The organism is Brevibacillus sp. FSL K6-0770 (assembly GCF_038000275.1).
In the GTDB taxonomy this organism is placed as follows: domain Bacteria; phylum Bacillota; class Bacilli; order Brevibacillales; family Brevibacillaceae; genus Brevibacillus; species Brevibacillus parabrevis.
On sequence record NZ_JBBOBQ010000001.1, the window covers coordinates 380,001 to 552,500 of the forward strand.

Sequence of the window (172,500 nt, forward strand, 5' to 3'; positions counted from 1 at the left end):
TTTGCGAGTAATGGAGAATGCAGCTTTTTTTGTTTGCCCGTATTTGCAAAAAACGATGGTCTGTTTCTTTTTTCAAATCCAATTCAAAAAAAGGCGTGCTGTAATGAAAGTGTCTGTCTATTTATGTGCATTGTGATTCCGGCTGTTTATGCTATGCTGGATGAAATAGTGATTCATGCTGAAAACGGCAGAGGAACATGGAACAAGAAGTCGCAACGGATACGCACACAGCTAGCACTTTTCATGAAAGGGGATTTCCATGCTGATTCTTGCAGTCGAAGACGAACAAGCCCTGTTACAGACTATTGCTGGCGTTTTGAGTGATGAAGGCTATCAGGTAGATACGGCTGATCGGGGAGATGACGGCTTGTTGCTGGCGCAGCGAGACATCTACGATTTGCTGGTGCTCGATATCATGATGCCCGGTATGGATGGCCTGACTCTGGTAAAAACGCTTCGTGCCAAAGGAATTATGACACCTGTTTTGTTCCTGACAGCAAAGGACAGCGTCAAGGCAAGAGTGGAAGGACTGGATGCAGGAGCCGACGATTATCTGGTCAAGCCGTTTGCTGCGGAAGAGCTGACAGCGAGAGCGAGAGCTTTGCTGCGCCGCAATGGGAAGACGGGTACGGAAGGCGAAATGACATACGGTCCCATTTCTTTAAAAGTAAATGAATACGACGGTTTCGTGGATGATGAGCCGATGAAGCTGACGACTAAGGAGTACGAACTGCTCAAGTATTTTCTGCAAAATCGGGAGCAAATCCTGACGCGTCAGCAAATTTTTGACCGTGTATGGGGAATTGACTCAGAAGCGAATTACGGGGTAGTTGATTTGTACGTCCACTATTTGCGCAAAAAGCTGGGAGCGTACGAAAGCTTTATCCGCACGATCCGCAACGTGGGCTATATTTTGAAAAAGGAAGAACGTTAATGTTTCGAAAAACGCGGATTCGCCTGGTGACACTGAATGTCATCGTGGTATTTCTGCTGCTCAACCTGCTAGGAGGCGCTGTTTACTACACGATGAAGTATCGGCTTTACTCGCAAGTAGACCGCGAACTGGAAAAAGTGAGTCAGCGTCTTACCGTAGATCCCTTGCCTCGCTTGCAGCGAATGGACGATGAATCTTTTCCGTACAACCGGATGGAGCGAAAAAAGTATATCGACCTGGAGCGCAGGTACACGTTGCTCGTCTGGGACAGTTTTGGTCAAGTGATGGGAACAGCCTTTGGAGATCGGCTGGAGCCGGAGGATTTCCCCGAGTTTCTGCACATCGACAAACCAGACGGGACTGAGACGGTATCCATCAGAGGCCAGATGTATCGGGTACAGACAGTAACTGTGCCCAAAAAAGTCGTCGTGGGCGATCGAGTGCAAATCGCCTATCAGTTTCAATTGATCTACAATCTCGCACCTGAGCAAAACATGCTGAGCAGCTTGTTGTACGTCGTCGTGATCGGTGGTGCTGTCAGCGTCGTCATTGCCATCGTGGCGGGCTGGTTTTTGGCAAGGCGCGCGCTTATTCCGATCCAGGTTTCGTGGGAAAAGCAGCAGCAGTTCATCGCCGATGCCTCGCATGAGCTGCGCACTCCGTTGACCGCGATCATGGTCAATCTGGAGCGCCTGTTTCGCCACCCCGACCATACGATAGAGCAGGAAAGCGAGAAAATCATGATTGGCATGCAGGAGGCGAAGCGGCTGAGCAAGCTGGTGGCTGATTTGCTGACCTTAGCTCGCAGCGATTCCAACGAGCTGCAAATCATGAGCAAACGCATCCGTCTGGACGAGGTCGTGCAAAAATGCACACAGGTGTTTACCCAGCTTGCGATCGTAAAAGAAATCAGCCTGGAGACGAACATCGAAGGGCCGCTGGAAATTGCCGGAGATGAAGAGCGTCTGCATCAGTTGCTGGTCATTTTGCTGGACAACGCTCTCAAGTACACAAACAAAGGCGGCAGCATTTACGTTTCTTGCAAAAAAGACGGGAACCGCGTCGCCATCCTGGTAAAAGACAGCGGTATCGGCATTTCCAAAGAAAACATCCCGTATTTGTTCGACCGTTTTTTCCGCGTGGACAAAATGCGCTCCCGCTCCACAGAAGGCACGGGATTGGGCCTGTCCATCGCCAAATGGATTGTGGACGCCCACCATGGCAAAATTCACGTGAGCAGCGAGGAAGGCATAGGAACCAGCTTTTTGGTTACACTGCCAGTAAAGTAAGCAGAGGAACAGAGGCAGAACCGATTTCCACTTCAAGGGAATCGGTTTTTCTTTTGCAGACATGGATAAGTGTTGATAGTATACTTTTTTGCTTTACATATTTAGAAAGTAAGGTAAACTACAAGGGAAGAGAGGAGTGGCGTTTGATGAAGATGACGGTAACGGAAGCAGCTGTAGCGTGGTTTAAAGAAGAGTGGGGCTGCCAAGAGGGCGACAGCATTCGCTTTTTTGTCCGATATGGAGGGGTAAGCACGGTTCAGGATTCCTTTTCCATGGGGATCGCCAAAGAACTGCCGAACGAAATTGGACTGTCTACCGTAATAGATGGCATTACTTTTTATATGGAACAAGACGAGTTGTGGTATATGAACGGAAAAGGACTGATCGTGGACTACCGTCCAGCGACTGACGAAGTCGATTTCCGTCTGGATGAACAATAATGATGAGAAGCAAATGACTCCGCGAGATGGAGTCATTTTTATTTTCATACTTAACAAACTAAAATATATGTTATATTATAAATGCAAGATCCAATTGGTAAAAGGAGGATGTTACATGCGGTTACTCGATTCGTATTTGGAGCTAGGCTTGGTGGGAATGGCGCGCGCGGCGCAAGAAGGATGGTTCGAGGGTCATTACGGTGCGGCATTGCTGGCAGGCTACTACATGAATCAGGAGCATGATTTGCCTCGTCACGTAATAGAGGGGATTGAGCGAACCTGTGAAGCTTTCCGGAAATTGAAGCCGGAATGGTTCGCCCCGTTGGACCAGGAAGAAGAAGCTGATCCCGCCTTGCTGGACAGCGTCATTTACAGACTCAAGCAAAATACGCAGCAGCTGCGCACCTCCGGACATGGTTTGGCATTGGGCGTGCTGGCATTGAAAGCGCTCAAGGAACGTCCCGATCTGATCCGTCCGAGCATTGTCAGCGGGCTGGTTGAATTGCTGAAAAGGACAAAAGAAGACAGACCAACCCGCTATTGGGGCATCGCCAACTATTTTGCGATCAGGACGGAGGACGTGGCTTCGGAAGTGGCGCCATACGACACGACCGACGAGATGGCGGTCAGGACGTTTGACGAGCTACATACAGTCATCCCTGGGCGGGTGATTGATGGGCAGCGCTATCACTTTGCAGGCGAGGTCGTCCACAGCGTGACGCATGCCCAGGCTTTGACTGAGTTGGAGCGTTTCGGCTACGGAGAGATGGTCAAGGCGGGAATCGCCAATCATCGGATTCAAACCTATCTCGACCGTCAGCGACCGGAGTTTGTGCTGGAGGATGAAGTAAAAGAGCCAGCTTTTGCCGAGATTTTCGCGCCGGCGTATTGGGAGAAGACGTATAGCGACCCTCACGCGCTAAAGCTGCCGTACGCTGCGCTGGACTTGCTGAAAAAATTGCCGGCAGAAGACAGGGCAGGCGCCGAGCGCAACCTGTGCAAGCTGTTGACGATTATGGACTAAAAGCGCTCGATAACGAAAAAACAGGGAAGCCGCTGTGGCGTCCCTGTTTTCATTTTCATCAATGCATTACCAGCCCGGAATGACGGTCGTCGTGGACTCTTGATTCGCGTAGTAGCTCTTATGCTCCACCAGCGACCGGAGAATGGCGGCTTCATTAATCGTGAAACCTATGCCTGCTCCGGTAGGGACGGAGAGAACGCCCGGCGAAGCAAAATCGATCATCGGCGTAACGACATCCTCTGTAAAGTAGCGGTGAGATGGCGACGTGTCGCCCGGGATGGTGAAGTTGGACAGCGAAGCGATGGCGATGTTGTGGGCGCGGCCAATCCCGACTTCCTGCATGCCGCCGCACCAGACCGGAACGCCTTTTGCCGCACACAAGTCATGGAGCTTCTTCGCATCTGTCAGGCCGCCGACGCGTCCGATCTTGATGTTGATGATGCGGCAGCTGCCGAGTTCAATCGCTTTGCGGGCATCCTCGACGGTGTGGATCGACTCGTCGAGGCAAATAGGCGTTTTCAGCTCGCGTTGCAATGTCGCATGGTCGATGATGTCGTCGTGTCCCAAAGGCTGCTCAATCATGATCAGGCCAAACTCGTCGAGCTGTTTCAACATGTCGATGTCTGCGAGCGTGTAAGCCGAGTTGGCATCAGCCATCAGCGGGACGTCAGGGCCAAAGGTGTGACGGATGGCGCGCATCGGCTCTACGTCAAAGCCCGGCTTGATTTTCACCTTGATTTTTTTGTACCCGTCGCGGATAAAGCCGTCGACTCGTTCCAGCAATTTTTCGATGGTTGGCTCGATTCCGATGCTGACGCCGACATCGATTGTCGTGCGTGTGCCGCCAAGCGCCTGGGAGAGGGACAGCCCGTTCATTTTGGCGTACAAGTCCCAGACAGCGCCTTCCAGAGCGGATTTGGCCATCTGGTTGCGGCGCATCCAGGAGAAGATTTCCGAAACTTGATCAGGATGCTCGATGTCGCGGGTAAACAGTTGGGGAATCAGGTACTTTTCAAGCATGTACCAGACGGTGTCGACATCTTCTTCGTTGTAAACCGGAACATCCATCGCGACGCTCTCGCCAAAGCCTACGTGATTGCCGCTGTAGGCGCGGACGAGAATACATTCCTTGTGAGTTTCCAGCCCCATGCTGGTGACAAACGGGGCAGTCAGGGGAATTTTGATTCTTTGCAGATCGACGCGTTCGATTTTCATGACCATCTCTCCTCAGACATGTATTCGGATGAGCGAAGGCGGGTTGCAGGCGAGATTACTTGCCTGCATGCCGCTCAAACGTGGTGAGTACCGTTCGGGCCAAAATTTCGATGCCATCCAGCAGCGATTCTTTTGCAAAAGTCATTTGCGGATGGTGCAATCCGGGTGCCAGGCCGCAGCCCAGCCCCAGCATGGTTGCGCGTAGATGAGGCCGTTCTTTGGTGTAGTAGTGGAAGTCTTCCGCGCCCGGCGTCTGGATCGGCGCTTCCAGCTTGTCTGCGCCAAGCGTCTGGACAATCGCATCAGCCATGATTTGCCGAGCTTCCTCATGGACTTCGGCCGCGTACACCCGCTCGGTGATGTCATAAGACAAGTCTACCTCATAAAGCCGGGCTACATGTTGCAAAATGTGTTCGACTCGGGAAAAGAGCGCGTCGATGACAGGGTTCGTCTGCGCGCGCAAATCCAGATGGAACTGGGCGGAGCCGGGAATGATATTGCTGCTCTTGCTGCCCGCAGAAAGCTGCGTCATTTTCACGGAATACGGGATGAGCGGATCGAGATGAATGCCTTTGAGCTGCTCGACGATGGCGGCTGCGACCTCGATGGCATTGACCCCGAGATGCGGACGCGCTCCGTGGGCATCGTCTCCCTTGATTTGTCCAAAAATGGTGCCTGCCGCGCCGTGCATAATCGCCGAGGCAGCCGTACCTTGCCCAATCTCCTGAATCGGCCGGAGGTGGACGCCGTACAAGTAGTCGATATCGTCGACAACTTGCTTTTTGACCATAGCCAGAGCGCCGTTTCCGCTTTCCTCAGCCGGCTGGAAAATCAGCTTGAGACGTCCGGGAAGCTGAATATTTTGCGCCTGCAAGACCATGAGCACTCCCAGCACCATCGTCATGTGGGCATCGTGCCCGCAAGAGTGGTTGGCCTGGAAGACGCCGTTTACTTCTTGCCAGAGAGCGTCCATGTCAGCCCGCACGCCGACCGTCAATCCGCCCGGGGTCAAGTTTCCCCACTCAGCTACTACGCCTGTCACATCGTCAAAAGTAGTGACCCGGCAATGGTGCTCTTGCAAAAAGCGGGCGATATAAGCGGTCGTCTCGACTTCCTGCCAGCTAACCTCAGGATGTTGGTGCAAGTGCTCATACAGAGAAAAAATGGCGGGCTGCAATTGTTCGATAGTTGTGCGCATGGTTCCTCCATAGGTTTACGACCGGGGCTGCGCCACGTCATGGCCCAGCCAGTCAATTGGCAAAAATCGTGTCTAGGAAACGCCGATGGTGACAGCAACGATCAGAGCGACAGCGGCGATGAGTGCCCAGCCCAACAGCAGCTTCCAGATGAATTTGACCCATTTCTCGTACGGGATGCCTGCGACAGCCAAGTAGCCCATCAGTGCCGAAGAAGTCGGGATGATCGAGTTGGTCACCGCATCACCGTACTGGAACGCAAGAACGGCGATCTGGCGCTGAATGCCAAGCAGGTCTGCAATCGGCACCATGATCGGCATCGTTGTCGCAGCCTGGCCGCTTCCGGACGAAATGAACAGGTTGAGCACCGCTTGAATCAGGAACATAGCCAGTACGTTGATCGCATCCGGCAAATGGCCGATGGCGGAAGTCAGGGCGTAAATCATCGTATCGATAATTTTTCCTTCTTCCAGCACGACGGTGATCGCCCGGGCAAAGCCGACGATCAGGGCGCCGAAGGTAACGGCTTTGGCGCCAGCGACAAAGGAGTCAAACAGCTTGTCTACATTCAGGCCGCCGACAAGCCCGGCAACCAGACCCATGATTAAAAACGAAGCCGTCAGTTCAGTCAGGAACCATTCGTACTCGAACACGCCGTAGACGTTGAAGGACAGCCCACAGACCATCACCAAAAAGACAAGCTTGTGGCGTCCGTTGAGGTCTGGAATCTCGACAGCGACCTGATCGGTGCTTTCCTGTTTTTCGATCGAGTAAATCACGCTTTGGGTCGGGTCAGCTTTGACACGGTAGGCATAGCGCATGACGTACCAGATGGCAAAGCCGAGGACGAAAACGTAAACTACGGCGCGGAAAGTCAAGCCGGAGAAGAGCGGCAGTTGCGCCAGAGATTGTGCTACCCCTACCGTGAACGGGTTGAGCATACCGCCCATGAACCCGGCAGCCGCGCCCATCGTGATCATGGCCGTACCCGTTACCGCATCGAAGCCCATTGCCCGGGCGAGCGCAATCCCGATCGGGACGAAAATGATGCTTTCTTCCGCCATCCCCATCGTGAAGCCCCCGATGGAGAAGAGGAACATGGAAGCGGGGATCAGGAGCTTTTCCCTGCCCTCCAGATAGCGGACGCCTTTGTTGATGCCCGCCTCAATCGCGCCCGTTTGACGGATGATTCCGAAAACGCCGCTGACGATGAAGATGTAGAAGATGATTTGCGAGCCTTTTTGCATGCCCTCCGGAATCGCTTTGAACATGTCAAAAAATCCGACAGGACTGCTTTCGACAGGGTGGTAGCTGCCGTTCACGACAATCGTTTTACCCGAGGCTGCGTCCTTGACGCGTTCGAACTCGCCAGTAGGGAGCACGTAAGAAGCAAGCGCTGCCAAAATAATGATGATAAAGAGAATGGCATAAGTGTGTGGGACCGAAAAACGTTTCTTGGCTGGCGTTGCTTGAGGAGAAGGATGTTGTGTAGCCATGAGGTCACCTCGCTTTTTTTGGCTTTTTATAAGCAAGTGGCATGCCAAGTGTCGAAAATTCACGAAAAAAGGCGTTTTCATCGGACGAAGAAGGTGCTCCTCCAATAGAAAACGCACTCTTTAGGAATGTTTATTAGGATTTATTCGACCTAATACATCCTAATATTCAAAAATCTTTCCCTAGATTTTCCCATGCTTCCTCAGCACCTCGATGCCGTCTCGCGTTATCAAGGTTCCTTGACGTGTTGTTCCAGAGCGCACCAAGCCTAGCTGCTCCAGCTGTTTCAAGCGGTTGCGCAGCGCGCTTTCCGTCCAGCCGTTCGCTTGCAGAGCGGGGGAATGCGCCAGTTGGTAGCGCCCTACTGGTTTGTTGGAGAGGTAATATTGATACAGGGCGATTAAAATATCGAGATTTCGTTCATCGTCAAGCGGCACGACGGCAGCCAGTGATTGCTTTTGAAAAATACGCTCGGTCAGCCTCTTGGGGAGATCGGATACGCCAATGACAGGATGCTCGCTTACCGTAATGGCGTAGTCCACCACGTTTTTCAGCTCCCGAATATTTCCCCTCCAATCATGGGCAAGCAAAAGCTCCATCACTTCCGGCGACCAGCTTTTGCGAATGCCTTGCTGCTTGAGGTGATCGTCAATCAGCAGCGGGATGTCACTGATCCGTTCCCGCAACGCCGGAATCTCGATTGGCAAGACGGCGAGGCGGTAAAACAAGTCTTCGCGAAACGCCCCTTCTTTGACGGCATCCTCCAGATTGCGGTTGGTTGCCGCGATCACCCGGCAGTCTACGGACAAAATGCCTGTGCCGCCGACGCGAATCACTTGCTTTTCCTGTAGGACGCGAAGCAGCTTGACCTGGATCGCTGGGGAGATATCGCCAACCTCGTCGAGGAAAATCGTCCCGCCATCTGCCTGTTCGAACAGACCTGGCTTGCCGCCTTTTCGCGCCCCCGTGAAAGCTCCGTCATCGTAGCCGAACAGCTCGCTTTCCAGCAAGTTTTCCGGCAGCGACGCGCAGTTGATGGCGACAAAAGGGCCGTTTTTTTGCAAGGAATGCTGGTGAATGGCGTGGGCAAACAACTCTTTTCCCGTGCCGTTTTCTCCCGTCAGCAAGATCGTCTGGTTGTTTTTCGCCATTTTTTTGCTTAGCTCGATGGCGTGCAGCAGCGGTTGGCTGTCTCCTTTTATATCCGCAAAGGAGTAAGTAGCCGTGTGCCCGCGCAAAGTGAGTTGCGTGCGCAGGCGCTGAATCTCGGTCACGTCTTTTAACGTACAGACGAAGCCAAGCTGCTCGTGGCCTCTGCGAATGCTGTGGCTGCGGACAATGAATTGTCTCTGCTCGATGGCAATGAGCGTGTCTTCCTGGCCCTCCTGCTTGAAAAAGGGGGCGAGCTGACTTGACTCTTTCAGCGTGGTATACGGTTTGCCGATGATCGCTGTTTCGAGTGGACAGAACAGTTCGACGGCCGCATCGTTAATAAACGTGATCAAGCCAGCTTCATTGCAGGCGATGACCGGGTCTTTTACAGCTTGAAACGTAGATTGCAGTTGGCTGTTCAGCTTCTGCACCTCCGCGTAGGAAGTTCCGAGCATCTTGGCCAACTCGGACATTTCGGCGATAAAAGCGGAGAGATATTGCCGCTCCCATTCAATCGGAACCCCTACCTTGCGCCCAGTATCGATCAGATCGTGGATGCTGATTTTGCGGAAGCCGAGGTCGATGATTTCCACATGAGGCGGCAGCGGAACGTCGGGAATGCTCATGATGATCGCATACTGAAATTCCGCCTCTTCGAACGTACAGCCGGGGTGGAACGGAACGTAGTGCAAGTGATCGATGTTGGCTTCCCGCAAGTTTTGAATGACTTCTTGCGCGGTGACGGGCGAGTTGTTCATGACAGGTACGGTCGTTCCGGGCGGAATTTGCATGAGCGCCTTGATTTTGCGCAATTCAAAGAAACGGTTGAGGACGGTAATCGGCACCGTCTCGGGTACAGCCTGACGGGCGATCGTATACAACTCGGGTGCCCTTGTCGTGATGAAGACGTGTGATACCCCGGAGAGGTCCGGGATTGGCTCGTGGCTGGCATAACCGATGACCTTGCAATACGGTTCGAAGTACGTCCGCAGCTCTTTCAGCAAAAAAGCGAGCGTATCGGTTCCTTTTGCAATCAAGACAATGGTGTGATCCATGGTGCACCGCCTTTTCTGGGAAAACTGTTGCTACTAATGATAGCACAACGGCTGTCCGGCGATGGATGGATTCCCTTGTCTGCAAAGGAAAGACAAGGATTGATCTGCCAGGCGGGAAGTGTGGTTTAATAGAAGGAGAAGGAAAAAGCGAGAAGAGGAGCAGGGGGATTCAGCATGGAGAACACATTTGTTCCAGAGATGCTGCAAATGATCGGTCAAGCTGTGCCAGAAGAAGTGTCCATTGCGATATCGGATGGAACGCAATATTTGTATTATCAGCCTAGCTCAAACATAGACTTGAAAATTGCACCGGGCGATCAGGTTCCGGTTGGCTCAGCGACTCACAAAGCATTGATGGAAAGAGGCAAAGTAGGGCATCAGGTAGAAAGCCGGATTTTTGGAGTGCCGTACTACGGCTTGTCGCTTCCGTTGTTCAAAAGTGGAGAGGTCATGGGCTGTATCACCGCCATCTACCCTTTGCAAAGCGTTCCGCTTGCCAATCCGCAGCCGCGGCTGTCGTTTTTGATTGGAAAAGGGGAAGATGGCTGGCTGCCGATTCCGTTGCATGAGATTGTGTATATCAGCTCGAATGAAGGCAAGACGCTGTTGCATGCGGCCACTGGATCGTACGCGAACAAGTACAGCATGTCCGAGCTGGAATACATGCTTCCGCCGGAGCGGTTCGTGCGTTGCCATCGCTCGTATTTTGTGAACATGGAGGCGATTGGCTTCATCCATCCGCATTTTCACTCGACGTTTTTGCTGGAGATGAAGGACAAGCAGAAGACGAGAGTGCCCGTGAGTCAGACGTATGCCAGTGCGTTCCGGCAACTGCTCGGCTTTTAACAAGGAACAACGTCGTTTCGCTGAGAATGGTTCGCTGTCTTTTTTTCTAATTATCTGCTCAAATATTCTGCTTTGTTGAAAATTGAGTGCCCGCTCAGATTCCTTGTGCTAGTGTAGGAGCAAGAAAAGATGGCATAGGGGGTCACAATGATGTGGGAGCGCTTACGCGATAAACGAATGGCAGATAAAATCGTGACAGCTGAGGAAGCAGCGAGTTGGATCGAGGATGGCATGACGATCGGGTTAAGTGGCTTCACTCGTGCAGGGGATGCCAAAGTCGTGCCGCTCGCATTGGCCGAGCTGGTCAAAAGAGAAAACAAACCTTTTGGAGTGAACGTATATACAGGCGCATCGCTCGGTTCCGATGTGGATGCCGTGATGGCGGAAGCGGGAATCGTCAGCAAACGCTTGCCTTTTCAGGCCGATCCCGTGATGCGCAAAAAAATCAATGACGGCAGCATGATGTTCGTCGACCAGCATCTGTCCCACACGGCAGAGCTGATTCGTCAGGGAGCAATGGCCGCCATTGATTACGCGATTGTGGAAGCGGTTGCAATTACGGAGGATGGCATGATCATTCCGGCCACATCCGTCGGCAATTCGAACATCTTCGTCGATTATGCGAAGCATGTCATCGTTGAGCTGAATCTGGCTCAGTCTGCTGAACTGGAAGGCATTCACGACATCTACACACCAGGGAAACAGGGAGGGCGCGAGCCGATCCCGCTTACAGCAGTCGATCAGCGAATCGGCACAGCGGGAATTGTGGTCGATATGGATAAAATCAAAGGCATCGTGTTGACGAACCAGCTCGACTCGCCATCGACGATTGTGGAGCCGGATGAGGAGACAGCTCAGATCGCCGCCCATCTGATTGCGTTTTTGCGCGAGGAAGTGAAAGCTTCCCGTTTGCCGAAAAATCTCGCGCCGCTGCAATCGGGCATCGGGTCTGTAGCCAACGCGGTGTTCAACGGCTTTTTGGACTCGGAGTTCACCGACCTGACTGTTTATTCGGAAGTATTGCAGGATGCGGTATTTGACTTGATCGATGCGGGAAAAATCTCGTTTGCTTCCGGCTGTTCGATCACGCTGACTGCCGAAAAAATGGAGCACGTCACGCGTCATTTTGCCCAATACCGCGACAAGCTGTTGCTGCGTCCGCAGGAAATTACTAACCATCCGGAAATCATCCGCCGTCTCGGACTGATTGCGATCAACACGGCGATTGAGGTGGATATTTACGGCAACGTCAATTCCACGAATGTATCCGGCAGCAAAATGATGAACGGCATCGGCGGCTCCGGCGACTTCGCCCGCAACTCTCGTCTTGGCATTTTCGTCACCAAGTCGATTGCCAAAGGCGGGAAAATTTCCAGCATCGTTCCGTTTGCGTCTCATGTGGATCACACCGAGCACGATGTCGATATTATCGTCACGGAACAAGGACTGGCTGATTTGCGCGGCCTGGCTCCAAGAGAGCGCGCCTTGAAAATCATCGAGAACTGCGCCCATCCGCTCTATCGGGATCAATTGAGAGCGTATTATGAAGAAGCGCTCACACGCGGCGGGCATACTCCGCACGTATTGGAAAAAGCGTTCTCCTGGCATGTGCGGTACGCGCAGGAAGGCACGATGCTTGCGCATGAGCCGGCTCTCGTATAGTTTAAGAGTTGTAGGAGAATAACAGCGGTAAAAAACAAACCCGCCCGGGCGTCGATGCCTGGACGGGTTTGCTTGTGTCTGTGCTTGCTTTACCTTTTGGCGGAAGCGATTGTTACTGTTCCGCTTTCTTTTGGCTGAGAAAAGGATGCGACGGCAAAGCCCAGCCCTGCGAGCACGAGCAAGCCGCCAACCCAGCTCACATGCACAATCGCCGCATGGTTGACGATCAATCCGCCCAGCCCTGCGCCAAGTGCCAGCCCCAGTTGAAAAACCGAGGTGTTGATGCTGAGCGCGACTTGGGACGAGTGCGGAGACAAAGTAATCAGGTAATACTGCTGGGCAGGGACAGTCGTCTGAACCGCAGCCACCCAGAACATGACTGCCACAATCGCGCCTGCGAACAGCATGGTGGACAAGGGCAAAAACAACAGGACGAGCGCATGCACTACCAGGCTGATGTACAAGGTGCGACGGACGCCCCATTTGTCAGTGGCGACACCGCCGATTCGCGAACCCGCGACACTGGCGAGACCAGCCATGAACAGCGTAGCGCTTACCCAGGCGGTAGACATGGCGGTCGTGCTCTGCAAGAGCGGGGTGATGTACGTGTAAACCGTCGAGTACCCTGTGACGAAGAACAAAGAGAGGAGCAGGGCGTGAATCACGCGGCGGTTGCGTAACGCTGCCAGCTGCTGGCGCAAGGGGATGGCTGCCTCGCCTTGTTCTTTTGGCAAAAAGGCAAGAATGGCTGCGAACGGAATGATGGTCAGGACGCCGATCAGGGCGAATACAGACCGCCAGCCCCACAGTTCGCCGAGCATCGTGCCAGCCGGAACGCCGAGCACAAGCGAGAGGCTAAAGCCCATGAGAATGATGGCAATGGAGCTGCCCTTTTTCTCGGGGGAGGCCATATTGGCGGCTTGCGCGAGAGCAACCACCGTGTAAATGCCGCCGCAAAGCCCGAGCAAAATACGCGAGAACAACAGCAGGGAGAACCCAGGGCTGACGAAAGCGAGCAAATTCGTCAGGATGAACACAAAAAGCGCCCAGAGGATGAGCTTTTTGCGCTCCATTTTTGCCGTGAGCGCAATCAAAATCGGTGAACCGAAAGCAAAAGCCAGGGAAAAGGCTGTAACAAGCTGGCCAGCCAGGGAGACGGAGACGTGGGTGTCATTTGCGATCATGCCGATGATGCCTGTTACGATCGATTCGGCGGTGCCCACCATAAATTCTCCCAGTGCCAGCAACAAAATCAGTGTACGTCTGGACAAAGCGGCTTCACTCCTTGGAAAAACAAGCTTTTCATGCCGCCTGACCGCGCGCTGGTCAGTGAGCATCTCGGTAGTGACATTTTACGAAACAATTTTTATAATTTACATGCATGAACCAAGGTGTTTCTCTTGTATTTCTATATAGAAGCAAGTTATTTGCAGGTTAGCGCTTATGAAATCGAAAGGGTGATAAAAGTGGATCAGGTCGATTACAAAATCATTAGCCTGTTGCATGAAAATTCGCGGATACCGTTGGCGGAGATGGGGCGAATCATCGGGATGACGCAGCCAGCGGTCAAGGAGAGGGTGCGCCGTCTGGAAGAACAAGGCGTGATCACCGGCTATCACGCGGCGATCTCGCAGGAGAAGCTGGGCAAGCACACGACTGCTTTTGTCATGTTCCGCACCAAGCAGTGCGCGGCTTTTATCGACTTTTGCAAGCAGGCGCCAGAAGTGACCGACATGTACCGGATCAGCGGGGAGTACAACTACATGCTGAAGGTCGTCACCCGTTCTACGGAGGAGTTGGTAGCTTTTTCGGAACGCACCGGAGATTTCGGCTACTCTTATACGCTGATTGTGTTGACGGCTCCTTTTGAACAAAAAATGATGCTGGAGGAAGCGAAGATTTTTTGAGCGTTTTCCCAGCAAAAAAGGCTCCGCTGTAGCCAGGCCAGGCGGGGCCGCTTTCGTTCATGTACAAAAAATAAAGACCGCCACGAGCAGGTGACGGTCTTTGTGAAGCTATGGCTATATTCATGCATAAGGGCGGTTTTTGTTTGCAGTTTGGATACAAGAAATTATTTGCGGTAAAGCGGATAGTCGACTTCGAGCGGCACCTGGATCAGCACCAAGCGCAGGGGAGCATCGTCTTTTGCCTGATAGGTGATGGTTTCCGCTGCTTCGGTTGAAACGACGACAAAGTCGCCTGTATTCGCAGTTGCTGACTGTTCACTGCCCAAAATGTTCCCGCTGCCTTCCACGACGACGACAGCGTGAGCGTAGCCAGCCGGAAGCTCCAGCGAAAAAGCTTTGCCTGCCGGAATGGCAATGTCTTTCATTGAAGAGTCGGTCACGAGCGAAATGGGAGCTTGAGAACCAATGATGTTTTTTACCGATACGCCATCCGTCGTTTCGCTTGGAAACTCTTCGTGATCATACTGATTGTAAGTCGGCGGAGTCTTTGTGGTTTTTGCCAGGTGCGGCTCAAACCAGATTTGGAACATTTCCGTATCTTTGCCCAATTCTTCGGCGTGGTAAGCTCCTGATCCTGTTTGCATGATCTGAGCGCCGCCTGTTGTCACTTGCTGCAAATTGCCCAGCGTATCCCGATGACCCACTGTGCCTTTCAAGACATAGGACAAAATTTCAAAGCCGGAATGCGGGTGAAGAGGAATTTCAAACGTTTGCAGTGATTTTGCCCATGCCCAGTAAAAAAGCGGGCCAACCCGTTTTACGACGGAACCTTCGTGGGGGAAGCCAATCGGTTTGTTTTCTACGATTTCACCGTCGCCAAAGTGTCCTTTTGCTTGTTCATTCTGTGTATAGACGCGGATTTCCATCTGTTGTGTCCTCCCTTGGTGGAATGCTGGCTTACGGGCTTAGCGAGTGTTGCTTAAAACAAAACGTATGCTCCTGGACCGATCAAAGCGACACCGATAGCGACAGCGATCAAAGTCAGGTTGTACTCGTAGCCGTTTTGCGTTACCCAATATCCATTTTGACCGTGAACCTTCACAATCGCAACCAACATTGTGAAGACAATGAGGAGAGCGCCGACCCATGTACCGACACCTGCTGCAAACAGCAAGCCGCCGACCAGTTCAGCCAATCCGGCAAGCAGAGCCATGGCAACGCCAGGTTTGACTCCGATGGACTCCAGCCAGCCGCCTGTGCCTTTCAAACCGTAGCCGCCAAACCAGCCAAACAGCTTTTGCGCACCGTGACCTGCAAACGACAACCCAATCACCAAGCGAATAATCAACAATCCAAGATCCATCATTTTTCATCTCTCCTTAATTATTTTAAATTATAGTATTTCAAATTTGAGATATTAGGACAAGAAAGGCTGGCGGGCCTTAGAAGGATTCCGCCAGTTTTGCTGCTTTTTCGATGCCTGCTGCTACGATTGCTTCTGCTTTGTCCGGGAATTGGTTGTGACCTTCTACGATCACTTCTGTCACATTGCTGATGCCCCAGAAGCCAAGCACCGTGCGAACGTAGCGGTTAGCCAGTTCGATTTCAGCCATTGGGCCTTCGGAGTATACGCCGCCGCGTGCGCTCAGGAGAGCTACTTTTTTGTCGCCCATCAGTCCAACAGGGCCTTCCGCTGTATATTTGAACGTTTTGCCTGCTTGCGACAGGTAATCAACGTAGGTGTGCAGAACAGCAGGAACGGTGAAGTTCCACATAGGGAATGCGATAACTACTTTTTCTGCATCAGTGAATTGGTTCAAATATTTGCTCACCAGTTCAGCGCCTTTTTGTTCTTCAGCAGTCAGCTCCATGCCGCGTCCAGCTTTGAACATGGCAGTGAGCAGGTCGTTTCCGTAGTAAGGAAGGTTTTCTGCGAACAGGTCCAGCTCGGCGATCTCGTCGTTTGGATGCGTTTCTTTATAAGATTTTACGAAAGCCTCGTACAGCTTTACGCTTACTGCCTGCTCAACTGGGCGATCATTTGCTTTAATGAAAAGTACTTTGCTCATGAGAAAAATATTCCCCTTTCTTTTTGTAAGCAGATAACTTTTAATGTGTAAATCTTGATTTTAAGATTATTACGTGTTGAAGGTTTTGTCAACACCTTTTTTACCCTCGGTGGGTGCTGCCCAGTCTAATAATTCTCCTGAGCAGCACGTCCCAACTTTTTTAACAAAGCAATCGCTTGCTGTTGTTCTTCGGGGGTAAGTCCCGCGACCGCTTTTTCAATCGCCTCTTGATGAGAAGGAAAAATGTCTGCCAGAAACGCATGGCCTTTTTCCGTCAGCTCGGCGTAAATGACCCGGCGGTCGGCCGAACAGGGTTTGCGAATCAACAGTTGCTTCTTTTCTAGCTTGTCCACAACGTAGGTGATATTTCCACTGGAGATCAGGATCTTTTCGCCAATTTGCTGCAATGGCTGCGGACCCTTATGATAGAGAACTTCCAGGACGCCAAACTCGGTAGGATTCAGCCCGTGCAGGCGGATGTGCCGATTGGAGTGGGCAGTGACCCAGTTATATGATCTCGATAATACGACAAAAAGATCGAGGGAATCATTGCGATCCATGAAAAACCCTCCTTTCCAACGAATTTTCGATATCTTGAATTTAAGATAACTTTACATGAAGTCGCATCCGTTTGTCAAATAGAGGGGGATAAAATCATCCTTTGCAAAACAAATGTTTTTGTGATAGACTTTTGTTTGTAAACGAAGCTGTGAATGCTAATCAGAAGAAAGGAGGATGACCGTGGAGAAAGATATGTTGATCCTTCATCACATCCGGCAAAATCCGTTCATTTCCCAGCAAGAGCTGGCTGACTTGATCGGGATTTCGCGGTCGGCTGTAGCGGGGTATATCGCTCAGTTGACCAAGCGCGGCGAGATTAAAGGCAGAGCGTACGTATTGCGGGACGAAGGCATGATCGCTTGCATCGGTGGAGCGAACCTCGACCGAAAAGCGCGTGGAAAGCAAGCCGTGCGTCTGCATTCCTCCAATCCGGTTACGATCATGGAATCGTGTGGCGGGGTTGCCCGCAATATCGCGGAGAATCTTGGACGACTGGGATGCAATACATCCTTGTTCACCAGCATCGGTGAAGATAAGGAAGGCGAGTGGATCGTGCAGGAGACGAAAAAGCACGGAGTAGATATCAGCCAGGTGTGGCGCTTGCCTACGCAGCGCACAGGCACGTATACCGCATTGCTCGATATCGATGGGGAAATGGTCGTTTCTTTGGCGAACATGGATATTTACGACGCGCTCACACCGGAGATGTTTGCCGAGAAATGGTCGCACATTGCAGCAGCCCACGCGATTTTTATCGATACGAACATACCGGAGGATTGCTTGGCCTACATCATTAGCCGTTGCCGGGAGGAAAACATCCGACTCTTTGTTGACCCGGTCTCTTCTGCAAAAGCGAAAAAGCTCCCACAGCAATTGGACGGAGTCGAAGCGATCCTGCCCAATCGGGAGGAAGCGGAGCTGCTTTCCGGCATGACGATCAACTCTATCGAGGATTGCGCCGAAGCGTGCAAGAAAATCAGGGAGAGAGGCGTCAAGCACGTCATCGTCACCATGGGCGAAGCAGGAATTTTTTATCAGTCGGAGGACGTATCGGAGCAGATGGCGCCGTATCCGACTGAGGTAGTTGATGTAACAGGGGCAGGCGATGCGTTTGCGTCCGGCCTGTTGTACGGCATCGTGAACGGGGAGTCGTTCCAGGCTGCTTGCCGTCTCGGTTTGGCAGCATCTGCTCTGACTTTGCAGACAGAGCAGTCCGTTTCTCCCTTGCTCAAAGCGGAACAACTGCAATTGACCGTTGGACAATACGAAAAGGAGCGATAAAAGATGAAACAATACCTGACCTTTACTGAGGAAGTACGCCACGCGCTGGAGAACAACTTGCCAGTAGTTGCCCTGGAGACTACGATTATCTCCCACGGGATGCCATACCCGCAAAACATCGAAATGGCAAAAGAAGTAGAGCAAATCATCCGCGACAATGGCGCAGTGCCAGCGACAATCGGAATCATGGACGGCAAAATCAAAATCGGTTTGACCGAGAGCGAGCTGGAAGAGTTCGCGACCAACAAATCGGTGGAAAAAGTGAGCCGCCGCGACTTCCCTTACATCCTCGCAAGCGGCAAAATCGGTGCGACGACAGTAGCGGCAACCATGATCGCAGCCGATCTGGCTGGCATCCGCATGTTTGCGACTGGCGGTATCGGCGGGGTACACCGCGATGGCGAAATTACGTGGGACGTATCTGCTGACTTGACTGAGCTGGCGCAAACAAGCGTTGCGGTTGTATGCGCTGGCGCAAAATCGATCCTGGATATCGGACGCACGCTGGAATACTTGGAGACGCAAGGCGTGCCGGTGGTCGGCTACCGCACTGCCGAGTTCCCGTCCTTCTTCGCTCGCGAAAGCGGATTTGGCGTAGACTTCCGTCTGGATACGCCAGAAGAAGTCGGCACTTTGATGAACACCAAATGGAAGCTCGGTCTGACTGGCGGCTTGATCATCGCCAACCCGGTACCGGAAGCAGACGCGCTTGACCACAAGCAAATCGAAGGCGTAATTTTGCAGGCGCTCAAAGAAGCGAAGGAAAACAACATCGCAGGCAAAAAAGTAACACCGTTCCTGCTCGACAAAGTGAAACAACTGACAGCAGGCAAAAGCTTGCAAACGAATATCGCTCTCGTAAGACACAATGCGGAAGTAGCGGCAAAAGTAGCTGCTGCCTACCAAAAAGAAGTGAACGCAGGAAAATAAACAGTCATTCCAGGCTCCCGATGATGAAAATCGGGGGCTTTTTTTGTGCGTCGAGAAAAGCCAAAGAAGCAGAGGAGAAAAATTTTAAAAAAATCACTTGATATACCCTGTGGGGGTATTGTATATTGAGAGTGTGATAAGAAATGAACGTAAGGGGAACTATACAATGAAATATACCCTCTAAGGGTATTTGGGGGAATTGGTATGAGTGCCAAAACGGCAGAAGCTACAGTTCCGATTTCAGGGATGACATGTGCAGCCTGCGCGCTGCGCATTGAAAAAGGCTTGAAGAAGCTGGATGGTGTAGAAACAGCCAATGTGAATTTGGCTTTGGAAAAATCGACAGTCGTCTTCGATCCGGCCAAAACGAGTCTCGACGATATACGCTCGAAGATCGAGGCGCTTGGCTACGGCGTCGTCGCCGACAAAGTCGAGCTGAATATTACAGGCATGACTTGTGCGGCGTGTTCAACCCGAATCGAAAAGGGTCTGAACAAAATGCCTGGCGTGTTGAAGGCAAACGTGAACCTGGCGATGGAAACAGCTACGGTCGAATACGATTCTGCTCAGGTGGGCGTGTCTGATCTTGTGCGGCAGGTAGAAAAGCTGGGATACCAGGCAACGCGCAAGGAAGAGGGCAAAGAAGAGGAGCAGGTTGACCGCCGCATGGCCGAGATCAAGCGGCAAACGCAAAAGTTCTGGATTTCCCTCGTGCTGTCGCTGCCGCTGCTCTGGTCGATGGTCAGCCACTTTTCCTTCACTTCGTTCATCTGGTTGCCGGACTTCCTGATGAACCCGTGGGTACAACTGGCCTTGGCGACTCCTGTGCAGTTCATCATCGGGGCGCAGTTTTACGCAGGGGCCTACAAAGCGCTTCGCAACAAGAGCGCGAACATGGATGTGCTGGTCGCGCTCGGCACCTCGGCTGCCTATTTTTACAGTCTGTACGTGGCGATCTCGTCCATCGGGTCGCACGCCCACATGCTGGAGCTTTACTTTGAAACGAGCGCTGTGCTGATTACCTTGATTTTGCTGGGCAAACTGTTTGAAGCCAAGGCGAAGGGACGCTCTTCGGAAGCAATCCGCAAGCTGATGGGCTTGCAAGCGAAAACAGCCGTAGTCGTCCGCGACGGTGTGGAAATCACGATCCCTGTTGAAGAAGTGCGGCCTGGAGATATCGTGAACGTGAAGCCAGGCGACAAGGTGCCAGTGGATGGCATCGTGCTGGAGGGGCAGTCTGCGGTCGACGAATCCATGCTGACGGGGGAAAGCATCCCGGTAGATAAAGCGGCTGGAGATGCCGTCATCGGAGCCACCTTGAACAAAAACGGTTTTCTGAAGGTAAAAGCGACCAAAGTCGGGAAGGAAACGGCGCTGGCGCAAATCATCAAAGTCGTGGAGGAAGCGCAAGGGACAAAAGCACCGATTCAACGACTCGCAGACAGCATTTCCGGGATTTTCGTTCCGATTGTCGTCGGAATTGCGGTGGTGACTTTTCTCATCTGGTATTTCGCCGTCATTCCCGGCAACTTTGCCGAGGCGCTGGAAAAGGCTATCGCCGTGCTGGTAATCGCTTGCCCGTGCGCACTTGGTCTGGCGACTCCAACCTCGATTATGGCTGGCTCTGGCCGCGCAGCTGAACTGGGCATTTTGTTCAAAGGGGGAGAGCATCTGGAGACGGCGCACCATTTGGATACGATTGTCCTCGACAAGACAGGAACCGTAACCAAAGGAGAGCCAGAGCTGACAGACGTGATTTCGCTTGATTTTGCCGAGCCAGAACTGCTTGCGCTGGTAGGCGCGGCCGAGAAAAACTCCGAGCATCCACTTGCCCAGGCGATCGTTCGCGGGATCGCGGAAAAAGGCATAGCGCTTGGGCAAACCAGCGTGTTTGAAGCGATTCCCGGCTTCGGGATTCGGGCAACCGTCGACAGCAGAGAAGTGCTGGTCGGGACCCGCCGTCTGCTCGAACAGCACCACATATCGTATCAGGCTGTTTCAGACACGATGCTTTCGCTGGAACAAGCGGGTAAAACGGCGATGCTGGCGGTCATCGACGGCAAGCTTGCCGGGTTGATTGCCGTAGCGGATACGATCAAGCCGACTTCGAAGCAAGCAATCGAACGCCTGAAAGCGATGGGGCTGACGGTCATCATGATGACGGGCGACAACCGTCAAACCGCCGAAGCGATTGCTCGCGAGGCAGGAATTGAGCACGTCATCGCCGAAGTCCTGCCCGAAGGCAAGGCTGCCGAGGTGAAAAAGCTTCAGGCAGAGGGCAAGAAAGTGGCTATGGTCGGCGACGGAATCAACGATGCTCCGGCACTGGCTACCGCTGATATCGGCATGGCGATCGGCACGGGAACAGATGTGGCGATGGAAGCGGCCGACATTACCTTGATGCGCGGCGAGCTGACCAGTGTCGCTGACGCCATCGAAATGAGCAAGCGAACCATTCGCAACATCAAGCAAAACCTGTTCTGGGCTTTTGCCTACAACACGCTGGGCATTCCGTTTGCAGCCTTGGGCTTCCTCGCTCCATGGTTAGCCGGAGCCGCGATGGCTTTCAGCTCCGTCTCCGTCGTGCTCAACGCCCTGCGCTTGCAGCGAGTGAAGCTGTAAGCTGCCATCTGCCATCTGTCGTTTACAAACAGCAACAAGCGGCTTTGTCCGCATCATTTATACACATACACTCAAAGGAGAGATTGAGAATGAAAAACGTAACACTGAATGTAGAAGGCATGTCTTGCAACCATTGCGTGAATACCGTGGAAAAAACGTTGAAAGAGCTGGGAGCAGAAGGCAAAGTCAATCTGGCGGCCAAAACAGTAGAGGTTTCCTTCAACGAAAGCACGCTGACGCTGGATGCCATCAAGGAAGCAATCGAAGAACAAGGATACGATGTCGTTTAAATAGCGACTGTCTCTTTGAACACAAAGCCCCTGCCTGAACATTAGTTCGGGTGGGGGTTTTTCGTTTTCCTCTCCACCAGTGCCGTTTGCCCACGAACTTTTCGCTTTTGTAAAGACTTTGTAAATCGTTAACACCTCCTCAACAATCCGGCAGGGGATCGACCGAAAAGGCGCATGGACAGGCGTCTGGCCTTTATCAAACCTTGTCGCCTGCTTTATACGCCCTTCAAAAACGACAGCTACAATGAAATCAAACGAAATCAAACAAGTCGGAAAAGAACAGGAGGAGTGGTCAGATGATGGACTTGCATATGCACACCACCGCTTCTGACGGGAAGCTCACTCCCGCAGAGCTGCTTGCCGAGGCAAGCGAGCGGGGAGTGACTCACCTAGCCATTACAGACCATGATACCGTCGATGGATATCTGCTGGCTCGCGATGAGGCCGAACGTCTCGGTCTGAAGCTCATACCGGGAATCGAATGGAACACGGACGGCCCAGAAGACGAGTTGCATATTTTGGGTTACGGCCTCGATATATCGGATGCCCGGCTCCTGCACGTCATGGACAGGCGCCAACGGGAGCGGATCGAGTGGATCGCCGAAATCGTCGAACGCTGCAATCGTTTAGGTATGGCGATCACCATGGAAGAATGCACAGCCCGGGCAAAAGGCGACGTGCTGGTGCGCACAGATGTGGCAGAAGTTTTGGCAGCACGCGGCTTTTGCTCCACTCCGCAAGCGGCGTTCGAGACGTATTTGCGAAAAGGCTGCCCGGCCTATGTGCCCCGTCCTTCCTTCTCGGCACGCGAAGCGATTGAGCTTACTCATGAAGTAGGCGGCATTGCGATTTTGGCCCATCCGGGTATTTACTCGTTTGAAGTGAAGCTGGATGCGTTGCTTGCCTACGGCATCGATGGCATCGAGGTGTACTATTCGAAGCATTCCGCGCAACAGATGGCATTTTGGGAGCGGCAAGCTAAGGTGAATCACCTGATCCGCTCGGGAGGCAGCGACTTTCACGGGCACGGCTCGCGCAACCCTTACCCGGTTGGCAGTGTGCCGATCCCGGCAGAGGTAAAGGAGTGGTGGACATGCTGTATGTTTCATCGACATTGATGTGGTCCTACCCGGTAGAAGCGGCGATTTTGATTGCCAGGCAGTACGGATTTGCCGGGATGGAGGTCTGGGCCGAGCACGTCTGGTTCCACAAAAGCAACCCGCGGGAAATTCAGCAGGCCGCCAAACGCGTCGGCATGAAGCTGACTTTGCATGCGGCTAGCTGGGACTTGAACTTGTGCTCGCTGAATAGCGGCATTCGCAAACAATCGGTGGAGGAAATCAAGCGGTCGTTGGCTCTCGCGGGGGAGATCGGAGCGAAAAGCGTGACGATCCATCCGGGACGATTGACTTTGACCCACAAAAACCGGGAATGGCACGAAGCGGTGCTCATCGAGAGCCTGAACGAGCTGGCGCAAGAGGCTGTGCGTCTGGGAAGGGTGCTGTCCATCGAGCATATCGAGCCGTTGCCAAAAGAACTGATCGTGACGCCGGGGGATTTGAACAGGCTGCGTGCAGCGCTGAACTATCCGACGGCAGCGACCTTGGATATCGCCCATGTGCCCCTGACCTGTTCTCTGCCGCAGTTTCTCGGAGAACTGGAGGGAGTCGACAAAATCCATGTGAGCGATGCGACAGCAACCAAGCTGCATGTGCCACTCGGAACAGGGGAAATTGACCTGCCGACGATTTGGCCGCTCTTGCTTGCGGAAGAGAAGCCGCTGGTTGTAGAAGGCTTCGACGATGCGCGGAATTTGTCCCAACTCAAGCAAAACCTGCTCTTTTTGCAACAAGGCCACAGTGTCTCATTTGGATAGGAGGTTTGTATTATTTTGAACATTCTCGTAGTGAATGATGATGGAATTTTCTCCAGCGGCGTGCTGTGTCTGGCGCAAGCCCTGCAGCCGTTCGGCAATGTATCCATTGTCTGCCCGGATCAGGAACGAAGTGCGATCAGCCATGCGATCACACTGAAATCACCTGTAAAAGCAAACAAAGTAAACTTTTTCGATACTTCATTGGAAGCGTGGGCTGTCAACGGCACTCCCGCCGACTGCGTCAAAATGGCGATTGAGGTGATTCTCAAAGAAAAGCCGGACGTGATTGTTTCCGGGATCAACCGCGGGCCGAATCTCGGGCGGGACGTGTTTTACTCGGGCACGATCTCGGCTGCGATCGAGGGGGCGATGTACCAGATTCCTTCTGTCGCGATCTCGCTCGCCACGCTGAAGCCGAACCCGAACTTTTCGATCGTGGAGCCGTTGGCCTACGAAGTGTTTGAAACGCTATTCAGGCACAAGCTCAGCCCGGAAGCGGTACTGAATATCAACTTGCCGTACTTGTCCAAAGAAATGGTAAAAGGCGTTGCGGTGACGCCATTGGCAATGGATGTGCTGCGCTATCAGTACGTCGGACTGAACGACCCGCAGGGCTACCTGTGCTACTGGCTATCCGATCATTTGAGCGAACTGAACTTTGAGGATGAGGAGTCGGATTACTACAAGCTGCGCGACGGGTTCATCACGATTACGCCTCTGCAATTGAACATGACCAACACGGCCATGAAGACGAAGATCGGAAAATGGTTTCAAGGTGCGAAGCAAAGCTCTTAACTCATAAGCCTACTTAATGATCAGGAGGAATAAAAAATGAAACGTGTTCTGTTGCAAAAATGGACTCTTTCTTTGTTCGCGGCCGTATCGGTCTTCGGACTTGCTGCCTGCGGTTCCCAGCCTTCTTCGTCGACCCCATCCCAGCCAGCGTCGCAGTCGACTCCGGCTGCCACAACGGAGCCTGCTGCCCCGAAAGTAGCGGGAACCTTGAGCTTTTACACGTCCCAGCCGGATGCGGATGCAGCTTCTTTGATCGACGCTTTTTCCAAGAAGTATCCTGACGTGAAAGTAGATCTGTTCCGCTCGGGAACGGAGGAAGTCATCAGCCGCTTGCAGGCCGAAGCACAGGCAGGGCAAGTAAAAGCTGACGTGCTGTTGGTCGCGGATGCGCCCACCTTTGTCAGCCTGAAAAAACAAGATTTGCTCATGCCGTACACTTCGCCTGAAGCGGCGGACATTCCGGCGGAGTGGAAAGACGCGGACGGCGCGTACACCGGAACGAAAGTCATGGCGACTGTGCTCGCGGTCAACACGAGCAAGGTCAAAGCTCTCCCGGACAGCTGGAAAGTGCTGACGAGTCCGGAAGCGGCGAACAAAGCGATTATGCCAAGCCCGCTCTACTCAGGCGCAGCGGCTTACAATGTCGGGGTGTTTACGCGCCAGCCTGATTTGGGCTGGGATTACATCAGCGGGCTGAAAACGAATCAAATGACCGTCATTAAAGGAAATGGCGCCGTGCTCAAAAGTGTAGCGGGCGGCGAAAAAGATTACGGCATGGTCGTCGACTATCTGGTTGCCCGCGCCAAAAAAGACGGTTCGCCCGTCGAGATCGTGTATCCAAAAGAAGGCGTGCCTGTCATCACGGAGCCGATCGGCATCATGAAAGCGACCAAAAACCAGGAGGCTGCCAAAGCGTTTGTCGATTTCGTCCTCTCCGAAGAAGGGCAAAAGCTCGCCAGCGGCCTGGGCTATACACCGATCCGCAAAGGAGTAGCAGCACCGGAAGGACTGTACGCACAAGATCAAATCAAGGCGCTTTCCGCCAATATTGACGAACTGGAAGCTTCCAGGGAAGCGGACAAAAAGAAATTTGGAGAGATGATGGGTGGCAAGTAACTGGCAGACGGTAGTGAGCGAGAGACAGATGGGGGAGCGGCGCAAGTTCGCCGCCTCCCTGTCCATGGATAAGGCGGCTACCTGGTTCGTGCTGGTGCCGGTCGCCTTCTTTTTTGTCTATCCGTTGTGGAAGCTGATTGTGCTTAGTATCCAGACAGAAGCAGGGCTTGGCTTGCACTACTTTCAGGAGGTGCTTGTCAATGCCCGGACGTGGGATGCAGTCGGTCATACTGTGCTGGCAGCAGGTATTTCCACCGTCATCTCGGTAGTCGTCGGCGTGGCGCTTGCCTGGCTGTGCGCGTATACCGATATACGCTGGAAAGGTGCGATTCACGCGTTTGCCCTTTTGCCGCTGCTCATCCCGTCCTATGTAATGACGCTGGCCTGGACGCAGCTGGCAGGGCCGCAGGGTGTGCTGAACAGGGCTGCGAGCTGGGTGATGGGCAGTCCGGTCGAGCTGTGGAACGTGTACGGGCTGGATGGGATCATCGTCGTGATGGGGCTGACTCATTATCCGCTGGTGTACATGTTGACGCTGTCTGTGCTGTACCGGATTCCGAAAGAGCTGGAGTGGGCGGCGCATTCCGCGGGAGCAAGCGCGCGGGCTGTGTTTGCCAAAGTGACGCTTCCGCTCGCCTTGCCAGGCATTGCGGGAGGCGGACTGCTGGCGTTTATCTCCGGGCTGGACAACTTCGGGATTCCGGCATTTTTGGGTATCCCGGAAAATATCTCTGTACTCAGTACACTGATCTACGAGGAAGTGATCGGATTTGGGCCGAGCGCTTTTGCCAGGGCGGCTGTCCTGTCTGTTTTGCTCGGCGTCATTGCGCTGGCAGGGACAGGGATGCAGTGGGTTTTGCTGCGGAAAAGCCGGGTAGACCAGACCAGTGCCGAGGACAAGTCCATCCGGCGGTCTTTGGGCAAGCACCGTTTGACGGCGGAGGTTTTGGTGGGCGGGTTTTTGCTTGTGACGAGCCTGCTTCCGCTTTTGTCGATGGCCGCAACCGCTTTTGTCAAAGCGTACGGCTTGCCGTTTGTCCCGGAAAATTTGACGTGGAAGCACTTTGCCTTCGTAATGTTCGACCACGCAGGTACGAAGGGAGCCATCGGCAACAGCTTGATGCTTGCCAGCATGACGGGTGTCTTGTGCGTCGTCGCGGGCACGCTGTTCGCCTACTGGCGCATTCATAAGCCGTCTGCGCTTGGCAAAGCGATGGAAGGGGCTGTAGCGCTGCCGTATGCGCTTCCGGGCATGGTGCTCGGACTTGCGATGATTTTGACCTGGATTGAACCGATTCCCGGCTGGCAGCCAGGCATATACGGAACGGTTTGGCTGATCATGATCGCTTACGTGACGCGCTTTCTCATTTTGCAAGTCAAAAGCAGTACGGTTTCGATCATGCAAGTGGGCAAAGAAGTGGAGGAAGCGGCACGGATCAACGGCGGGCGCTTCTGGACGAGATGGCGGCGCATTTTGCTCCCGCTCTACGCGCCGGGCATGGCAACAGGTTTGTTTCTGGTCTTTCTCACCGCTTTTACAGAGCTGACGATTTCGTCGCTCTTGTGGTCATCCGGCTCGGAAACGATCGGTGTCGTCATTTTCAGCTTTGAGCAGGCGGGATCGACAACGTACAGCACGGCCCTCTCGACTTTGATCGTAGGAGCCATCCTGCTGGTGCTCGCGGCGGGCAGTCTGTGGAAACGATACTGGCAACGGAGGATCGAACAATGAACAGTGCGCGGGTAATAGGGGTATCGAAAAAATTCGGGAATGTCACGGCGCTCCACCATCTCGATTTGCAGATCGGCCAGGGCGAGTTTGTCGCTTTGCTCGGTCCGAGCGGCTGCGGCAAAACGACGCTGCTGCGGCTCCTTGCCGGGTTCGAATCCCCGACAAGCGGAGAAATCTGGATCAACAACGAGTGTGTAGCCAGCGCGGCCAAGCGCAAGCCGCCGGAAGAACGGCGGATTGGCATGGTGTTTCAGTCGTTCGCCCTCTGGCCGCATTTGACGGTCTACGAAAACGTGGCGTTTCCTTTGCAGCATCAACAGCAGGTGCCGGAAGCGTACAAGCAAAACCCGAAAGCGCGGGTAGCCCAGATGCTGGAGATGGTCGGTCTGGGCGGTATGGAGGAGCGGTTCCCCAGTCAGCTTTCCGGTGGGCAAAAGCAGCGTGTGGCGCTGGCGCGCGCCATCGTGTTCAATCCGACCTTGTTGCTGATGGACGAACCGTTGAGCAGTCTGGACGCCGAGCTGCGCATGCAGATGCGAAAAGAAATCCAGTTCATTCACCGCGAACTGGGTACGTCGATTGTCTATGTGACGCACGATCAATCCGAGGCACTGGCCATGGCTGATCGCATTGTCGTGATGAAGGGCGGCAGAGTTGAGCAGGCAGGCACTCCGCACGACATTTACTACGCCCCGGAGTCGCCGTTTGTCGCCAAGTTTGTCGGCAGAGCCAACTTTTTAAAAGGGAACTGGGCTGCCGCGAACACCTTTTTGCTGGAAAAACAGGGAGCGTCATCGTTGCCGATCACCGTTTCGCGTGATTTTTCCGCTTTTTTCGATCAGCAAGTATTGCCTGTTCGCCCGGACCAGTTGAAGCTGTCCACCTGGCAACAAGGCGCGGACGGGATCATGGGCAAGGTCGCTCACGTCCAGTTTCAGGGCCGGGAGCTGATTTACTCGATTCGCGTCGGGGAAGAGGAATGGGAAGTGGTCACCGATATTAGCGAGCGGTTTGCTTACGATGATTCTGTACTGGTGAGCATTTGCGTGTAAGCTGGAAAGCAGGCGAAATAGCTTTCATTGGTGAGCAACCGATAGCTAATGTCAGGATATAAATAAAGAACGATCAAGCATGAGGCAAGCAGGCAGAAGCGAGCATTCACAATAATTGGCAGCAGGCGTATAATCAAATCACATTACCGAATCTGATTCAAACATTTCATACGGCCTAGTTCCGGGGCAACCCGGAAGCGGGGGAACCAATCTTTTGGGGTTAATCCTGAGCAATCAGGAGGGATGAGATAAGTCTTCTCTGCCATCCTACCCGTCAGCTAACCTCGTCGGCCAAAGCAGGGAAGGTTCATGAAGCGATGAAGTCTGGGCAATGATGCGAAAAAAGAGGAGCGGTCCTCTTCGGGCGCGTTTATAGGCCATTTCAGACTTTTTCTTTGGGACCTTTGTTCTTGAGAAAAAGGATGAAATAGGTCTATTTTTTATGGCGATTTTCATGTGTGGCTTTTGTCATACGCGTGCATGTCGATGTGCGAGGATGGCGGGCGGCAAATGAATTTCAGCATAAACCCGGTGCATGAAACCAAAAAACGAACAGCGAAATCAGGAAGACAGCGTACAGGGAGCCTTTTGCACAGGGGCGCCAGGTATTAGGTAAGCCTGCGTTAGTTCTGCAAAAATCGAGCGTACACAAGCGGCAGCGTCTGCAGGTGGTTCGTCCGGTTGGAAGCGGAACTTCGCAGGTTTTTTCATTTGGGAAAACAAGAAAGGGAGGAAAGGCTCATGCCCAAAATGACAGTCAGGCAATTGACGAAAGTGTTTGGCAAGCAGCCGCAGGCAGCGTTAAAGCTGTTGGAGCAAGGATGGACAAAGGAGCAAATTTTTAAAGAGACAGGGCAATCGATCGGTGTGAACCAGATCAGCTTCTCGGTAGCAGAGGGCGAAATTTTCGTCATTATGGGGCTGTCAGGCAGCGGCAAATCTACCTTGATCCGACTTTGCAACCGCCTGATTGAGCCAACCACTGGGAGCGTTCAGATCGATGGCGAAGAACTCATTGGTATGAAGCCGGCTCATTTGCGCGAGGTACGCAGGAGAAAGCTCGGCATGGTTTTTCAAAATTTCGCGCTCTTCCCACAGCGAACGGTACGGGAAAACATCGAATTCGGTTTGGAGATTCAGCAAGTACCGCATGGATTGAGGCAAGAAAAAGCACGCGAAGCGCTTGCGCTCGTCGGGCTTTCCGAGTGGGAAAATGCCTTCCCTGATCAATTGAGCGGCGGAATGAGGCAGAGGGTCGGCCTGGCCCGGGCGCTCGCCAACAATCCCGACATTTTGCTGATGGATGAAGCGTTCAGTGCCCTTGATCCGCTGATTCGAAAAGACATGCAGGATGAGCTGCTAGAGCTTCAGCTAACGATGAAAAAGACTATTTTGTTCATTACTCACGATCTGCATGAGGCATTGCGGCTCGGTGACCGGATCGCCCTGATGAAAGACGGTCGCTTCATCCAGGTCGGGCGTCCCGAAGAAATCATGACCGATCCTGCGGATGAATTCGTGAAAAAATTCGTTGAGGATGCAGACTTGTCCAAAGTGCTGGTGGCAAAACACGTGATGAAAAGGGCAGAAGCGATTACTCCTGACAAAGGTGCGAGGGTGGCCCTCCAGCTCATGATGGACAACGGGGTATCCAGTCTGTACATCGTAGACAAAAAGCGGACATTGCTTGGGCTTGTTACCGCCTATGACGTTTCGCTTGCGATCAATACGGGCGAGTCGCTTGAAACCATGATGAAAAAAGATATCCCCAGCGTGGGGCCAGATGCCCGTCTGAACAGCCTGTTTCCTCTGATGGCAGATTTGCACGTTCCGATTGCTGTCGTGGGTGAGGAGCGGCGTCTGTTGGGCGTCATTGTCAAGGGAGCGGTGCTCGGCGGGCTTGTCGGCAAGGTCAATCCGCAGCAGGGAGCAGAGGTGATGCCTCATGGATTCCGTGCCTAAGTTGCCGATCGGTGAGTGGGTGGAACGAATCGTTGAGGCGCTCGGTCAGCACAAAGGCATTTTGTTCGATCCGATCGCGATCATCATTTCGGGAATGGTCACGTACTTTACCGAGGTTTTGGCTGCGATACCGTCTGTTATTCTCATTTTGCTGTTCGGGGCGCTGGCCTGGGTATTTGGCGGGCGATCTTCGATGTTTTTCACATTGCTTGGGCTGTTTCTCATTGCCAATCTGGGGTACTGGGATGAAACGGTCGAAACGCTCGGCTTGGTTATTGCTTCTGCCCTGTTGTCCATCACTGTAGGGATTCCTGCGGGTATTGCCTGCGCGCGAAGCGATACTTTCACGAAGCTGGTCATGCCGTTGCTAGATTTGATGCAGACGATGCCAGCATTCGTTTACTTGATCCCGGCCATTTTCTTTTTTGGACTGGGCGAAGTACCAGGGGTCATTGCTTCCGTTATCTTTGCGCTGCCGCCGATCGTCCGATTTACGAATCTCGGCATACGTCAGGTTCCGCCGGAGCTTGCAGAAGCAGCGGATGCTTTCGGCTCATCGAGATGGCAAAAGTTGATGAAGGTGCAACTGCCTTTGGCGAAGACGACCATCATGGCGGGAGTCAACCAGTGCATCATGCTTGCGCTTTCGATGGTGGTTATCGCCGCCATGATCGGAGCAAAAGGATTGGGAGCCGATGTTTATCGGGCTGTATCCCAGGTGGATATCGGCAAAGGTTTTGAAGCGGGGTTATCGATCGTGATTATTGCTATCGTTCTGGACCGCATTTCCCAGCATGCCAAACAAAAGGAGAGAAAAGCGTTATGAACAAGTTCACGCGAAAAAATGCACTGACATGGGTGGTGGCTGCGGCTATTATGCTGGCAGGCTGCTCTCAGCAAGGCTCTACACCGACAGGGGCGACGATTGGGCACAATCCGAATCCCGTCCAGGTGCCGAAGAACGCGATTGGGGAAGCAGTGGGATATAAAATCATCGGAATTGACGCTGGTGCCGGCTCGATGGTGAAGACTGAGGAAGTCATGAAGCTGTACGGCCTGGACAACTGGCAGCTCGTAGAAGGATCGGATGCGGCGATGACTGCCGCGCTGACGCGTGCCTACGAACAGAAGCAACCAATTATCATAACGGGTTGGACGCCGCATTGGATGTTCAAAAAACTGGATCTGAAATATTTGCAGGACCCGAAAAACGGCTTTGGCGGAGCTGAACAGATTCATACCATCGTTCGAAAAGGATTGAAGCAGGATCACCCTGCCGCCTATCGGTTTCTGGACGCGTTCCAATGGAAGCCTGCGGACATGGAAGCTGTGATGGTACATATTTTGGACGGGAAAAAACCAGAGGAAGCGGCTGCGGAGTGGGTGAAAAACAACGAAGACAAGGTCGGGAAGTGGGTAGAGGGGCTTGCTCCGGTTCAAAAAGAAAAGCTGACCATCGCTTACGTGGCATGGGACTCGGAAATTGCCAGTTCGCACATAGTGAAGGAAGTGCTGGAGACAAAGCTCGGATATGAGGTGGAATTGAGTCAGGTCCAGGCTGGACCGATGTGGGCAGGCGTAGCCATGGGCGATGTGGACGGGATGGTAGCAGCCTGGCTTCCCTCTACCGATGCGAGCTACCTCAAAAAGTTCGGGGATCAGTTGGAAGACCTTGGCCCCAATCTGGACGGAACCAAAATCGGGTTGGTGGTTCCAGGCTATATGAACATCCAGTCGATTGAGGAGCTCAAATAAACAGGAAGAGGAGGGGCTGGCATGAAAAATTGTCTGGTCATTGGGGTGGGAGAGGCATTCACGTCTTTTGTGCAGACGATCAGAGGAGGCAGTGACTCTCTGTTCTTCCGGAAAAGTCCTGTTGCCTATTCGCTGATCAGGGGAGAGCGTCACTCCTGCACAGAAAAGTTGTCGCCCATTTCTTTCGATGAAAGCTATCTTCATCAAGAGGAGTTGTTAGTCTATCAGTCTGTCTATCTGTTTGTGGACGAATGGCCAGAAGGGCGTGATTTCATTACTTTGTTTCGGCAGTTGGGCACTTGCCGCATTTTCGTTCTGACACAGGAGCAGCAAAATGCGAGTTTATACAAAGGGTTAGGTGCCCATTATGTCATCATCAGCAAGCCAGGGTACAAGGGATATCGATGGCTGGCAGAACAACTCAGCGGTTGATTGGAAAAAGGCTCCGCCAGTAAGCAGGCGGAGCCGCCTTTTCGATGCACAGGTATTCAGTTGAGGAATCAGCCCAGCATTTTTTCGAGGTCCTTGTCCAACACGTAAACCTCGATTCGCTCCCCCATCTTGGTGCTGATGTCGCTATGACTGGACAGCACTTTGCAGCCGGTCAGCTTTTCTACGATTTCTTCTGATTCCTCGCTATACATCTCACGAAGCACCTCGCGCATTTCTTTTACAATGCGACGGCCTTTATCGTGGCTGGAGAGATGTTTTTCTTCAACGGTGAGCACTCCCTTGAAGCGAACGAGGACCATGTCGCCGACGATGTAGGTTTTTGCTTCTTGAGGGCCACGTCCGATCAAGTCGCGTTGAAATTTGATGAAAGTTTCGCTGATTTCAGCTTCCAGCTTTTTTTTGTTAGAGATGGCCAAACGCCATACCTCCCATTATTTATCATTGTGCCTTATATTACTCAGCCGACTTTGGGCTGTCAACACGTCTGAGGAGGGATGATTTTGTGGTAATCGTAACGATTTTTGCCGTGGGGATTTTTTTGTATTTGGTTCACGCCTTATGTCATGTAGAACAATTGTGAATTTCATAGGATAGAAAGGTGAATGGCCGTGAAACAAGTAGAAGAGCATTCGACATTCCACAATAAAATAATCGGAACAGCTTTGTTGGAGAGCGTACGCAAGCTAAACCCGCTGGTTATGAAATCGAATCCTGTACTGTTTGTGGTTGAGATGGGAACTGTGCTAATCCTGCTCATGATCCTTTTCCCCCATTATTTCGGAACAGAGAATCAGATAGGCTGGAACACAGGCGTATTTTTGGTTTTGCTGTTTACCGTCCTGTTTGCCAATTTTGCCGAAGCACTGGCAGAAGGGCGGGGAAAAGCGCAGGCAGATACGTTGCGCCGGGCCAAAAGAGATACTGAGGCGAAACGGCTGAAGGCAGACGGGGGCATCCATGTGGTGTCTGCGGAGGAACTGCGAAGAGGGGATCTTGTTCTGGTAGAGACGGGTGACTTCATTCCTGGCGACGGTGAAATTGTCGAGGGGCTGGCTTCGATTGATGAATCAGCGATTACAGGCGAATCTGCACCTGTAATCAAACGGGCGGGAAGTGATCAGTCGTCCGTGACTGGCGGTACGCGGGTCACGAGTGATTCTATCTTGATCAAAATAACTACGAACCCGGGCGATTCTTTTTTGGACAGGATGATTGCCTTGATCGAAGGCGCCAAACGGCAAAAGGCCCCAAACGAAATCGCCCTGAATACGGTATTGATCGTATTTACGCTTATTTTTCTCATCGTCGTAGTCACACTGGTGCCAATCGCCGCCTATGCGGGCATTCATCTCAATATTTCTGTCCTGGTCGTACTGTTAGTTTGTTTGATTCCGACGACGATTGGCGGTCTTTTGTCTGCGATCGGAATCGCAGGCATGGATCGGGTTACCCGCTTCGGTGTCATTGCGATGTCAGGCAAGGCAGTAGAGGCGGCTGGTGACGTCAATACGATTATTTTGGACAAAACAGGCACGATCACGTACGGCAATCGGCTGGCGGCGCAGTTTGTTCCAGTCGCAGGAGCAGAGGAGAAGGAGTTGATAGAGGTAGCGGTACTTACCTCTCTGTTTGACGATACGCCAGAAGGCAACTCGATCCTCATGCTCGCCAAGCAAAAGCATGTCGTTTGCGACGTGAAGGCATACGAAGGCCAGGTCGTACCGTTTACCGCAGAAGAACGGATGAGCGGGCTGAATTACAGAGGGGTTCAATATCGGAAGGGAGCGGTTCGCGCCATATGTGACTACGTGGGCGAGCGGCAAGGAACAATCCCGAAAGACCTGAAGGAACGAAGCGCCCAAATCTCCCGCTATGTACAGTGCAAAAGAGAAGGGACGAAATCGATACATTGTGTACTCCTTTACGATGAGCAATCATGCATCAGAATGTCTTGCGATGGAACAGGAACTTCACAAAGCTTTGGAGAGGGGGGAATTTCATCTGCAATACCAGCCGCAAATCGATTGCCAGACAGGAAAAATAGTCGGAGTCGAGGCGCTGCTGAGGTGGCAGCATCCCGTATGGGGGCTGGTTTCCCCGGCAGACTTCATTCCACTGGCAGAAGAGACGGGACTTATTGTACCGATTGGCGAGTGGGCGCTGCGAACAGCCTGTAACCAAGCCAAGCTCTGGGAGCAGGCAGGATATGACCCGTTGCGAGTTGCCGTCAACTTGTCTGCCCGTCAGTTTCAACAAGAGAATCTGGTACAGATGATTCAGCAAGTTCTTCAGGAGACGGACATGCAGCCCGAGCTTCTGGAGCTAGAGATTACCGAAAGCGCCGTCATGAAAAATCCGGATGCGGTGATCGGTGTTCTGCATGAGTTAAAGCGATTGGGGATGAAGCTGTCGATTGACGACTTTGGCACCGGATACTCTTCGCTTAGCTACTTGCGCGATTTTCCCATAGATCGTCTGAAAATTGATCGCTCCTTCGTAAGTGCTATTACGGAAAAGGACGATGCCGTGATTGCCCAGTCGATCATTGCCATGGCCCATAATCTGCACCTCAGCGTTTTGGCTGAAGGGGTGGAAAACGAGCTTCAGTTTGCTTTTTTGCGTGAACAGAAGTGTGATGAAATGCAAGGATACCTTTACAGCAAGCCTTTGTCGGCAGAAGAAATAAAGCAATGGCTGCAAAAAATCGGACAGGGCATTTCCGAACGCGGTCCATGCGTTGCGAGAAAACGCGAGATAATCGACGAAATATCTTGCGCGGCTGAGTCCTGACAGGATTAAATCGCTTACATCGATAAAGACTGCACAAATCGTGCTAAAAAGCGAGAAACAAGACATTAACAACCGATTATGCCAGACGTATAATGAGACTCGTAACCAACAATTGCAAATCTGGCCAAATCCCGAGGCACTCGGGAACGGAGGACCCAATTTTGTAGGGGTTAATTCCACGATTCGTGGAAGGGATGAGTAACTCTTTCGCCATCCTACCCGTCAGCTAACTTCGTCGGCTAAAGCGAGGGAGGTCTAAAGACCGCCTGTTTGAGGAGGCTTTTTTTGTTGTCCTTTTGGATGAGCAAAGAAGCTTGCTCGAAACGAAAGATGCAGGTCTTTTCGTTTTGCCCAAAAAATGAATACACGTTTTTCGGAAAAAGGAAACGGGAGACAAAACGCAAAGAAGGCACATTCAAGTCGGCTGGGCGTTCGGTAGACCAATGAGTACTTTTTCTCCGAAGAAGTGATCGTCTTTCATACCGCTAAAGTGCGGGCGGGGCTTGCCCTGTCTGTTGAGCTTTGCTGGTCCATTGTGGCGATCTTTTCGGGGAATGAGTAAGCATTGGTCTATTTTTTTGCTTCCATGGCAGGTTTTTTCAGGGGAGAAAGCTTGTACCAGGAAGTGAGCGAAAGAGGCGAATCGGCACGACTTTGTTCAAGGTAGATGGAGGTGGGCGCCTGAAGGAAGCTGGCGCGACAAAAACGGCAAACTGCAAGCGGAAAAAGGAGGGACTTTTCATGGACTTAGTTGCCATACTGCTCTTGGCAATCTCGTTTGTTACATTTTTTGCCCTGATCAAGTTTTGTGATGCGGTAGTAAAAGAACAGGGAGGAAAAGAAAAATGATCTTGCTGCTGTTGATTGTGGCCGGACTGGCGATCTACCTGGGCCACGCACTGATCTATCCGGAAAAGTATTAAGGATTGGTCGAGCGATTCATTTCATAGAGGAAGTAGGAGGAATTGTCCGTGGACTTTATACAAATATCGGTGGTTTTGGTGGTGCTGCTCTTGTTGGCGATTCCGACGGGACGCTATCTGGCGCGGGCCTTTTCCCTGGAAAATACGCGATTGGACCGCGCTTTTGGCGGGGTGGAAAAAGTCATTTACAAATGGTCCGGCATTCGCGTCGCAGACATGACCTGGAAGCAGTACGCGACGGCGGTTTTGGTCAGCAATATCACGATGGTTGCGATTGCTTATCTGCTCTTGCGCTTGCAAGGAATGCTGCCGGGGAATCCGAGCGGTGTGGCGGCGATGGACCCGTTGCTGTCGTTCAATACGGCGGTAAGCTTTTTGACGAATACCAATCTCCAGCATTACAGCGGAGAAAGCGGTTTGTCCTATCTGTCGCAGATGATGGTGATCATCTACCTGATGTTTACGACACCAGCTACGGGGATTGCGGTCGTCATGGCATTCATGCGCGGATTGACCGGGCAGCGCAGCATCGGAAACTACTATGTCGACCTGGTGCGGGCGCATACGCGTGTGCTGCTTCCCTTGGCAGTAGTCGTGACACTTCTTCTGGTGGCGCAAGGCGTGCCGCAGACGATGGAACCGACAGCAACGGCGACTACATTGAGCGGGGCTGAACAGCAAATCGCACGCGGTCCGGTAGCTTCGCTTGTATCGATCAAGCATTTGGGAACGAACGGCGGCGGGTTCTTTGGGGTCAACTCTGCGCATCCGTTTGAGAATCCGACTCCTTTGACGAACGTGCTGGAGATTTTGTCGATGTTCCTCATTCCGGCGTCTCTGCCTTTTGCCTTCGGTTTCATGACGAAGAGCCGCAAGCAAGGCTGGATCATTTTTGGCGCCATGGGTTTGATGTTTCTCGTGTTCCTCGGGATTGCCTACGGAAGCGAGATCAATGGCAACCCGGCGCTTGAACGTGCAGGTTTGTCACAGGCCGTGGGCAGCATGGAAGGAAAAGAAGTGCGTTTTGGCATTGCGCAGAGCGCCCTGTTTACAGCGGTGACGACTGCGGCGACGACCGGAACGGTCAACAACATGCACGACACGCTGACGCCGCTGGGCGGACTGGTGCCGCTCGGGGAAATGATGCTGAACTGCGTATTCGGCGGAGATGGCGTCGGTACGGTAAACATTTTGATGTATGCGATTTTGGCTGTATTTATCGCGGGCTTGATGGTCGGACGGACGCCCGAGTTTCTCGGACGAAAAATCGAAGGGAAAGAGATGAAGCTGATCGCGATTGCGATTCTCGCCCACCCGCTGATCATTTTGGCTCCGACCGCGATTGCGCTGGCCTCGGAAATGGGCACAGTCGGAATCTCCAATCCGGGCTTCCACGGCATTTCGCAAGTTTTGTACGAATTTACGTCCTCGGCAGCCAACAACGGCTCTGGCTTTGAAGGACTGGGCGACAATACGCCTTTCTGGAACATTTCGACTGGGCTGGTCATGCTGTTTGGCCGATACGTGTCGATCATCGCGATGCTGGCGGTAGCCGGTTCGTTGCTCGCGAAAACGCCTGTACCTGAAACGATGGGTACGCTTCGCACAGACAATGGTGTGTTTCTGGTCATTTTGATCGCGACGGTCGTGATCGTGGGTGCGCTGACGTTCTTGCCGGTACTGGCACTTGGCCCGGTAGCCGAGTGGTTGACCATCCGATAATTCAAAAGGCAAAGGAGATATTTCCAATGAGCAGAACGCGCACGGTTGCGTTTCCAAAAGATTTGTACCAGCGTGCCTTTGTCGAGGCGCTGAAAAAACTGGACCCGCGGGTCATGATCAAAAACCCGGTCATGTTTGTGGTCGAAGTCGGATTTGTCGTGACCCTGCTTTTGACGATCTTGCCCGATCTGTTCGGGGGAGCCTCTGATCGCGGATACAACGGGATCGTCAGCCTGATTCTGTTTGTGACCATTCTGTTCGCCAACTTCGCCGAGGCATTGGCAGAAGGACGCGGAAAAGCACAGGCTGAGAGTCTGAAAAAAACGAAACAGGATACAAAAGCGAGAAAGCTCGCTAAAGATGGCTCGATCCAAATGGTCAGCTCGACGGAACTGCGCAAAGGCGATCTGGTCATCGTCGAAGCGGGCGAGCTGATTCCGAGTGACGGAGAGATTGTCGAAGGTGTCGCCTCCGTGGATGAGTCGGCGATTACGGGTGAATCCGCGCCTGTCATTAAAGAAGCGGGTGGCGATTTCAGCTCCGTTACAGGCGGTACGCGTGTAGTGAGCGACCGGATTCGCGTCCGTGTGACGACTGATCCTGGCGAGTCGTTCCTCGACCGGATGATTTCTTTGGTCGAAGGTGCCAAACGGCAAAAAACTCCGAACGAAATTGCGCTCAATACGTTGCTGGTCAGCTTGACGTTGATTTTCCTGATCGTCTGCACGACTTTGCAGCCGATCGCAAGCTACGTCAATGCCGCCATTCCGATTGCTACGCTCGTGGCTTTGCTCGTCTGCCTGATTCCGACGACGATTGGCGGTTTGCTTTCCGCCATCGGGATTGCCGGGATGGACCGGGTTACGCAGTTCAACGTCATTGCGATGTCGGGGAAAGCAGTGGAAGCTTCGGGCGACATTAACACGATTATTTTGGACAAAACAGGCACGATCACCCACGGAAACCGCATGGCAGCGGAATTTGTGCCAGTGGGCAACAGCAAGGCAGACGCTTTGAACAGGGCGGCAGCACAAAGCTCCATACTCGATGAAACACCGGAAGGCCGCTCGATTGTGGAACTGGCGAAAAAGCAAGGTCTTGCAGCAAGCGAGCTGGAACTGCCGGGCGCAGAGGGCGTGGAATTTAGAGCCGAGACGCGCATGAGCGGCACGAATTTGGCAAACGGCACGCAAATTCGCAAAGGTGCAGTAGACGCGATCAAAACGTACGTCAAGGAATTGGGAGGCCGTATCCCGGCAGACCTCGACGAAAAGGCAAACCGGATCGCAACCGCAGGCGGAACGCCGCTGGCAGTGGTGGAGGGAAATGTCGTTCTCGGGCTGATTTATTTGAAGGATACCGTCAAGCCGGGGATGAGAGAGCGCTTTGAAGAACTGCGACGCATGGGGATTCGCACGGTGATGTGCACGGGGGATAATCCGCTCACAGCAGCGACGATTGCCCGCGAGGCAGGGGTAGACGATTTTGTGGCGGAAGCGAAGCCGGAGGACAAGATTGCCTTGATCCGCAAAGAACAGGCAGCGGGCAAACTGGTCGCGATGACAGGCGATGGCACGAATGATGCGCCAGCGCTCGCCCAGGCGGATGTCGGTCTGGCGATGAACAGCGGGACGGTTGCGGCGAAGGAAGCGGCCAACATGGTCGACCTCGATTCCGACCCGACGAAAATTATTGAGGTAGTGGCGATCGGCAAGCAGCTTTTGATGACGCGCGGCGCACTGACGACTTTCAGTATCGCAAACGACGTGGCGAAGTATTTTGCGATCATTCCGGCGATGTTCATGCTGGCGATCCCGCAAATGAGCGCCCTCAACATCATGGGCTTGGCTACGCCGCAGAGCGCCATTTTGTCCGCGCTGATCTTCAACGCGATCATCATTCCGATCTTGATTCCGCTGGCGATGAAAGGCGTAAAATACTCGCCGATGAGCGCGACCAAGCTGCTCAGCCGCAATCTGGTGATCTATGGTTTGGGCGGCATTCTGGTGCCTTTTGTCGGCATCAAGCTGATTGACCTGGTGCTGGTCGGATTGAATCTCGTATAGGCGAAACCGCCACAATCGAAACAGGAAAGCAAAGGTGAATATCCATGATTTTGAAAAACCTCCGATTGTCTGTCGTTTTACTGCTCATATGCGGACTGATTTACCCGCTTGCGATGACAGGGGTGGCGCAGGTCGTCATGCCGACGCAGGCGAGCGGCAGTCTGATTGCCGATGCGAACGGCAAAGTAGTCGGCTCCGAGCTGATCGGGCAAACGTTCACCGATCCGCAATATTTCTGGGGCCGCATCTCGTCTATCGACAACAATGCAGCAGGCTCTGGCTCGAACAACTACGCGCCATCCAACCCGGCACTGACCGAGCGCGTGCAAAAAGACATCGCTGCTTTCCTGGCTGCCAACCCGGGCGTCGCGCAAGCAGATATCCCGGCCGATTTGCTGACCAACTCCGGTTCGGGCCTTGATCCGCACATCTCGCCAAAAGCGGCAGCCATTCAGGTGCAGCGCGTTGCGAAGGCGCGCAATCTCGATCCGGCAAAAGTTCAGGCTTTGGTTGCGGAAAACACGGAAGGAAGAAGCATGGGAGTATTTGGAGAACCGCGAGTCAACGTACTGAAGCTGAATCTGGCTTTGGATCAGCTGAAATAAACAGGAGGGCTGCGAGATGGTCGAGCAGTTTCGCCGAAAGACCCCGGAAGAAATCTTGCAGTCCATCTCCAGAATGCACCGGGGCAGGCTGAAAATCATTCTGGGGGCAGTGAGCGGCTCAGGGAAAACGTATCATCTGCTGATGGAAGGGCAGAGTCTCCGAAAAAAAGGAATCGACGTAGTCATCGCCGCTTCCGGTGCGGCCGCATCGCCGAAGCTTGCTCCCAAGCGGGAAGGTCTGGAGGAAATCCCTTCCCTTCTCTGGCATGCGCAAGGCGAGGCGAAGCATGACCTGGATGTCGGCAAAATTTTGGAGCGAGATCCCGAAGTCGTGCTGGTGGACGGGCTGGCTCACCGGAACCGTCCGGATGCGCCACGCCCGACCCGGCTCGATGACGTTCGTTATTTGCTCGACCACAATATCAGCGTGATTGGGACCGTCAACATTTACGAATTGGCGGGAATGAAAGAGATGGCGGAACGACTGACCCGCGCACAGGTGCACATCGATCAGTGCGTGCCGGAAGAGACGCTGGCTCTTGCCGACGAGGTAAAGCTACTGGACGTGACGCCGGAAGCGATCCTGAAACGGTTGCAGGAAGAGGATGGTGCTGCTTCGATGCGCAGCAACCATCCCTTGCTGCGCAGAGACAATCTGCATGTGCTGCGCGAGCTGGCGCTGCGGTTCGTAGCCACAGGCGTGAACGAAGATTTGGAGGAGTACCGCGAGAAGCACGGCATGGTGGGAGCATCCGGGGCAACCGAGCGCATTTTGGTATCGGCCCAGTATCATTGGAACGGCTCCATCCTGGTGCGGCGCGGACAACAGGTTGCCAAGCGGCTCGGCGGAGAGCTGTTGGTCGTCTGCTTTCGTCCGGCCTCCAAAAAGCTGAGCAAAGAAGAAGCGACTTTTCGCAGAGCGATTGCAAAGCTGGTTGACAAGGTAGGCGGTACGTTTGAGGAAACGCCTTTGCAGCGGGAAAAGGACGTGGCAAGCGAGCTGGTCGCCTACGCGATGGCGCGCAATGTAACCCGGATCGTCATGGGGCAGTCGAAGCGAACCCGCTGGGAAGAAATTTGGCACGGTTCGATCGTCCATAAAATTCTCCGGAAAACGAAAAATATCGATATTTTAATTGTCGCCGACCGCTCAGAGCGCGACGGGGAGCGAGTGATGCCAGCCAAGCGCCACACTACGGAAACGATCAATCCGTATCGCCGCCTGTCGCAGGAAGAAATGGAGCAGGAGATCGGAAAAATCAGGCGCGGAGCGTTAAAGGTATACGTCGGGGCAGCGCCTGGCGTGGGCAAAACTTACACGATGCTGCGGGAAGGAAACGAGCTGGCCGAAAATGGCATCGATGTAGTGATCGGCCTGCTGGAAACGCACGGGCGTAAAGAAACGATCGAGCAGGTCGGCGGACTGCCCCTGATTCCGCGCAAGCGCATCCCGTACAAAAACGTGACCTTGACGGAGATGGACACGGACGAAATCATTCGGCGCAATCCCGAGGTCGTCCTGGTCGACGAGCTGGCGCATACGAATGTGCCCGGGAGCGAGCGCGAAAAAAGGTATCAAGATGTGGAGAAGCTGCTTGCGGCAGGTATTTCCGTGATTTCCACGATGAATATTCAGCATCTGGAAAGTCTGAATGACAGCGTCGAACAAATTACGGGAGTACGTGTGCGGGAAACAGTGCCCGACCATATTTTGCATCAGGCGGACGAGGTTGAGCTGATTGATATTTCCCCGAAAGCGCTGCGGCAACGAATGCGCGAGGGAAACATTTACGCGCTGGAAAAGGTGGAGCAGTCTCTGGCGAATTTTTTCCGGACGGGCAATTTGATAGCGCTGCGGGAATTGGCTTTGCGCGAAGTGGCAGACGACGTTGACGAGCGGCTGGAGGCGTGGGAGCGGCGGACGCTCAGGGGGCCGTGGCGACAACAGGAGGTCATTTTTGTTTGCGTCAATTTGCGTTCCGACAGTGAGCGGCTGATTCGCAGAGGCTTTCGTCTTGCCTATCGGCTCAAGGCCGTTTGGCATGTGGCGTACGTCAAAGATCACGAGCCGCTTACCGAAGAGGAAGAGGCGCAACTGGCAAAGCTGCGCGCGTTGACCAAGCGGCTGGGAGGTCGCTTTGAACAATACGAAGCAGCGGGAAGGCGCAAAGTTTTTACCCAGTTGATCAAGCAGATGAACGAAAAAGGCACGACACAGGTCATTATCGGACAATCGGCGCGGACGAGGTGGAAGGAAATACGCGAAGGCTCGGTCGTCCAGCGATTGCTGCGCGAGGCTCGGCACATGGACGTCCTCGTCGTAGCCGATCAGATGCCGGATATGAGGTAAAGGGAGGATCACAATGGGCACAGAAAAAGCAGGGCAATGGGCGAAAAGCCTGGCAGACGCCTACAGCCGTTTGGAGTGCCTGATCAATGAGTGCGCCGGACAGGACCAGAAGAGCCAGCCGGAGCCGAGTACAGAAGCATTGCTGTTTTTAGAACTGATACGAATTTACGTCGAGGAAGAAGAAATCCGGGTGAGGCAAAAGCTGAAGCGCAAATCGTCCCAGCGAATCTCCCGCGTCATGCACGAGCGGATGGGGGCGTTTCTGGCAGAGCGGATTGCAGGGATTTCTTTTCAAGTGATGGACGGCCTGCTGTTTTTGCAAGCGCGGGAACAGACGGTCGCGGCGATCAAATGCATTCCCGACTTGGGCAGCTACGATACTCCGTCGTGGAATGCGACGATTGCCCGGTTTGCCAAACAGTATGAAAAGCGTTACAAGCTGGCGCCTGGCAAGCTTTTGTTTGTGGTGTGCTCTCTCGCCAAAAGCCTGGATGCCCAACACGCCAAGGCTTTGACCGGAATCGACGTCTGGTGCGGTTCGGCCCTTACTGCGCCAGTGTATCGGGAAGCTTTGCAAACGTACGTCAGCAAATGTGTAGAAGCGATGGATGCCGTACCGAATCCGCGAGGGCAAGTGTATTTTTTGAGTCCGGGCGCCCATCCGAACACGTTTGCCTGCCAATTGTTGCGCGGCGAGCCTGCTGTCATGCCTGATGGCTGGCTGAAACCTTCTGTCAACGAACTAATGCAGTTCGTCCAATCGAGGTGCTATACTGATGGTGATTTCCAATAAATGAGGTACTGGAGGAGCTGTCTATTAACGTAAAAGTGGCTGGTATCCCGCATTTCACGGGAGCGTATGTGTCTGGAACGGAGCTGGCCCCGGACGCACTGAGAAAAGCGGGGCTCATCGAGCAATTGCAGCAAGTTGGCTTGACAGTGGCGGATAGCGGCGATTTGAGGCTACCTGATTATTTGCCTCGTCACAATATTCCGCCTGTTCGCAATTGGCCTGCGCCGCGCATGCTGTGGGACGTGCTTGGGAAAGAAGCGCAGGCGTGGTTTGCAAGCGACGACGAGATCGTCCTGATGCTTGGCGGCGACTGTAGCCTGATCGTCGGGACGGCTTTGGCCCACCAGGCGCGTCACCAAGAAAAGGCGTACTTGTTGGTCATCGACGGGCATTTGGACGCGGTAGTGCCTTCTGCTTCGCGCTGCATTGGAGCGGCAGGGATGGGACTGTGGTTTTTGCTGCAAGACCAGGGGCAATGGATTGAACGCAGCGGTTGGCGTGCAGAGCGAATCCGGTTGGCGGGCTGTCAGCAACCGCCTGCGGAAACGTACGGAGTGGAGATCACGTCGCTGGAGCAGCTCAAAAGGGCAGGCGTACACGAATCCATCACCCGGATCATGCAGGAGATTCCGCCAGATGCCCGCATACTCGTTCATTTTGACGTGGATGTGATGGACAAGGAAGCGATGGCTGCGGCCTATTCGCCAAGCGAGATCGGGCTTTCCCTGGAGGAAGCGGAGATGCTGCTTGCGACTGTAGTCAGCGATCGGCGCGTCACGGGACTGGAAGTGACGGAGTTTTCCGCTCTCAGGGATACGGAAGGGAAATACGCCGCCAACTTGGTGCAATTGCTCGCTCGCGCATTGGCTACTCGCGCTACGGGAACTTTTTCTGCTACACTATAAATATAAGTAATTGCTTATATTTGGAGGAGAAGCCGATGTTCAAAAAGCTGATGGCAAAATTCGGTGTAGGAGCAGCAACTGTTGATTTGCAACTAGACGCACCTGGATTCCGACTGGGGGAAAAGGTGACAGGCGTCGTGCGGATCGAGGGCGGCAACGTAGAGCAGCGCATTTCCGAGCTGAGCGCTGTCCTGCTCATGAGAGTGAATGTGCGTGGGCAAGAAGTAACCAGACAAGTGCAGGTTTATCCGATCAGCCGCCAGTTTACGGTACAGCCGAAGCCGTTTGTGCAAGAGATCCCTTTTTCCTTTGACATGCCGGATGGACTGGCTATGTCTACTCCAGCCGTTCAATTTGCATTGCAAACCAAGCTGGATGTAGAAATGGCGCTCGATCCGACTGATTTTGACCGTCTGGAAATTTTGCCGCCAGAACGGGTGGAGCGCGTGTTGCGTGCTTTTGATCGCGCAAATCTGCGGCAAAAAGCCGATTCTGGCAAGCTGACGCCGTACGGGCAGGAGTTCGCCTTTTTCCCGGCTGGCGATCTCGGAATCCCGCTCAAAGAACTGGAAGTGATCTTCTTCTCGACTCCTGACGAACTGCGCATGCTTGTGGAGCTTGATCTGGCTAGTGGCTTTCTGCGCCGCGAAAAGGAGTACAAGGCAGAAATCGTGGTGCCAAACGAATTGCTTGCCGCTGGACAAGAGGAAGAGTTGTCCCGCTATTTGCTGGCGAAGATTCGCGATTACGCCAACAACCCGCAAGCCATCCCGTACGTGCAGCTGTCTGCCTACCAACAGGGCCATTACGGTCACCACGGCCATCGCGGCAGCGGCATGGGCGGCATGATCGGAGGCATGGCAGCCGGGCTTCTCGGGGGCATGCTGCTTGGCGAGCTGATGTCGCCAGACGAGGAAATGGCTTCCGACGATGCACAAGAGGAGCATGGCAGCGAAGAGGAAGAAGCAGATTTTGACTTTGGCGGTTTTGACGACGAACTGTAAAAACGTACCTATTCCCATACAGGAAAAAGAGCCGTCGCTTGCTGGAAGACAGCGGGCGGCGGCTTTTGTTGTTCAAACGTTCATGACCGTCTTGCCTGGCGAAAAAGGAGCGACCATGGCCGATCGACTCCTTTTTCGCCAGTCATGATTTCTAAGAATAAGGTCCAAGCTGCTGACGGGAAAAGGCGTAGGGAGACTTCTCGTCTTTCAGCCACATGTTGCCTTTGACGATCAAAATGTACACAGCGACGGCAAAGTACAGCGTTCCGACGATCCAGTCCAGTACCGTAGCCATGTTGTTGGCGACGATGTGCTGGATGTACCAGCCGCCGACCGGAATATGGAAGACGATGACGGCGAACAAGCCCGGATTGTACAAGGTGCCCGCTTTCCGATTCGCAAAAATGCCGTGCCAGACAAACTGGAAAAATCCCATGAAAATCGGCCCGAGCGCCAGCCACACGACGGTGGGGAAAAAGACAGGAACGAGATAGAAAAGATAGGCGATGACGAGGTTGATCACCATGGCCGACTGTCGATTCAGCGGATAGCGCTCCGGATGCTTGCTGGGAAAAATCAGTCCGTTGAACAGTCCGGGAAAATAGCCAGGCCAACGATATTCTTCAAACTGGTGCACGAGGATCGCGATGAAGCTCAACCAAAGAATTTGCTCAATCTCCGGGATGTCCGCCCACCCCGCCAGCAAATAAACTCCCACGATTGCTGCCACGAGTAGTCCGAGATCTTGCCAATACGAGCGCAGAAAGTTCATACTCTTTCACTCCTATTTTGCATTTTCATGAAAATAGCGTGCAAACAACAAGTCCATTTGCTGTTCGACGGAGCCGACCTCGATGCCAGCGCCTGTCGACAGCGTCGATTTCAGCAGAGCCGGAAGGAAAATCGCTCCAAACAATTGCATGATCATCATTTGCAAAAGCTCCTGATCGGCTTCCCCGGTCAGTTCCTGGAGCACAGAGCGCACCTTGACGAACCCGATGCTGCGCAAAAACTGTCCGTATTGGTATTGCGAGGTAAAAATGGCCCCGCCGATGGCGAAAATCCGCGCAACCAGCTCGGGGTATTGCGAAATGACAGAGACGTAGCTGGTCAAAAATTGTCTGAGCCGCGCTTTTGGGGCGACTGTCAAATCGTCGAGCACATCAAAGGTGTCTTGAAAGCTGCCGAGAAAACTGCTGAGAGCTTCGTTGATCAGGCGATCCTTGGACCCGAAATAATAGTTGACCAGTGCGACATTCGTTCCCGAATCTGCTGCGATTTTGCGCACCGTGACGCTCTCGAATCCTTCCGACTTGATCAACTCCAGGGTAGTCTGCAAAATTTTTGCTTTCGTGTCACTGTTTTTATCCATTTTTGGCCGGACAACCTCCTTCTGGTGGGGAAGTTCAGAACAACGTCTTAAACGACGTTTTAAACATTGTTTAATTGAAGGATAGCAGCTTTTCTTTTATTTGGCAACAAGTCTTTTGGCCGGGATAAAAAAGCCAAGAAGGGACTGACTGGTGCAAACATGCCCTGCCTGTTTGTTGGCACAACACTCCTCTTTCTCGCGTATACCTAATAGGCAATGGGAAAGAGGTGACCACATATGAGCGGATGGCTCGCACTCCTGCTCGTTTCCCTGGCCATCAGCATGGACAGTGTCAGCGTAGGATTGACGTATGGCTTGCGCAACATGAAAATGCCCTTTTTGTCGCTGGTCGTCATTTCAGGATGTTCCTTTGCCGTTGTGTATGGTGTCATGCTTGTAGGGTCTTCCCTGACCAATTGGCTGACGCCTGAGATTGGCAAACATATTGGTGCGGCAGTGCTAATCCTGATGGGGTTGTTTACTCTTTGGCGACTTTTCTTTTCCAGGCAAGAAGGGGAGAAGGGACCAGAGCAAGCCCAGCCATGTTTGCTGACAACTCAGGCCGGGGGATCGACAGCTGCGGGTGAAGTGTCCGTTGTACCACAAGCGGCAAATCAGGTAGAACTGGATCGCACAGTCTTGACCCAATTTCGGATTTTCGGCGTGATGATTCAAATTTTGAAAGACCCCTCCAAAGCAGATGCGGACCGTTCGGGACACATCATGGGCTGGGAGGCGGTCATGCTTGGGCTGGCGCTCTCGCTGGATGCATTTGGCGCGGGAATCAGTCTTACGTTTTTAGGATACTCTCCACTCGTCGTCGCGCTCTGTATCGCCATCATGAGCGGACTGCTGCTTGTCGTCGGGCTGGCGATGGGACGACGCGCAGGAAAAGCCAGATGGCTTACACGACTGACATGGCTTCCGCCGATTTTGCTCATTTGCATCGGGTTGGTCAAAAGCTTGAAATAATATCTCTCCACATGAAGACCCGTCCACGGAAAAGGACGGGTTGTTTTATTTTCTGGCTCGTCTGCATACACATGAGAAGGAGTGAGAAGTGGATGGAGGAGATGTAGGTGGATACACAGCCAATTCGAAAATGGTACACGCTGGCGGCGGCCGACGTGACCGAAGCCCTTCATAGCGATGCGGCGCAGGGATTGACTCAGCAGGAGGCAGAGCGGAGACTGGCCAAGCAAGGTGCCAACCAGTTGGCTGAAAACAAACGCAAGCCTCTCTACTCGGTCTTTCTCGACCAGTTCAAAGATTTTATGGTACTCATCCTGTTCATCGCCACGCTGATTTCTTACTTCCTCGGAGAGTATCTGGATGCGATTACGATTATCGCGATCATCATCATTAACGGAATACTCGGGTTCATTCAGGAGGCAAAGGCGGAGCGGTCCCTGCAAGCTCTCAAGGAGCTGGCATCCCCGATGGCGCGCGTCATCCGGGAGGGGCACATTTCCATGATTCCTGCTTCTCGCCTGGTGCCGGGCGATCTGGTTCAGCTTGAAGCGGGCGATCGGGTTCCAGCCGATTTGCGACTGCTTACTGCCAATCGGCTGGAGGTAGAAGAGTCGGCGCTGACGGGTGAATCTGTCCCTGTAGGAAAAAACGTGAAAACGCTCGATACGGCGCAAGCTTCCACCGTGCCGCTGGGAGATCAGAAAAATCTCGCTTTCATGGGCACGATGGTGACAGGAGGGACCGGGAGCGGAATCGTCGTGGCAACCGGGATGACCACTGAAATCGGGAAAATCGCCCACTTGATGAATACCGCCGAAGAAGCGGAGACGCCGCTGCAAGTGCGTTTGGAGCAAATGGGCAAAATTCTCGTGGTTGTCGCCCTGCTCTTGACGATAGTCGTCATCGTAGCTGGTGTGTGGCACGGACACGAACTGTTCACGATGTTTCTCGCAGGGGTGAGTCTTGCGGTAGCAGCCATCCCGGAAGGCTTGCCGGCGATTGTGACGGTGGCGCTGGCGCTCGGCGTACAGCGAATGATCAGACGCAACGCCATCGTGCGCAAGCTGCCATCGGTAGAGACGCTTGGCTGCGCTTCCGTCATCTGCTCTGACAAGACAGGCACGCTGACCCAGAACAAAATGACCGTTACCCATGTCTGGCACAGCGATGCTACGTACGAAGTGAGCGGAAGCGGCTATGTGCCGGAAGGAGCTTTTCATCATCAGGGCAAAATGGTGTCTCCTGCCCGCGATGGAGCGCTCACGCAAATCATCCGTATCGCCGAGCGGTGCAACAATGCCCAACTGATTTGTGAAGAGCAGAGCACACGCAGTTTGCTTGGGATGGGCAAAGCGACGCGGCATTGGCAAGTAGTGGGCGACCCGACAGAGGGAGCGCTGAAGGTGCTCGCTGCCAAAGCAAACGGAAATGCCGCAGAGCGCAGCACTCAGAAAAGCCAGTCGATGCGCGTCGAGGAGCTGCCGTTTGATTCCGATCGCAAAATGATGTCTGTGGTGGAAAAAGGCGCAGACGGAGCGCACTCGCTGCTGACCAAAGGCGCTGCCGAGGCTGTGCTGGCGAGATCCACGCACATTTTGTGGGGAGGCGAGCTACAGCCGCTTACAGCCTCGCTTCGCCACCGGGTATTGGAGCAGACAGAGGTGATGGCGGGCAAAGCACTGCGGGTTCTCGGCTTTGCCTACAAAACATTGCAAGGCTACCGTCCCGGACAACCGATCGCGGCGATTGAAAACAATCTCGTTTTCGTCGGGCTTGTCGGGATGATCGATCCGCCGCGGGAAGAGGTTCGCTCTGCCATCAATCTGTGCCACCAGGCGGGCATCAAGACGGTCATGATTACGGGCGACCACAAGGTGACGGCCGAAGCGATCGCTCGCCAAATCGGGCTGATGCGCGGCTATGGCGAGGTGCTGGAAGGCCGGGAGCTGGATGCGATGTCTGATGCTGTCCTGGCGGATCACGCCGAACGGGTGACGGTGTACGCGCGGGTTTCTCCCGAACACAAGCTGCGCATCGTACGCGCCCTGCAAAGCAAAGGTCATGTGGTGGCGATGACGGGTGACGGCGTGAACGATGCTCCGGCGATCAAGACATCTGACATCGGGATCGCCATGGGCATTACCGGAACAGACGTGACAAAAGAAGCGGCAGACCTGGTGCTGCGCGACGACAACTTCGCGACGATTGTGGCCGCGGTCGAGGAAGGGCGCAACATCTACGACAACATCCGCAAGTTCATCCGCTATTTGCTCGCTTCCAACGTGGGCGAGATTCTCGTCATGTTTTTTGCCATGCTGCTCGGCTTGCCGTTGCCGCTGGTGCCGATTCAGATTTTGTGGGTCAATCTGGTCACGGACGGGTTGCCGGCTATGGCTCTCGGAGTCGATCAGGCAGAGGCCGACACGATGTACCAGCACCCGCGCAACAAGGCGGAAAACATTTTCGGCAGAGGCTTGGGCTGGAAAATCATCAGCCGCGGCTTTTTGATCGGCGCTATGACGCTGCTCGCTTTCTGGCTGACGCTGCGCGAGAATCCAAACGATCTGGTCCACGCCCAGACGGTCGCTTTCGTCACTTTGGTGATGGCGCAGCTGATCCACGTTTTCGACTGCCGCAGCCAGTACAGCGTGTTTCATCGCAATGTGTTTGAAAACAAATACCTCGTCTGGGCAGTCATCTCGTCGTTGGTACTGGTGCTCGGTGTCGTCTACATCGACACGCTTCAGCCCATCTTCAAGACGACAGACTTGTCCATCCGCGATTGGGCGCTGATTCTCGTCACATCCGGCGTACCTACTTTTGTGGCAGGCATCGGCGGCGTGCTCGCAAGCGGCCGACCGCGTCGCGGCAAGCAAAAGCGTTCTTCCATGCGTACGGTACGTCCTGATTGAGCATTGATATAGTTTCGTACGGCGAAACGAGGGAGTGGAAGAAAGCGTGCGTTTTCGAAAAGGAGGCTGGAAAAGGCGCGGCAGAAAAATTTTCGCTACGTTTTTGGTGATCATCGTCGGATTGGCGATCTTGTTCGTGGTCGTGGAAAGAAGAGTAGAGCCAACCTTGATCCTGATTGCGCAAGCCAAAGCCGATCAGGTGGCAAAGCTGGCGATTACGGATGCAGTCACGAAGCGGTTGACACAGCAAGGAGTCGATTTTAACGAAATCGTGATGATGGAAAAGGACGAGGCAGGCAGTATCAAGGCGGTCAATTTCAATTTCCGCGAATACTCCCGAATCGTGGGGGAGACGACGGCCCGCATCCAGAATCGCTTGAAAGAGTTCGAGCAAGAGAACGTCCAGACGACGATTCCGCTCGGGCTGGCTACCAAGAACGTTTTTCTGGAGCACTTGGGCCCGGACATCCCCGTTTCGTTTGTCCCGATTGGCGCGGTAAAAACCCGGCTGGAAACAGGATTGAAGCAGGCAGGCATCAACATGGTGCTCGTCACGGTCTACATTTACGTAGAAGTAGATTTGCGTGTCGTCATTCCGTTTGCCACCAAACAGCAGACCGTGACGACGCAGATTCCGATCAGCGAAGCGCTCATTGTCGGCAAGGTGCCGAGTTATTTGTACAACAATCCTTCCGGGAAGCCGGATGTGCCGATGCCGAAAAATACGCAAATCATCAGTCAGCCATAACTGGTTACAAGAAGGGGGCAGCGACGAAGCTGCCTTCTTTTTTTCTATCCATAAAAATTTGTTGAAACGTTTGCGAAATGGCTCCGTCCAATGAATAGAAACACAACACAAGAGAAAAAACAAACATTGGAGGAATACAACATGAAAACAATTCGTACAGGAATGATGACTCTGGCGGCACTCGCCGTATTGGGCACGAATATCGTATCGGCTACCTCTGAACCAGTTAAAGAACTGTCGGTGAATGTAAACGGAAGCGCGATTACGCAAGCAGCGATTTTTGATAAAGGTCAACAAACGGTATTGGTTCCGCTTCGCCCGGTGGCTGAATCCCTCGGCTTCAAAGTAAGCTGGAACGACAATCTGAAAGCGGCAGAAGTGCAAAAAGGCGCTATCTCTAGCTACGCAAAAGCGGGCGAGGATCGCTATCCATACGCGAAAATGTACAAAACGCTCGGAGCCGAGCCGCGCGTGCTGAACGGCAGCACGTATGTGCCAGTCGCGTTTGTAGATGAAATCTTGCAAGCCGAAGTTAATGTGACAGACAGTGCGGTGACCGTTGTGGACGAAGAAGCAGAAAAAGCGCCAGTGCGTACAGGTACGATTTCTACCATCAACAAATCGGAAAAAGGAAATATCTCTATTGCGCTGGACGGATATGAGACAGGCATCATCCTGCACATCAGCGAAGAGACCAAAATCACCGACGCTGCGGGCAAAGTATTGAAGCCAGAAGACTTGAAGCTGGGCATGGAAGTGGAAGCGACTCACCACAAATACATGGCGATGAGCATGCCGCCGCAAACAGGTGCGCTGACCATCATGGTGAAGAAAAGCCTGGAATCTGCGGAAGTAATGGGCACAGCAGGCAAAGTAGCGAGCATTGCGCCTGACCAGCAAGGCACGTACAAAATGGTGGTAGAAGGACACGGCTTGACCACTACATCTCCGGAAAAAGTGGCGCTGATCATCAACGACAAAACCGTAATCGTAAGTGCCAAGGACAACAAGGCGCTTAAGCCGGAAGAATTGAAGGCAGACATGAACGTAATCGCGTTCTACGGTCCTAAACTGACGCGCAGCTTGCCGCCAATCGGTGTAGCTGAAAAAATCGTAGTAGAGTAAGAGAGAATCCGGGATGGCAGCTGCTGTCCCGGTTTTTTGACGCATGTCGCTGACGACCTACGGCATGCAGGTGAATCGGTCAAGGGTCTCAAGGTCTATTCCAGTGTCATATTTTGTCAATGCCGACTTTGCGCGGAACGGGGCAGGTTAAGGGAATTCCCTGATACACAACTGGTCATGTAAACTCTACAATAGCATGTAGATGATTGTCTCAAAGGAGGAGCGCATGAGTACGTGGAAAGAAGATCTGGGAACATCCAATGAAGCTTTTTCCCTGATGCAGTCCATCTTTGCCAACGTCAGTGACGCCATCCTGGTGATCGACCATGAGGGACGGATTGTCAAGGCCAACGCAGCGCTGGCACAAATGTCAGGCTGGACAGAAGAAGAGCTGGTCCGGGAAAAGCACATTTGCGAGCTTTGCTTGGGCATGGCAACCTGTACGGAGGAGACGAGTTGCACCGATTGCTTTTTCAAGCGGGTGCAAATGCCGTCTTTTGAAATGCGGCTCCGTACAAAAGACGGACACGAACATCCTGTGGCAGCCAGCTCAGCCCGACTGCCCGACGACTCAAGTGGCAAGCTGGTGATGATCTTGCGTGACATGTCAGCTCAACAGCGTGTGGAAAAAGAGCGTTATCAGCACAAGCTGACTCATTTTGCGATTCAGGCGCAGGAAGAAGAGCGGAAGCGCATTGCTCGCGAGCTGCACGACGGCGTAGGGCAGGCGCTTTACAGCATTTTGGTCGGACTGAACGTGGTCAGGCAGGGAAATCCCGGAGAACAGGTCATGCAGCACGTTACAGAGCTGGTGAACATGACATCCAAGGCGATGGAGGAAGTCAAGCGCATGGCTTTGGAGCTGCGTCCATCTGCTCTCGATGATCTCGGACTTTTGCCCGCGTTGCGCTCTTTGATGAAACGAGTGGAAAAGACTTTTCACATACAAGTCGAATTGCACGTACAAGGCGAGAAGCGGAGGTATTCGGCCGCGATGGAAACCGCGTTGTACCGGATCGTTCAAGAAGCCATGACCAACACCGCCAAGTACGCGCAGGCAAGCCAGCTGGCGATCATGTTCGAAAATCGGGAAAAAGAAGTCGTCGTGACCATCGTGGACGACGGCATCGGTTTTGAAGTGGAGAAGACGTTGAGTGTCGGCAAAGGACTTGGCGTGTTCGGGATGAAGGAACGGGCGCAACTGCTTGGCGGTACCGTCGATATTCGTTCGGCACCGCAAGAAGGAACGACAGTCATTGTCCGCGTTCCGTTGCCAAAGGAGGGGATTTTGGATGACCATTCGCGTGCTGATCGCTGACGATCACGCGATTGTACGGTCCGGGCTGGGAATGCTGATCAATGCCCAGGAGGACATGGATGTTGTCGGCTATGCAGCTGACGGCAAGGAAGCTTGCGAAAAAGCGCTGGAAATCCGCCCGAACGTGGTGTTGATGGATTTGAGCATGCCGCCAGGGGAGAACGGCTTGACGGCAACAGCGAGATTGAAGGAAGCAGCACCGGACATACAGGTACTCGTTTTGACGATGCACGACGACGAGGAGTATTTGTTTCGTGTCCTGCAGGCCGGAGCTGCCGGATATATTTTGAAAAGCGCCCCTGACCTCGATCTGATCGCTGCCATTCGTTCCGTCAACAGCGGTATGGCTTATTTGTATCCATCGGCCACGAAATCGCTGATTGAGGAATTTTTACAGATGGTCAAAAACGGCGAGGAACAGGCGAAGTACGAGATTTTGACCGAGCGCGAAAAAGAAGTGCTCGTGCTGATCGCCAAAGGTTTCAGCAACAAAGAAATCGCGGAGCAGCTCACCGTTTCCGTGAAGACGGTCGAGTCGCACAAGGCGCATATCATGGAAAAGCTGCACTTGCGCACGCGGCCTGATCTGGTGCGGTATGCGATCAAAAAAGGCTGGCTCGACTTTGAGTAAACCAGACCGAATGCTTTCATCACGTCCTTGCAGCTGTTTGAGGGCGTGTTTTTTTATTCCGAAGATTTTGGACAGGAATGGAATATTATGTAACCATGTGCCCGTTCGTCTCGTCATTACTTATGTGTAAAAATAATCCAGTTACTTTGGAGGCGCGAGATGAAAAGAATCAATCAGTCGGTCATGACGATTGTGGCGGCATGCTTGCTGGCTGCAACGCCAATGTGGACGGAAACTTCGCGGGCAGAAGCAGCCAATATAGCAAAAGAACAACAGGCGAAAAAGAGTGAAATTTCAAAAGAAGTGCAAAGCTCGTTGGACAAGCTGTTCGAGCAGATGCCGGAATTAAAGACACTTCGCCTGGAAGAGAAGTTTTTGAAAGAGAGCAACTTCCGCGACTACCCGAATCCGGTCTGGAACGTGATGCTGACAAACAGGCCAGAGACAGGGGCAGAAAAAAATCGCACCGAATATGCGACTGCCTCGATTGAACTGGATGCGCAGACAGGGCGACTGCTTTTCCTGGATATTCGCAATCCGGACTGGGCGTCAGCCAATTATCCGGACGAAAAGCTGGCACGCGAAAAAGCGGACGAATTTCTGCACAAATGGCTCGGAAAAGAAACCAGTTCTCTGAAACAGTCGCAGGCAATGGGCAGAGGGAAGGCCGGAAGGGGGAGCGGAGAAACAGGCAAAATGATCGAGTGGGCGAGGTCGAGCGTCTATTACCAAACCCTGATCAATGAGATTCCGCTGAACGACTACTCTCTCGTTGTATCTGTTGACCATGCCGGACATATTGTTCGCTACGACGCTTACCGCCAAATTCAGCCTGACGAGGCCAAGTGGCCCGCCCCAGAAAAAGCGATCTCGCCGGACAAAGCGAAGCAGCTGTATCAGGAGCAGTTGAAAATGCAGCTGGAGTACGTTGCTGAACAACCGACAGCGTATGCCGGGCCGGGAAGACCGTCCGAGAAAAAGCCGATGCTGATTTATCAGGCTAACGAGCCATTCGGAATTGACGCCGTGACAGGCAAGGTAGTGGGAGAGGACAAAATACCGGAGCAACAAAGCGTGCGAGTGAAAGGCGGAGGGAAGTCTGTCAAAATCGCATCCAAAGCAGAGGGCGAGCAATGGCTGAAGGAGCAGTTTGGCATTGATGTCGCAGGTGCTGACTTTGAATACGATGATCATAAGGAAAACTTGACGGATGGACTTCAGCAAATCGAATCGTATCATTGGTTGAACTTTTCCGGCAAGAGTGCCTCGTCCTTTGACAGCATTTCGCTTACGACTGACGCTGTGAGTGACCGCCTGATCGGTTTCAATCTGCATTTGCCGGACGGACGGAAACAGGGGAAGACAATCAGCATTGAGGAAGCAAAGAAAAAGGCGATTGCAGCATTGGAACCGTATGTTGATCCATCGCTTGCCGAGCTGACGCTTTTCGTGCGAACGGATGAAGCGGAAATCCCCGATTGGGTAGACAAGAGCAAGCTGCACAAACAGGACGAACCTCAGGAGTATTCGTTCCACTTCCAGGGCAAACGCGACGGGATTCCTGTGTCAGACGAATTTTATGGAGTGGAGATAAACAAGGAGACGGGGGCGATCGCAGGGCTGAACCTTCATCCGATCCAGCCGGGCATCGTTTTGCCAGACGCGGGCAAGATCGTGAGCGAGCAAGAAGCCAAAGAAGCGTATCAGCAGGAAGTAGAGCTGGAACTGAACTATTACTGGGACCAATACGAAGGACAGCGGGCGCCTGAACCACAGTTGATCTACCAGACGAAAGAGAAGAACAGCTACCGCTTTATTGACGCCACTACGGGAAAAATCATTACAGTCAAATATCGCTAAACGTGCCCCAAAGCCGATTGCTCTTGCAGCAGTCGGCTTTTTTGTCGAAAATGTGGCGGATATTATGTCGGAATTGTGTCGTGAATGAGTCAGAATGGGGATTTTCCCGGACCATTTTAGGGGATTTCCCCGAATTACTTCCAACTGGTCCCAAGGGTAGAATGAAGGCGTGATAGATGTGATGCGCCTGCGCGGCACACAGAAAGGAGAAAAGTGCGATGGAGACGCAAATCGACAAATTGGAGCAAAACAAAAAGTCAAAAGAAAAAAAGACACAACCAGAGAAAGAAGAGCTCAAAGGAACGTTTGCTGCTGTGCTAATTGTGGGAGGCATCATTCTCGTTGGCTGGCTAGGTGTATTCGGGCTTTTCCTGGAACGGGCGTAATAGAGGAAGAGAAGGAGGATACGTATGCATTTGCACCGTTATGAAAAAATATGGCTGATGCTTGGTGCAGGCGGATTGGCGCTGTTTATCGTGTTGTTGTGTGTCAACGCGTTTGCGATGGGGATGGCTCCGCCAAGCAATATGGAAATGATCGATCCGGAAAAAGTGATGGAGACTCCTCCCTTTGATAAACCAGGCTTGAAGCAAGTGGGAGACAAGGAGTACGACGCCTACATGACGGCGTTTGCCTTTGGTTTCTCACCGACAAAGATGGAGGTTCCGGCGGGCTCCACCATCAATTTTCATGTAACAAGTCCGGACGTTGTTCACGGATTCCAGATTCCGGAAACAAACATCAACTTCATGGTTTTGCCAGGGCACATCAGCTCGGCTACCCATACGTTTGACAAGCCAGGTGAATACCTGATCCTTTGCAACGAATACTGTGGCGCAGGCCATCAGGTGATGGCAACCACAATTATTGTGAAATAAAGGTAGGTGAACCTTAATGGTCATCGCAAGAAAATTGGATGAAGCAATTCCTCACACTCCGATACAGCGTTCTGCAGCCACACTGAGTCTGGCTTATGTCTGGGTGGCGTATGCGGCTTTTGGGCTGGCAGCATTGGCAGGTATGCTCCAAGGGATGGTTCGCGGCGGTATTATTGAACTGCCAAGCTGGACGAACTACTATCAAATTTTAACGGCTCATGGCGTATTGATGGCACTCATTTTTACCACGTTCTTTATCGTCGGCTTTATTTTCTCAGGTGTTGCCCGAACGACAGGCGGCTCCTTGCACGGAGCAGCGCTGAAATTTGGTTGGGCAGGCTGGATTCTCATGGTGACGGGAACGCTGATGGCGGTCGTCACGATCGTGATGAACGAAGCTTCGGTCTTGTACACGTTTTACGCACCGTTAAAAGCTTCTCCATACTTTTACATCGGTTCGGCCCTGCTCGTCGTGGGCAGTTGGCTGGCTGGCTTCGGGGTTTTTGCCAGCTATCGCAAATGGAAAAAAGAAAATCCGGGTAAAATGTCTCCGCTGTTCGTGTTCATGGGAGTTACCACATACGTCATGTGGATTATCGCTACTCTCCCGGTAGCTGTAGAGGTACTGTTCCAACTCATTCCGTGGTCACTCGGACTGGTGCCGACGATCAATATCATGCTCAGCCGTACGCTGTTCTGGTTTTTCGGCCACCCACTTGTGTACTTCTGGCTGATGCCTGCTTACATGGCTTGGTATGTATGCATCCCGCGAATTATCGGCGGACATGTGTTCAGTGATTCGTTAAGCCGTCTTGCGTTCATCTGTCTGTTGCTGTTCTCGATTCCGGTCGGCTTCCACCACCAGTTGATGGAGCCGGGAATTTCCGCAGGCTGGAAAATGATTCACGTTGTATTGACCTTGATTGTCGTTATTCCTTCGCTGATGACCGCCTTCTCGATGTTCGCTGTCTTCGAGACGACGGGACGCAAAAAAGGCGGAAGCGGCCTGTTCGGCTGGCTCAAAAAATTGCCTTGGACTGACGTTCGCTTCTTCGCTCCATTTGTCGGAATGCTGTTCTTCATTCCTGGGGGAGCGGGCGGAATCATTAACGCAAGTAACCAGATCAACGCGGTTATTCACAATACGATTTGGGTAACGGGACACTTTCACATCACGGTCGGGGCGGCAGTTGCCCTCACGTTCTTCGGAGTCAGCTTCTGGCTGATCCCTGCCTTGACCGGACGCAAACTGACCAAAATAGCCAACCGGATGGGTATGGTGCAAACGGTATTCTGGGCTGTCGGGATGTTTCTGATGTCGCTTGCGATGCATACGATGGGGCTGCAAGGAGCGCCGCGCCGCACAGACTATACGACGTACATGGATCATCCGACCGCTCTCGGCTGGATGGACTACCAACGCGTCATGGCTTTTGGTGGAGGACTGCTGTTTGTGTCGGCGGTTCTGCTGATCCTCATTTTGCTGTACTTGACGTTCTACGCGCCAAAAGGCAATACGGAATATCCGATTGCCGAAACCGAAACGAAGCAAGAAGTTCCCCGCATTTTGGAGCGTTGGCCTGTATGGGTCGGACTGGTTGCATTCCTGATCATTCTGGCCTACGGTTACCCGATTATGGAGCAAATCCAGCATCAGGCGCCAGGCTCGCCTCCGTTCCGAACCTGGTAGTGATACAAAGGCAAAGACAAAGAGCCGCTTCCCGTGCAGGGGGGCGGCTCTTTTTTGCTTATTTACCAATATCCAAGGGCGGCGAACTCAGTGAAGGCGAGAATCAAATAACCGATCGCCAACAGCCAGAGGGCAAGCAGCCTGAGGTCTTCCTCTTCAAAAGACATCGAACTCCTCCTTTATCTCTTGTTACCCACAAAGTATTCAGGAGGAGGGGCATTGGTTTAGCTTTATGGCTCGTAAATCATTTTGCGCGTCATGCCTCCATCGATGACAAGCTCTGTGCCGGTAATGAAGTCGTTGTCCTTGCTCGTCAAGAAGAGGCAGGCACGAGCGATATCGTCGGGAGTGCCGACCCGTCCCGCCGGGTGCTGCGCATGATCCTGCGGGCGCAGGGCGGAGTAATCGCCATTTTCGATCCAGCCCGGTGATATGGCGTTCACGCGTATTCCGTCAGGTCCAAGCGACACGCCCAAAGCGTGGGTGAGTGCGAGAATGCCTCCTTTGGAAGCGGCGTATGCCTCGGAGTGCGGCTCGGACATATGCGCTCTTGTAGAAGCGAGGTTGACGATGGCGCCGCCGCCGTTGCGACGCATGATTTTGGCTGCTTCCCGCGAAGCGAGAAAGACGCTGCGCAGGTTGGTGTTCAAGATGCGATCCCATGCGTCGACAGCCAAGTCGTAAGGCGATTCCCAGACGGACAGGCCAGCGTTGTTGATCAGCACATCGAGACGCCCCAAGCGGGAGTCGACTGTTTGCATCAGTTGCTCGATCTGCTCGGGCGAGCTTACGTCTGTTTGGACAAATAAAGCCGTTCCGGGAGTATCTCGGGCAGCGTTTATTTTTTCGACAGCAGCTTCGCCTGCTGCGGGATTTTGCTCCGCGATGACGACGTGAGCGCCGTGAGCTGCGTACATGGAGGCGACAGCCAAACCGATGCCTTGACCGCCGCCAGTGACGATGACAATGTTATCCGTGTATTTCAAACGAAGCGCCTCCAAACAATAGGGGATGAAAAGCGGTAAAGTGTAAGAAAAAATGATTGAATAATGTTTGTAACTATATTAAAGTAAGTTATATATTTCAACAAGGGTATTTCAATACTGAGAGGAGAATGAGTATGAACACAGAATTGAAAATGACCGCTGAACAGGTGATGGAAGCACGCCACAGCGTACGCAAATACGATCCGAATGCAACGATTCCCCAAGGAGAGCTGAATGAAATTTTGCGTCTCGCAGCCAGCGCTCCGTCTTCCTGGAATTTGCAACATTGGCGTTTTCTCGTCGTAACCGACCCGGCGATCAAGGAAAAGCTGCTGCCAATCGCTTACGGTCAGCAGCAGGTTGTGGATGCTTACGCGACCATCATCATCCTGGGCGATTTGGAAGCAAACAAGTCCGCCTATACGATTTATGACGCCGCGCTGGAAAAAGGCTACGTCACCCAGGAAGTACGCGACACCTTGATCGGACAAATCGAAGGGGCTTACAAAAACAACCCTGAGATCGCCCGTGACGAGGCCATCCGCAACTCTTCCTATGCCGCTATGCAGCTCATGCTGGCAGCAAAAGCAAAAGGCTATGACACATGCCCAATGGGCGGATACAACCGCGATGCGCTGATCAAAGAGCTGAACATCCCATCGCGTTATTTGCCGACATTGATGCTCACCATCGGAACAGCGAGTGTGCAGGCGTACCCAACTGCCCGCTTCGGACTGGATGAACTCGTGATCACGAACAGCTTCTAAATGTTTACTTTAGCGTTCCCAGGCTGCCGGATTTTCCGGCAGTTTTTTTGTGCTTTCTTTTATTTTTCGATACAAGGTGCTGCGGGCGATACCGAGCATTTGCGCGGCTGCTTCCACGTTGGGCGATTTTTGCAGGGCTTCTTCGATCACTTTTTGCTCCAGCTTTTTCAAGGAAAAAGGAGAAGCGGACGGCAGGGGAACATCTTCGCGAATCTGGCTGGGCAAGTGTTCCGGGCGAATCGGTTCGCCTGCTCTTTTGGCTAACAAAAAAGCCCGTTCCACGACATTGCGCAGCTCGCGTACATTTCCCGGCCACTGGTAGCCTAAGAGGGCATTCCAGGCTGCCTTTTCGATGAGATGTGGCCCGTTGCCGTAAAGGGCACACAAGTCGTGCAGGAATTGCTGGGCGAGCTGCCGGATATCTTCGCTGCGCTCGCGCAGCGGCGGAATGGTGATGGACAGCACGTTCAGACGGTAAAACAAATCAGCCCGGAACGTATCGCCATTCGCCACAGCTTGCAGCAGATTGCGGTTGGTGGCGGCGATGATGCGGACGTTTATGGCTCGTTCCTTTGTATCGCCAAGGCGGACGATCTTTCTCGATTCGATGACGCGAAGCAGGACAGCCTGCAAATCAAGCGGCATGTCGCCAATTTCGTCGAGAAAAATCGTTCCGTTGTTGGCCGCCTCAAATTTGCCGATCGCCCCGCCCTTTTTTGCTCCTGTAAATGCCCCGTCGACAAACCCGAACAGCTCGCTGGCGATCAAATCCCGCGGCAGCGAGGCTGCGTTTATCGCAAGAAAAGGACCGTGGCGGCGCTCGCTTTCCCGGTGAATCGCTTCGGCCAAAACTTCCTTGCCTGTTCCCGTTTCGCCCAAAATAAGCACATTGGCTTGCGATTCCGCCGCCAGACGAGCGACATTCAGCTCCGCTTGGTAGCCGGGATGGGATGTTCGCACGCGGCCAAAGGAAGCGGCAGGACTGGCAAGCTGAACGGTGGGTGTCGCTCTTGCTTTCGCTTTCAACAAGTAAAAAAGATAAGGCGCTTGCTCGGAGCATGTCACCTCATAGCGGGAAGAGAGGTCAGCCCAGTTGTTTTTTGCCACCGTTTGACCAGGGGAGAGCTGCGTCAAAGCAGATGCCTGCTCGCTCATGTAGACGATCAAGCCGTCCATGGTGGCCACGATAAGCGCTTCGTCGCTGATCCGGCTCCAACCGTTCAAGACCGTTTCAGGCAAAGCGCCAGGAAGCTTCGTATCTGTCAGGAAGGGAGCAGGCGAGATGCTGCGCTTGGAATCCCACACGATCTCGAATTGTCCGTTGGGGAGCGATTTGCCGATTTTGACGGGTCTGGACAGATGGCGATCAGAGGTGTCCAGCGCCATCGGGCCGCATACGGTCGGGAATGTGCGGCCCTTGATCTGCTTCACAATGTCCCGGTGGCTAATGCTTTTTGTGTCCAGCAAGCTTTCCAGGATGAGCTTGGTTCCCAGGTACGTGTTGTACATGACAGAGGAAATTGGGCGCTTTTCCCCGAGAAACCGCTGGAAAGTAGCGATGAACGCTTTGTTGTCCTCGCCAGGCAGCGACTGAAAATAGCTGGCGGAGCTGTAATGACCCGCGCGGTATGGCGTGCCGATTGCAGCCAGTTCCGTCTCTTTTGTGATCGGACTGAAAATAGGGATCTTTTTTCGCGGAGCCGCCATGCGGTGAAAATCCCGGTAAAAGGGCGCGATGCTTTTCCCGACCAGCGTGGAAAAGACGGCATCCGGCTGTTCTTCGGCGATATCGGACAAGACATCGTGAAAATGCTGGTGTCCGAACGGCACGTAATGCTCTTTTACGACTGTGCCATTGTGTTGCGCCAAAAAGGAATGCACCTGCCGATGCGTTTCGCGCGGATAGTAGTAATCAGTGCCGATGCAGTAGACGCGCTTGCCGTAATGGCTGGTCATATAGTCCAGCAGCGTATGAATTTGCTGGTTCGGCAGCTCCCCGGTGTAGATGACGTTTGGGTGGCACTCCTTCCCCTCGTATAACGTCGGATAAACAAGCAGGCAATGGTATGCTTCCAGCACAGGGAGGATGGCTTGGCGGCAGGTCGACGTGTAGCAGCCTACGAAGATGCGAACTCCTTGCCGGGCCAGCTTTTCCGCTGCTTGTGCCCCTTTTCGCGGATCGGAGCCAATATCCGCTATGACAGCTTCGACTTGGCAGGAAGCGCGATTATATTCCTCGATGGCGAACCTGGCAGCATCGCATTGCCCTTTTTCGGTGAGCGAGGTAGTTCCCGTCAAGGAAAAAAGCAAGCCGATTTGGATGCGCACAATATCCCCTCGTTTCATGTCTTGATTTGCGAAAACCAGTCTCAAAATGAGAAAGAGCGTGTTTGCCGCGAGTTTTGTATAGAAAAATCAGAAAATTGCGCGTGGAAATCTGTTAATGAAACAGATTCTTCGCGGCAAATGCTTGTCCTGCCTCTGTTTTTGATTGGCATAAGAGTTGCGATAGGAAAAGCGCAAAAGGAAGGAGGGGAATGGCTTTGAAATTGTTCATTCTCGATAGTCTGGAAACAAAAGGCGTGAGGGTGCCCAAGGAGCATCTCGATGAATTGGAGATGAGATGGCGGGGGATCGTCAGTTTGAAGCAAGAGACAGAAGCGGCTTTGCTGGATGATCACGATATCGCATTGCGAAATATCCCGGGGGGTGACCATCTTGAGTAAAGAGTTGATCGGCAAGTCGGCAGAAGAGCTGGCTGGCCTGCTGGAAAAGCGGGACGTCTCCTCGCTGGAACTGACGAGGGCTGTTTTGGATCACGCCGAAGCGTTGAATCCGACGATCAATGCGTATTTGTCCATTACGAGAGAAGCGGCTGAGAAAGCGGCCGCAAAAGCAGATGCGGAGATTGCTTCCGGCGGGTATCGCGGGATGTATCACGGGATTCCAATGGGGATCAAGGACAACTTGTACTTTCAAAATGAAGTGACGACGATGGCATCGAAAATTCATCAGCATTTTGTTCCGGATTACGATGCGACGATTATTGCCAAGCTGCGGGAAGCCGGGGCTGTCTTTACCGGAAAGCTGAACATGCATGAATACGCGTGGGGGATTACGAACAACAATCCGCATTACGGCGCGTGCCGGAACCCGTGGAACCCGGATAAAATCCCAGGCGGTTCAAGCGGCGGCTCGGGGGCAGCAGTGGCAGCGGATATGTGCGTCGCTTCGCTTGGCACGGATACGGCTGGCTCCATTCGCATTCCGTCTTCTGCTTGCGGGATTGTCGGGTTGAAGCCGACGCACGGCAGGGTAAGCAAATACGGCTGCTTTCCGCTCTCCTGGTCGCTTGACCATATCGGCCCGATGACGAAAACAGTGAAGGATGCGGCAGGCTTGCTGGAAATCATTGCAGGCTACGATCCAAACGATCCGACATCTGTAAATGCGCCTGTTGCTACATACACGGCTGAGTTGACTGGCGATGTGAGCAAGCTGGTGATCGGGGTGAACGAGGACTATTTCTTCAAGCAGGTGGATACGGAAGTGGAGCGGCTGGTGAGGAAGGCGATCCAGGCACTCGCAGATCAAGGCGCCAGAGTGGAGGTGGTCGAGATTCCGGCACTTGCCTACGCGGAGTACGCAGAGATGATTACGATTTTGTCAGAGGCCGCTACCATCCATCATCGCAATTTGCTGAAGCGGCCGGACGACTTTGGCAGCGATATCCGCCTGTTGTTTGAGCTGGGAGAGCTTCCGTCTGCGGTCGAATACTTGCAGGCGCAGCAGCTTCGCCGCCAAATCAAGCGCGACTTCCGCAAGGCTTTTGAAAAGGTGAATGTGATCATCGCCCCGACTTTGCCGATCGTTGCGCCTAATATCGGAGAGGCGTTCGCTGACTTGAATGGTGAGCAGGTCGACTTGATCAATCAGATCATTCGCTTTACCGGGCCGAGCAATCTCACCGGACTGCCCGCTTTGACGGTTCCGTGTGGGCTGAAGAACGGAATGCCGGTAGGCTTGCAAATCATTGGTCCAGCTCTGCAAGAAGGGCTGGTGCTGAATGTGGGCTACGCGGTGGAGCAGACGAATCCGTTGCAAGGCAAAAAACCGGAGCTGGTGCGAGTGTAGCGTGTAACTGTAAACACCAAGGAAAATGGCACAGGGAACGAGCGGAACAGGCAGCGCATGTGCATGTGCCAAGGCAAGCAAGGAAAAAGGCAGCGGCTGTCCCGGACAGGAAAAAGTCATGGGACAGCGCTGCCTTTTTGTATGGTATAAACACGTGTTTTATTAGCGATGCATGTGCCTGGCGATATCGGACAGCTTTTTGCTGCGCAACCTTCGCATTCAAGCAGGCTGCGCTGTTCGGACAGCTTTTGGGAGCGAGAGTGCAGTTGCAGGTGGAATCAAAACCGATCGGCGAGGCAAAACCTCTGTGCCGGGTGTGTACGTCGAGGAAGTAAGTGATTGCCGTTTTCACTCCGTTCGTTCCACCGTCGGCGCGCTTCCGGCAAGGGGAGGGGCCAGAGGCAAATCAACCATGATGGAAGTGCCACGCCCTTGTTCGCTGCTGACCAGGAATCGACCTGTGTGGAGTTGAATGATCTCCTTGCAGATCGCAAGCCCCAGGCCGCTTCCAGACAGCTTGGAGGTGCCTTTGAAAAACTTTTCCGTGACATGCGGCAAATCGTTCGGATGGATGCCCTCTCCGCTATCCGTTACGGTGACCGTCAGCCTGTCTTCCGAGGCCGTTGCCGCTACGCATATCGTGCCGCCTTTTGGCGTGAATTTGAAGGCGTTGTCCAGCAGATTGACAAACACTTGCTTCAACCTGTTTGGATCGCCCATGACGATCAGCGGAGAAGCGGGCAGGTCGAGTTGAAAATCGATTTGCTTCTCCTGGGAGCGGATGGCGAATTGCACATGCATATCGTCCAAAATCTCGCGCAAGTCCATCCGTTCGCGGGAAAGCTTCATCTCGCCGGACTGAAACTTGGAAAAGTCGAGCAGTTCTTCTACCAGGCCGATGAGCCGATCCGTTTCCTTGGAGATGACTTCAAGGCCGAGCATCGTTTCCTCCGGCTCCTCCAAGCCGCCAGAAATGAGCGTTTCCCCCCAGCCCTTTATCGAAGTGAGCGGCGTGCGCAGCTCGTGGGAGACGGAGGAGATAAAGTCGTTTTTCAGCTTCTCGTTTTTGCCGATCTCCGCTGCCATGTAGTTGAATGTATCGGCGAGCGTTCCTACCTCGTCATCGTAGCGTTTGGGGGCGCGAGCGGTGAAATTGCCCTCGGCCATTTGCTTCGCGGCGTTGGTCAGCTCTTCGATCGGGTCGACGATTCGTTTTGCCATGAGCAGGCTGAGAGCAAAAGCCAGCAAAACTACGCCCGCCCCAACACTCAGTCCGTAGAGGGCAATGCGATTAACCGCCTGATATAAAGGCTCGGCGGAGATCGTGTAGCGCAGCACCCCGACGTATTCAGAAGCAAACGTGAGCGGATTGGAGATGGCAATTACCCGCTCGCGGGATTGCGGGCTTCTGCCGACAAACAGTCCTTTTTGCCCGCGAATGGCATCTGTGACGTCGGAAGTCTGGATCAGCTCTCCTGTCTGGAACCCGTAAGAGTTGAGGATGACTTTGCCATTCAGGTCGAGAACCTCGATTTTGGCATACTCTTGACTGGAGATGTTCTCCAAAATATAACGAGCTTTATCCTTCAGGCGGTAGCCGGTAGCGTATTTGTTGATAAAATTGGTGAACGTCGTGCTGCGTGTTTCCAATGCTTCGGTCGCTGTCCCGAAGTAGTAAGTGTGGACAGCCCAATAAAACAAGCCTTCCAGCAACAACACAATCAAAAGCAGGATCATGCCGAAGTAGAGGACAAGCCTGCTTTTAATTCCTTTCATGAGGAGCATCCTTTCGCCACAGGTACCCGTATCCCCAAACTGTTTCCAGGAAAGTCGGGTGAGCAGGATCATCCTCGATTTTTTGCCGGATTCTCCGCATGTTCACGTCGACGATCTTCAAGTCGCCGACGAAAAATTGGCCCCAGACGTTGGTCAAAATCTCATCGCGGCTGATTGCTTTGTTCGCGTTCTCGGCCAACAGCTTGATAATCGCGAACTCTTTCGGGGTCAGGACAATTTCCTGGTCCTTTTTCGTCAGCTTCCGCTCATCGAGCAGCAAGGTGAACGGGGCAATATCAATGACGTTTTTGTCTTCAACAGCTGCGGGAACAGGAGCGAGCCTGCGGTGCAGCGCCTTGACGCGAGCCAACAGCTCTGCGGGACTGAACGGCTTGGACACATAGTCGTCGGCGCCGAACTCCAGCCCCATTACTTTGTCCAGCTCCTGACTTTTGGCGGTGAGCATGATGATGCCCAGCCGCGGATATTTTTTGCGCAGATGCCCGCATACTTCAAAGCCGTCGATGCCAGGCAGCATGACGTCGAGAATGGCAATCTCGATATCGGTATTGGCGTCTGCGATCTCCAGTGCTTCTTCTCCGGTGGCTGCCTCGATGACTTCCCAGCCTTCGCGTTTCAGATTGATGCGCACAAAATCGCGGATCGATTTTTCATCTTCCAGCAATAAAACCTTCATAAGGCAAATCCCCTTGATCTGATTTCGACTTTTTCAGCTATCCATAGACGATGGACGGGTAAACAGCGCTGGCCTTTATCACGGAATGGATAAAGGCTTGTAGAGCTGGCGTATTTCGTCGGCAGTGAGCTGCATGGCACGGTACTCCTGCATGGCAGACTTGCCGAGGTTAGGTGCTGCTTGCGGCAGAATCGCGATCAAAACTTGCTTGCCCTCTTCTTTCAGCAGGACGTAAGGAACTTGCTTCTGCTTGAGTCCGTTCTCGAATTTGCTCCACTCGGTTTGTGGAACGCTTTGGAGAGTCAAAAGCTCGGCTTTATTTTTCCCGTTTTCTCCGTAGTAGAAAAAGCGCATCGTGAACGAATTGGAGCTGGGGAGGGTCGCGAGTGAGTATTTGTCCCGCCATTTATCGGGAATTTTCAGATCGATGCCCTGGGCAAAGTTCTGGTAGTGATCCTCCACGTGTTTCAGCCCCGTTTTTCCATCCCATTGAAAGTAGGAGGAAATCCAAGGAATTTCGGCCATCGCCATATCTTCCGTCCCAAGCGGCTGAATCATCGTGCCGACCTCAATAATTCCATCCCCGTTAATATCCTCACTGTACAAAGAATAAGCCTTGAAGGTCAAATCCATTTCTCCCTCTACTTTAGCCAGCGGATTGCGCAGCTCGCCATTTTCCCAGAGCAGCAGGTCGGTGGCAGAGGAATGTGCGCCGACACCCGATTCGATAAACAGCGCATTGCGCGTAGGCGATGCTTTGCCGATAATCGCCTGTTCGTATCCGTTTACGTAGCCGTCGAGCGCGATCTCAGTCAGTTTGGTAATTTTCCCGTCTTTTGCGCCGAACAGCTCTGCTTTGGAGGTGAAGTTGGTGTGATCGTGCATGACCAGGGCAAGCTCGGGTTGTTGATCTCCGTTCAGGTCGCCAACCGCCATTACCGAATACGACTGTTTCATCAGTTCCTGGGTCTTGTCATCGGCGATCGAAAAGACGGACAGTTCTTTGTTCAAGCCGTCACCGCCGCCCAGTCCTATCAGCATCTCCGGGATATGGTCGCCAGTCAGGTCGTTGAACGAAACGTAGTCCAGCTCATTGCCGATCCCGGTAAAAGAAGTCAGCTTTTGCCAGTTTCCCTGCTTTTGGGTCAGCACCAGCACGCCGATCTCGTAGTCGGTTTTATCTGACTTGTAAAACGCGACAACCTCGGGAGCCCCGTCTCCGTTCAAATCTTGCAGGGAGACAGCGCTTGCTTCCGCAGGGTGCAGGGGGACCGCCAGTTGAGAACCGGCAGGCAAAAATTGCATGACGGCCTGATTGATCGATTTCTGGTCGCCGTCAGCCGAAGGGGCGCGCATCAATTCATTTGGAGTATCTGTCAGGCCGCAACCGCTCAACAAGGCAGCGCAGAATGCCGCAGACAAGAGCCAAGCCTTTTTCATTGTGATTGTTCCTTTCTGTAGCTGCTTCACATTTGACTCTATTGTAGCTTGCCGCTTCTGTAAAGTTGTTGCAAATCGGTAAAAACGAGCAAGAAAACTTAGGAATTATTTACTAGCAACATTTACCCTGTCCCCCTCGTTAGAGATGTATAGAGGGAAGGAAATACACGGGTGTAACAATCTGGCAAGAAATAGCATGCCCATTTACAGAGGAGGAGAACAATTATGAAACGATGGCAAAAGGCAATGGCAGCGATCGCATGTAGCGGCGCGATTCTCATCGCATCAGGAGTGGGAGCCGATCCGGTTCATGCGAGCACTTTCCAGACGCAGGCATATGCTCCGGTAGTCCTGCTCCAGCCTGGGCAAGATATCCCGTTTTCCGTTCAGTTTACCGCTGGATTTCAGGCGAAGGTGACCAACTTGCGCACAAAAGCGGTCACGACAATTGATTTGTCCGCGAACAAGACGAAGTATATGGACAAAGGGATTTATCAAGCGGACGGAAAGCTGCTGAGGACGATGGACGGGTTTACGCAAAAGCTGGTTGAACTCGTGCCTTTCCGCGACGCCAAAGGCAACCTGCGCTGGATGGGCAAACAGATTATGTGGGGATTCAACAACGAGGATTACGTTGCAGTGGCGACCAGCGTGTGGAATGTCGTTGACAACAAGCCGCAACTGCTGTCACTGACGGTGGAAAAAGCGGACGAAGACAACTTGCCATCGCAAGAAGTCTCGATTAATAGCGGCTTTAGCATGCGGGGCGACAGTACATATGTACTGGATACCAAGTATGCCGATGTAACGGGCGATGGGGTAAAAGACCAGATTCTTTTGATCGGAGACAAAATGGGCTTCTCCATGAACCAGACAGCGAAAAATTTGCGGCTGGTCGTGCGGGAAGGAAAAGATCATCAACAGACGATCATCCCCGTGGGCAAACGCGATCAAGGATTGCTGCCAAAATTGGCGATCGCGGATGGCAATCAGGATCAGGTGAAGGACATTTTGGTTACCATGCCTACGGCTGCAGGCAATGTGTACAGTCAGATCACTTGGAAAGAGAACCGTCCTCGTCCGGTTGTGGAGCAGGATCAGTTGAACAATCGCACTGTATACCAGCCGGTAATGGGCGTGCATGGAGAAGCTGTTGCGATGAAAAGACTGCGCTAAAGCGACTGGCGCAAGGAGAAGAGCAAATCCTCTTCTCCTTGCTTGTTCATGAGCCTTGACAAAAAAAGGAACCAGGCATACAATAGAAATCGAGGGATTTGCTCGCACGTTGTGTACGACTAAATCCACATGAAATTAAGGCATTCTGTGCGTAGCTCAGTTTTTGATCTATGAACAGAGTGTCTTAATTTGTTTTGGGCATAAAAGCGCCGGATTGTGGATAGGGTAGGAACAGGTCGCACGTTGTGTACGACCGAAAAGAGGAGTTCGCACGTTGGGTGCGTTCTCCTCTTTTTATTTATACTCCCATGTGATGATCTTGGATTTCAGGTGCCTGGTGTAAAGAGCGAAGAGGGTCTCCTGGTGCCGTTTGCGCGGAGGAAAGCCGTAGATCGCCCGAAAATAAACGGAAGTGATGAAGTTGATCATGTCGGCAAGCTGGATCAGGTTTGCGTTTGTATCATGCGACAATTTGATTTGAAGGTCCGGGTACACCCGGCGATTTGCCGGATTTCGCAAGGCGTCACGAAAATGGTTGAGTTCGCTAGGCTTGCCGTCGTCACAGATGATGAAGGCGTAAGAATCGGAATGACTCATCTCGTTTGAGAGGCACTTCACGAGTTCCGTATACGCATGAAGGTGCATCCGGTTATGATTCGTCTCTTTTGCCTTGGCCTGATAAAGCGGCTTGTTGACAAGGGCCGCCACCACTTTTACCTCGGCAGCTTTCACCAGAGACAGCAATTCATCAACGACCCGGAAGCGTTGTGCATCTGACAAATTATAGTAAAAATTTTCGCCATCAATAAACGCTTTTCCGTGTATCTCGAACTTTTTGAAGAAATCGATGTGCGGAAATTGCTCGGCGGGTATCCCGTGGATGGCTGCTTTTATGTCTTTTTCCAGGTTGTCTTTTATTTTCTGCACTTCACGGTGCAAGTGGATTTGGTGATGGATCGGAACAAGTACGCCTGCATAGCAGAGTACCGGCTGGTTTTTCATATCGTTGAAGCCGTTGTTTCCTGACTCATCCGTGTAAAACCCGTATAAAGTCACATTTGCTCCTACTTTCGACTGCGACATAGTTCGATTATACCAAATAAAGGAACAGAAAGAGGACGTGTTTTGGGCCGTGGGGAGTTCGTTAAATCGTAATTATTTCGTTTTGTGTTGACATGACGACTTCGGTTGGTTTAGTATGATTCATAAATCGTAATGATTACGTTTTGTTAAACGAACAGACAAAGGAGAGCAACTGATGAACGATACAAGAATCCCGGTAACAGTGTTGAGCGGCTACTTGGGAGCAGGGAAGACGACATTGCTCAATCACGTTTTGAACAACCGGGACGGATTGCGCGTCGCCGTCATTGTCAACGACCTTAGCGAAGTGAACGTGGATGGGGCTTTGGTAGCGCAAGGGGGAGGCATTTCCCGCGTGGATGAAAAGGTCGTGGAGATGTCGAACGGCTGCATTTGCTGCACTTTGCGGGAAGATTTGCTGACAGAAGTGGAGCGGTTGGCGCTCGAAGGACGGTATGACTACATACTGATCGAATCGACAGGGATCGGCGAGCCTGTTCCGGTCGCGCAAACGTTCACATATGTTGATGAGGAGAACGGGATTAATTTGTCGCTGTTGACCCGGTTGGACACGATGGTGACAGTGGTGGATGCCTACCGTTTCTGGCATGACTTTTCCTCGGGGGAAAGCTTGTTGGACAGGGATCAGGCTGTGGGCGAGGACGATACGCGAGAAGTGGTCGATTTGCTGGTGGATCAGATTGAGTTTTGCGACGTGCTGATCTTGAACAAGTGCGATCGCGTAGCTCCCGAGGATTTGGAGCAGTTGGAAGCTGTGCTGAGAAAATTGCAGCCAAAGGCGCGCTTGATTCGCTCCGTACGCGGTCAGGTCGATCCACACGAGATTTTGAATACAGGCTTGTTTGATTTCGAAGCTGCCAGCCAATCGGCGGGCTGGATTGCGGAGCTGCAAAAAGAGGAGCATACCCCGGAGACTGACGAGTACGGGATTTCTTCGTTTGTCTACCGCGCGCGCCGACCTTTTCACCCGGAACGATTTGGCGAATGGCTTGCGCAATGGCCGGAAGAGGTCGTGCGAGCCAAAGGTTTTTTCTGGCTGGCAACGCGAAATGATCTGGCGATGACGCTCAGTCAGGCAGGGCCGTCCATTGAAGTGGGAACAGCCGGGTACTGGACGGCAGCGCTGCCGCCAGAGGAACAGCAGGCGGTGCTTGCAGAAGAGACGGATTGGCAGCACAATTGGGACCCGAATCACGGCGACAGGATGACAGAGGTGGTGTTCATCGGCATTGGGCTGGATCAGACAGCGGTGACAGAGCAACTCGATGCCTGTCTCTTGACGGACGAGGAATACGAGTCGGACTGGGGTATGCTCCCTGATCCGTTGCCTACAGCCAGCACCGTCGTAGAGATGTCGATGTAAAAGGAAAAAGGAGGAGCGTCACATGCGCGTAAACATTACTTTGCAGTGTACGGAAACAGGAGATCGAAACTACATCACGACCAAAAACAAAAGAACGCATCCAGAGCGGCTGGAGCTGAAAAAATATTCGCCTCGCCTGAAACGCCATACGCTGCACCGGGAGACGAAGTAAACAAAGCGGTCATGACCGTTTTGTTGACCGCAAGCGGCCACATCCCATTTCATGAAAAAAAGCCCTTTCTCATGCTGCGAAAATCAGGTCAGTTCCGGACCGATCCTTCGCAGGCGAGGGAGGGCTTTTTTGCTGAAGGATGGAAGGAAGTTGCAAACAGTGTGAACCAGCCACGGGCCGGACGGTTTCAGCCGTTTTTGCCCAAGGCGTAGACGCGCATGACTTGCTCAGCGGCTTGCTCCAGCAGGGAAGCGCCATTCTGCATGGCTTCATCCAGCGTCATCGGCTTGTTGGTGATTCCGATGACAGCGGTAACGCCTTTTTCGTACAAAGCTTCTATGCCTTCCCCGACAGAGCCTGCCAGCACGATGACAGGAATGCCGAATTGCTGTGCGAGCTGTGCTACGCCGCATGGTGTCTTGCCTTGCGCTGTTTGAAAATCGACCTGGCCTTCTCCGCTGATGACGAGATCGGCTCCGTCCATGGCGAGAGCGAGCCGAGTCGTTTCCATGACGATCTGAATCCCGGATTGCAGCTTGCCGCCGAGAAAAGCCAAAAGCGCCCCTGCCACGCCGCCTGCCGCTCCTGTCCCGGGCAAGTCGTGAATGGCGGTGCCAGTCGTTTGTTTGATCACGTCGGCAAAATGCCGCAAATGCTCGTCCAGTGCGAGAACCATTTGCGGGGTGGCGCCTTTTTGCGGGCCAAATACGCGGGAAGCACCGTTAGGGCCGACAAACGGATTGTCGACATCGCAGGCGATGACAAATTGGCACGCATCAAGCCGTTTGTCTTTGTCGCTGTCGTCGATATGCGATAGCCGCGAAAGCTCGCCGCCGCTAAAAGCAAGCGGCTGATTGTTTGCATCGAGCAGCCTGTAGCCCAACGCTTGCAGCATTCCGGCACCGCCATCGTTAGTCGCGCTGCCGCCGAGTCCGAGAATAAAGCGTCGGCACCCGTGATCGAGTCCCGCCAAAATCAGTTGGCCGAAGCCGTATGTAGTAGTGAGCAGCGGATTGCGTTCGTCTTTGGCGATGAGATACAGACCAGATGCTGAGGCAAGCTCGATGACGCAGGTCACGCCGTCGCCAAGAATGCCGAACTGGGCTGCAATCGTGCGTCCGAGCGGGTCCATGGCCTGCGCAGTCAAAACTGTGCCATTGGTGGCATCAACGAGGCACTGCATGGTTCCTTCGCCGCCGTCTGCCATGGGCGAGACGATAACTTCGGCTTGGGGGCAGGCGCGTTGTACCCCTGCGCGAATCGCTTCACCTGCTTGCTTGGCCGTGAGACTTCCTTTGAAAGAATCGGGAGCGATGACGACTTTCATGCGGGACACCCTCCTTTTTTCTTCATGATAAGCCGAAACGACTCGCCAAAGAAACGTCTGCCGATGAAAAAAGCTGCCCCGGCGTCGCGTGACGCGGAGCAGCCTGTTTTTTTGTCGTTACGCATTCTTTTTCATCAACAGCTTTTCTTCCTGTCCGTCCTTGTCGGCAAAAAACCACTTCATCATCGGCGGGGTAACAATCGTCGTCAAAAGAACAACGACGATCAAGACGGCAAACATATCGTCTGTCAGCAGATTGTTTTCCAACCCGATGGCGGCGATAATCAGCGCCACTTCGCCCCGCGATACCATGGCCGCTCCGATTGCCATTGAATTTTTCCAGGGGAACCCGGTCATTTTGGCGCCAAGGGCACCGCCAACGAGCTTGGAGACAATGGCGATGACACTCAAGATGACGATCAGCCACAGATTTTCCACAATACCGGAAAACTGCGCAGTTACCCCGATCGAGGTGAAAAAGACCGGAACGAATACCGCGTAGCTGATCGTTTCCACCTTGTGCGTAACTTCTTCCTTGTACGTGGTCAGGCTGATTGCCACACCAGCGATATAGGAGCCGATGATCGCGGCTACACCTGTATACTCGGCAAAGTAGGCAAACAGGAAACAAATAATCAGGGCGGCGGAAATGACGGATTCGGTTACTTGCAACGGCGCGAATTTACGCAGAACCCATGGAACCACTTTCCACGACAGGAGAATGACGACGGCGAAAAACGCGACCTTTTTCAAAACGACCATTCCCAGGTTGACGTCGCCGCCCGCAAAGCTCATCAAAAAGGCGAGGGCCAAAATGACAAGAACGTCGTCAATCACAGCAGCACCCATGATGGTCGCGCCTTCCCTGGATTTTAGCTTGCCCAGTTCTTTCAGCGTTTGGACGGAAATACTCACGCTGGTTGCGGAGAGCAAGAGTCCCAAGAAGACTGATTCGATCGACGATAGTCCCATTGTGATTCCGGCTACATACCCGAGAGCCAGAGGGGCGATGATGCCTGCCACACCTACACTGGTCGAGGATTTGGCGGTGCGCTTGAACTCGTCTATATCGGTTTCCAGACCGGCGATGAACATGAGCAGGATGACCCCGATCTGGCTGATTTCTTTCAAAATTTCCGTGTCAGTGACAAGCCCGAGAACAGTGGGGCCGAGGACGATACCGATGAGCAACTTCCCCAAAACGGACGGCTGTCCCAGGCGCACACTGATGTCTCCGGCGATTTTGGAGGCGATCAAGATGACAGCCAGCTGAAAAATAAGCATGTGGTTTCCCCCTTTATCTTTTTGAAAAAAACAAAAAGAGCCCGTAATCAAGGGGTTTTTCTTTTTGTCCGCTGAAAAAAGACAAAAAGAACCCTATGATGACAGGCTCCTCCATAAACGAAACGAATATTCATTTGCAATACGATTACATTTTAACATAACGGGGAGAAAAAGTAAAGAAACAGTGGCAGCAAGACTGCGGGCATGTCATCATGGAAAGTAAAAAACAGGGGGAAAGTCAGTGGCGGAACAGGCAAACGATACGCTAAAAGTGAGCAAGCACAATGCCGAGCATTACATGTGGGGCGACAATTGCGACGGTTGGCATCTGGTCAAAGGCCAGGATTTGAGCGTCATTTTTGAGCGAATGCCAGCCAATACGGCGGAGGTGCGCCATTATCATGAGCGTTCCCGGCAATTTTTTTTCGTGCTCTGTGGACAGGCCGTACTTGAAGTAGAAGGCGTTCGGTATGAGATTGGCGTCCAGGAAGGGGTAGAAGTACCTCCGGGGGCCAAGCATCAGATGAAAAACGAGAGTAGCGCAGACGTGGAATTTCTGGTCATTTCCCAGCCGACAACGCGAGGCGACCGCATTCATACCAAGTAACACAAGTGGTCATGACCAAGCGCTCCTTTTTTTTGAAGGACAAGATGCTGCTGCATGCGGGCACATCTGCGTTTACGAAATACGCCGAGGTTTTTTCCGCAGAAAAAGACCTGACTGTCGCAGGACGGCCAGGTCTTTTTGTATCGTTGCCCACTAGCGGACATGTTTATTTCCAGTTAACGAAATCGGACATTTGTGCGAATGCGTCTGCCAAAGCGTGCAAGCTTTCTCCGGTTTGGTAAGCGAAGATAGGCAAACCGACAACGAACAACAAAACTTCTCCGATATATTTGGCGATCATAAGATCTACCTCCTTTTGGATGTGGTTCAAGCCGTGCGATCCAAAAAAAGGGAGCTGTATGTATCCTTGTCGCCATTCGCGTGCTGAATCCGCCGAATGATGCGGAAGCGCAGCGGTTGCCTTGCTGCCATCGGATAAGTTTCAACCGAGCAAGGATTGATGGAGGGTTGATAGCTGTCACTCGTGCTCCAACGAAAAGCCTGCAATTGCGGGTGGTCACAACGTCTCAGGCAAAAGCCGGAGGTGAAGCAACCCACAAAGAGGGCGAGCAAGGCGAAGAAATCATCCAGTGAAAACAGCAGCAGCATATCTTCCACGGCGATCCTCCTCCTTTCGTATCCATCATTCTACTCCTGTTCACATATTCCAGCAACCCTAAAAAGCAGGGGGATTGATTCCATTGCCAATGATCCGATTATTTGATTTTGCCGATAGACAGGTTGACGCGATAGTTGCCGAAGGGCAGGAGATCATCCAAAAAGCGGTTGAGGGCGGACTGGTCAGGGACGTTGATTTTCATCGTATAACAGCCTTCTCCGCTGATGCGATGCGCTTCGAGAACTTCGCTGCGGGAGGCGACGAAGCGAGTAAAGCTCGTATGATCGGTCGTCTTCATGAACATGGTGACCATGGCAGTGAGGGACGGAGCCAGCTTTGTTTCATCCACGAGTGTAGTGTAGCCGGTAATAATACCCTGTTCCTCCATGCGGCGAATGCGGTTGCCGACGGCTTGTCCGCTCAAATGCACCTGTTCTCCGATGTCTTTCCATAAAAGGCGGCTGTTTTGGCGCAGCAAAGCCAAAATGGCGGTGTCGGTTTGGTCTGGCATGGAAATCTCCTTTCACGGTGAAAGTGGGGCGCTGTATTTGTTTCGCGGGAAGAGGCGTTTGTTTTTTACAATACGCTCTTTTCTAAGAAATTGTTGCTTTTAGAAAAGCCGTGAGTTGCTTGATATTTATAGTACCAAGCGAAGCGTGCATTCACGGTAAATGGAAATCCTATAGACTTCCTGATTTTCATTATAGAACACACGTTTCCACAACAGCAATAGCAACAAAATTTGCGAAAAGAGCCTTACAATAAAAGCAAGCTCGTTTCTATTATACGACCGGGACTGGAGGACAGTGAAGAGATGCACATTCAACTTGTTAGACACGCCACATTGAAAGTGGCTTACGGCGGCCGCACGTTTTTGATCGACCCGATGTTCAGCGATGCCGGGGAGCTGCCTGCTGTACCGAATACGCCGAATCAGCGGGCAAATCCTTTGGTCGACCTGCCTTTTTCTGTGGAAGAAGTGCTGGCAGGAGTTGACGCGATTGTGATTACCCATACGCATCGCGATCATTTGGACGAAAAAGCGATGAGCCTGTTGCCACGGAATTTACCTGTGTTCTGCCAGCAGCCAGACGAGGAAATGCTGCTGCAACAAGGATTTTCACAGGTTACCGCCATCAAGGACGAACATGATTGGCAAGGGATTCGCCTGAATCGGACAGCCGGGCAGCACGGGACAGGCGAGATCGGAAAAGCGATGGGGCCAGTTTCCGGTTTTGTCCTGCAAGCCCCTGGCGAACCGACCTTGTACATGGCAGGAGATACGATCTGGTGCGACGAGGTAGGGCAGACGATTCAACGGTTCTCGCCAGATGCCATCGTCGTGTTCGCCGGGGCGGCAAGGTTTTTGGCGGGCGATCCGATCACGATGACAAAAGAGGACATAGCATCTGTGGCGGCAGCCGCACCGGATAGTCACGTGCTGGTAGCCCACATGGAGACGTGGAATCACTGCCTGTTGTCGCGCGGCGAGCTTCGCGAGTTTTTGAGCGAGCACAAACTGCAAGAACGCGTCCTTGTGCCGAATGACGGGGAGATCGTTGCACACCTGTGACCTGTGAGGTAAGGTGTGATCGAAAAAAGGAAGCAGCTTCGCTGACGGGCGGAGCTGCTTTTTCGTCTGCGAGCAAATTCGGGCTTGGCCAGCATTTGACAAACGAGTTGTCACGTAATAAACTATTTTTACGTAAATGATTAATGTCATGAGGTGTTGTTGTGGCGCACGAACAGCTGGAAACGTATATCGTCGAAACGCCCGAGCAGGCGATGGCGTTGTTGAATCCGCTCAGGGCCGAGATTTTGAGCCGATTGGCGGAGCCTGCTTCAGCGGCGGAAGTAGCGCGGGGAATCAACGAGATTCCACAGCGGGTGAATTATCACCTGAAAGCTTTGGAAAAGGTCGGGCTGGTCAGGCGCGTAGGCAGTCGGCAGGTCCGCAATCTGGTTGAAGTGCTGTATTTGGCGATAGCTCGCACGTACGTGCTCTCCGAAGGGCTGAACTGGGCTAACGACACCGTGCAGCAGATGAAGGATCAGGGAGCTTTGTCGCACTTGATCCAGACGGCTGAGCGGATCAAGCGGGATGCCCTCGCTTTGCTGGAACGCTCGGATCAGGAAAAAGAAATTCCGAGTGCCACGCTCGATACGAGCATTCGCCTCGCCAGCGAGGAGCAGCGGGCAGCTTTTGTCGAGGAATACGTGCAGCTCGTCAATCAGCTCGTCAAAAAGTATCAGACGAAGACAAGTGCACAGGAGACGTATCAGGTCATTCTCGCGGTGTATCCCAAAGAAGGAGGCGAGCCGTCATGAAAGCAGAGGCTTCAGCGCCTGTAAAAGCAAGACCAGTCGTTGTGTGGGAAAGACGGGTCGAACCGAAGGCAGACAACGTCATCATGCTTCCGGCAAACGGCAACAACGTGGAACGGGAAGCAGCAGTGACAGAGTGGACGATCGGTTCGAGCGAACAGCCTGCTGTAATCACCCAGGTGTCATCCGGGTTTGGCAAAAGCAAGGCTGCGGCTGTACCGCCACAGTCCGTGCGCATGAGCATGGCAGCCTAAAAGCCTAAAGGATATAAAGGAGGGTTTGGCATGAATTTGATTCCGGTAGTCGTTGAGCAGACGAGTTATGGCGAGCGTTCGTACGATATTTACTCCCGTCTGCTGAAAGATCGCATTATTTTTCTCGGCAGCGCCATTGATGATCAGGTAGCAAATGCAATTGTGGCCCAGCTGCTGTTTCTTGCGGCAGAGGACCCGAAAAAAGACATTCATTTGTACATCAACTCCCCCGGCGGCTCGGTGACAGCGGGAATGGCGATCATCGACACCATGCAATTCGTGGCGCCCGACGTATCCACCATCTGCACAGGTATGGCTGCTTCGATGGGAGCGATGCTGCTGGTGGCAGGAGCGCCCGGCAAACGCTACGCCCTGCCGAATGCAGAGGTCATGATTCACCAGCCATGGGGCGGCACGCAGGGACAGGCGAGCGATATTAAAATCGCTGCCGAGCGGATCATGAAGCATCGGAATCTGCTTTACTCGATCATTGCCCAGCGTACAGGCAAGTCGGTTGAGCAGATCGAAAAGGATGCCGACCGCGACTACTTCATGTCCGCCGCCGAAGCGCTTGAGTACGGGATCATCGATAAAGTTATTGAAAAGCTGTAAAAGCTTGTAAAACATAGACGCAGAGGCATCTTCGGAACTTAGTTTTCGAGGATGTCTTTTTCGTTTGCCCCTAAACATGCGTATATTTTTTTAGCCTGGTTTAAAGAGGAAAAGGACAGGGAAAGAAAAAGGGTGGTATCCGAGTATTTTCGACATGATCACATTCATTTCGACAAGAGGAGGCACTCTTTTGAAAATCAGAACCAAATTCATTCTAGCTTTCAGCCTGATTTTGGCCGTTATGTTCAGCTCAGGCTCATATATGTACATTCATATGCAACAACTGAAATCTGCCTATGAGGAGATGCTCGACGACGGAGAGTTCCTGACCGATTTGCGCGAGATGCAGTTTACCCTCACAGGTCGAAACAATGACGAGCGCGGCTATGTGCTCACGGGCGATGAAGAGTATCGCAAGGAGCTGAAGGAGAAAGCAGGCAAAATCGAAGCGCTGTTTCAAAAGCTGGACGAGTACGAGGATATTACGGAGCAGCAAAAAGCAACGCTGCAAGAAGCGAAGAAACTTTATCAAGGGTACTTGGCCGCAAGCGACAAGGCCGTGGCAGCTTTGGACGAAGGCAGGCGGGAAGAATCGATGGTCTATCATTTTGGATTGGAGCGGCAAGCGCGAAAGAAGCTTGATTCGACGGTAAGCACGCTCATGGAGGATGTTCGCCGGGAAAAAGAAGCCGACGATCAGTTGCTGCGTGAACGGGAAGTCGTGTCCGTCAACATCCAGATTGCTTTTAGTGTCGCAGGAGTTCTTGTTGCTGTCGTCATTGGCGGACTGTTGATTCGGGCGATCATTCGTCCGCTCAATCGCGTTAACGAGCAGTTGGCTGCCATAGCGGATGGGGAAGGCGATCTGACGAAGGAGCTGACGGTGTCCTCCAAAGACGAGATCGGCGAGTTGGCTGCGTCCTTTAACCGGATGCTGGCCAATCTGCGCACGCTCATTTCCCAGATTCGCGGGCACGCCCAGCAAGTAGCGGCTGCGGCAGAGCAGTTGACGGCCAGCTCGGAGCAGACCAGCAAGGCAACCGAGCAAATCGCGGAAACGATCCAGGAAATGGCTACAGGCGCAGATGTGCAGGCGCATCAAGTGGAAGAGGGCGACAAGGAAGTGCAGGAGATGACCGCAGGCATCGGACAAATCGCTGCGCGTGCGCAAAATGTCTCGGCTGCGGCACTGAACGCCTCGGAGCTGGCGACGGGAGGAACCCGGACGATTCAGCTTGCGGTAGAACAGATGAACGGCGTCGGTGAAACGATGCAGCAACTGGCTCATGCGGTCAGCGGGCTGGGCAGCCGCTCGGAGCAGATTGGGCAAATTGTCGAGGTGATCACGCAAATCGCAGGTCAAACCAATTTGCTCGCGCTCAATGCGGCCATCGAAGCGGCCCGGGCGGGTGAGCAAGGCAGAGGATTTGCGGTAGTCGCAGATGAGGTGAGAAAGCTGGCCGAACAGGCGTCTGCGTCCGCACAGGAAATCACCCAGCTGGTTAGCGCCATACGCGCAGAGACACTTGATGCAGTAACATCGATGCAAAAAGGCTCGGACGAGGTGGCAGCGGGGATGGAAGGTGTCGCGACGGCGGGCGAAGTCTTTTCGCACATCCGCGATGCCGTTGTCAGTGTGGCAAAAGACGTGGAGAGCGTTTCGGACGCCTCGCGTACCTTGACAGAGAGCACGGGAAAAGTCGCAGCGTCGATGGAGCTGATCGCTTCCGTCACGCACACTGCTGTCAGCCGGACTTTGGACGTATCTGCGGCGACAGAACAGCAGCTTGCCTCCATGCAGGAAATTCATTCTTCGGCTGCTTCGCTCGCCAATTTGGCGGAGGATTTGGAGAAGATGATCAGCCGCTTCAAAGCATAAAGGCTAGGATACCAAATGGAATGCTGTCGTGCAGCGAAACACCATGCGCGAAGACGAAAAGCCACTTGCAGGCACGAAAAAACTGCAAGTGGCTTTTTCTTTGCCACATAAAGCGAGAGTGCGGTGATTGCCGGATCAGGCCAGCCGCCACAAGGACAGCTTGCGGTAGACGAGAAAGATCAGCATGTTGCCGAGAGCTGCGACAAGAAAGACTGCCCACGGGCCGATCGACACCGTCATGAAGCCGGAGCCGAAGATAGAGAAGACGATTCCCAGCTTGAAAATCGAGCCGGTAATGCCGCTAATCCGCCCGATCAGATGGGCGGGCGTAGTCTCCTGGCGAAACGTCCAGATACAGACATTTTCAATCGTAGCGATCAGCCCGGTGAGAAACAGGGACAGGCAGAGCAGCCACGTACTGGTGGCGAAGACCATGAGCAGAGAGGAGAAGCCGAGTGACAGAATCGTTACGCCCATCATTTTCCCGAGCGGAAAGCGCCGCCGCAGCGGAGCGACGATGGAGCTGCCGATCAAGCCGCCAAGCCCGGCGACAGACAAGACCAGCCCCAATGTAGAAGTATCGAGACGCAAATGATCTTTGGCAAAGAAAATGATCATGGCGTCGTACATGCCGGAAGTCGCGTTGAGAAAAATGACGAGCAGCGTGATATGCCAAAGCGGTTTATTGCTCAACAGCTCGGCCCAGCCAGCTTTTAGCTCCTGCCAGAACCCGGCTTTTTGCGCAGCAGGTGGATCGGCTTTTTCCAGGAACGAGATCGCGATGAAAGCGAGCATATAGGCTACGCCTGTGATCAGAAGCCCTGAGTACAGACTGGACAGCAGCAAAATAAATCCGGTAATCGCTGGGCCCATAATTTCAATGAACGTGCTCATGAACGAAAAACGGGCATTTGCCGCGGTGAGCAGCGGCGTAGGCACGACTTGCTTGATCATGCTCACCCTTGCATTTTGAAAGCCGTAGTTGAACGCCATCAGAAAAAATCCGGCGATGTAGTAATGAATGACCTGGGCGTGCCCAGCCGCGGACAAGGCGTACAGTGAAAACAGCAGCACCATTTGCCCGAAGACCATCCATTGCGACCAGCGCTTTTTCGAAAAGCGGTCGACCCATACGCCAATGAACATGGCGAGCAGCAGGTTGGGCAAAAACTCGATGCTTTTCATCGTGGTCATCGCTATGGCTGACTGCGTCATGTCGTACAAAATGAGCGGCAGGGCCAGTTCGTATACTTTGCTGCCGCAAGCAAGCAGTGTGGACGTGCAAAACAAGATGAGAAACGGTCGATTGCGCCAGATCGGCATGAAAATCAAAACCCCCTTTTCGTTCTCCATTGTAGTTGGAAAAAGGGGGAGAAAAAGGGTAGAGTAGTAGCAGAGGCAGTTCCCCTTTTTACAGAAAGAAGTGAGGCAACTTTGCAGATTGTGTATCATTACTTGCGCTTGCGCCAACATTTTGCCAACAGGCAGGAGGGCGAAGCGCAAGCGATTACGCTTCACGAGCTGGCGGAGATTTTGTGCTGTACGGAACGCAACGTCAAAAAAATCATCAAGCAGCTGGTCGAACAAGGCTGGATCGAATGGACGCCGGGCAGAGGGCGGGGAATCGGCTCGCAGCTTGTTTTTTTGCGCAGTGTCGAGCAGATTGTCATGCCGCTCGCCAAAGCCCAGATTGAGCAAGGCGATCTGGAGCGGGCCATGCAGTTGCTGCAAGAGTCCCGGCTTCCTGCCGGGGGCAGGGAACGCTTTTTTGACTGGCTCTCCGGGCAATTCGGCTTTCACAGTCAAATTGTCGAAGAGCGGACATTGGACACGCTGCGCATGTCTTTTTACAGAACGATTCCCCGTCTTGACCCGGCTTTTGTGAACAGACGCACGGAGTCGCACATGGTCAGGCAAATTTTCGATACGCTGATCAGCTACGATGCAAAGGAACACGCCTACAAGCCGCGTTTGGCTCATCATTGGGAGACGAATGCGGCAGGGACGGAGTGGACCTTTTATTTGCGAAAAGGAGTCTTGTTTCATCACGGGCGGGAGTTGACCGCGCAGGATGTAGTTCGGACGTTGGAGCGGGTGGCTGATCCTCAGACGGGATCGCCGTATCGCTGGATGCTTGAAGATGTGGAGCGAATGGCGGCTCTTGGCGCCAACGTTTTGCACATCCGGCTAAGACGGCCCAATCGGCTGCTGCCTGCCTGTCTCGCTTCGGATCGTCTGTCCATCGTTCCGGTGGACATGGTGCAGCAAAAAGGCGAGGAGTTCAGTCGCTTGCCAGTCGGAAGCGGGCCTTTTCGGCTGGTGACGAATGATGAGCAACAGTTTGTTCTGGAGGCATTTCCTGCTTATTTTCAGGGACGAGCACACTTGGATCGGGTGGAAATCTGGGTAGTGCCGCAATTTGACAAGCGCAGCGAGAAATTTTTTGCTACGGAAAAAGAAGTCCATTTCCAGACAGCCTGGAGCATGCCGAAGCCGCTGGGCAGCTGGCAGGAGTTGAAGCAAGTGGAGCGAGGGGCTACTTACCTTGCGTTTAACCTGAATCGGCAAGGTCCGCAGCAAAACCGCGCTTTTCGTCAGGCTGTGGATAGTATCCTCTCGCGCAAGCAGATGATTGCCGAACTGAAAGGAAACCGCTACGGGCGGGCCTACAGCTTTTTTCCGGAAGTTCCGGGGATCGAACCCGCTCTGGCAGCGGGAAGCCGCGAGGAAAAACAGGCTGCCGTAAAGGACAGCGGTTACAGGGGAGAGCGCTTGAAGCTGTATACATACGAAGGCGCGGGCAATGAAAACAACGTCGAGTGGGTGCAGCAACAGCTGATGGAGTATGGTGTCCACGTCGATGTGACGATTGTGCCGATTGAAACGTTGAAAAAGCCGGAGGTATTGCTTCAAGCCGATCTCGTTTTGGCGGGAGAGGTTTTTGATGAGCAGTGGATTTTGGGGATGGTCGAGTTTTTTCGCTCGGACATCAGCTTTGCCCGGAACTTGTGGAATCCAGCCTTGCGCGAGCGGATTGATCGTGAACTGGAGCTTTTGGCGGAGGAACAGGGCGAGGAAGGGCAGCAAAGGCGGCTGCGGCGTATCGAGATGCTACTGGCCGAGCGGTGCGCTCTGCTGTTTTTGTACCATACAAGGCAGCATTCGGTTTACCACTCGGCACTTGCCGGAGTCTCGTTAAATGCGCTGGGCCAAGCCAATTACAAGGACATCTGGTTCAAACAGGCGCATGTCGCCGCAGCAGAATGACGGAGAGCGCCGAAAACAGAGTCTGTCAAGAATGTGGCGATTGCGATAAGATAGGAGTTCAGTGCGAAAAATGGGGGAGAGACGATGAGACGATTCCGATTTGACGAACAAGCTGGGAGAGAGATCGGGCGTTTTGATTCTGTCGGCGCGGTGTTTTCCCGCATTTTGCGTGCGAAAGACGCTGTGTCTATCGGCTGTATTCATGTAAAAGCCGGCGGGGTAGTAGGCTATCATCCGGCTGTTTGCCCGCAGCTCTTTCTCGTGGTCAACGGAGAGGGCTGGGTGCGGGGAGAGGATGACGAGCGGATTCCGATTCAGGCGGGCCAGGCGGCTTTTTGGCAGGCGGGCGAGGGTCACGAATCGGGAACAGAGTCTGGGATGACAGCGATCGTGATCGAGGGAGAGGAGCTTGATCCCGACAGCTTCATGACGTTGTTGGAAGCATAATGGTTCACGCCAACTCCACATGCACGAGGAAGATCATCTTGAGAAAGTCGGTGTGAAAAAAGAAATGACGTGGAAGACACATATGCTCCTGGGCGCAATCGCGGGATACTGGGCGTACCCTTCCTGGAAGGGGAGCGTAATCGGTGCCACGATGGCGCTGGTGCCAGATATCGATCAGGCGAGAAGCAAGCTGGGTCATTTCCTGGGCCCTGTGTCCAAAATGCTGCAAAAAGGGCTTGGGCACCGGACGCTGACGCATTCGTGGGTCATTTTGTTGCTTCCGGCTGCTTTTTGGGGCGATTCCCCGGAGGGCTGGGCGGCCTTGTGGGGATTGCTGTCGCACCTGATCAGCGACATGCTGGTGGGGCGTATTCAGCTGTTTTGGCCGCTGCGAATGGGCTGGGTAGGTGTGCGCCTGTCGCGCGCGCTTTATGGAACCGTAGATCGTCTCGTCTTTTATGCGGCGATCGTCTACATCATCTACATGGGATATATGTAAGAAAAAGAACCTTGCCGCACTTCACAGTGGACAAGGTTCTTTTTATTCTCGCAGTTGCGATGCTTATGGCATCATGAATTGTTGGACCAGCTCGGCGTTTTCCGCCATGAATTTTTCTGCTGCGGCTCCTGCCTCTTGTTGGACTTCCATCATTTGCTCATCGGTCATGGTTGCCAGGTTGAGGGCATTGTCAGCTGTCATGGATGGAATTTCCAGCGCTTTGCCAAATTCTTGCTTGGACTTCATTTTCAGGCTGATACCTTTTGGCATGTCTGGAGTCGCCTGGTCAAAGTTGATTTTCACGCTGGCGTCGGAATCGCGCCCGGCATCTGTAGATGTCTCGGATACAGTGACGTTCCCGCTCAGAGCGATCGGCTCGGAGTATTCGTCTGCCAGAACGACTGCGAAATCGTACTTGCCGTCTACTTTTTTGCCTTCTTTGACGGTTTCAAATGTTGTCGACAGATCAAGCGCTGGCTGCTCGTTCTCTTTTACCAGGAGATTCAGCTTGCCGTTTGTTTTGCCGCTTTGCTCAGTCGCTTTGTACGTGTAGGATACTTCGCCGTTTTTCGGATCTTCCGGGTTGTGGATGGCGAAGCGATAGTAGCTGTCCGCGCCTTTTTGGTAAGCGGTGCTTGAGAAGAACAAGTTTTCCTGTTTGTTGTCTTCCCCAGTAAACATCAGTTTGCGGGACAAGATTTGGTGATCGCCGTCTACGAGCACGACCATTTTCACTTGTTCCTTGCTCGCTGTAGAGCTGTCGCTAATGTCTTTCAGCAAGTCATCGAAGCCTTGATCGTAGTCTTTCTTGAACTCTTCTTTGGAAACTTCATCTACCACATAACCGCTGTCAGCCATCAAGGTAGCGACGTTGTGGTAGCGGGTGTAGATCAGATCAAACAGCTTCGTGTCCGCTTTCGCTTTTTCTGCCAGCTTGGTTGCGAGCGCTTTTGCCTCTTCTTCGGTAAAGGTCACAGTGATTTCACGAGCGCTTTCCTTGAAGCCTTCTTCTGAGAAGGAAGCATCCTTGTTGATTGCTACTTGCGTGTCCTTGATCGAATCTGCGTACAGCAAAGCATACGGAGTCAGCACGCTTTTCACTTCATCCTGGTTGAAGCGGACTGCTTCCATCAGTTCGCGATAGGTGAGGAAACGCTTAGGCATCTCTTGACCGTATTTTTGCTTGAGGGCATCGCGGTCTTTCAAGTCCATGTAGCCGTATTTCGAGTAAAAATCAGGCAGACGGAAGCCAAACTGCGAGTCGTTCATGAAGTACTCAATCGTAGCCAGCTTCTTGTCTTTCAGATGAACTTCGAGATTTCCTTGCTGCTGGTGCTTTTGCTCGTCGATGTTGCTTTGCATGACGACTTTCGCGCTCTTCAGCAGATCGAGAATTTTTTGTGCTTGCGGGTCTGGGATTGTAGCATCTATCGCAATATCAGACAGTTCGGTTGTGGAGTGCACAGGCTTTTCCAGATATGGCTTCATGTACTCTTCGTATTCCCCATAAGCCTTGGAAACGTTGGACGAGAACTTCATCATGCTCTCCGCTTCCGATTGCAGGTAGATCGTTTTTGCGCTTTTGAACAAGTCGAATTTGGCGTAGGCCGTTCCGAGCCCCCCCAAAATAACGACAGCAGCTGCTCCCGCAATCAGCAGCGGTTTTTTGGAGCTTTTGCGTGGCGGGTTCACGTTTGTAGTGGTTTCCATGAGTTCCTCCCCTTTGTAACACTCTCTCTTTTTTTTGCGTACGAACCGTAAATGGTTTTTCGCACTCGATTTTGTATTGTACCATAAGGGGGAAGGATGAAAGTGATTTCCAGTAAATTTTTTCAAAAATGAGGAAGAAAGACCCAAAAATATAAGTGTTTGTTCCAATTTTTCACCCTGGACAGCTTGTCTAATCGACAACAGGTAAGGCAGACGGCTTTTCGGGCTACAGAGACAAGGGGATGGATAGGAGGAGATTGTGTGGACTTTCGCGTGCTGCAGACGTTTTTGGTAGCGGCTACAACAGAAAATTTTCATCAGACAGCTGAGGCGCTGTTTATCGCCCAGCCAACGGTCAGCCAGCATATTCGACAACTGGAGAAGGAATTGGGGATCAAGCTGTTTGAACGGGTTGGGAAACGCGTCAGGCTGACGGCAGCGGGCAAGCGCTATCTGCCGCATGCAAAAGGTCTTTTGGAACAGTGGCACCACAGCATGGAAGATTTGCAGGCGTGGCGGCAAGGATACCGGGAGAAGCTTCATCTGGCTGTCTCGCCGATTATTGCCCGCGCCCGCTTCTCCCATCTGCTCCACCGTTTCACCAAGCAATATCCGGATGTAGACATTTCGATCAAAATTGCCGAATCGGTGGAGATCGGCCCGCTCGTGCAGAGTGGACAGGCTGATTTGGGACTGACCCGGATGGTGCCAGGCGAGTTTCAGCTGGATACGTACTTGCTGTATGAAGATCCGGTGGTGTTCGCTGTACCGCATAGCGGAGGCGACATGGACGCTCCTTTGCCTGATTGGGAGCAGGAAGTGCAGGCGAACCGTTTGCTGACCCACAATCACCCGGGCTACTGGGACGATTTGCTGCTGCTTTTGCGCCAGAGAGGACTTGCTTTGCGCACGATGGCGGTATCGCAGGTGGACATCACCAAACGCTTCATTGAAGACGGGCTTGGCGTGTCTTTTTTGCCCCGGTCGGCTGTCAGTCGGGATTTGTTTGAAAATCGCTTTATCGAGCTGCCGACGCCGGGGCTTGTGCTGCCAAAGGTGGCTTCTTACCTGCTCGTGCCGAAAGTGGGAATTAGCGAGCCAGCCAAGCATTTCATGGAGATTTTGCAGGCGCTCTATCCGCCGATGCCTTCGGTTGTGCAAGGGGGAAGGCAGTAGGGGAGAGCAAAGGGCCAAATGATTATAAAATGTGATTGATAGCGGGTTTTTCTTTTATTTCCCTTCCATATTAATAATCGATATACTGAAGGGAAAAGAGAAGAAAAAGGAGTGGCGATCATGACAAAACAACATCCTTTGGCAATCGGTCTGGAAGGAATCGCCGTAGCGGAGACAGACCTGAGCCTGGTAGATGGAATCAACGGATTGCTCGTATACCGCGGCTATTGGGCGCGCGATCTGGCTATTCACCACACGTTTGAAGAAGTAGCGCACTTGCTCTGGTTCGGCCATTTGCCAAGCGAGCAGGAGCTGACGGAATTAAAGAATAAATTGAAAGCAAACCGCGAACTGCCGGAGCATGTCAAAGGAATTTTGAAGCTGATCCCGGCAGATGTCGATATGATGAGTGTGCTGCGCACAGGCGTTTCCGCGCTGGGCAGCTCCTCCCAAGGCTTCCCGCCAACGATTGACGAGGTGATTGCGCTGGCTGCGAAAATGCCTACAATCGTAGCGTATCGCTTCGCCTGTCTGGAAGGCCGCGAGCCGATCTCCCCTAGCCCGGAGCTTGATCACACGGCGAACTATTTGTACATGCTAAAAGGCGAGAAGCCGAACTCGGCTCATGTTCGTGCGCTGGATGCGTACCTGATTTTGACGCAGGAGCATGGCATGAACGCTTCTACTTTTGCTGGCCGTGTCGTCGGTTCAACCGAGTCTGACCTGATTTCTTCGATTGTGGCAGCCATCGGGGCTTTAAAAGGTCCTCTGCACGGCGGCGCTCCGTCGGAAGTAACGGAGATGATCGAAGCGATTGGCACGAAGGAAAATGCGGAGCCGTGGCTGCGCAGCAAGCTGGAAAGCGGTGGCCGCCTGATGGGCTTCGGTCATCGCGTCTACAAAACGATCGACCCGCGTGCAACAGCTTTGCGCGTGGTGGCTTCCGAGCTGTCGGCGGACGATCCGTGGTTCGACCTGGCGACACATGTGGAAAAGGTCGGTTTGCAACTGCTGGACGAGTACAAACCGGGCCGCAAGCTGAACACAAACGTGGAGTTCTTCGCCGCTGCGGTCATGCGCGCGGTTGGGTTGGATGAGAACTTGTTCACTCCGACTTTTGCCGTGAGCCGCGTGGTTGGCTGGAGCGCTCATATTTTGGAGCAGGCTGCGAAAAACCGCATCATTCGCCCGCAATCGAATTACATCGGCTCGATGCCGGAATAATAGACGTTGCCTTTTACAAAAGCTATCCGTTGTTGCGGATGGCTTTTTTTGCTGAAAAATCCAGGTGGGTGTTGAGCGAAGCTGTAGTGGAGGGAGGAAACAGGAGAAACCGCAGCAGGGCACCTGGCCTCTTGCGGGGAGCTTAAACTAGCCGCCTGCGGTGAAAAAGGAAAACCGCGTCAAAAGCAGTTTGTTCGGAGAAGTGGATTCACGTTGCCGCTTAAAGGCCGTTTTCCTTTTTCGCCTCCGGCTGGGTAGGAGCCCGAAAGCCCTGCTGCTTGTTTCTCCTGTTTCCTCGGCCAACGTTAGGCTTTGGTCGGGGAGTGATTTTTGAAAGTTGATCAGGGGCGGAAAATCTAATGCAGGCAGCAACGAGCTTTTTGCATGAAAGAGTCGCATACAGCAATCTTCTTCAAGAAAAGCCTTAATCTGTTTTCATGTTTTTTTTGAAACTGACGTCGAACTCACCAGCCTCTTTCCTCGCTACGCCTAAAGTACCGATGAAGCAGACTACGAAGGTCAACCCAAGCAAGCTTTTCGTATTTGGCATTTTTCCTTAAAACTCCCGCTGACCACCACCAGCTCCCAAGCACTCCCCCAACCCAGCTTTTCCGCTTAATCTGCAACTCCACCACCCGAAAGTGCAGCAGGGGGATTGCAGAGGTCGCTAACTTTTGGCATGATAATGAAAAAAAGTAAGGAGTGGAATCAATGGCTCTGTTGTCTACCCCGTTTCAATTCAAAGGACTCACTTTGAAAAATCGCGTAGTGATGCCGCCTATGTGCCAATACTCCGTGGAAGCGCAAGACGGAACGCCGACCGACTGGCATTTTGTCCATTACGTGTCTCGCGCAGTAGGAGGTACAGGCTTGATCATCGTAGAGATGACAGATGTGGAACCGGATGGCCGCATTTCCAACTTCGACCTCGGCCTGTGGTCCGATGAGCAGATTCCGGCATACAAGCGCATTATCTCCGAGGTACACAAGTACGGCGCGAAAATCGGCATCCAGATTGCTCACGCTGGCCGCAAAGCGGAAGACGCTGAAGTACCTGTCTCGGCATCTGCGGTTCCTTTCCCTGGCTCTCGCTACAAAACGCCACGGGCACTGACGACAGAAGAAGTCAAAGCGATGGTCGTCAAGTTCCAGGAGGCAGCGAGACGCGCAGTGGAAGCGGGAGTGGACACGATTGAAATCCACGGTGCGCACGGATACTTGATCCATCAGTTCCACTCGCCACTGACGAATTTGCGGGACGATGAATACGGACGGGATAAAGCGCTGTTCGGCGTAGAAATCATCAAGGCGATCAAAGAAGTGATCCCGGAAGACATGCCGCTGATCATGCGGATTTCCGCGGTAGAATACGTAGATGGCGGTTACGGCCTGGAGTACAGCACAGAGCTGTCTCGTAGATATAAAGAAGCGGGCGTGGACATTTTCCATTTGTCGAGTGGCGGCGAAGGTCCGATCGGTTCAGGCGGACGTCCGGGAATCCATCCAGGATATCAGGTGCCGCTTGCCCGCGCGATCAAGCAGGCACTGGATGTTCCGGTGATTGCAGTCGGCAACCTCGACGATCCGAGGCTGGCAGAAGCGTCGATCGGCAATGGCGATACGGACTTGGTAGCTGTCGGACGCGGCATGCTGCGCGATCCGTACTGGGCGCTTCACGCCATCCGCGAGCTGTCCGCCGACGAGCTTGACGCGCCAAAGCAATACGCGCGTGCATTTTAATCACTCCTAAAAACAAAGCAACCTTTCTTGCTGCCGATTCGCGATTCGTGATTCGCAGACAGAGAGGTTGCTTTTTTGCATGCCAAAAGATCATCCCTGCAACGGCGCAGCTTCACATACCTGACAGGTGCGGAAAAGACAGGCTCAAAAAAGCAGACGCCCTCACACAAAACGATCCTGCGTCGAGAAGAGTCAGCTTCTGTGATAGACTAATGCACAAAGTACGGCCGAAAGGAGACGGTAGTTTTTGCGAGAACTTTCGACGATCCGGTTTACCGATAAAGAACCGCTTTTTACGCAAATGTATCACCATCTAAGAGACGAAATCGTGAACGGACAAGTCCGGCACGGGGAATTTCTCCCTTCCATTCGCAGTTGCGCGCAGTCGCTTGGCGTCAGCAAAAATACGGTAGAAGTCGCGTACCAGTTATTGATGTCCGAGGGCTATGTCAGCAGCATGCCGAAAAAGGGATATCAGGTCGTCTACAAGGCGGAAGCCCCTGCGACCAGGCACACTCCAAGCACGACAGAGGCAGTCTCTTTGAACATTCATACGGATTTTCGCTACGGCAATATCGAATTGGGAGCTTTCCCGTTTCAGCAGTGGAGCAAGCTGCGCAACCGGGTGATTGCCGACCACCAGCAGCGCTACATGGTAGAGGGTCAGGACCAGGGCGAGTTCGAGCTGCGAAAAGAACTGGCAAAGCTGTTGCACGAGACGCGCAAAGTCATGGCGACCCCGGAGCAGATTGTCGTCGGAGCTACTCCCCAGCAGCTCGTTTCCGTTTTGGCACAGCTTCTGGACAGGGAGAAACAGATCATTGGCGTGGAGAACCCTGGCTATGACGGCGCGCGAAACACGTTTGTCAACGGCGGCTATCAAGTCCGGGGCATCACGGTAGGCGCGGACGGCGTCTCCATACTAGAGCTTCTGAGCAGCAAGGCAACCGTCATGTACGTCAGCCCGTCCCAGCAGTTCATCAACAAGCTTGTGATGCCGCTTGAAAAAAGAACCGAGCTGATCGAATGGGCACAAACCAGCGCCTATATCGTGGAAGATGACTATGAGTGGGAGTTCAAGTACGAAGAGAGCTTCCTTCCTGCGATCCAAAGCTTGTCTCCGCAAAAAGTGGTCTACATCGGCAGGCTGTCCAAAGCGTTGCTGCCTGTCTGCAATCTGAGTTACATGGTGCTCCCCTATGATCTTTTGTCGCGCTTTTACCAGCGTGTGCCGGAATACGATCAGCCCGTCGCCAGACTGGATCAGCTGACATTGTCCGCGTATTTGTCCGACGGCTTTTGGCACAGGCACGTGCAGGCTATGCGCAAAAGCTACGCAGACAAGCGGCAAGCTTTTCTTCAAGCTGTCTCCCGCTGGATGGGGGAACGCGTGGACGTGCAAGGAAAGGACACAGGGCTGCACGCGTTTTTGACCGTTAAGGAAAAAGGCAGCGAAGCAGAGTGGATGGAGCGCGCTTTGCGAAACGGGGTAAAGGTGTACGGGACAGCGAGGTACTGGGTGCAGGACATCCGGGAATACCCGTCGTTTCTGCTCGGGTACGGGGCTTTGAACGAACAAGAAATCGAGGCGGGCATCCGGCAGTTGGCTGCTGCTTGGTTCGGGTAAAAAGCTGCTTTTTGCGAATCTGACCCGGTCATTTTGTGAAATCTGTCCCTTCAAGAGAGGGCCTCTTGCACTCTATGATGATACATATGAAAGCGATAGAGTAAAGGGGGACAGGGAGCAGATGAGGTTTATTTTCGACTTGGATGGGACGATCTGCTTCAAGGGGCAGCCTATCTCCAAGAGCATTCTGGATTGTCTGCTTGAACTGGAGCAGGAAGGCCACACCGTAGGGTTTGCTTCCGCCAGGCCGTGCCGGGATATGCTGCCGGTTTTGGATGAGCGGTTTGCCAACCATCTTCTGATCGGGGCGAATGGAGCCATGACCTATCATCAGGGACGGTTGCAGAGCTACACGGCGATTCCCGGCCAGTTGGCAACAGAAATCATTCGTATCCTGGCTGATCATCAAGCGCAGTTTTTGATTGATGACAAGTGGGATTACGCTCATAACTGCACAGAAGCTCACCCGGTCATGCGCAATATCGACTGTGGGCGCAAAGCTAGCCGCATCGACTTCGATCAGTTGGATGCCGTTTTGAAAATCTTGATTTTATCGGCAGACCGGACGAAAGATCTGGCGGCAAGACTGAAGGAACTCGACGTCACCATGCACCACCATTCCGCAGAGGACATTCTCGATCTCACCTGCCGGGGTGTCAACAAGCTCGCTGCCCTGGAGCGGTTTGCCCCGCAGGATGAACCATTCATTTGCTTTGGCAATGACATGAACGATCTGCCGCTTTTCGAACAGGCGCAGCACAGTGTCCTGATTGGCGAGTACGAGCCGCTCGTGCCGCTGGCGACTGAAAAAATCGCGGTGGACAGCCAGGTCGAGAGTGTGATTGTTTCCAAAATTCAGGAACTTAGCGTAGCGTACAAGCCTGCTCGGACGTATTAAAATGAGGAGGGGAATGGAAGATGAATCAGGCATTGGTGCAAAGACACCGGGCTTTGCGTGAAGCAGAAACAAAAGCAGAGCAATTGTTTGCCCGAATCGAAGAAACAGGAATCATTCGCAGCGGGGCGTCGGAAAAACAGATCAATCAAGAGATTTACGAGCTTGCCTTTCAAATGTTCGGGATCAAAAAGTATTGGCACAAGCGAATTGTGCGCGCCGGAAAAAACACGCTCCATCCATACAGGGAGAATCCGCCGGACCTGATTGTCACTCCAGAGGATATTATTTTCCTCGATTTCGGACCGATTTTTGAGGACTGGGAAGCTGATCTGGGGCGGACGTACGTACTCGGCAATGACCCGATGAAAATCAAGCTGCGCGACGATATCGAAAAAGCGTGGGATTTGGGCAAGGCTTACTTTGAATCCAAGCCGGATATTACGAGCAGCGAGTTGTTTCACTACATGTGCCAGGTCGCTGAAGAGAACGGCTGGGAGTTTGGCGGGCCACACGCCGGACACCTCATCGGCGAATTTCCGCACGAGAAAATTCAGGGGGAAGACATCGTCAACTACATTCACCCGGACAACAACAAACCGATGAGAGACCCTGATCACAATGGTCATCCGCGCGACTGGATCCTGGAGGTACACTTCGTCGATCGCAAATTGGAAATCGGCGGCTTCGTAGAAAAGCTGCTGACGGTGGACTAATCCATCATTTTTACCCTCTCCCGTTGTCAATGGATGGGAGAGGGTGCTATTATGAAGCTAGAAAGTTATCGTTATATCGATAACTGCAACCGGGAACGATAAAAAAGAAACCGACACGGTGCTGGTAACACCATGTCGGTGGTACAAAGACGGCCCCTTTACGGGGATCGGCTCAAGTGACTTGTAAAACGGACGAAATGACCGCCTTAGCCACGTCAAAGCTTAAGGGCGGTCATTTCGTTTGGACAAGGCAACAACGATTGCTACGACTAGGCTCAGCAGTCCGACAACAAAGCCGCCAAACTGGAGCATAAGCGAAAGCGTTTCGTGAGTAATTGCCACGATCCCACCTCCCTTCCGTTTGTGACGTGGGGAGATGAGCCGACCACCCTCAAGATTGAGCCGTATCTGTGTACTTGTCCAAATTTTACTATTTTTCCGGTATGATTGTCTAATTTGTATTTGAATAAAATGGCTCGGCGGTCGAAGCTTGTTGTACCGCTTGGTCATGCCATAGCGGAAAACCGCCTGCTCCCATTCGGATCAAGCGGTTTTTTTGTGCGCAAAACTCAGTACATCACCATGTTGCCCGTCTCTTTCATGTGCTTTTCCGCCTTTTTCAGCAACACGACCGTCACCAGCACGAGCAGCAGCAAGACGCTGGCCAACAGCGCCAATTCAGGCGCCAAAGCGGACAGAGGCGCGCCTTCCATCAACAAGCCGCGCACAAGCTGGAGAGCGTAGGTGAGCGGGAAGCAAAACGAAATCGCTTTGGCCCAGAGCGGAAAAGCCAGCGGCGGAAGGCGTACGCCGGAGAAGATCAGCATCGGTTCGTCCAGGACGGTATACAAGAAGCTCGCGTCGCGGGAAAACAGGAAGAGGACGCTTAAAAAACCGCCCCAGACGATGGCTGAGACAAGCAGGACGAAAAACGCGAGCGGGATCGCCCACCAGCCGCTTGGATGCATCCCGCCGACGAACAGCAGCGCCAGCAGGGTGAAGCAAAAGAACAGCCAGACGCCCTCGACAAGCGAGGAGAGGGAACGCCCGTACAGGAAAGCCAGCCGATTGACCGGGCTGATAAAAATCATTTCCATCGTCCCGGCCTGCCGCTCGAAGCTCATTTGCCAGGCGGATTGCACCAGGCACCAGAAAAAAATGTACCCGAGATACCCGGTCAATAAAAACAGCGGGAGCTGCTCGGCAGAGAGGAAGCGGGCAAGCGGCGAATCGGCTCCTGTGCGAAACGGCGCAAACGAATAGTACGCGGTCACGAACATGATGGCGGGCCAGATCAGCAGGCTGAAGTACACCATTTTGCTGTGAAAAGAATGCCGATGCTCCTTCTGGATTTCCGCCCACAACAGCGCAGTAAGCTGCTTCATGCGCCCCTCCTGTCTGCCATGTGCAGGATGACATCCTCCAGGGACGGCTGCTGGGTATGTAGGCGCAGGACGGGCGACTGATGGGCGGCTAACAGCGAGAGCAGCGGCGTGGTCATATCGGTTTGCCCGCGCAAGGTCACTTCCCATGTGTGTTCATCTGTTTCGGCAATTTCCCGTGAGCCGCCGTAGCGCACGGCGAGCTTTTGCAAATCGAGATCAAGGGAAGCGGAAAGCGCCGGGATGACGACATGCAAAGCTGTCTCCAGGTTGAGCGATTGGGTCAGTTGCGCAGGGGTGTCATGTGCGACCAGCTTGCCTTTGTCGATGATGTACACCTCGTCGCACAGTTCCTCGACTTCGTGAATGTAGTGACTGGTCAACAGGATCGCTTTTCCGTGCGCGACAGCCAGTTCTTTTACATGCTTGCGCAATTTCCTGGCGATCGGAGCGTCCAGCCCCAGTGTCGGCTCATCCAGAAACAAATAGCTCGGATCGTTAATCAGGCCGCGGGCGATTTGCAGCCGTTGCTTCATGCCTTTGGAATAGCGCTCTACCGGGGTATCAGCGGCATCGAGCAGCCCGACTTGCAAGAGCAGCGAATCGATTCTGCTGCGCAACGCTCCGCCGTGCAGTCCGTACAGGCTGCCGAAATAGTGCAAGTTTTCCCGCCCGGTCAAGCGCCAGTACAGCATCCGCTCGCCGCCTGCGATCATGTTGACTTTGGCTTTTACGAACCGATCCTCCTTGACCGCGTCATACCCGTCTACCGTAATCGTTCCGCTGGTAGGAGTGAGCAAGGTCGAGCACATTTTGATCGTCGTGGTTTTCCCCGCTCCGTTGATTCCCAACAGCCCGATGATTTTTCCGGGCACCATCCGAAACGACACATCCGATACGGCCTCTACTTCCTTCCATTGTTGGCGAAGCCAGCTTCCTTTTTCCTTCACGTGATATACTTTTCGCACATTTTCCACAATCAGCACGGGAAAAGACCTCCTTTTATGCAAATATCGATTCGACGACGCGCTTCTCCATTCGCCGCATGCCCCACATGCCGATGACGAGGTACGCAAGCGACAAAACGGCCATATGGAGCAGTTGGGGAGCAACAGCGACCAGCGGCTTGCCCTGAATCACGCATTGGCGAAAAGCGTCCAGCGCAGGCGACAGCGGCATGATCGCCCCGAGCGGCTGCAGCCATTCCGGCAAGTACGGAGTGGGAAACGTGACGCCAGAGACGAACGCCATGATGACAAACAGCGTGTTTTGCGTGATGTATGTATCACGAAAACGCAGCATCAGCGAGCCGAGCACGAGAGCCTGGCAGAAAAACGCACCTGTAGACAAAATCCAGACGGCAATCGCGCTCCACAGGTGTGTATGAACGAGATTCAGCCCGAACAGCGCTCCGATCAGCACGATGATGGAAAATTCAAACACCGTGCGAATGACTTGCTGGGCGACATTGCCCAAAAAGTACCCTCGGCGCAAAGAAGGGGTGAGCAGCACCGCTTCCAGCGTGCCTTCCCGCAGCTCGGTAATGAGCGAACGGCTTACGTTCATCAAGGTGGAGACGGCAAAAGCGTAAAAAGCGCCGCCCAAAATCGCATAGGACAAATAATCGGCTGTGCCAGCCAAGTGCTGGAAGCGGCTGTCCAGCTGCCCGGCAAATACATAATGATAGGCAAAGTAGGCGAACAGCACCGTGTACACGCCAGACAAAATATGGCCGATGACAAACGACCACGGATAAGCCCGGAGCATGACAAGCGTGTTGCGGACAAAGGTTGCTTTGGCGACTCGAAACAAGTCAATTCCTCCTTTCGTTTTGCGGGGGAGAGATGGGTAGCGCAGGTGTCGGCATGTCGATGAACTCGTGCAGATCGACAGCCAACTGCTCCAGGCGGGAGGTAATCCCGCGGTAAAACACGTACCTACCGCGCCGCTCGCTCCAGACGAAGCCAGCGTCTACCAAAAGCTTCAGATGCTTGTTGATCGCCGGTTCGCTGACGCCGTGCAGGTCGGCGAGCTGCTGCGTGCAGTAAGGGTGAGCGAGCAGCGACTTGAGAATAGCCGTCCGCGTCGGATCGCTGAACACTTTCATTTTCAGCGTAAAATCTGCCGGAATCGCTGAGGTGGCCGCGTTCCCCGGCACATCGACGCAATAACCTATCGAGATGTGCTCCCCGTATATGCCAAGCAGCAAATGCGGCGAGACAAACGTGGAGACGCGCAAATGGATGCGGGCCAGCTCGGAATAGGCGAATGTATACGTTTGTGCCTTGTGAAACTGCAAAAATTTCTCATGTACTTTCAGCCGGGGATGCACCTGCGACAAAAAACCGACCGGATCGGCGGCAATCTGCTCCTGGCCTTCATGAACGGCGCGCACCAGCCACGGCTCAATGCGCCTTTCTTCTGCGCGAAAAAACGGCAGATAGGCGTAGCAAAATTCCAGAAAGCTGCGCTTGGCGGACAACGGATGCCGCAGCAAGTCCCGATGCTCCGGTTTAAGCTGTTCGAATGCGTCGTCCGTGTAGCCTTGCAGCCACTTTTGTATTTGCCGGGGATGATAGACAGGCCCCATCATCAATTGGACAAACTGTGCCGCGTCCAGCGCCTGCACCCGCTCCAGACTGGCCTCTACGGAATGCTCATAGCCTTCTTCCCACGGTACAAGAAAGTCCATGGCGTCAAGAAACTGGTTGGACATGCTGCTGAACTGATGCAGTTGCTTGACGAGCGATGCCGGAAGCGCCTGGAGTGTTTCCTGTGCCCAGCCCAACCGGGACGTGTGGTGATCGGGGCTTGCCAGGACGTGCAAGCTGAGAAAAAACTCAAAGCCGGGCACGTAGGCAATCGACAAGTGTTTGCGCAGCCAGAGCGGCAAATCTTGCATGGTTCCCCCTCCTTTTCGTTTGATTAACTATTTGGTGAATCCAATTTGGAAGCGGGCAAAAGTGAGGAAATTATGGAGGAGAGAGGGGAGGATGTCAAGAGAAAAAAAGAAGCAACCACGAACGCCGATGGCGGGTGGTTGCTCTTTGGTTTGGTCACTGGTTTTGCGCCTGACTCTGATTCGGGTTCTGGCTCTGGCTGTCATTTTCCGCGTGGGCAGCCAGCGCCTGGACAGCTTGCTGCATGTCCGCAAGCTCCTCAGGCGACAGCGAATGCTCCTGATAGCGATACTGTTCGTAGAAACCAGTGATTTTGGCGGCCAGCTCCAGCGCTGGTGCCGTCATAACCGGGTGATACTGCAATCGCTTGAAAAATTCCTGCGTTGTCTCATATGGCTGGACGGTGGCCCCGCGCTTCGCCATTGCTTGCAAAAACTGATAGTAGGCGTAGCGAGTGGGATCGTCTTCCGGGCCAATCGGCTTTTTAAACCATTGGGAGACATCCCATGCTGCCGCGTCACCGTCAACAGTCGGCGGAAGCGCAGACAAATTTGCCGCGTAATCCGTATTGTCTGCGGGTGCCGCTGTGTGTTCGGCGCGACGGCGGCGCTTCCACATGTACCAGCCCAAAAGAATGAGCGATGCGAGAATGACGAGCGCAATCAAATACGGCTCCAACACGGAAAACAGTGGTTCACCTTGCTGAACCGGGTCCAGTGGGAGATTTTCGCTTTGACCTTGACCATCCAGGGCGTTATGGACACGCTGGTCTTTGTTCAGCACTTGCGACAAGCCGCCGATCCAATCCGCAAGCTTGAGCAGGACTGGTTCGATGAGCATGTAAAGCCCTGCGCCAAGCGGCCCTTTGACCCACGACCAGACAAATCCCACAAGGCCGAGCACGACAGAGGCAGCCGCTATATAGCCAACCGTCAACACCAGCCGCGTCCCGACAACCTGCGCAGCCAGTTTAGCGCCCAAAGAGCCGGGCAGACGGACAGGCAGAGACTCTTCCCGCAGCAGGAAAACGGCGAGAGAAATCAACACGTAGCTGCCCGTAACCAGGGCCAGCATGCCGAAGTACGGAGCAGGCGTAAACGTTTCCGGATGAACCATCGTTCCGTACAAGGCGGCCACGACGAGTTGAATCAGGCAGACCATAAATGCCAGCACGAAACGGCGTTGCATACTGCTATGCCCAAGGCCATTGGCTACTGCCGTTTGCACGCGCCAATAAAAAATGCCTGTCAAAGCGAGCGCAATCAGCCAGGAGCCGTACAAGTAATAGCTGAGTACGCCAACCCCCAGTACGACTGGATAGAGCAGCAGATGGAGAAGAGAGTGCCGACCACCGTGATGGTACAGCCAGCTTCCGGCGAGCAACAGCAGGGAGGCGGCCAGGCAAAAGAAGAGCAGCTGACCAAAACTTGCCGTAATCCAGCCCAACAGCATCAGTGCCCCACCGATCAGCAGCGCCTCCAGCCAGAAAATGAGCGTCCAGCGGCTTAGAAGAGAAAAGGTCACCGCGCCATCACACTCCTTTTCCTGGCTTGTGCCAGTTCTTGCCGTGCGAATACAACCTGTTCCTGCGAGACATCCAGCACGGCGATTTTGTGACCGCGGCGAAGCAGCTGTTCCATGGTGGCGACAGGCAGCTCATCGGGACGCGCGGTTACGAGAATCACCGCTTCTTTTGCCGGGCTTTCTTCCAGTCGGCGGAGCAGGGAGGGCAGAGGCGTCGTCACGTAATGGTTCAATTGCGCCAGTTGGGTCATGACGTGCAAATGATGGGATTTACCGCTGCCAGCAGGCAGGTGAAAATGCTCGCGTCCACGCTGCTTGACGGTCAGGAACAGCTCGAAGCCGATGGACTTTTTGCGGCAAAGCATGGACAAGGCGGCAAGGCAAGAAATGATGCGTTCATTGGCTTCATCGTTATGCCGTTGCGCAAGCGGTTCATAGGACGGCAAAATGTGGCCGATGATCCGCCAGTTCGGATGGGCAGTATGTTCGAAAAGCCTTGTTTCAAGCGTGCCTGTCTTCGCAGTCGCTTTCCAATGAATATGCTTGAACCGATCGCCTGGCATATAAGGCCGTGTTCCGCGCAAAAAGGTGACATCCTCATGCTGACGCTGGCGCGAAAGCTTGCTGCCGTCTGGCTGCGTCTCTTCCAGGACGAGCGGAGGAAGCGGCAGCGGCAACGGGTAAACCAGCATGGAGAAAGACAACGGCATCGGCAGGAAAGTTACTTCGTCTGCGAATAGCGGCATCGTCTCTGACTGAATTTCCGTCAGCCAGACCGTACCGCGCTTGTGCGGGGTCAGCGTCAACGTTCTGGCTGCGCTCTGGCGGATGGGCAAATCAAAGCGCAGTCGCACGATGGTGCGCTGATTGCTTGTTTTGACTTCGTTTCCACCGTCCACCGTGACATGCTCAGGCAAGGAAAAGCGCAGCCACGTAGCTGGCAGGGGAAGCCAGGAGCGGTTGTGCAGGCGAATGGTGATGTTCACGGGTGTGCCAGGCATGACGCGGGTCTGGTCGCTCGTCCACTCCAGCTTGACCCATTTGACTATCGATTTTGCCCACCACTCTTGGGCAGCAGGCATGAAAAAGAAAAATCCGCCAAGCAGCCAGAGAAACCAGCTGCCCGAAAAAAGTCCGAAAAGCAGGAGGAGAAAGCCGATCACATGAAAGGTTTGCTTCGTATCCATCAGGCTTACACGCTTTCCTCAACAGGTGCCGGCACGCTGGACATGATTTGCATAACCACTTCCTGCTCTGTCACATGCAGCTCGGCTTCCATGGACAGACGGATTCGATGGGCAGCGAGGCTCGGGAACACGGCTTTGACATCGTCCGGCAAAACGTAAGTGCGCCCGGATACAAAAGCGTAAGCCTGTGCCGAGCGCAGCAGGGCAAGCATGGCGCGCGGGCTGATGCCGACGTCGACAGAGCGATGGCTGCGGGTAGCTTCGGTCAAATCGATGACATAGTCTTCTACCGCCTGGCTGACGTGGACAGCGGCGACTTCTTTTTGCAGGGCAGCAATCTTTTCCACCGTTATTACGGGCTGAATCGTCTCCAGAGGAGAGCTGCTGCGAAATCTGCGCAAAATCTCCTTGGCGTCTTCGCGTGTGCCGTAGCCAAGCGACAACCGGAACAGGAAGCGGTCCAGCTGAGCCTCTGGCAATGGATAAGTGCCTTCTGATTCAATCGGGTTCTGGGTGGCGATTACCAGCATGGTCGAAGGCAGTGCCAATGTAACGCCTTCAATCGTTACCTGGCGTTCTTCCATGCATTCCAGCAAGCCGGATTGGGTCCGCGGGGTCGCGCGATTGATTTCATCAGCGAGCAGCACGTCAGCGAAAACAGGCCCTTTGCGCAGTTCAAACTCGCTCGTGCGCTGATTGAAAACATGCAAACCTACTACATCGGACGGGAGCAGATCGGCAGTAAACTGGAGGCGGTTGTACGTTCCGCCGATCGCTTGGGCCAAAGTTTTGGCGAGTACAGTTTTGCCCATGCCAGGCAAGTCCTCCAGCAACACATGTCCACGCGCCAAAAGAGCTGTTACCAGCAGGCGGACCTGATCTTCTTTTCCCACGATTACTCGGTTTACGGTGGCAAGCAGGCTATCCAGAGCAGGATGAGTCATGAGATTTCTCCTTTATGTAGATAGGGTATGGGGTGATGTCATTTCCACGCATTTTATTATACATGGAATATCCTATATTTTACAAATTTTTGCAAAGCAATCCCGCCGACGGAAGCGGCCACGATCAGCGCACCGATCGCGAAATAGAGCGGGCGAATGCCGACGCTGTCGCTGAGCGTTCCTCCCAGCCAGATCCCTATAGGCATTGTAGTGCGAACGATCAGCAGACGCACTGAGAATACGCGTCCCATCATCCCGGCTGGGACGTGCAGTTGATAGAGTCGCGTGCTGTGCAGTTGAAAAAAGGGGGCAGTAACCCCCGCCAACAGCTCGATGGCGATTGCCAGCTCGATGAACGGAGTGAAGCCTAGAGCGACAAAGCTCAACCCGCCTGCCACCAAGGAGACGAGCATGACTAAAGAGGGCTCCAGATGATTAAACAGCTTGGGCACCAGAAAAGTTCCGATGAGGTAGCCTAACGGATAGCCTGCCAAAAACAATCCCGCATGCAGAGCCGTTCCGTGCAGCTCGCCCGCCACAAACGGCAGATTGAGCACCAGAGTCACACCGACCGCGAACTGCACAAGTGCGGAGTACAGGCTCAAATAGAAGAGAAACGGTTTTTCCCGAAAGACGGACAGCCCTGCCTTGAACATGAAAAGCCATGATTCTGCTGTTTTGGCAGGAGGGACCGAAGTCTTTTCGCACAAAAGCAGAAAAACTCCGCTGACGGCATACCCGATGGCGACCAGGCCCAGCACATGTGTGCCGCCGATGCTCGCGACGAGAATCCCGCCCAGCGGCGGGCCTGCAATCATCGCGATGCGCATGGCACTGTCCAGATAAGAGTTGGCTTGCAGCAGCGATTCTTGTTTGACGAGGGTCGGGAGCAGCGATTGGCTCGCTGGCACGTACAGAGGTTGAACAAGACCGTTGATCAGCGATGTCAGATAGAGCGGCCAAAGAGCGTCAGGCGCATAGGAAATCGCCAAAAAAGCACAGCCGAAAGCAGCACAGCGCATCCACTGGGAAAAGAGCATGACGCGCTTTTTGTCAAAGCGGTCAAGATAAGGGCCAGCCACAAGCTGCACCAGCAGCGAAGGCAAAAAGTAGAGTAGCCACATTTGTCCGACAGCGGTCTGGGAGCCGGTGATTTGGTAGAGCAGCCAGCTGTTTGCCAGCGTCGAAAGCGATGCGCCAAACTCGGAGATCAGCTGACCGAGCAAAATACAGGTGTAGGAACGGTTTTTCCAGAGCGGAATCATCAAAATCCCCTTTCCAGAAACTGATCGAGCAGGAGGGAAAGCTGGGATACGGACTGGCTGCGCAGGCGAAACCGGGAGCCGGACGCTTCTACCAGACGCGCGGCACGAAGCATGGACAAATGGTGATGAACCGTCGATTTTGCCATTTGCAGGACGTCGGTCAATTCCTGCAAGCTCAGCTCTTTTTCCGCCAGCATTTTGACCATGCGGAGCCGCTGCTCGTCTCCGAGCGCCTTGAAGCTTTGCACCAGAGCCTGCGGCGGCTGGTACGGGTCGATGTGCTCGCTCATGTTTTCATCGGCGACCGGGTAGTAAAAAATTTTCGTGCCCGCGTCATCGGCCTGCACCGTCCAGGGCCGATAAATCGCTTGGGGGATTAGCAGCACACGAGTGACCGCAGGCTCAGGGGGATAGCTTGCTCCGGTTGCCCACTCCACCAGTGCCTCAGGATCGAGCTTGTCCTGCATTGCGCGCTTTTGCGACGAATCCTTTTCCAACATACGCCGGATGCTGGCTTCTTGCGGCTTGATGTGTGTCTGATACCAGCCTTCCATCAAGGTGAGCAGATGCTGGCGCAGTTCATTTGCGTCGACAGAGGTGATATGGGCAATATACGCTGCGAAAAAGAGGTGGTCCCGGCATGCTGCCTGCAAAAGCTCGGCGTCTGCTGCGCTGCCCTGCGCGGCATTTTCGCGTGCTTGCTGTCGTTCCTGGCCCAAAAAAGGCAGGGCGTGGTAGCGCAACTCTTCTGCCGACAGCTCGCTGACAACATGCAAAAACGATTCGAGATCGGCAAAAGGCTGGTGGTGGAGCAGTTGCAGCAACGTCTTCCAAGTGTTGTGCCTTTTGGCGTAATCAACTTCAAGCTGGACGGATTGCGGAAGCGCGCTCAGCATGCTGCTCCAGTGCTCAGGCGGATGCTCCAGCGTGTGGTGAATTTGATCGTAAGTGGCGACGGCGATTCCGAGTGCGGCTTCAAAAAGCGGTGAGCAAGCGAAGTCGAGCTGGTAGGTGGTGCGTGCACTGCCGATGTTCCATATTTTCAAAGCGGATCACCCTTTTCCCATTTTTTTCATAGATCAAATTCTAAAATATTCGAACTGTTAATTCAAGTTATTTAGAATGAATAGTTCAATGATTTTCGCATCTGTTCTTTTTTCTCTGCTGATTTAGTTGAGACTATCCAGTGAAAGACACAAAAAAACGAAAAAACCACTTCCCTGACGAGAGTGGTTTTTTCGTTTTCGCTTGAATGAAAAGGTATGGTGTTGTAGGAAAACCTATACCTTGCTCACGGCAACAGCTGCTTCCAAAGCTTGCTTCAAATCGCCGATGATGTCTTCGATCGCCTCTGTTCCGACAGACAGACGGATCAATCCGGGAGTTACTCCTGCCGTTAATTGCTCCGCTTCGTTCATTTGCTGGTGCGTCGTGCTCGCCGGATGGATAACGAGCGACTTGGAGTCGCCTACGTTTGCCAAATGAGAGAAGAGCTTTACGGATTCGATCAATGTTTTGCCTGCTTGCACGCCGCCGCGGATGCCGAAGGTGAGGATGGCGCCAGCGCCTTTTGGCAAATATTTTTGCGCGAGTGCGTAGTTGGCGTCGCCTTCAAGACCTGGGTAGCTGACCCATTCCACTGCCGGATGCTCGGCGAGGAATTTCGCTACCGCGAGTGCGTTTTGGCTGTGGCGCTCCATGCGCAGGTGGAGTGTCTCCAGACCTTGCAGGAACAGGAAAGAGTTGATAGGAGCTACGGCAGCGCCGATATCGCGTTGCAGTTGCACGCGCGCTTTGATGATGTAGGCGAGCGGGCCGACTGCTTCTGTATAAACGACTCCGTGATAGCTTGGGTCTGGCGTCGTCAGACCAGGGAATTTGCCGTTGTTCCAGTCGAATTTGCCGGAATCTACGATAATGCCGCCAATCGCCGTGCCGTGTCCGCCGATGAATTTGGTCGTGGAGTGAACGACGATGTCAGCTCCGTGCTCGAACGGACGGGTCAGGATTGGCGAAGCGAATGTATTGTCGACAATCAGCGGCACGCCGTTTTCGTGCGCGATGTCCGCAATTGCCTGCAAGTCGGCCACGTCGATGCGAGGGTTGCCGATCGTCTCGCAAAAGAGCGCCTTGGTATTATCGTTGATGAACGCGCGGAAGTTGTCCGGATTGGACTGATCCACAAAGTGTACTTTGATGCCCAGGCGTGGCAGCGTATGGGCAAAAAGGTTGTACGTCCCGCCATACAAGCTGCTGGATGCGACAATCTCGTCGCCCGCTTGCGCAATATTCAAAATCGAGAAGGTGATGGCTGCCTGACCGGAAGAGGTTGCCAGCGCACCTACGCCGCCTTCGAGCAGAGCGACGCGCTTTTCAAATGCGTCTTGGGTCGGATTCATGATGCGCGTGTAGATGTTGCCAAACTCTTTCAAAGCAAACAGGTTGGCAGCATGCTCCGTGTCACGGAAGACGTAGGAAGTCGTTTGGTAGATCGGAACCGCGCGCGAGCCTGTTACCGGGTCTACCTCCTGTCCGCCGTGTACGGCGAGCGTTTCCGGTTTCCATTGTTGTTGGTCAGACATGATCATCTCTCCTTTTTATATGGGGGTAAGGAAATAAAAAAACGGAGCGTTCTCCTGAGTAGAAGAAGGCTCCGGCTATGCACGGGTGTGCGTTCATCTCTCAGAATCTATGGATTCTGCAGGAATTAGCACCGCGCAAGACTCGCTTGCTGGTTGCCGGGTTTCATAGGGCCTGTCCCTCCACCGCTCTTGATGAAAATGTAGCTTTCAGTTGTTGTCATAATTGTATGAAAAACCATACTTCGCTGTCAACATCAAATGATTAAGTTATCGGGGTGGATTTTGTGGATTTTAAAGATTTACCCGTTCATGCTGTTGCCCATAAGATCCAGAGAGCCTGTCTGGTAAGCTCTGTTTACATGGTTTGTATGAGGGTTTCCTTCATCTGAAACCAAATGAGTTGCCTTACGAGATTGTTTTCCTTTTTTGGCATACAAGAGGACCGCAGCCAGAGTGCAAACAGCCAAAATTCCAAGGACATACATCATAGAAATAACTCCCCCTCACGCTAAGCTTCATCAATTATCAGCGTTCTTTTTCATGAACTGGCAGACATGGTTTTTTACTTGTAATTTTATAATTTTATGGTCATTTTTGTAAATTCTTTGAACTTGCAAGCAACCGAGCCTTGCTGTCACAAAATTGCCCCTATATCTCGGCGCTTTCGCAGCTCCCGCCGTTAGAAAACGCCTGGGGCCTATGATATGATGGAAATGGCAGAAAACGACTAAACGATTGTACATATAGGAGGAAAAAACGCGATGAGCCATGGCGTGAAGGAAATTACACCACAAGAGCTGCTGGAAAAGCTCGCGGCAAAAGAACAGCTTCAGGTGATTGATGTACGCGAGGTGGAGGAGTGGAACGAAGGCCATATCAAAGAGGCCAAGCTGATTCCGCTCGGCTTTTTGCCGCATCGCACCGACGAGCTGGACAAAGACATTCCGGTCATCATGGTGTGCCGAAGCGGCGCACGCAGCCACCGGGCAACTGAATATTTGTGTGAGCTTGGCTTTGACGCTGCCAATATGGTAGGCGGAATGCTGGCATGGCCTGGGGAAAAAGAAGTCTAGAAAGACAGAGAAAATGTGCGCTGCTCGCCGCTGCAAGCAAAGCGGGATGGCGCATGAGATGTGCAGGGGAGGCAGGAAATCGTGAGTGAAGGAGCACAGCAACAAGGGTCAGCGTTGCAGCGCCATTGGTTTACGGTGCTGGCAGGCTTGATTATCCTTGCGATTGTAGGTGTGTTCGGCTACAAATACTTGGCAAAAGATCCGATTCCGGTGATGAAGCCGATCGCGGACTTTTCGTTGGACAACAGTGACGGAACTTCCTATACGTTCTCGCAAGGCAAAGGCAAGGTGCGCCTTGTCGAGTTCATGTTTACCAATTGCCCTGATATTTGCCCGGCAACGACGTACAACATGTCCAAGCTTCAGGATCAGTTGAAGGAGAAAAAGCTGTTCGGCAACAAGGTTGAGTTTGTCTCGATCACCTTCGACCCCGACTTTGATACGGCTGAGGTTTTGCAGCAGTATGCAGCGAAGTTCAAGGCTGATCAAAGCGGCTGGAAGTTTTTGCGCGGAGATGCCCAGGCGGTGGAAAAAGTAACGAAAGACTTCGGGATCGCGGTACTGAAGCAGCCTGACGGTTCTTTTGCCCACACCGCACGCATGTTCCTCGTCGACGGTGACGGCAACATGCGCCGTGCTTACGGCATGGCGGCGGACATGGACATGGAGCAAATGATGAAAGAAATGGAACAGCTCGCTGACTAGACTCAGACGGTTTCTTCGTACGTGATGTTCACGACTCGTTCCGTTTGGTTTTCAAATTCAATATGCACAAGAAGCGCCCACCTGCGATTGCCCTGCTGGAGCAAGAGCTTGAACGTCTCCTCTGACGTGGTGGGCGTTTTTGCTATGCGCCCGACATGCAAATAGTCTACGATTTGCGCGTGCGGATATTTTTGCATCGTTTCCTGCATCGCCAATCTGCCCCATTTGGCATATGGCGGCTGGGCATTTGCTGGGGCATACTGGAAAAAGAACAGCAGCAAACTTGCGGCCAGTGTAGCGAGAAAGCTGCGCGTGAGGAACATGTTCATGGAAGAATGCATGGCGGAGGCTCTCCTTTTTCGTGTTGGAAAACGGGCTTGCCATGTAGTCTGAAGTCTTTTTGAAGCGGTCATTCGTAGAAAATCCTTACACGTGCAAAAGGGGGCTTGCGGCCGGAGCAGTCGCTTGATGCCCAGCTTTTGCTCGAGTTGGAGATACCGCGTATCAGTTTTCTAATATTGACCGAAGATGAATGTGTGGAATTAACAAGACAGGATGAAACGAACGCCTCGCGTTGTGTTACAATAAGAATGGCATGCTTGGTTCGGGTTCCCAAAATCATGCACGATGAAGTTAGGAGGAAAGAGTTTGAGCGACGTTAAGATTTTCGCAATGGGCGGCCTCGGCGAGATCGGAAAAAATATGTATTGCGTCGAGTATGAGGATGAAATTATCATCATTGACTGCGGGGTGAAGTTCCCCGAAAATGAAATGTTCGGTATCGATCTGGTCATCCCCGATATTTCCTATTTGGTGGACAACCAGCACAAGATTAAAGCACTTTTGTTAACGCACGGACATGAGGATCACATCGGAGCGATTCCTTATATTTTCAAACAAATTAACGTGCCGATATACGGTGGTCGTCTGACCCTGGGCTTGGTCAAGGCGAAGCTGGAAGAGCATCGCATGCAAAATGACGTGAAGATGATTCCGATCTCGGAAGATACGGAAATTCCGTTCAATCTACTGAAAGCGACTTTCTTCCGTACGAATCACAGCATCCCGGATTCGCTCGGGGTTGTGCTCCACACGCCTGAAGGCATGGTTATCCATACAGGCGACTTCAAATTTGATATGACTCCAGTCGGACAGACCACAGAGTACGGCAAAATTGCCAAACTCGGCGCGAGTGGCGACGTTTTGGCTTTGCTTTCCGATAGTACGAACAGCGAGCGCTACGGCTTCACCATGTCAGAGCGCACAGTTGGCGAGGGGATTCTCGATGTGGTGCGCAAAGCGCGCGGTCGCATCATCCTGGCTACATTCGCGTCCAACGTGCATCGTCTGCAGCAAGTGGTAGATGCCGCTGAACAGTGCAACCGCAAAGTCGCGGTCATCGGCCGTAGCATGGAAAAAGTGTTCCTGATTGGACAAGAACTGGGCTACATCCAGATGCCTGAGGGTATGCTGATTGATATCAAGCACATTGACAACTACGCAGACAATCAAGTGCTGATTATTTGCACGGGAAGTCAAGGCGAGCCGATGGCGGCGCTGACCCGGATTGCTTCCGGATCGCACCGCACTGTGTCGATCTATCCGGAAGATACGGTGATCATCTCTGCTTCGCCGATTCCGGGCAACACGATCAATGTCAGCCGGACGATAGACAAGCTGTACCGGGCAGGCGCAAACGTCGTGCTCAGTCACGTGTTTGACATTCACGCGTCTGGACACGGAAGCAGCGAAGAACTGAAACTCATGCTCAACTTCATTCGTCCGAAATACTTCATTCCGATTCACGGTGAATACCGGATGCTGAAGACGCACTCCAAGCTGGCGCAGCAAGTAGGAATTGACGAGAGCAACATTTTCCTCATGGACAACGGGGAAGTGCTGAACTGCAACCGTGAAAAGGCATGGCTCAGCAAGGTGCACGCCGGAATCGTGCTGATCGACGGCAGCGGCATCGGAGACGTAGGCAACATCGTTCTGCGCGACCGCAAGCATTTGGCGGAAGATGGCCTGATGGTCGTCGTCGTCAGCCTCGATATGAAAAACTTCAAGATTCTTACGGGACCAGACATCGTCAGCCGCGGTTTTGTCTATGTGCGCGGTTCTGAGTCGCTCATTCAGGAAGCGACGCTTCTGGTTCGCCAGCGCCTGCAGGAAGCGCTCGACAAGAAGATCAAGGAATGGTCTGAGCTGAAATCCCAGATCAATGAAGTAATCAAGCCGTTTATTTATGAAAAGACCGGACGCAATCCGATGATCCTCACCATTTTGATGGAAGTGTAGAACGAAAGCACTTCTGCGTTCTCGCGAGGGCTCGATCAGGTTATAATAATACGTAAATGGAAACGTGATACAAAGGAGAGGTTGCCCCATGATGTCTTATGAAGCGTATATGAGCCAAGTGATTCAACCGATGCGCGATGAATTGACCCGCAACGGATTTCAAGAGCTGCGCACGGCAGAGGAAGTCGAGCAAACATTGCCGAATGCAAAAGGTTTGACTCTCGTAGTCGTTAACTCCGTATGCGGCTGCGCAGCAGGACTCGCTCGTCCGGCAGTGGTTCATTCCTTGGGCCATTCCACCAAGCCAGACAACATCTATACTGTATTCGCAGGCCAGGATAAAGAAGCTACGGCAAAAGCCCGCGAGTATTTCGAAGGCTACGCGCCGTCGTCTCCGTCTTTTGCGATCATGAAGGACGGCAAAATCATGACGATGATCGAGCGTCATCAGATCGAGAACAACGACCTGCAAACCATCTCCAACCTGCTGACCACAGCTTACGAGACATACAAATAAACAACAACGACCATGACAAGGCGCTCGGAATCGGGCGTCTTGTTTTACATCCGAAAGGAGCAACCACCAGCATGCAGACCCGATCATTTGGACGAGATCCCCATCAAGTTTCCTTGCTCGGATTCGGTGCGCAGCGGATCGTGGACGAGCACGATTGCAGCGAAGAGCAGGCAATCGCGATTATTCGCCGCGCAGTAGAAGCGGGCGTCAACTACTTCGATACAGCTCCGAGCTACAGCGACGGGCAGTCGGAGACCCGGGTGGGCTTGGGGTTAACAGGCTTGCGCGACCGCGTGTGGATCGCGACCAAGACGGGAGGACGCACCCGCGATTTGGCTTTGAAAGATTTGGAGGGCAGCTTGAAGCGGCTCCAGACGGACTACGTCGACGAGTGGCGCATGCACAACATCATGCAGCCGCACGATCTGGAAGCGATTTTTGCCAAAGGCGGCGCTCTGGAAGCTCTGCTGGAAGCCAAAGAGCAGGGACTGATCCGCAAAATCAGCATTAGCGGACATACCGACCCGCGCTTGCTGGCAGAAGCGATTCGCCGTTTTCCTTTTGACAGTGCGCTCGTGGCTTTGTCTGCTCTGGATCACTTCATCTACAGCTTTGCCCATGATTTCGTGCCGCAAGCAGTCGAAAAAGGCGTGGCCGTCATCGGGATGAAGGTGATGGGGCTGGGCAAGCTGGCTCCGTGGACGGAGCAGGCGCTGCGCTATACATGGAGTTTGCCTGTCGCAACAGCGATCTTGGGCGTGAGCAAAATGGACGAGCTGGAGGCGGATTTGGCCGCGGCAGACGCTTTTGTGCCGATGACCGATATCGAACGCGTGGAGCTTTTCCAACAAATCATGCCACTCGTGCGGCCGGATGTCCTGCGCTGGAAAGCCCGCGAATGGATGTCTGGCGAATGGTATCAGCTACCCGAATTGCCATTTTGATTGAGCCGTAAAGAGAAGGAACCTCTTCTGGATTTGATTTGCTGGAAGGGGATTCCTTTTCGCCTTTTACTATACTATTATATATAATAAGTTTATAAAAGGCGGTGATTGTTGTGTCTGCAAGCAAGCTGGTGGTCATTACAGGGGCGACCCGGGGATTGGGCAGGGCGATGGTGGAGCGGTTTCATGAAGCGGGCTGGGTCGTCGCGGGATGCGGCCGCTCGATGGCAGAAGTGTGGAACTTGAATCGCGAGTTTGGAAAAAGGCATCATTTTTCGATGATCGACGTTTCCGACGGGAAGCGGGTGGAAAGCTGGGCAGAGGAAGTGTGCAGCAAGCTTGGCGTACCGGATCTTCTCCTCAACAACGCCTCCCTGATCAATCGCAATAGCCTGCTGATGGAGCTGTCGCCAGAGGAATTTACGACAGTCATGAATGTCAATGTAAACGGCGTGTTTTACGTCTGTCGCGCTTTTTTGCCGAAAATGGTACCCAATCCGGAGGGCAGAGTGATTGTAAACATCAGCTCGTACTGGGGGCGAGTCGGGGAAGCGTATGTAGCACCGTATTGTGCATCCAAATTCGCAGTCGAAGGGCTGACCCAATCGCTGGCGCAAGAATTGCCGAAGGGGATGGCGGCAGTCGCGCTTGACCCGGGAGGAAGCGTCGGTACGTCCATGCTGCAAGCGTGTTCGCCGCAAGAAATGGCGGCAGCCCCATCCGCACAAGAGTGGAGCCGTGTAGCTGTGCCGTACATCATGAGCCTTTCTGCGAAGGACAACGGCAAATCGTTGACATGCCCGCCAGTGAGGTAGCCGGGTTTACGAAGAAAGCGACAATCGAGAACGGTCTGGATAGCAAACAAGCCGCCTTTTTCCAAGCTGGAAGCAGGCGGCTTGTTTATGTGTAAACGAATCAACTGGCTTTTGTCGCCGAGACTCGTTTTTCGCGCTGGACATACGCATGGAGCAAACAGAGGAAGACGGAAGCAAGCGAAACGAGAGAGGCCAAAAGCAACGTGGGCTGCACGCCACCGTGGTCGTACATATAGCCCATCGCCAGCGGGCCGAGCAAGCGCCCCACAGCGGTAATCGCCCCGACGACTCCCAGGTAAAAGGGAGCGTTTTCCCCCGTCTTTTCCGTAATGAAAGTCGGGATGGTCGGAGAGATCAGCATTTCGCCAAAAGTGGTAATGATCATGCCGGCGATAAAAGCAAAGTAGCTGCCGTGATACATGAGCATGAAGCCGAACCCGAGAGCGTATGCCACCGCGCTTGCCACCAACTGCGCGGACAAGTTTTGCTGCAGGATGCGCTTGATCCAGGACGTGATGGGCTGACCCGCAAAAATGATGATGCCGTTGATCGTCCACAGCCAACTGAAGGCCGACAGCGGCATGCCCTGCGCCGTAATGTAAGGGGCGACACCCGTGTTCCAGACCATGTTGGAAAAGAAAATACAGGCAGCTCCCAGTGCCATGAACAAGTAAAGCTGGTAGCGCAGAAGCAGGGCAAACGCATTTTTCGCCTCGCCTTGCCGCCGGTTTTCTTTCGCCTGGTCGCCAACCAGTTCTTGGTGCGAAATATTTTTCATAAGGCTCTTTTCGCAAATTTTGTTGCTATTGCTGTTGTGGAAACGTGTGCTCTATAATGAAAATCAGGAAGTCTATAGGATTTCCATTTACCGTGAATGCACGCTTCGCTTGGTACTATAAATATCAAGCAACTCACGGCTTTTCTAAAAGCAACAATTTCTTAGAAAAGAGCGTTTCATAAAAAGGAAGAAGAACAGCGCAAACAACAGCGTGCTCGTACTGTTGAACAAAAAGGTCAACTGAAAGGAAAAGGTAGCGATGACCCCGGCAAGCGAAGTGCCGATCGCCATGCCGAGATTGTTGCCTACGTAGACGATGTTAAACAGCTCTCGGCGCTGCTCCTTCCAGCGAAAGCCAATAAATGCCTGGATCGCCGGAAAAGAAAGGTTGAAAGTAAAGCCCAAACAGGTCATGAGCACGAGATAGACAGGCCAGCTGCTGATGAACGGAATGGACAGTTGAATCAATCCTTGAAAAAGCAGCGCCCCCACGATGAGACGCTTGGCGCCCAAGCGGTGAAACAGGGAGCCGCCGACGAATTGCCCGGCAATGCCCGCCAAAGACTGGACCATCAAAACAAAGCCGGCTTCGGTCATGGAGCGATGGAGAATCGTATGTACGTACAAAGTAGTCAACGGCCACATGAAAGCGCTGCCAGCAGAATTGATAAAGCTTGCAACGAGAAAAAACAGGGCTTCCTGCGGGTAACGCTGAAAAAACGCGGATGGAGAAAGCACGACAAGTCACCCCTTGGAAACGAGTATGAAGGTAGTATAAAGAATATTGCAAATTTTGTAAATGTTAAAGTATAAAAAGTTAAGCTACCCAAATAAAGGCTGCTCCACATTGTAAAGATTCGAGTATACTAAACAAGTGGTGAGATGAGTTCAAGTAGATACAGAGAATAAAAGGTGGAGTAGTTCTTTATGCGAATATGGAAACGAGTGTTGCTCCTGATGCTTGTCGTGATTGCCACGACAGCGGGTTATTACGGATACTCCTTTTATGAGTTTGCTCAAAATATCCAGGCTCCTAATGTTGTTACACCTGCCCCGCCGGATGGCGGAGCCGCAACGAAAGCGGCGGAGATACCCGAGTGGGATGGTCAAGAGCGTGTGAACATCTTGCTGATGGGTGTGGATCGCAGGGGAATGAAAAATAACGGGCTTCCCCGTTCCGACTCCATGATGCTGGTCAGTATCGACCCGGCATCCAAGCGTTACGATCTGTTCTCCATTTTGCGGGATACGTATGTGGACATTCCCGGAAATGGCAGCTCGCGTATCAACTCGGCGATTGTAGACGGCGGGCCTGAGCTGGCGATGAAGACGGTCAGCCAGTTTACCGGACTTCCTGTGGATCGCTACGTCATTACCGATTTCGAAGGCTTCAAGGCGCTGATCGACGCGGTGGGCGGCGTCGAGATCGACGTAGAGAAAAACATGTATTACCATGACCCGACAGATAAAGGCGTCTACGATATCAATCTGAAAAAAGGTGTGCAGCAGTTGGATGGCAACAAGGCGTTGCAGTACGTCCGTTTCCGCCATGACGCCACATCCGACTATACGCGCACCGAGCGTCAGCGCAAATTGCTCGCCGCTGTAGCGAGCCAGATGAAGAGCGGCACATCCCTGATCCAGTTGCCGTCCATCCTCAAACAAGTGGCGCCGTACATCCAGACGAACATCAGCTCCATGGACATGCTGAAGCTGTCCGCGCTCGGCTTGAAGCTCGATACGATGCAACCGGGCAACTATCAGCTGCCGCCGATGGGAATGTTCCGGGAATCGCACAAGGCAGGAGCCGTGCTCATTCCCGACGTAGACCAGATTCAGTCGTTCATTCAGGAAAAGCTTGAGCCGCCGACTGAAACGATGCAACAAGAGGACAACAAAACAGACGACAGTACAGACAGCACGCGAATGTAGCGTGCTGTTTTTTTGCATATTTGGGCACACTATCCATGATTTTCTACAGCACAAGCACATTGGGGTGAAGGAGATGGACCAGGAGTTCCTGCATAGATGGTTTTCGCATGGCGGATGCCAAAGTCGTGTACAGCGAGCTTATTCCGAAGCTGAGGGAAATCGATCAGGATAGACTGAATATCGATCATGTCGAAAGGCACTTGGGACTGGGGAAACGAGCAAGGGCATGCGGGACAAGGCAAATTTGCAATCAGACAAAAAACCTTCAGGCGGGCAAATACGGGTGGCATTGTACAATGAGCACTTTGCGAAAAAAGACATTGGCAGCATCTCCTCCCGTTTTTGACGTGCGCGTCCGTCTGCAGGCACGAATCCTTGAACTGACGATACCGATCAAGCTGGAGGACAGCAAAATGATGAAAACGATGGAGGACGCATTGGAAAAGGAAATCGAGAAAGAACTGCAAAAAGTCGTCAAAAAATTGCAGCAACTGGACGTCGATCCGGCGGGATTTGGCATCGTCTATCGCGCCCAGCAGAGGGGATTGAAAGAGATGACGAACCGCGACTGGAGAAAAATTTTCCGGCAGGCGTCTGTTCGTTTTCATGTTCAGGCAACCATTATCCGCAACGGAGTGATAGATTAAAAAAGTTTTTCCTGGGATTGCTATTGACGGGATATTTTCAAAAAGGATATAATCCGGTTTGTATCATGAAAATATGAAAAACGAACATAATATACGTGGAAATCTTTCTTATCAAGAGAGGCGGAGGGACAGGCCCGATGAAGCCCGGCAACCGGTTCATTTTTTCGAAAATGAGCGTCGCGGTGCCAATTCCTACAAGATTGGTTGGATCTTGATAGATGAGAAGGGTGGATGCGAACGTATACATGCGTTGCAGCCCCTTTTTCGTTTATGAAAAAAGGGGCTTTCTGTTTTTCACAAGGCATGTAGACAGATTTTGCTGGGAGGTGGATGCGTTGATTCAATTGCAACAACTGCATAAAAGCTATCAAGTACAAGGCAAGACGATTCCGGCATTGCTCGGGATTGACCTTTCCATAGATAAAGGGGAAATTTACGGGATCATCGGGCATTCCGGTGCGGGGAAAAGTACCCTGATTCGTTGCATCAACCTGTTGGAGCGCCCTACGTCAGGACAAGTCGTTGTCGACGGAGTGGATTTGACCAAGCTCGATGACAGCAAGCTTCAGGAAAAGCGCCGCCAGATCGGGATGATTTTCCAACACTTTAACCTGCTGTCTTCCGCGACCGTAGGCGAGAATGTCGCTTTCCCGCTCAAGCTCGCCAATCGCTCGAAGGCTGAAATCCAGAAAAGAGTGGACGAGCTGCTCAAACTGGTCGGGCTGGAAGCGCATCGGGACAAGTACCCGTCGCAATTGTCCGGCGGTCAGAAGCAGCGCGTAGGCATCGCCCGAGCGCTGGCCAATGATCCGAAAGTGTTGCTGTGCGACGAAGCGACTTCCGCTCTCGATCCGCAGACGACGAACTCGATTCTCGCGCTCTTGCTCGATATCAACCGCAAACTGGGATTGACCATCGTGCTGATCACGCACGAAATGCACGTGATCCGTTCCATCTGCGACCGCGTAGGCGTCATCGATGGCGGAAAAATTGTCGAGTCGGGCGAGGTTCTGGATGTGTTTCTCAAGCCGCAGCATCCGACGACACAGGAATTTGTCGAGCAGGTGGCTGATTCCAGCGAGCTGCGGGAAGCAGTCGCGCACGAAAAGGCGGCAGGAAACCGCACGATTGCCCGCGTCACATTCCTGGGGGAAAAGACGTACCAGCCGATCTTGTTCCAGACGATGCAAGAAACAGGCACGGTGTTCAGCATCTTGCAAGGAACGATTTCCCGCATGAAGGATACGCCGTACGGCCAACTGGTCGTCGAGCTGGAAGGCGATGTCCGTCAAAACGAAAAAACCATCGAGACGTTGCGTCAGCGTGGCTTGGAAGTAGAGGTGATATAGATGGACTGGACTTTGGAAAATGTGGATTGGTCGGAGATCGCCGAGGGAACAATAGATACGCTGACGATGCTTGGCTTCTCGACACTGTTTACCATCCTGATTGGTTTGCCGCTGGGGATTATTTTGTTCCTGACTTCTCGCGGACAGCTTTTGCAAAACCAGGTGTTTTATGCAATTGCCTCATTCGTTGTCAATATACTGCGTTCTGTACCGTTTATCATTTTGATGATCTTGCTGATTCCTGTGACAAAAGTAATTGTGGGTACTTCACTCGGGGTACTCGGAGCGATTCCGCCGCTCGTCATCGGTGCAGCCCCGTTTTTTGCGCGGCTGGTGGAAACCTCGCTGAGAGAGGTGGATCGAGGAGTCATCGAAGCCGCGCAGTCGATGGGAGCCTCCAACTGGCAAATCATCTGGAACGTGCTGCTTCCTGAATCGCGTCCAGGTCTGGTGGCCGGGATTACGATCACGACAGTTGCCCTCGTCTCTTACACCGCGATGTCCGGCGTAATCGGCGGCGGCGGGCTGGGAGATTTGGCAATCCGCTACGGCTACCAACGCTTCCAGACAGATGTCATGATTGTTACAGTGATTATTTTGCTCGTGTTGGTCCAGATCTTGCAGTCGCTGGGGGATCGCCTGGTTATGCGATTCAGCCGCAAGTAAGGTCTTTCCATATAAGCTTTGCAGAACACAGACCAAAAAATAGGGGGAAATCATTTATGAAAAAATTAGTCGTATCTGTACTTTCTACCGTATTGGCATTTTCCTTGGCAGCGTGCGGAAGCAAAACGGAAACAGCTCCAACTCCAACTGAAGGCGGCGCACAAGGCGGACAACAGCAAGAAGTAACGTTGAAAGTAGGCGCTTCTCCGGTTCCACACGCAGCCATTTTGAAGTTCATCGCTCCAAAGCTGAAAGAACAAGGTGTTAACCTGGAAGTGAAAGAGTTTACCGATTATGTACAACCAAACGTACAGCTGAATGAAAAGCAACTGGACGCAAACTTCTTCCAGCACAAGCCTTACCTGGAAGAGTTCAATAAAGGTCAAAACATGGACTTGCAGCCAGTAATCGCCGTGCACATCGAGCCTTTCGGTGCTTACAGCAAAAAAGTAAAATCCGTTGACGAGCTGGCAGAAGGCGCAACCATTGCTTTGCCAAACGACCCGACCAATAGCGGACGCGCGCTCGCTCTGTTGGAGAAAAACGGCGTGATCAAGCTCAAAGAAGGCGCTGGCATCAGCGGAACGGTAAAAGACGTTGTAGAAAACAAGAAAAACCTGAAGTTCAAAGAAGTAGAAGCTGCTATGCTGCCACGCGTCCTGGAAGAAGTTGACCTGGCGCTGATCAACACCAACTATGCACTCGAAGCAAAACTGGTGCCGACAAAAGACGCTCTCTTCCTTGAAGACAAAGAGTCTCCATATGCGAACTTCCTGGTAGCTCGTCCAGACAACAAAGATTCCGAAGCGATCCAAAAGCTGGCGAAAGAACTGAACAGCCCAGAAGTGAAAAAGTTCATTGAAGATGAATACAAAGGTTCCATCGTTCCTGCATTCTAAGGAACAGCTAATTGATGAATCAACAAATAAACCCAATTTGGCCCGTGTGGCTGGTTGGGTTTATTTTCATTTATAAAAGTATAAATATTCGTAAAATTTAATTAAATCTCACCGAACCCCATTCTCAAGACGATTTTTGTCGAGTATATTGTGGTGGCGATAGAAAAAAATTGATAAAGGGGAAAATTCAGATGAACAAAACATTCAAACTACTTTTCGGCGTGTCGCTTGTGGCTGGAAGTATTTTGGCAGGATGTTCCGGGAATCAGGCCGCCGCTCCGCCTTCTGCACCTGCCGAGCAAAAAGCAGGAGAAGCCAAGCAGACGGCGAGCGCTGGCAAGCCGCAAGTGTTCAGGGCCAACCTGACAAGCGAGCCTTCGACGGCGGACCCTGGGCTTGCCAAGGATGCTACGTCAGGCGCGGTCGTTCGTGCTACTTTTGACGGCTTGACCAGATTAGACAAAGACGCCAAGCCGATGAACTCGGTTGCGTCGGACGTGAAAATATCCGACGACAAGCGCGTGTACACGTTTACGATTCGCGACTCGAAGTGGAGTAACGGCGATCCGGTGACAGCGCACGACTTCGAGTATGCCTGGAAGCGTGTGCTCAATCCGAAGCTGGGTGCCGAATATGCGTACCAGCTATACTACATCAAAAATGCGGAAAAGGTGCATACGGGCAAGGCGCAAGCAACCGAGCTGGGGGTAAAAGCTCTTGATGACAAAACGCTTGAAGTCACGCTAGAAAACCCGACACCATTTTTCCTGGAATTGACGGCCTTTTACACCTATTATCCTGTAGACAAAAAAGTGGCAGAAGCCAATCCGAACTGGGCGAATGAAGCAGCAACACACGTTAGCAACGGTCCGTTCAAAATGACGGGCTGGGAGCACAAGAGCAAGATTGTATTGGAAAAGAACGAAAACTACTGGGATAAAGATGCTGTCAAACTCGACCGAATCGAATTTGCCATGATCGAGGATGACAATACAGCGCTGTCCATGTTTGACAACAACGAGCTGGACTGGGCTGGTCAACCGCTTGGCGGTTTGCCGACTGATGCGATCCCGTCTTTGAAGGAAGCCGGCAAGCTGGTCGTTCATCCGAAAGCGACGATGTATTGGTACAAAATCAATACGACCAAAGGGCCGCTGAAAAATGCGAAAATCCGCAAAGCGTTGGCCTATGCGGTTGATCGCCAAAGCATCGTGGACAACATCACGCAGGTTGGACAAGTGCCGACGATGGGAATGCTGCCTCAATCGATGATTATTAAACCGGAGGGCTACTTCCGCGACAACGATGTCGAGACAGCGAAAAAGCTGTTGGCGGAAGGCATGCAAGAACTGGGTGTGACCACCTTGCCCACGATTACGATGTCCTACAACCCGACAGACAGACACAAAAAAATCGCGGAAGCCATGCAGGATCAGTGGAAACGCAATCTCGGCATCGACGTGAAGCTGGCGATCAAAGAATTTAAGGTTCACTTGCAAGATTTGCATGAACTGAATTACGAGATTGGCCGCTTGGGCTGGAATGCCGATTTCAACGATCCGATCAACTATTTGGAAATGTTCCGCGACGCGAAGACCGGAAACAACGATACGGGCTGGGAAGACGAGCGCTACAAAGAGCTTTTGAAACAGTCCGCCTTGGAGAGTGACCCGGAGAAGCGCAAGCAGCTGTTTGCGGAAGCCGAGCAAATTTTCATGGACGCCATGCCAGTCATTCCGCTCTTTACGGATGTCGACGTCTGGGTGCAAAGCGACAAGGTAAAAGGCGTACAGGTAGACGGATTGGGCTTTATCGATCTGAAGTGGGCAGAGATGGTCGAGTAGCAGGCAAAAAAACCCGGTAGCGAGAGTGCCAAGGCATGCCGCTTCCGGGGTTTCCTTTTCAAATTGTCCGGCTTAGTAGCCGAAATCCAACGTTTTTCCTGTTTCTGCATACGTCTTGATGTTGGAGAGAATCATCGGCCAATCTTGACTCGCGTTGGCGTTGGAAGGATGATTTTCGGTCCATTGGTCGTTGATCAAGGTCAGTCGTGTACATCCGCCGACAGGCTCCAGCTTGAAGGTTACGCGGCTCTGCAGTTCAGCGTGGTTGGGCCGGTAAGACGGGCCAGGATGCTCCAGGAAGCTGAAGACTTGCTGCGGCTCGAATGCCAGAACCTTTCCGTACACATGGACTGTCTCAGGGCCATCATTTCCAGGCCCGACATAAGCCAGATCGTCACCGACTTGAAAAGTGGAGCGGATGACGGAGTTGAAAAACGTGCTTTTGACTCCCTCTTCCGAAGTGAGAACGTGCCATACGCGTTCTGGGGTAGCTCCGATGTAAAAATTGAAAATATGATCCATGTCGTGCCTCCTGTTATCAATAAATTTTGAAATTGTAATCCCCAGCTGCAACTACTACTCTTAGTATAGACAGACAAAACAGGGGTGTATTGTAAAAACGCGACAGGAGGCGGACTAAATGGAAAAAAATCCGGATATGCTGCCAAAAGGCGTGCTGCATGCCGTGCTCGGCGGCAAAAAGTTTTCGCTGCAACGGTATGAGCCAAGCAAGGAGATCGGATACTTCGTTCAGCACTATTGGGTAGTCAGATGGGATTTGCGCGGACAAGCTCCTTATTCGCAAACAGTGTTGGCCCACCCCAACGTCAATCTCGTTTTTGAACAGGGGGCATCGGGAATTTTCGGAGTCGCTCCGTCCACGTCCTCCCATATGCTTGCGGGTCAAGGTCATGTATTCGGTGTAAAATTCAAGCCAGGGGGATTCTTTCCGTTTTGGCAAAAACCTGTTTCGGAGCTATACGGTACATCTACTACTATAGAAGAAGTGTTCCAGGTGGACACGGCCGCACTGGAAGCAGAAATACTCCAGTTGCCGGACGATCAGGCAATGGTTGAGCGATTCGAGCAGTTTCTGATTGAACGGCTGCCCCAGCAAGATCCGAATGTAGAAAAAATTTCTCAGTTGGTCGCAAGGATTCAGGCGGATCGGAATGTGCTGAAGGTAGAGGATGCTGTTCGACTGTCCGACATGACGTTGCGGACGATGCAGCGACTGTTTGACCGTTATGTTGGCGTCAGCCCGAAATCAGTGATTCAGCGGTATCGGCTGCACGAAGCGGCGCAACTGATTGATCAGGGAGTAGTGAGCGACTGGTTGGAGATGTCCATAGCGCTTGGCTATTACGACCACTCGCATTTCATCCGGGACTTCCGTTCCATTGTCGGAGTATCTCCACAACAATATCGACAAATCCAAAGTTTATAATTTTGAAGAAAGCCTTCCCGGCGTCGTTTGCCAAGACGGGAAGGCTTCTTTGTTTTTGCATGGGAAGAATGGCGAAAATTCCGCGGTTCGCATAGTTTTTCCGTCGCGAGGCATACTTCATTTAATGAAGAATGTGAATTTATTTCCGTTAATACAATTTGATCTTTGAATAAAACATAATTAAACTTGCTTAAAATGTCTTCAATATTACTAAAAATGCAGTATATTTGTTGAAGTAGCTTTTCCATGAGTGTTACACATACAAAAGGGGGTCAACACCAATGAAAAAAAGCGTATTCGCAGCGATGAGTTCCATCCTGGTTCTGAGTGCGGCGCTGGCTGGCTGTGGCGGCGGCGAGAAAGCAGCAGAGCAAGGAAATTCTGCTAATAGTGAAAAAACAAGCGGTCCAAAAGTTCTGCGCATGAACATGAAGAGTGAGCCACCAACGGCTGACCCTGGCTTGGCTGAGGATTCCACTTCCGGTGCTGTTTTGCGTGCGACCTTTGACGGTTTGACTCGTATTGGTGAAGATGGCAAACCACATGAATCCGTAGCGGAAAAAATTGACGTTTCTGAAGATGGACTTACTTATACATTCCACCTGCGTGACAGCAAATGGAGCAACGGCGATGCTGTTACAGCAAAAGACTTTGAATACGCTTGGAAGCGAGCGCTCGATCCGAAACTCGGTTCTACCTACGCTTACCAACTGTACTACCTGAAAAACGCGGAAGAGTACAACACAGGCAAAGCGAAAGCTGAAGACGTGGGCGTAAAAGCAAGTGACGACAAAACACTTGTTGTTACTTTGAAAAACCCGACTCCGTTCTTCCTGGAGCTGACTGCTTTCTACACGTACTTCCCAGTGAACCAAAAAGTGGTTGAAGGAACGCAAAACTGGGCAGGCGACGCGAAAACTCACGTAGGTAACGGTCCGTTCAAGATCGATACTTGGGAGCACAAAAGCAAGCTGATTCTCGCGAAAAACGAGAACTACTGGGATAAAGATGCTGTAAAACTGGACAAGATCGATTTCTCCATGGTTGAGGATGAAAACACGGAGCTGTCCATGTTTGACAACGGCGATCTGGATTGGGCAGGTGCTCCAACTTCCGCACTGCCAACAGACGCGATTCCGGCTCTGAAAGACTCCGGAAAAATGCAAACGCATGCGATTGCGGGCACGTACCTGTACAAATTCAATACAGAGAAACCGCCGTTCAACAATGCGAAAATCCGTAAAGCGTTCGCTTATGCGATCGACCGTCAAACAATCATCGACAACGTAACACAAGCAAACCAAGAACCGGCAATGGGTCTGGTGCCTCCAACGATGGCAGTAGCATCTAGCCCGTACTTCAAAGATAACGATGTAGAAACAGCGAAAAAATTGCTGGAAGAAGGTATGAAAGAGGAAGGCATCACCAAGCTGCCAACTCTGACTCTTTCCTATAATACATCCGAAGGTCACAAGAAAATTGCCGAAGCAATCCAGGACCAATGGAAAAAAGCTCTTGGCGTAGAAGTGAAGCTGGAGAACAAAGAGTGGAAAGTATTCCTGGATGACCTGCACCAAGGTAAATTCCAAATCGCTCGTTCCAGCTGGACTGGCGACTACAACGATCCGTACACATTCCTGGATCTGTTCAAGCTGAAAAAAGGCAGCAACAACGATACCAACTGGGAAAGTCCGAAGTATCAAGAGCTGCTGAACAAATCTGCGGTTGAAAAAGACCCTGAGAAGCGCAAACAAATCTTGGCAGAAGCAGAAGCATTGTTCATGGACGAAATGCCAGCTGCGCCAATCTACTACTACACTCATTCCTACGTGAAGAGCGACAAGGTAAAAGGTGTTGTTCTGGACGGTCTGGGCTTCGTAGACTGGAAATGGGCAGACATTCAATAATAGCAAAGAATGAAAGAGGAGCGATCAGCTCCTCTTTTTTTGTTGAATGCGGAGGGAAATCGCCGTCAAAGCTTGTCGAGTTTGTTCATCCATAAAGAAAACAGAATAGAGGGCAATGAGAAAAATAAAAATTTGTAAAATTCCAAATAAAAAATGAGTTTGATAGCGACACGCATCAATAAGCCATTTTGGGCAGGATCGCCAAGAGTGTTGTGAGAAGAAGTGCGACAAAACCGCGCCAAATCAACGTTTTCCAGATGAGAATAAAGACGTCGAGCACTTGCTATTATATTTTTCCAATAAATTATTTTTTATAAAAGATTAAACATCTTTATAAATAAATAAAAATTTATTAAATCATTCTAAAACATATTTAAAAATAATATAAAACCATGTATATTGATAAAAGATTTAGAAAAGGGGGATTACTTGTATGAAAAAGAATGTTTTCGTAGCAATGAGTTCTATCCTCGTTCTTGGTGCGGCACTTGCAGGATGCGGTGGCGGTAACCAAGCAGCGCCAGCAGATAATAATGCAGCAGCAGGTAACAAAACGGAAACTCCTGCTCCAGCAGCTGGACCAAAAGTACTGAAATTGAACCTGCACTCCGAGCCGCCAACAGCTGACCCTGGTATTGCGGAAGATACAACTTCCAGCACGATCATCACAGCTACTTTTGAAGGTTTGACTCGTGTAGGTAAAGATAACAAAGTACATGAAGCAGCAGCTGAAAAAATTGAGATTTCTCCAGACGGTAAAAAATATACATTCAAAATCCGCGATGCTAAATGGAGCAACGGCGATGCTGTATCCGCAAAAGACTTCGAATTTGCTTGGAAACGCGCGCTCGATCCGAAAACAGCTTCCAACTACGCTTACCAACTGTACTATGTGAAGGGTGCTGAAGCCTTCAACAAAGGTACTGGTAAAGTAGAAGATGTAGGCGTAAAAGCAATTGATGACAAAACACTGGAAGTTGAACTGACTAACCCAACTCCATTCTTCCTGGAACTGGTAGCGTTCAAAACATACTTCCCAGTTCACCAAAAAACAGTTGAAGGCAACGACAAATGGGCTACTGATGCGAAAACAATCGTTGGTAACGGTCCATTCAAAATGGAAACTTGGGAACATAAGAGCAAACTGGTTGTTGTGAAAAACGACAACTACTGGGATAAAGACAACGTAAAACTGGACAAAATCGAGTTCTCCATGGTAGAAGATGAGAACACTGAGCTGTCCATGTATGAAAATGGCGAACTGGATTGGGCAGGTGCTCCAACTTCCGCATTGCCAACAGACGCAATTCCGGCTCTGAAAGATTCCGGAAAAATGACAACTCAACCGATCGCAGGTACTTATTTCTACCGTTTCAACACAGAAAAAGCACCTTTCAACAACGTGAAAATCCGTAAAGCGTTTGCTTACGCGATCGATCGTCAAAGCCTGATCGACAACATCCTGCAAGCTGGTCAATTGCCAGCAACAGGCTATGTGCCACCGAGCATGGCTCTGAACAAAGACGGCTACTTCAAGGACAAAGACCTCGATGCAGCGAAAAAATTGCTGGAAGAAGGTATGAAGGAAGCAGGTATCAGCAAACTGCCAACCCTGACACTTTCCTACAACACTTCCGAAGGTCACAAAAAGATCGCAGAAGCGATTCAAGACCAATGGAAGAAAAACCTCGGCGTAGACGTGAAACTCGAAAACAAAGAGTGGAAAGTATACCTGGATGATGTACACCAAGGTAAATACCAAGTAGCTCGCGCTGGTTGGCTGGGTGACTTCAACGATCCAATCAACTTCCTGGAAATGTTCAAAGAAAAAGACGGCGGAAACAACGATACTCGTTGGGAAAATCCGAAGTACAAAGAGCTGCTGAACCAATCCGCTCTGGAACAAGATCCAGAAAAACGTAAAGCAATCTTGGCAGAAGCTGAGCAAATCCTGATGGATGAAATGCCAATCATGCCAATCTACTACTACACTCAATCTTGGGTTAAAAACGACAAGGTTGACGGCGTAATCATCGACGGTCTGGGTGCTGTTGACTACAAATACGCTGACATCAAGTAATCATTGAAGAGATGCAACTGATATAAGGAAGAGGGGCGTTTTTAACGCTTCTCTTCTTTTTTTGCGGCAAGCGGTCGGCGAGCATGGCGCAATCCTTTTATTAGAAAAATCACCCAAAAAATCCCTCTCGCTTGTATACTGATGGTAGAAGTCCATATAAAAAAATAAGGAGTTTTGATCGTGAAAAAAAGCGTAGTAGCAGTTACAAGCGCAATGCTGATTGTTGGGGGAAGCTTGGCAGGGTATGCGGATGCCGGACAAGCGGCGGAGCCGAAGGTGCTCAGGATGAATATGAACTCGAACCCGCCGACTGTGGACCCGGGGATCGCGGAAGATTCAACGTCAGGAGCAGTAACTAGGGCAATTTTCGAGGGATTGACCCGTGTAGGCAAAGATGGAAAAATTCATGAAGCAGCAGCGGAAAGCTATACGGTTTCTGCTGACGGCAAAACCTATACATTTAAAATCCGTCCATCTAAGTGGAGCAATGGCGATCCGGTAACTGCTCATGACTTCGAATATGCTTGGAAACGCGCGCTGAACCCTGAGACAGCATCGAGTTATGCTTACCAGCTATACTATTTGAAAGGCGCGGAAGCTTACAATCAAGGTAACGGAAAAGCGGAGGAAGTAGGAGTCAAAGCCATAGATGCGACAACCTTGGCCGTGGAGCTAACCGCTCCAGCCCCGTTCTTCACGGAACTGACAACTTTCTACACCTATTACCCCGTAAATAAAAAAGTAGTGGAAGCAAACGCACGATGGGCGCTTGACCCCAAAACGATTGTAGGGAACGGCCCTTTTCAAATCGAGACTTGGAAGCCCCAGCACCAGATGATTCTGGCTAAAAACCAGAACTACTGGGATAAAGGGAACGTAAAATTGGACAAGATTCATTTTTCCATGATAGAAGACGAACTGGTAGAGCTGACGATGTTTCGCAACGGAGATCTAGATTGGGCAGGAGCTCCTTTGTCCCAAATCCCACTTGATCTCGAGTTGGATTTGGGATCACCTCCGATACTTAACACTCAAGCGATAGCAGGCACTTATTTTTATCGCTTCAACACCAAGCAAGCTCCTTTTCATAATGTCAAAATCCGTAAAGCTTTTGCTTATGCGCTGGATCGGCAGGGGTTGATAGAAGCAATGTGGATGAATGTCCTTCCCGCCACAGGTTATGTGCCGTCGAGCATGGGGCTTAAAGCTGAGGGTTACTTCAAAGACAATGACATAGAAACAGCGAAACAGCTTCTCCAAGAAGGAATGAAAGAAGCAGGAATCAGCAAACTCCCTCCCATCACCATTTCCTACAACACATCCCAAAGTCATAAAAAAATTGCAGAAGTGATCCAATATCAATGGAAAAACAATCTTGGCGTAGAGGTGAAGTTGGAAAACACCGAATGGAAAAAATTTCTGGAAGATGTCCACCAAAGCAAATATCAAATATCCCGCTTTGGCTGGCTCGCCGACTTCAACGATCCGATCAACTTTTTGGAGATGTTCAAGGACAAAGACGGTGGGCACAATGACACGGGTTGGGAAAATCCGCAGTATAAAGAACTGCTGAACCAGTCGGCAAAAGAGCAGGACCCGCAAAAACGCAAAGCGATTCTCGCCAAGGCCGAGCAAATCCTCATGGACGAAATGCCGATCATGCCGATCTATTATTATTCACAAAATTGGCTGCAAAGCAAAAATGTCGATGGAGTGGTTATGGACGGCTTGGGAATGATCGACTTCAAATACGCAGATATCAAGCCTTAATCTGCGGATGCCCTTCTTTCTTTTTTTCCAACGCATGGACAAATGACCAATCCATTGTGCTCCTGGCTACATAGAGTAAAAAGGAACAAACTGCAACCAGGGGGGATCGCTGTGGATATTGGCAAATTGCTCAGCATTGTAAGGTCAATTCCCAAAGACAAGCTGAAAACGGACGCAGGATTGAAAGAGGTCATTCGCGATTTGGGCAAAAAAGCGGGCAAAAACTTCTCAGACAAGGAACTGAACGGATATGTGGCGCAGTTTCGGCAAATGTCCAAGACCGAAAACGTCGGGAGCCTGCTGAATAAGCTGTCCAAAAAAGGCGTTAATTCCAAAGACATCGACAACCTGAAAAAGCGCTTTAAATAAAGGGGGGGGCTTATCTAGGAGGGAGGTGGGATTATCGCTGCCAAGACCCGAAGGAAAAAGAAGCAGGCCGTCTCCCAGGGCCAACTGTTAGAGACGATGCACAGGCTGGCTGATGCGCATGATGTGAGCAATGCCCAGGTGATGCGCGAGATGAACCAGATGAAGCAAGAGTTGCAGGATATGAAGGACACGCTTGGAAGACTGAAGGCTACGCCCAGTCTGGGACCGCGGCGCAGCATTTTGTTCGGTGGACGCCAGCGTCCGGTTCCTGTACAGTCCGCCCCGGAGAAACCGAAGCCTGCGATCTCGATTGAAGATTTGCTGCCGTTATTGCCGCACTTGAGCGGGGCTATTCCCCAACTGAAGAACCCGAAAGTAGCGGATTCAATCAAAGTTCTGTCAAATCCGGCTGTCATGTCCATGATTCAGCAGTTTATTGCCAGCGGGGGCTTGAATATGCTGAAAGGGCAGGGACCCGTTCAGGAAGTAAGCAGAAGAGAAAGGCGCGGCTTGTCGCGCTTCCTTCGATAGAACAAGCAGGATCAGACACGATTCTCTCTCAAAAGACTGCCTCTTTGTCAAAAAAGAGCAGTCTTTTGTCTTTTTGGTACGAAAAGACTATAAACTTTACAGATTCACTAGCGTCTAATAGAATGGTGAACGTTGCACAATGGGCTAACGCCACATAACAAATCAGACATCACGGAGGAGGTCAGGATGAAAAGACGATTTTACCCTCTGCTTCTGGCGCTGCTGCTGGTCCTGCTGCTTATCCCCGGTTGGCCGGCTGCGGCAAGTAGTGCAACTGAGGAGACCGTCAGCTTAATGATTGGTGGACAAGCAGTTACCCCGGATGTACCGCCATTGATCAAAAGCGGGCGGACATTGGTTCCTGTCCGTGTCATCGCAGAAGGTCTGGGCGCAGATGTCGCCTGGAATGAAGCGACCCGGACAGCTGTTATTACGAAGGGATCTCAGCAGCTTTCCCTCACGCTGGACTCGCGCACGGCGCAACTGAACGGAAAACAGGTCAAGCTGGATACAGCCCCTGTCATTTCCCAGAAACGCATGCTGCTGCCTTTGCGATTTGTCGGGGAATCGCTTGGAATCACAGTAGGTTGGGACAGCAGTTCCCGTACCGTCATTGCCAATGAGACGCCGCAAGTGACATTGAACGGACGCGCTCCTGAAAAAGCGATCAAGCTGTACCAGGTGTCTGACACGATGTATGTGGCTGCCGATGCAGTGGCAGAACAAGTCGGGCAAAAAGGCTTTGCCTGGAGTCGCCCAGAGCGCGGCATGACGATCGACAGCCAGCTGGTTCTCCCGTTGAAGCAAGTGGAAGACGAACTGGGCGGGTCGATTGACTGGAACCAGAAAAAGAACTTGGTCGAGATTGAAAGACTTAATCATCTGACAGGTGTTGAGCAAGATGGGGATCGCGTACATATTAATATGAAGCTGCCTGTACAGGCGAACGCTTTTGTACTGACAGGCCCCCATCGCATTGTGCTGGATCTTCCCCAAACGGCTTTGACAGATGATTTGGTGGAAGAGTTGAAGCAAAAGGAACAAGCAGCGAGCATGGGAGAGTCTGAGGATCGACAGCAGGCTGCTTCCGCAGATGACGAGGACGAACAGAGTGCAGAAGACTCCGATTCTTATAACGATGAGCAGCAGGAAGCCGCGAGTGTGCCGGAGGAAGAGCCGCTCATCGCCAGCCTTCGCTACAGCCAGTACAGTGCTTCTCCCGAGACGGTTCGCGTCGTCATTGAGTTGAACCAGAAGAGCGCGTATAATCTGGCGTATACGAAAGACGGTATCGAAGTGAAGCTTACCCCAAAACCTAAAAAGACAGGCTACCTCATCGTAGTCGATGCTGGTCATGGGGGAAAAGACCCTGGAACGTTGGGCGTGGCAGGCAACCACGAAAAAGATTACAATCTGGCTGTCGCAAACAAGCTAATAGCCTTGTTGAAACAATATCCGGAGTTTCAGGTAGTTCCGGTGCGTACGACAGATGTATTCTATGAGCTGTCAGAGCGGGTGGCGATTGCCAACGAGATGGATGCGGATCTGTTCCTGTCCATCCACGCCAACGCATTCCCGAAACCGACGACAGGCGGAACGGAAACGTTCTATTACAATGCAAACAGCAAAACATTTGCGCAAGTCGTTCACAAGTATTTGCAAGGTGCTACGCAGTTCCCGGATCGGGGCGTCAAGGCAAGCGGCTTTTACGTCATCAAAAACACCAAAATGCCGGCTGTCCTGACAGAGACAGGCTTCCTGTCCAACCCGCAAGAGAATGCGTTGCTTACCTCATCGGAATTTCAGGACAAAATCGCGAAAGCCCTTGCTGCGGCTATTCGTGAATACTATCAGTCTTATCAGTAAGGGAGGCTTTCACGATGAAAAAAAGTCTGATGATCGGGGTGGCAGCTTTTGCTGTGTTGCTTCTGGCTGGTTGCGGACAAAATGCAACGCCTGCACCGCAGCCGACAACACCTGTTGAACAGCCATCCGGCAATAAAACAGACCCATCGACTACAGAGCCGACACTGAAAAAACAGCTCGTGACCGTCTACTACTCCGACAGCGATCTGATGGAGCTGCAAAAAGAAGAACAGGAAATCTCGTTTGCAGAAGACATCGAGAAGTACAAGAAAACACTCGCGCTGCTTGGGAAGCCAGTGAAGGCAGATGCTCATTTTCCGCTCTGGAAAGACTTCCAATACCATTCGTTGACGTTTGCTGACGGCACGTTGACGATTGATGCGGATAGCAAAAACCAGTACAACCTCGGTTCCAGCGGCGAAGGAATGGCAGTGGACTCGCTGAAAGAAACCTTTTTTCAATTCCCGGAAGTAAAACAAATCGTCATCCTGGAAGACGGCAAGAAAACGGAATCGTTGATGGGGCATGTCGATATATCGCAGCCTTTGACCCGCGACAAATAAATAGTTAACCGCAAGCAAAAGGCGGCACAACCTGATTGAACAGGATGTGCCGCCTTTTATACATTTGCCCGACCATCTTTAAAAAAGCTTAACAATGGCATCACAATCCTACAACATTCGACCTGTATAGTTTGTACTTGTAAGAGAGAAAAAAACAAACCGAACCTTTTAAGGAGGATTTTCATCCAATGAAAAAACTCAGCAAAATGTTAATGGCGCTGACATTTGTAGGAGCATTGCTCGCAGGTTGTGGAAGCAACAATGCGGCTCCAGCACCACAGCAACCAGCGCAACAACCGGCGCAGCAACCAGCTACTCCGGCTCCGGAACAAAACAACTCTGGTTCGACAACAACTACATCGGGTGAACCGATCACTGCAGTTGGTTCTACCGCTTTGCAGCCTCTGGTCGAGCAAACGGCCAAAGACTTTATGGCAAAAAATCAAGGTGTGCAAATCCAAGTTCAAGGCGGAGGAAGCGGTACAGGTCTGAGCCAAGTAGCAAGCGGCGCAGCAACAATCGGTAACTCCGACATCTTCGCAGAAGAGAAAAAAGGCATTCCGGCAAACGAACTGGTTGACCATAGAGTAGCAGTTGTTGGTATGGCAGCAGCGGTTAGCCCGAAAGTAAAAGTAGACAACCTGACCAAGCAACAACTGATCGACATCTTCACTGGCAAAATCACCAACTGGAAAGATGTTGGCGGCGACGATATGAAGATCACGCTGGTAAACCGTCCAAAGTCTTCCGGAACCCGTGCAACATTCAGCAAATTCGCACTGGACGGAAAAGAAGAAGCAGAAGGCATCACAGAGGATTCCTCGGGTACCGTTCGCAAAATCATCGCGGAAACTCCTGGCGCAATCGGCTACCTGGCTCTGTCCTACTTCAATGACTCCGTAAAAGCATTGAAACTCGACGGTGTAGAAGCAAACGCAGAAAACATTGCATCGAACAAATACCCAGTGTGGGCATATGAGCACATGTATACAAAAGGCGAGCCAACTGGCAACGCAAAAGCTTTCCTGGAGTTCATCCTGTCTGAAGAAGTACAAAAGAAAACTATTACTGAACTGGGCTTCCTGCCAATCACAGATATGAAAGTAGAACGTGATGCAGAAGGCAAAGTAACGCAAAAATAAGACACTCACGGGTCAACAGCAAAATAGAGGGGTGGGGGGGCCTTACCCCTCATTTTGCTTGCTCGAAAGCCGTTTTCTTTCTAGGAGGGAGAACATGAACCATCGTATTGAAGGGGTAGGGACAAATCGCCAATCACTGATTGCGCGAAAAATGCTGACATACAATAAACGCCAATTTACAGAGAATATGACCGGGCGAACAATCGCCATGGTATGTGCGGCTTTGCTGGTCATCGTCGTCTTGTCGATTACGTACTTCATCGCTTCCAAAGGGTTGTCCACCTTTTTTGTTGACGGTGTCAGTATCAGTGAATTTTTGACTCAGGTGAAATGGGACCCAGAGGGCGAGCCTGCACTCTACGGTGTGTTTCCTTTCATCCTCGGATCGTTTTTGGTAACGGCTCTCGCTGCATTGATCGCGGCACCGCTCGGAATTGGCGCAGCGATTTTCATGACGGAAATATTCCCGGGCTTCGGGAAAAAAGTGTTGAAACCAGTTATTGAGCTTTTGGTTGGGATTCCATCCGTTGTATACGGATATGTAGGTCTTACTTTATTGGTTCCGTTTATTCGCGAACAGTTCGATGTGTTGGGCTTCAGTCTGTTGGCTGGGGGACTCGTACTCGCTTTGATGATTTTGCCTACGATCACCAGTGTGGCGACAGATGCGATCGAGGCTGTGCCTCAAGATTTGCGGAACGCATCGCTTGCTCTGGGTGCGACGCGTTGGCAGACGATTTGGAATGTCGTGCTGCATTCTTCCCTGCCGGGTTGCTTGACGGCGGTCGTATTGGGGATGGCGCGCGCATTTGGCGAAGCGCTTGCGGTACAAATGGTGATCGGTAACACGACGAAGCTTCCAGGCAGCTTGCTTGATCCAATCAGCACGCTGACGAGCGGAATTACGCTTAACATGGGAAATACGATTCAGGGAACGCCTTACAACAATGCGCTCTGGTCCATGGCTCTTCTGCTGCTTCTGATGTCGTTCGTTTTCATTATGATCTTGCGCTTTTTGGGCAGAAAAAGGCTGGTGAAGTAAATGAGAGCGAGATTGATGGACCGTATTGCGACTGTTGTGCTGACTCTGATTGCCGCTCTGATTATCGGTACGCTTATCGGCTTGCTCGGCTTCATTTTGACGCAAGGCTGGCATAAGCTGAACCTGGACTTTTTGACTTCTCCGCCTGATATCGTCAACGCAGGAGGCGGGATCGGACCGCAACTGTTCAACTCGTTTTACTTGCTGGTTCTGACCATGCTGATTGCTTTGCCGTTTGGCATCGGAGCAGGAATTTATATGGCTGAATATGCGCCGGATAACAAGTTCACACAGTTTATCCGCATGAGTATAGAAGTGCTTTCTTCGTTGCCGTCTATCGTTGTTGGTCTGTTTGGCTTGCTCGTCTTCGTAAACATGACGGGCTGGGGGTATACCTTGTTCTCCGGTGCCCTGGCTTTGACCGTCTTCAACCTTCCGTTGCTCGTACGCGTAACAGAGGATGCGCTGCGCAACGTGCCGCGCAGTCAAAAAGAAGCAAGCCTGGCGCTTGGCATCACCAAATGGCGGACGATCGTTTCCGTCATTCTTCCGGCCGCGCTCCCGGGCATTCTCACCGGGGCGATCCTCGCTTCCGGCCGCGTTTTCGGGGAAGCGGCTGCGCTTTTGTTTACGGCAGGGATGTCTTCGCCGAACCTGAACTTTGCTGATTTCTCCTTGAACAGTCCGACCTCTCCGCTGAATCCGTTCCGCCCGGCTGAAACATTGGCCGTGCATATTTGGAAAGTAAACAGCGAGGGGCTGACGCCAGACGCCCGCGATGTGGCAGACGGTGCGGCAGCTGTTCTGATCATTGCTGTGTTGCTCTTTAACCTCTCGGCCCGTTGGTTTGGTACTTGGGTATACAAAAAGATGACTTCAGGGTCCAACTAAGGAGAGATGACGGGGATGTCCATACTCACCATGCAGGATACGATTATTTCAACAAACAATGTCTCGGTTTATTACGGCGAGAAGCAAGCCGTCAAAAATATCTCGATGGAAGTCGAGCGCAACTCGGTGACGGCTTTTATCGGGCCGTCCGGCTGTGGAAAATCGACGCTTTTGCGCAGCCTGAACAGGATGAACGACCTCGTTCCTTCGTGCCGCGTGACAGGCTCGATTGTCGTGGATGGAATCAACATCAACAGTGAGGAAGTCAACATCGAGAGCTTGCGCCAGGTCGTCGGAATGGTGTTCCAGAGGGCCAACCCTTTTTTCAAATCGATCTATGAAAATATCGCGTTCGCCCCGCGTTTTCACGGATTGACGGATCGTCGCAAGCTGGACGAATTGGTGGAGACGAGCTTGCGCAAAGCGGCTTTGTGGGACGAAGTAAAAGACCGTCTGCGCGATTCCGCCCTGTCTCTGTCAGGCGGACAGCAGCAGCGTCTGTGCATCGCACGCGCCATTGCCATGCAGCCGACCATTTTGCTGCTGGATGAGCCGGCTTCTGCGCTCGACCCGATTTCTACGATGAAAATCGAAGAGTTGGTCATGCAACTGAAGGAAGAATACACAATTGTGATCGTGACGCACAACTTGCACCAGGCGGCGCGCATCTCGGATAAGACGGCATTCTTTTTGCTCGGCGAACTGGTCGAGATGGATGAAACGGGAAAAATTTTCACCTCGCCAGAAAACGACAAGACAGAAGCGTACATCAGCGGTCGCTTTGGCTGAATCGCGAAGGAAAAGGAAAAGGCTCTCCTGGCAGCAAGCTTGCGCAGGAGGGCCTTTTCTTGTACAGTCTCGGGGCAAGGGCAAGGGCAAGGGCAAGGGCAAGGGCAAGGGCAAGGGCAAGGGCAAGGGCAAGGGCAAGGGCAAGGGCAAGGGCAAGGGCAAAGACAAGGACAACGCCGGAGCCGGAGCCAGAGCCACGGCCACGAAATGCAGCATGACTCCCCAAGCATTGATGATGACTGCTGCGCCGTGCGACGAGTCCGCTAGACAGCAAAACAAGCAACAAAAAAAGCCTTCTATGCAGAAGGCTTTTCTACTGCCCGGAAAAACCGGATTTCGTGCTCCAAATCTTCTACGATGCCAGCCAGTCGCTCTGAATCGTGCAGGAACTGCTCAGACAGCGAGAGACTTTCCTGATTGGCGGCGACGGCTTGCTGGGTGCCGGCAACCACTTCCTGAGCGGAATCCGCGAGGCTGTCGACGCGCCGGAAAATGACCTGGCTTTGACTGGAGATCGTTTCGGCCAACTGCCTGATCGCTTCAAACTGCGTCGTCAAAACTTCGCTGATCGAGATCGTCTGCTGGAAAATATCTGTCGCCTGATGCAATGTGTGAATCCCGTCGACGGTCGCGTGATCGGTAGTTGCCAGACAAGCCTCTACGCGCTCCATCCGGTTCTCGCCGGACGTGATGACGTGTTGGATGCGAGTGGTGGCCTCCTCGGTTTGCTCCGACAACAGGCGGATTTCGTCAGCCACGATGCCGAAGCCGAGTCCAGCCTGACCAGCTCGCGATGCTTCAATCCGGGCGTTGAAAGACAACAGTCTGGTGCGCTGCGAGATGGAGGAAATCCAGCCGAGAATGTCCCGAATGTCATCCATGCTTTCTCGCATCGAACCCATCGCCTGAAGGGATGCTTTCATATCCGTCGAGATTTTTTGCATGTTGTCTTTTAACAGGGCGATTGAGGTTGCGGCTTTGGCGCTTTGTTCACGCGATTTCTGATTTTGCATGATCGCTGTTTCCATCGATTGGGTGACGCGGCCCAACTCTTGCGTGATGTCCGCCATAGTTTGGTGAATATCATCGATTTGGGCTTGCTGGTTGTCCATTTCCAGGGCGAGCCGCTCCGTGACGGAGACGACCTCTGTCTGCATGGCGTGGGAGTGGCGCGAGCCTGTTCCGACATGCTCGGCCACCTGTTTGACATCGGAAATGACGTACTGGATTTTGCCGATGATCGTTCTGATCTGTCCGCTCATCCGGTTGAAGCTGTCGGCGAGCTGTCTGATTTCATCATTGGTTTGGACGTGCATCGTCTGGAACAAGTCGCCTTCGCTGAAAGCCGTCATTTTTTGCTGGACTTCTTTGACGGGCTTGATAATTTTGCGAACGTACAAATAGAGCAGCAAAGCCAGTGAAATCAGACCGACGAGCGAGACGACCAGAATCGTCAGTTGCAAGCGGCGGACCTCCTGCTTGACCTCTGATACGGATTGAACGACGATCATTCCCCATTTGAGCGCCGGGTCGAACTTGTAGGCGGCGAACGCATCCATGCCGTTTATATGGAACGAATCAAAGCCTGACTTGCCTGCGATCACATTGGAGACGACGGGCAGCTCCGTGAGCAGGGGGCGCTGCAAGGCGTACGTTTTATCCGGGTGAGCGAGCAGCTTCCCTTGCTGATCGACAATCATTGCGTACCCGGTGTTTCCCAGCTTGATTTGTCCAATCGACTCGCTGAGCTTTGGCACGGAGACGAACGCTACGACTACCCCGACAGGTTCTTCCTCGTCGTTGCGCAAAGCCATCGACACGGCGATTTTGGGAAACTCGGTTGCGGAAAATTGAAACACGTCCGAAACAAAAGCGGTTGGCTTGTCCCACGCTCCTTTGTACCAGTCTGCTGCTCGCGGATCATAAGAGCTGTCCAGCGGGGAGCCTGGGAAGGTCAAGTAACGCCCATCTGCTGTAACGACCTGAATTTCCGAAATCGTCGGATTGCTGTTAACCATGTCGGTAAAGATGCCGAAGCTCTGACTGTTTGTGATTTTGCTGTTTTTGTAAGTAGAAGCATAGGAGGAAAGAGCGGTGATGATTGACTGTACGCGGCTGTTCACTTCCTGCAAGGCAGACCCGGATGCATCGAAGAGCTGCTGCTTCGTTTTTTCATTGAGTGTGCTTTCCGATTGATAACTGATAAAGAATGCGGCAATGGCCATCATGCTGACTACCATAGTCAAAATCCCGAAAAACAATCTGGTAAAAATCGATCGGTAATGAAACGACGCGTTGCCCAATATACGTTTTTTTCTCGGCATTACATGCTCTCCCCTTATTCGACAAAACGTTCAGCTTTATTGTAGGGTGTACTATTGGGGGCGTATATGGTTTGCAAGAAACATTTACCATAACTTTACCTAGCTTTAAAACTTTATGGAAACTTAATATAGTCCTCATCAAAGCATAACATTGGCGAGCTATAGTGGTTGAGTAATCAGATGCTACAACCGCGAAGGAGCGAAGGAAAGCATGAGTGTTATTTCGGTAAGAGAGTTAAATCTCTTCTACGGTAACAAACAAGCCCTCTATCATATAAATCTTGATGTTGAGCCAAATTCCATTACAGCTTTGATCGGGCCGTCCGGCTGCGGGAAGTCTACGTTTTTGCGTACGTTGAACCGGATGAACGACTCTGTTCCGAACACCAAAATCACCGGGGTTGTAAAGGTGTTTGATGAAGACATTTACAGTTCCAGCGTGGAAGTCGAGCGGTTGCGTAAAAATATCGGAATGGTGTTCCAGCATCCGAATCCGTTTCCGAAAAGCATTTACGACAATGTCACCTACGGACCGAGACTTCACGGCATGATGGATCGCCACAAGCTCGACGAGATCGTGGAGAACAGTCTCAAGGCCGCTGCTTTGTGGGACGAAGTCAAGGACGTGTTGAAAAAGCCTGCTACCGGACTGTCTGGCGGACAACAGCAACGTCTCTGTATTGCACGCGCGCTGGCTGTCCAGCCGCAAGTCATTTTGATGGATGAGCCTACTTCTGCGCTGGACCCGATCTCCACGGCGAAAATCGAGGAGCTGCTGGAAGAGCTGAAAGATACGTATACGATCGTCATCGTGACGCATAACATGCAGCAAGCAGCGCGAATTTCTGACAAAACGGCGTTCTTCCTCAACGGGGAGCTTGTGGAATTTGACCAGACGCCAACGATTTTCCAAAACCCGCGCGACAAACGGACAGAGGACTACATTACTGGCCGTTTCGGATAAAGCAAGTTTGTAGTAAGGTAGAGGAGCGGACCGATTGCGGGTTCGCTCTTTTTGGCGTGGAGGGGAGACATACGCGGTGGTCTGGATTTCATTGTTGATTTTTATCGTTACGCTGACATTGGTTATTTGGCAGCCAAAAGGTTTGTCGATCGGCTATCCGGCGGTAGGGGGAGCTGTGTTGGCTCTTGTGACAGGGGTAGTGTCACTCGCTGATGTGGCGGAAGTGACGTCGATCGTCTGGAATGCCACGTTTGCCCTGGTTGGCATTATCATCATTTCGCTCATTTTGGATGAGATCGGCTTTTTTGAATGGGCCGCCCTGCATATGGCGCGATTGGCAAAAGGAAATGGCCGCTTGATGTTCACCTACGTCATTTTGCTCGGGACGCTGGTGTCTGCTTTGTTTACGAATGACGGAACAGCGCTGATCCTGACGCCGATCGTACTCGCCCAGGTTCGCGCACTCAAGCTCGACGGCGGGATGGTTTTGGCATTTGTCATGGCGAGCGGCTTCATCGCTGATACGAGTTCCTTGCCTTTTGTGGTCAGCAACCTGGTCAACATCGTTTCCGCTGACTATTTCGACATCGGCTTTGCCGAATACGCGCTGCAAATGGTTTTGCCCACCTTGTTTTCTGTCGGCGGCAGCCTGCTGGTTTTGTTTCTGTACTATCGCAAAAGCATCCCGCGTCACGTAGATTTGTCCCAGCTTCGGCGGCCGGGAGAGGCTATTCGCGACCAGCGACTGTTTCGCCTGGCGTGGCCGATTCTCGGCGTGCTGTTGCTCGGCTTTTTTCTAAGCGAGTCGATCCATGTGCCTGTTTCGTTCATCATCGCGCTCGCCGCTCTCGTGTTTTGCCTCGTTTCGCGAAAAAGCAAGGCGATTGCCATGGGCAGGATCATGAAGGAAGCGCCGTGGGTGGTCGTCATTTTTTCCATCGGCATGTATGTGGTGGTCTGGGGGCTGCACAATGCGCAGCTTACGGATTTGGTGAAAGCGGCGCTCGTAGCGCTCATGGATTGCGGCTTGCTTGCAACCACGCTAGGCACAGGGCTGATTTCCGCCATTTTGTCTTCGATCATGAACAACTTGCCGACCGTCATGTTCAACGCTTTGGCGATTGGCAGCACGCAAGCAGAAGGCGTCTTCCGCGAAGCGATGATCTACGCCAACGTCATCGGGAGCGATCTCGGACCCAAAATAACGCCGATTGGCTCGCTCGCCACTTTGCTGTGGCTGCACGTACTGGGCCGCAAAGGCGTGAAAATTACGTGGGGTCAATATTTTCGCACAGGGGTTGTGCTGACGGTGCCGACTCTCATCATTACTTTGCTCGGGTTGTACCTGACACTGATCCTTTAAAAGAAACGGATAAAGCAAGTCTGCTGACGATTGGACCAGCAGGCTTGTTTTTTATGGACGCGAAGAGGGGTGTTTTCCGAAAATAGCTTTTTTACTCGAATAGGACAGCAGAAGCAAAGGGAAAAATAGGCGCAACATACAGCAAAAGGAGGATGTTTCCATGTGGCAGGGCTGGCCGATCGAGCGTGTGCTTATTTTGTTTGCGGGACTGTCGTTCATTTTGATTGCCGTTCAAGTCACTCTGTTTCATTCCAGACAAAACTTTCGGCATTGGGCGATGTGGGTGCCTGTGATTGAACTGCCGATTTTTGCGGTTGCCGCTATTGTGTTGTCGTTCGTGAATGCAGGATGGCTCAGGTGGGTGTTTGCCTTGATGATGTTCGTCGGCATGGGGGGAGGCGTGTACGGGGCTTATCTGCACGCCGCAGGAGTCAAACAGCGCGTAGGCGGATTTTCGCAATCGCAAAATTTTTTGGTCGGCCCTCCGGTTATTCTTCCTCTGCTCATTACGGCGATTTCTGCTTTGGGGCTATTGGCCCTGTTCTGGGGGTGAGGGCAGATGGCAAAGCACAGACGTTACCCTGCCTATGATGTGTGGGAAGAGCACGCCAATTGGGATGTTCACACGCGACAAATTGTTGGAGCCAGGAAAATGCCGCAGGTCGCCCACAGCTACTTGCTGCCTGCCGAGGCCCTTTTGCTGCAAGCGATTGTGAGTGTGCTTGTAGACGACCACAGGCTGGAGGTGCTGACTTTTGTCGTGGCGCATATCGATGAGTCGCTCGCGAGTCCCGTCGGAGAATCGCAGCGCAAGGTCGGTGTTCCGGAGAAAAAACAGCTGTATCGTCTCGGCCTGGCAGGTGTGGAAGCTGAGAGTCACGCAGAGTTCGGTTGCGAGTTTGGCGCGCTCTCCGCTGGCGATCAGGGGCAGGTGTTGAAGCGGATTTCAGGCGGCAGCGTGAAGGAGCAAGAGGCGTGGACGCATGCTGCGGCCGTCGATTTTTTCAAAAAGCTGCTGCACGATACCGTGCAAGCCTATTATTCGCACCCGCTCGTCTGGTCGGATATCGGTTACGGCGGGCCAGCTTATCCTCGCGGTTATGTGCGGGTGGAAAAAGGATTGACAGACCCATGGGAGGCGAAGGCAAATGGCGAATAACGACGAGAAGCGGCATCCCAACGAAGCGGATCGGGCACGCTCCTCCCAGGACGGCCTGGTACGAAAATACGCGGAAGAAGCAGATGTATGCATCGTCGGAGCAGGCGCGGCAGGAGGAGTGCTGGCGTACGAATTGGCGAAAGCAGGACTGCGCGTGGTCGTGCTGGAAGCAGGGCCGTTCTGGGACCCGCAGCGCGACTTTGCCAGCGACGAGTTGAGCATGCAGCGGCTTGCCTGGCAGGAGACGAGGCTGGTTGCGGGAAACGACCCTTTGCGGCTGGGTCATAACAACTCCGGGCGGGGAATCGGCGGAGGCACCGTTCATTTTACAGGGGTATTTTTACGATTTCACGAAAGCGATTTTATGACCCGGACAGCAGATGGGGTTGGGGAAGACTGGCCGATCACCTATCATGACCTGGCTCCGTATTACGACAAAATCGAGCGGGAAATTGCCGTGTCAGGCCCGCATCATTTTCCGTGGGGAGCTTTTCAGGGGCCGTATCCTTACCCGGTTCGCGAACCGATCAGCGCCAACGCCCAATTGTTCCGGGAAGGCTGCGACAAGCTGGGGATCGAAAGCGTAGTTGCCCCCCTCGCGATTTTATCGGCTCCGTTTGACGGGCGGCCGCCCTGTATCAACCGCGGCTTTTGCAACCAGGGCTGTATGCCGAATGCCAAGTACAGTGGTCTGATTCATCATATTCCAAAGGCGATCGCAGAAGGAGCGGAAGTATTGTCTGACTGCACGGTCACGGAAATATTGATGGCGGGCGACCGAGTCAGCGGAGTGTTGTTTTCCCATCAGGGGCTGATGCATCGGCAGATGGCGCGGGTCGTTATTCTCGCCGGTTTTGTTGTGGAAACGCCACGCTTGCTGTTGAACTCGGCGACATCGCGGTTCCCCCAAGGATTGGCCAATTCCAGCGGCTGGGTAGGCAAAGCGATCATGCCTCATTCAAGTCATGACGTCTACGGGCGGCTCCCGGAAGAAGTGCGCCTGTACAAAGGAACGCCAGTGCTTGCCTTGACCCAGCACTTTTATGAGACGGAGCGGGAGCGCGGCTTCGCCAGAGGGTACACGCTGAGTGCGCATGGATCAAGACCAGTCGGCATGGCGGGAGCAATCGCGACGGAGCGGGAAGACAAAACCTTTTTGTGGGGCAAACAACTGCGGGAAACGATGCTTGATTACAACATGTATGCGCGAATTACGCTGGTAGGGGAAGTGCTCCCTCATCCTGACAATGCCGTTACGCTTAGCAGGGAAAAAGATGAAAACGGGATGCCGATACCGAAAGTCACTTTCAGCTATCAGGAAAACGACCGCAAGCTGTACCAGCATGCCATCGGGCAGATGAACCGGATCATGGAAGCGATGGGCGGAAAGCCGGAGCATGTCGTCTCGGATACCGCTCATTTGATGGGGGGCTGCCGAATGGGGAATAACCCCGAGCAGTCGGTTGTGAACGAGTTTGGGCAATCTCATGACATTCCCAATCTTTTCATAGCGGGTGCTTCCACATTCGTTACATCGAGTGGCAGCAACCCGACAAACACAGTAATGGCGCTGGCTGCGCGCATAGCGGACAAGCTGATCGAAGCGATGCAGCAGCGAGATGTTTAAGAAGTGTTCAAGGAACTTTTACGTTCATATCTTCCCCATCATATAAGCCATATAGTATACTGGGAAACAGATATGCAAGGCAAAGGTGGGTTCGTATGGAAACGGATTTGATGCAGGTATTGTTTTTATCCGAAGTTTACAAGCTGCTTGGTGACAAGACGCGCTTGACGATCATGGCTCTTTTGCAAGTCCAATCACTGTGTGTCCGTGATCTCGTGGAGATTCTGCAAACTTCCCAACCCTCTGTTTCCCAGCACTTAGCTAAGCTAAAGACACATGGTTTGGTCAAAGAGCGTCGAAAGGGACCATGGGTATTTTACTCTGTTAATACAGAATGCTCTCCTGCCGTTAAGCAAATTTTGTCTCACTTGCCAGATATGTCACCGATTGTCAAACAAAAATCAGCCGATGAACCTTCGTTCGGCTGATCAGTCTTAGGAAGCGTTGGATCAGATGAGATCCAGCGCTTTTTTTAATTCTTCCTTGTCGAAGCCGTGGATGACAAACTGTTCGCCGCCTTCCTTTTCGATGAAAGTAACGGGAGTCATGCTGGCTCCGAGGTTGATGGCTTCCTGGAAAAAGGCGTCGTTTTTGCGGATATCTCTATCTTCAAAAGCGATGTTTTGGGATGTCAGCCACATTTTTTCTTCCTGGCAAGGGCCGCATGTCGTCTGGGTGTAAACAATAACGGTTTGAGCCATGTAAAACGCTCCTCTCAAGTGGTAGTCGATCACTTAATTCGCGCTTGCTTACGGATTTCCTGCGCGGTATTGCACTTATAGGATACCCCGGTTCGCTGGTGAAAACAGGACAGAAGCAATCGGAGCGAGTTTGTACGGTCTGGAAAAATTAGGATGGATATGAGCGAGGGGGGCGGTACAAATTATATTCAGTGACGTCGAGGAGGTGAATGGAACGATGCCTAAACAAAACAAGCAAGCAGGAATGAACAAAGCTAACCAAGCGGCTCAGGCGCAAAACACTGCTACTGAATTTGCTAGCGAAACAAACGTAGCGGAAGTTCGTCGTCAAAACCAACAATCCGCTCAAAAATCCGGCCAACAAGCAGGTCAAGCTACTGAGTAGTAGCTGTAGACAACAACCCTCGCATCTTGCGGGGGTTTTTTCGTTTGGCTTGCAAAAAGGGCGGAGAGGATGGTACTGTGACAGCAGAATCTACAAGCTGGGAGGGCTTTTGCCCATGATTGTCGGTATTGGCGTGGATATAGTAGAGATTGAACGAGTTGCAACATTGATCGGGCGAAGGGAAAATGCGATCAACCGTTTTCTCACCGATGAAGAAAAGCTGCTGTTGACGGGAAAATCGGCGCACAGGCAGGCGGAGATGGTGGCTGGCAGGTTCGCGGCAAAAGAAGCCGGGGCAAAAGCACTCGGGACGGGGATCGGACAGGCACTCAGCTTTCTCGATATGGCAATCACTCCGAGCGAAACGGGCAAGCCGTTGATGCAGATCAATCCGGATGTACTGACCCGACTGGGGCTGGAACCGGCGCGCATTCGTGTACACGTAAGCATTTCGCACAGTCAGACGCACGCTATGGCACAGGTGGTTGTGGAAGAGCTGTAAACTTGTCTGCATATTGGGACGAGGATGGACATACATTTATATCGCGTAGATCAGGAGGGACTACCTGCTCTGACACAGGAAGGGTAAGTCTTCAGCCGATCAAGCGATATCGCGTCCTTTGTACCCCGTACAGCTTTTTGACACGATGAGCGCTGCAAGAGGCGAAAGACTGACAGATTTCCCAGGAAATAGACAGGGGTGCCCTTCTTTGTCGAAAAAGTTGACAAGGAGGAGTTCATTGAATGAAAAGGGCAGCTTTACCACTGGTGTTATTGTTGGTCTTTACGTTGATGCTCGGCGGTTGCTTCGGTCAGAAAACACCAGAAGATGTGGTGAGTGACCTGAACGGAGCACTGGGGAAAATGAGCGGATACAAGTCTCAGGCGGTTTTGACTATGCAGACGGGCTCTACACCTATGGAGTATGACGTCCAGGTCTGGTATGAGAAGCCCACGAATTATCGGGTGGCGCTCACCTCCAAGCAGCGTGGAATTACCCAGATCATTCTGCGCAATAACGAAGGAGTTTTTGTCCTGACTCCGCACCTGAACAAAAGCTTCCGCTTCCAGAGCGGTTGGCCGGAGAACAATGGCCCACTCTATTTGTATGAGACGCTGGCGAAGAGCATTATTGACGATGCGGAGCGTCAAATGAAGATGGAGGAAAAGCAGTACGTCTTTGAAGTGAAAGCAAACTACAGCGGCAATCGCTCGCTCACCAAGCAAAAGATTTGGCTGACAGAAGACTTCAAGCCAACTCATGCGGAGATTATGGATTCGAGCATGAAGCCACTGGTGCGAATCGACTTTACCGAATTTTCGTTCAACCCTACCTTTGACAAGGATGCGTTTGACAGAGATCGCAACATGAGCACAAGCTCTTTGCCAGCAATTCCAACGATGGCAGGCGCAAACGGACAGGTCGCCAAGCTTCCGAACAGCCAGTTCGGTGTGATCGTGCCGACTTACGTGCCTGAGGGAGTCAAGCAGGGCGATATCGAGCCAGTGACGCGTGATGGCGTGCGGACAGTCATCCTCAACTACAAAGGGGCGTATAACTACAAGCTGATCGAAGCCCGTCCGACAGAAGCTTCCGTATCTTATGAACAAGGCATGCCTGTCAATCTCGGCTTCACAGTCGGGGTGCTGGCACAAACGGGTGAAAAAACACGACTGCTCACTTGGGAGCTGGACGGTGTCGAATTTACAATCGCCGGAGATTTGCCAGAAGAAGAGATGGTCAATGTCGCTCAGTCGACTTACGGTCTCGGCGGGAAATAAAAATAGGGAGAGGGGACGGCTTATGACCGTCCTCTTTTTGTTGTGTCCAGACGAAGCTTTGTCTCTTACCAATCCTCCTTTACTTTCCCGCAACTTTTCCATTTTTCTCAAAAGGGAATCTAAAATAGCCTGTGTAGACTGAGCATGTACCCGGAAGAAGCGGTACATAACTACACCGAGTGAAAGGGTTGAGCAAATATGTTTAGCAAAGCAAAATTGGGAATGCTTTTGGGCACGATGGCAGCAGTTCTGAGTATTGGGAGCTTGGGCAGCGCCTTTGCAGCAGATACAACACAAACACAGGCGCAAGCGCAAAAATTGGAGAAACCGTCAGAGGTGAAATTCGCTTTCGGCGGCAAAATGAATCATCACGGCGGGGGCATCAAAGGCGTTTCCTTCAAAGAAAACACAGAGCTGCTCTCCTTGCTGAAGCTGGATGCAGACAAGCTGGCTGAAGAACTGAAAGCAGGCAAATCGCTGGCAGCAGTAGCAGAAGCGCAAGGCGTGTCGGTAGACGACCTCGTATCTTTGCTGGTTGAACAACAAGAAGCGAAGCTGAAAGAAGCCGTAACAGCAGGCAAGTTGACGCAAGAACAAGTCGACAAAATGAACGAAAACGCAGCGGAGCGCGTCAAAGAAATGGTGCAAAACACGCATCAGGACAGAGGCCCGGGCAAAGGCTTTGGTTTCGGCGGCGGATTCGACAAAAACGAAGAGTTGCTCTCCTTGCTGAAACTGGATGCAGACAAGCTGGGCGAAGAACTGAAAGCAGGCAAGTCGCTGGCAGCAGTAGCAGAAGCGCAAGGCGTGTCGGTAGACGACCTCGTATCTTTGCTGGTTGAACAACAAGAAGCGAAGCTGAAAGAAGCGGTCACAGCAGGCAAGTTGACGCAAGAACAAGCTGACAAAATGAACGAAAACGCAGCGGAGCGCGTCAAAGAAATGGTGCAAAACACGCATCAGGACAGAGGCCCGGGCAAAGGCTTTGGTTTCGGCGGCGGATTCGACAAAAACGAAGAGTTGCTCTCCTTGCTGAAACTGGATGCAGACAAGCTGGGCGAAGAACTGAAAGCAGGCAAGTCGCTGGCAGCAGTAGCAGAAGCGCAAGGCGTGTCGGTAGACGACCTCGTATCTTTGCTGGTTGAACAACAAGAAGCGAAGCTGAAAGAAGCGGTCACAGCAGGCAAGCTGACGCAAGAGCAAGCTGACAAAATGAACGAAAACGCAGCGGAGCGCGTCAAAGAAATGGTGCAAAACACGCATCAGGACAGAGGACCGGGCAAAGGCTTTGGTTTCGGCTTCGGCGGCGGATTCGACAAAAACGAAGAACTGCTCTCCTTGCTGAAACTGGATGCAGACAAGCTGGGCGAAGAACTGAAAGCAGGCAAGTCGCTGGCAGCAGTAGCAGAAGCGCAAGGCGTGTCGGTAGACGACCTCGTATCTTTGCTGGTTGAACAACAAGAAGCGAAGCTGAAAGAAGCGGTCACAGCAGGCAAGCTGACGCAAGAGCAAGCTGACAAAATGAACGAAAACGCAGCAGATCGCGTGCAAAAAATGGTGGAAGGCAGCTTCACAAAAGGGGCATTCCGAGGACACGGCGAGAAAAAGGCAGAACAGGACAAAGCGGGCGAACAATAGTCCGCAAACGAACGCACAAAAGAGCAGGCGAATCTTCTCGCCTGCTCTTTTCCGTAGCGGAGCAGTCCGCCAACAACACCGGGATAGGCCGCAGTCAGCCGCTTGGCGGCGGTAATTGCGTGCACGCATGAGGTAAAAGGACAAACCCTGAATTGACACGCACCGGGAAAACACGATACATTCAAGGTAACTTATACCGTAATGAGGTGGCATGCAGCAAGATGAAAAAATCGTCTACCGATGTATTGTACCAGGAAGAGTCGACCTACAAGGACATGCTGTTGCGCAAAAGCTGGAGCATGCGGATTGCCGAGACCATCACCTTCGTTTTGGGGATGATGATTCTCGCACAAATTTTTCCGAGGAATGACGCGACCTTCAAAGTGTTGGCTATTGCGATTGCCATAGCAGTCGTCGGTCTTGCTCCATTCCTGTACAAGTCGATTATGCGTCCTGTGTACAAGCTGACGAAGACTCACCTGATCGTCAGCATCTCCGGAAAAGAAACGAGCTATCCTTTGTCAGAAGTGGAGCAGGTTTACGAAGGCCGCCATTTCTATCGCTTGGGAGGCAAAAAAGAATCGTTGATGGTTTCCAGGCAGTTTCTCAATCAGTTGAATGAGCGCTTGAGTTACTATAATAAAGGGAACAAGAGGAGATAGGAATGAAACCGTTTTGTCGTGACACTTGGGTTGAGGTTGATTTGGACGCCATCCGGACCAATGTTGAGACGTTCCGCGGCCATTTGCCGAAAAACACGGGCATTATGGCTGTCGTCAAGGCAGACGGTTACGGACACGGCGCTGTGCACGTAGCCAGGGAGGCGCTTGCGAGCGGTGCCGACACTCTGGCGGTGGCGATGCTCGATGAAGCGATTATTCTGCGACAGGCAGGAATCGAAGCGCCGATTTTGGTGCTCGGGTATACGCCGACTGATTCGCTCGAAAGTGCCAGCAGACTGAATGTTGAACTGACGACATACAGCACGGACTGGATTCGGGCAGCGAACCGACTGCTCGAACAAAAGGGCCTCGATCCCGTCCGCGTGCATGTAAAAACGGACACAGGCATGGGGCGTTTGGGCGTCCAGACAGCAGAGGCGTTGCTCGATGTGGTAGGCGCTCTCGAAGACAGCCCCAAGCTGGAATGGACAGGCATTTTCACCCACTTTGCCTGCGCGGACGAACCGGACACGACCCATGTGCGACGACAACACGAGACGTTTCAATCCTTTTTGCAAGCACTGCGCGCAGCGGGAAAGCAGTTGCCCACAGTACACTGCTGCAATACAGCTGCCGCCATCGCTTTTCCCGATTGGGGGTATGATACGATCCGTTTAGGCATAGGTTTATACGGATTGTATCCTTCACCGTACATGAAAGAGCGTGCGGACGTGACTCTTGTCCCTGCCCTTTCCCTGAAAACCAAAATTGCCCATGCAAAAACAGCAGTGGAGCCGTTTACGGTCAGCTATGGCGCGACTTATACGGCAGAACCAGGTGAGCGAATCGCCACTGTGCCCATTGGATACGCCGATGGGTATTCCCGCCTCTTGTCCAATCGGGGAGAAGTGTTGTACAATGGTTCCCGCTATCCAATCGTAGGGCGAGTCTGCATGGATCAAACCATGATCAGACTGGAACCGGAGGCTGGGCAGGTCGGCGATGAAATCGTTCTATACGGCAAACAGGGGGATGAGGAAATCTCTCTGGATGAGGTTGCTCAGTTGCTTGGAACGATTAATTATGAAGTCCCCTGCATGCTGAATTACCGGATTCCGCGCGTCTATGTCCGCAACAAGGAAATCACTGAGGTGTTTCATCCGCTGGCGATGAAGCATGTGCCTGTAAAAAGTGTAAATAACTAGCAAGCAAAAATCAGCAGGAGTTTTCTAGTGGAGCGCGAATATTAGTTAAGCGCAAATGCGGGCTTTTTTGCCTGAAACGCTTACGGATAGGTATATTTTTGCAATGGTTTCGACATAATGGTATTGTTCATACTGGCTGTTCTTTCAAGAACTGGCATGGTAGATGGAAGTTACGGTCATGGTTGGAGGTGGATTTGTCTTGTCGAAGTCAAACACGAAACGCATCATGATCAGTTTGCCGCAACACTTGCTACAGGAAGTGGATGGCGTCATTCAAAAGGAGAAATCCAATCGCAGCGAGTTTATTCGTCAGGCGATGCATTTGTATTTGAAGGAGCGTAAAAAACGTACGATCCGGGAGACAATGCAAAAAGGGTATATGGAGATGGCGAAGATTAATCTGAAAATGGCATCGGAGGCTTTTGGCGCTGAGGAAGAGGCTGACCATACTCTTGTCCGCTTAGTTAGCGGGGTGTGACCTGTGATTGTCAAACGTGGCGATGTATTTTTCGCGGACCTGTCACCGGTCGTTGGCTCTGAGCAAGGAGGCGTGCGGCCTGTTTTAGTCATTCAGAACGACATTGGAAATCGATTTAGTCCGACGGTCATCGTCGCAGCCATTACGGCGCAAATTCAGAAGGCAAAGCTGCCTACGCATGTGGAAATTGACGCAAAAACATATGGATTTGATCGTGACTCCGTCATTTTGTTGGAACAAATACGAACCATTGACAAACAAAGGCTGACCGATAAGATTACCCATCTCGATGACGAGATGATGGATCGGGTCAATGAGTCTTTACAAATCAGCTTGGGCCTCATTGATTTCTAAAAAATGAATCAAGCGCTGGGAGAGGAAAAGCCACTTGGGTGAAGCAAGTGGTTTTTTTGCTGTGGGGGCAGGGAATTGCCATGTCTGTAGCGAATGTGTTTGTTGTGAATAGTAGACAAAAAGTGACACGATTTGCTATTACTTCCGAGGTAGAGAAAAAACTTCGATCGCATTCATTTTCATTTATTTCTACCTATTAAGTGAGGGCGGAAGGGGTTTTTTGATTGTGGCAGAGCTGTAGTCCTGAGACAATCAAGATCAAACAAGAAACAGACATCGTAACAGCGAGACAAGTGGGGCGAAATATGTCGAGACAGCTCGGCTTCGGTACAATCATGCAGTCCCGAATCGCCACGTCCATCTCCGAATTGGCCCGTAACATTTATTTGTACGCAGGTAGCGGGACAATCACGATTGAGCCGATTGAAAAAAACGGTGTGATTGGCTTGCAAATGACCGCAATAGATGCGGGACCGGGAATCCCCGATATCCGCAAAGCTTTGGAAGACGGCTATTCGACTTCCGGCGCACTCGGGGCAGGGTTGCCAGGAGTCAGGCGCATGATGGATGAATTTGAAATCCACAGCTCCCGAGAAGAAGGAACGCGAGTGGTCGTCGTGAAGTGGAACAGCCCGCTGGAGGAGGGGAGAGACAAATGGTAATCCGAAGCTTGGAGGAAGAGTATGTAAAGCTTCTTCGGGATTACCTGAACGGCCCTGGCGAGGATCAGCTGTACGTAGCCCAGCAGATGGGCAAGTGGCTGCTCGCCCGCAATATTTCGCCGGAAGAATTGACAGATATGCATGGGCGGGCATTGGAAAAGCTGGGCGATGTCCCGGAATTTGTGCGTGCGTCCTTTTCCATCCTGACCGAAGTAATGATTGAATACGGCAACGAACATCGGTCCGTACATAGCTGGCGGAGCAGGCATCAACAGTTGGAAGCGGAGATGGCAGTGGCCCAGGCGATGCAGCAGACGCTTTTGCCTGGAGAAATACCCGCTTATCCCGGTTTGGAGATCGGCCTTGTCAGCATAGCAGCGAAGCAAATGTCCGGAGACTATTACGACTTTATTTGTCAGGACGAAGAGCGATTTTGCCTGAGCGTTGCGGATATTACGGGAAAAGGAATTTCCGCAGCGATGTGCATGTCCATGCTCAAGTACGCGATTGACAGCTTGCGAGAGATGCCGCTTGGCCCTGACGAGATGCTGCACCATCTCAACCGGATTGTCGGTCGAAACATCGATCCGAGCATGTTTGTAACGATGCTCTACGGAGCGTACGATACGCGGCTCCATTCATTCCGCTATGCTGTGGCGGGGCATGAACCTGGCTTTTTGTATCGGGCTTCAGAAAAAAAGTTTGCCGATTTGGAAGGACAAGGCTCAGCACTGGGGCTATGCCCGAGTAGCGAATACGAAGTGCGGGAAGTTCGCCTGGAACCGGGAGATGTTCTGATTCTTCTGACAGATGGTGTAACAGAATGCAAAAAAAACCGATACTATTTGCAAAGGGATGAGTTAATTCTCCACATGCAAGCCGAAGTGGGCGTCCATGCCCAAAAAATGGCGAACGCCCTGTACAACAGGCTGCTTACGCTCTCCCAATTTGAACTGCTGGATGACTACACCATGATTGTACTTCGAAGAACATGAAGCAATGCAAGGGAGGGAGATGGCGATGGATCTGTTCATGAACACCACTAGCCAGGAGGCAGAGCATCTGGTGGTCCTTGGGGGAGATATTGACGCCCATACAGGACCAAAAGTAAAGGAGACACTCATGTCTCTCGCAAATCAGCCTGGCGCCAGCCGCATTTTGGTCGATTTGGAAGCGGTCGAGTATATGGACAGCACAGGAATCGGAATTTTCATCGCGGCCATGAAAGCGTGCAAGCAAAACGGATGCGCGTTTGAGGTTCAAAAATTGTCTCCACGCGTGGAAAGGCTGTTTCGCATCACAGGCTTGTACGAACATATTGCCGTCCGCAAAGGAGAGAGCGAGTAATGGCTCAACAAAAACCTCTGGCTGACAGGATTCGGTTGACTTTGCCAAATCAAACGGATTACCTGGGCGTGGCGAGGCTTACTGTGTCGGGGATAGCGAATCGCATGGGCTTTTCCTATGAGGAGATTGAGGATATCAAGCTTGCAGTAGGGGAAGCGTGCACGAATGCAGTAAAACACGCGTACAAGGATAAAGAAGAAGCTGGTTTTATCCATATAGAATGTCAGGTTTGCTCCGATCGTCTGTGCATCGAGGTGAGCGATCAGGGCGTAGGATTTGCCGAAGAGCTGTTGCCAGAACAACTGACACCGATTTATGCAGGAAGAAACCTTGAGGATCTGGATGAAGGAGGTCTTGGCCTTTATCTCATCCACACACTGATGGACGAGGTAGTGATTCGCTCCGAATCAGGAGTGATGGTCTCCATGACCAAGTATGTTCGGCGGGATGGGGTGGCTGGCGATGACTGGACAATCTCGGAAACGGAAGTATAGTCCGGAGGAGCTCCGGCAGCTCATTCAACTGTATGGGCAAACGAGGGACGAAAGCCTGCAGGAGCAGTTGGTGACCGCCTATACTCCGCTAGTTGAAACGTTGGCCAAAAAGTTTGTGCGTGGACAAGTTATGTACGAAGACCTTGTCCAGGTGGGGATGATCGGGCTGCTTGCGTCCCTGCGCCGATTTGACCCTTCTTTTGACAGAACGTTTGAAAGCTTTGCGATCCCGACGATTGTCGGAGAAATCAAGCGATACATCCGGGACAAGACGTGGAGTGTGCACGTGCCGCGCCGTGTAAAAGAATTGAGCCCGAAGATCAAGCGCGTTGTGGATGAGCTGACAGCCAAGCTGCAACGTTCGCCGAAAATATCCGATATTGCGAACTGCCTGGGCGTAACGGAAGAAGCCGTATTGGAGACGCTCGAAATGGGGCGGAGCTACCATTCCCTTTCCATGGACAGCGAGCTGGAAGCAGACAACGACGGCAACACGATCACACTGCTGGATCTCGTCGGCCAGCAAGAAGTGGGCTACGGACAAGTCGAACAAAACTTGATGCTCGACCGGGCGCTGCACGTTCTGGACAAGCGGGAAAAAGAAATCATTCATTTAACCTTTTATCAAAATTTGAGCCAGAAGCAGGCCGGAGACATCATGGGCATGTCCCAGATGCATATTTCCCGCTTGCAGCGTCGTGCATTGGGCAAGTTGAGAGAGGCTTTGCGGGTAGAACAGCTGGAAACGGCGAGAACAGCAACCTAACAGGGAAGCTTGGGAGGAGGGGCATGTGCACCTCTTTTTTTTGCCCGTTTCCAGACGTTGCTAGCAAATATGGTACAATAAACGGCGAAGTACGAGCGCAGGAGGAATGTATGGAGCTTACATTGATGATCCAGACAATCGCCCAGGATACGGGCGTCAAACCTCATCAGGTGGAACGCACGGTTGCCCTTTTGGATGAAGGCAATACCGTTCCTTTCATTGCCCGCTACCGAAAGGAAATGACCGGGCAGTTGGATGAAACGCAAATTCGGGCGATCGAGGAACGCGTGCGTTATTTGCGCAACCTGTCAGTACGCAAGGAAGAAGTGGTCCGGCTCATCGAGGAGCAGGGCAAGCTGACGGATGAATTGAAGGCGGCAATTGAGAGGGCCACGAAGCTGCAAGAAGTGGAAGACCTTTACCGACCGTACAGGCAAAAGCGCCGCACGCGAGCGACGATGGCCAAGGAAAAGGGATTGGAGCCGCTCGCCACGTACTTGTTGAGCCTGCCGAAAAAAGGTGATCCGCAAGAGGAAGCACAAAAATACGTGGATGCCGAAAAAGGCGTGGAAACGATCGAGCAAGCTTTGCAAGGGGCGATGGATATCGTTGCCGAGCACATTTCCGACGATCCGGACATCCGCCAGTGGGTTCGCCAGCGCACCGTGCAAAAAGGGCTGCTGGTGACCGAGCAAAAGGCAGAAGAAGCAGACGAGAAAAACGTATACCAGATGTATTACGCATACAGCGAGCCTTTGAAAAAGGTTGTGCCCCATCGCGTGCTCGCCATCAACCGGGGAGAGAGCGAAGGCATCCTGAAGGTGACCGTAGAAGCGCCAGTCGCCGAGATTTTGGCCTGGATGCAAAGGCGGATGGTTCCCGGCGAGACGGTCGTTCGCTCACTCATGGAGCAGACAGTCGAGGACGCGTACAAGCGCTTGATTGCGCCGTCGATCGAGCGGGAGGTGCGCGCCGAGCTGACAGAGGCGGCAGAAGAGCGGGCCATCCACATTTTCGCGGAGAACTTGCGCAATCTGCTGTTGCAGCCTCCGGTAAAAGGCAAAGTCGTTCTCGGGGTCGACCCGGCATTCCGGACTGGCTGTAAATTAGCTGTAGTCGATGAGACGGGCAAGCTATTGGAAGTAGCGGTCGTCTACCCTACTCCTCCGATAAACAAAGTGGCAGAAGCAGCGGCAAAAGTTCGCCAGTTGATCGAGACGTACGATGTCAGTGTCATCGCGATCGGCAACGGTACGGCCTCGCGTGAGACGGAGCAATTTATTGCCAATCTGCTTAAGGAACTCAAGCGCCAGGTCATGTATATTATCGTGAATGAAGCGGGAGCGTCGGTGTACTCAGCTTCACCTTTGGCGAAAGAAGAGTTTCCGGACCTCGATGTAGCGGAGCGCAGTGCTGCCTCGATCGCCCGGCGTTTGCAGGACCCGCTTGCCGAACTGGTCAAGATCGACCCGAAATCGGTTGGCGTGGGCCAATACCAGCATGACGTGTCCCAGTCGAGATTGGCCGACAGCTTGCAATTTGTCGTCGAATCGGCGGTAAACCACGTCGGGGTGGACGTCAACACAGCATCCTCGTCGCTGTTGCAGTACGTATCGGGAATCAGCAAGCAAGTGGCGGGCAACATCGTGAAAAAGCGGGAAGAGATCGGCATGTTCTCGTCTCGCAGCCAGTTGAAGGAAGTTCCTCGACTGGGAGCCAAGACGTACGAGCAGTGCATCGGCTTTTTGCGCATCACAGGAGGAAGCGATCCGCTGGACAAGACCCCGATTCACCCGGAATCGTACGCGGCTACGCACAAGCTTTTGGCGATGATCGAAATTGCGCCGAGCGAAATCGGCAGCGAGCGCTGCAAAGAGCGCCTGCAATCGCTCGATATCGAGAAGACAGCCGAGCGGCTTGGCATCGGGGTTCCGACGCTCACGGATATTGTCGAGAGTCTGTTGCGTCCGGGACGCGACCCCCGCGATGAGCTGCCGAAGCCGCTCTTGCGCAGCGACGTGCTGCAACTGTCCGATCTCGGAGTAGGGATGAAGCTGCAAGGAACGGTTCGCAATGTGGTAGACTTCGGGGCGTTTGTGGATATCGGTCTGAAAAACGATGGGCTTGTTCACATTTCCCGGCTGAAAAAAGGCTTCGTCAAGCATCCGCTCGACGTTGTGACCGTAGGAGACATCGTGGATGTGTGGGTTGTCGAAATCGATGAAAAGCGCCAGCGCGTGGGCTTGACCATGATCGCCCCGGGCGAAGCGTAAACATAAAAAGGCGGCCTCCTGCTACTCGGGACGGCCGCCATGTTTTTCCCAATATAAGAACCAGCAACTGTTCAGCAAACGAATTTGTCGAATGTCCTTCCCGTTGAAGGCACGCTGCAACTGCTTACGCATCCATTGGGGCATGTAGGTACCTCCTGGAATTATTCGCCTATTGGCAATGTATGCACAAAGACGATCAGGAGGTACTTATTTTCCAAAAAACTTACTCTTCGTCGCGCAAAAATTCAAGTTGGGCCTGTAAAGCGCGAATCTCGGTCAACAAGGAGATCAGTGGATACTGACTCTCGGGGAGTGCGGCAAAGCGTTCTTCCAGACTGCTGACGTAATCGAGTCCATCCACAACGGCGAGTCCGCTTCCCAAAAGCTCCAGGTCAGCGCATTCCGCAAGCACGGTCGGCAGCTGTGGCCGATCCTCGATGGTTAGCTTGTCGATTTCCTTGTACAGTCGCTTGAACAGGGCAACAAGCTGATACATATGCGTTTCAGGCAGCGCAACGAACGTCAACCCGTCTTTTTCCTGCAAGATCAAATAGCGCATAAGCTCCTCCAAACCAATCTACTTTTCTTCCACCCAGTGTAGCCTATCTGTCTGGCACTTTTCAACAGGAACTGCTATGGTGAAAAGGAGAGAGGAGCGTTAGAGAGGACATGACCGATACCGAATTGCAAGAGCTGGTGGAGCAAATCTCCACTCAATTTTTCGCCAAGCCATTTCGCCATCGGGCTCGCTTCAACAGCAGATTGCGCACGACAGGCGGACGGTATTTGCTGCGCTCCCACGATATTGAATTGAATCCCAAACATCTGGCGGAGCATGGAGAAGGCGAGCTGATTGCGATCATCAAGCATGAGCTGTGTCACTATCACTTGCATCTGGAGAAGAAAGGCTATCGCCACATAGACCAGGACTTTCGCAGACTGCTTGCCCAGGTCGGCGGCAGCCGGTATTGCCAGCAGGTAGGAAGCGGACGAGCGGTGATGCCTTATCGCTACGAGCTTGCCTGCCATTCGTGCGGGATGACGTATAAACGAAAAAGGCGAATGGACCCTTCCCGCTACCGCTGCGGACGATGCCGGGGAACGTTGCAGCTGAGAGAACTGAAGTAGCAAGCGAGACGCGGCTTTCTTGCGTGCATTTTGACACGAGAGGTATAATGGACTGACTATGCAAAAAAGGAGCGCTTGAGGTGGCACATGACGAATTTTCCCTGATCCGGCAATGGACGAGCCGTTCGGACGGACAGGAAGGAGACGGCTTGACTGTCGGGCTGGGGGATGATGCCGCCGTTTTTTCTCCTTCGCCAGAGATGGAAATTGTGGCCTGCTGTGACGCGATGGTCGAGACCGTTCACTTTTTAAAAGAAACGATGCGGCCGAGTGACATCGGCTACAAAGCCGTTACGAGCAATGTAAGCGACGTCGCGGCGATGGGCGGATACGCCCGCTATGCGTTGGTCAGCATCGCAGTGGCACCGCACTGGACGCCGGAAGAGTGCCAGGGCATATACGATGGAATTTACGCGGCATGTGACATGTACGGCGTGAAAGTCATCGGCGGGGATACGGTATCCGCACCGGATGCGTTGCACTTGTCTGTCACCGTGCTTGGCGAGGTGGAAAAAGGACGCGCCATTCGGCGTTCGCACGCCCGCGCGGGGCAAGCTGTTTTTGTAACAGGACATGTGGGCAGTTCTGCCGCCGGTTTGCATGTGTTGCTACAAGATCGGCAAGAACAGCAGTCTGTGACTGAATGGTCAGGGCGTTGGGCGAAACTGATAGCAGCTCACCAGCGCCCGGTCGCTCAGGTAAAAGCTGGGCGTCTGCTCCTGGAATCCGGTGTCTGCGGGGCGTTGAACGATGTCAGTGACGGCTTGGCTTCCGAACTGTGGGAAATCGCGGAGGCAAGCTCGGTCAGCATTTGTGTAGACGCTGCCCTGATCCCGATCGAAGAAGAGGCGCGGGCCTGCGCCTTGCAGTTCGGAAAAGACCCGGTGGAGTGGGCATTTTACGGCGGAGAGGACTACCAGCTCGTCGGAACGATCGAAGCGAGCGAGGTTGATGCCGTCCGCGAACGTTTTGCGGCAGCGGGCATCCTGTTCTCTGTAATCGGTGCGGTGGAAGCCGAGCAGACTGCTGCACCCAAGCTGTCGCTGCGGACTGGCGAAAGCCGAACGGCTCTGCCGAAAGCAGGCTACAATCATTTCAAGCGGCGCGAGTAAGCGAGGAGTGGATAAAATGGGCTATATCTGGAAGCTTGCAGGCGCGCAGGAAACGCAGCGTTTTGCAGAGCAACTGGCACAGTGTCTGGCCCCGAGTGACTTTTTGGCGCTGGAAGGCGATCTGGGGGCCGGAAAGACGACGTTTACCCAAGGGCTTGCACGAGGGCTTGGCGTTCGCCAAGTAGTGAACAGTCCGACGTTTACGATCATAAAAGAATATCAGGGGCGCTTGCCGCTTTATCATATGGACGTCTACCGGGTAGGGGATGATCCTGATTCGCTTGGGCTGGACGATTACTTTTTTGGCGAGGGAGTCTGTGTCGTCGAGTGGGCCTCCTTGCTTGAGGATTACTTGCCGGCGGATCGGCTGACGGTTTTCCTGCGAACATCTGGCGAGGATGAGCGAAGCATCGAGCTGTGTCCCAAGGGAGAGCGTTACGTGAAATTGTGTGAGGAGTTTGATTTTGATGCGCGTACTGGCGATTGATACATCCAATCTGGTGTTAAGTGTAGCGGTGGTGGAGGAAGAACGCGTCCTTGCCGAAATGACGACGAATCAGCAAAAAAACCATTCGATTCGGCTGATGGACTGCGTAAGCGAGTTGCTGGATGCGACCGGAACCTCTCCTGAGCAGCTTGGCGGCTTTGGAGTAGCGAATGGACCAGGCTCCTATACGGGAGTGCGCATTGGAGTGGCTACGGCCAAAAGCATGGCATGGTCGTTGAACGTGCCAGTCATCGGCGTGTCCAGCCTGGAAGTAGTGGCTATGAATGCCTTGGGCTTTCCCGGGTTGATCGTACCGTTGTTCGACGCTCGCCGGGGACAGGTGTACACAGGCTGCTACCGCACGAACGGTCTGGACGCGGTTGACGTGCAGGGGGATGAAAAAATCATCTTGCTCCAGGACTGGTTGCCCCAGCTCAGGGATATGGCTCAAGGACAGCCGATTCTTTTTCTGGGCGAAGATGTGCGGATTCACCGGGAAGCGATTGCACAAGAACTGGGAGAGCAGGCCCGCTTTGCGTCTCCCGCATCCAATCACCCTCGTGCCGCTCATATCGGATACGTGGCATTGCGTCGACTGCAGCAAGCGGGCAGTGCGCACGAGCTAGTGCCCGAGTATTTGCAACTGGCGGAAGCCGAAGCGAAGTGGCTTGCCCAAAAGCAGGCGGGGGCCGTAAAGGAGTAGAAGGATGAGCCAACCAATCGATTTGGAATATCGTTTCATGACGATGCAGGATGTCGGGGCTGTGGCTGAATTGGAGCGACTGTCGTTTTCCACTCCTTGGCCGCACGACGCATTCGTCAATGAGCTGACGAAGAACCCGAACGCCCGTTATGTCGTCGTTGTCCACCAGAACCGGATCGTCGCTTACTGCGGCATGTGGATCGTGCTCGACGAGGCCCATATTACCAATGTGGCCGTCCATCCATTGTTCCGCGGGAAAAAAATCGGGCTGGGTCTCATGATCAAAATGATGGGAGTCGCGAGGATGTTTGGCGCGAAAAGCATGACGCTGGAAGTCCGTCCATCCAACCTTGTGGCGCGGAACATGTACACCAAGCTCGGTTTTCGCGAGCATGGCGTGCGCAAAAGATACTATTCAGATAACAATGAGGACGCAATCATTATGTGGGTGACTTTGTAATGAACAAGACGACTACATCGCGCTACGAGATGCGCGTACGAGAAGCATATGAGGCGCATAAAAAGTCTGGCGCGCCCGTGTATATTTTAGGAATCGAGACTAGCTGCGACGAGACATCGGCATCTGTCGTGCGCGATGGCCGCGAGGTGCTGTCCAATGTCATCGCTTCACAAGCAGACATTCACAAACGCTTTGGTGGCGTGGTGCCGGAGGTCGCATCCCGCAGACATGTGGAGAACATTACGCTGACCATTGAGCAAGCTTTGGCTGAGGCAGACAAGAAGCTGGAGGACATTTCCGCCATTGCGGTAACGTATGGACCCGGTCTTGTAGGCGCCCTGCTGGTCGGGGTAGCGGCGGCAAAAGCCATTTCGCTGGCAAGGGGAATCCCGCTTATCGGTGTCCATCATATCGCAGGACATATTTACGCCAACCGGCTTGTCGAGGAGATGGACTTTCCGTTGATCGCTCTCGTTGTTTCCGGCGGTCATACGGAGCTTGTCTGGATGAAGGGGCACGGACAGTTTGAAATTTTGGGCGAGACGCGAGACGACGCTGCCGGAGAGGCGTATGACAAGGTAGCGCGGGCGCTGAACATGCCGTATCCGGGTGGACCGCACATTGACCGACTCGCGCATGAAGGGGAACCGAACGTCCCGTTGCCGCGTTCCTGGCTGGAACCGGACTCCTACGATTTCAGCTTTAGCGGTCTGAAATCAGCCGTGCTCAACACGTTGCACAACGCAGCGCAACGGGGAGAGACGATTGAACCCGCGAATTTGGCCGCGAGCTTCCAGGACTCGGTGACCGAAGTGCTGGTGGAAAAAACGATTCGCGCCGTCCGCGCTTGCCAGGCGAAGCAAGTGCTTTTGGCAGGCGGCGTAGCTGCGAACCGCGGCCTGCGGGAACGTTTGCAGGCACGTTGCGAGTCTGAGGGAATCCCGCTTGTCATCCCGCCTCTCTCGCTTTGCACGGACAACGCTGCCATGATCGCGGCAGCAGGCTATATCAAGTATGAAAAAGGGCAGTTTGCCGCTCTCGATCTGAACGGCGTCCCTGGTTTGTCGCTGAATGAAAACGAACAGTAAACGATTTAAAACGAAAAGTCCATTCCCGGGAATGGGCTTTTTTCGTCCCTCGTACTCCCAGAAATCGAGCTTTTTCGACATTATCCACAAGTTCAGGATAACTTTCCGGGTTGTTCTCACAGCCCCCTGTGAATACTGGTGATAACACGAGAAAATGACCGGGAAATTCACGTATAGCCTGTGGATTATTTTGTGGAATATGTGGATAAAAATTTCCGGTTATCAACAGGAGGAACCCGATGAAGTCCAAAATCGTGCTGCTCTTTTTGCTCATCCTGATATTGTTTGCGCATACAAATCCCGGAAAAACGCTGGCAGTTCAAGAAAAACCGCAAGTCATCCTGTTGTTTGTGGAAGGGATGTCTTTTGCCGATCTGGAAAAGCTCAAAAGCTTGCCGCTTGTGGATAAGTGGATCAGCCAAGCGGGGGCAGCAGCTCTTTCTTTGCGCACGCCAGGGCCGCGAACGGCTGCGAATGGCTACTTGCTGATGGGGAGCGGAGGACAGGCTCTGTACACAGAGCGAAGCGGCACAGCCTATCACTCTGCGGAAATTTTTTCGCCGCGCGAGACGGCAGGCGAGCGGATGCAGGAGTTGGGAGGCTATCGGGCGCACGACTTGGCGCGCTCAGCGATCCTTTTTCCCGGTATATTCCGTCTGCATGAGGACAACCGCGACAAGCCGTATACTTCCCGCCTTGGACTGTTGGGCACGACACTGGCAGCACACAAGATTCGGATCGCCTCCTACGGCAATGGAGACTTTGAGGAAACCAGGCAAAGGCAGGCTGTGCTGTTCGCCATGGATCAGGAAGGGAGAGTTCCTGCCGGAGACGTATCGGAAGCAAACTCGCTGTCTGTCAGAGGATACCCGTACGGAGTGAAAACGAATACGGCCTACTTGCTCGATTGGATTCGCGCAGACCGTTCATCCGGGTTGATTGCGGTACAGCTTTCTGATTTGTCCCGCCTGTATCAGCTGGGGCCGGACATGGAGCCGGGGCAGTTTGCGAGACAATATCAGCGCGTCCAGAACGATTTGGCGCAGTTTCTCGACCAGTTGCTTGCCGAGCGCAGAGCTAACCAGATGATCATGCTGGTATCGCCCGCCGTCAATTCCGTGGCGGCAAAAGACAAGGCGCTGCTCTCGCCGCTTTTGCTGTGGTCGGATCAGTCTTCCGGGCTGCTGACTTCTGCAACGACGCGCCAGAACGGTCTCGTGAGCGGGCTGGATGTGTTGCCGACAGTGCTGACCTGGCTGGACGTGCCTGTCCCTAAAGGGTTGACGGGTCATTCCATTTACCGGACAGAAGGCGACCTGTCGCAACTGCTCAGCCAAGTGGAACAGATTCATCATACGTACGCGACAAGGCCGTCTGTCCTGTACACTTACGTGATGCTGCAAATTGTGACGGTAGGCTGCGCAGCGCTGCTGTGGATGTGGGGGAGAATAAGAGAAGGAGTGGGGCTGTCGCGCGTGCGCAGAGGAGTTCGCCTGGCGCTTCTGGCGTTGCTCTGGTTCCCTGCGTTGCTTTTGCTGGAAGCGGCGCTGGATTGGAAGGTGCACGGCTCGCTGATACTGGGAGTATTGATCATGGCTGCTCTGGCGATTGCCTTTTGGCAGGAGAATCAATCGCTCGCAAAAATAACGCTGGGTGTCAGTGCGGTCACGGTGGCAGTTGTATGTCTCGACGGGTGGACGGGAGCAACGTTGATGCGGCAGTCTTTTCTCGGCTATGATCCGGTGATCGGGGCGCGGTTTTACGGATTGGGCAATGAATACGAGGGAGTGATCATCGGAGGAACGGTCATGCTTGTCGCTTCCTTGTACCAGCTGTATCGGGAGCGGACGAGAGTGCTCCCTGTGGCTGGCTTGGCACTGCCCGGCGGTTCCTTGCTCGTCTGTGCGGTTGTGCTCTACTACATGGTCGCGCCGAACCTGGGGACAGATGCGGGCGGCTTTCTGGCAGGCTTGATCGGGCTTTTTGTCGCGTTTGCCCGGCTGCATGACCTGCGAATCGGAAAAAAAGGCCTCCTGCTGTTAACAGGCGGCCTCGTTCTCGGGGTAATCGGGTTGATGGCGACGAGTCTGTTGTCCGACCAGCCGCTCACCCATGTAGGGAGAGTCTCGCAGCAAATACTCGCAGGTGAATGGGGCGAGGTCGGACAGATGATTGAGCGAAAGCTGGCGATGAACGTGCGGCTGATTCGCGTCTCGATCTGGAGCAAAGTCTTCGCCGTCTCGCTCATTGCACTGGGCGTGCTCTCTTTGAAAAATGACCGCTTTCTCCGGCATCTGGCGCAAGACACGCCTTATTTGGTAAAAGGCTTCGCCGGAGTCATCGCCGGATCGCTCGCAGGTCTTGCGCTGAACGACTCCGGGATCGTGACGGCTGCGACCTGCATTTCGTTTCTGATCGTTCCAGCGCTTTACGCGGCTTTGGAGGAGCCTGAGCAAAAGCGCTGCTCCACGTAGACGGAGCGTTTGCCTCGCTTATTCCTCGGACAGCGAGCTCCACTCATCATACAGCTGCTCCAGCTCCTGTTTGGCGGCCTGGATCAGATCGTTGCGCTCTTTGGCCTGCATATGATCGCTGTAGATTTCCGGGAGGCACAGTTCTTCCTCCCACTTGACGATATCGGCTTCCCGCTTTTGGATCGTTGCCTCAATCTCTTCCAGACGGCGCTGGCGCTGGCGCTCGCGCCGTTTTGCTTCTTTGTCCAGCTCGTAGGACGATTTTTCCGCCTGGGCGGCTGTAGTCGTTCCCTGCTTTTTCGCTGGCTGCGCGGCTTGCTCGGCGGCCAGCTCCTCCAGTTCCTGCTTCTTTTCCACGTAGTAGTCGTAGTTGCCCAGATAGCTTGTCACGCCATTGCCTGTCAGCTCCAGCACGCGGCTGGCGATTTTGTTCAGGAAGTAGCGGTCATGGGAGACGAACAAAATAGTGCCCGGATAGTCGTAGAGCGCGTTTTCCAGCACTTCTTTGCTGAAAATGTCCAGATGGTTCGTCGGCTCGTCGAAAATGAGGAAGTTGGCTTGCTTCAGCATCAGTTTGGCCAGGGAGACACGCGCGCGCTCGCCGCCTGACAGATCGCTGATTTTCTTTTGGACATCGTCGCCGCTGAACAAGAAATTGCCGAGCAGCGTCCGCACGTCTTTTTCCAGCATGTTCGGATACTCGTCCCAGATTTCCCCCAGCACAGTGTTGCGCTCGTTCAGGTTGCGGTGTTCCTGGTCGTAGTAGCCGATTGTGACGTTGCTTCCGAAGTGTACGTCTCCGGCAAGAGCTTGCAACTGTCCGACAATCGTTTTCAGCAAAGTAGATTTGCCGATCCCGTTTGGCCCGACCAGTGCGACGCGTTCCTCGCGCTCGATTTCAAAAGTCAAGCCGCGGGAGAGAACGGCATCCGGGTAGCCGACAGACAGGTTGCTCGCTTTCATGACGATGGTTCCGCTCATTTTGGCTACTTCAAAGGAAAAATTCACCGACTTGTTGTTCATGATTGGCTTGTCCAGACGGTCCATTTTCTCCAATGTTTTGCGTCTGCTCTGCGCCCGTTTGGTTGTCGTGGCGCGAGCGATGTTGCGGGCGATGAAATCTTCCAGCTTGGCGATTTCCTCCTGCTGCTTCTCGAACCGCTTCAAATCCTGCTCCAGCCGGGCAGCCTTTTCATCGAGGAAGCGGCTGTAGTTGCCGACATAGCGCGTAGCGCGAGTCCGTTCGATTTCGTAGACGACAGTCACCAGCTTGTCGAGGAAGTAGCGGTCATGGGATACGACCAGGATCGCTCCCTGATAGTTTTGCAAATACGTTTCCAGCCAGGTGAGCGTCTCGATATCGAGGTAGTTGGTCGGCTCGTCCAATAGCAAAATCGTCGGAGATTGCAGCAGCAGCTTGGCAAGCGCCAGCCGCGTTTTCTGCCCGCCGCTCAATGTCTTGATCGGAGTCTGGTAGTCCATGTCCGCGAAGCGCAAGCCGTGCAGGACGCCGCGAATGGCCCCTTCGTAGCTGTAACCGCCTTTTTCCTTGAAAGCTTCCGAGCGCAGCGAGTAGTTCTCCAAAATTTGCTGGTATCGTTTTTCATCTGCCAGCACGGCCGGGTCGCCCATTTTGGCTTCCAGCTCGCGCAATTCTTTTTCCTCCGCCCGCAAGTGGTCGAACACGCTCAGCAGCTCATCCCAAATACATCGTTCCGATTCGAGGCCGCCATTTTGGGCCAGGTAACCGACCGTTACGTCTTTCGGGATGCGAACCAGCCCGCTGTCATAGCTCAACTCGCCCGCAAGTATTTTCATCAGGGTAGATTTGCCCGCGCCGTTTACGCCGACCAGTCCGACCCGTTCTCCTGTTTGTATTTGCAGAGAGATGTCCTGTAGAATGGTTTCGATGCCATACGTTTTTTCTATATGTTCAGCCTGTAGCAAAATCATCTGATTCACCTCTTTATATAGTAATGCAAGTGTAGCCTAGAGAGAGCGCACGGGACAAGCCTTCAGGACGCGGTCCTTGTGCGAAAGGAGAGGGGACAAGCCGCCATGGACCAAAAAACGAATAAAAAGCAGCTGCGAAGCCATATTTTGGAGAGGCGAAAAGCGCTTCCGGCAAGTGAGCGAGAGCAGTATTCTGCGCACATATGCCGTCACCTTCTGGAGAATGAGCGGATTGCCAGTGCCAGGGCGATTTTTGCCTTTCATCCGTTTGGCGACGAAGTAGACATCTTGCCTTTCATTCGGGAAGCGATGAACAGAGGCCAGGAAGTTTGGCTGCCGCTTGCTTTGATCGAGCAGCGCCGATTAATCCCTTACCGATTTACCGGAGAACACATGTTGAAGCAGGGCGTGTACGGAATTATGGAGCCGGACCCGGAAAAGGCAGAGGAAGCGGATGTGTCACTGTTGGAGGCCGTAGTTGTGCCAGGTGTCGCTTTTGACAGGCATGGCGGCAGAATGGGCTACGGCGGCGGGTTTTACGATCGCTTTTTGGCTGGACTGGACAGACTGCCGTTTTTAGTAGGGGTTGGCTTCTCCATGCAGGTCGTGGAGCATGTCCCGCTGGAGCCTCACGACATCCGGCTTGACGGGATTGTAACGGAAAAAGGCTATTTTCAATCGTGAAGGTTTTGTGTCAGGCGCTTCCTTTTTCGCGCTATTCTCTCTACACTATGGACAAAAAAGTGTACAATATGAACGAATGAGAAAACGGAGGAATGAACTGTGGGTAAATGGAAGGTAGGCGTTATCTCGGCGAGTGATTCGATTGCCAGAGGAGATCGGGCAGATGATCGGATTCCCATCATCCGCAATCTGACAAGGGATTGGCTGGACGTAGATGTTGCTGTCTACCGTGCCGTTACTGATGATATGGAAGACTTGCAGGAGCATATGATTGAGCTGGTGGATCGTGAAAAATGCGACCTGCTGATCGTCACTGGCGGGACAGGGCTCAGCCCGCGCGATGTTACGCCGGAAGTGACAGAATGGGTCATCGACCGGCCTGTACCGGGGCTGGCGGAAGAAATGCGCCGTGCCGGCTTGCAGCAATCCCGCCGTGCGATGCTGACGCGCGCTGTTGCGGGTACGCGCGGCAACTCGCTCATCATTAACCTCCCTGGAAACCCTAAAGGGGTCGAAATCTGTTTTAATGCGATCGGCGACATGCTCGCGGACGCTTTGCACATTTTGCAAGGAACAGGGGAAGCCAACGAAGATTGGGGAGGATTGGGTTGGTAGAAAAACCGAAAATGCGGGAAGTTCCAGTGCGGGAAGCCATCGGCATGATGCTGCCGCACGACATGACGCAAATTTTGCCTGGCGAGTTTAAAGGCCGCCTGTTTAAAAAAGGACATGTCGTGACCGAAGCGGATATTGAGCCGCTTTTGTCCATCGGCAAGGAGCACATTTACGTGCTGGAGATGCCTGAGGGCTTCATTCATGAAGAAGAGGCAGGCATTCGGATTGCCAAGGCCGTATCCGGGCAAGGCTTGACGCTGACGCCTCCGTACGAGGGCAAAGTATCGATGAAAGCATCGCGGACTGGCCTTGCCAAGATCAACGAAGAAGCGGTGCATGCCTTGAACACGCTGGAGGGAATTGCCTTTTCCACCATGTACGGTGATCAAATCGTGCATCCGGGGCATACTTTGGCTGCCACGAGAATTATTCCCCTGATCATCGAGGAGACGCGCATCATTGAACTGGAACAGTTGGTCAAGCAGTTTGACGGCCCGATTATTCAGGTGAAGTCGTTTGAGGAGAAGCGAGTCGGTCTCGTTACGACCGGAGGGGAAGTATTTTCCGGCAAAATTGCTGACAAGTTCGGCCCGGTGATTCGGAACAAAGTGGAAGCGCTCGGCTCTACTGTTGTGGACCAACGTTTTGCTCCTGACGACAAGGAAGCGATTGAACAGCAAATTCACTCGTTCCTCGACGAAGGCGTCGATCTGGTGCTCGTCACGGGCGGTATGTCCGTCGATCCGGATGACAGGACGCCGGGAGCGATCGCAGGTGTAGGAGCGGAAGTGGTTCGATACGGAACGCCGATGCTGCCTGGCTCCATGCTGATGGTTGCCTATAAAGGGGAAGTTCCAATTCTCGGCCTTCCTGGAGCTGTGATGCATGAGCCGTTCACTTCATTTGATGTGTTTTTGCCGCGGATTCTTGCAGGAGAACGAATTGTTGCTTCTGACATGACGAGACTCGGTTATGGCGGTTTACGGAAGTGTTAGCTGGTTAGACTGGCAAATAACAGGAAAAAGGAGTGAAGAAAATGAGTTCGATTGGGATTCCTGGATTGATTCTGATTCTCGTGTTGGCGTTGGTGCTGTTCGGCCCGAAAAAACTCCCGGAGCTTGGACGCGCCGTGGGACACACGCTGAAAGAGTTTAAAAACGCTACGCGCAGTTTGACTAGCGATGACGATGAGGACGACGAAGCGAAGAAAAAGGAGCTGGCTGCCAAAGAAGCTCCGGCGAAAGCGGCAGTCGTGACCGAGAAGGACGCTTTTGATCGTGAAAAAATCGAGCGTGAAGTTCGCGAACGTCTGGAGCGCGAGCGCTTGGAAAAGGAAATTCGTGAAAAGCTGGAATTGGAACGCCTTCAGATGGAGAAAGAGCAGCAGAAGGCATAATCAGGTAAGGTGGTTGCCATGAGAGATCGTGAAATGACAGTGGTTGAACACCTGACGGAGTTGCGCAGGCGCATCATATGGGTGCTGGCGGTGTTTGTCGTCGCGCTGATAGCCGGTTTTTACTTTGCCGGTCCGTTGATTGAATACTTGAAGCAAGAGCCGATTGCCGATGGAGTGCCGATTATTTCCCTGCATCCATCCGATGCTCTTCGCGTGTACATGCAGTTTGCCTTTTTGATTGGTGCGGTGGCGGCGCTGCCTGTCGCCTTGTTCCATCTTTGGCGCTTCGTTTCGCCAGGTTTGGAGGAACGTGAGCGACGCGGTTCGCTTTACTTTATTCCGGCGGCCTGTTTGCTTTTTATCGTAGGCATTTTGTTTGGTTATTACGTCGTATTTCCGATGATCATGCAGTTCATGACCGGCATGACTGCGACGATCGGGGCTGACCCCAATTACGGAATCGCCGAGTATTTTGGCTTCCTGTTCAACATGGTCATCCCGTTCGGCATTTTGTTCCAACTGCCGATCATCGTGATGTTCCTCACCCGTCTGCGCATCCTCAACCCGATGAGGTTGGCAAAAGTAAGACGGTTGGCCTATTTCGGACTGGCTGTAGTCGGGATTACGCTGACGCCACCTGAGATTGTCAGCGACATCATGGTGACGATTCCGCTTTTGCTGCTGTACGAGATGAGCATTTGGCTGTCGCGCATCGTGTACCGCAAGCAGCTGCGCGAAGAAGCCGAGTGGGAAAAAGAATACGGCAGCTACGAAACGGACGAGCTGGTACGATAACTTATACGAAAGAAGACCCGTGCTATGGAATGGATAGCAGCGGGTCTTTTTTTATTGCCAAGCGGTTGGCATGACTTTGCAAACAGGTGGGAGATACTAGAAAAGTTAATAAGGGAGGTGCTTGCAAACCATGTGGCTGATTTTATGTTTGACTCTGTTCTTTTCGTCCGGTTCCGCAGTTGGTGCAGAGCAGGTAGAGTTGTTCGATTCCGACAAGCAGCAGGTTGTCGCCACGTTTGCCAATTCAGACGTGTTTCAAAAAGAAGCGGAGCAGCTGCTTGCGACAGTGAGTGGGCGAGTGCAGGAACTGAACCCGTCTTTGGACCATGTGATGATTGTGAAAATACCGTTGGCTCCTCCCAAGCGGTTGAAGCTTGCCTCGGCTAGTTTGGATACCGACATTGCCGAGATGTTCGTCATCATGCCCAAAAAAGGCGGAAGACGTCCCTGGCTGATTTTGCACACGAAAGAGTACGAGACGGTCGTGGTCGAGTTTACAGGCGCGGTGGATCAGTTGCGGGCGAACGTTCAATTGCGCTGAGGAAGGATCACTTGTTGGGAGTAAGGAACGCTTGGGTGAAATAATCAGTGATGACCCCGACACCTAGCTGGGTGAAGTCCTTTTCCAGGATGTTTTTCCTGTGCCCGGGACTGTTCATCCAGCTTTCGTGCGCTTCAATGGCGTCGGGGTAACCTGCCGCAATATTTTCCCCCGCCATGCTGTAGGTGATATTCGCTTGCTTCAGACGGTCAAAAGGACTGCTTCCGGTCGTCGGGGAGATGTGGTCGAAGTAATCGTTTGTTTCCATATCAAGGCTGTGCCCTCTGGCGACCTGGGCGGCTTCCTCGTTCCATTGCAGGGGAGGCAGTTTGTAGCGGTAGCGGGTGACGTTGACGAGATCGATGGTCTGTCGCTCGTTGGCGAGGTTGACTTGTTCCCGTTGGCCTACATTCAGGACTGGAGGATCGAAGTCAGGCGCTTGCCCTTGGTAGGACCATTTCGTCTCGTAAAATCCGCCGCGCAAAAGCATTTGCGTGTCGATCATGCGCAACCCGGTCACTTTGTTGCCATTTTGCTTGTCCAAATAAAAAATGTGCGGGACTCCGTCTTTCATGACGAGCGGGCGCTGCTGCTTTTGATTGGTGATCTGGATGTTCGCTCCCATATAGGAAAAGGTGATTGTATTTTGCAGAGGGTACTGGCGCTCCAATGCTTGCAGGCTGCTGCCCACGCCGATGTTGCCAAGTGCTGCATCCGGGGCGAGAGAGTAGAGATCGACGACTTTGCCGCTTGCGATGCCCACCTGCACGAACTTGGCCGGATCGCGATTGTACACCCACCATTCATAGCCGAGACTGCTCGGGTCTTTGCGAGCCGGTTCGCCCAACAGCTTTTTGACCTCATCGGAGGACATGCCGATTGTCATGCCAAAAAGCGTAGCAGATGATTTCATTGAAGCATCTCCCGAATCGGCCGTTTTTGCCGGAGCGTTTTGAGCTGGTGCGGTAGCGGGTATGGCGTCCTCCGCTTTGGGAGACGATGGAGCAGGGGAGCTGCTGACCTCTGACGACAGCTCGGTCGGGACTGTCGGAGGCTGACCGACCCAGGCAAAATGCGAGGATTCGTCCCAGCCGACAGGTTTGTTGAGATGCCGCCCGATCATGGAAAGAGGGACGTAAAGCGTTCCGCGATATTCCAGGGAAGCGGGCAACTCCTGGCCTCTCTCTACATAATACCCTTGCGCATTGCCTGTGGCGATTTTGCGTCCGTCCCAGTAGATGTCGGCAGGGTAGATATTTACCCGTATAAAGGAAGTGGTGTCCGATGAGAACAAACGGCTGATCCCCAGCACACCGAGGGCAATCAAGCCGATCCAGAGCCATTTTTGCATGGAACATTTCCCTCCTTGGCAGGCTTGTCTGATCGTATGTTTGATTTATATGAGACAGACTGATTGCTAGAACCGTCTGCTAGAAAAAGTCATCTAGTAGAAGAACGGCAAATCGAGACGAGCGGTTGGGAAAAAATGAGGGAAACTACTTGCAAAGTACATAGCGATTCATTATTATAGGAATTGGGTGTTAGCACTCAACTGTTATGAGTGCTAACAACAGAAACTTTGTTTACCTACATTTTTTGAGGAGGGTGTTTTTAGTGCTTAAGCCATTGGGTGACCGTGTGGTAATCGAAGCTATCTCCAAAGACGAAACGACTGCAAGCGGTATCGTTTTGCCTGATTCTGCAAAGGAAAAACCGCAAGAAGGCCGAGTAATCGCAGTTGGTTCTGGCCGTGTTGCTGACAACGGCGAGCGCATCGCTCTGGAAGTAAAAGAAGGCGATAAAGTAATCTTCTCCAAATACGCTGGTACTGAAGTTAAGGTAGACAATAAAGAATACCTCGTGCTGCGCGAATCCGATATCCTCGCGATCATCGGTTAAGGCTCTTGACATAGGAAGTCGAACGACAAAACACATATCAGGAGGTAGAGATTAGATGGCAAAACAAGTCAAATTCTCTGAAGACGCTCGCCGCTCCATGCTCCGCGGTGTGGAAACTTTGGCAAATGCGGTTAAAGTAACCCTCGGTCCAAAAGGCCGTAACGTGGTTCTGGAGAAAAAATTCGGTTCTCCACTCATTACAAACGACGGCGTAACCATCGCGAAAGAAATCGAGCTGGAAGACGCTTACGAAAACATGGGTGCGCAACTGGTTAAAGAAGTTGCTACCAAAACAAACGACATCGCGGGTGACGGTACAACCACTGCAACTGTTCTGGCTGCAGCTATGATCCGTGAAGGTTTGAAAAACGTAACAGCTGGCGCTAACCCGATGGTAATCCGTCGCGGTATGGAAAAAGCTGTTCGCGCTGCTGTGGAAGAAATCAAATCCATCGCGAAACCAGTTGAAAACAAATCTTCTATCGCACAAGTAGCTGCGATTTCCGCTGACGATCAAGAAGTTGGTAACCTGATCGCTGAAGCTATGGAAAAAGTGGGTAAAGACGGCGTAATCACCGTTGAAGAATCCAAAGGTTTCGTAACGGAACTGGAAGTAGTAGAAGGTATGCAATTTGACCGCGGCTACGCTTCCCCTTACATGATCACTGACACTGACAAGATGGAAGCGGTTCTGAACAACCCTTACATCCTGATCACTGACAAAAAAATCTCCAACATCCAGGAAGTTCTGCCTGTACTGGAGCAAGTAGTACAAAGCGGCAAACCACTCCTGATCATCGCTGAAGATGTTGAAGGCGAAGCGCTGGCTACTCTCGTAGTGAACAAACTGCGTGGTACCTTCACAGCTGTAGCAGTAAAAGCTCCTGGCTTCGGCGATCGCCGCAAAGCTATGTTGCAAGACATCGCTGCTTTGACTGGTGGCGAAGTGATCACAGAAGAGCTCGGTCTGGATCTGAAATCCACCAAGCTGGAGCAACTGGGCCGCGCTGGCAAAATCGTGGTTACCAAAGAAAACACAACTGTTGTTGAAGGTGCTGGCGACAAGGCAGCTATCGAAAGCCGCGTAGCGCAAATCCGTCAACAAATCGAAGATACTACTTCCGATTTCGATCGC

Annotated in this window: 166 protein-coding genes, 1 pseudogene and 4 riboswitches (1 of these 171 cut by a window edge); of the genes and pseudogenes, 121 read left to right on the plus strand and 46 right to left on the minus strand. The window is 52.6% G+C overall.

Annotated elements, in window-relative coordinates; genetic code table 11:
- The first annotated feature begins 259 nt into the window (after window positions 1-259).
- The 4 genes from NST23_RS02160 (at window position 260) to NST23_RS02175 (ending at window position 3,687) form a co-directional block, all read left to right on the plus strand.
- Entirely contained in the window at window positions 260-934 is a 675-nt protein-coding gene (locus NST23_RS02160; RefSeq protein ID WP_122966695.1) for a response regulator transcription factor, read from the plus strand.
- On the plus strand, window positions 934-2,223 hold the full coding sequence (locus NST23_RS02165; protein ID WP_122966694.1) for a sensor histidine kinase: 1,290 nt from the start codon (window positions 934-936) through the stop codon (window positions 2,221-2,223). Before NST23_RS02160 ends, NST23_RS02165 begins: the two co-directional genes overlap by 1 nt.
- Window positions 2,224-2,369: 146 nt before the next feature.
- Window positions 2,370-2,663 carry a HesB/YadR/YfhF family protein gene (locus NST23_RS02170; RefSeq protein WP_173597943.1) on the plus strand — a complete coding sequence of 98 codons (294 nt, stop codon included), beginning with the start codon at window positions 2,370-2,372 and terminating at the stop codon, window positions 2,661-2,663.
- Window positions 2,664-2,778: 115 nt separating this feature from the next.
- Window positions 2,779-3,687 (plus strand): hypothetical protein, encoded by a 909-nt coding sequence (locus tag NST23_RS02175; protein WP_173599964.1) that lies wholly within the window; start codon window positions 2,779-2,781, stop codon window positions 3,685-3,687.
- A 66-nt stretch (window positions 3,688-3,753) separates the two neighbouring features.
- Here the strand turns inward: NST23_RS02175 and menC are convergent, their stop codons facing one another.
- The 4 genes from menC to NST23_RS02195 all read right to left on the minus strand — a co-directional run bounded on the left by menC (window position 3,754) and on the right by NST23_RS02195 (window position 9,799).
- Complete coding sequence (gene menC, locus NST23_RS02180; RefSeq protein ID WP_173597945.1) at window positions 3,754-4,902, minus strand: o-succinylbenzoate synthase; 1,149 nt, start codon at window positions 4,900-4,902, stop codon at window positions 3,754-3,756.
- A 55-nt stretch (window positions 4,903-4,957) separates the two neighbouring features.
- Window positions 4,958-6,100 carry a M20 peptidase aminoacylase family protein gene (locus tag NST23_RS02185; protein WP_122966690.1) on the minus strand — a complete coding sequence of 381 codons (1,143 nt, stop codon included), beginning with the start codon at window positions 6,098-6,100 and terminating at the stop codon, window positions 4,958-4,960.
- 72 nt (window positions 6,101-6,172) lie between these two features.
- A complete protein-coding gene (locus tag NST23_RS02190) occupies window positions 6,173-7,594 on the minus strand; it encodes a YfcC family protein (protein ID WP_122966703.1) in 1,422 nt (473 codons plus the stop codon).
- A 180-nt stretch (window positions 7,595-7,774) separates the two neighbouring features.
- The gene (locus NST23_RS02195; RefSeq protein ID WP_340963032.1) at window positions 7,775-9,799 is read right to left on the minus strand and encodes a sigma-54 interaction domain-containing protein; all 2,025 of its coding nucleotides are present in this window, start codon (window positions 9,797-9,799) and stop codon (window positions 7,775-7,777) included.
- A 174-nt stretch (window positions 9,800-9,973) separates the two neighbouring features.
- Here NST23_RS02195 and NST23_RS02200 point away from each other — a divergent pair, with 174 nt between their 5' ends.
- Both NST23_RS02200 and NST23_RS02205 read left to right on the plus strand, forming a co-directional pair.
- Window positions 9,974-10,645 carry a LytTR family DNA-binding domain-containing protein gene (locus NST23_RS02200; RefSeq protein ID WP_122966688.1) on the plus strand — a complete coding sequence of 224 codons (672 nt, stop codon included), beginning with the start codon at window positions 9,974-9,976 and terminating at the stop codon, window positions 10,643-10,645.
- 150 nt (window positions 10,646-10,795) lie between these two features.
- Window positions 10,796-12,307: an acetyl-CoA hydrolase/transferase family protein gene (locus tag NST23_RS02205; RefSeq protein WP_340963034.1), complete on the plus strand. Its 1,512-nt coding sequence runs from the start codon at window positions 10,796-10,798 to the stop codon at window positions 12,305-12,307.
- Between the two features lie 89 nt (window positions 12,308-12,396).
- Here NST23_RS02205 and NST23_RS02210 read toward each other — a convergent pair whose 3' ends face one another.
- Window positions 12,397-13,578 (minus strand): MFS transporter, encoded by a 1,182-nt coding sequence (locus NST23_RS02210; RefSeq protein WP_173599965.1) that lies wholly within the window; start codon window positions 13,576-13,578, stop codon window positions 12,397-12,399.
- A 195-nt stretch (window positions 13,579-13,773) separates the two neighbouring features.
- Between NST23_RS02210 and NST23_RS02215 the strand changes: the two genes are divergently transcribed.
- Window positions 13,774-14,214: an Lrp/AsnC family transcriptional regulator gene (locus NST23_RS02215; RefSeq protein WP_274874754.1), complete on the plus strand. Its 441-nt coding sequence runs from the start codon at window positions 13,774-13,776 to the stop codon at window positions 14,212-14,214.
- Between the two features lie 164 nt (window positions 14,215-14,378).
- Here the strand turns inward: NST23_RS02215 and NST23_RS02220 are convergent, their stop codons facing one another.
- From NST23_RS02220 to NST23_RS02235, 4 genes are all read right to left on the minus strand, one after another.
- The gene (locus NST23_RS02220) at window positions 14,379-15,140 is read right to left on the minus strand and encodes a pirin family protein (RefSeq protein ID WP_173597948.1); all 762 of its coding nucleotides are present in this window, start codon (window positions 15,138-15,140) and stop codon (window positions 14,379-14,381) included.
- 53 nt (window positions 15,141-15,193) lie between these two features.
- The gene (locus tag NST23_RS02225; RefSeq protein ID WP_122966684.1) at window positions 15,194-15,580 is read right to left on the minus strand and encodes a DoxX family protein; all 387 of its coding nucleotides are present in this window, start codon (window positions 15,578-15,580) and stop codon (window positions 15,194-15,196) included.
- Between the two features lie 76 nt (window positions 15,581-15,656).
- Window positions 15,657-16,283, minus strand: a complete 627-nt coding sequence (locus NST23_RS02230; protein ID WP_122966683.1) for an FMN-dependent NADH-azoreductase — start codon at window positions 16,281-16,283, stop codon at window positions 15,657-15,659.
- Window positions 16,284-16,408: 125 nt separating this feature from the next.
- Window positions 16,409-16,843 (minus strand): MarR family winged helix-turn-helix transcriptional regulator, encoded by a 435-nt coding sequence (locus NST23_RS02235; RefSeq protein WP_122966682.1) that lies wholly within the window; start codon window positions 16,841-16,843, stop codon window positions 16,409-16,411.
- Between the two features lie 181 nt (window positions 16,844-17,024).
- On the opposite strand from NST23_RS02235, the gene NST23_RS02240 reads away from it, so the two are divergent.
- The 14 genes from NST23_RS02240 to NST23_RS02305 all read left to right on the plus strand — a co-directional run bounded on the left by NST23_RS02240 (window position 17,025) and on the right by NST23_RS02305 (window position 32,687).
- On the plus strand, window positions 17,025-18,125 hold the full coding sequence (locus tag NST23_RS02240; RefSeq protein ID WP_173599967.1) for a carbohydrate kinase: 1,101 nt from the start codon (window positions 17,025-17,027) through the stop codon (window positions 18,123-18,125).
- A 3-nt stretch (window positions 18,126-18,128) separates the two neighbouring features.
- Entirely contained in the window at window positions 18,129-19,055 is a 927-nt protein-coding gene (locus tag NST23_RS02245; protein WP_122966680.1) for a pseudouridine-5'-phosphate glycosidase, read from the plus strand.
- Between the two features lie 204 nt (window positions 19,056-19,259).
- Window positions 19,260-21,677, plus strand: a complete 2,418-nt coding sequence (locus NST23_RS02250) for a heavy metal translocating P-type ATPase (protein WP_173599968.1) — start codon at window positions 19,260-19,262, stop codon at window positions 21,675-21,677.
- Between the two features lie 89 nt (window positions 21,678-21,766).
- On the plus strand, window positions 21,767-21,967 hold the full coding sequence (locus NST23_RS02255; RefSeq protein ID WP_063229343.1) for a copper ion binding protein: 201 nt from the start codon (window positions 21,767-21,769) through the stop codon (window positions 21,965-21,967).
- Window positions 21,968-22,263: 296 nt separating this feature from the next.
- On the plus strand, window positions 22,264-23,085 hold the full coding sequence (locus NST23_RS02260; RefSeq protein ID WP_122966678.1) for a PHP domain-containing protein: 822 nt from the start codon (window positions 22,264-22,266) through the stop codon (window positions 23,083-23,085).
- Entirely contained in the window at window positions 23,061-23,843 is a 783-nt protein-coding gene (locus NST23_RS02265) for a sugar phosphate isomerase/epimerase family protein (RefSeq protein ID WP_173597949.1), read from the plus strand. The genes NST23_RS02260 and NST23_RS02265 overlap by 25 nt, the downstream gene beginning before the upstream one ends.
- 15 nt (window positions 23,844-23,858) lie before the next feature.
- On the plus strand, window positions 23,859-24,638 hold the full coding sequence (gene surE / locus NST23_RS02270) for a 5'/3'-nucleotidase SurE (RefSeq protein ID WP_122966676.1): 780 nt from the start codon (window positions 23,859-23,861) through the stop codon (window positions 24,636-24,638).
- 36 nt (window positions 24,639-24,674) lie between these two features.
- The gene (locus NST23_RS02275) at window positions 24,675-25,754 is read left to right on the plus strand and encodes an ABC transporter substrate-binding protein (protein ID WP_173597950.1); all 1,080 of its coding nucleotides are present in this window, start codon (window positions 24,675-24,677) and stop codon (window positions 25,752-25,754) included.
- Window positions 25,744-27,486: an ABC transporter permease gene (locus NST23_RS02280; protein WP_280649148.1), complete on the plus strand. Its 1,743-nt coding sequence runs from the start codon at window positions 25,744-25,746 to the stop codon at window positions 27,484-27,486. The genes NST23_RS02275 and NST23_RS02280 overlap by 11 nt, the downstream gene beginning before the upstream one ends.
- Complete coding sequence (locus NST23_RS02285) at window positions 27,483-28,538, plus strand: ABC transporter ATP-binding protein (RefSeq protein WP_280649147.1); 1,056 nt, start codon at window positions 27,483-27,485, stop codon at window positions 28,536-28,538. Before NST23_RS02280 ends, NST23_RS02285 begins: the two co-directional genes overlap by 4 nt.
- A 162-nt stretch (window positions 28,539-28,700) precedes the next feature.
- Window positions 28,701-28,847, plus strand: a riboswitch (cyclic di-AMP (ydaO/yuaA leader).
- 432 nt (window positions 28,848-29,279) lie between these two features.
- Window positions 29,280-30,500, plus strand: coding sequence for a quaternary amine ABC transporter ATP-binding protein (locus tag NST23_RS02290; protein WP_122966700.1), 1,221 nt, complete (start codon window positions 29,280-29,282; stop codon window positions 30,498-30,500).
- Entirely contained in the window at window positions 30,484-31,326 is an 843-nt protein-coding gene (locus tag NST23_RS02295) for an ABC transporter permease (RefSeq protein WP_122966673.1), read from the plus strand. Before NST23_RS02290 ends, NST23_RS02295 begins: the two co-directional genes overlap by 17 nt.
- A complete protein-coding gene (locus NST23_RS02300; RefSeq protein WP_122966672.1) occupies window positions 31,323-32,255 on the plus strand; it encodes a glycine betaine ABC transporter substrate-binding protein in 933 nt (310 codons plus the stop codon). Before NST23_RS02295 ends, NST23_RS02300 begins: the two co-directional genes overlap by 4 nt.
- 21 nt (window positions 32,256-32,276) lie before the next feature.
- A complete protein-coding gene (locus NST23_RS02305) occupies window positions 32,277-32,687 on the plus strand; it encodes a hypothetical protein (RefSeq protein ID WP_122966671.1) in 411 nt (136 codons plus the stop codon).
- A 68-nt stretch (window positions 32,688-32,755) separates the two neighbouring features.
- On the opposite strand, the gene NST23_RS02310 is transcribed toward NST23_RS02305, so the two are convergent.
- Window positions 32,756-33,124 (minus strand): DUF2294 domain-containing protein, encoded by a 369-nt coding sequence (locus tag NST23_RS02310; RefSeq protein WP_063229353.1) that lies wholly within the window; start codon window positions 33,122-33,124, stop codon window positions 32,756-32,758.
- A gap of 186 nt (window positions 33,125-33,310) precedes the next feature.
- On the opposite strand from NST23_RS02310, the pseudogene kdpB (NST23_RS02315) reads away from it, so the two are divergent.
- From kdpB (NST23_RS02315) to NST23_RS02355, 10 genes and pseudogenes are all read left to right on the plus strand, one after another.
- Window positions 33,311-34,576: pseudogene (gene kdpB, locus NST23_RS02315) on the plus strand (potassium-transporting ATPase subunit KdpB); the annotation flags it as partial.
- Window positions 34,577-34,664: 88 nt separating this feature from the next.
- Window positions 34,665-35,498: a putative bifunctional diguanylate cyclase/phosphodiesterase gene (locus tag NST23_RS02320; RefSeq protein ID WP_233454136.1), complete on the plus strand. Its 834-nt coding sequence runs from the start codon at window positions 34,665-34,667 to the stop codon at window positions 35,496-35,498.
- 112 nt (window positions 35,499-35,610) lie between these two features.
- Window positions 35,611-35,754, plus strand: a riboswitch (cyclic di-AMP (ydaO/yuaA leader).
- 589 nt (window positions 35,755-36,343) lie between these two features.
- Window positions 36,344-36,421, plus strand: a complete 78-nt coding sequence (locus NST23_RS28395) for a potassium-transporting ATPase subunit F (protein WP_083955723.1) — start codon at window positions 36,344-36,346, stop codon at window positions 36,419-36,421.
- A 48-nt stretch (window positions 36,422-36,469) separates the two neighbouring features.
- Window positions 36,470-38,143 carry a potassium-transporting ATPase subunit KdpA gene (gene kdpA, locus NST23_RS02325; RefSeq protein WP_340963038.1) on the plus strand — a complete coding sequence of 558 codons (1,674 nt, stop codon included), beginning with the start codon at window positions 36,470-36,472 and terminating at the stop codon, window positions 38,141-38,143.
- A gap of 26 nt (window positions 38,144-38,169) precedes the next feature.
- The gene (kdpB, locus tag NST23_RS02330; RefSeq protein WP_328140647.1) at window positions 38,170-40,209 is read left to right on the plus strand and encodes a potassium-transporting ATPase subunit KdpB; all 2,040 of its coding nucleotides are present in this window, start codon (window positions 38,170-38,172) and stop codon (window positions 40,207-40,209) included.
- Between the two features lie 44 nt (window positions 40,210-40,253).
- The gene (gene kdpC / locus NST23_RS02335) at window positions 40,254-40,814 is read left to right on the plus strand and encodes a potassium-transporting ATPase subunit KdpC (RefSeq protein ID WP_122966666.1); all 561 of its coding nucleotides are present in this window, start codon (window positions 40,254-40,256) and stop codon (window positions 40,812-40,814) included.
- Between the two features lie 16 nt (window positions 40,815-40,830).
- Window positions 40,831-43,164, plus strand: a complete 2,334-nt coding sequence (locus NST23_RS02340; protein WP_280649146.1) for a universal stress protein — start codon at window positions 40,831-40,833, stop codon at window positions 43,162-43,164.
- A gap of 13 nt (window positions 43,165-43,177) precedes the next feature.
- Window positions 43,178-43,957 carry a hypothetical protein gene (locus NST23_RS02345; RefSeq protein WP_173597957.1) on the plus strand — a complete coding sequence of 260 codons (780 nt, stop codon included), beginning with the start codon at window positions 43,178-43,180 and terminating at the stop codon, window positions 43,955-43,957.
- Window positions 43,958-43,992: 35 nt separating this feature from the next.
- Window positions 43,993-44,862, plus strand: coding sequence for an arginase family protein (locus NST23_RS02350; RefSeq protein WP_173597958.1), 870 nt, complete (start codon window positions 43,993-43,995; stop codon window positions 44,860-44,862).
- 35 nt (window positions 44,863-44,897) lie between these two features.
- Window positions 44,898-45,866, plus strand: coding sequence for a sporulation protein (locus NST23_RS02355; RefSeq protein WP_217023189.1), 969 nt, complete (start codon window positions 44,898-44,900; stop codon window positions 45,864-45,866).
- Between the two features lie 151 nt (window positions 45,867-46,017).
- On the opposite strand, the gene NST23_RS02360 is transcribed toward NST23_RS02355, so the two are convergent.
- Both NST23_RS02360 and NST23_RS02365 read right to left on the minus strand, forming a co-directional pair.
- Window positions 46,018-46,638, minus strand: coding sequence for an HXXEE domain-containing protein (locus NST23_RS02360; protein WP_173599974.1), 621 nt, complete (start codon window positions 46,636-46,638; stop codon window positions 46,018-46,020).
- A gap of 12 nt (window positions 46,639-46,650) precedes the next feature.
- Complete coding sequence (locus NST23_RS02365) at window positions 46,651-47,238, minus strand: TetR/AcrR family transcriptional regulator (protein ID WP_173597961.1); 588 nt, start codon at window positions 47,236-47,238, stop codon at window positions 46,651-46,653.
- A 237-nt stretch (window positions 47,239-47,475) separates the two neighbouring features.
- Between NST23_RS02365 and NST23_RS02370 the strand changes: the two genes are divergently transcribed.
- The 10 genes from NST23_RS02370 to NST23_RS02415 all read left to right on the plus strand — a co-directional run bounded on the left by NST23_RS02370 (window position 47,476) and on the right by NST23_RS02415 (window position 59,372).
- Entirely contained in the window at window positions 47,476-48,210 is a 735-nt protein-coding gene (locus NST23_RS02370) for an MntP/YtaF family protein (RefSeq protein ID WP_340963041.1), read from the plus strand.
- Between the two features lie 107 nt (window positions 48,211-48,317).
- Window positions 48,318-51,122, plus strand: coding sequence for a calcium-translocating P-type ATPase, SERCA-type (locus NST23_RS02375; RefSeq protein ID WP_122966656.1), 2,805 nt, complete (start codon window positions 48,318-48,320; stop codon window positions 51,120-51,122).
- 46 nt (window positions 51,123-51,168) lie between these two features.
- Window positions 51,169-51,870, plus strand: coding sequence for a sporulation protein YunB (gene yunB / locus NST23_RS02380; RefSeq protein WP_122966655.1), 702 nt, complete (start codon window positions 51,169-51,171; stop codon window positions 51,868-51,870).
- Window positions 51,871-52,011: 141 nt separating this feature from the next.
- The gene (locus NST23_RS02385) at window positions 52,012-52,995 is read left to right on the plus strand and encodes a copper amine oxidase N-terminal domain-containing protein (protein WP_340963043.1); all 984 of its coding nucleotides are present in this window, start codon (window positions 52,012-52,014) and stop codon (window positions 52,993-52,995) included.
- A 226-nt stretch (window positions 52,996-53,221) separates the two neighbouring features.
- Window positions 53,222-54,313 carry a PAS domain-containing sensor histidine kinase gene (locus tag NST23_RS02390; RefSeq protein ID WP_122966653.1) on the plus strand — a complete coding sequence of 364 codons (1,092 nt, stop codon included), beginning with the start codon at window positions 53,222-53,224 and terminating at the stop codon, window positions 54,311-54,313.
- Window positions 54,288-54,944, plus strand: coding sequence for a response regulator (locus NST23_RS02395; protein WP_063229374.1), 657 nt, complete (start codon window positions 54,288-54,290; stop codon window positions 54,942-54,944). Before NST23_RS02390 ends, NST23_RS02395 begins: the two co-directional genes overlap by 26 nt.
- 159 nt (window positions 54,945-55,103) lie before the next feature.
- Window positions 55,104-56,804 carry a YcdB/YcdC domain-containing protein gene (locus NST23_RS02400; RefSeq protein WP_340963046.1) on the plus strand — a complete coding sequence of 567 codons (1,701 nt, stop codon included), beginning with the start codon at window positions 55,104-55,106 and terminating at the stop codon, window positions 56,802-56,804.
- A gap of 218 nt (window positions 56,805-57,022) precedes the next feature.
- Complete coding sequence (locus NST23_RS02405; protein ID WP_122966651.1) at window positions 57,023-57,190, plus strand: cytochrome c oxidase subunit 2A; 168 nt, start codon at window positions 57,023-57,025, stop codon at window positions 57,188-57,190.
- A 24-nt stretch (window positions 57,191-57,214) separates the two neighbouring features.
- On the plus strand, window positions 57,215-57,682 hold the full coding sequence (locus NST23_RS02410) for a cytochrome c oxidase subunit II (protein WP_063229376.1): 468 nt from the start codon (window positions 57,215-57,217) through the stop codon (window positions 57,680-57,682).
- 16 nt (window positions 57,683-57,698) lie between these two features.
- Window positions 57,699-59,372: a b(o/a)3-type cytochrome-c oxidase subunit 1 gene (locus tag NST23_RS02415; protein ID WP_122966650.1), complete on the plus strand. Its 1,674-nt coding sequence runs from the start codon at window positions 57,699-57,701 to the stop codon at window positions 59,370-59,372.
- Window positions 59,373-59,602: 230 nt separating this feature from the next.
- Here NST23_RS02415 and NST23_RS02420 read toward each other — a convergent pair whose 3' ends face one another.
- Window positions 59,603-60,358, minus strand: coding sequence for an SDR family NAD(P)-dependent oxidoreductase (locus NST23_RS02420; RefSeq protein ID WP_173597964.1), 756 nt, complete (start codon window positions 60,356-60,358; stop codon window positions 59,603-59,605).
- A gap of 134 nt (window positions 60,359-60,492) precedes the next feature.
- Between NST23_RS02420 and NST23_RS02425 the strand changes: the two genes are divergently transcribed.
- Window positions 60,493-61,125 (plus strand): nitroreductase family protein, encoded by a 633-nt coding sequence (locus NST23_RS02425; RefSeq protein WP_173597965.1) that lies wholly within the window; start codon window positions 60,493-60,495, stop codon window positions 61,123-61,125.
- Between the two features lie 9 nt (window positions 61,126-61,134).
- On the opposite strand, the gene NST23_RS02430 is transcribed toward NST23_RS02425, so the two are convergent.
- Complete coding sequence (locus tag NST23_RS02430; protein ID WP_340963049.1) at window positions 61,135-63,453, minus strand: transporter substrate-binding protein; 2,319 nt, start codon at window positions 63,451-63,453, stop codon at window positions 61,135-61,137.
- Window positions 63,454-63,662: 209 nt separating this feature from the next.
- Here NST23_RS02430 and NST23_RS02435 point away from each other — a divergent pair, with 209 nt between their 5' ends.
- Entirely contained in the window at window positions 63,663-63,851 is a 189-nt protein-coding gene (locus NST23_RS02435) for a hypothetical protein (protein ID WP_287103188.1), read from the plus strand.
- The gene (locus tag NST23_RS02440) at window positions 63,844-65,259 is read left to right on the plus strand and encodes an amidase (RefSeq protein ID WP_173597967.1); all 1,416 of its coding nucleotides are present in this window, start codon (window positions 63,844-63,846) and stop codon (window positions 65,257-65,259) included. Before NST23_RS02435 ends, NST23_RS02440 begins: the two co-directional genes overlap by 8 nt.
- A gap of 348 nt (window positions 65,260-65,607) precedes the next feature.
- Here the strand turns inward: NST23_RS02440 and NST23_RS02445 are convergent, their stop codons facing one another.
- From NST23_RS02445 to NST23_RS02455, 3 genes are all read right to left on the minus strand, one after another.
- Window positions 65,608-67,035 carry an ATP-binding protein gene (locus NST23_RS02445; protein ID WP_340963050.1) on the minus strand — a complete coding sequence of 476 codons (1,428 nt, stop codon included), beginning with the start codon at window positions 67,033-67,035 and terminating at the stop codon, window positions 65,608-65,610.
- A complete protein-coding gene (locus tag NST23_RS02450) occupies window positions 67,022-67,732 on the minus strand; it encodes a response regulator transcription factor (protein WP_122966642.1) in 711 nt (236 codons plus the stop codon). The genes NST23_RS02445 and NST23_RS02450 overlap by 14 nt, the downstream gene beginning before the upstream one ends.
- A gap of 78 nt (window positions 67,733-67,810) precedes the next feature.
- Window positions 67,811-69,172, minus strand: coding sequence for a VCBS repeat-containing protein (locus NST23_RS02455; protein ID WP_122966641.1), 1,362 nt, complete (start codon window positions 69,170-69,172; stop codon window positions 67,811-67,813).
- A gap of 225 nt (window positions 69,173-69,397) precedes the next feature.
- On the opposite strand from NST23_RS02455, the gene NST23_RS02460 reads away from it, so the two are divergent.
- Window positions 69,398-70,348 carry a hypothetical protein gene (locus NST23_RS02460; RefSeq protein ID WP_173599925.1) on the plus strand — a complete coding sequence of 317 codons (951 nt, stop codon included), beginning with the start codon at window positions 69,398-69,400 and terminating at the stop codon, window positions 70,346-70,348.
- A 294-nt stretch (window positions 70,349-70,642) separates the two neighbouring features.
- On the opposite strand, the gene NST23_RS02465 is transcribed toward NST23_RS02460, so the two are convergent.
- The gene (locus NST23_RS02465) at window positions 70,643-71,431 is read right to left on the minus strand and encodes a DUF3800 domain-containing protein (RefSeq protein ID WP_217365821.1); all 789 of its coding nucleotides are present in this window, start codon (window positions 71,429-71,431) and stop codon (window positions 70,643-70,645) included.
- Between the two features lie 175 nt (window positions 71,432-71,606).
- On the opposite strand from NST23_RS02465, the gene NST23_RS02470 reads away from it, so the two are divergent.
- Together NST23_RS02470 and rpmG are read left to right on the plus strand one after the other, a co-directional pair.
- A complete protein-coding gene (locus NST23_RS02470) occupies window positions 71,607-72,815 on the plus strand; it encodes a GTP-binding protein (protein ID WP_328140652.1) in 1,209 nt (402 codons plus the stop codon).
- A 22-nt stretch (window positions 72,816-72,837) separates the two neighbouring features.
- Entirely contained in the window at window positions 72,838-72,987 is a 150-nt protein-coding gene (gene rpmG, locus NST23_RS02475) for a 50S ribosomal protein L33 (RefSeq protein ID WP_063229390.1), read from the plus strand.
- A gap of 187 nt (window positions 72,988-73,174) precedes the next feature.
- On the opposite strand, the gene NST23_RS02480 is transcribed toward rpmG, so the two are convergent.
- Both NST23_RS02480 and NST23_RS02485 read right to left on the minus strand, forming a co-directional pair.
- Window positions 73,175-74,314, minus strand: coding sequence for a glycerate kinase (locus NST23_RS02480; RefSeq protein ID WP_328140653.1), 1,140 nt, complete (start codon window positions 74,312-74,314; stop codon window positions 73,175-73,177).
- A 117-nt stretch (window positions 74,315-74,431) separates the two neighbouring features.
- Window positions 74,432-75,598, minus strand: coding sequence for a cation:proton antiporter (locus NST23_RS02485; RefSeq protein WP_122966635.1), 1,167 nt, complete (start codon window positions 75,596-75,598; stop codon window positions 74,432-74,434).
- A 298-nt stretch (window positions 75,599-75,896) separates the two neighbouring features.
- On the opposite strand from NST23_RS02485, the gene NST23_RS02490 reads away from it, so the two are divergent.
- Entirely contained in the window at window positions 75,897-76,205 is a 309-nt protein-coding gene (locus tag NST23_RS02490) for a cupin domain-containing protein (protein WP_063229484.1), read from the plus strand.
- Window positions 76,206-76,371: 166 nt separating this feature from the next.
- On the opposite strand, the gene NST23_RS02495 is transcribed toward NST23_RS02490, so the two are convergent.
- From NST23_RS02495 to NST23_RS02505, 3 genes are all read right to left on the minus strand, one after another.
- Entirely contained in the window at window positions 76,372-76,506 is a 135-nt protein-coding gene (locus tag NST23_RS02495) for a hypothetical protein (RefSeq protein ID WP_255679197.1), read from the minus strand.
- 26 nt (window positions 76,507-76,532) lie between these two features.
- Window positions 76,533-76,814 (minus strand): hypothetical protein, encoded by a 282-nt coding sequence (locus NST23_RS02500; protein WP_217365341.1) that lies wholly within the window; start codon window positions 76,812-76,814, stop codon window positions 76,533-76,535.
- A gap of 107 nt (window positions 76,815-76,921) precedes the next feature.
- Complete coding sequence (locus NST23_RS02505; protein WP_063229395.1) at window positions 76,922-77,335, minus strand: Lrp/AsnC family transcriptional regulator; 414 nt, start codon at window positions 77,333-77,335, stop codon at window positions 76,922-76,924.
- Window positions 77,336-77,638: 303 nt separating this feature from the next.
- Between NST23_RS02505 and NST23_RS02510 the strand changes: the two genes are divergently transcribed.
- The 5 genes from NST23_RS02510 (at window position 77,639) to NST23_RS02530 (ending at window position 81,894) form a co-directional block, all read left to right on the plus strand.
- A complete protein-coding gene (locus tag NST23_RS02510) occupies window positions 77,639-78,397 on the plus strand; it encodes an MBL fold metallo-hydrolase (RefSeq protein WP_340963052.1) in 759 nt (252 codons plus the stop codon).
- A 161-nt stretch (window positions 78,398-78,558) separates the two neighbouring features.
- Window positions 78,559-79,152, plus strand: a complete 594-nt coding sequence (locus NST23_RS02515; RefSeq protein ID WP_122966632.1) for a winged helix-turn-helix domain-containing protein — start codon at window positions 78,559-78,561, stop codon at window positions 79,150-79,152.
- Window positions 79,149-79,403 (plus strand): hypothetical protein, encoded by a 255-nt coding sequence (locus NST23_RS02520; RefSeq protein WP_173597974.1) that lies wholly within the window; start codon window positions 79,149-79,151, stop codon window positions 79,401-79,403. Before NST23_RS02515 ends, NST23_RS02520 begins: the two co-directional genes overlap by 4 nt.
- Window positions 79,404-79,433: 30 nt before the next feature.
- Window positions 79,434-80,015: an ATP-dependent Clp endopeptidase proteolytic subunit ClpP gene (gene clpP, locus NST23_RS02525; protein WP_122966630.1), complete on the plus strand. Its 582-nt coding sequence runs from the start codon at window positions 79,434-79,436 to the stop codon at window positions 80,013-80,015.
- A 190-nt stretch (window positions 80,016-80,205) separates the two neighbouring features.
- Window positions 80,206-81,894: a methyl-accepting chemotaxis protein gene (locus tag NST23_RS02530; protein WP_274874771.1), complete on the plus strand. Its 1,689-nt coding sequence runs from the start codon at window positions 80,206-80,208 to the stop codon at window positions 81,892-81,894.
- 135 nt (window positions 81,895-82,029) lie between these two features.
- Here the strand turns inward: NST23_RS02530 and NST23_RS02535 are convergent, their stop codons facing one another.
- On the minus strand, window positions 82,030-83,217 hold the full coding sequence (locus tag NST23_RS02535; protein WP_242772962.1) for an MFS transporter: 1,188 nt from the start codon (window positions 83,215-83,217) through the stop codon (window positions 82,030-82,032).
- A gap of 120 nt (window positions 83,218-83,337) precedes the next feature.
- Here NST23_RS02535 and NST23_RS02540 point away from each other — a divergent pair, with 120 nt between their 5' ends.
- From NST23_RS02540 to NST23_RS02550, 3 genes are all read left to right on the plus strand, one after another.
- Window positions 83,338-85,161, plus strand: a complete 1,824-nt coding sequence (locus tag NST23_RS02540; protein WP_340965160.1) for an SgrR family transcriptional regulator — start codon at window positions 83,338-83,340, stop codon at window positions 85,159-85,161.
- An 84-nt stretch (window positions 85,162-85,245) separates the two neighbouring features.
- Complete coding sequence (locus NST23_RS02545; protein ID WP_340963055.1) at window positions 85,246-85,608, plus strand: cupin domain-containing protein; 363 nt, start codon at window positions 85,246-85,248, stop codon at window positions 85,606-85,608.
- A 52-nt stretch (window positions 85,609-85,660) separates the two neighbouring features.
- Window positions 85,661-86,107, plus strand: coding sequence for a metal-dependent hydrolase (locus NST23_RS02550; RefSeq protein ID WP_229049798.1), 447 nt, complete (start codon window positions 85,661-85,663; stop codon window positions 86,105-86,107).
- A gap of 63 nt (window positions 86,108-86,170) precedes the next feature.
- On the opposite strand, the gene NST23_RS02555 is transcribed toward NST23_RS02550, so the two are convergent.
- The gene (locus NST23_RS02555; protein WP_340963058.1) at window positions 86,171-87,817 is read right to left on the minus strand and encodes a DUF6583 family protein; all 1,647 of its coding nucleotides are present in this window, start codon (window positions 87,815-87,817) and stop codon (window positions 86,171-86,173) included.
- A 261-nt stretch (window positions 87,818-88,078) separates the two neighbouring features.
- On the opposite strand from NST23_RS02555, the gene NST23_RS02560 reads away from it, so the two are divergent.
- The 6 genes from NST23_RS02560 (at window position 88,079) to NST23_RS02585 (ending at window position 95,195) form a co-directional block, all read left to right on the plus strand.
- On the plus strand, window positions 88,079-88,993 hold the full coding sequence (locus NST23_RS02560; protein WP_122966624.1) for a LysR family transcriptional regulator: 915 nt from the start codon (window positions 88,079-88,081) through the stop codon (window positions 88,991-88,993).
- A 120-nt stretch (window positions 88,994-89,113) separates the two neighbouring features.
- Window positions 89,114-90,217 (plus strand): citrate synthase/methylcitrate synthase, encoded by a 1,104-nt coding sequence (locus NST23_RS02565; protein WP_122966623.1) that lies wholly within the window; start codon window positions 89,114-89,116, stop codon window positions 90,215-90,217.
- 711 nt (window positions 90,218-90,928) lie between these two features.
- A complete protein-coding gene (locus tag NST23_RS02570; protein ID WP_063229408.1) occupies window positions 90,929-91,957 on the plus strand; it encodes an NADH:flavin oxidoreductase/NADH oxidase in 1,029 nt (342 codons plus the stop codon).
- A gap of 247 nt (window positions 91,958-92,204) precedes the next feature.
- On the plus strand, window positions 92,205-93,584 hold the full coding sequence (gene pdxR, locus NST23_RS02575) for a MocR-like pyridoxine biosynthesis transcription factor PdxR (RefSeq protein WP_340963061.1): 1,380 nt from the start codon (window positions 92,205-92,207) through the stop codon (window positions 93,582-93,584).
- Window positions 93,585-93,705: 121 nt separating this feature from the next.
- Window positions 93,706-94,482, plus strand: a complete 777-nt coding sequence (locus tag NST23_RS02580; RefSeq protein WP_274874777.1) for an HAD-IIB family hydrolase — start codon at window positions 93,706-93,708, stop codon at window positions 94,480-94,482.
- A 20-nt stretch (window positions 94,483-94,502) separates the two neighbouring features.
- A complete protein-coding gene (locus NST23_RS02585; RefSeq protein WP_122966620.1) occupies window positions 94,503-95,195 on the plus strand; it encodes a M24 family metallopeptidase in 693 nt (230 codons plus the stop codon).
- A 222-nt stretch (window positions 95,196-95,417) separates the two neighbouring features.
- On the opposite strand, the gene NST23_RS02590 is transcribed toward NST23_RS02585, so the two are convergent.
- From NST23_RS02590 to NST23_RS02640, 11 genes are all read right to left on the minus strand, one after another.
- Window positions 95,418-95,537: a putative holin-like toxin gene (locus NST23_RS02590; RefSeq protein WP_208715247.1), complete on the minus strand. Its 120-nt coding sequence runs from the start codon at window positions 95,535-95,537 to the stop codon at window positions 95,418-95,420.
- Between the two features lie 227 nt (window positions 95,538-95,764).
- Entirely contained in the window at window positions 95,765-96,580 is an 816-nt protein-coding gene (locus tag NST23_RS02595) for an ABC transporter permease (RefSeq protein ID WP_122966618.1), read from the minus strand.
- Window positions 96,577-97,563: an ABC transporter ATP-binding protein gene (locus NST23_RS02600; RefSeq protein ID WP_274874779.1), complete on the minus strand. Its 987-nt coding sequence runs from the start codon at window positions 97,561-97,563 to the stop codon at window positions 96,577-96,579. Before NST23_RS02600 ends, NST23_RS02595 begins: the two co-directional genes overlap by 4 nt.
- Window positions 97,564-97,579: 16 nt before the next feature.
- Window positions 97,580-98,389, minus strand: coding sequence for an ABC transporter permease (locus tag NST23_RS02605; RefSeq protein ID WP_217023167.1), 810 nt, complete (start codon window positions 98,387-98,389; stop codon window positions 97,580-97,582).
- 1 nt (window position 98,390) lies between these two features.
- Complete coding sequence (locus NST23_RS02610; protein ID WP_217023165.1) at window positions 98,391-99,479, minus strand: ArsR/SmtB family transcription factor; 1,089 nt, start codon at window positions 99,477-99,479, stop codon at window positions 98,391-98,393.
- 154 nt (window positions 99,480-99,633) lie between these two features.
- Complete coding sequence (locus NST23_RS02615; RefSeq protein ID WP_217023159.1) at window positions 99,634-101,001, minus strand: DUF4129 domain-containing protein; 1,368 nt, start codon at window positions 100,999-101,001, stop codon at window positions 99,634-99,636.
- Window positions 100,998-102,188, minus strand: a complete 1,191-nt coding sequence (locus NST23_RS02620) for a DUF58 domain-containing protein (protein WP_173597985.1) — start codon at window positions 102,186-102,188, stop codon at window positions 100,998-101,000. The genes NST23_RS02615 and NST23_RS02620 overlap by 4 nt, the downstream gene beginning before the upstream one ends.
- A 5-nt stretch (window positions 102,189-102,193) precedes the next feature.
- Window positions 102,194-103,132, minus strand: coding sequence for an AAA family ATPase (locus tag NST23_RS02625; protein ID WP_122966612.1), 939 nt, complete (start codon window positions 103,130-103,132; stop codon window positions 102,194-102,196).
- A 56-nt stretch (window positions 103,133-103,188) separates the two neighbouring features.
- Window positions 103,189-104,397, minus strand: coding sequence for an MFS transporter (locus tag NST23_RS02630; RefSeq protein WP_173597986.1), 1,209 nt, complete (start codon window positions 104,395-104,397; stop codon window positions 103,189-103,191).
- Entirely contained in the window at window positions 104,397-105,443 is a 1,047-nt protein-coding gene (locus NST23_RS02635; protein WP_281869278.1) for an ArsR/SmtB family transcription factor, read from the minus strand. Before NST23_RS02635 ends, NST23_RS02630 begins: the two co-directional genes overlap by 1 nt.
- Window positions 105,444-105,677: 234 nt before the next feature.
- The gene (locus tag NST23_RS02640) at window positions 105,678-106,979 is read right to left on the minus strand and encodes a homocysteine synthase (RefSeq protein ID WP_173597988.1); all 1,302 of its coding nucleotides are present in this window, start codon (window positions 106,977-106,979) and stop codon (window positions 105,678-105,680) included.
- Between the two features lie 90 nt (window positions 106,980-107,069).
- Window positions 107,070-107,178: riboswitch (SAM riboswitch) on the minus strand.
- A gap of 562 nt (window positions 107,179-107,740) precedes the next feature.
- Here NST23_RS02640 and NST23_RS02645 point away from each other — a divergent pair.
- Window positions 107,741-108,052, plus strand: a complete 312-nt coding sequence (locus NST23_RS02645; RefSeq protein WP_063229423.1) for a rhodanese-like domain-containing protein — start codon at window positions 107,741-107,743, stop codon at window positions 108,050-108,052.
- Between the two features lie 81 nt (window positions 108,053-108,133).
- A complete protein-coding gene (locus NST23_RS02650) occupies window positions 108,134-108,757 on the plus strand; it encodes an SCO family protein (RefSeq protein WP_217023153.1) in 624 nt (207 codons plus the stop codon).
- A 2-nt stretch (window positions 108,758-108,759) separates the two neighbouring features.
- Here the strand turns inward: NST23_RS02650 and NST23_RS02655 are convergent, their stop codons facing one another.
- The gene (locus NST23_RS02655) at window positions 108,760-109,098 is read right to left on the minus strand and encodes a YqzG/YhdC family protein (protein ID WP_122966607.1); all 339 of its coding nucleotides are present in this window, start codon (window positions 109,096-109,098) and stop codon (window positions 108,760-108,762) included.
- A 286-nt stretch (window positions 109,099-109,384) separates the two neighbouring features.
- Between NST23_RS02655 and rnjA the strand changes: the two genes are divergently transcribed.
- From rnjA to NST23_RS02675, 4 genes are all read left to right on the plus strand, one after another.
- On the plus strand, window positions 109,385-111,058 hold the full coding sequence (gene rnjA / locus NST23_RS02660) for a ribonuclease J1 (protein WP_217023151.1): 1,674 nt from the start codon (window positions 109,385-109,387) through the stop codon (window positions 111,056-111,058).
- A gap of 88 nt (window positions 111,059-111,146) precedes the next feature.
- Window positions 111,147-111,575 carry a BrxA/BrxB family bacilliredoxin gene (locus NST23_RS02665; protein WP_122966605.1) on the plus strand — a complete coding sequence of 143 codons (429 nt, stop codon included), beginning with the start codon at window positions 111,147-111,149 and terminating at the stop codon, window positions 111,573-111,575.
- Window positions 111,576-111,646: 71 nt separating this feature from the next.
- A complete protein-coding gene (locus NST23_RS02670) occupies window positions 111,647-112,519 on the plus strand; it encodes an aldo/keto reductase (RefSeq protein WP_217023149.1) in 873 nt (290 codons plus the stop codon).
- A 113-nt stretch (window positions 112,520-112,632) separates the two neighbouring features.
- On the plus strand, window positions 112,633-113,334 hold the full coding sequence (locus NST23_RS02675) for an SDR family oxidoreductase (protein ID WP_340963064.1): 702 nt from the start codon (window positions 112,633-112,635) through the stop codon (window positions 113,332-113,334).
- 100 nt (window positions 113,335-113,434) lie between these two features.
- On the opposite strand, the gene NST23_RS02680 is transcribed toward NST23_RS02675, so the two are convergent.
- Entirely contained in the window at window positions 113,435-114,112 is a 678-nt protein-coding gene (locus tag NST23_RS02680) for an MFS transporter (RefSeq protein WP_254223459.1), read from the minus strand.
- 144 nt (window positions 114,113-114,256) lie between these two features.
- On the minus strand, window positions 114,257-114,850 hold the full coding sequence (locus NST23_RS02685) for an MFS transporter (protein ID WP_309539118.1): 594 nt from the start codon (window positions 114,848-114,850) through the stop codon (window positions 114,257-114,259).
- 189 nt (window positions 114,851-115,039) lie between these two features.
- Between NST23_RS02685 and NST23_RS02690 the strand changes: the two genes are divergently transcribed.
- From NST23_RS02690 to NST23_RS02715, 6 genes are all read left to right on the plus strand, one after another.
- Window positions 115,040-116,044 carry an LCP family protein gene (locus tag NST23_RS02690; protein ID WP_173598090.1) on the plus strand — a complete coding sequence of 335 codons (1,005 nt, stop codon included), beginning with the start codon at window positions 115,040-115,042 and terminating at the stop codon, window positions 116,042-116,044.
- A gap of 296 nt (window positions 116,045-116,340) precedes the next feature.
- Window positions 116,341-116,691: a Ger(x)C family spore germination C-terminal domain-containing protein gene (locus tag NST23_RS02695; RefSeq protein WP_280649134.1), complete on the plus strand. Its 351-nt coding sequence runs from the start codon at window positions 116,341-116,343 to the stop codon at window positions 116,689-116,691.
- 105 nt (window positions 116,692-116,796) lie between these two features.
- A riboswitch (SAM riboswitch) is annotated at window positions 116,797-116,916 on the plus strand.
- A 110-nt stretch (window positions 116,917-117,026) separates the two neighbouring features.
- Window positions 117,027-118,040, plus strand: coding sequence for a methionine ABC transporter ATP-binding protein (locus tag NST23_RS02700; RefSeq protein ID WP_281869286.1), 1,014 nt, complete (start codon window positions 117,027-117,029; stop codon window positions 118,038-118,040).
- Window positions 118,041-118,706, plus strand: coding sequence for a methionine ABC transporter permease (locus NST23_RS02705; RefSeq protein ID WP_063229431.1), 666 nt, complete (start codon window positions 118,041-118,043; stop codon window positions 118,704-118,706).
- A 56-nt stretch (window positions 118,707-118,762) separates the two neighbouring features.
- Window positions 118,763-119,605, plus strand: a complete 843-nt coding sequence (locus NST23_RS02710; protein WP_122966599.1) for a MetQ/NlpA family ABC transporter substrate-binding protein — start codon at window positions 118,763-118,765, stop codon at window positions 119,603-119,605.
- 191 nt (window positions 119,606-119,796) lie between these two features.
- Complete coding sequence (locus tag NST23_RS02715; protein ID WP_173598092.1) at window positions 119,797-121,449, plus strand: peptide ABC transporter substrate-binding protein; 1,653 nt, start codon at window positions 119,797-119,799, stop codon at window positions 121,447-121,449.
- 72 nt (window positions 121,450-121,521) lie between these two features.
- Here NST23_RS02715 and NST23_RS02720 read toward each other — a convergent pair whose 3' ends face one another.
- Window positions 121,522-121,971 (minus strand): SRPBCC family protein, encoded by a 450-nt coding sequence (locus NST23_RS02720; RefSeq protein ID WP_122966597.1) that lies wholly within the window; start codon window positions 121,969-121,971, stop codon window positions 121,522-121,524.
- Window positions 121,972-122,089: 118 nt separating this feature from the next.
- Between NST23_RS02720 and NST23_RS02725 the strand changes: the two genes are divergently transcribed.
- The 12 genes from NST23_RS02725 to pstB (NST23_RS02780) all read left to right on the plus strand — a co-directional run bounded on the left by NST23_RS02725 (window position 122,090) and on the right by pstB (NST23_RS02780) (window position 135,846).
- A complete protein-coding gene (locus NST23_RS02725; RefSeq protein ID WP_173599866.1) occupies window positions 122,090-122,896 on the plus strand; it encodes a helix-turn-helix transcriptional regulator in 807 nt (268 codons plus the stop codon).
- A gap of 281 nt (window positions 122,897-123,177) precedes the next feature.
- Entirely contained in the window at window positions 123,178-124,803 is a 1,626-nt protein-coding gene (locus tag NST23_RS02730; protein ID WP_122966595.1) for a peptide ABC transporter substrate-binding protein, read from the plus strand.
- A 433-nt stretch (window positions 124,804-125,236) separates the two neighbouring features.
- Entirely contained in the window at window positions 125,237-126,883 is a 1,647-nt protein-coding gene (locus NST23_RS02735) for a peptide ABC transporter substrate-binding protein (protein ID WP_122966594.1), read from the plus strand.
- A gap of 180 nt (window positions 126,884-127,063) precedes the next feature.
- Window positions 127,064-128,653, plus strand: a complete 1,590-nt coding sequence (locus tag NST23_RS02740; protein WP_340963067.1) for a peptide ABC transporter substrate-binding protein — start codon at window positions 127,064-127,066, stop codon at window positions 128,651-128,653.
- Between the two features lie 111 nt (window positions 128,654-128,764).
- Window positions 128,765-129,022: a hypothetical protein gene (locus NST23_RS02745; RefSeq protein WP_063229439.1), complete on the plus strand. Its 258-nt coding sequence runs from the start codon at window positions 128,765-128,767 to the stop codon at window positions 129,020-129,022.
- Window positions 129,023-129,172: 150 nt separating this feature from the next.
- Window positions 129,173-129,553 carry a hypothetical protein gene (locus NST23_RS02750; protein WP_229049802.1) on the plus strand — a complete coding sequence of 127 codons (381 nt, stop codon included), beginning with the start codon at window positions 129,173-129,175 and terminating at the stop codon, window positions 129,551-129,553.
- 186 nt (window positions 129,554-129,739) lie between these two features.
- Complete coding sequence (locus tag NST23_RS02755) at window positions 129,740-131,419, plus strand: N-acetylmuramoyl-L-alanine amidase (protein ID WP_340963070.1); 1,680 nt, start codon at window positions 129,740-129,742, stop codon at window positions 131,417-131,419.
- 14 nt (window positions 131,420-131,433) lie between these two features.
- Window positions 131,434-131,982: a GerMN domain-containing protein gene (locus NST23_RS02760; protein WP_280649130.1), complete on the plus strand. Its 549-nt coding sequence runs from the start codon at window positions 131,434-131,436 to the stop codon at window positions 131,980-131,982.
- Between the two features lie 188 nt (window positions 131,983-132,170).
- Complete coding sequence (locus NST23_RS02765) at window positions 132,171-133,124, plus strand: phosphate ABC transporter substrate-binding protein (protein WP_173598098.1); 954 nt, start codon at window positions 132,171-132,173, stop codon at window positions 133,122-133,124.
- A 94-nt stretch (window positions 133,125-133,218) separates the two neighbouring features.
- Window positions 133,219-134,166, plus strand: a complete 948-nt coding sequence (gene pstC / locus NST23_RS02770) for a phosphate ABC transporter permease subunit PstC (protein WP_122966589.1) — start codon at window positions 133,219-133,221, stop codon at window positions 134,164-134,166.
- Window positions 134,167-135,057, plus strand: a complete 891-nt coding sequence (gene pstA / locus NST23_RS02775; RefSeq protein WP_340963074.1) for a phosphate ABC transporter permease PstA — start codon at window positions 134,167-134,169, stop codon at window positions 135,055-135,057.
- Between the two features lie 15 nt (window positions 135,058-135,072).
- A complete protein-coding gene (gene pstB / locus NST23_RS02780; RefSeq protein WP_063229446.1) occupies window positions 135,073-135,846 on the plus strand; it encodes a phosphate ABC transporter ATP-binding protein PstB in 774 nt (257 codons plus the stop codon).
- 296 nt (window positions 135,847-136,142) lie between these two features.
- On the opposite strand, the gene NST23_RS02785 is transcribed toward pstB (NST23_RS02780), so the two are convergent.
- A complete protein-coding gene (locus NST23_RS02785; RefSeq protein WP_173598099.1) occupies window positions 136,143-138,170 on the minus strand; it encodes a methyl-accepting chemotaxis protein in 2,028 nt (675 codons plus the stop codon).
- A 211-nt stretch (window positions 138,171-138,381) separates the two neighbouring features.
- Between NST23_RS02785 and pstB (NST23_RS02790) the strand changes: the two genes are divergently transcribed.
- The 6 genes from pstB (NST23_RS02790) (at window position 138,382) to NST23_RS02815 (ending at window position 143,711) form a co-directional block, all read left to right on the plus strand.
- Window positions 138,382-139,134, plus strand: coding sequence for a phosphate ABC transporter ATP-binding protein PstB (gene pstB, locus NST23_RS02790; protein WP_122966586.1), 753 nt, complete (start codon window positions 138,382-138,384; stop codon window positions 139,132-139,134).
- A gap of 76 nt (window positions 139,135-139,210) precedes the next feature.
- A complete protein-coding gene (locus tag NST23_RS02795) occupies window positions 139,211-140,497 on the plus strand; it encodes an arsenic transporter (protein ID WP_340963075.1) in 1,287 nt (428 codons plus the stop codon).
- 160 nt (window positions 140,498-140,657) lie between these two features.
- Window positions 140,658-141,050, plus strand: coding sequence for a hypothetical protein (locus NST23_RS02800; RefSeq protein WP_063229449.1), 393 nt, complete (start codon window positions 140,658-140,660; stop codon window positions 141,048-141,050).
- A 6-nt stretch (window positions 141,051-141,056) separates the two neighbouring features.
- Window positions 141,057-141,656, plus strand: coding sequence for a gluconate 2-dehydrogenase subunit 3 family protein (locus NST23_RS02805; protein ID WP_340963077.1), 600 nt, complete (start codon window positions 141,057-141,059; stop codon window positions 141,654-141,656).
- Window positions 141,646-143,283 (plus strand): GMC family oxidoreductase, encoded by a 1,638-nt coding sequence (locus NST23_RS02810; protein ID WP_281869294.1) that lies wholly within the window; start codon window positions 141,646-141,648, stop codon window positions 143,281-143,283. The genes NST23_RS02805 and NST23_RS02810 overlap by 11 nt, the downstream gene beginning before the upstream one ends.
- Window positions 143,284-143,378: 95 nt before the next feature.
- Complete coding sequence (locus NST23_RS02815; protein ID WP_063229451.1) at window positions 143,379-143,711, plus strand: ArsR/SmtB family transcription factor; 333 nt, start codon at window positions 143,379-143,381, stop codon at window positions 143,709-143,711.
- 21 nt (window positions 143,712-143,732) lie between these two features.
- Here NST23_RS02815 and NST23_RS02820 read toward each other — a convergent pair whose 3' ends face one another.
- Window positions 143,733-143,984: a glutaredoxin family protein gene (locus tag NST23_RS02820; RefSeq protein WP_122966583.1), complete on the minus strand. Its 252-nt coding sequence runs from the start codon at window positions 143,982-143,984 to the stop codon at window positions 143,733-143,735.
- 217 nt (window positions 143,985-144,201) lie between these two features.
- Here NST23_RS02820 and NST23_RS02825 point away from each other — a divergent pair, with 217 nt between their 5' ends.
- The 14 genes from NST23_RS02825 to NST23_RS02890 all read left to right on the plus strand — a co-directional run bounded on the left by NST23_RS02825 (window position 144,202) and on the right by NST23_RS02890 (window position 156,030).
- Window positions 144,202-144,369, plus strand: coding sequence for a gamma-type small acid-soluble spore protein (locus tag NST23_RS02825; protein WP_063229453.1), 168 nt, complete (start codon window positions 144,202-144,204; stop codon window positions 144,367-144,369).
- A gap of 115 nt (window positions 144,370-144,484) precedes the next feature.
- A complete protein-coding gene (gene acpS, locus NST23_RS02830) occupies window positions 144,485-144,871 on the plus strand; it encodes a holo-ACP synthase (RefSeq protein ID WP_173599861.1) in 387 nt (128 codons plus the stop codon).
- Window positions 144,872-145,113: 242 nt separating this feature from the next.
- Window positions 145,114-146,151 carry an outer membrane lipoprotein-sorting protein gene (locus tag NST23_RS02835; protein ID WP_122966581.1) on the plus strand — a complete coding sequence of 346 codons (1,038 nt, stop codon included), beginning with the start codon at window positions 145,114-145,116 and terminating at the stop codon, window positions 146,149-146,151.
- A gap of 198 nt (window positions 146,152-146,349) precedes the next feature.
- The gene (locus NST23_RS02840) at window positions 146,350-147,789 is read left to right on the plus strand and encodes a hypothetical protein (protein WP_173599860.1); all 1,440 of its coding nucleotides are present in this window, start codon (window positions 146,350-146,352) and stop codon (window positions 147,787-147,789) included.
- Window positions 147,790-148,010: 221 nt separating this feature from the next.
- A complete protein-coding gene (locus NST23_RS02845; RefSeq protein WP_122966579.1) occupies window positions 148,011-148,451 on the plus strand; it encodes a hypothetical protein in 441 nt (146 codons plus the stop codon).
- A 2-nt stretch (window positions 148,452-148,453) separates the two neighbouring features.
- Window positions 148,454-149,656, plus strand: coding sequence for an alanine racemase (gene alr, locus NST23_RS02850; protein ID WP_122966578.1), 1,203 nt, complete (start codon window positions 148,454-148,456; stop codon window positions 149,654-149,656).
- A gap of 178 nt (window positions 149,657-149,834) precedes the next feature.
- Window positions 149,835-150,134, plus strand: coding sequence for a CopG family ribbon-helix-helix protein (locus NST23_RS02855; RefSeq protein ID WP_025845698.1), 300 nt, complete (start codon window positions 149,835-149,837; stop codon window positions 150,132-150,134).
- Between the two features lie 3 nt (window positions 150,135-150,137).
- Window positions 150,138-150,488 carry a type II toxin-antitoxin system PemK/MazF family toxin gene (locus tag NST23_RS02860; RefSeq protein WP_005830205.1) on the plus strand — a complete coding sequence of 117 codons (351 nt, stop codon included), beginning with the start codon at window positions 150,138-150,140 and terminating at the stop codon, window positions 150,486-150,488.
- Window positions 150,489-150,712: 224 nt separating this feature from the next.
- The gene (locus NST23_RS02865; protein ID WP_122966577.1) at window positions 150,713-151,150 is read left to right on the plus strand and encodes an anti-sigma regulatory factor; all 438 of its coding nucleotides are present in this window, start codon (window positions 150,713-150,715) and stop codon (window positions 151,148-151,150) included.
- Entirely contained in the window at window positions 151,144-152,145 is a 1,002-nt protein-coding gene (locus NST23_RS02870; protein ID WP_122966576.1) for a PP2C family protein-serine/threonine phosphatase, read from the plus strand. The genes NST23_RS02865 and NST23_RS02870 overlap by 7 nt, the downstream gene beginning before the upstream one ends.
- A 25-nt stretch (window positions 152,146-152,170) precedes the next feature.
- On the plus strand, window positions 152,171-152,497 hold the full coding sequence (locus tag NST23_RS02875; RefSeq protein ID WP_063229461.1) for an anti-sigma factor antagonist: 327 nt from the start codon (window positions 152,171-152,173) through the stop codon (window positions 152,495-152,497).
- Window positions 152,497-152,991: an anti-sigma B factor RsbW gene (gene rsbW / locus NST23_RS02880; RefSeq protein ID WP_122966575.1), complete on the plus strand. Its 495-nt coding sequence runs from the start codon at window positions 152,497-152,499 to the stop codon at window positions 152,989-152,991. The genes NST23_RS02875 and rsbW overlap by 1 nt, the downstream gene beginning before the upstream one ends.
- Window positions 152,960-153,757 (plus strand): RNA polymerase sigma factor SigB, encoded by a 798-nt coding sequence (gene sigB, locus NST23_RS02885; protein WP_122966574.1) that lies wholly within the window; start codon window positions 152,960-152,962, stop codon window positions 153,755-153,757. Before rsbW ends, sigB begins: the two co-directional genes overlap by 32 nt.
- Before the next feature lie 110 nt (window positions 153,758-153,867).
- Window positions 153,868-156,030, plus strand: a complete 2,163-nt coding sequence (locus NST23_RS02890) for a Tex family protein (protein ID WP_173599858.1) — start codon at window positions 153,868-153,870, stop codon at window positions 156,028-156,030.
- A gap of 21 nt (window positions 156,031-156,051) precedes the next feature.
- Here NST23_RS02890 and cmpA read toward each other — a convergent pair whose 3' ends face one another.
- Window positions 156,052-156,174 carry a cortex morphogenetic protein CmpA gene (gene cmpA, locus NST23_RS02895; protein ID WP_122966572.1) on the minus strand — a complete coding sequence of 41 codons (123 nt, stop codon included), beginning with the start codon at window positions 156,172-156,174 and terminating at the stop codon, window positions 156,052-156,054.
- A 79-nt stretch (window positions 156,175-156,253) separates the two neighbouring features.
- Window positions 156,254-156,589 (minus strand): hydrolase/acyltransferase, encoded by a 336-nt coding sequence (locus NST23_RS02900; protein WP_122966571.1) that lies wholly within the window; start codon window positions 156,587-156,589, stop codon window positions 156,254-156,256.
- 110 nt (window positions 156,590-156,699) lie between these two features.
- Between NST23_RS02900 and NST23_RS02905 the strand changes: the two genes are divergently transcribed.
- The 7 genes from NST23_RS02905 (at window position 156,700) to NST23_RS02935 (ending at window position 163,482) form a co-directional block, all read left to right on the plus strand.
- Entirely contained in the window at window positions 156,700-157,158 is a 459-nt protein-coding gene (locus NST23_RS02905; protein WP_122966570.1) for a SprT family protein, read from the plus strand.
- 80 nt (window positions 157,159-157,238) lie between these two features.
- Window positions 157,239-158,270 (plus strand): thiamine-phosphate kinase, encoded by a 1,032-nt coding sequence (gene thiL / locus NST23_RS02910; protein ID WP_173598106.1) that lies wholly within the window; start codon window positions 157,239-157,241, stop codon window positions 158,268-158,270.
- A gap of 16 nt (window positions 158,271-158,286) precedes the next feature.
- A complete protein-coding gene (gene tsaE / locus NST23_RS02915) occupies window positions 158,287-158,757 on the plus strand; it encodes a tRNA (adenosine(37)-N6)-threonylcarbamoyltransferase complex ATPase subunit type 1 TsaE (protein ID WP_122966568.1) in 471 nt (156 codons plus the stop codon).
- Window positions 158,738-159,460, plus strand: a complete 723-nt coding sequence (gene tsaB / locus NST23_RS02920) for a tRNA (adenosine(37)-N6)-threonylcarbamoyltransferase complex dimerization subunit type 1 TsaB (protein WP_173599868.1) — start codon at window positions 158,738-158,740, stop codon at window positions 159,458-159,460. The genes tsaE and tsaB overlap by 20 nt, the downstream gene beginning before the upstream one ends.
- A 4-nt stretch (window positions 159,461-159,464) precedes the next feature.
- Window positions 159,465-159,920 (plus strand): ribosomal protein S18-alanine N-acetyltransferase, encoded by a 456-nt coding sequence (gene rimI, locus NST23_RS02925; protein ID WP_122966566.1) that lies wholly within the window; start codon window positions 159,465-159,467, stop codon window positions 159,918-159,920.
- Window positions 159,920-161,008 (plus strand): tRNA (adenosine(37)-N6)-threonylcarbamoyltransferase complex transferase subunit TsaD, encoded by a 1,089-nt coding sequence (gene tsaD / locus NST23_RS02930; RefSeq protein WP_122966565.1) that lies wholly within the window; start codon window positions 159,920-159,922, stop codon window positions 161,006-161,008. The genes rimI and tsaD overlap by 1 nt, the downstream gene beginning before the upstream one ends.
- Before the next feature lie 239 nt (window positions 161,009-161,247).
- Window positions 161,248-163,482, plus strand: coding sequence for a hypothetical protein (locus NST23_RS02935; protein WP_173599857.1), 2,235 nt, complete (start codon window positions 161,248-161,250; stop codon window positions 163,480-163,482).
- A gap of 18 nt (window positions 163,483-163,500) precedes the next feature.
- On the opposite strand, the gene NST23_RS02940 is transcribed toward NST23_RS02935, so the two are convergent.
- Window positions 163,501-165,435: an ABC-F family ATP-binding cassette domain-containing protein gene (locus tag NST23_RS02940; RefSeq protein ID WP_122966563.1), complete on the minus strand. Its 1,935-nt coding sequence runs from the start codon at window positions 165,433-165,435 to the stop codon at window positions 163,501-163,503.
- Window positions 165,436-165,540: 105 nt separating this feature from the next.
- Between NST23_RS02940 and NST23_RS02945 the strand changes: the two genes are divergently transcribed.
- The 6 genes from NST23_RS02945 to NST23_RS02970 all read left to right on the plus strand — a co-directional run bounded on the left by NST23_RS02945 (window position 165,541) and on the right by NST23_RS02970 (window position 169,466).
- A complete protein-coding gene (locus NST23_RS02945; protein WP_173599856.1) occupies window positions 165,541-166,119 on the plus strand; it encodes a 5-formyltetrahydrofolate cyclo-ligase in 579 nt (192 codons plus the stop codon).
- A 99-nt stretch (window positions 166,120-166,218) separates the two neighbouring features.
- Window positions 166,219-166,734: a MogA/MoaB family molybdenum cofactor biosynthesis protein gene (locus NST23_RS02950; protein ID WP_122966561.1), complete on the plus strand. Its 516-nt coding sequence runs from the start codon at window positions 166,219-166,221 to the stop codon at window positions 166,732-166,734.
- Window positions 166,728-167,729 carry a molybdopterin-binding protein gene (locus NST23_RS02955; RefSeq protein WP_173599855.1) on the plus strand — a complete coding sequence of 334 codons (1,002 nt, stop codon included), beginning with the start codon at window positions 166,728-166,730 and terminating at the stop codon, window positions 167,727-167,729. The genes NST23_RS02950 and NST23_RS02955 overlap by 7 nt, the downstream gene beginning before the upstream one ends.
- 41 nt (window positions 167,730-167,770) lie before the next feature.
- The gene (gene tatA, locus NST23_RS02960; protein ID WP_063229477.1) at window positions 167,771-168,130 is read left to right on the plus strand and encodes a twin-arginine translocase TatA/TatE family subunit; all 360 of its coding nucleotides are present in this window, start codon (window positions 167,771-167,773) and stop codon (window positions 168,128-168,130) included.
- A gap of 18 nt (window positions 168,131-168,148) precedes the next feature.
- Entirely contained in the window at window positions 168,149-168,925 is a 777-nt protein-coding gene (gene tatC, locus NST23_RS02965; protein WP_122966559.1) for a twin-arginine translocase subunit TatC, read from the plus strand.
- Window positions 168,926-169,055: 130 nt separating this feature from the next.
- Window positions 169,056-169,466 (plus strand): hypothetical protein, encoded by a 411-nt coding sequence (locus NST23_RS02970; RefSeq protein WP_122966558.1) that lies wholly within the window; start codon window positions 169,056-169,058, stop codon window positions 169,464-169,466.
- Window positions 169,467-169,473: 7 nt separating this feature from the next.
- Here the strand turns inward: NST23_RS02970 and NST23_RS02975 are convergent, their stop codons facing one another.
- Window positions 169,474-170,817, minus strand: a complete 1,344-nt coding sequence (locus NST23_RS02975) for a CAP domain-containing protein (RefSeq protein ID WP_173598111.1) — start codon at window positions 170,815-170,817, stop codon at window positions 169,474-169,476.
- A 263-nt stretch (window positions 170,818-171,080) separates the two neighbouring features.
- Here NST23_RS02975 and groES point away from each other — a divergent pair, with 263 nt between their 5' ends.
- Both groES and groL read left to right on the plus strand, forming a co-directional pair.
- Window positions 171,081-171,365 (plus strand): co-chaperone GroES, encoded by a 285-nt coding sequence (groES, locus tag NST23_RS02980; protein WP_007721023.1) that lies wholly within the window; start codon window positions 171,081-171,083, stop codon window positions 171,363-171,365.
- Between the two features lie 55 nt (window positions 171,366-171,420).
- A protein-coding gene (groL, locus tag NST23_RS02985) for a chaperonin GroEL (protein ID WP_063229481.1) crosses the window boundary here: on the plus strand, window positions 171,421-172,500 show its 5' portion. The gene runs 552 nt beyond the window's last position; the window shows 1,080 of its 1,632 coding nt (coding positions 1-1,080); it begins with the start codon at window positions 171,421-171,423; its stop codon lies beyond the right edge, outside the window.

What these genes read in the sequence shown, in the direction of transcription:
- NST23_RS28395 (WP_083955723.1), top strand. Translation starts at nt 36,344, where the DNA reads ATGATCTTGCTGCTGTTGATTGTGGCCGGACTGGCGATCTACCTGGGC.
- rpmG (WP_063229390.1), top strand. Translation starts at nt 72,838, where the DNA reads ATGCGCGTAAACATTACTTTGCAGTGTACGGAAACAGGAGATCGAAAC.
- NST23_RS02480 (WP_328140653.1), bottom strand. Translation starts at nt 74,314, where the DNA reads ATGAAAGTCGTCATCGCTCCCGATTCTTTCAAAGGAAGTCTCACGGCC.
- NST23_RS02470 (WP_328140652.1), top strand. Translation starts at nt 71,607, where the DNA reads ATGAACGATACAAGAATCCCGGTAACAGTGTTGAGCGGCTACTTGGGA.
- NST23_RS02510 (WP_340963052.1), top strand. Translation starts at nt 77,639, where the DNA reads ATGCACATTCAACTTGTTAGACACGCCACATTGAAAGTGGCTTACGGC.
- NST23_RS02340 (WP_280649146.1), top strand. Translation starts at nt 40,831, where the DNA reads ATGGTCGAGCAGTTTCGCCGAAAGACCCCGGAAGAAATCTTGCAGTCC.
- NST23_RS02265 (WP_173597949.1), top strand. Translation starts at nt 23,061, where the DNA reads ATGCTGTATGTTTCATCGACATTGATGTGGTCCTACCCGGTAGAAGCG.
- tsaD (WP_122966565.1), top strand. Translation starts at nt 159,920, where the DNA reads ATGAACAAGACGACTACATCGCGCTACGAGATGCGCGTACGAGAAGCA.
- NST23_RS02755 (WP_340963070.1), top strand. Translation starts at nt 129,740, where the DNA reads ATGAAAAGACGATTTTACCCTCTGCTTCTGGCGCTGCTGCTGGTCCTG.
- NST23_RS02870 (WP_122966576.1), top strand. Translation starts at nt 151,144, where the DNA reads ATGGTAATCCGAAGCTTGGAGGAAGAGTATGTAAAGCTTCTTCGGGAT.
- NST23_RS02405 (WP_122966651.1), top strand. Translation starts at nt 57,023, where the DNA reads ATGGAGACGCAAATCGACAAATTGGAGCAAAACAAAAAGTCAAAAGAA.
- NST23_RS02625 (WP_122966612.1), bottom strand. Translation starts at nt 103,132, where the DNA reads ATGACTCATCCTGCTCTGGATAGCCTGCTTGCCACCGTAAACCGAGTA.
- NST23_RS02360 (WP_173599974.1), bottom strand. Translation starts at nt 46,638, where the DNA reads ATGAACTTTCTGCGCTCGTATTGGCAAGATCTCGGACTACTCGTGGCA.
- NST23_RS02730 (WP_122966595.1), top strand. Translation starts at nt 123,178, where the DNA reads ATGAAAAAAAGCGTATTCGCAGCGATGAGTTCCATCCTGGTTCTGAGT.
- NST23_RS02190 (WP_122966703.1), bottom strand. Translation starts at nt 7,594, where the DNA reads ATGGCTACACAACATCCTTCTCCTCAAGCAACGCCAGCCAAGAAACGT.
- NST23_RS02580 (WP_274874777.1), top strand. Translation starts at nt 93,706, where the DNA reads ATGAGGTTTATTTTCGACTTGGATGGGACGATCTGCTTCAAGGGGCAG.
- NST23_RS02320 (WP_233454136.1), top strand. Translation starts at nt 34,665, where the DNA reads ATGGAACAGGAACTTCACAAAGCTTTGGAGAGGGGGGAATTTCATCTG.
- NST23_RS02555 (WP_340963058.1), bottom strand. Translation starts at nt 87,817, where the DNA reads ATGGAAACCACTACAAACGTGAACCCGCCACGCAAAAGCTCCAAAAAA.
- NST23_RS02445 (WP_340963050.1), bottom strand. Translation starts at nt 67,035, where the DNA reads ATGAAAGGAATTAAAAGCAGGCTTGTCCTCTACTTCGGCATGATCCTG.
- kdpC (WP_122966666.1), top strand. Translation starts at nt 40,254, where the DNA reads ATGATTTTGAAAAACCTCCGATTGTCTGTCGTTTTACTGCTCATATGC.
- NST23_RS02505 (WP_063229395.1), bottom strand. Translation starts at nt 77,335, where the DNA reads ATGCCAGACCAAACCGACACCGCCATTTTGGCTTTGCTGCGCCAAAAC.
- NST23_RS02500 (WP_217365341.1), bottom strand. Translation starts at nt 76,814, where the DNA reads ATGCTGCTGCTGTTTTCACTGGATGATTTCTTCGCCTTGCTCGCCCTC.
- NST23_RS02875 (WP_063229461.1), top strand. Translation starts at nt 152,171, where the DNA reads ATGGATCTGTTCATGAACACCACTAGCCAGGAGGCAGAGCATCTGGTG.
- NST23_RS02495 (WP_255679197.1), bottom strand. Translation starts at nt 76,506, where the DNA reads ATGATCGCCAAATATATCGGAGAAGTTTTGTTGTTCGTTGTCGGTTTG.
- NST23_RS02545 (WP_340963055.1), top strand. Translation starts at nt 85,246, where the DNA reads ATGAGACGATTCCGATTTGACGAACAAGCTGGGAGAGAGATCGGGCGT.
- NST23_RS02805 (WP_340963077.1), top strand. Translation starts at nt 141,057, where the DNA reads ATGGCAAAGCACAGACGTTACCCTGCCTATGATGTGTGGGAAGAGCAC.
- NST23_RS02185 (WP_122966690.1), bottom strand. Translation starts at nt 6,100, where the DNA reads ATGCGCACAACTATCGAACAATTGCAGCCCGCCATTTTTTCTCTGTAT.
- alr (WP_122966578.1), top strand. Translation starts at nt 148,454, where the DNA reads ATGAAACCGTTTTGTCGTGACACTTGGGTTGAGGTTGATTTGGACGCC.
- NST23_RS02565 (WP_122966623.1), top strand. Translation starts at nt 89,114, where the DNA reads ATGACAAAACAACATCCTTTGGCAATCGGTCTGGAAGGAATCGCCGTA.
- clpP (WP_122966630.1), top strand. Translation starts at nt 79,434, where the DNA reads ATGAATTTGATTCCGGTAGTCGTTGAGCAGACGAGTTATGGCGAGCGT.
- NST23_RS02195 (WP_340963032.1), bottom strand. Translation starts at nt 9,799, where the DNA reads ATGGATCACACCATTGTCTTGATTGCAAAAGGAACCGATACGCTCGCT.
- NST23_RS02610 (WP_217023165.1), bottom strand. Translation starts at nt 99,479, where the DNA reads ATGCAAGATTTGCCGCTCTGGCTGCGCAAACACTTGTCGATTGCCTAC.
- tatA (WP_063229477.1), top strand. Translation starts at nt 167,771, where the DNA reads ATGAGTTCGATTGGGATTCCTGGATTGATTCTGATTCTCGTGTTGGCG.
- NST23_RS02800 (WP_063229449.1), top strand. Translation starts at nt 140,658, where the DNA reads ATGTGGCAGGGCTGGCCGATCGAGCGTGTGCTTATTTTGTTTGCGGGA.
- NST23_RS02680 (WP_254223459.1), bottom strand. Translation starts at nt 114,112, where the DNA reads ATGAAAAATATTTCGCACCAAGAACTGGTTGGCGACCAGGCGAAAGAA.
- pstC (WP_122966589.1), top strand. Translation starts at nt 133,219, where the DNA reads ATGAACCATCGTATTGAAGGGGTAGGGACAAATCGCCAATCACTGATT.
- cmpA (WP_122966572.1), bottom strand. Translation starts at nt 156,174, where the DNA reads ATGCCCCAATGGATGCGTAAGCAGTTGCAGCGTGCCTTCAACGGGAAG.
- acpS (WP_173599861.1), top strand. Translation starts at nt 144,485, where the DNA reads ATGATTGTCGGTATTGGCGTGGATATAGTAGAGATTGAACGAGTTGCA.
- NST23_RS02400 (WP_340963046.1), top strand. Translation starts at nt 55,104, where the DNA reads ATGAAAAGAATCAATCAGTCGGTCATGACGATTGTGGCGGCATGCTTG.
- NST23_RS02705 (WP_063229431.1), top strand. Translation starts at nt 118,041, where the DNA reads ATGGACTGGACTTTGGAAAATGTGGATTGGTCGGAGATCGCCGAGGGA.
- NST23_RS02940 (WP_122966563.1), bottom strand. Translation starts at nt 165,435, where the DNA reads ATGATTTTGCTACAGGCTGAACATATAGAAAAAACGTATGGCATCGAA.
- NST23_RS02905 (WP_122966570.1), top strand. Translation starts at nt 156,700, where the DNA reads ATGACCGATACCGAATTGCAAGAGCTGGTGGAGCAAATCTCCACTCAA.
- NST23_RS02520 (WP_173597974.1), top strand. Translation starts at nt 79,149, where the DNA reads ATGAAAGCAGAGGCTTCAGCGCCTGTAAAAGCAAGACCAGTCGTTGTG.
- NST23_RS02535 (WP_242772962.1), bottom strand. Translation starts at nt 83,217, where the DNA reads ATGCCGATCTGGCGCAATCGACCGTTTCTCATCTTGTTTTGCACGTCC.
- NST23_RS02970 (WP_122966558.1), top strand. Translation starts at nt 169,056, where the DNA reads ATGTGGCTGATTTTATGTTTGACTCTGTTCTTTTCGTCCGGTTCCGCA.
- NST23_RS02595 (WP_122966618.1), bottom strand. Translation starts at nt 96,580, where the DNA reads ATGAAGCAGCTTACTGCGCTGTTGTGGGCGGAAATCCAGAAGGAGCAT.
- NST23_RS02295 (WP_122966673.1), top strand. Translation starts at nt 30,484, where the DNA reads ATGGATTCCGTGCCTAAGTTGCCGATCGGTGAGTGGGTGGAACGAATC.
- NST23_RS02410 (WP_063229376.1), top strand. Translation starts at nt 57,215, where the DNA reads ATGCATTTGCACCGTTATGAAAAAATATGGCTGATGCTTGGTGCAGGC.
- tsaE (WP_122966568.1), top strand. Translation starts at nt 158,287, where the DNA reads ATGGGCTATATCTGGAAGCTTGCAGGCGCGCAGGAAACGCAGCGTTTT.
- NST23_RS02225 (WP_122966684.1), bottom strand. Translation starts at nt 15,580, where the DNA reads ATGATGGATCTTGGATTGTTGATTATTCGCTTGGTGATTGGGTTGTCG.
- NST23_RS02670 (WP_217023149.1), top strand. Translation starts at nt 111,647, where the DNA reads ATGCAGACCCGATCATTTGGACGAGATCCCCATCAAGTTTCCTTGCTC.
- NST23_RS02935 (WP_173599857.1), top strand. Translation starts at nt 161,248, where the DNA reads ATGAAGTCCAAAATCGTGCTGCTCTTTTTGCTCATCCTGATATTGTTT.
- NST23_RS02300 (WP_122966672.1), top strand. Translation starts at nt 31,323, where the DNA reads ATGAACAAGTTCACGCGAAAAAATGCACTGACATGGGTGGTGGCTGCG.
- NST23_RS02735 (WP_122966594.1), top strand. Translation starts at nt 125,237, where the DNA reads ATGAAAAAGAATGTTTTCGTAGCAATGAGTTCTATCCTCGTTCTTGGT.
- NST23_RS02250 (WP_173599968.1), top strand. Translation starts at nt 19,260, where the DNA reads ATGAGTGCCAAAACGGCAGAAGCTACAGTTCCGATTTCAGGGATGACA.
- NST23_RS02655 (WP_122966607.1), bottom strand. Translation starts at nt 109,098, where the DNA reads ATGCATTCTTCCATGAACATGTTCCTCACGCGCAGCTTTCTCGCTACA.
- NST23_RS02465 (WP_217365821.1), bottom strand. Translation starts at nt 71,431, where the DNA reads ATGTCGCAGTCGAAAGTAGGAGCAAATGTGACTTTATACGGGTTTTAC.
- NST23_RS02165 (WP_122966694.1), top strand. Translation starts at nt 934, where the DNA reads ATGTTTCGAAAAACGCGGATTCGCCTGGTGACACTGAATGTCATCGTG.
- NST23_RS02455 (WP_122966641.1), bottom strand. Translation starts at nt 69,172, where the DNA reads ATGAAAAAGGCTTGGCTCTTGTCTGCGGCATTCTGCGCTGCCTTGTTG.
- NST23_RS02710 (WP_122966599.1), top strand. Translation starts at nt 118,763, where the DNA reads ATGAAAAAATTAGTCGTATCTGTACTTTCTACCGTATTGGCATTTTCC.
- pstA (WP_340963074.1), top strand. Translation starts at nt 134,167, where the DNA reads ATGAGAGCGAGATTGATGGACCGTATTGCGACTGTTGTGCTGACTCTG.
- NST23_RS02365 (WP_173597961.1), bottom strand. Translation starts at nt 47,238, where the DNA reads ATGGATAAAAACAGTGACACGAAAGCAAAAATTTTGCAGACTACCCTG.
- NST23_RS02490 (WP_063229484.1), top strand. Translation starts at nt 75,897, where the DNA reads ATGTGGGGCGACAATTGCGACGGTTGGCATCTGGTCAAAGGCCAGGAT.
- NST23_RS02345 (WP_173597957.1), top strand. Translation starts at nt 43,178, where the DNA reads ATGGGCACAGAAAAAGCAGGGCAATGGGCGAAAAGCCTGGCAGACGCC.
- NST23_RS02385 (WP_340963043.1), top strand. Translation starts at nt 52,012, where the DNA reads ATGAAAACAATTCGTACAGGAATGATGACTCTGGCGGCACTCGCCGTA.
- NST23_RS02890 (WP_173599858.1), top strand. Translation starts at nt 153,868, where the DNA reads ATGGAGCTTACATTGATGATCCAGACAATCGCCCAGGATACGGGCGTC.
- NST23_RS02835 (WP_122966581.1), top strand. Translation starts at nt 145,114, where the DNA reads ATGAAAAGGGCAGCTTTACCACTGGTGTTATTGTTGGTCTTTACGTTG.
- NST23_RS02900 (WP_122966571.1), bottom strand. Translation starts at nt 156,589, where the DNA reads ATGCGCTATTTGATCTTGCAGGAAAAAGACGGGTTGACGTTCGTTGCG.
- NST23_RS02845 (WP_122966579.1), top strand. Translation starts at nt 148,011, where the DNA reads ATGAAAAAATCGTCTACCGATGTATTGTACCAGGAAGAGTCGACCTAC.
- NST23_RS02460 (WP_173599925.1), top strand. Translation starts at nt 69,398, where the DNA reads ATGAAACGATGGCAAAAGGCAATGGCAGCGATCGCATGTAGCGGCGCG.
- NST23_RS02370 (WP_340963041.1), top strand. Translation starts at nt 47,476, where the DNA reads ATGAGCGGATGGCTCGCACTCCTGCTCGTTTCCCTGGCCATCAGCATG.
- NST23_RS02840 (WP_173599860.1), top strand. Translation starts at nt 146,350, where the DNA reads ATGTTTAGCAAAGCAAAATTGGGAATGCTTTTGGGCACGATGGCAGCA.
- NST23_RS02415 (WP_122966650.1), top strand. Translation starts at nt 57,699, where the DNA reads ATGGTCATCGCAAGAAAATTGGATGAAGCAATTCCTCACACTCCGATA.
- tsaB (WP_173599868.1), top strand. Translation starts at nt 158,738, where the DNA reads ATGCGCGTACTGGCGATTGATACATCCAATCTGGTGTTAAGTGTAGCG.
- NST23_RS02665 (WP_122966605.1), top strand. Translation starts at nt 111,147, where the DNA reads ATGATGTCTTATGAAGCGTATATGAGCCAAGTGATTCAACCGATGCGC.
- NST23_RS02395 (WP_063229374.1), top strand. Translation starts at nt 54,288, where the DNA reads ATGACCATTCGCGTGCTGATCGCTGACGATCACGCGATTGTACGGTCC.
- NST23_RS02630 (WP_173597986.1), bottom strand. Translation starts at nt 104,397, where the DNA reads ATGATTCCGCTCTGGAAAAACCGTTCCTACACCTGTATTTTGCTCGGT.
- NST23_RS02275 (WP_173597950.1), top strand. Translation starts at nt 24,675, where the DNA reads ATGAAACGTGTTCTGTTGCAAAAATGGACTCTTTCTTTGTTCGCGGCC.
- NST23_RS02715 (WP_173598092.1), top strand. Translation starts at nt 119,797, where the DNA reads ATGAACAAAACATTCAAACTACTTTTCGGCGTGTCGCTTGTGGCTGGA.
- menC (WP_173597945.1), bottom strand. Translation starts at nt 4,902, where the DNA reads ATGAAAATCGAACGCGTCGATCTGCAAAGAATCAAAATTCCCCTGACT.
- NST23_RS02435 (WP_287103188.1), top strand. Translation starts at nt 63,663, where the DNA reads ATGGCTTTGAAATTGTTCATTCTCGATAGTCTGGAAACAAAAGGCGTG.
- NST23_RS02760 (WP_280649130.1), top strand. Translation starts at nt 131,434, where the DNA reads ATGAAAAAAAGTCTGATGATCGGGGTGGCAGCTTTTGCTGTGTTGCTT.
- pstB (WP_063229446.1), top strand. Translation starts at nt 135,073, where the DNA reads ATGTCCATACTCACCATGCAGGATACGATTATTTCAACAAACAATGTC.
- pstB (WP_122966586.1), top strand. Translation starts at nt 138,382, where the DNA reads ATGAGTGTTATTTCGGTAAGAGAGTTAAATCTCTTCTACGGTAACAAA.
- NST23_RS02765 (WP_173598098.1), top strand. Translation starts at nt 132,171, where the DNA reads ATGAAAAAACTCAGCAAAATGTTAATGGCGCTGACATTTGTAGGAGCA.
- NST23_RS02695 (WP_280649134.1), top strand. Translation starts at nt 116,341, where the DNA reads ATGAGCACTTTGCGAAAAAAGACATTGGCAGCATCTCCTCCCGTTTTT.
- kdpB (WP_328140647.1), top strand. Translation starts at nt 38,170, where the DNA reads ATGAGCAGAACGCGCACGGTTGCGTTTCCAAAAGATTTGTACCAGCGT.
- NST23_RS02285 (WP_280649147.1), top strand. Translation starts at nt 27,483, where the DNA reads ATGAACAGTGCGCGGGTAATAGGGGTATCGAAAAAATTCGGGAATGTC.
- rnjA (WP_217023151.1), top strand. Translation starts at nt 109,385, where the DNA reads ATGAAGTTAGGAGGAAAGAGTTTGAGCGACGTTAAGATTTTCGCAATG.
- NST23_RS02570 (WP_063229408.1), top strand. Translation starts at nt 90,929, where the DNA reads ATGGCTCTGTTGTCTACCCCGTTTCAATTCAAAGGACTCACTTTGAAA.
- NST23_RS02260 (WP_122966678.1), top strand. Translation starts at nt 22,264, where the DNA reads ATGATGGACTTGCATATGCACACCACCGCTTCTGACGGGAAGCTCACT.
- rsbW (WP_122966575.1), top strand. Translation starts at nt 152,497, where the DNA reads ATGGCTCAACAAAAACCTCTGGCTGACAGGATTCGGTTGACTTTGCCA.
- sigB (WP_122966574.1), top strand. Translation starts at nt 152,960, where the DNA reads ATGACTGGACAATCTCGGAAACGGAAGTATAGTCCGGAGGAGCTCCGG.
- NST23_RS02720 (WP_122966597.1), bottom strand. Translation starts at nt 121,971, where the DNA reads ATGGATCATATTTTCAATTTTTACATCGGAGCTACCCCAGAACGCGTA.
- NST23_RS02425 (WP_173597965.1), top strand. Translation starts at nt 60,493, where the DNA reads ATGAACACAGAATTGAAAATGACCGCTGAACAGGTGATGGAAGCACGC.
- NST23_RS02255 (WP_063229343.1), top strand. Translation starts at nt 21,767, where the DNA reads ATGAAAAACGTAACACTGAATGTAGAAGGCATGTCTTGCAACCATTGC.
- NST23_RS02620 (WP_173597985.1), bottom strand. Translation starts at nt 102,188, where the DNA reads ATGGATACGAAGCAAACCTTTCATGTGATCGGCTTTCTCCTCCTGCTT.
- NST23_RS02160 (WP_122966695.1), top strand. Translation starts at nt 260, where the DNA reads ATGCTGATTCTTGCAGTCGAAGACGAACAAGCCCTGTTACAGACTATT.
- NST23_RS02170 (WP_173597943.1), top strand. Translation starts at nt 2,370, where the DNA reads ATGAAGATGACGGTAACGGAAGCAGCTGTAGCGTGGTTTAAAGAAGAG.
- NST23_RS02175 (WP_173599964.1), top strand. Translation starts at nt 2,779, where the DNA reads ATGCGGTTACTCGATTCGTATTTGGAGCTAGGCTTGGTGGGAATGGCG.
- NST23_RS02220 (WP_173597948.1), bottom strand. Translation starts at nt 15,140, where the DNA reads ATGGAAATCCGCGTCTATACACAGAATGAACAAGCAAAAGGACACTTT.
- NST23_RS02355 (WP_217023189.1), top strand. Translation starts at nt 44,898, where the DNA reads ATGTTCAAAAAGCTGATGGCAAAATTCGGTGTAGGAGCAGCAACTGTT.
- NST23_RS02815 (WP_063229451.1), top strand. Translation starts at nt 143,379, where the DNA reads ATGGAAACGGATTTGATGCAGGTATTGTTTTTATCCGAAGTTTACAAG.
- NST23_RS02725 (WP_173599866.1), top strand. Translation starts at nt 122,090, where the DNA reads ATGGAAAAAAATCCGGATATGCTGCCAAAAGGCGTGCTGCATGCCGTG.
- NST23_RS02390 (WP_122966653.1), top strand. Translation starts at nt 53,222, where the DNA reads ATGAGTACGTGGAAAGAAGATCTGGGAACATCCAATGAAGCTTTTTCC.
- NST23_RS02825 (WP_063229453.1), top strand. Translation starts at nt 144,202, where the DNA reads ATGCCTAAACAAAACAAGCAAGCAGGAATGAACAAAGCTAACCAAGCG.
- NST23_RS02305 (WP_122966671.1), top strand. Translation starts at nt 32,277, where the DNA reads ATGAAAAATTGTCTGGTCATTGGGGTGGGAGAGGCATTCACGTCTTTT.
- NST23_RS02690 (WP_173598090.1), top strand. Translation starts at nt 115,040, where the DNA reads ATGCGAATATGGAAACGAGTGTTGCTCCTGATGCTTGTCGTGATTGCC.
- NST23_RS02810 (WP_281869294.1), top strand. Translation starts at nt 141,646, where the DNA reads ATGGCGAATAACGACGAGAAGCGGCATCCCAACGAAGCGGATCGGGCA.
- NST23_RS02485 (WP_122966635.1), bottom strand. Translation starts at nt 75,598, where the DNA reads ATGCTTATTTTTCAGCTGGCTGTCATCTTGATCGCCTCCAAAATCGCC.
- NST23_RS02230 (WP_122966683.1), bottom strand. Translation starts at nt 16,283, where the DNA reads ATGAGCAAAGTACTTTTCATTAAAGCAAATGATCGCCCAGTTGAGCAG.
- NST23_RS02205 (WP_340963034.1), top strand. Translation starts at nt 10,796, where the DNA reads ATGTGGGAGCGCTTACGCGATAAACGAATGGCAGATAAAATCGTGACA.
- NST23_RS02585 (WP_122966620.1), top strand. Translation starts at nt 94,503, where the DNA reads ATGAATCAGGCATTGGTGCAAAGACACCGGGCTTTGCGTGAAGCAGAA.
- NST23_RS02645 (WP_063229423.1), top strand. Translation starts at nt 107,741, where the DNA reads ATGAGCCATGGCGTGAAGGAAATTACACCACAAGAGCTGCTGGAAAAG.
- NST23_RS02200 (WP_122966688.1), top strand. Translation starts at nt 9,974, where the DNA reads ATGGAGAACACATTTGTTCCAGAGATGCTGCAAATGATCGGTCAAGCT.
- rimI (WP_122966566.1), top strand. Translation starts at nt 159,465, where the DNA reads ATGAGCCAACCAATCGATTTGGAATATCGTTTCATGACGATGCAGGAT.
- NST23_RS02785 (WP_173598099.1), bottom strand. Translation starts at nt 138,170, where the DNA reads ATGCCGAGAAAAAAACGTATATTGGGCAACGCGTCGTTTCATTACCGA.
- NST23_RS02450 (WP_122966642.1), bottom strand. Translation starts at nt 67,732, where the DNA reads ATGAAGGTTTTATTGCTGGAAGATGAAAAATCGATCCGCGATTTTGTG.
- NST23_RS02290 (WP_122966700.1), top strand. Translation starts at nt 29,280, where the DNA reads ATGCCCAAAATGACAGTCAGGCAATTGACGAAAGTGTTTGGCAAGCAG.
- NST23_RS02235 (WP_122966682.1), bottom strand. Translation starts at nt 16,843, where the DNA reads ATGGATCGCAATGATTCCCTCGATCTTTTTGTCGTATTATCGAGATCA.
- NST23_RS02640 (WP_173597988.1), bottom strand. Translation starts at nt 106,979, where the DNA reads ATGTCTGACCAACAACAATGGAAACCGGAAACGCTCGCCGTACACGGC.
- NST23_RS02820 (WP_122966583.1), bottom strand. Translation starts at nt 143,984, where the DNA reads ATGGCTCAAACCGTTATTGTTTACACCCAGACGACATGCGGCCCTTGC.
- tatC (WP_122966559.1), top strand. Translation starts at nt 168,149, where the DNA reads ATGAGAGATCGTGAAATGACAGTGGTTGAACACCTGACGGAGTTGCGC.
- NST23_RS02855 (WP_025845698.1), top strand. Translation starts at nt 149,835, where the DNA reads ATGGTTGGAGGTGGATTTGTCTTGTCGAAGTCAAACACGAAACGCATC.
- NST23_RS02750 (WP_229049802.1), top strand. Translation starts at nt 129,173, where the DNA reads ATGAACCAGATGAAGCAAGAGTTGCAGGATATGAAGGACACGCTTGGA.
- NST23_RS02945 (WP_173599856.1), top strand. Translation starts at nt 165,541, where the DNA reads ATGGACCAAAAAACGAATAAAAAGCAGCTGCGAAGCCATATTTTGGAG.
- NST23_RS02975 (WP_173598111.1), bottom strand. Translation starts at nt 170,817, where the DNA reads ATGCAAAAATGGCTCTGGATCGGCTTGATTGCCCTCGGTGTGCTGGGG.
- NST23_RS02245 (WP_122966680.1), top strand. Translation starts at nt 18,129, where the DNA reads ATGAAACAATACCTGACCTTTACTGAGGAAGTACGCCACGCGCTGGAG.